The organism is Mycobacterium sp. pR1184, from assembly GCF_041287235.1.
GTDB lineage: Bacteria > Actinomycetota > Actinomycetes > Mycobacteriales > Mycobacteriaceae > Mycobacterium.
Map to the genome: position 1 here is coordinate 56523 of NZ_JBGGKR010000007.1, position 230136 is coordinate 286658.

A 230136-nucleotide genomic window follows, 5' to 3' on the forward strand; every position below is an offset into this window, starting at 1 on the left:
GGCGTCTCGAAGTGCCGATCGTCGTCGGCGCATTCAACAGGGTGATGATTCGCACCGCTGGACGGGTCGCTGACGGCATTTTGGGTCATGGGCTGTTCACCGACCGCTGGTGGGAGGAGACGGTCGAGCCCGAACTGGCGAAGGGTGCCAACACCGCAGGGCGCAAGGTAGACGCCCTCAAAAAATGGGGCTGGCTCATCACCGCGGTCGATGACACTGACCCGCGACGCGCGATCAACGACGCCCGTCTGCAAATAGCGTTTTACTTGACCGTGCGGACCTACGACTCACTCGTTGAGATGCACGGCTGGCAAGATCAGGTGAGCGCAATCCGGGCCGCATTCCGCAGAGGTCAGCCGCAAGCGATGGCAGAACACGTCACCGACGACATGCTCTGGGCAGTGGCGGTGTGCGGCGACATCGCCCAGGCGCGCAACATGTTGTCGAGTCGGAAACGGCTTCCAGAGTTAAGTTTCCTGGCTGCACCGAGTTTCCTGGTTGGCGCCCATAGACGCTCGAGGTACGACGACGCAGCCATCCGGTTGATGTGCAATCGAGACTGAGCACAAAATCGGCGCTGGAAAAAGGGGTTGTACATGGTCTACTGAGTAAAACAACTGACGCAGCGAGGAGAACCCCTTGTCCCGGCCCGAGTCCCTAGCACCGATGATCTCGGCAGAAGCCGCACCTGGCGCAGTACGCTCGCCCAAGACGGCCGAGCTGGTTGCGCGCACACTGCGACGGATGGTCGTAGACGGGCGGCTCAAAGACGGCGACTTCCTGCCCCGCGAGGCAGACCTCATCGCACACTTTCAGATCAGCAGGCCGACCTTGCGCGAGGCAGTGCGAGTTCTGGAGTCAGAGCGACTCGTCGAGGTGCGCCGTGGTTCTCGCACCGGTGCCCGAGTGCGGGTACCCGGGCCAGAGATCGTCGCCAGACCGGCTGGGCTGTTGTTGGCGTTATCCGGCACGACACTCGCTGACGTCATGACGGCGCGCACGGCCATCGAGCCACCGGCCGCCAAGTTGCTCGCCGAGGACGGCACCAAGAAGGCTCATCAAGAACTCCGGCGATTGATCGACGATGTGCCCCAAGCATGGGAGTCGGGAACCCTGGCCCAAGCCTCGGCGCAGCTGCATCGTCGCATGGTCGAACTCTCTGGTAACGCGACACTCGGAATTATTGCGGGCATGCTTCACGAAATCGGTGAACGCCACACGGCTACAGCGATCTCGGGCGCGGACCCCGCCAACACCGTACCGGTGACGGAGTACGCGAAGTTGCTCAAGTCCTACAAACGTCTCGCAGACCTGGTCGAAGCGCGCAAGGGCGACGCGGCGGAAGCTCATTGGCGCCGGCATATGCAGGTGGCGGGCGCCGCGATGTTGAAGGGCTATGAGAAGACCAAAGTCCGCGACATCATCGACTGACTTTCGAAATTGTGATCTGGGTCTCCCCAAATGGCCAACTAGGTGATACGTTCGCCTCGTGGCGACTCAAATTTGAGACGCGCGACGGTCAGCGATCTCAGGAGGTTCGGTGTGACACCGGGTCCGCTCGATGGAGTCCGCGTGCTGGAGGTTGCGCAATTCACCTTCGTTCCGTCGGCGGGTGCCGTGCTGGCCGACTGGGGCGCAGAGGTGATCAAGGTCGAGCATCCGGTCACCGGGGACGCTCAGCGTGGACTGGTGCGAGTCCTCGGCGCCGCGGCGACAGTTCCGGGATCATCGTTCGCACCGATCATGGAAGCACCTAATCGCGGCAAGCGTAGCGTCGGTCTGGCACTTGACAATTCCGACGCACGGCCCTTGCTCGAGGCGCTGATCCGGCGTAGCGACGTGTTCCTCACGAACTACTTGCCTTCCGTACGAAAAAAATTGGGCATCGACATCGCCGATGTGCGCAACGTCAACCCCGACATCATCTACGTAGCGGGAAGCGGGTTCGGCGCGGAGGGACCCGACCGGGATACGGGCGGTTATGACGCGACGGCTTTTTGGGCGCGCGGTGGTAGCGCCGATGGCGTCATGGCTGCCGATGCCGAGCAACCACCATTCATGCCCGCCGGTGCCTACGGCGACAACCTTGGCGGCATGTCGATCGCTGGGGGAGTGGCCGCGGCCCTATACCGCCGACACGTCACGGGTAGCCCATCGGTGCTCGACGTGTCGTTGCTCGCCGTGGGCGCTTGGGCCACCCAATTCAGCGTCAACATGGCGATGCTGTCCCGCGGTCCACTGCCAAAGGTCGAACGCACAACCCAAGCGCCGGGCAACCCGCTCACGGGTTGTTACCGGACGGCCGACGGCAGGTTCATCCAGCTGTCCATGCTTCAGCCGACGAGGTACTGGCCCGGGTTTTGCGGCCTCATGGGCCTCGACGACTACGCCCGGGATCCGCGTTTCACCACGCTGGAATCCATGCTGGACAACCATGAGGCGGCCTACGAGCTCGTCCGTGACGCGATCGGCGGCTTGAGTTACGCCGAATGCCAACAACGTCTCAGCCGCGGTGCGGGCCAGTGGGCACCTGTGCAGGACGCGTGGGAGCTCGCCAATGACGAGTCGCTGCTGGCCAATGGACTGATCGCCGAAGTCATTGATGCAGAAGGTAATCCACAGAAGCTGGTCGCCAGCCCGGTGAGATTCGGCGAAGGCCCGACAGTGCTGACGCGGGCGCCTCAGTTCGCCGAACACACCGATGAGGTGGTTCGCGAACTCGGCCTCGACGACGATCGCCTGATCGAGTTGAAGATCGCGGGAGCCATCACATGACGGCGCCGAAGGCCGTGTCGTCTGATGATGGCACCGTCCGTGATCGCCTGATCCACGCGGCTGACGCAGAGATCGCCGAACGTGGAATCAACGCCGTGCAAATGGAAGTCGTTGCCACGCGAGCGGGCGTGTCCAGAGCTACGGCCTTTCGCCAAATCGGCAGCGTCGCCGAGTTATTGGTGCAGGTTGCGTTGCTGCGGGCGCGTCGTCACGTAGCGGCCGTAGACGCGTTGATGACCAAGAAGGTCGGTGTGCTGGCCAAGATCGAAGCCGCCCTCGTGTACACCACCCGCGAACTGCCAACGGATCCATCCATCGCGGCGCTGATGGCCCAAGGTTCCGCTTCGGTCCACCACCCACACGTGCACCAGGTGGCCGTTGATGCAGTGGCCCCCACCCTGCGTGAGGGACAACGCAATGGTGAGGTACGCGCCGACCTGGAGATCGATGAGCTCATCGATTTCCTGGTTGAGCAGACCTATCTCGCCGCTCAAGAACTCGACCGCTCGGATACCGCTGTCCGCAGGAGGTTTCGCGCCTTTATCGTTCCCGCGATCGCGGCGACCAGCGGCGAACGACTTGGGTTGACCCGGGAGGCCCAGGAGTCCGTGGCAGCCGCGCTTGAGGCGCTCACCGACCTCGCCGCTCATCTCACCCGGGGCGTTCAACCGACCATCGACCCCCCGCCAGGCATCCGTACAGTCCACGAGAGGAAGCCATGACCGACAACGACACAGCCACTTCATGCCCCGTCAGGAACGTGGAGTTGATGGCAGGACGATCGGCGCCGGCGCTTTCCAACTTCCGGCTTCTCGACTCGATTCAGGACGACATCAGGCCCGCACTGCGCAGCACCGAAGCCGACGGCTACTGGATGTTCACCGACTACGCGACAATCCTGGATGGTCTGCAGCACCCCGAACTGTGGTCGAGTAGCGTCATCGTGCCCACGGAGCCGGATCCACCCTACAAGTGGATCCCGGTGATGATTGATCCTCCCGACCATGCGAAGTGGCGCAAGGTGCTGGCCGACTACTTTTCTCCTGGCCGCGTCAAAGGCATGAAGGATGACCAGCATCGAATGCTCGGCGAGCTGATCGACAAGCTGAAGCCGGCGGGCGGTTGCGAATTCGTCACCGAGTTGGCCCGCGTCTTTCCGTCCATCGTGTTTCTCAACCTCATGGGTATGCCGATCGACCATCTGGATGACTTCCTCAACTGGGAGGACATGATCCTGCACCAAGAGGGGGTGGGCGAGGAGGTCAACGCGCGTCGATTCGAGGGAATGACACACGTCATGAGCTTCTTCCAAGGGCTCATCGAACAACGACGCGCCGAGGCTCGCCCCGATGCCCAGGACATTGTCAGCACTGCCATCCACTGGGAGATCGACGGAGAGCCGATCAACGATCTGGAATTGTTGAACTGCCTGTTGCTCTTGTTCATGGCCGGACTCGACACGGTAGCCAGCCAAACGTCCTACGCGATGCTGCACTTGGCCACACACCCCAACGACCGCGACCGGATTGTCAACGAGCCCAACATCATTCCGCACGCGGTCGAGGAGTTGCTGCGTGCCTACCCGATAGTGCAGACCGCGCGGAAAGCCACTCGGGACATGGATTTCCATGGCTGTCCGGTGAAAGCCGGTGATATGGCCGCTTTCCCGATGGCAATGGCGAATCGTGATGACCGCGTCTTCCCTGGTGGACGTCGCGTCGACCTGGACCGCGGGATCAGTCGACACATTGCGTTCGGAGGCGGCCCGCACCGATGCCTCGGGTCTCACCTGGCTCGACAAGAGATGGCCATTTTGCTTCGGGAGTGGCACCGCCGGATCCCCGAGTACACACTCGCGGCCGAGCCTGTCGAGCATGGCGGCCAGGTGTTCGGGCTGAACTCACTTGAACTGCGCTGGAACGTTTGAGTCCACCAGGCATGCCGACGATCTACGCAATCGGACACCTCGTCCCACCGGTAACTGAGAACCCAACCGGCGTCTGGTTTTTCAACTGGGTAGTTCCGATCGCCGGTACCGGCTTTATCGTTCTAGCCGTAGCCGATGTCGTTCGGCGACGTCGCCTCACTTGGGGATTCCTCTTCTTGTTCAACAGCATGGCCGTGTACTGGATGGAAACGGTGGGGGACTGGGGCCAGATGTTGTTCTATAGTCCAGCGTTCGCTCAGCACCACTTGTTGGACTGGCTTCCGCTGAAGACTCCCCATGACCCATTGTTCATGCCCTTCGCGTATGCGGTGTATTGGGGGGTGCACGCGCTGCTGGTGCTCTGGCTGAGTCAGTGGCTGTCGTCTCGGCTCGGCTGGAGCATGCTGAAATCCATGCTGGTGCTTGCTATCCCGGTCAACTATGCCTGGGACTTCATCGTCGAGGGTCTCGCCACGGCCATGGGATGGTGGACCTACGATCCCGGGATAGGCCCCGTTCTCGAGTGGAACAGCGGAGGGCGCATCACACTGCTGTGGACGATCGGGCTGATGTGCACATGGCCGAACCTAATCGCGTATTGGGCGGGAAAGCCACCTATCCGCGGCTTGAATCACTTGGAACGGTTCTGCGGGCTAGACCGATTCACGATAGCCAAAAACCCTTTGCAAGAACCGGTTCCAGTGGCGGGGCCCGGCGCCTCAGGGCTGGCTACCCAGCCGCAAAGGATGACAAAGACCGAGGAATTCGACGACCTCCTCAACTATGAGATCACTACTTCCAGATGGCGGTTCGAGTTGATGCGTCTGGGCGCTTGGTTCGTCGGATTCCAGGTGACGTTCTTTTTGTTTCTCGTGGGACCCCTATTGCTTCTGCGCGCACTCCTGGGTGCGGCGAGCCCATATGTTCCCTAAACGAAGGAGGTACAGGTTGGCCGAGTCCCAGCGCCGCAACATGAAAGATATGCCCGCCGACTTCTTTTTGCCCCCTGCTACCCAAGCCGGACTATGGCGGGAAACAATCGCGTTAGTCGCAGGCTGCTACCTGTACATCCTCACCCTCGCGATCCTCGTCGCGCTGACTCAGGGCGTCGTGGTCCGATTCTGAGCTGACTCATGGCTCAGTTCGACCCTGAGCCACCGCTCGCTGCACGCCACCTTGCTGCTCGGTCGAGACATCAAACCAGCTGGCGCTCAAGGCGATCGTGCGCGACGAGATCTCCCATGCCGGGTGAGATTGGCACGGATATCGCGGTCGCTTCCCGAGCGACCGGGGCACGAGTCAGCTGTGGAGGTGAAGCGGCATTCGCAACCTGCGTGGCCGGGGATGCGCTCATGTCGGGGTTTGAGGAAGCCGGGAGCTTTGATGTGGCCGGCCGCGCAGCTGCGGGCTGGAGCGTAGGGGTCCGGGGATCCCGGGGTCGCAGATGGCGGGTGTAAAGCTCAGCGACGCTAACAGCTATATATTTTGCTTATTAGCGTCTAGACGCAGCGGGAGGGTTCTGGGTAGCCTACTTTCATGTCGGGCTGTTTCGGGTCGTCGTTGGCTAGGGGTCAGAAGGTCAACAAGCACGCTTGCGACGAAGCTCGACGAGTTCAAAAAACTGTTGCTGCAGCCTGTTTAGGAGTTACGGGAGTATCCGAGCGCCTAATCGGCGGTGCGACTGCGGCCGGGGTGGCCTCTCTTCAGACCAGCCGGGCCGCCGGGTACCGACCACTGCCACCGCGGTACATGAGGAGTTGGACATGCAGCATCGAGCCCTATCCCTGCCCGCAGCCGTGGTTTTGGCAATCGGGGCGCTCGTGGGATCTCCCATCGCGAATGCGGATGGCGACAACAACACGCTGATTCCGAACAACAAGCGACTCAATGACAGTGTTGTCGCCAACGTCTACACAGTTCAGCACCAGTCTGGTTGTAAGAACGACGTCAGGATCAGCCCGCAACTGCAACTCGCCGCGCAGCGGCACACCCAGGACGTGCTGACCAACCGCGTCCTCGACGGCGACGTCGGCTCAGATGGTTCGACCCCACAAGACCGGGCTAATGGGGCGGGGTTCAATGGTCCGGTGGCGGAGACGGTGGCGATCAACCAGTCCATTGCCATCAGCGGCAATGACTTGATCAACCGGTGGTACCACGACCCCGCAGACCTCAAAATCATGGCGAATTGCGCGTATAGCCAAATGGGGGTCTGGTCTTTGAATAGCCCGGATCGCACTGTGGTGGTGGCGGTTTACGGCCAGCCCCAAGGGAGCGGGGGAAATCCGCCCCCAAGCACCGAAGGGCAGAACATCCCACTGGATCCTAGCCCCGATTATGACGCCAGCGACGAACTTGAGTTCGGTATCAGGTGGCTGCCATGGATTTTGAGGGGCGTGTACCCACCGCCTGGACAGCCACCAGAATAGGGCTCACTCGGCCCCCAATCGTGGGTGCCGAGCAAGGGTATGCGTCGAAGCATCTCGATCGATGACTCGAAGCGGCCACGGTGCATACGACGCGTTGGCGCGCGGCGGTCTCAACGTGAACCAGTGCGCTTCCAGGGGCCTTGATCACATCGGCGACAAAACGCGTTCGGCTGGTGATGAGACAAAGATAGGTAGATGTATTACGCTTTACTTTAATGAACCGGTGGAAGCGTTCGGCGGGAGCGATCCTCGTAGCAGGCCTCACGATGAGTTGGGCTGCTGTTGCGACGGTTGCCCCTTCGCGAGCTGACTCAGTGGCGTACCTGTTCAATGTGACGGTTCGACCCGGGTACAACTTCGCCAACGCCGACCAGGCTATCGCCTATGGTCACGGGATCTGCGACAAGATCTCTCGAGGTGACAGTTATGCCAGCATCACCCGAGACGTCAAGGTGGACTTCAACACATCTGACGAATACCAGGCGACATACCTGATAAGTCAGGCCGCGCAGGAGCTTTGCCCCAACCTGATTTGGCAGTTGCGTAAATCCGCGGCCAACTACACCCCGTCACCGCCCTGAACCCGCCTCGCTCGGCAACACTATCGCCAATCTCGGCTTGTGACCCCGCCAATGTGGCCCGCAGTCAAATCGTATCCGCCGGCAGGCGGTTGGGCGGCGCTAGCATGCGATCTCGATTACAAATTTCCCGGTTGTCCGGACGTCCGGTTTGTCTCGGCTGAAACCTTCGGCGGTGCCACGGATGGTGTACGTGCGGCCATTCATGCTTACGTAGGCTTCGCCTTGAAGGCCTTCCATATAGCTGCCCGTGAAGCCGTCAACATCGTTGATATTGACTGACTTGGCGCTAAGCGCATTCTCGCTGGATAACAGCGCCGTAATGCTTGCCGCAGTTTCACCGGTAGTGACCCGGGTTAACCAACCCATCGGCAGGCAGTTCACGGTGTCGGTCTGACGGGAAGTTCCATCGTTGATCGTCAGCTGCGCTGTTCCTCCGGGCAATGTTGCTGGAGCCTTCGCGTTATGCGACGACGAGCATGCGCAGACAACAGCTGCGACCAGAAGGGCCACCGACACGTTGCTAAACCGCTTGTGCACCAGCTCACCTCGTCTACTTCCGTTCTTATGCGTCACCTTATGTCGTATGTGAACCAGGGAGCAGCACAACCGCAAATGCGGCACCACCCATACGTCGTCTGGTACCTGGTCTCGGCGTCCTGAGCGATCTACGTCCGCGTACTGGTGACGTAGCCGCATGGCTCGCCGACCTGGCAGGCTCCGACGCTGCCTGAAACGATTGTGAGGTAAGCGAATTGGTTGACCGATCCAGGACGTGCGTTTTCGTCCGTTGTGCGGAAGTTTGGGCGACATTGGAGCCGCCCAAGTCCTCTGTGCCATGCGCCATCTGACGCGTCGCACATCGGCCTACCGGCGAGGTTCGAGTGACGCGACTAGCAGGTTGCGGAGCACGCCGTCATCACCGCCGTCTTCCGGGTTGGCAGGATCAGTAATAAGGCTGAAGGTTATCCGGACAATCCAGCGAGCGAGTGTGTCGGGGGGCAGATCTTGGCGGATCTCTCCTGCGGCAGCCGCCGTCTCGAGGCGCCGGACCAGGACATCGGCGAGTTTGGCTCGCCATAGTTCGGAGCCTTCTGCGGCGCGATAGGCGGCGCCCAAGCCTTCATGGTCCTCGACGAGCGCGCGCATCACCGCTGAGCCGCGAGCGACGTGAGCGCCCCGGAGGCATGCCGCGACTAGCTGAACAAGAAACGGTTCGTCAGTCTGCCAGCACTGCTCAACTGCACTCAGGGTGGACGTCAGCATCCGCAGGAAAGACGCCGCCAGGAGCTCGCCTTTACTTGGGAAGTAGTAGTACACCGTCGATCGATGCACGCCCGCGCGACGCGCGACGTCGCCCATCCGGGTGCGCATCGGCCCCTTGTCTGCATAGCAAGCATCGGCTGCGGCGAGCAGCCGATCACGGGCTTCCTCCTCGTCCGCTGACGAGTTCGCGACCCGCGAATTAGCGTATCGATCCCTTGGCCGCTCGGTCACAACTGCACCTTAGAGCCTTGCGGCAAAGCGCCGGACAGATCACGTCGGCCTCGCGCGCCGCTCGGTGGCGGTTTGCTGCGTCCCTGCGTTGGTATCAATCGGCCTGGGTGAACGAACTCCGTGTGCCTCCAGTCATCCACAGAGGCGCACGGCGGATGGTCCGGCGAACAAACAAGGCGGCAACCTGTCGAACCGCGCTACAGGCAGTAGCTCACTGCAGCGAGTCACACTTCATCACGCGGAGGATCCCAGGCGCGCCAGCGATGGGCATCGGGTATGCGTACCAGTGCCGTTTCGTGCGAGTAGCTAATCGGTAGCAACCCTTGAGCCGTGATTCGAACGCGCTGGGTCAGTATCTGGCTGATCATCGGGAATCGACGCAAAAGCCCCTAAAAAGCCAGTAAAGATATAATCCGATATATAGATATATATTTTGCTGAACGTGGCATTGGTTGACAACTTTCTCCGCTAATCCGGACTCCGTAGGGCCCGGCGCACTAAAGCCGCGGCCCACCGCCTGAGCCGGCCTTGGGTTGCGCTACATTCGCCAACTGGATCTAGGCAATGTGAAAATTGTCGTGACATACTCCGCAGCCGGACCCGGTGCCCCCATCGATCGGGATGCGTCGACCGGTTGACGTTCTTTGCGGCATCGGCGCATATAAGTGCTGGTCAACGCCCTGGTAGTGAGTCAGTGCCCGTGCAGGCGCTGCTCGGTGGGCTCGGACTTGCGATCGGGGCCGAGCGTCTGAGCGGGCGCTGAGGCTGCCGCGGACCGAACTTGTCTGCCGCGCTCTATTGGGCTACGCATCGGCACCGATATGAGCAAAATTCAATCCGATCGCATCCGCTTATCGGCAGCGACGGGTGCGTAAATAATCCCGACGAACGCTGCGATATATACCGCAATCGCTATTGCTGGCGGATGTGTAGAAAGAGTTGCCAAAGCCGTCTAGCGATGAGGTTTCGAAAAGTCATAGAAATACATTTTATGGCGCGTTTTATTGTCAATTTAGGTTTCGCGATAGCAAAAGTAAGACACGTGCAGCTCCAGCGACGACGAATCAGCGGTAGAGGTGGCGGACCTTGGCAGGCCGACTCCGTCAACGGGCGGTCTTCCAGTGAAGCTACAGGTAAGGGCCGTCTCAAGGTGGCACCCACCGGGGATAGTCAAGGCGGCGGGCTCGTCTGACTGTGGCGCAGTGCGACATTTATTATCAAATTGTCGGAACAACCAGCAAATCTCGCGAAACGAGTTGTATCTCCCACTCAGTACTTATTGAAACGCACGCGCCAGTGTTGCCCTGTGTTGCCAAGATGGTGTAGCGTCCGGCTGTGCTGTAGGCCACATCATTATGTTGGCGGATTACGTTTCTGCCGCGGGGAGGATCCATCCGGTCTAATGTTCGGTGCGACTAGACATCGGCGAACACGCCAGTGGTAGCGGTAGATACCGAGCCCAATTCCGCCGCTTCTAGTGCGGCACGTATCTTGGCGTCCCTTGAGACTGGGCGGGGTGCCGGCGCCGCCAAGCCGCTACGCGAGGTGGGCAGCTTTTTCGCGCTCTCGCTCGACACGCTGATCCAAATGTTCCGTCCGCCTCTTGCCTGGCGCGAGTTCATCCATCAGGCGTGGTTCGTCGCTCGGGTGTCGATGCTGCCGGCCGTCTTCCTGTCGATCCCGTTCAACGCCCTCGCGGTCTTCATCATCAACATCCTGCTCGTCGAGATTGGAGCCGCCGATGCCTCCGGAGCCGGCTCTGCCCTGGCCGCTGTCGTGTATATCGGCCCGATAGCGGCAGTGCTCGTAGTAGCGGGGACCAGCGCGACCGCGATGTGCGCCGACCTGGGCGCCCGGACCATCCGCGAAGAAGTCGACGCCATGCGGGTCATGGGCATTAACCCGGTCCAGCGGCTGCTGGTGCCCCGCGTCCTGGCAATCGGACTCAACGGGTTGCTCGTCAATTCCATCATCACCGTCGTCGGCTTGATCGCCAGCTACTTGTTCTCGGTCTACTTCCAGCACGTCAATGCCGGCTCCTATGCGGCGAGCCTGACCTTGCTCGTCGGGCTCAGCGACCTGGGCATAGCGTTCGCAAAAGCAATGTTGTTCGGCTTCGTCGCGGGTTTGATCGCTTGCTACAAGGGGATCACCGTCGGTGGAGGACCCCAAGGTGTCGGCAACGCCGTCAACGAGACGGTCGTGTACACCTTCTTGGCGCTCTTTGTCATCAACGTGGTGCTGACCGCGATTGCGAACAAGGCGACGATGTGAGCGCCGTCCCAGCGGCGCGCCGGCTGCCGCATCTTACGAGCACATTGCGCCGCGTCGTGGATAGTTGGAACCGCCTCGGGAACCAGACCGCGTTCTACGTCCGGGCGCTGGGCTTTCTGTGGGAAGCGGTGAGCCGCTACAGAATTGAGACGCTACGGCTGATCGCAAACATGAGTCTGGGTGTCGGCGCCCTCGCCATGATCGGCGGCACCGTCGTGATCGTCACGACGCTGACGATGTCCACCGGCGGACTCGTGGGAATCCAGCTCTTCCGATCGTTGTCCGACGTTGGCGTGCAGGCGTTGAGCGGATTCGCGTCCGCCTACATCAACACACGTCTAGCCTCTCCGCTGATCGCCGACGTCGGCCTGGCCGCCACCATCGGCGCCGGCGCCACCGCACAGCTGGGCGCCATGCGGATCAATGAGGAAGTCGACGCCCTTGAGGTGATGGGCATCCACTCGATCTCTTATCTGGTCTCCACCCGGGTGGTAGCCGGCGTGCTGGTGGTGATCCCGCTGTGGTGCATGGCGACATTGTCCGGATATCTGGCCACCCGCAGCTTGATCGTGTTCGTCTACGGTCAGTCACCGGGCGTGTTCGATCACTACTTCCATACTTATCTGCAGCCCACCGACTTGATTTGGTCGTTACTACAAGTGATTGCCGCCGGAAGCGTAATCATGTTGGTACACACGTATTACGGCTACCACGCCTCGGGCGGCCCGGCGGGCGTCGGTGAGGCGGTCGGCCGCGCCGTGCGCACCTCATTGATCGTGGCGGTCGCGGTGACGCTGGCGGTGGCATTGGCCGCCTATGGGGCCTCCGGCAACTTCCACCTATCCGGGTAGCGGGCGATGAAACGAAAGCAGCGCGTGGCTGGGTTGCCCCCGGCACTTTGGACCTTCATCCTGCTCGCCTTCATCTTCGGATCGATTGTGCTGACGAAAGCCGCGTTCAACAGAGAACTCAGGCCCTACGCGCGCGTGACCGTAACGTCCGACCGGGCGGGCCTGGTCATGGAACCGGGCGCGAAGGTGAAGCTGCGCGGCGTCCAAGTTGGACGCGTCTCGGCGATCCAGCCGGGCAACCCGGTGAAACTCCAACTGGAACTGTATCCCGAACAGCTGCAATACATCCCGGCCAACGTCGGCGCAAAGATTACCGCCACCACCGCGTTTGGCGCCAAGTATGTCGACCTGCTCACCCCAGCCACCCCAAGCCCCAAACGGTTAGCGTCGGGGGCCGTCGTGTCGTCGAGCAATGTCAGCGTCGAGACAAACACGGTATTCCAGAACCTCGTCGCCGTGCTGAATCAGGTCGACGTGCCAAAGCTCAACGCGGTGCTCACGGCCGTGGCCGACGGAGTTCGCGGCAAAGGGCAGGTCATCGGTGAAGCAACCACCGACCTCAACCAAGTCCTATCGGCGATCAATCCGCGCAGCGAAACGATCCGCGCCGACTTCGGCGCCCTGAAGGGATTCAGCGACACCTACAGCGCGGCAGCGCAAAACATCGTGGCGATTCTGGATTCCGTCAGCACGACGAGTGCCACTGTCACGGAGGATGCCAAGCAACTTGATGCGCTGCTGCTCAACGTCAGCGGTCTGTCCCGCGCCGGCATCAACGTGATCGGCCCGAACAAGGACAACCTCGAACACGGCGTCAACTTGCTGGAATCCACCACTCGCCTGTTGATGAAGTACAACCCCGAACTCACCTGCACGATCGTCGGTGGGAAGAATGTGCTCGACGACTTCCTTCCCGTCGCCGGTGGTAACAACGGCTATTCGGTCGTCCTGGACGTCGCGTTGCTGCTCGGCGACGATCCCTATCGGTTCCCGGACAATCTCCCGATCAACGGCGCCAAAGGTGGGCCCGGCGGGCAGCCAGGGTGTGGATCGTTGCCCGACGTCTACAAGAACTGGCCGCAGCGCTACCTGGTCACGAACACCGGGTGGGGCGGCGGGATCGACATGCGGCCCAACCCTGGTATCGGTTTCCCCGGCTACGTCGACTACTTCCCAGTCACCCGTGGGATACCCCGACCGCCGAGCGTTCGGCATCCCGGCGGACCGGCGCCCGGACCCATCCCCTATCCGGGGGCCCCGCCGTACGGGGCGCCGCAATACGCGCCGGATGGAACCCCGCTGTACCCGGGCTTGCCGACGGCACCACCGCCAGGGCGGCCGCGCGAACCCGGTCCACCGCCGGCAGGGGCCGAGCCCTTTGTGCCGCCGGCACCGGGCGGGACGCAGCCGACATGCGGAGTCGTAACCCAAGAGTGCACGCCGCTGCCCCCACCGCCTTATGCCCCAGCGCCCTGACGGCGCCGAACCCAACGCGACCAGAGGAAACCAGACATGCGAGAGAACTTGGTGGGCGCCTTGTGGCGCCTGACCATCTACTTGGTCGTGTGCCTTATCGGCGCATTCGCGCTGATCGCCGTCTTCGCCCAGTTGCGCTTCCAGCCGGAGACGACCTACAAAGCTCAGTTTGCCAGCGTGTCCGGACTCGAGGACGGAAACTTCGTTCGCATCGCCGGTGTCGACGTCGGGAAGGTCAAGAACATCACCATCCAGCCCGACTCCACGGTCCTTGTCGAGTTCACCGCGGCCGACTCGGTAGTGCTCACCCAGGGCAGCAAGGCCGCTATTCGCTTCGCTGACCTCATCGGCGGTCGATATGTGGCTCTCGAGGAGGGGGCCGGGGGGGTCACTCGCCTGCAACCCGGTGACACGATCCCGCTGAATCGCACGGAGCCGGCGTTAGACCTCGACGCGCTCATCGGTGGCTTCCGACCTTTGTTCCGAGCGCTGGATCCTGACCAGGTCAATCGGTTGACCGGTCAACTGATAGCAGCCTTCGATGGACAGGGCGCCACCATCGGCTCGTTCCTCACCCAGGCCGCCGCCTTGACGAACACTCTGGCCGATCGCGACCAACTGATTGGGCAAGTCATCACCAATCTCAATACCGTCCTCGGCTCGCTCGGCGGCCAAAGCAAACAATTCGGTAAGGCGGTCGACTCCCTGGCTGAACTGGTCGAAGGTCTTGAGGCCCGCAAGCAAGACATCAGCAACGGGGTGGCGTACGGCAACGCCGCTGCGGCGTCGGTGGCCGATCTCTTGGCCCAAGCGCGCCCACCGCTGAAAAAGGTTGTGCACGAAGCGGATCGGACCACATCGCTGGTACTGGCCGATCACGACTATGTCGATCACTACCTTGAAACCTGGCCCGAGGCGTTCCAAATCCTCAACCGACAAGGTATGTACGGAGACTTCTTCAGCTTCTATCTGTGCGACCTCGTGCTCAAGGTCAATGGCAAAGGCGGGCAACCGGTTTACATCAAGCTGGCCGGTCAGGCAACCGGGCGGTGCACGCCGAAATGAAGCCATTCTCCGAACGCAACCCCCTCATCGTCGGTGCTGCCGGCCTCGCGGCCGTGCTGGTGCTCGTGTTGCTGTCAGTGAACTACCAGAAGCTGCCCTTCTTCAACACCGGAAAAACCTATTCGGCCTACTTCGCCGAGGCGGGCGGCTTGCTGGCCGGCGATCACGTCCAAGTGTCGGGCTTCCGGGTCGGTCAGGTTTCCAGTGTGGATCTGGACGGACCGCGCGTACTAGTTAAGTTCAGCGTCGCCAACGGTATCCGCCTCGGTGACCGCACCGAGGCGGCAATCAAACTGCGGACGGTGCTCGGTACCAAACTCCTCGAAGTCACCCCGCGCGGCGACGGACGACTGGCCGGCCCGATCCCAATCACCCGAACCACCTCGCCCTATCAGCTGCCGGATGCGTTGGGCGACCTCACCACGACGATCAGCGGCTTAGACACCAAGCAACTGTCTAACTCGCTGGCCGTGCTGGCCAACACCTTCTCCGACACGCCGCCAGACCTGAAGGTCGCCGTGCAGGGAGTGGCTCGCTTTTCCAAGACGATCGACGAACGCGACACCGAGTTGCGCAACCTATTGGCTAACGCCGATAAAGCGACGAAGGTGCTGGCCGAACGCAGCGACGAGATCGTCAATCTGATCGCTAATACCAATACCCTGCTGGTGCAACTACAAAGCCAAAGCCGTTCATTGGAGCAAATATCACATAACCTCTCGGCGCTGGCCCAACAGCTCAAGGGGTTCATCAGCGAGAACCGCGGCACGCTCAAACCTGCGCTTGACAAGCTCAACGGCGTGCTCGCGATGGTGGACAACCGCAAACAGAATGTGCAGAAGGCGATTACAGGTCTGGGCAAATATGCTCTGAGCCTGGGTGAATCGGTCTCGTCGGGCCCTTTCTTCAAGGCGTACTTGGCCAACCTGTTTCCCGGGCAGTTCGTGCAGCCCTTCATCGACGCGGCGTTCTCCGACCTCGGCCTGGACCCCAATGTCCTTTTGCCGTCCCAACGCTCCGATCCCCAGACCGGGCAGCCGGGTACGCCTCCTCTGCCTATTCCGTTCCCGCGGACCGGTCAGGGTGGAGATCCGCGAATGACCATCCCGGATGCCATCACCGGCAACCCGAGCGATCATTCGTGCGGTCCGCCCGGCGTCCCGTTACCCGGGCCTGGCTGCTATCCCTATCGGGAGCCGCCCCCTGCGCCTCCACCCGGCGGGCCGCCGCCAGGACCTCCGGCGCTGCCGGGGCCCGGTGAAGGACAGTCAACCCCGACGCCGGCTCCGCCGACCTCAATCGAAGTTGGTGGGCGGTGAGCGCAAGCAGGGCCAGGATCGTCGTAGCCATCACCTTGGCCGCGGTGCTCGTCGGCGGGATCGTCACGGTGGTCCGCTCAGTCGGCATCGGCCGCACCTACGTCACCGGATACTTCGTCAACAGCACCGGCCTCTACGGTGGCGACGACGTAGTCATTCTCGGTGTGCGCGTCGGAAAGGTCGACAAGATCGAGCCACTGCCCGAGGGTGTCAAGATCAGCTTCTGGTACGACGACAAATACAAGGTGCCGGCCGACGCAAAGGCCGTAATTCTGTCGCCGTCACTGGTGACGCCGCGCTCGATCCAATTGACGCCGGCCTACGCAGGCGGTGCGGTGCTGGCCGATCATGCGGTGATTCCTCAGCAGCGCACCGCTGTTCCGGTGGAATACGACGACTTTCGTCAGCAGCTCGAAAAGCTGACCCAGACCCTGCAGCCCACCCAACCGGGCGGAACCAGCACCCTCGGGGCGTTCATCAATACCGCGGCTGACAACCTGCGCGGGCAGGGCCCAGATATCCGCGACACCATCATCAAGCTGTCGCAAGCGATTTCGGCCCTTGGCGACCACAGCAACGATCTGTTCGGCACCATGAAGAACTTGTCGATCCTGGTATCCGCGTTGCACGACAGCAGCGACTTGTTGGGGCAGCTTAACCAGAATCTGGCTGCGACAACCGGTCTGCTGGCCGCAGACCCCAACCAGGTAGGCAACGCGGTTCATGACCTTGACGACGTTGCCGACGACGTCCGAAACTTTGTGGCCGATAACCGTGAAGCATTAGGTACGACCTCGGACAAGCTTGCCTCGGTTTCGGGGGCGCTGAACGAAAGCCTGGACGACATCAAACAACTTCTGCACGTCGGTCCGACAGCGTTCCAAAACTTCTTGAATATTTACCAGCCCGCGCAGGGGACGCTGACCGGTGCGCTCGCGATCAACAACTTCGCCAACCCGATTCAATTCCTGTGCTCCGCCATCCAGGCGGCGTCGCGTCAGGGCAGCAAGCAGTCGGCCAAACTATGTGTGCAGTATCTGGCGCCCATCATAAAGAACCGCCAGTACAACTTCCCGCCCCTGGGGGAGAACCTTTTCGTCGGCGCCTCGGCGCGCCCCAACGAGATCACATATAGCGAGGATTGGCTTCGGCCGGACTACGTTCCGCCGCGAACACCTGGGCCTGTCAACTCGCCTGAGGCCGCTGATCCGGCCAACCCGCCGGCCCCGGCTGCCGCGCCACCGGGGGCACCGGCCGCGCCACCGGCGCCCGAGGCGCCCCCGGCTAAGGAGCCCGTTCCCACCAATCCGGCCGATGGCCTGCGGGGACTGATGACGCCACCCGGAGGTGGACAGTGAGCCGATCACGGAAGTGGTGGCGCGTCGTCACGGCGCTCGTGGCGACGCTGGCGTTGGCGGCGCTCCCTGGCTGCGACTTTCGTGGCGCGAACTCGTTTACCCTGCCGGGAACCAAAGGCCGGGGCCCCGGCGCATTCACGATTCAAGCGCAAATGCCGGATGTCCAGAATTTGCAACGGAATTCGCGTGTCAGGGTCAACGATGTCACCGTCGGGAATGTCACCAATATCGAGCTGCAGGGCTGGCACGCCTTGGTCACCATGACCATCGACGGCGACGTTGACCTCCCGGCCAATGCGAGCGCCACCATCGGGCAGACCAGCTTGCTCGGGTCAGTGCACGTCGAACTGGCCCCACCGACCGGTGTGCCGCCCCAGGGGAAGCTGAAGAATGGGTCACTCATTCGGCTGGCGTCGGCCAGCAGCTATCCCTCGACCGAACGCACGCTGGCGGCGGTTTCGCTACTGCTGAACGGCGGTGGTCTCGGCCAGCTCCAAGACATCACCAAGTCATTGGGCACAGCGTTTACCGGTCGCGAGCAAGACTTACGAAGTCTGCTCGGACAGCTCGACAGGTTCGTCGGCTACCTCAACGATCAAAAAGCGGACATCATCGCCGCAACCGACAGCCTCAACAATCTGGTGGGCCAATTCGCCGACCAAAAGCCGGTACTCGACAAGGCGCTCAAGACCGTTCCGGACGCCTTGGCTGTGCTGAAACACGAGCGGGACAACCTCGCCGAAGCGCTGGGCGACGTAGGAAAATTCGGTGCGCTTGCCGCTGACTCAGTGAACAAAACCAAGGAGAACCTGGTCAAGGAGCTCAACGACCTCGGCCCGGTGCTGCAGTCGCTGGCCGACGCCGGGCCGGCGCTGACCCGCGCGATCGGTTTCTACGGAACCTTCCCGTGGCCCCGAGACACCATGAGCAAATGGCTGCGGGGTGACTATGCAAACTTGACCGCGGTGATCGACCTGACCCTGAGTCGACTCGACGCGTCGTTTTTCACCGGCACACGCTTTGAGTGCAACCTGACCGAGCTAGAGCTGCAGTGGGGCCGCACCATTGGCCAGATGCCCAGCCCTTGTACCGGAGGCGGGCCGTACAACCCCGGCAACCCACTGGTTGTTCCCTACCACTTCAACCAAGGGCCGTGACATCGTGCTGACTAGACGGGTAAAGATCCAGTTGGCGGTTTTCGCGGTGCTCAGCCTCAGCGCCGCCACCATCATGTTCTTCGCCTTCATGCAAGTACCTAGCGTGTTCTTCGGAGTGGACCGCTACACAGTGACGCTCCAGCTGCCCCAAGCAGGCGGTCTCTATGAAGGCGGCAACGTAACGTATCGGGGCGTCGAGATCGGTCGGGTGCAGGCAGTGCACCTTACTAACAGCGGCGTCGAGGCTGTGTTGCAATTGAATTCGGATGTCAAGGTCCCTGCGGACCTCGGTGCCGAAGTGCACAGCGTCTCGGCCGTCGGTGAACAGTATGTGGAATTGCTACCCCGTAACGGGCAGGGGGCGTCGCTAAAAGACGGTGACACGATCACGGCCGACCGCACCTACGTCCCGCCAGATATCAACTCCCTGCTGGGGGCGACCAACCGGGGATTGACAGCGATCCCGCGTGACAACTTGAAAACGGTTGTCGACGAATCGTATGCGGCCGTCGGTGGTCTCGGTCCTGAACTGTCTCGGCTTGTGAGTGGGACGACAAACCTATCGATTGATGCCCGCAAGAATCTGGATGCGATCGTCGGTCTGATCGACAAATCGAAGCCGGTTCTCGACAGCCAGACCGACTCCGCGGACGCAGTTCAGGCGTGGGCCGCGCACCTGGCGACCATCACACACGAGTTGCGCGACAACGATTCTGCGGTGCGCGGCCTTCTCCAAAAGGGTAGTTCCGCAGCCGCTGAGGGCCGGGCATTGTTCGACCGGCTCAACCCCACCCTGCCTATCGTGTTGGCTAATCTGGTCAGTATCGGGCAGGTGGGCGTCACCTATCGGGACAATTTGGAATCGATCCTGGTAGAGCTGCCCCAAGGCGCGGCCGACATCCTGGCCGTCGGCGTGCCGAACAAGAACACCAAACAGGCGTACAACGGCGCATTCCTCAGCTTCAACCTCAACCTCAACTGGCCGCCGGTGTGTAGCACCGGATTCCTGCCGGCCCAGCAACAGCGGTCAGCCAGCTATGAGGACTATCCGGATTCTCCAAAAGGAGACTTTTACTGCCGGGTGCCCCAAGACTCCATGCTCAATGTGCGTGGGGCCCACAACTATCCGTGCGAAACCCGTCCCGGCAAGCGGGCGCCGACGGTGAAACTGTGCGAAAGCGACCAGACCTACGTCCCCCTCAACGACGGCTTCAACTGGAAGGGGGATCCCAACGCGACGTATACCGGTCAAGGTATCCCGCAGTTCGCACCCGGCGAGGAGCCACCCGGGCAGACACCGCCACGATCGCCACCGGGACCCTTGCCACCGCCGATTGCCGCAGTCCAATACGACCCGGCCACAGGCATGTACATGGGACCGGATGGGCGCATGTATACCCAAGGCGACCTCGCCCGCGGCAGCACAAAGGAGCAAACATGGCAAAGCATGCTGGTGCCACCCAAGAGGAACTAAGCACCATGGAACCGCCCGGAACAAACGCCGACTCCTCAGGGAGTGCTGACGAGAGCTCATCACCACCACTCGGCGTCACCGAGAACGGCGAAAGCCCGGCGGCGGCACCCGTTGCCGGCACGGCGGTGCGGGAGGGCCAAAGCGAGGAACTGGGTTCTCCCACAGACTCTCGTGATGAGGAGCACGATTCGTGCCCCGGCAACGCCGGCGATCCGTCGGCCAAGAAACTCAGATCGCCAGTGCGGATGGCGGTGATCCTGGGGTTGACTGCGTTTGTCGCCGTGGGCGCGCTGGCCGGGTGGTTCGGCTATCGGATACATCAGTCGCGCCAGGCTCAGCACCAGCGCGATCTGCTCGTCCAGGTTGCCAGGCAAGGAGCGCTGAACCTGACCACAATCGACTACCACCATGCCGAAGCCGACATGCAGCGCATCTTGGACTCGGCGACCGGCAGCTTCTACGACGACTTCTCCCACCGGTCAAAGCCATTCATCGAGGTGGTGCAGAAGGCTCAGTCGACATCGGTAGGAACCATTACCGAAGCGGGTCTGGAATCCCAATCCGGCGGGGAGGCCCAAGTACTCGTCGCGGTATCGGTGAAGACCGCCAATCTCGGTGCCGCCGAACAAGACCCGAGACACTGGCGGATGCGCATCACCGTGCAAAAAGTCGGAAACGATGAAAAAGTCTCCAATGTCGTATTTGTCCCCTGATCGGGATGCCGGCAACGAATTGAGAAACCCAGCAAAGGAACGATCGCAGTGCGGCTGAAAACCGATTCCACCCCAGAGCAGGACAGCATGACGGTCATCGAGGACAAGTCTGAGCAACCCACCGTCGAGGCCAACCACGCCGACGACTGCGGTGACGATACCGAGACGGTCGAGACCGATCTGATCGGCGGAGCACACGACGAAGCTTCCGAGCAGTCTGAACCGCACGACGCCGAAGACGTCGAACCGACGCCACGCACACGACGGATCCGGTGGGCGAAGGTGGTTGCTTTCGGGTTCCTGCCCGTGTTGGTGTTGCTGGGCGCGGCGGCTGCGGGGTACCTCAAGTGGAAAGACGCCTGGACCCGAGAATCTGCAGTCGCCGCGATGGAATCCGTTGCCGCAGCCAAGGATTCCACCGTTGCCGTACTGTCCTACCAGCCCGACAGCGTAGAGAAAGACCTGAACGGCGGCCGTGAGCGACTAACCGGCAAATTCAAAGACTCCTACACCCAGTTGATTCACGACGTCGTGATCCCGGGCGCCAAAAGAGACCACATCTCGGCGGTCGCCACCGTGCCCGCCGCCTCCGTAGTGTCAGCCGACCCTACCCACGCGGTCGCTCTGGTGTATGTGGACCAGACTGTGTCAGTGGGCAATGACGCACCGACCGACACCGCATCCGCTGTCCGAGTCACGCTGGAGAAGATCGGTAACCGCTGGCTGATCTCCGCGTTTGATCCCATCTAGACATCGGCCGAGCGAAGATCGTCAATGGCACGAAATCCGGTTAGTTGCAGGCTTATCGGTGCGGGGCATTGCGGTCAGCCCAACACCGGTAGTCGGCGTTCGGCGGCCAGGTTGTCCAGGTGGGAAGCTTGAATCCTCCCCGTGCCGCTGTCGGCCGCGGTGGCTAACCGCAGGCTCCGGTGTCGTTCATCGCTGTGTCGACCGTTGCGAGATCGCCCGGCAGCCCCGCAGCACAGCGAATTTCGCTGAGCGCGTGGACCATCGCCTCGGTGACCTCGTGGGTGTCACCCAGGGTTCGGTCGTCCGACAAAACCGAGATGTTGAGCTGGTCGACATAGCTCCATACGGTGATGTTCACCGCGGTGCCGAAGGTGAGCGGGCCCACCGAGTAGAACTCGGTGACCTCGACGCCGGCGAACCGGCGCCGCTGTCGCGGGCCCGGCACGTTGGACACCGAGACGTTGTAGAGGTTGTTGTGAGCGTCACGCTGAGCCAGCCGGCGCATCACAGGACCGAAGATGGCCGGCGGCACATAGCTGAGCCATCTGCCGGGCAACGGCGGCCCGAGCAGTTCGTGTCTTTCCTTGGCCTCGGTGGCAGCCGCGCGGGTGAGCCGCACCCGCTCGATGGGGTCGGCGATGTGGACGGGCAGGCTCAACGTCACTCCGGCAAGTGCGTTGCCGCTGATTCTGTCCGTGGACGGGTCGGTGCTGACCGGCACGGAGACGACGATGGGGTCGTCAGCCGATCCGTCGTAATGCCGTAGCAATTGGCGCAGCGCGCCAGCGGTCATCGCGAGGATGAGGTCGTTGATGGTTACACCCAGGTGCTTGCTCGTCTCCTTGATATCGGCCAGCGAAATGGTTGTCGTGGCGAAAGTCCGCTGCGGCGCAACCACGTGGTTGAGGAAAGTGGGCCGCGGTTTGCGGGCCGGTGCGTGTTCGGCGTTGCTTGATTTGTGGCGGCGCAAACGTTTGATGCCAGCTGCGGTATCCCTGACCAGGTAGGGGATCTGGCGGAACTGACTGATGTGGTCGCGTCCGGCTTCAAGCAGTAGTTGTCGGCGTGACGGCAAGGCGCATTCGTCGACGATCTGTTCGACGCTGCGGGGTATGTCGCTATCGGCAGCCTTGGCCATGAGATTCGCGACGGCGGCACCATCGGCGAGGGCATGGTGGACTTTGCCGATCACCGCGCACTTGCCGTCTGCCAGCCCGTCAGCGAAGTGGATCTCCCACAGCGGGCGGCGGCGATCAAGCTGCTCAGAGGCGATTCTGCCGATCAGCTCGTTTAATTCACGCCGGCCCCCCGGAGGGGGTACATGCGCAGCGCGGACGTGGTAGTCGATGTCGACGCGGCAGTTCTCGATCCACATCGGGCGGTGGAGTTTGAAAGGAATGTCGACGAGTCGATAACGCAGCGGGTCGAATGCCGCGGCCCGCTCTGCCATAGTGCGCCGAAAGTCTGCAACGGTAAAGGCGCGACCGGTCGCGGATGCGTCGATCACCGCGATCTTGAGCGTGTGCATCTGCACGTTGGGTGTCTCGCTGTATAGAAGCAGTGCGTCCCAGCCGTTCAGCCGTTTCATAGGCCATTCTTTCCCAAATTATCTAAACATCAAACTATTAATTCGTTTTTTCGAGCTGTGGTTAGTCGGCCGGACCGCTCGGCAATTGGACGTCTCGATAGTTGGCGGGCCTGTCGACTGGGTGGAAGGTTGTCGGTGTGCCCAGGCCGCACCGAAGGCTGCGTGCTTCACACTGAGGTGACCACTTGCGAACCGCAAATTCGTTTCACACCCGGTGCCACCACGACGCGCTCACTGTTCAGAATCGAACTTCGATCGCTCAGCCGTTGCCGGCGGCCCATTCTCCGATGAGGTCGTCGACCGTGGTCAACCGGCCGAGCACAGCAATGGTGTTGTCCAGCACCTGATCCCCGTATTCGGGCGGTGTGCCCGCAACGGCGTCGCGTGGGACGACGAGTTCGAAGCCGGCCTGAGTGATATGCCCGGCCGAGATCGGCAGCGCGAGGTTCAACGACACCCCCGCGAGAACGATCGTCTGCACGCCGAGGCCACGAAGGACCGGCAACAGCTCGGAATCCATGGTAGGGAACAGGCCATGGTGGCGCGGCAGCACCAAGTCGGTCGGCGCGAAAAGCTCAGGAAGAACTCGAGTTTCATGGGAACCGGGCGTCCACGCCGCGGTTGCTGGTCCCAGCAGCCGCCAAATCCGTGCGGTGCCCGGGTGGCCGCCGCCCAGCGTGCCTTCATAGGTGGCATGGACGACCCTGAAACCGGATGTCCGCGCTGCGTCGAGGAGCCGGCGGAGCTTCTCGACGAGTCCCGCGCTGTCAGCGGCGAGCTGTGGAAGTACCGATTCGGGTCCGAGTACGCCGTTCTGGCACTCGACGCACACCACTGCGACGGTGTGGAATGTGTTTGCGGCGGCCACCACTCAATACCTCAGCAACAGCGAGCCGAGGGCGAAAGTGTTTGCCGGAAAGACGATCTCGGGCTCGCAGCCCGGGGCCACCTCGAATTCGGGTACCCGCTTGAGCCATTCCTCGACGATCAGGGTGAGCTCTATCCTGGCCAAGTGGGATCCGAGGCACCGGTGCGGGCCACCGCCGAATCCCCAGTGCGGATGGACCTTTCCATCCATCACCACGTGGTTCGCCGAGATCTCGTCAGTGTCGTCGCGATTGATCGCCGCCAGACACAGGCGCACCTTTGTGTCCGCCGGAAACGTCACGCCGCCGATCGTCACTTCCTGAGTGGTCACGCGCGGCACGATCGGGGCGGGCGGCTCCAGTCTGACCATCTCCTCGACGAAGACTCGGATCTCCTCCGGGTTCTCCCGCAGTGCCCGCCGAAGCTGGGGGTTGCGCGCCAATTCCAGCAGGGCGAAGCCCATCGACGCGGTGACCGTGTCGAGGCCAGCGAGGACGAAGAGGAAGCTCAGCCCGATCGCTTCGGCGTCGTCGAGTGGGTCATCACCGGTGAGCACCTGTGATAGCAGGTCGTTTCCCGGATTCTGGCGGCGCTCATTGATCGCCTCAGAGACGTAGGTGACCAGTTCAAGTGCGGGGGTTAGGTCGGCGCCCTCCATCGACGGCAGCTCCGACAGCGCGATCACGTTGTCTTTCCAGGCGATCAGGCGGTCGCGATCCTGCAGTGGCAGGCCGAACAACGTGAGGAACACCTGCGACGGGTAGGGGATCGCGATGTCGGCCATGACGTCGCATTCCTTCTGCGCTACAGCCGCTTCGACGATGGAGATCGCCTGCTGCTGCAGCGACGGCAGCAAGTCTTTGAGCGTGTGCGGACTGAAGAACGGCTGCAGGATCTTGCGGAATCGGGTGTGCTCGGGCGGGTCGAATGAGATGGGAACCAGCGGCAATGGGCTGCCCAGCTCGTCGAACGCCTTCTTCGACGAGAACGTGCCTGGATCTCGCAGCGCCGCCAGGACATCCTCGCGTCGGGTCAGGTAGTACCACCCGTCCATGTACACCACGGGTCCGGCGTCGCGCACCGCCTTCCAGCCCGCTCCCCGGTCGGTGGCCATCGGCAATTTCGCCCATTCGAGTTCAGCCACGCCTGCGATTGTTCGTTCCTGCTGGTCGGTGCTCATGGTTGTCCCCCATCCTCAGAACGCCGAACGGTGCAGTCCACCGTCGACCTCGATCCACGCCCCGGTAACGTAACCTGCGGTCTCCGAACACAAATACGCGATGAGTGACGCGATTTCGCGCGGTTTGCCCATCCGTGCCGCGGGAACGCGGGCCTGCGTGAGCATGAAGTCGCGGCGCTGCTGCTCATCGGCGAGGCCCACGTTCTTCTCGAGATAGGCGATCGCGTTGTCGGTCTCGATCCACCCCGGAGCGACGGTGTTGACCGTGACCCCGTAACGGGCGTACTCGTCGGACACCGTTTTGAGCAATCCGATCGTCGAGGGTCTGGTGGCGTTGGCGACCACATGGTGGATGTTTCCGGTCGGCTCCTTGGCGGTCCCGGAACCGATGTGCACGAAGCGTCCCACCCCGCTTCCTGCATCCCGGGAAGGACCGCGCGGAGCAGGAAAACCTGGCTCATCGTGTACGCCTCGAACGATTCACGATAGACGTTCAGATCTTCAATGTCGGCAAAGTCGCCGGGGCGCTGGTAGATGGCTTGCCCGATGACGATCAGTGGCGAGCCGAACTCGTTGCCGACCTGCCGGATCGCGTCATCGAGCGCCTCGGGCTCGCAGACGTCCGCGCACACGCCTATGGCCGTCCCCTTCTCGCGCCGGATCGCCTGCACGGCGCTATCGACGGCGGCCTTCGTTCTTGCCAGCACGGAAACCCGGCACCCTTCGGCCGCGAGCATCCGTGCGACCTCGAAACCGATGCCCTTGCTCCCACCGACGACCAGCGCCGACTTATCCCGAATCCCGTAGTCCACCAACATCGTCCCTAGCGGCGGACATCCATGCCGGCGTCGACCTTGAGCAGACTTCCGGTGAAGGACCGGCCCAGATCGGAGATCAGGAACAGAATGGCGTTGCTGACGTCTTTGGGCTCGATCATCGGGAAGTCGGGCAGCGCCGTCTGCATCGCGTTCGCCAGGTGCGGGTACGCTTCAATGACCTTGAACAGCGCGGGGTTCTCGGTCACCATGGGCGTGACACAGTTGGTCGGGGCGACGGCATTCACTCGGATCCGGTCGGCTGCAAGCAAATTCGCATACGCGCGCACCAAGCCGGTGATCGCCAGTTTCGCCATGGTGTAGGCGTCGGAGCCGCCGCGGCCGTCGGTCATGTCGAGTAACGCCGCCATCGAACTGGTCGCGACGATGTTGCCCCCCTCGCCGCGTTCCTTCATGTGGGGGATGGCGACCTGGAAGGTGTTCCAGACCCCGATTTGCATGATGTCGATTCCGACCCGCAACGCCTCGGAGGCGTCCACCTCATCGACATTGGTGAGGATGACACCCGCGTTGGCGATCACCGTGTCGATGTAGCCGAACTGTTGTACCCCGGTGTCGAAGGCCGCCTGCAGCGCTTCTTTGTCCCGCACATCGGCCTGCGCTATAAGCATTTGCTGGCCGGTCTTTTCGACGAGCCGGGCCGTTTCCTCCAGGTCTTCGAGGGTGCCGAGCTTGTAGGGCACGACATCGAGGTCGTGGCAGATGTCCACACCGACGATGTTCGCGCCCTCCTCGGCGAACGTGACGGCATGTGACCGTCCCTGTCCGCGGGCCGCGCCCGTTATGAAGACGACCCGACCGTCGAGTAAGGACATGAAGTGCTCCCTGGTTACCTTCGATTGAGTTGAATATGCTCACACCGTGTGCCACGGTGTGAGCCGCACCACCCAAGGATGCTACTCGCCCGGCCGCTAAACATACAACTATTTCAATAATTAGAGCGCGGTGGCCGGGAAATGCCGGGCACACGAGAAGTCAACGCGGAGTGAAGCGTTGTGCGCCGTCGAGGCGCATCACTTCGCCGTTGACGTACCCGTTGGTCAGCAGGAAGACCGCTGCGTCGGCGAACTCGGCAGGAGCCCCGAGGCGTTTGGGGAAGGGCACGTTCGCCGCGAACTTCGCGATTGCCTCTTCTCCGACCGACTCCATGATCGGCGTCTTCATCGTCCCGGGGGCGATCGTGTTCACCCGAATGGCGGCGGAGCTGAGGTCGCGCGCAGCGGCGATCGTCAATCCAATCACACCGGCTTTTGCTGCGGCGTAAGCAGTTTGACCGATCTGGCCCTCGTAACCGGCGATGGACGCCGTGAGCACCAAGGCGCCTCGCTCGCCGTCGGCCTGCGGTTCGGCGGTCGCCACCGAGGCGGCGACGAGCCGGGCGACGTTGTAGGTCCCGTTGAGATAGAGGTCGATTGTTTTGGTGAAGCCGGCAAAATCGGCCGGGCTGCCGTCGCGTTGCACGATACGTTGTGCGACGCCGAATCCCCCGTGTGCGACGACGGCGTACCGGAGTTGGCCGAGTTGGTTGGCCTGTTCGATCGCTTCCTTGACCGAGTCTTCGCTCGTCACGTCGGTACTGACGAAGGCCGCGCGTCCGCCCAACTCGTCAGCCAGCGCCTTGCCCTTATCTGCGGCCAGGTCCGCGATCACCACGCCGAGACCTTCGGCATGTAATCGCCGCACCGTGGCCTCGCCCAGGCCGCCCGCGCCTCCGCTGACTATCGCGGACACACCATTGAATTTCTCGACTGTCACTGATTCTCCCTTCAGGTTGACTGCACCGGTCGAAAATTGCCGATTACCAGGTCCCACGGGTCGGCGGCATCGAGGGCCATCCGTCCGAGGCGACGCGCGTAGCCGGCGGTCGTGCCGTAGTCGTTGCTCCAGCTCTGGGCGCGCAGTGTCACGGCCGATAACGGATGTTCGGCCGTGACACCGATCGCGCCGTGAAGTTGGTGGGCGATGGTCGTGACCGGTGTGACGGCCCGTCCGACAGCCACGCGTGCGACGGCAACCGCGAACTCGGTTTCGCGACAACTGAACCCATATTCGGCGGCCGCCGCGACGGCAAGCGTGGCGGCGGCTCTAGCGCGTTCGATCTCGCCGGCCATGGCGGCAAGCGCATGCTGGACGGACTGAAACTTGCTCAGGGGCCGGCCGAATTGGATTCGTTCCCGTGTGTGCGTCACCGACATCGCTGCCGCCGCATCGAGCGCACCAACAACCTGCACACAGCGACACCATGAGCCGCGCAGCGATAACTCGTCGGTGGCGGCTGGGTCGACGACAGCGAGCTCGTCGGCGGCCACGTTGAAGGTCAGTCGATCGCGTGGCTCTCCGGCCAGATTGTGGCTGTCGGCCAACTGGGCATCATGGATGTCGACGACGCCAACGCGCGCCTCGTCGGGGCTTCGCGCGAGCAGCAGCACGGCCGCACATGCGCGCGTCCACGGAACGTCGCTGGCCGTTCCGCAGACACGTCGCCCAGAAGCATCCGCGTCAGCGATCGCGACGGTGAGCGGTCCTGCCGGGAGTTCGATGCCCGCCAGGTTGCCGAGCCAGCCTGCCAGCGCGTCGGTTTCGGCCAGCGGGACAGCACCCGCGTGCCGGGCGATGCCCGATAATGTAATGGCAAGTTCAGGCGGACCCGCGCCCAAGTCCGCAGTGCTCGTCAACCGCGCCAGCCCCGTGTCCTCGAGGTTGCGCCACAACTCCGCGTCGAACTGCTCGGGGATTCTGCGCTGACCGATCCGGGCGTCGAACGATCGCCGCCCGATGTCGTCGACCAGCTGCCGCAGCTCGGTATATTCGTCATCGGCGGTGTCGGTGCCGAACACGCCGCTCGAAAACGTCATCACCGCAGCCCCATTCCGCGTGCGACGACACCGCGCAACACCTCGTTTGTGCCACCGCGCAAGGTGAACACCGGCTTGTGCAGCGCGGCGGTGGTCATCAGCGCCGCCAGTTCCGGTGTCACCGCTGTCCGGTCGAGCACGTCGGTGATCACGTCGATGGACTCCTGCTCGAACCGCGTGCCCAGATCCTTGACCAGCGCCGCCTGATTGGCCGCATTCTTGTTCTCACTGAGCATGCGTGCCACCCAGACCGACAGCTGTCGCAACGAAATCAGCCGTCCCAGAAGGTCGCCGACGATGCCGGCGGTGGTGTCGTCGGTGCCTCCGGAGCTGCTCAACAGCCGGATCGCCGCCACGATCAGCGGTGCGGTCGACAGGATCCGTTCGGGCCCGCTGCGCTCGAAGGACAATTCCGCGGTCACCTGGTGCCATCCTTGGCCGACCTCGCCCAGCACGTCGCCGTCCGGTACGAAGACATCCTCGAAGGCGACTTCGTTGAAATGATGGTCGCCGTTCATCAACAGGATCGGCTCGATCCGCACGCCCTCGGCGTCACAGGGAACCAGGAACTGACTGAAGCCGTCGTGCCGTCGTTGCGGGTCAGGCGGACTCGTCCTGGCGAGCACCACAACCTGGTGCGCGTGATGTGCCCCGCTGGTCCAGACCTTGGTCCCGGTGAGCAGCCAGCCACCGGCGGTCTTGGTCGCCCTGGTCTGTACGGCCGCGAGGTCGGAGCCGGCACCGTGTTCGCTCATGCCGATGCAGGAGTAGAAAGTTCCGGCAGCGATGCGCGGCAGCAGCCGCTCGCGCTGCTCCTCGCTGCCATAGGCCAACAACCCCGGAACGACCTGTCGGTCGGCGACCCAGTGCGCGGCGATCGGGGCACCCGCCGCCAGCAATTCCTCGGTCACCACGTAGCGATGGAGGTGGGTCAAACCCCGTCCGCCGTACTTCTCCGGAATGATCAGCCCGACAAGGCCTGCCGCACCGAGGCGTGCACTGAATCCCTCGTCCCACTGCCCGAGCCAGGAGTCGATGTCAGGCGCCCAGCCGTATTCCGACTGGTCGGCCTGCAGGAACTCCCGGACTGATGCACGAAGCTTGGCGAGGTCGGGTTCGTTGGCGCGCAGCGCGTCGAATTGAATCACGGCTCAACCTAAACCGTGGGTAACGGCGTGGACGGCAAATAGAAGTTCGGCGTCAGATCATTCTCGTGGGCGGCGAGTCGATAGCCGGCGAAGTCGTCAATACCTTCCTCGCGCAGCACTTCCTCGTCGGTGTAGAAGTGGCCGCTGCAATCGGCGGGCCGGGTGATCAAGGCGTGCAGAGCGTCGGCCATGATTCGGGGGTCGCGAGCCTGCGCCCGAACGGCGTCGCCCATCGCGACGATCATCCCGGTGCTGGCCACCGTGACCGCGGGCCACAGTGAGTTCACCGCGATGGGCACCGACGCGAATTCCGCGGCCCAGCCCAGCGTTAACAGACTTTCGGCGTACTTGCCGACCGTATGGCCGACGTGTGCCCCAACCCAGCGTGGCTCCAGATCCACCGGAGGGGAGACGTTGACGATGTGGGCGTTGTCGGACCGCCGCAGGTATGGCAGCGCCGCTTGCACCACCGAAAAGGGCCCTTCGACGTTGATCTCCAGCAGACGGCGGAAGTTCTTCGGAGGCAGCGTCGACGTAAGGCGCAGGTCCAGTGCGCCCGCATTGTTGACCACGGCGTCGATCCCGCCGAACGCCTCTGCCGCTTTTGCCACGGCCGCTACCACCGCCTCCGGATCACGGACGTCGCAGACGACCGGCAGTGGCCGGCCGCCGGCTTCGCGAACCGCGTCAGCCGACTCGCGCAGGGTGCCGGGCAGCTTGGCGTTGGGGGCATCGGTCTTCGCCAGTAGGGCAACCGCGGCGCCGTCGGCAGCGGCTCGCACCGCCATCGCGCGGCCGATCCCACGGCTCGCACCGGTCACCACCAGCACCCGGTCCTTGAGCGTGCGAGAACCCGACCTGTCCACCGTCTTGCGCTCCTCTCACCCCGTGGGCGCGGACCCAGCACCCGAATGCTATAACTATATATCGCATTCAAAGGACGACCGCGGCGGCCCCGCCGCACAGGAGCTGAGGCACCATGACCCACGTCATCTCGATCGGCACTTATGTGCCGCCGTGGTCCAAGGGCGACCGCCGGGTCAAGGGACCCGACGAGGACGCGCTCACCATGGCAGTGGCGGCTGGCCGGGCTGCCGACCCTGATGCTGTTGCCCGACGTGTGGTCCTGGTCTCGCGCGACTTTCCGCTCATCGAAGGCGGCAACGGTGCAGTCCTGCTGGCGGCACTGTCATTACCGGCTAATACGCCGATCGCGGAGGTGCTGGGCGGTGCGCCTGCGGTCTTGGACCAGATCGTGACGGCACCGCCCGGCACGCTGGTGATCGCGGCCGACGACAACAGCGCGGCGGTGGGCGCGGCTGCTGTGTTGACCGGTGACGGCGAACCCACTTTGACCGCGGTCGGACGTCAGACGCGGAGCCTGCCACTGCTGGCCCGCGGCGACGATGGCAAGCGTCATTCCTACGCCGACCCGCGCCTACAGCGTGAAGTGGGAATCCGGGGCACCCTGAGCCGCCTCGAGTTGACCGGCGCCCCCGTCGTGGCCGCGGTGGCCGGCGTGGCCGCCGCGCAACTTGGTCGTGGTGTCGACACGAAAGCGGCCGTGGAGGACCCTCAGGCGTCAGCCGCGGCAGTCATCAACGTGATCGCCGCGGCGATCGAGAGCGGCACCTCCGGCCTGGTGTTCGCGGCGGAACAGGCGACGATGAGCGTCGCGGAACTCAGCAGTGCCACCGGGCTGCGCGTTGTCCGCGATGAGGCGCCCGCGCGTGAGCTTCCCGCCAGTCGGGTCGCCGAGGGGGTTGGCATCCCCATCTCCCTGCCGGCGTACAGTCGCGCATTCGAGCCCAAGATTCGTTGGGAAGCAGCCATATTCGACGAACGGCCCGGGATCGATTCGGCGCCGCAGTTCCCGCCCCGCGTCCGCGTCGACAACTCCGGCGCCCTCGCCACCGAATACCGGCTGGAGCCGCTGCCGCGAACGGGCACCGTCTACACCCACACGACCATCCGGATCCCGGTACCCGATCTGCCCAGCCCCTACTCACTGGCCGTCGTGCAACTCGACGACAGCCCGGTTCGGGTGCTGATGAAGGTGACCGGGGTTCCCGCGGGCGAAACGACGATCGGCGATTCCGGTGCGGTGGTGTTGCGACGAATCGCCACCCGCGCAGGCATACCCGATTACGGCTACGCGTTCTGGCCCGGCCGTAGCGAGGAAGGAGTTCTGGCATGAGGAACGTCGCCATCGTGGGTGCCGGCATGACCCCGTTCGCCGAACATTTCGAACTCGGCATCAAGGACCTGGTGCCAATGGCCTACGCCGAAGCCGTCGGCAACGTCGACAAGGGCATCGAGAAGTCCGAGATCGAGGCGGCGTGGTTCGGAGAGCTCTCGACCACCGACGGCTTCCCGTCGGGAATCCTCGCCGATACCCTCGACCTCACCGACATACCTGTCACCCGCGTCGAGAATGCCTGTGCCACAGGCAATGACGCGATCCGCAACGGAACCATCGCCGTCGCGTCGGGCTTCTACGACGTGGTCCTCGTGGTGGGGGCGGACAAGGTGCGCGAGACCGCTTCCAACACCACCTTCTGGGACTGGGCGGCGATGACCCGCGACAACGCCTGGGACTACCCACTCGGTCTGGTGGCTCCGGCGAACTTCGCACTGCACGTCACCCGGTATCTGCACGAGTCGCCGGCGACCAAGGAACACATGGCCATGGTCGCGGTGAAGAACCACTTCCATGCGCTGAAGAATCCCAAAGCACAACTGCGCTACGAGATCAGCGTCGAGAAGGCGCTCGCCGCACCCATCGTGGTGGAACCGTTCGGCCTCTACGACTGCACACCCCAAAGCGACGGCGCGGCGGCGGTTATCTTGGCAGCCGAGGACGTAGTCGATCGCTACACGGACCGCCCGGTTTGGGTGCGCGGGGTCGGCATCGGGATGGATCGGGTGATGCATCAACACAAGCAGGACATGACCACCTTTCCGCCGACCGTGCGGGCGGCGAAGTCGGCCATGCGGATGGCGGGGCTCACACCGAGTGACATCGATGTGGCCGAGGTGCATGACTGCTTCACCGGGGTGGAACTGATCAGCTACGAGGACCTCGGCTTCGCCAGCCGGTTCGAGGCGTACAAGCTGGTCGAGGCCCGCGAGAACTATGTCGGCGGCTCGATCCCGATCAACCCCAGCGGCGGTTTGAAGGCCAAGGGGCACCCCCCGGGCGCCACCGGTGTGGCGCAGTGCTACGAACTGTTCAACCAGCTCCGCGGCCAGGCGGAGAACCAAGTCGACGGTGCCCGGGTTGCGCTGGCGCACAACATCGGTGGTCCAACCGCGGTGTCCGCGGTGACCATCCTTTCCAATAAGAAAGACTGACGGGACATCACATGACGACTTCCGACATCGCCACCCTCGCCGGCTACGAGCAGTTCGCCCCCTGGCTGTTGGTGGAGAAGCGCGGCAACGTCCACGTCGTGAGCATCAACCGGCCAGAGGCGCTCAACGCCGTCACCGAAGAGGTGCACCACGCGTTCGCCACCATCTGGAAGGTGCTCGACGCCGACAGTGACGTCAAGGCGGTCGTGACCACCGGCGTCGGCCAGGCGTTCTCGGCGGGTGGGGACATGGTGATGTTCGGCCGCCTCATCGAGGACGAGGTGGCCCGCGCGTTTCAGATCCACGAGGCCCGCACCGTCTTCCTCGAGGTCATCAACTTCCCGAAGCCCTTGGTGTCCGCGGTCAACGGGCCGGCGGTCGGGCTAGGTTGTTCGATCGCGCTGTTGTCCGACCTGCTGGTGATGGGGGAGAACAGCTACTTGGCCGACCCACACGTGGCCGTTGGGCTCACTGCCGGGGACGGCGGCGCAGCGATGCTGCCCTTGCTGATCGGCATGATGAAAGCCAAAGAGTATGTGTTGCTTGGCGATCGCATCACCGCGTCGATCGCGGAGAAGCTGAATCTGGTCACCAGGGTCGTCCCCGACGACGCGGTGCTCGAGGAGGCGCTGGCACTCGGCGAGCGGTTCGCCGCACTGCCGCCGCAGGCTCTGCGATCGTCGAAGGTGGCGCTGAACATGCACCTTGCCCGGGCTGCTCAAGGTGTCCTGGAGTACGCGCTCGCCGAGGAACTCACGTCGTTCTCGACCCCGGAGTTCAAGGAGCGAGTCGCCGCGTTCCGTGCCCGATCCAAGAAGTAGTCGCTAGCGGTAGGCGGTCACGCGCGCCATCACCGCGGGCTTGCCGTCGTCCCCGATCGCACGGGCGTCGGCGACGGCGGTGCCGCGTCCGACGCGCAGCGGCGCCGCTTCGTAGCGAGACTGGTCGCCGGCGTAGAAGGGACGCAGAAAGTTCACCCGGACCGACGCGGTCCGCATCGGCGCACCATCCGTGTTCACCGTCGCGGAAGCGGCCAATTCGAGTCCCGCCGAGGCGACTCCGCCGTTGATCACGCCGACGGCGTTGTTAAGGAACGGGTCTACGTGCTGGCGCAGGACCCGCCCAGCGTCGGCAGGCGGCATGGGCTCCACGGCCATCAGTTCTGCCAGAGAGGTGTTGTGACTCTTGGCCACCGTCTCGGCGGGCTCGCTCAGGTCGAGCGCGTCGGGCATGACGTAGTACGACCGCACGGTGCCCCCGCCGACTACTACGCCGTCGCAGGTCAGCGTGCACACCGAAAGCGCTGACGTGCTGTCGCGAGGGCCCAGCGGCCGCCCCGATGTGACGACGGGGGAAGCGCCGACGGCGGTCGCCCGGTCACTGCCCTCGGGGCTCAGTTCGATGGCCAATTCGGTGGACACCGTCCATTCGGCGTCGCGACACCGGAAGTGGTTGGACAATCCGCCGACCGCATCGATGAGCACGCCGAGTGGGCCGACGGTCGGTAGATCGGTGAAGGGGTTTCGCATGCCCGCGAGCGGCATCGACATCTCGACGACGGCGGATTCCTGATCCGCGATCAACACCTCGACACCGAATCGCCGAAGCAGGTGGATCGGCGTCTCGATGTCGTGGCCGGCGTCCCGGCTGACGTCTGTCATTCGAGAAGGTCTACGACGGTGGACAATTCGGAACCCGACAGCACGAATTCCTCCGCCTTCTGCAGGTGCTTTCTCCACAGTTCGCCGGCCTTCTCGGCGTCCCCCGCCTTGATCAGGTCCAACACCATGCGGTGTGTCTTCGCGGACCGGCGAACTGCCTGCTCCGCGCGAGCACCTTCGGTGGGCTGCAGGGAGCGATTCGCCTTCTCAACGATGTGATGCAGCATGTCGCTGACGATCTGCAAGGTCTTGTTGCCCGACAGCCGGGCAATAGCAGCGTGGAAGTCGGTCAGTTGCACCACCGCATCGCTGCCCGGTTTCAACTGTTCCTCGGCTTCGACGATCCGCTCCAACTCAGTGATCGCTTTTGCATTGCGCGTTTTGGCCAGCTGCACGACCATCGGCGTTTCGAGCGCGATTCGCGCGTCGTAGACGTCTTTGAGTGTTACTCCTTCGTACTCGAGAATGACTCCCGCATACCGGGCAAGCGTCTCGCGTCGTGGCCGGGTGACCCGCGCGCCGCCACGTACGCCGCGCTGCACGACGATGAGCGATTCCGACTCGAGGACACGGAATGCCTCGCGCAGCGTCGGCCGTGACACGCCGAACCGCTCCATGAGTTCTGACTCCGGGGGGAGCATCGTCCCTTCGGCGATCTCGCCGCGGATGAACATCCTGCGCAGGACGGTAGCCACGCGATCGGCCATCTTCGGCTCGCGAAGGCTGGTGACCTCCATGTCGAGACCCTCCACCGATAGTAGTAATTAACTAACTGTTTGTAGGTTAGCCGAACGGCCCTGCGTAAACCGCTAACGCGCTCACTGACGTGAGCAAGCTCATCGTCAAAAACCCATCGCGCGGCCCATCAAGTCCTTCATGATCTCGGTGGTGCCCGCATAAAGCCGCTGTACCCGTGAGTCGCGCCACAGCCGCGCCACCTCGTATTCGTTGATGTAGCCGTAGCCGCCGTGCAGCTGCAGGCACCGGTCGAGGATCTCCCACTGCACCTCGGAGGTCCACCATTTCAGGCCCGCCGCGTCGGCGTCGGAGAGGCTGCCCTCGTTGACGGCAAGCACGCACTGGTCGAGATATGTCTGTGCGGCATCGAGTTTGACCTGCATCTCGGCGATGAAGTGCCGGTTGACTTGAAACTTACCGATCGGCTGGCCGAAGGCCGTGCGCTCCAGCGCATAGGCCTTCGTGAGGTCGAGAGCCCGCCGCGCTGCGGGTAATGCGTAGCAGGCCACGCCGACTCGCTCGAAGGGCAGGTTGGACACCAGGTGATAGAAGCCGCGATTCAGTTCCCCGACCAGGTTCTCCTTGGGAACTCTGACGTTGTCGAAGAACAACTCCGCGGTGTCAGCGGAGAACTGCCCAATCTTGTCGAGTTTGCGGCCGCGGGTGAAACCCTCCATCCCGTCTTCGATCATCAGCAGGCTGATTCCTTTTCGCCCAGCCGCCGGATCGGTCTTCACAGCCGTGAGCACGAGCTTCGACAGCAGCCCGTTGCTGATGAACGTCTTCTGCCCGTTGACTATCCAGTGATCGCCCTCGTCGCGCGCGGTGGTCTTGATGCCGGCCAGGTCGGACCCCGCCGCCGGCTCGGACATCGCGATCGAGCCGATGTACTCCCCGGAAATGAACTTCGGCAGCCAGCGCGCTTTCTGTTCATCGGTGGTCAAGGTGTTGAGATACGGCATCAGGATGTCGTTCTGGACGCCGAGGCCGATGCCGACCGAGCCGGTCATGAACATCTCCTCGGAGATGATCTGATTGAACCTGAAGTCCTTCACACCGAGCCCGCCGTACTGCTCGTCGAACTCCCAGCCGATCAGACCGTGCTCGCCCGCGGCCAGCCACGCTTCACGGCTGACCTTGCCGTCGCGTTCCCACTTCTCCACATTGGGAACGCATTCCCGCTCGAAGAACTCGCGTGCGGTGGCGCGGAAGTCATCGTGTACTTCATCGAAAATGTTGCGGCGCATGGTTCCTCAGTCCAGGTTGATGATCGCGGGAAGTGCGCGCCCGGGCGCGTAGGTGTTGAACAGGCGGTCGGCCAGCAGCGACTCCAACTGTGCGTAGGAGCCGCACAACGCATCGATCTGAAAGCCGCGCTTCACGTAGCGATGGAGGTCATGTTCGGCGGTCAACCCGACGGCCCCGCACACCTGCAGGACGGCATCGGCGACGGCGCGGTGTGCCCGTCCTGCTGCCACCTTGGCGGCGTACGCCGACAACACCTCGCCGTACCGCCACGACTCCTCGAGAAGTGCCCGCGTGCCTTCCAATTTGGCCGCGGCGGCCGCTAGGGCATGGCGTGGGGACTGCAGAGACCCGATCGGCGAACCGAACTGGACGCGGACGCTGACGTGTTCGACGGCGAGGTGCAGGGCCTGATCCGCCAACGCCACGAGTTCGGTGGCCAGGCAGCGATGCGCCGCCGCGATCGCACGGCCCCACTCGGTTGACGCGTCGACGAGATCGCCGTCGGCGGCGCCTTCGACGCGAGTCCAGATCACCGTTTCGTCGAATGTGTCGAGTCGTTCGCCCCGCAGCTGATCGGCGTCGACGACGGCGATGGACACGGTTCCCATGGCAGCGGACATCGGAACCAGGACGCGGCCGCGCAGCGGGCCGAGCAGGATGCCCTTCACCTGGCCCTCGTTCGAACTGGGCGTGGAGCCGTGGGACAGAGCCGGCAACACGACGGCGTCGACCGGTGAGTCCACCAACGACGCCAGCTCGGCCAGCATGACGCGGTCCAGCGCGTCGGTCAGCGCCAGGGTCCGCCCTTGCGCCCGGAACAACAGCGCACATGCGTCTACCGGGTATTCGGACTCGATCTCCGACCAGCCGAGCTCCGCCAGCAGCGGATCGAGGGCGACGTGGTCTTGCTTGGCCGCGACTTCGTCAAACAGGCGGAACACCGCCTCTTCGATCATGGGCCACGATTCGTCGGTCGGATTTGCCCCTCGGGTGCGCACGGTCACGATGCGCGCCTCTCCTTCGGCAACCCGAGAATATGGTCGGCGATGATCCCGCGCTGAACCTCGGCGGTACCGCCCATGATCGTGGCGGCCCGGGAGTACCACCACTCCGCGCGTGCGGTGTCGAGCTCGGCGGGGCCGCCCCGGGTGCCGGCCATCATGTGGTCTCGCGCGACGTCGAGGATCAGGTCGTTGACCGCGCGCTCGGCTTCACTGCAGAGCAGCTTGTCGATACTGCTCTCGGGGCCCACGGACTCGCCGGCGGCGAGCTTGCGCACGGTGGTGGCGGCGCGGGCCTGCGCCGCCATGACGTCGACGTAGACGCGCGCGAACCGCTCTCGCTGGGCCGCGCCCGCTCCACGGGCCACCATGTATTCGCGCAGCCGCCCCAACTCCATCAGCACCTTGTTCAGCGCCGCATAGCCGTACATGCCGCGCTCGTACTGCATCAGGAACATCGTCACGGCCCAGCCGGCCCCGACCTCGCCGACCAGCCGTTCCGGCGGTACCCGGACGTCGTCGAAGAAGACCTCGGCGAGTTCGCGCCGCCCGCTGGCCAACGCGATCGGCCGTACCGTCACGCCGGGTGCGTCCGTGTCGATCAGTGTCATCGTCAGGCCGCGGTGTCTGCTCTCTGGCGACCCGGTGCGGACGAGCACGCAGAGCCGCTTGGCCGTACCGCCTTGACTGGTCCAGATCTTTTGGCCGTTGACGACGAATCCACCCGAGCCGTCTTCGGTCGCCCGGGTGCGCAGGGAGGCCAGGTCGCTGCCCGACTCCGGCTCGGAGAAGCCCTGCCCCCACCATTCGGTGCCGTCGAGGTAGCGCGGAAGGTACTCACCTGCCAGGTGGGGGGCGAACTTCAGGATCGCGGGCCCCATCACCTCCAAGCTCCAGGCCTGTGCCGGGATGGGCAGCATCGCGTTCGCGAGCTCCTCGTAGAGGACGGCACGGTGAATCTCGTTACCGCCCAAGCCGCCGGCCGCCTCGGGCCAGCCGTATCGGTTCCAGCCGTCGGCGTGCAAACGTGCCATCACCGCTGCATCGTGTTCGAGCCCGGCCTCGGCGGTCGTGGACGCAGCGGTGCGCCATTCGTCGGCGCAGTCGAGGTTGCGCAGATACTGGCGTAGATGCTGACGAAACGTGGCTACCTCGGACACCAAGTCGGCACTGTTCGCGGCGTCGTCGGCGGCGTCAAGCACTGCGGTAACCCCCCTTGTCCGGTATCGGGATCCGGCCTACGCTCGAATCAGCTAAACAATTATCTATAAGAGGTACACTAGGTCGCGCCCACAGTCCAGCAGGAGGAAGTGCCAATGACGGCATCGCCGGTCGACGCAACAACCGTCCAGTTCAATCCGGAAACCCGTCTCTATGTTGACGGCAGGCTGCGAAATTCTGCCACGGGCAAGACCGTCGACAACGTCAATCCGGCCACCGAGGAAGTGCTCGGAACCTGTACGGACGCGGGCGCCGAGGACATGGAACAGGCGATCGCCGCTGCCCGGCGCACATTCGACACCACCGACTGGTCGACTGACCACGAATTCCGCAAGCATTGCCTGCTGCAGCTGCATAACGCGTTGCAGGAGGAGAAGGAGGACATCCGCGGCGAACTGATCGCCGAAGTCGGTTCGACGGTGGGCATGACCTATATCGCGCAACTGGAGTGGCCGTTGGCCGATGCGGTGAAGTGGCCGGCGGAATACATCTCGAAGTTCGCGTGGGAGCGGATGCTCGACCAAGACGCCAAGATGGGGGTTCCGTACAACCGCGTCGTCGTCAAGGAGGCGATGGGGGTGGTCGGAGCCATCACCCCGTGGAACTTCCCGTTCGAGATCATCAGCAACAAGGTCGGCCAGATTCTGGCGACCGGAAACACCATGGTGCTCAAGCCGGCGATCGAGACGCCGTGGAGCGCGTTGCGGTGGGGCCGGATCATCGCCGAGCAGACCGACATCCCGCCCGGTGTCGTCAACATCGTTCCGGCGTCCGACAATAACGTCGCGCAGGTACTTGCCACCGATCCGCGGATCGACATGGTGTCCTTCACCGGTTCGACGGCGGTGGGCAAGCTCATCCAGCGTCTGTCCGCAGACACGATGAAGCGCAACATGCTCGAGCTCGGTGGCAAGTCGGCGTATCTGGTGCTCGACGACGCCGATCTGGACGCGGCGTTGCCCGGATGCATTGGCGCGCTGATGCATTCCGGGCAGGGCTGTGCGCTCGCCACCCGAATGCTGGTGCCGCGATCGCTCTACGAGCAAGCCGTCGAGGTAGCCACGGCCACCTTCGGTGCGCTCAGCGTCGGCGACCCGTCGGATCCCAACACCTTCTGTGGGCCGCTGGTGTCAGCCAAGCAGCGGGATCGGGTGCTCGACTACATCGACATCGCCAAGCGCGACGGTGGCCGCGTCACCGTCGGCGGGGGCGTGCCGGAGGGGCTAAACCGCGGCTACTTCGTGGCGCCGACGGTCGTTGCGGATGTCGAACCGGCTCACACGATCTTCCAGGAGGAGATCTTCGGGCCGGTCCTGTCGATCACGCCGTACGAGGGCGGCGACGACGCCGCTGTCGAGTTGGCGAACAACTCCCGCTACGGCCTGGCCGGGGCCATCATGGGCTCGACCGAGCGGGCCATGGCCGTCGCGCGCCGTATCCGCACCGGTTCGCTGATGATCAACTCCGCCATGTACTACGGCGCGGACGCGCCGTTCGGCGGCTACAAGATGAGTGGCATCGGGCGCCAGAACGGCCACGAGGGCTTCGAACAGTACCTGCAGACTAAGACGATCGGATATCCCATCGCATGACCGATATTCTCAATGGCGTTCGCGTAGTCGAACTCGCCGCGTGGAGCTTCGTCCCAGCGGCCGGCGCGGTGCTCGCCGACTGGGGGGCCGACGTCATCAAGATCGAGCACCCGGAGACCGGTGATCCGCAGCGCGGGCTGATCAGCTCGGGGATCGTCACAGGCGCCGGGGGCGTCAATCACTTCATCGAACAGCCGAACCGGGGCAAGCGCAGCATCGGTCTCGACTCGTCGACGGCCGAGGGTCTCGAACTGTTGATGAAACTCATCGAAACCGCTGATGTGTTCCTGACGAATCTGCTGCCGGACTCGCGTCAGCGGATGGGCATCGACGTCGAGCAAGTACGCACCCGCAACTCCACAATCATCTATGCCCGCGGCCACGGCTACGGAACCAAGGGCGATCTCGCTACGCAGGGCGGTTTCGACTTGGCCGCGTATTGGGCACGTGGTGGGATTGGCGAGGCCTACGCCGCCGGCGACGGCTCATACCCGCCGTTGCAGCGACCGGCATTCGGCGACGTGTACGGCGGCTTTGCGATCGCCTCGGGCATCGTCGGCGCACTCTACAAACGCGAGCGCACGGGGCAACCATCGGTGGTTGACGTTTCCCTGCTCAGTTCGGCGATCTGGCAGCTGGGCCCCGACATCGTCGGCGCGGGCATCACTGGACAGGACATCCCGAAGTTCCAGTTGGCGGAGATGCCCAACCCGGTGGCCAGCATCTACCAGACGCGCGACCGACGCCACATCGCCTTCGTGCTCCTGCAGGCGGACCGGTTCTGGGCCGATTTCTGCACGCGACTCGGGCGGCCCGACCTGATCGCCGATGAGCGATTCGCCAACGCCATGGTGCGGTTCGAAAACCGTGCCGACTGCATCGTCGAACTGCGCAAGACGATCGGTCAGCATGACCTGGCGCACTGGGAGGCGGCGTTCAAAGGCTTCGACGGGGTGTGGGACGTGATGCGCACTGCGCGCGAGATTCATGATGACCCACAGGTACTGGCCAACGGCTACCTACCCCGCACGTCCGACGCTAACGGCAACGAGTTCGCGCTGGCGGGTAGCCCCGTGCAGTTCGACGAGGCGCCATTGTCGCTGAAGTGCGCTCCGGGGCACGGCGAGCACACCGACGCGCTGTTGGCCGAATTGGGATTCAGCGAGGACGAGATCATCGATCTCAAAGTCAAATCGGTTGTTCTGTAGTGGCATCCGATGATCTAGCTCGCCGGTTCCTGCACGTCAACCTGAACTGTGAATCCCTAGAAGCGACGGAGCGGCTGTACTCGGGCGTTCTGGGCCTGTCGGCCAGGATGCGCACCGACCCGACTGTGCCGACCAACGGCGCCATCCTGGGCATCGACGACGAAACCTACTGTTCTACTGCGTTTCTGTACGACGCGCGAGGTGGGCGCGACGGTTGCGCACTTGAGGCGATCGCCTACGAATCCCCGCCCCTGGCACGCGACCAACGCACCGAACCGACCAGACGGGGCATCCGCGCCGCGCTCATGTGGGTGGCGGATCTGGACAATGCCGCTGCGGCCCTGGGCGAGGCGGGCGTGCCGGTCGGCGAACCGGTTGAGGGGCCCATCTCGGGCGCGAAATCGGTGCTCGCACTCGACCCCGACGGCGTCGTCGTCGAGTTAGCCCAGGCCGCAAACGATTTGGACGCGTCGGCCGGCGCTCTGTTTTCCGGCATCCGCATCGCGGCCATCGATATGCTCGCCACCGCGGAGTTTATGACCGCGATCGGTTTCATCGAGATCGAGGCGCCAAGGACAGTACCGGTTTCGGGCAACCAGTTGGCGCCGGGCGGCTCAGCCGATTCCGTCGAATGCGTCGTCGCTCGCTTCGCGCTTGCGGAGGACCGGGAACGGTTCACCGTCACGGTGGTCCAGCATCCGGACACCACGACTGATGCGCCGGTGCCGTGGGGCGGCAACCGTCAGGGACTCTATCGTTGCGCATTGCGGGTCGAGAACGTGGACAAGGCACTGTCTGCTATACCGAATTCGGTTGAAAGGATGGGTGATCCGGTGTGGTGCCCGCTACCCGGAACCAAGATCGACGGCTTGTACATCGCGTTTCTGCGGTCGCCGGATGGCGTGGTGTTCGAGTTCGTCGAGCGACCGCTGAAGTTCTTCAGCAATTGACGGACCGCCGAATTCAAACGATCGAGGAGTGACATGTCGGCCGAACCCACCGAATTCAGCCCCCGCCCGCCTGACGGTGACTGGCTGGGCACGCCCTTTCTGAGATTCGAGCGCGAGGGCGGCTTCGCCGTCCTGACGCTCGACCGCCCGGCCGCACGCAATGCGATGACCCCGGCGATGTACTTCGGGATTCGGTACGCCATCTCGCGGGTCAACGCCGACGAGAACCTCGCCGGGCTTCTGATCACCGGAACCGGAGACGTATTCGCCCCTGGCGGTGATCTTGCCCAAGGCGCCGAGGACAATTGGATGGACTTCGCTGTGACGATGGGCATGGACGTCACACCGTTCGACAGTCTGCGTCAGTCGGCCAAACCCGTCGTCGCCGCCGTGAACGGTCTCGCCCAGGGCGGCGGGCTCCAAATCGCCCTCTGCAGCGACATCGCTGTCGTCAGTGACCGGGCGACTTTCCGAGTCCCGGAGCTGTACCGCGGAATTGCTGACACTTATTACAGCCATATGCTCGCCAGAGTGATCGGGCCGGTTCGCACACGGGACCTGATGTTCACCGGCCGGGTGCTATCCGCCGACGAGGCGGTCGACTGGGGCTTGGTCGCTCGGAAGGTGCCTCACGACGACCTGATGGCAACTGCGCGTGACGTTCTCGCTCAGTGCTGTCGTACCGCGCCACAGGCGCGTGCCCTCGTCAAGTCCAGTCTCGACAACTACATCGGCCTTTACGATCGCATCGGGATGAAGGTGAGCCTCGACGGTCCCGAGGCTCGCGAAGGATTCATCGCCTTCAAGGAGAGGCGATCACCGGATTGGGTGCATCCAGAATTGCGGGTTGCGGGCCGGCTGTAGCTGCTCGTACGTTCAGCCGATCAGTAGGCGTGCAATCATTTCCGACAGCGCGAAGACGACACTGTCGCGCGACGCGGCGGGAACCTCGTTGTGTTGGACCGTCAACCACGTACGGTCGAGCATCGCCATCACCGACACCCCTAAAGCGGTGGGCTCGGCTTCGGGCGGGCGCGCCGATAGCTTGGCGATCTGCTCGCCGAGAACCGCGGCCGTTCGGCCGTGGGCGCGGGTTACCGCTGCGCGGAACTTCGGATCCTGCGGCGCATCGTCGGCGGACCGGATGACAAAGGCGCCGTTGCGGTCCAGGTAGGAGAAGTAGTTGTCGACCCACCGCTGGACCGCCGACTGGGTTGGGGGGTGGTCCAGCTCCCCGAAGGACTCCACGACGTGCAGGGCTTCGCGGTAGGTGGCCGTACCCAGCTCGATGAACAGTTGAGTCTTGTCGGGAAAGTAGTAGTAGAAACTGGCGCGGTTGATCTGCGAGAGATCGGTGATGTCACGGATGGTGACACCCGAGAATCCCTTGCGTGCGAACGCTACCCGCGCAGCGTCCAGTATCGAGTCGCGCGTGCGATCGGATTTGCGACGCCCTGCGGGGCTATCAGACGCTGTGGCCGACAAGTCGGTCCGCCGCAGCCTGGTGCTCGGGATAGAAGTTGGAGCACCACGCACGTAGCTTCTTGAAGCCGGCCGCCTCGCTGGTCGCCAGTGCCGGGGGGTCCATGTACTGCTGGTGATCCCAGATCTGAATATCCTGGGGCAGAGCACGTTTTGCTGCTGCGAGCCGCTCGGCGAAATCATCACATTCGTCATCGATCCAGTAGCCGGCGAAGATATCCGAGGTCTCGTCATCGACCGGCGTGGTGCATATGGAGATGACCCGAATTCCCTCTCGCGTGTGTTCTCCGTTAAAACTGACCCCGATGCCCGACCAGTAAATCTCGATCGTGTTGAGGGTGTCGTCAAGACGATCCTCACCGTCTGCCCACCGTCGGCCGAAGCCGACCTTGGCTGACCAAGTCGAGCTATCGGTGTGTTCTCGCAGAACCGTTGGACTGATCGGGGTGCGATGCACAAAGCGGAAGTGGTGGGGGTCAACCGCGTTTTCCGCGATCACTTGTGGATGTACGTGGATATTCGCGAATCGCGTGCGACAGTCCGCGCTGAACGGATGGTAGCTGCGCGAAGCGACGTGATCTCCCAGCATCTCGAAGCCAGTCGGCAAGCGCCACAATGGTTCTCGACCCGCGGCGTCATGCCAGACGAATATCGATTCGTTGACCTCGGCGACTGGATAAGAACGAATGCGCCGGCCCCTATTGGGGCGGTCCTGGTAGGGGATGCTGACGTTACGCCCCTGGCCGTTCCACACCCAGCCATGAAACGGACACTGGATGCCGTCCTCGACAACGCAGCCGCCGAACGCGAGATTGGCGCCGAGGTGCCGGCAGTGAGCATCCATGACGCACACTTGCCCGTCGTACCCGCGGAAGGCGACAAGGTCACGGCCGAAGTAGTGCAGGGCCTTAACTTCACCGATTTTCAGGTCGGCGCTCCATGCCATCTGAAACCAGCCGGTCGGTTGCATGGTGGGCCAGTTCTGCATCGATGCGCTCCTTCGCCGAAGATCCACTGTCAGTGGAGCATACCGCAATTTTCAACACTCATGTCGAAAAAGTGGCCACGGCCCCCTCGGCTGCCATTCTTCGAATTTGGGCGTACCACCTCGGCGTTTCAGTTGGCCAGCAATTCCAACCGGGACCGGGCTGGGTTGGGCACTGGTGCTCCATTCGTCGGAAGTCCTCAGGCGGTGCGCAATAGAGAGATCAGCGCCGCGGCATCGGCCATGCTGCGGAGGAGGTCGTTGAGGTGCGTGCACGTTGATGTGCCGAACAGTTCTTGACGGACCCGAAATCCCAACTCGTCCAATCTCATTCCGACGATTTGAGTAGAGCTTGCGGCGGCGCCGGGGCATTCCCGCCAGGGCAGCACTCTGGGCACCGCCTCCGAGCTCAGGATGACCCCAGTGTCGGGGTCTACTGATGCGTCGAGCGTGTACTCGTGGATGATGGTCTCGGTGCCGTCGGCGCGCACATAGCTATCGCGGAATATCGCATCGATCAACATCTCTGGACTATCCGAGCCCTGGTGCAGATCAAGTCTTCGTCGCCGCCGCATACCGTGAATGGGCAGCGGGGCCATGTCGTGCCAGGCGAGTGGATCGGCCGGGTCCTCGAGGGCGGGGGCGGTCGGTCCGGTGACCACAGCAGGGTCGCCTGATCTGAACGACGTCATCAGCAGGCCGCCGGTCACGAAGCCGGCGCACTGATCGGCCACCGGTAGATAACCCGACTTCGTCCCGTTACCTAGAGCACCGGATGCCGATAGCGCGTGCCCAGAGATCAGCGTGGCGACCGGGACGTCGTCGAGCAACGTATAGCGCAAATCCCGGCGTGGCCGTAGATCGGGTGCAGCCTTATCGACCGCGGCGCGAAAGCCGCTCATCGCGGGCGCCCCGACGAGGTGCAGGTCGGCAACGGCCGGTTCTAGCTCGAGGCGGTGGACGACGCGGGCGACCATCTCGACGGTCGCTTCCAGCCGGGCGCGGCCAGCCTCGGTCGCGGTGCCGTCGCGGGCTGTCTTGAGGTCGCGTGCACGGCCCGACAAATACACCGGATCGATCGAGCCCGGATCGCGGGTCATGTCGATGGAGCTGGTTCGCCGCACCGAGCCGGGCAGTCGTCGCGGCGTCCCTTGCGTCGGCTCGTGAATACCGTGCAGCGGATGGAGACCAAAACGTGGTGTGCCTAAATCGGTTCCGCTCATATCGGGGATTCAGGCGATACTGACGCTCTTGGTCCGCAGGAACTCGTCCAGCCCATGTCGGCCGCCTTCCTTCCCCATACCGCTGATGCCGATCCCGCCGAAGGGTCGGTGTACCGCCAGGTTCATGGCGCCGTTGATCAGCACCTCTCCGGTTTCGAGTGCTTCAGCGACACGGTGGGCGCGCTTGAGGTCGTTCGTGAACACGTACCCGGACAGCCCGTAAGGTGTGCTGTTCGCGATGTCGACGGCTTCATCTTCGTTGTCGAACGGGATGATCGACAACACGGGTCCAAAGACCTCTTTTTGCGCCAGTTCGGAATTGGGGTCGACGTCGGCGAACACCGTGGGCTGCAGGAAGTATCCGTCCGCGAGCTCGCCGCCGATACGTTCACCGCCCGTGACCAATCGTGCGCCGTCTAGTTTGGCGCGGTCGATCATGCCCAAGATCCGTTCTAGCGCTGCGGCATTCACGACAGGACCCGCCAGGGTGTCGGGTTCCAAAGGGTCGCCCACTTTGATCATCGACGCTATCGCCGCGACTCGCGCGATGACGTCGTCGTAGAGCGGACGCGCCACGATCATGCGGGTGGGGAGTGCGCATCCCTGACCGCTCATCAGGCCCACCGACATCATCGTGCCGACACTGCAGGCGAGGTCGAGGTCCGCGTCCGCGAAGACGATGTTGCCGGATTTGCCGCCGAGCTCCATAACCGCGGGCTTGATCTGCGCGGCGCAGGTCGACAGGATCTTGCGCGCCGTGTCCGGGCCGCCGGTGAAGCTGACTTTCTTGACCAGAGGGTGTGCCACAAGGGCGGCCCCGGCTTCCGTCGAGCCGGGAACCACATTGACCACGCCATCGGGAATACCCGCCTCGGCCGCCAGATCGGCAAACAAGGTGGCACTGAACGGGGTGAGTTCGGACGGCTTGATCACCACGGTGTTGCCGGCGGCAAGGGCCGCAGGCACTTTCATCGCCAACGAGATGAGGGGGCCGTTCCAGGTGATGATCACGCCGACGACCCCGTAGGGCTGGCTCAATGTATAGCTGAACTCACCGTGGGTACGGTACGAGCCCGACACTTCGCTGGTGATCTTGTCGGCCCATCCCGCGTAGTAACGGGTCCATTCCACCGACATCGCGACTAGTCCGGCCACCAATCCTGCTGCCGTGCCGTTGTCCAAGGTGCCGAGCCGGATGAAGTCATCGGCGTGCTGTTCGATCAGATCTGCCAGCCGAATCAGCACGCGACGACGTTCGGCGGGATTGACCGAACGCCAACTTTGGAAAGCATTGTGCGCCACGCGCACGGCCTCGTCGATCTCCACCGGACCTGCCATGGGAACCTCGGCATCGGGTGTGGCCGTGCACGGGTTGATGTGTTGGAAGGTGCCTCCGGACGCGGTGTGTCGTTTTTCCTCGCCGATTCTCAGCGAAACTTCCGGGGGAGTGTCGAGTCTTGATGCAGTCACTGGCCTGTCCGTCCTTCGCCTACCGAACCGCGAAGCCGGCGTCGAGCGGCCAGGCGGTGCCGGTGATGAATCTGCCCGCGTCGGAAACCAGCCACGCGACAGCTTCCGCGACGTCTTCGGGTTGCAGGATCTGTATCGGCAGGACGTTCTGCATGGCAGACAGCGCCGCGTCGTTGGCTTCGAAGAGTTTGGCCATCGTCTCGTTCATCACCATGCCGGTTGCCACCCCTGTCGGGTGGATGGTGTTGACCCGGATCGAGTGCGGCCCAAGATGATTGGCCCACACCTGCATCAAACCTACGAGACCGCGTTTGGCGGCGGCGTAAGCCTGGCCACCCGCACGGTCGGTGCCGGTGGCCTTCAAACCAGCGCTCGAGCTTGTGATTACAATCGATCCGCCGCGACCGCCGTCGATCAGGGCGGGGATCGCCGCCTCGACGGTGTTCCACACGCCGACCAGGTCCACGTCGATGATGTCCCGGAAGATCTGACGCCGATTAGAGCCCTCGCTGAGGCGGACGATTCCGGCGTTCGCCACGACGATGTCGATACGGCCGAATTCGTTGACACCCTCGCGGAGGACGGCGTCGACGGCCTCGCCGTCGCGGACGTCGGCTTGGCGGGCCACAATTCGACGGCCCCGATCCTCCACGAGCTTGACCGTCTCTTCGAGCTCGGCGAGCGTAGCGTTGGGATAGTCCATCGAGTCGATGTCGGCACAGATGTCCAGCGCGACGATGTCGGCGCCTTCACTGGCGAGGCGGACTGCATGCGCGCGGCCCTGTCCTCGAGCGGCGCCAGTGATGAAGGCGACTTTGCCTTCGAGGTTTCCCACGGATTGTCTCCCTTGACGTCAGTCCGGCAGGCTGCCGGTGTGGATGCGTGCCAATCTCAAACCTTCTTCGGAGTCGTCGACCTCGACGCTCCAGTTGCCGCACGAGCAGGTGCCGCGAAAGTATCCGTTTTCGGGAAGGATCGTCTGTCCGTCGCAGTCACCGCCGGTGTTGGCGATGCCGCCGAAGAATTCCAGCGGCTTCTCATGGAGTGCGCTCTCGTCGTCAGCCACTGCGCCTCACTCCTTCCGAACGTCGGCGGCCCGGAACACCGGGAGCATCCAGCCGTCGGCGATGGGGGAAAAGTCCACGCGCAGAGCCATTCCGATCGTCACGTCGGTCGGCGCGATGTCGACGATGTTGCTGACGAGCCGGGCTCCGGGCGCGTCGGGGAGGTCTACCACGGCGGGCACCACGATGAGCTCGGGCGCGCCGGGGATCCCGTGGACGACCGCGAAGCTGTAGACAGTCGCAACGCCACTGAGTTCAGTCCAATCGAGCTCCGTGGACTGACAATTGGGGCAGAACGGTGTCGGCGGCAGCCGGAAGGTGCCGCAGTGGGCGCACTGCGGCGCTACCAGTCGCCCTTCCTTCGCTGCCTGCCAGAACGGTTCGGTGTCTTTATTGACGGCGATCCTGACGTGTTCTCCGGGAAGGGCGGTCGCCAGCGTTGCAGGAGGCGCGCTCATGCCGCACGCCCCAGAATCAGACCGCTGACCGGCAGGCTGGCCGGCCCTCCGGTGACCAACGCGAGCTCAGCGTCGGACACCTGGTTGATCGCGGTGCCGCGCATTTGCTCAACCCCTTCCATAATGTGGGTCATGCCGATGATGTAGGCCTCCGACAGTTGACCACCGTGCGTGTTGAGCGGGATGGAACCGCCGTCGTAGCGGATCGCCCCACTCTCGACGAAGGCGCCACCCTCGCCCTTCTCGCAGAACCCGTAGTCCTCGAGCTGCATCAGCACCATCGGGGAGAAGTGGTCGTAAAGCAGCGCCACATCAATGTCGGCGGCGCAGATCCCGGCCTGCCGGTAGAGCCGGTCAGCGATCGGCTTGTTACCCGAGGACGCGAAGTATTCGTCGGGCATGCCCATCCATGCGAATGCGCGTCCCCACTCCTTGACTCCACCATGGGCGGCGGCCACCACGGGGACCGGTGGCTGGCGCAGGTCGCGGGCACGGTCCATGCTCGTCGTGATCACTGCGACGGCACCATCGGTCTCCTGACAGAAGTCGTAGAGGCACAACGGTTCTGCGATCATCCGGGCATTGAAATAGTCTTCGAGCGTGAGTGGCTCCCGGTGTATGGCCTTGGGTCGGTTCAGGGCATTGGTGCGTGTGGAGATCGCGATCTCGGCGAAAGCCTCGCGCCGCGTGCCGTAGAGATGCATGTGCCGACGCGCCAACACCGACATCAGCTGGCCCGGGCCGAACAGCCCTGACGGCTGCAGGAACGAGTTGATCGGATCGGGCGCCATCGCCGAGAACACCGATCCCAGACGCTGTTTCGACTGCTGCAGCGCCATCACGGTGACGACCACGGACGCATCGCCGGCGACAACGGCCGCCCTAGCCAGCCCGATCGCCCCGGCTGAACCACCGCCGCCCGAGGTCAGCGCGGCGGTGAACCGGACCTCCGGAATGCCGAGAGTTTCCACGAAATCGCCGGTGTCCATCTTTTCGGTGTAACCGGCACTCGCACCCGAGTAGTAGGCGAAACCGTCGATGTCGCGGACGGACAGTCCGGCGTCCGCGCAAGCGGCGAGGATCGCCTCACCGGCGAGTTCGGTGATGGTCTTCGGAAGTGACCCGCCGCGCTTGTAGTAGGGCGTCGCACCGATTCCGACGATGGCGACGTCACGCAGACCATTCGAATTACCCACCGGTTCAGATGCTTTCGGGCGGAACGGGCGGGACAGCGGGGAACAGCTCGAAGAACGTGCCCTGGGTGATGCGCAGCCGTGTCTCTTCGCTGACCCCGTCGAACAGCGTTTTCAACGTGTCCTGTGTGTGGCCGAACGTACCCTCCATATGCGGGTAGTCGCTGCCGAACATGACGTTGCGGTAACCCATGTGATCGAAGGCCGCCACGGCGGTCTCGTCGTGCTGGAACGACGCGTAGACCTGGCTGTACAGGATCTCTTTCGGATTTCGGCTGAGCTTGGGCCGCACCGCCATGTGGTGCTGGCGATAACCCTCGAGCAGCCGGTCGCCGAGGAACGGGACCCACGTGGCACCGCCCTCTGAGATCAACACCTTCAGATTCGGGTGCCGATCGAGCGCGCCGGAGGCCACCATTTTCATCGCCGCCCGCTGCCCGGAGAACGTCGTCTCGGCGTAGTTCATGATGGCGCCACCCGGACCGCGGTAGACCTGACCCGCGCCACCGCTCACGCTGTTACCGGCCTCGACGGGCACGGGATCGGTGCCGATGTGGAAGGCGATCACCATGCCGGCCTCTTCGGCGGCGCCCCAGAACGGCTCCCACTCCTTCCGGTGCCAATCCGGCGCGCTCGGGTGCGGAGTCGTCGGCAGGAAAACAGCCTTGAAACCCTTGTCAGCCGCCCACAACAGTTCATCCACCGCATCGTTGACCACGAGCGTCGACACCTGCGCGGTGACCACGTAGCGCGGCGAGACGGCCGCAATCTCCTCGAGAGCCCACTCATTGCTGGCTCGCATGCAGGCCTTGAGCAACTCCGGTGTGCGGAACGTCGAGGCCCACATGCCGAGCGAGGGAAAAATGACCTCTCCCCATACACCTTCGACATCCAGATCACCGAGTCGCGCGCGGGCGTCTCGCACGCCCTGCGGCTTCGAGCTCAACTCAGCGAAGGCCACCATCGCCGAGGACGGCAGCTTCCGGCGAAAGATCTGACCGTCGACGTAAACCGTCTCGTACTCGCCGTCCGGATCCTTTTCCGACCGCGGGCATAACGCAGCCAACCCTTTCGGCAGTCTCGATTGCCAGAGGTCGTCGGGTTCCAAGAAGTGCGAGTCGCCGGAATTCGTCCAGATCTTGGTCATGCGGCCCTCCACGATGTGCCTAAGCAGCGCGAAAAATGACTTTTCAGCAGGCTATGGCGGGGACGGCCTGCGTGTCAACCAACGATCGCCGAAGACGCCCTGGATCTGCCGGGCACGGTTGAGTATTATGCGATCGACATCACAAAGATGCCGGTCAATACGATCGTGGATGAAAATCTGATTTTCAATCTTTCGAAGGAGTGCCGTTCGATGCCAGTCTCCGTCGGAGCCCAGGCCGCCCCAGGATCGGTGGAACCGCTCGCCGGTATCCGCGTCGTCGACCTGTCCACCACGCTGCCCGGGGCGGTGTGCACTCAATTCCTGGCCGACTCCGGGGCAGAGGTTTTGATGCTCGAACCGCCCGGCGGCAGCCCGCTGCGTTCGCTGCGCGGCTGGCCCGCGCTCGGACGCGGCAAGCGCAGCCGAGTTGTCGATCTCAGGTCCAGCTCCGGAGCCTCCGAGCTGGACGAGGTCCTGCGCGACGCCGACGTCGCGTTGACAACTTTTAGCCCAGCCGCGCTCGCGGATCTGGGCATCGATTCCGAGGCGCTGCTCGCACGTTATCCGCAGTTGGTGATCGCCCACATCACCGGTTGGGGCCGCAGCGGGCCGTGGCGGGACTTGAAGGGTTACGAGGGACTGGTGCTCGCCAAGGCCGGTCTATCGCATGCTGTGCGTAGGATGGCCAATCCGCCGCGGCCGTCGTATGTCTGCGTTCCCTATGCGGGCTTCGCCGCGGGACACATTGCGCTGCACGGAATCCTGGCCGCGCTACATGAGCGCGACCGCAGTGGCCGCGGGCAGATCGTCGACGCTGACCTCGTCCGCGGTGTGCATGCCATCGATGCGTGGAATTGGTTCGGGGAGATGGTCGGCATCCGGTGGCCGGAGGCCTACAACACCGTGGAGGCCTGGACGGAGGAGGGTACTCCACAGAGTCCGATGCTCTTGGCGCTACTGGCCGCCCCCACCAACGACGGGCACTGGTTGCAGTTCGCCCAGGTGTCACCGCATCTGTTCGGGGCGATGCTGCATGAGTTCGGCGTGACGGAACTTCTCGCAGACCCGAAGTGGAAAGGCTTTCCGGCACTGGAAAATCCGGAGCTGTACAAAGAATTCTGGTCGATCCTGTTGTCGAAAGTCGGCGAGCGCACCCTCGCCGAATGGCAGCAATGTTTTTACGACAAGCCGGACCTGTGTGCCGAGTTGTTCCGGTCCGGACCTGAGGTCTTCGATCATCCTCAGCTGATGCACGAGGGGCGGTCGGTGGTCGTCGAGGATCCCAAGTGGGGGCCCGTCCGCCAGCCGAGCAGCCTCTTTCACACCCACGAAGGGCCGCTGCGCCGACCCTCTCCGGCGCCTCGACTCGGCGACGGCGGGAACATCTGGGCGACTGATCCGTCAGCTGTGGAGGCCGCAGGCGACACCAGCTCGACACCGCCGCTAACGGGCATCACCATTGTGGAGTTTGGCGAGATGTTTGCCGCCCCCTACGCGTCGAGCGTGCTCGCCGACCTCGGCGCACGCGTCATCAAGTTCGAGAACATTGATGGCGACAACATCCGCAACCTCCTGCAATTTCCGGAGGCGGCCGGTGCAAAGGTGATGCAGGGCAAGGAAAGTATCCAGGTCGATCTGCACACCGACGAGGGACGGGCGGTTGCTCACCGGCTCGTCGCATCCGCCGACGTTGTGCTGCAGTCCATGCGGGCCGGTGTCGTCGACAGGCTGGGCATCGGTGTCGAGACACTGCATGCGATCAACCCCGACCTCATCTACGTGTCGGCGCCCGGCTACGGCGTTGACGGACCCTTCGGTGCTCGTCCGGCGTACGCGCCCAGCATCGGAGCGGCCGGCGGCGTGGCGCTGACCAACGCTCCGGACGCCGCGTGCATTACGTCATGCCTGGAAGACGTCATGTACCACGTGCCGCGGGTAACGAGCGCCGGAACGTCACCGGAATTGCAGAGCGACGGCTTGGCCGCCCTCGGTGTCGCTTCCACCATCCTCACCGCACTCGTCGGGCGCGACCGCGGCCGCCCGATCAACGATGTGCGCACTTCCATGCTTGCCACGGTGACGCACGCCCTCACCGACTGGGTGGTCGACTATGCGAATGCTCCGCAGCCTCTAGTGCCCCGACACGACGGCAATGGGCTGTCGGCGCTCTACCGCATCTATGACACCAGCGAGGGACGTATATTTCTGGCCGCGCCACAGGCGAAGGAATGGCAGCCGCTCGTGATAGCACTGCAGGATTTCACTGATCTCGCACATGAACAACGCTTCTCGACGCCGGAAGGGCGGGTGGCTGGTGACGACGAACTCGCCCGGTGTCTCGAAGCTGCATTCAGCAAGGAGTCTGCCGCGTTCTGGGAGAGGCATCTCGCAGCGGCGGGACTCGGGTGTGTGGAACTCTACGAGGGCGCTCCGGCGCGGCTCATCCAGACTGATCCGCAGCTGGCGGCCGAATACGCAGTGACTGCCGTCAGCCCCGTCTTTGATGAGCACCTGCGGCTTTCGCCGCTGGTCGGGTTGAGTCGGTCGGAGATCAGGGCGCCCGGCGGATGCCTGGCCGGTCAGCACACCGTTTCGGTGCTGCGGGAGTTCGGCTACGATAACGAGACGATATCGAAGTGGCAGGATTCCGGTGTAATTCATTGTGGCTGAGAGTAAGACGCTCGATCGCTCATCGGAGCGACAGCACATCATCGACGCCGCCTACCGTTGCCTGGATCGCAACTCCGAGGCCTCGGCATCCATCACCGAGATACTCGATGAAGCCGGTCTCGGCACGCGCGCCTTCTACCGGAACTTCAGCACTAAACACGATCTTCTGTTGGAAATGTTCCGTAGGGATCGCGAGGCGGTGCAGGCGCAACTGCGCGAGGTCGTGGCGAGCGCCGGAACCCCGGTCGAGGCGCTGCGGTCGTGGATGACCCATTTGTTCGAGCTGGTGTCGAATCCGCGCAAGCGCAAGATGGTGGCCATTTTCTACTCCGAGGAGCTCCGACGCACCCCAGGTTATGCCCGCGAACTCGAAATCGTCATGGCGGCCGATCAGGCATCGATCGCCGCGATCCTGCACCGGGGCAAAGCCGAAGGTATCTTCACCGCATGCACTCCGGAGGCGGATGCTCGGTCGATTCGCGCGGCTTTCGAGGCCGCACTTCTCGATAGGTTTCAACGAAAGTCGACAGCAGACGCGGCTGACGAGGTCGAACAGCTGCTGGGCTTCGTGCTGCGCGGTCTGGGCGCCGCTTAGCCTTTCAGCAAGGGTGCGAGCTTCGTGCAGATCGTCTGCACGTGCCGCAGCGCCCACTCCTCGGATATCCCGCCCAAGGACGCCCAGAAGAACACCGCTTCGGTGGGCGAATCGGCGATCATCGTCCGCACCTTCGACGCCATGGAATGTGGTGTCTCACACCAGAAATAATCGAGAGCCCCGGCTTTTCGTCCGCGCAGACGGTCCGGATCCACGGGGCGAGGTGGTGGCCGTCCGGTGCCTTCCACCATGTGCTTGCGGTATGAATCGACTTGATAGGCAAGGTGTTTGGATACCACGGGCCAGTCTGCCTCCGGATCGTCGCTGACCCACCCCTGCACCGCGCCGGTCATCCTCGCGGTGCTCGCCTCGTGGCCACCCTCGGACAACCCCGCCCGGTACGGCTCCCAGAGGCGGCCGTCCGCGCACAGCAAGCCCTCGCCAAGAAGTCCGGCCCGCCTCGCCCCTTGCGGTCCTTGATAACCCATCCAGATCGGTGGCCGGGGCTGGCCCGGTCGGGGTGTGACCCCACCGGGCCAGCGCAGCAGTGTCTATGGGCCATCGCAGTGTACGGCGACACGCGGCGGGCTCGCTGGCGTTGAAGTGCAGCGGCCGCGCCATAGTCAAAACTTCGCGTAAGACGGATCAGGAGCTGGGCAAGGGCCCCGCCAGGCCTCGTGGCGAGGTCCCATACAGCCAACTGACCGCCTGGCCGATCTCCGAAAAGGCCAGCGATACACCATCTTTAGCACGATAGTTGGCAGTAGACTCGGTGAAGCCCTCGATGCGACTGAGCTTATGACCATTGACGCGCAGGATCTGGCCCGTCAACCAGCCCGACTCCGGCCCCTGCATCCACGCGACCACTTCTGAACTGCGCGCCGGGTCCAGTGCGGGGTCGGCGGCCCGGTCGCCCTTGAAGAAGTCCTCGCTGATCCGGGTGACTGCCAGGGGCGAGATCGCGTTCACTGCAACGCCGTAGCGGCGCGCCTCCATCGCCGTGACGACAGTGAGGTTCGCGATGGCGGCTTTGGCGGCGCCGTAAGCACTCTGGCCGACATTGCCCCACAGGCCGGCACCGGACACCGTGTTCACGATCCGCGCGTCGATTTGGTTCCCGGCCTTGGATTGAGAACGCCAGTACTCGCATGCGTGTTTGGTGACGGCGAACGTCCCCTTGAGATGCACCGCGATCACCGCGTCCCAGTCGTCCTCTGTCGCGTTGGCAACCATGGCATCTCGCACAATGCCTGCGTTGTTCACTACGCCGGTCAGGGTACCGAAGGTAGAAATGGCCGTGGCGATCATGTCCGCGACGTCGCTCCACGAGGCGACCGAACCGGTATGAGCGATGGCCTTGCCACCGTTGGCCTCGATTTCGGCGACGACCTCGCCGGCGGGACCGGTGTTACCCGCGGAGCCGTCGCGGCTGACGCCCGGGTCGTTGACGACGACCGCGGCGCCGTGCGCGGCCAGTGCTAGGCAGTGGCCGCGTCCGATACCGCGGCCGCCGCCGGTGACCAGGATGACGCGTCCGGATAGAGGTCCAGTCATGGGTGCTCCCTTCATTCGAACAGCGCGCCGATGAGTCGCTTGCGCTGGTCCCAATCGGCGCCGCGCAGGTCCGCGTGGCGTGATTCGGTCACGATGACATCGATGTCGTACGCGGGTGTGGATGCCGGCCTGCTCAACTGCTCGACGAAGGGGGAGCGGCCGTTCACCGTGGACGGGACCGCGATAATCGACAGGCCGCCCCGGCTCATGCTCGCCGCGGCGCAGTAGTCCGGGTGTCCGCCGATGCCGCCGACGATTTTCTCGCTGACCCCCTCGACGTTGATCTGACCGAACGGATCGATTTCGAGCGCGGTGTTGACCGCGACCAGTGGAATGCCTCGAGACAGCCGGGTCAGGTCGTGGGTGTAGTCGATGCCGTGCAGGATCGGCTTGCCGTCGGCCCAGCGATAGAGCAGGTCGGTTCCGAAAAGGTATGTGGCGCTGGGAGTCCCGATGAGCAAACCGCGACAGGCGAGGTCCACGACGGCATCGGTCAACAGGCCGGTGTCGATGCGAAGTGGCCGTTGCGTGCGGTTGAGCAACGCCGTGCCCAGCTTGCCGGGGCCGTACTGCAGTCGCGCACCTTCAGGTACAAAACGCAGCACTGCGTCGGCCAGGGCTTCGTGGACCGCGTCGGGAACGACGCTCGGCATTTCGACGGGACTCTCTGAGGTATGGCCGACGAACTCAATCGCCTCGGTGGCCAAAGGTGGGCCGGCGTCGGCGAGTGGGGCGTTCGTGTCGGCGATTGCGAAAACGGCCGTACCGGCGTCGACGATCTCGCGTTGCCAAGACACCTCAGTGCTGAAATGAAAACGGCCTGCCCGGTCCACCACGCGTGTGATGAGTACTTCGGGACGGAGCACACCTGTCATCAGGGCAGGGACCGAACTGAGCCGCGTCGGGACGAAACGTGCTGTCGGAGAAGTCAGTATCTTCCGTACGCCCCAGCCCGGCATGATCGCGACGACTTCCGCGAAAGCACCGGACTCCAGTCCGTGCATGGGGGAGGGCAACCAGCCGACGACGAGACGAACCCCACCGATCTCGCGCGCCAACGCGCTGAGCGTGGCACACACCGAAGCCCCGTCGTCGGTGCACCGCGGCGCGCCGACACCGTCGCCAAGCGCGACGGTCATGCCTGGGCGCAGCTTGTCCCGCAGTGCCGCAGAGAATTTCGTCTGCAATAAATCGGTAGTCACCGCAGCTCTTTTGGAAGACCCAGTATCCGCTCGCCGAGAATGTTGCGCTGGATCTCACTGGTGCCGCCGAGGATCGTCTGCGCCCGTCCGACCAGCATGGCGCGGACCAACTCGGCTTCGTCTGAGTCGCCGGAAGGGTCGACGCAGACATCTGTGCCGAGCACTTCAGTGGCGAGGTCGCCGAGGTCGCGATCAGTCTCCGAGGTCATCAGTTTGAGGACCGAGAAGGCGGACGAGGACGTGTCGCCTTCCGCGATCGCGCGCTCCCACGTGAACCGCAACAGCCACGTTCGCGCCCACAGCTTCGTCATCGATTGAGCCAGAATGGGATCTAGCTGATCGCGGTCACGGGCCGCCTGCAGCATCCGATCGAGCAGCTTGAACATGCCGACGGCTTGGGAACCCAGCGTCAGCCGTTCGCGGCCCAACGTGACCATGGCGATCGCCCACCCCTGGCCCTCCTCGCCGATCAAGCAGTCATCAGTCAACACGACACCGTCGAAGAAGACCTCGTTGAACTTGCTCTCGCCGTCCATCTGCCGAAGCGGCCGCACCGAGACACCGGCAGAATCCATCGGAACGATGAACATGCTCAACCCGCGGTGAGGCTCCGGTCCGGTGCGGGCGAGCAGCAGACCGAACTGGGCCGAATTCGCGGCCGAACTCCAGACCTTCTGTCCATCCACGCGCCACCCGGACGCGGTCTTCTCCGCCTTGGTCCGCAGGCCGGCCAGGTCGGACCCCGCACCTGGCTCCGAGAACAGCTGCGTCCAGACGTGGTCTCCCAGTCGAATGGGCTCGAGGTAGCGTGATCGCTGCTCCTCCGAACCGAACTTGATAAGTACCGGTCCGACCAGGTCGATGGCCGTGATCGCGAGCTGGCGAGGCACCCCGGCTCGAGCGCATTCCTCGGCGAACAGCGCCTGATAGGCAACCGACGCGTCGGCACCGCCGAATTCGACCGGCCAATGCAAGCACACGTAGCCATGCTGGGCGAGGTATTTGTGCCAGGCGCGGCCGGGATCGATGTCGTCAGCAGTCGGCGTCGGGCCGTAGTTCCGAAGTCCCGGCGGTTTCGGCGCGCCCTCCAAAAACGCGCGGAACTGGGACCGGAGCCCCGTGATGTCGCCGCCCGCCTCGTCAGCTGACGTGGAGGTATGTGCCGTATTCGTCAAGAACCGATTCCTTGGCGTTGAGGAGGATCATCCTCGGCTGCGGTGCATCCGAGACTTGAGCCAAAATCGACAAACATTTAGTTATTTTAGTAGTGTAATCACCGGCCTGCCGCCCGGGCAAGGCGGCTGCGCAGCAACGCGAGGAGACAGGCGGAGTGCAATGGACCTGAAACTGCAACGGGCGGCGGTGTGGTGCGGAGTCGTGGCACTGGCGTCGTTCGGATTGTTCTTCTTTGTGATCGCGGGTTTGATTCCCCCGCTGTCACCGACATCGAGTGCTGAACAGATCGCGGCCACCCTGGTTCAGAACAAGCTGCGCATCCGGCTCGGGCTCGCATTGTGTATGTACTTCGTCGTGTGGTTCATGCCGTTCCTTGCCGCGATTTGCCTGCGGCTGCGGCAGATCGAAGGCAAATGGGGCGTGCTGTCCATCACGCAGATCTTCTCCGGTGTCGTCTTCGTTCCCGGTTTCGTCTTCCCGATGATGATTCTCGCGACAGCGACGTTCCGCCCCGAAAAGCGACCAGTCGAGATCACCCAGACCCTCAATGACATCTTTTGGTTGATGTTCGTGGGGATCGTTGGAACGTTGGTCGTGCAGGCGGCGGTGTTGGCGATCGCGACGTTCATCGACCAGCAGAACCCGCCCGTCCTTCCGCGCTGGTTCGGGTACTTCAACATCTGGTATCTGGTTCTGGCGACTCCGGGGGGCGCAGTCATTCTCTTCAATGACGGACCGCTGGCTTGGAATGGGGTCTTCGCGTTCTGGATTCCGTTGGTCGCGTTCAGCGTGTGGATCGTCGCCGCAGCCGTCGTCATCTTGCGATCGATCTCGGCGCAGACCGCAGGGTGCGAGGCCGTCGCTGAGTGAGCGGCACCGGGGAGACGGATCCATTTTTCTTTCGGGCCGTTGACATCACGGTACCAACGTGGACGGCTCCCCGAACGCAAGGCGGATCAACAGGCAGGGAGTAACCAAGAACAGCCAGTAAGTGACGTTGAACGTGAGCACCCATGCCACCGCGCGCAGCGCATCCCGCTTGGCGCCTCGAGGGAGTTCCGAACGAATGATCATGTTTTCGAATCTCGGCCGTCCGTTGGAACCGCTCCAGCCGATGAGAAATGCCGTCACGGCACCGAACAGCCCGAAGGGAATGTTCGGGTAGAGCAGAGGCATCGTCCCTGCATCCGAGTGCATGGCTGGACCGACGGTGTCCACGTAAGTCCAAAATCCCAGAGTGGCTACCGAGATGTACTCCGTCACAACGTTGAAGAAAATCAACACTGGTCCAGCCGTGATCAAACTTAGCAACAGGGGGTGTAGCGAGGGCCACCGTCTACCAACGGACCGCTGGAGTGACAGCATGGACAAGAACGCGGTCGCCATGAAGACGGGATAGGCAACGAGGTTGATCACAGGTTTGTCGGGTGTCGTCAGCGGGGTTGGTCCCCATGGCAGCATGTGAAAGTCGGGATTCCACTTCAGATACGCGCCCCAGTCGGCGTAGAACTCCTGCCAGAAGATGCTGAAGCCGGCGATCGCGAGCAACCCAGCGTAGCCAAGCTCACCTCGGCGGCGAGTACCTGCGATCACGTAGACGCACAGCGCCACGAAGCCCGCTAGTTGGAAGGCTTCGAAATAGACCGGGCTTACCATAAAATTAAGTTTCTCACTTCCCGCCGAGACCAATCCGATACATAGTTAACTATCTTACTATTTAGGTTAACGTGAACCACCCGAGTTTGATGGAGGTTCGCCAGTTTCAGTGGACACCTGAGATCGCGGGGCGAGCATCGACGTTGTCGCGCAGCAGTTCTGGCGTCAGCTCTCTGGCGGTGAACCCAACTGCTAGCGATGTGGCCTATGGTTGTCAGACCACCTTCCCGGCACGATCTCGACAAATAACTGTTTAGCGTTGCGGGCGTGCCGTTTACGAGCGAGGCGGGTTGGGGAAGCCCGCGGGTAAGAGATGTCATGAATGAGTTTTCGCAAGCGCGACTGACCGGAGACGCGTTCGCGCGGCTGCTGGACACCCAGACCGAGTGTGTTGTCAGCTGGATCGACGGAAAGGGCCGACCGGTTTCCGCGGTGCAGACATACCTGTGGAGACAGGACGCGCTGTGGGTGACCGCGTATCGCGACCGACCTCGGGTCAAGGCGTTAAAGGTAGACCCGCACAGCGCAGTCTGCGTGTCGAGTGCGGGTACTGAATTGCCTGTCCAGCAGATGGCCAGCGCCCGCACACTGGCCGTCGTACACACCGACGGCAGCACCGGGGGTTGGTTTTACCCAGCGTTTTGTGAACGCGCTTTCCCTCAGATATCCGAGAAAATGGCGGTTCTGCTTGCCAAGCAGGATCGGGTAATCATCGAATTGCGGCCGCAGACGTGGAATACGTTCGACGGCAGTAGATTACGCGCCAGCGTGCGCCGGTAGATATCGCGCCTGGGAGGTATGGGCCTGCGGTGCGACCGCGCTGCGTGCGACCAGCTGTAGGGAAGTGTTGTGGTGGTGAGCGCCGATGTCATTGGTCGACTCCGCCGATCGCGCGCAGCAGCTGTTCGCCAGTTCATCGAAACCTCTCACACAGTCTCGCCGATACCGAACGCGACAATTCCCTGGACATCGCTACTAGTCAGCGCGATCGGCCGGCGCGATCAGGCCCAGCCTGCGGCGCGATCGCACCTGGGAGGAACGCGCGCAGCAGGCCCTCATCGCCGCCGACGTCGGGACTTCCCGGGTCCTCGATGAGGCTGAATGCGATCCGAACCACCCAGTGAGCCATTTGATGCGGCGATACGTCGGTGCGCACTTCACCGGGTGCCGCGGTGGCGAAACGAGTGGCCAATCCTTCGACGATTTCGGTGCGCCATGCCTCGGAGCGCTCCGCCGCGCGATGTGTTCGGGCCAAATCGGGGGGCGCTGTCATCGACAGCATGGTGGGGCTGCTACGCGCGGCACGAAGCCCGGCCATCACTCCGTTGATCAGTCGGTCGATGAACGGACGATCCTCGGCGAAGTAGGGATCCGCGGCCGCAACAACCAAGTTCGTTGCCTTGACGAAGCACGCCGCGAGGATGGCGTCCATGTTGGGGAAGTACGAATAGACGGTGGTGCGGTGGACGCCCGCCTTAGCGGCCACGTGCGTCATCTTGGTTCGACTTGGCCCGCGCTCGGCGAAACACGCTTCGGCCGCTTCGATGAGCCGGTCTCGCGCGTCGTCTTCCGTGAGCGGGAGGTCAGCCCCCCACGCCGGGGCGCGGTGCCTGCCCGTCCGCTCCGCCGAATCGAGCGTGTTCATCGCCAACCGCTTTCACCGTTGTGTTGACTGTAGGCTACATCACTCAGTAACGTGTGGTCCGAACTACATAATGCAAAAGACTGTAGTTATTGCTGATCTGGAGCGGCTTCTCCGGTTGCGGCGAACCGCAGCGAGGCGGTCAGGACTCATCGAGGAGGATGCATTCGTGTCGACGCCAACGGAGACTTCGGTTGCCGAGACTTTCGACCACCACTCGCCAGAATTTCGGGAATCGGCGCACGAATCGCTGGCCGCGATGCGGTCGCGTTGCCCGGTGGCACATTCCGAGCAACACGGCGGCTTCTGGACGTTGCTTGACTACGAGTCGGTGTTCGAAGCCGCACGCAACGATGATCTCTTCAACTCGTATCCCTCGGTGGGAGTGCCCGCGAGCGGTGCGCCCTTCCCCATCCTTCCGATCGAGTCGGATCCGCCGCTGACGCAAAAGCTGCGTCAGGTCACGATCAAGGCGTTCTCGCCGGGACAGGCCGAGGTGCTGCGCCCGCACGCTCGCCGCATGGCCAGCGAGATGGTCAACGGGTTCATCGAGCGCGGGCACTGCGATATCGTCGGCGAACTGACGACGCCGATGCCGGCCAAGCTGATTCTGCTCATGCTCGGTTTCGACGGATCTAAGTATCTGCAATGGGTGCACTGGGTGCATTCCATGGTGCACGACCGCACGCACGACCAAGAGAAGGCCGGTACTGCGGTCATGGAGATGTTCGGCGAGATCTACAAGAACATGACCGAGCGTCGGGAGAGCGGCGACATCGGGGACGACGTTTTCGGCCGAATACTCGGCGGGCAGATCGATGGAGTCCCCATGGACGACACCCAGATCCTCATGTACACGGTGCTGATGATGCTGGGCGGAATGGACACCACGAGCGGGCTGACCGGCAATGTGCTATTCGAACTGACCCAACGCCCGGAACTGAGACAGCAGTTGATCGACGACCCGAATCGGATCAGGACGGCGACGGATGAGTTTCTGCGGCACTGCACGCCGACCTTGGGATTGGCGCGCACAGTGTCCCGTGACGCCGAGTTCCACGGCAGCCAACTGCAGGCGGGGGACCGGGCGATTCTGATGTGGGCGGCCGCCAACCGTGACCCGGCCGTCTTCGAGGACCCCGACACAATCCACCTGGATCGCGAGAACAGCCAGAAACACATGGCTTTCGGTGTCGGAATGCACCGGTGCCTTGGATCGCACCTGGCTCGCGTGATGTTCCAGGAGATGCTGAGCGAAGTCCTCGAGCGGCTCCCGGATTACCGCCTCGATGGCACCCCCAAGCGTTTTGAAGACGCCGGTGAGGTCTGGGCGATGCGCGAACTGCCCGTCGCCTTCACTCCCGGCCCTCAGGTAGATGTCGGTGGCGACCAGTGACCGCCCGCATCGAATTCGACGCCGAACACTGCGTCGGTCACGCCCTGTGTGCGGCCGCAGGACCAGACGTCTACCACCTCGACGATGCCGGCTATTGCATCCCGCCCAAACGAGAGTTGGCTCCTGAGTTCATCGATCAGGCCTACCGAGGTGCCGACGCTTGTCCTGAGCGAGCTATCACCGTCATCGACGACTGCTCCACGAAGGTCAGCGGTCACTGACCGAGCCCAGTCAAGGCTTGCCGTCATCGACGTCATCGAGCGTTCCGCTCCGGACCAACCGAGTGGGGGTGTACTCGAGGACTTCCTCGTCGTGTTGGTTGCGGACGCTGACGGTGCTTGCCACCATGCCGCGGTCCGGCTTCTTCGTCGCGCGGGATTCGGCGATGGTGACCACGGCGTGCAGCGTGTCGCCGACGTGCACGGGCCGCCGCGCCGTCAAAGTCATACCCAGGAAAGCAATTCCGGTTCCAGCGAATGCCAGGGTCTGTATCACCAATCCCTCGGCGAGGCTATAGGTCAGGGCAGCTGGGACTAGTCGACGGCCGTTGCTTGCCACGACATCTGACGCGTCCAAGAAGAGTGGTTCGGTAAACCCGGCCCAGGTGACGAACTGGACGAAATCGGATTCGGTGACCGTGCGGCTGCCGGTCCGAAAGGACAAACCGACCGGGAGTTCCCGCCAGGTGCGTCCACGGTGCAGGTAAGGCGCCTGATCGGTCGGCGACGGGGCAACCGGATCTCTCATTGGATTCTCCTTCGTTCATATGATCGCGCGACGACGCGGCATCAGTACGCCAGAACCTGGGACTCGCTATCGCTCCTGGGTGCCGGCCGCCGTGGGGCGCTCCCCGCGATTGGTTCCCGCGGTGGCACTGAGCTGACGGCTGATCACCAAACGCTGAATTTGATTGGTGCCCTCGAAGATCTGCGTGATCTTCGCCTCGCGCATGTACCGCTCGACTCGGTATTCGCGGGTATAGCCGTAGCCGCCGAGCACTTGAACGGCATCGGTGGTCACCTTCATCGCGGCATCCGTAGCCACCAGTTTGGCGACCGATGCGCCCCGTGAATACGGCATGCCGGCATCGCGTCGCCGCGCGGCGTCGAGGTAGGCCGCACGCGCGGAGTCGACGGCGGCGGCCATGTCTGCCAGGACGAATCCGAGACCCTGATGGTCGATGATGCGCCGGCCGAACGCGGTTCGCTGCTGCGCGTACGAGACTGCCTCGTCCAGCGCCGCTTGGGCGATGCCGACAGCGACCGCCGCGATGCCGAGCCGTCCGCTGTCGAGCGCGCTGAATGCGATGGATAGGCCTTGGCCTTCCTCGCCGATGCGTCGGTCCTCGGCCAACTCGACTGCGTCGTAAAAGGCCGACGTGGTGGGCACTCCGTTGAGCCCCATCTTGTCTTCTGGCGGACCGAATGTGAGCCCTGCGGTGTCACCGGGTACCAGGAAACAACTGATGCCGCGGGAGCCTTCGCCGGTGCGGGCGAAGAGCGTGTAGAAGTTGGCCAAAGACCCGTGTGTGATCCACGCTTTGGTGCCGGTGATCGTGTAGCCGTCGGCGGTGCGCACCGCTTGACACCGGAGGGCGGCGGCGTCGGATCCCGCGTCGGGTTCGGACAGACTGTAGGCGCCGATTGTGGCGCCGCCGAGCATGTCGGGGAGCCACCGCCGGCGCTGGTCTTTCGAACCGAATGTCAGCAACGGATGGCAGGCGAGGTTGTGCACGCTGACGGCCACTGCCACCGCTGCCCAGCGCGCCGCCAGCTCTTCCAACATCTGGAGGTACACCTCGAACGGTTGCCCGCCACCGCCCCATTCGATGGGTTGCGGCAGGCTTAGCAGCCCTGCGTCACCCAGTGTCTTGAAAACCCCTTCGGGATAGGTGTGTTCACGTTCGTGGCGATCGACGATGGGCTCAAGAACCTTGTCGGCCACCTGTCGCACCAGGTCGATAAGGTCGTGCGCTTCCGGTGTCGGCAGCAGTCGCTCGACGGTCACGGTCCTCTCAAGCCTCCTTGCGGACTGGTCAAAACCCAGCACTTCCGAATATCGTTATATAAATATTGCATTTTAGGGGTATCGGCTGGGCCGTCGAGAGGCTGTGTCAGCCAGAGTCTTCGATTAGCATGTGGGTCCGATCCCGACAATGGCACACGCCATGACCTGAGTTCGTTCTACCGTGTTGAGGGCTCGCGCGGTAGTCCCAGAAGTCGTTCTGCAACAAGGTTTCTGATGATTTCTGACGTGCCCCCGGCGATGGTCAAGCACCGGCTGAACAGGTAATCATGCGTGACCTCGGGTGCGCCGCCCGTGAGCAGAGCGGGCCTGGCGATGCTCAGCGCCAATTCCGCTATCCGCTGAGCATGTTCGGCGCCAACGATTTTGACGATGTTGCCTTCAACGCCTGGGCCTGATTCGAATACCGCGCGGGCGGCTTGGCGCATGTTGAGGGCCGCGATGCCGTAAGCCTCGATGAGCAGGGCGCCGACTTCGCGCGCGAGTCCGCGATCATTTACGCCGTGACGTCTCATCAGACCGAGTAAGGATTCGGCCTCCATGGTGACCGAACCGCCTCCGATCGACACCCGCTCGTTGCCCAGCGTCGCCATGGCGACCGTCCAGCCGGCGTCGACAGCTCCGACGACATCGCGATCAGCCACAAGAACTTCATCGAAGAAGACTTCGTTGAACAGTGTCTCGCCCGTGATCTCGGTGAGTGGGCGAATGGTAACCCCGGGCGCGGCAAGATCAACGATCATCGCCGTGATGCCTTTGTGTTTGGCGGCGTCGGGGTCAGTGCGGACCGTGGCCAGACCACGCTGGCAGTTCATTGCGTCGCTGGTCCACACCTTCTGTCCGGTGACCAGCCAGCCGCCGTCGACGCGCTTGGCGCGTGTGGAGACCGCCGCAGCGTCAGATCCGGCACCGGGCTCGCTGAACAGCTGGCACCATCGCACATCGCCTTCAAGGCTTGGCCACATCAACCGCTCGATCTGTTCGGGGGTGCCGTGCTGCAGCAGGGTGGGCACCACCCATTCGCCCAGGCCGAGACTCGGCTTGTCCAGCCCGGCGAGTACCTCCTCGATCACCAGCTGTTCGACGGAGTCGGCGCCGCGACCGTAAGGCTTCGGCCAGTGCGGCTGCAAATATCCGCTTCGAGCCCAGAGCTTTTGACGGTCTTGTTCGTTCGTCGTGGCGAGATCGGCGCGAAACCGCTCGGCTGACTGCCGGTATTGCACGGCCTCGGGCGGCAGGTCGACGGAATTGCGTCGGCGTAATCCGCCGTATTGCATGTCGTAGACCGCGTCGCGAAGCGCCGATTGGTCACCGAAGAATGCATGCAGCACCGTCGCGCGTCGGACGTACAGGTGGGCATCATGCTCCCAGGTGTAGCCGATGCCGCCGAGTATCTGAACGGTCTTCAATGACACCCGCTGGTAGGCCGGCAACGCGTGGCCCGCGGCCATGGCGGCCGCCAGTTCGGCTTCACTGCCGGTGGCACGCGCTGCATCCCAGACGACACCGGTTGCCAGTTCGGTGTCGAAGAGCATGTTGGCGCAGTGGTGCTTTACGGCTTGAAATGACCCGATCGGCCGGCCAAACTGCTCGCGGGTGGCCGCGTAGGCCGTGGCCATTTCGGTGCACACGGCAAGGCCACCGGCGGCCTCGGCGGCCGCGAGCAAACGCAAGGTCTTCAGAGCCGGCGAGGCCGCCCCCACGAGCGTATCGGCGATCGGTGCCGACGACATGGCAACCGCTGCAATGGGTCTCATCAGCTGATCGACGCTGTCGGTGCGTCGAGCCTCGACAGCGTCACCCGCCGGGACGATCAGCACATCCTGTCCGGCCCACACCAGATACAGATCGGCTCCCGGCTCGGCGAGCGCAGGGACGGCGTCAACCGGCGCACGCGACCCAGTCGCGATTGCATCGCCCGCATAAGCGATGCCGGCGATGACATCTCCGGACACCAGTCCCGGTAACCAACGCGCGCGCTGTTCGTCGGTGCCGAATTCGGCAATCACCGATGACGCCGCGGCCGTCGGCAGGAACGGGCCGCCGAGCGCGGCACGGCCAAGCTGTTCGAGCACGATGGTGAGCTCGGGCAGGCCATAGCCCTGGCCACCGTACTTCTCGTCGAGGTGCATCCCGAGCCACCCGGTCGACACGATCTCTTTCCAGAGAGGATCGGTCGACCACCAACGCTCGGGCACATTCGGACCCAGAAGGATCCGACGTGCGGCTGCGATACCTCCGCGGCCGGACACCATGGCGCTGGCGACCTCGGCGAGGTCGCGATGGTCTTCGGTTATCGCCAGCGGCACGGGCAACGCTCCATTCTGTATCGACTCGATGGCTAGGCGCGCTCAGCACGCCTGAACAAGGTCCTCACGGTGTCCTTGGGACCGAGTCACGCCGGAGTACCAGTCACTGCTCGTTGAGGTGTGTGCTGTATTCGTCCCGGATGGATTCCATCGCGTTGAGACGACGTGACAACAGCGTGATTTCGGGCTGATCATCAGAATTGGCCGCGTCCAGCTGGCTCAGCCGCGCCTGCGTGCGGCCGATCTCCTCTACGAGACGCCCTCGTGCCTCGTCCTTTGTCAGCAGGTCCTGATCGGTCCAGTCGGACAGCGGCAGCTGTTCGACCGGGTCGACGCCATCGGCGGTCATGCAGATCGTGGAAAGTTGTACAGCCTGCGCGTGTTGAGCTCGACCATTTGATGGACCTCGTCATCGGGTACGTCCTTGAACGCCTGCGCCGCGCGTTCTCGGCTCTGCGGCCAGAACGAGTCCGAATGCGGGTAGTCGCACTCCCACGTGATGTTGTCCAGCCCAATCTTGTACCGCGACTCGACACCGAAGTCGTCCTCGATGAAGCAGCCGTGGAAGTGGCGCCGGAATAAATCGCTGGGCAACACCTCTTGGTTGATGTTCTGGTAGTGGCGGTGTTTGCGCCACACGCTGTCGCAGCGTTCAAGGATGTACGGAAGCCAGCCGATACCACCCTCGGATAATCCGATCTTGAGCATCGGATGCTTGTGCAGCGCATGGGAGAACAACCAGTCCGTCAACGCACCCATGCTGATCGTGCCCATCAGCACGATGAAGACCGCAAACGGCGCATCCGAAGCGATCGGTGGGGGGAAGCCGCCGGAACCGAAGTGCTGGGCGAGCACCAAGTCGGTCTCCTCGAATGCCGACCACAGCGGGTCCCAGTGATCGCTGTGCAGCGACGGCAGCCCAAGCCGATCCGGCAGGTCAGGGAAGCTGACGCACTTGGCGCCCTTGGCGGCCATCCGGTGAAGTTCCTCAATGCTCGCGTCGAGGTCCCAGAACGGCAGGATCGCGACGGGCACAAACCGGTCCGGCGCGGTCGCCGCCCACTCGTCGATGTGAAAGTCGTTCCAGGCCTTGGAGCACAACAGCGCGAGCTCCTTATCCTCACCCTCGGCGAACACCGCGCCGGCGAACCGGGGAAAGGACGGAAAACAGGTCATCGCCTGCACACCATCGATGTCCATGTCGGCAACCCGCGCCTTGGCGTCGTAGCAGCCCGGAATCATGTCGTCGTAGCGAACCGGTTCGATGCCGTACTCCTCGGGCTTTTTGCCAGCCACCGCATTGAGCCCGATGTAGGGATATATGCGGCCTTCGTACTCCCACACCTGACACATCTGGCCGGTATCCGGCCGCTCCCACTCGATGATCTTCGGACCCGCATCCAGGTATTTCTGGGGGAGGCGGTCGCTCCACACCTTGGGATGCTCGATGAGGTGGTCGTCGACGGAGATCAGCTGCATCCAGGGCTGCAGGGGCATCGGTGCTTCCTTGCGGTTCGAGGGACAGGCAAAACAGAAAAACATTTAGTTATTTCTGAGTAGTGTAGTAGCCTCTCGGACGATGCGGCAAGCGGCCCTGGCCAGCATGTTGCTGTTGGATGACCAGGCCGACCCGCTACGTCGTAGGACGCGCTGAGTCGGCAGTGGAGTCGGCTGTGGCAACCGCGGCCGCAGATCTGTAATCGGAGGTTAGCCGTGAACTTCGACCTGGAGGGCAAGCGAGCCCTCGTCACGGGCAGCAGTTCGGGAATCGGCGCAGGGATAGCCACGGCGCTCGCTGCCGAGGGGGTGTCTGTGGTCGTCCACGGCCGCAACGCGGAGCGAGTTAACCTGGTTGCCAATGAGATTCGAGAAAGTGGTGGGCGGGCCGCCGCGGCGGTCGGCGACCTGGCTACCGAGGACGGCGCCGCGGACGTTGCGAGAACGGCAGTCGCGGCCTTCGGCGGGATAGACATTCTTGTCAACAACGCCGGCGGAGCGTCGGAAACGGGAGTGCAGTCGTGGTTCGCCCTGCCCGTCTCGGAGTGGGGGGCCACGTATCAGCGCAACGTGCTTTCGGCAGGCTATCTGATTCACGCGCTGGCGCCAGCGATGAAGGAGAGCGGCTGGGGCAGGATCATCCAGATTGCCTCCGCGGCAGGCATCATTCCGACTTCGGGCCAGCCGGACTATGGGCCATCCAAGGCGGCGATGATCAACATGTCCATGGGCTTGTCTAAGGCTCTGGCAGGCACCGGGGTAACGGTCAACACGGTAATGCCGGGCATGATCATGACCAGCGGGCTACGCGAGTTTCTGCGCACCTTCGCCGAGCGCCGCGGCTGGGGCGACGATCTGGACCGCGCCGCGGAATATGTGCTGAAAGGCACCGGGCAGACCGTTCATCGAATCGGCCGAGTCAGCGATGTGGCCTACGCGGTCACAATGCTCGCCAGCCCGAAAGCCGAATTCTTCAGCGGGATGAACTTGCACATCGACGGCGGAGCGACAGGATCGATCTATTGACTTTCAAATTCACCCTCGAATATCCAAGTGACGTTCCGACTGCGAACCCCGAGCTCCGTGATCCTGCGGTCATGCGCGCGATCGCCGGTCAGGCCGAAGCACTCGGGTTCGACGCCATCGCACTGGCCGACCATCCGGCGCCGTCGGCGAAATGGCGACGGGCCGGCGGCCATAACACCTTCGAGCCCGCCATCGCACTGGCCTTCTTTGCGGCCGCCACCACCACGCTACGGTTGATGACGCACCTGTATGTGTTGCCGTTTCGGAACCCCTACCTGGCCGCGAAAAACCTTACGTCCTTGGACATCGTGTCCGGTGGGCGGTTGATCGCCGGCGTGGGAGCCGGTTATCTTCGCTCCGAGTTCGCAGCCCTCGGAGTCGATTTCGACTCCCGAGTCGGCATCTTCGACGAATCGCTGACTGCGCTGCGACGAATCTGGACCCATCCTCAAGAGCCGATTTCGGGATCGAATTTTGCCGCCACCGGGGAAGTGAACCTCGACGCGCCGATTCAAAAGCCCCATCCACCGCTCTGGATCGGTGGCAACAGCGTCGCGACGCTGCGGCGCGTCGTTGAGCACGGCAGCGGTTGGAGCGCCGTGGTCGCCCCGGCATCCATGGCATCGTCGGTCCGCACGGCCGCCATCGAAGGGGCAGAAGACTTTTCACGAGCGGTCGACAGACTGCGAGAGATGCTCACGGCCTCCGGCCGCGACCCGAACAGCGTGCAGATCCAGGTGGCCGCCCCCTCGGTTGATTTCGACGATGCGATCGAAGTATCAGGACTCGACCAATACGTTTCCGCCATGACCCGCGCCGGCGCAACGCGCATCCTCGCCCACGCCGACGCCTCCTCGGCAACGGCGGCCGAAACGTACCTCACCCGCTTCGCCGAGCATTTCGGCATGGCGGCATAAGCAGGCGCGCTCCAGCCGTTACAGAATCTTCGCTTCGACGGCCAGTCGGTCCCAGTGGTCGGCGGGCCGCCCGAACAGCACCTCATCGGTGCAGGCTCGGCGGACGTACAGGTGTGCGGAGTCCTCCCAGGTGAAGCCGATCCCGCCGTGAACCTGCACGTTGGCGTTCGCCACTCTGCGCAGGGCTTCCGAACACACCGCTTTCGCCATACTCGAACGCCAACCCAGCTCGCCGGGCATGTCACCGTCTGCGGCCTGCAAAGCCGCTTGAGAAGCCGAGCGCGCCCATTCGAGGTCGATGAGCATGTCCGCACATTTGTGTTTGATTGCCTGGAAACTGCCGATAGGCCGGTTGAATTGCTCACGCGTCCGCGCGTAGTCCGTCGAGATCTCGAGCACGCGCTCGCACGCACCGACCTGTTCGGCGGTCAGCACCGCTATGGCGAGATCGACTGTGCGTCCGAGGATATCGTCGACGGGATCGTTGCCGGACAGTCGCACCGCCGGCGCGCCGGTGAACGCTAGCGTCGCCATCGGACGGGTGCGGTCGAGCACAGGCTCGCGCTCGGCGCTGACACCGGCGGCGGCAGCGTCGACGAGGAACAATGCTGGTCGCCTTTCGGCGATCGCGGCGACCACCAAATCATCTGCGGCGTGACCGTTCAGCACGTGCCGCGCCACCCCGGTGACGCTCCAGCCGTCGGTGGTGGGCTCGGCGGTGAGCGTTACGGCACCAGGCCGCCAGAGCCCCCCGTTGTCGGTGAGGACAGCCGCGGCGGTGCGGTTACCCTCAACCAGCTCCGCCAGTCGATCCGCCGAGTTAGTGTCCTCGTCGCGCAACTCGACCAGCAGCCCGGTGGCGAGGACCGCTGACGCGAGGAACGGCACGGGCGCCAGCGCCCGGCCCAGCTCGTGGGCGACCACTCCCAGTGCGGTTGCGCCGAAACCGGCTCCGCCGAGGTGGTCTGGCAGCGCGATCGCGGTGACCCCCACCTGATTGCACAGCACCTTCCATAGTTGAATGTCGATGCCGCGCCCGTCGCTGTCGCTGTCGTATGCCACGGCGCGTACCCGGTCTTCGGGTGCCAGTCGCTCACAGGCGGCGCGAACGGAATGCGCGAGCTGTTGACGTTCGTCGACGTCCATCGCCGTCATCGACTTCCTCCTGAGATTTGTTGGACAAGTTCGGATTTCGCGATCTTGCCCAGTCCGGTGAGCGGAAACTCGTCGACGATGACCAGGCGCTCGGGCCACTTCTGTTTCATCAGGCCGCGTTGGTCCAGAAAGGCGCAGAGCTCGTCGAGGGTGAGGTCGCGTTGCCCGGGCGAGCGTCGGACGACCGCGCAGACTGCTTCCCCGCGCAGTTCGTCGGGCTCGCCCACCACCGCGACGGCGTCGATGAGCGGGTGTGCGAGTAATTCACTTTCGATCTCGTCGGGGGAGATGTTCTCGCCCTTGCGGATGATCAGGTCCTTGATGCGGCCGGTGATCACAATGCGTCCGTCGGGGCGCAGGTGGCCCCGGTCGCCGGTGCGGAACCAGCCGTCCGGCGTCAACGCGCGTGACCACTGTTCAGCCTCCACATAGCCCGGTGTCACGATGGCGCCGCGTAACTCGATCTCACCGGACGTGCCGGTCCGAATCTTGGCTCCTCGGACCGGGCGACCGTAAGTGGTGGACTGCTGTTCCTCAGTATCGGTGGCCTCGCTGACGCAAATCATCGGCGCTTCGGTCATGCCGTAGGCGTGCAGGATCGGTACACCCATGTGCCGGCGCACCTTTCGGTGAAGCTCGGGCGGGCAAGGCGCGCCGCCGCCGATCAACATCCGCAGCGAAGGAATCAGCGGTTGGTCGCTGCCAGATGCGAGCTGCGCCGACAGCAGCATTTGATAGAAGGCGGTGCTGGAGCCCGACACCGTGACCCGGTGGGCCGCCAGCAGACGGGGGAGCTGGGCGGCATCGACCTTGGGCACCATGAGCGCCGAGAATGCGCCGATCAAACCGCTTGCTAAATAGAGTATTCCGCCGACGTGGGCTATAGGAAACGCGATCGTCCCGACCTCATTGGCGTGGTTGCCAAGGCCGAGGTGTGCTGTGAAGCCGCGTGCCGCCGCCAAGAGTGTGGCGTCAGTGTGCTTGACGCCCTTGGGACGGCCGGTCGAGCCGGAGGTGAAGTAGATCCACGTTGCGTCGTAGGCTGAGCGTCTTGCGACGAACATGGGGTCGAGACCTTCGGGCATGCCGCGCAGCACGTCGAGGAAGTCGTCGGGCAGCCTGACGACGGGAACATCGGGCGGGGCGTTCACCGCGGTGGATTCGTCGACGACCAAGATGTCGGCACCAGCGATGTCGATCACGGCACGAACCTCGCGCTGCCGATACAGATGGAGCACGGGCGCCTGCGTGACCTGTGTTCGAGCCAGCGCCAGCATCAGGACTGCCGCGCGGCTGTGCGACGGCAATTGCCACGCCACCGTCATTTCGGGTCGGACGCCAGCGTGTGCGAGCCAGCGGGTGCCCGCCGCCGAGAGCGACGCCACATCAGCAACGGTGAGCGTCACGCCCGATTCTTCGCGCAGCAACGCCTGGTTCGGCCGGGCATTTGCAGATTCGTCGAGTAGCCCGGCGATGGTGTCAGCTGTCACTGTCCGGCCTCTTGCCCGTTCGCTCCTCGCGTGTGCGTGGGGCCGTCCGCAGGTTCGCTCATCTCGAAAGGATGGCGACCGCGGCGGTGCCCGGGGATCCGTAGAGCTGAGCCAGCGCGACCCGCGGATCGTTGGGCACTTGGCGATCACCGGCGGTTCCCCGTAACTGGTGGACGAGTTCGTACACCTGCCGTAGCCCGGAGGCGCCCACCGGTTCTCCGTTGGCCAGCAGACCGCCGTCGGTATTGATCGGCAAGCGGCCACCGATCTGTGTGGCACCGTCGTGCAGGAGAGCCTCCTGCTCGCCGTCCTTGCAGAGCAAGGTTTCGGCCATGTGGATGATCTCGGAGCCCGAATCGGTGTCCTGCAGCTGCGCGACGTCGATGTCCTCCGGGCCAATGCCGGCCTGTTCGTAGGCCGCCATTGCCGCTTCCGCGGTGGTGCCCGGCACGAGAGGAAGTTCGATCGAGGTGCGCAACAGTTCGTAGGCGCCCTCACGACGACTGCGAAGCGCGGTGGAGCGTAGATAAATGGGAGTGTCGGTATAGCGCTTGGCAACGTCGGCCCGGCACACCACGACGGCGGCTGCGCCCTCGTTGGGATTGCAGTACATGTATTGGCGCAGCGGAGCGTTGACGACCGGCGAGGCCAGGATGGCCTCGACGCTCATGGGCTTCCGGCGCCACGCATGAGGCGCAAGTGCGCCGTTCGCCAAGTTCTTGGCAGAGACGCGTGCCAGGCTCGGCTCGGTGATGCCGTGGTCGTGCATGTAGCGCATGATCTTTGTGCCGAAGTAGTGGGTGGTCAGAAACATGCCTTGGTCGCCGTACCACTGCGGCAGCCCGGCGACGGCGGGATCGGCTCCGAAGGCGCCGCGCGGGTGTTTGTCGAGACCGACACCGACGGCGATGTCGGCTTCACCCAGTTGGACGTCACGCGCGGCCAAGGTGAGCAGGGAGTTGCCGGTGGCGCAGCCGCTCAGGGTCGCGCGCGCAGGCAACCCGGTCATTCCGGTCAGTCCGGTGACCGCCTCGGGATTGGCGACTTCGAGGCTGCCGGCGTACAAGCTGCCGACATCCGACCACTGCACACCGGCATCGCGGAGCGCACGTCCGATCGCCACGGCGCCCATCTCCAGTGCTGAACGGTCCTCGTAACGACCGAATGGATGGAGCCCAACGCCGATGATCGCGATGTCTGGCGTGCGGCTCATGGTTCTCCTTCGAGATGGCTGGTTGGACTCTGGCGGGCACTAAGTCTATAACTATATATCGGATTCAAGAAGGGTCGGGGCGTTGAGCATTGCACTGCTGCTGGAGATGGCCGTATCCGGCGATCCAGATCGTCTTGCCGTGGTGGACCGTGCCACCCGGCTGACCACGGCGGAGGTGAACCGGCTCGTAAGCGGGGGGGCCGGGGTCATCGGCGCCTCCCGTGTTGAGCACGTGGCCTATGTCGGTACCGGCGGCGTCCTACTGCCGGTGCTGATCTTCTCGTCGGCGCGAGCCGCGATTCCGTTCACACCGTTGAACTACCGTCTGAGCGCGGAGGGTTTGCACCAGTTGATAGGGCGCCTGCCGGCGCCGCTGGTGGTCGCGGACTCAGAGTATGTGGAACTGGTCGCAGGCGCGGGTAAGCGCGTGATGACGTCCGAGGAGTTCACCGCAGCCGCTCGTGCAGGCGAACCGATCGAGGAATTCGCCGATCCCGATGATGTGGCGATCGTCCTATTCACGTCAGGTACCACATCTGCGCCGAAGGCCGTGGAGCTGACGCACAACAATCTCACTGGCTACGTCACGGGCACAGTCGAATTCGATTCCGCAGACGCCAACGATGCGGCGCTGGTATGTGTGCCGCCCTACCACATCGCCGGCGTTGGAGCAGCGCTGTCGAACCTCTACGCCGGTCGAAGGATCGTCTACCTGCGCAAGTTCAATCCGCAGGAGTGGGCGCAGTTGGTGCGCGACGAGCGGGTGACCACTGCGACGGTGGTGCCCACGATGCTCGACCGCATCATCGCCGAGTTGGAGGCCAGCCCCACGGACCTTCCAACGCTGCGCACTCTGGCGTACGGCGGCTCGAAAGTGGCTCTACCGCTGGTCCGGAAGACTATCGCACTGCTGCCGCACGTGGGCCTCGTCAACGCGTACGGACTCACCGAAACAAGCTCTACCATCGCGGTTCTCACGCCGGAGGACCACCGCACGGCGCACGCCGCGACCGATGAGGCGGTGGCGCGCCGGCTCGGTTCGGTCGGCAGGCCGGTGCCGGGGATCGAGATCCAAATCCGTGACGAGGACGGCAGGGTGGTGCCGCCCGGTCAGACGGGGGAGTTGTTCGTACGGGGGCCACAGGTATCGGGCCGATACACCGGACTCGGTTCGGTGCTTGACGCCGAAGGCTGGTTTCCCACCAGGGACATCGCGATGCTGGATGACGGCGGCTATCTGTTCATCGGTGGGCGATCCGACGACACGATCATCCGAGGTGGCGAGAACATCGCCCCTGCGGAGGTGGAGGACGTGCTCGTCGAGCATCCCGACGTCCGCGAGGTGGTTGTCGTCGGCGTCGACGACTCGCAGTGGGGGCAGATCATTGTCGCCGTCGTGGTACCCGAGCCGGGCGCCGAACCAGATGTCGAAGACCTCCGCGAATTCGTTCGCAAAACGCTGCGGGGCTCACGCACCCCTGACCGCATAGTGTTCCGCGACCATTTGCCGACGACCGCGACTGGCAAGGTGCTGCGCCGCGAAATCCTCGAGACTCTGCGGACCGCAGCCGGACTGCATTAGCGGGCAACGAAAGTCAAGGAGCTGAGCATGATCAAGAACGGGACCCGGCTGCAGAGCCAGGTGTGCGACACGCAGGTCATTGTCGTGCGGTCCGCCGACAGTCTCGATGACTTGCGGTGTGGGGGAGAGCCGATGGTGCCCCTCGACGCCGAGAAGTCACCCCACGCCGACCTGGACCCGGCTTTCGCTGGTGGCAGCACGATGGGCAAGCGCTACGTCGACGACGCCGGTGCCGAGGTGCTGGTGACGAAGCCCGGAGTTGGGGCTTTGAGTGTCGGCAACACTCCGCTGTCACTGAAAGAGGCAAAACCGCTGCCCGCCAGCGATTAATCAATCGCTCCGCGCCGGACGTGCCGGTCGTGAGTCGTTGCATACCAACGAATTGACGCCACGCCGAGTGTGACGTACCGCGAAGTTCTAGCCGAAATTCGCAGCAGCCACACTCGGCGTCAGCGCACGACGCGGCGCTGTGGTCAAGCGCCCGCGGTCTCCAACACCGGCGGCTTGACGGCGTCGGGATCGGGATTGGCTATCGGGAGGCCCATGAACCGACGGGCGTTGTCGCCCATGAAGTCGTACGTGCGTCGCCGGTCCATGCCCTCGGCGTACTTAAAGTAGCCGCGTGGGGTTTCCAGGCCCTCGGGGTGAGGCCAGTCCGAGCCGAACAGCACCTTGTCCCATCCCACTGTCTGGACCACGTCGGCAACCGAACCCTCCCAGAACGGGCTGACCCAGATATTGCGGCGGAACACGTCGTGGGGGTGTTCGGGGAAGTTCTGCGGCATCTTGCTATATGTGGACTGCAAGTCATCGAAAAGCGGTTTGATCCAAGAACTTCCGTTCTCGACGCTGGCGATGCGCAGTTTCGGGAAGCGGGACAGCGTGCCGTGGCAGATCAGGCTGGTGAGCATGTCGGCGATCTCGCGGTGGCCGAGCGCGGTCCACTTGAACGCCGACATCTCGAAGGCGCTGCTGGTGTCGGCCGGCTCCCACTTCTCGATGTACTCCTGCAAGGGGGGCTGGCTCGCATGCAGAACGATGGGGAAGCCCGCCGATTCGACATCGCGCCAGAAAGGGTCGAACTCCGGCAGCGCGGGTGAGCGCCAACCCTTGTGACCCTTGACCGGTGCCGGCTTGATCAAAGCGACTTTGGCGCCGTTGTTCAGGATGAATTCGAGTTCGCGGCGCCCTTCGTCAACGAGGCCGAGATTGATGACCGGCGTGCAGTAGATGCGGTCGGCATGGGTGAAGCCCCAGTGTTCGAGCATCCACTGGTTCAAGGCGTGGATGATGGCCGCCGTCAACTCGGGATCCTCGGCTGAGGAATGCTCGACCAGGTTGGCCAGCGTGGGGTAATTCAGGCACGCGTCGACACCTTGGCGGTCGAGCTCGGCGATCCGGTCCTCCGGGTTGCGCGCAGCCGGTGGACAGTCGATGCCTCGCCCCGACATCTCCCGCATCGTCAAACCCTCGGGGTTCTGGCCGGAGTAGAACTTCTCGTGCGCCCCGGGAGCGGCGACCCGCTCAAACGTCGGGTTGGGCATGTAGTCCGTGATCTTGTTCAGGATCGCAATCCGCGTGTGCCTGCCGATCTGGACGAACTGCACCTTGGGCGCGTACTTCTCCGGCAGGTACTTGAGCAGTGCGTCGGGCGTCTCGTACATGTGCTGATCGGCATCGAAGATCGGTGCATCGGTGAACTGCGTCATCAGGCCGCGCCTCCATGTCTCTTTGGGCTCACGTTTGAGCTTCCCGCAACTTGACGAAAGTGTCAAGTTTCCAACCAAAGCCCGGCGAATATTGGCTATTTAAGTGCATAAACTAGGCTTCGACATAATTGTCATGTAAGTTGCGGGCATGACCGTCTCCGAAGGTGCCCGGGCCGCGGACCTGCTCGACATGAGCCGGGGTGAACGCACTCGTTCGGCGATCCTCGACGCCAGCAGGCGGTTGTTCCTCGAGCGTGGCTTCCGTGGCACGCCGATCAACGCGATCACCGAAGCGTGCGGAATCTCACGCGCCGGTTTTTACACCTACTTCAAGGACAAGCGCGAGATTTTCAATGTGCTCGGCAAGACCGCCTATCACGATGTGCTCGCGGTGATCGCACGCTGTGCCGAGGCAATGCAGTCACCGGATCCTGATGCCATGCGCGGGTGGGTCGGTGAGTATTTCGACTACATGGACCGCCACGGCGCGTTCGTCACTGCCGCGGCGCACACCGCTCCCGACGACGACGAGTTTCGCCGCTCGCGTAACCACATGATGACGCGCGCCGCCTGGAAACTGGGACAGGCGATCTGTGCCGACGGGAAGCACTCCCCGGAAGTCATCGGCATCGCGGCGATGGGTCTGCTCGACCGCTCGTGGTACGCCGTGCAAACTCAGTCGGTCCCGGTCGACCGCGCCGAGATGATCGCCGTGGTCGCCGAGACGATCGCGGCCATGCCCGCTACGCCGGGCGAAACGCGTAGGTGAGCAACGAGTCGCCGGCTTCGGTCTCGAGGGTGGTCGTGGAGCTCACCATCCGCTGACCGATGCGCAGTTCCGACGGATCCGCACCGATGATCAGCGACTCGACAAGCACGCGCTCGCCAAGCTGGATGAATCCGACGATGTATGGCCGGAAGACTTCTGGCGATCGGTGACCCTTGTACGGCAGCGGTGGGGCGAACTCCTGCGTCGTGAAGGTGAAAAGCGTTCCTTCCGTTGGTAACTCGATTGGCTCGATGTCCGCCTGAAGGCCAGGATTGGCGTCGAACAACTCCGGCCGCTCCGCCGGAAATTTGACTACCCCGGTCGAGCGCCGTCGCGACCCCTGCAGCACGGCACGTTCGCCGTCGACCCGGAAAAGTTTGTCCGCGATGAGTTGAGTCATGTCACGCCACCTCGATAACCATTGCTGATCCCATTCCGCCGCCCGCGCACATCGACAGCACGCCAATGCCGCCACCGCGGCGGCGTAGCTCGTAGATGGCCGACGTCACCATCCGCGCGCCCGTCGCGGCGATCGGATGGCCCAGGCTGATACCGGATCCGTAAACGTTGACGATGTCCTCGTTGAGGCGCAGTTCGCGTGCGCAAGCCACCGCCTGGGCCGCGAACGCCTCGTTGATCTCGAACAGCGCCACGTCCTCGACTTTGTGGCCCGCCAACTCAAGCGCTTTCGGGATGGCCGAGATCGGCCCACTCCCAGTCCGATTCGGCGGCACGCCGACCGAACTCCACGACAGCACGTTGGCCAACGCGTCTTGGTCGGCTTCCGGCCTGGCCAGCGCGATCACCGCCGCGGCATCGTTGATGCCCGACGAATTCCCTGCCGTTACCGTGAATCCGTCGATCTCGGGATGCAGCACCTTCAGTCCGGACAGCGTCTCCAGGGTGGTGTCGCGACGCGGATGTTCGTCCTCGGCGAAGGTGACCATCGACCCGTCGGCCTGCGGAACCTGAAGCGGCACGATCTCGTCGACAAACGAACCGGCGTCGATCGCCTTCACCGCGCGCTGGTGGCTGCGCAGGGCCCACTCGTCTTGATCGTTGCGTGAGAGGCCGTACTGCATCGAGCAGTTGTGTGCCACCGTGATCGACATGTCGAGTGCGGGGGCGTCCGCTGTCGGCGGGTGCGACAGTGGGAACCAAGGGTCCTCGTAGTCGTCCGGCGACTTACCCGTGTTGAACGGCTTGCGTTTCCGCAGCAGGGGTGTAGTCGAGCACGACTCCATCCCGCCGGCCAGGATTGCTCTACTCATCCCCGCCGCGATCTGCCCCGCGGCCACCGCGACCGCCGACAGGCTCGATGCGCATTGCCGGTTGACCGCCATCCCGGGAATGCCGGTCAGGCCGAGGTCGACGGCGACGTAGCGGGCGCTGTCCCCGCCGCCCTGCAGGCTCTCGGCGAGCACCAGGTCGTCGAAATCTGATGCGTCCAGTCCTGATCGTTCGATGGCTGCGGCGACGACCGGTTTGGCCAACTCGATGGCGGGCATGTTGGTCAGCGTCCCTCTGCGGGCGGTGCCGATGGGGGTGCGGGCGGCGGCCACGATGGCGGCGCGCGACGTCGTGGACGGCATGTGTCTCCCGAAAGGTTGTCGGACAGGCACCCCGGGTGGGCGTCCTGGTTCGCGCCCAGAGTATACCGTTAAATAGATATCTGTATTGGGCCGGATGGGAGTGGCAATGAAGACGATCGGATCGATCGACGAGGCGGTCGCGGCAATTGGCGCCGAACTCGGGGTCAGCCGGTGGTTCGACGTGGATCAGTCGCGTATCGACCAGTTCGCCGACGTGACCGTGGACCACCAGTGGATTCACGTCGACGTGGAGCGTGCGAAAGCCGAAAGCCCCTATGGCGCGACCATTGCTCACGGCTTTTTGACCCTGTCGCTCATTCCCGGCCTGAGCAAGGACAATTACCGCGTGGAGAACGCCAGGATGGGCATCAACTACGGGCTGAACAAGGTCCGCTTCCTGGCGCCGGTGACGGCGGGCAGCCGGGTGCGGGTGCGCTCGGAACTCGCCGACGCGGTGCGAGCCGGTGACGACACCGTCAATCTCACCGTCCGGCATACCGTCGAGGTCGACGGGGTGCAGAAGCCCGCCGCCGTCGCCGAGTTGATCGCCAGGTACATATTCTGATGCGCGGCGGTCCATTCGACGGCAAGGCGGTCCTCACCGGTGCAGGCAAGTCGCAGGTCGGCCGCAGGTTGGGCCGGACCGGGCTGGACTTGACGCTGGAGGCAGTGCTGCGTGCGATCGCCGACGCCGGGCTGGACGTCGACGACATCGACGGTATCGCAAGCTATCCCGGGCCCGGAGTGCCCGATCCAGGGTTTTCGGGCGCCGGTATTCAAGACGTGCGCAACGCACTCGGCCTTCGGTCTCGCTGGTATATGTCGTCGCTTGAAACGGCCGGTCAGGTCGGCCCGGCCATTGAGGCATGCATGGCGGTCACCCTGGGGCTGGCGAACCACGTCGTGGTTTTCAGGTCGGTATGGGAATCCACTGCAGCGCAACAGGGCGGCGGTGGCAGGGCGTCGGTGTTGTTCGGGGGCGGCAAGCTGCCTCCCCATCTCGAGTGGGTCGCGCCGTTCGGAGCGTTGTCCGCGGCGAACTGGCTCGCAATGCCCACGCAGCGGTACATGCACGACTACGGAATGACCCGAGAACAACTCGGCGCGATCGCGATCAACGCCCGCCGCAATGCCGGACTTAACCCCGACGCCATCTACCGCGAGCCGATGACGATGGACGACTACATCGGCGCGCGAATGATCTCCGAGCCACTGTGTCTTTACGACTGCGACATTCCCTGCGACGGAGCCACGGCCGTAATCATCTCGCGCCGCGATGCCGCGAACGGCCTGCCTCGCCATCCGTTGACCGTGGAGTCCGTCGGGCCCGGGATGTTCGAGCGTGCGACCTGGGATCAGCGTTGCGACCTCACCACTATGGCTGCCCACGACTCGTCCGAAACACTCTGGCAGAACACCACATTGACGCCTGACGACGTCGACATGGCCCAGATCTACGACGGCTTCTCCTTCTTGACCGTCATGTGGCTGGAAGCTCTGGGCCTCTGCGAGAAGGGCAAGGTGGGCGAATTCATTGAAGGCGGCGAGCGCATCGCGCTCGACGGGGAACTACCCATCAACACCAGCGGCGGACAGTTGTCGGGTGGGCGACTCCACGGCATGGGTTTCCTGCATGAGGCGTGCGTGCAGATGTGGGGCGAGGCCGGCGATCGGCAGGCACCAGCAACACCCGAAGTGGTTGTCGTGGGAGTGGGCGGTGGACCCGTCGCCGGCTCGATGTTGCTCAGCAGCCGGTAACATGCTGTCCGAACCCGGCGAGGCGTCGATGACGTTGGGCGACATCGTCACCGACAATGCCCGACGCTTCGCCGATGTGATCGCATACCGTCACGGTGATCGCGAAATCACCCATGCGGCCCTGCGCCAGCGCGCCGTGCAACTGATCTCCGCGATGGCGTCAGCCGGTCTACGACGCCAGGACCGTGTCGCGATACTGAGCCGCAACAGCATCGAGTTCGGTGAGGTGATGGCCGCCTGCCAGCTGAGCGGGATCATCATGGCCACGGTCAACTTTCGGTTGTTGCCTGACGAAGTGCGCGACGCGCTGGTGCGTGTGCGGCCATCGATAGTGTTCGTCGCGGACGAGTTCGCGCCCATGGTCTCTGACCTCGCGCACGGGCTGCAGATTCAGCCGGTCGTGGTGTGCATCGGCGGACGCGAACTCGACGGGATGGTCGCTTTCGAAGACTTTCTCGCCAGTGGCACCGGCGGCGGCGAACCGGTGCTGCGCGCACAACCCGACGACATCGCCTACCTGATCTTCACCAGCGGCACGACCGGTGCAGCGAAATGCTGCATCCTCGGGCAACGCGAGCAGCGACGCGTCGCTTTCACCATGAACGCCGAGATGTGCACGGGCTCAGGCGATCGCGGACTGATCAACATGCCAATGTTCCACGTCGGCGCCATGGCGATCATCGCCGGGCTGCATGCCCGTGGTGGAACGGTGGTCTTGCAGCAAAAGTTCGATCCGGTCGACGCGGTGCGCCTGGTCCGCGAGGAGCGCATCACACTCCTGCACCTGGCGCCGGTGATGCTGAGCGCGCTGCTGGACGCGGTGGCCGATGACCGGAATGTCGAGTCGCTGAAAACGATCGTCTACTCTGCCGCACCGATGCCCCTGCGCCTCCTCGAACGGGCGTTGGCGACGATCCCGTCCGCCGGCTTTCTGAACCTGTACGGGCAGACCGAGGCGATCGTCTCCGGCCTGCCCCGCGAATTACACACGGTCGACGGGTCGGACGTCCTGCGTTCCGTCGGGTTCCCGTTTCCGGGCTTTCGGGTCCGAATCGTCGGGGACGACGGCGCTGATCTGCCCATAGGGTCTCCGGGAGAGATTGTGGTGCAGTCTAATTCGCACTTCCGCGGTTACTGGGACGACCGCGCGGCGACGCTTGCCACGTTGCGTGACGGTTGGTGCCAGACCGGCGACATCGGCTCATTCGACGAGCGTGGACTGCTCTATCTGGTCGATCGCAAGAAGGACGTGATCATCACCGGCGGGGAAAATGTTTACTCACCCGAGGTCGAGGATGCAGTAATCCGGGTCGAGGGCGTCGCGGCCTGCGCGGTGATTGGAACGCCCGACGACAATTGGGGCGAAATCGTTTGTGCCGTCGTCACGATAAAGCCGGGGGCGTCGGTAACCCTGGAATGGGTGCAGGACAGCGTCCGCGCCAGGCTGGCCGGTTATAAGATCCCGCGACGGCTGGTGATCGTGGACGAATTGCCGCTATTGGCGAGCGGCAAGGTCGACAAGAAGCGGCTTAGGGATGACGTCGCACGGTGCTAAGCAGGAAGGGCGCCGCACGTTGCCAAAAGAGATCCGAGCGTGCCGATCACCGCAACCTTCTCAGTCGGGGTGGCCTGGTGAGCCTTTCCCGCTGTAACCCGAACCGTGCAAAGAAGCGAGGAACGAGCATGAAAATCCGTCTCGAGCAGTCCAGGTGTGTCGGGCATGCGCAGTGCTATGCCGTTGATCCCGAGTTATTTCCGATCGACGACTCCGGTTACAGCACCGTCGAGGAACGCGAGGTCCGGCCGGAAGACGAGCGCAAGACGCGCGACGGCGTCGCCGCCTGTCCCGAAATGGCACTTGTGATCGTGAAGGATTGACCAACATAAATAACCAAGTTAACTTTGTTGCGTGACCACGGCCGGTGACTGGCGAGTACGCCTGCAGGAGCTACTCGACGACCGGCATGAACCCGCGACCGGGCGCGATCGCATCGACGCCGCCCGCGCCTGGCAGTCCCGTCTGGTCGACGAGAAGCTAGCCGCCCCCGGATGGCCGAAATCGGTCGGCGGAATGGAGTTATCCCTCGACGAACAACTCGACTACTACCGAATCACCACCGCCGCCGGCGCCCCGCCACATCCGTGCCCACTCTCGTTCATCGTCGCTCCAACGCTGATCGCCCATGGCACCGACAAACAGAAGGCGCGGTTTCTCGAACCACTCCTGCGCGCCGATGAGTTCTGGTGCCAAGGCTTTTCCGAGCCCGGGGCGGGCAGCGATCTGGCGTCGCTGTCGACGCGGGCGGTGCGGGAGGACGGCGTGTACCGGGTCACCGGTCAGAAGGTCTGGACGTCGATGGCCGACCGCGCCGACTGGATGTTCGCGCTGGTCAGGACCGGGCCCGCCGAGCGCGGCACCGAGGGCATCACGTATCTGCTGATGCCTATGGACAGCCCGGGCATCGAGGTGCGGCCGCTGCGCGACATCAGCGGCGCGGCGCACTTCGCCGAGGTGTTCCTCGACGACGTCGAGGTCGCGATCGAGCACCGGGTCGGCGACGAGGGGGGCGGCTGGGCCATTATGCGGACGTCCCTCGGCCATGAGCGCGCCACCGCGTTTTTGGCCGACGAGTTCAGGTACCGCACGACAACTGACCGGGTCATGGCGTTGGTGCGCGCACAGCAACTAGATGCCGACCCGATGGTGCGCCAGGCCGTGGCACGGTTGGAGTCCGGCGTCCGCACAATCGCCGCGAATAGCGCCCGCGCACTGGACGCGGTGCTGCGCGGCGAGGATCCCGGCGGCGTGGCGTCGGTGAACCGGCTGGTCAAGTCCGAGTTCGAGCAGCATCTGCACGCGCTGGCGTTGCGGGCGACAGGACCGAGCGGCGCGCTGGGCAGCCGCGCATCCGGAGCAGTTGACAAGGGCCGCTGGACCTTCGGCTACCTGATGAGCCGAGCGACAACCATCGGTGCGGGCACTGCTGAAATACAGCGCAATACGATCGCCGAGTCTGTCCTCGGCATGCCATCGCATCGCGGCGAGGGCCGTAGAACCGCTGTGGTCGAACCGGGTGCGCCGCTCGCGGTGTCGGATCCGGATGAACAGCAGTTGCGCCACGCGCTCGCGGAATCCCTGCGTGTTCGTGTGGATGTCGCAGCGCTTCTGGACCGGACACGCCCAGTCGACGCCACCGATCGCCAACTGTGGTCGGCGCTCGTCGAGTTCGGGCTGCCCGGGTTGGCCGTCGATGAGGCATTGGGTGGCGCGGGCACGAGCAGGCGACTGTTGTACGCCGCCATCGAGGAGGTGGGCAAGGCGATCGCGCCGGTACCTCTGGTTCCCACCGTGACCGCGCTCGATGTTGCCGTCGGCGTCGGGGCTGGAGCGACCGCAAAGCGCATCGTCGACGGGACGATGGCTGCGTTTGCGGTGCCGTTGCACGACACCGGCTGGCTGACGACCGGGCCCGCGCTTCCCGAGTGGGACGGACAGCGGTTGACCGGAGTGGTCCCCATCGTTGCCGGCGCGCCAGTGGCCGAAGTCCTTCTGGTGCTTGCTCGTAAGAAAGATCGGGAAGTCCTCGCCATCGTCGGTCCCGGGGAGGACGGGGTTGACATCGACGCTCAACAGCCTCTCGATCTCAGCGCGACGGTCGGTGCACTCACCCTGTCCGGCGCCCGCGGCGAGGTCGTCGGCGAAGGACCGGATTTGCAGCGTGCGCTCGCGACCGCCCGACGCCACAGCTTGCTCACGGTGGCGGCCGACTCCCTCGGGGTGGCAGCGCGCGCGCTGGCGATGTCGGTGCACTGGGCATGCGAGCGTGAGCAGTTCGGCCGTCCGATCGGCAGCTTCCAAGCCGTTTCCCATCGTTGTGCGGACATGCTCGTAGCGCTGGAGGGTGCCCGTGGTCTCGTGCTGTCTGCCGCCAACGTCCAGGGCGGCGAAAATGATTGTTCTGCAGAGCTTGCCGCCGCGGCGGCGTTCGATGCCGCGGCTGGTATCACCGAGGGCGCAGTTCAGGTTCACGGCGGAATCGGGTTTACCTGGGAGCATCCCGCTCATCTGCTGTTGCGCCGAGCCAGGGCCAACGCGGTGCTGATCGGGTGTACCGACGCGCTGCGCGACCGTGCTGCTCAGGTCCTACTGAGCAAACAAGAGGTCGGCTCATGAACCCGGGGCTGGACGACTTCCGCAGGGAAGTGCGAACGTTCATCGCCGAAAACGCCCCGTCGATTCCCTATCGCGCGGGCGTGCGCAGCGCCGAAAACAAAGCCGAGTTTGAAGCCTTACGGCAGTGGACCGCGCAGTTGTACGGGGCGGGATACGTCGGTATGGATTGGCCTGCTGAGTTCGGAGGGCGTGATGACCGTTCACCCGAACACGCGATCGTCGTGGCCGAGGAACTGGCTGGTGCGCAGGTGCCAGGCGCGCAGAGCGGCAGTGTGTTGGCGTCGCGCGCCCTGATCGACTTCGGCAACGACCAGCAGCGTCGCCGCTACCTGCCGAAAATTCGTGCGGGCGAAGAGTTCTGGTGCCAACTGTTCAGCGAGCCAGGCGCGGGAAGCGACTTGGCCTCGCTGCGCACGCGCGCGGTCCGCAGCGGCGACACCTACGTGGTCGACGGTCAGAAGGTGTGGACGACCGATGGGCACTGGGCACGGTTCGGATACTTGCTCGCCCGAACCGATCTGGAGGTGCCCAAACACAAGGGCATCAGCGCTTTCATCCTCGACATGTCTGCTCCCGGCGTCAGCGTGCGGCCGCTGCGCGAGCTGACCGGGACCTCAGACTTCAACGAGGTGTTCTTCGACTCCGTCGAGATACCCGCCGAAGCCATGATCGGTGAACCGGGCCAGGGCTGGAGGATCGCCAATGTCAGCCTGGCCCATGAACGGGCCAACGTTGGAGCGGTCGTGGTGAAGTTGAAGCGCGGCGTCGACGATCTCATCGACCTCGCGCGCCGCATTGAGATCGGCGGCCGCCCAGCCGTCGAGAGCGATCGGGTGCGCGATCGCATCGGCCAGTTCAGAGCCGACGTCGAGGCGCTGTCGGCGCTGACGCAAGCCAACCTGACTCGCTGGTTGCTCGGTAAGGAACGCTCGCACGACGCGGCGATGGCCAAGCTGATGTTCAGCGAAATCAACCTCGAAATCGCGCGGTTTGCAGTCGAACTCGGCGGTGAAGCCGGCGTGCTGGTGCACGATGACGCCGCGGCTCTTGATGGCGGCCGCTGGCAGGACGAGTGGCTCTACGCCCGCGCGTTCACCATCGCCGGGGGAAGTTCGGAGATCATGCGCACTCTCATCGCGGAACGGGGGCTGGGCCTGCCGCGTGGCTAGTCACGCGGAGGCGAGAACAGCGCGATGCTGGGCCACGCTTCCGTCAAAAGCTTCATCGACCTTGATGCGGCGCAGGTAGAGGTGCAGATCGTGCTCCCAGGTAAACCCAATGCCGCCGTGAACCTGCAATGCGGTGCTCGCCACCTGGCTGGCGGCCGACTTCGCATACGCAGCTGCCGCCGAAACCGCAGGCTCCCAGACATCCTCGGCCGCGCTGTTCAAGGCGAACGCCGCGGCCCACATCGTCGACCGCCCGGCCTCCACGCCGACAGCCATGTCAGAGCAGTGGTGTTTAACCGCCTGGAAAGACCCGATCGGTGCGCCGAACTGTTGGCGCTGACCGGCGTACACGACAGTCATTTCAAGTAGGCGCGCTGCGCCGCCCAGCGCGTCCATCGCGCGGTGCAGAGCCAGCGCCGCGCGGACCCGGTTCACACTGCCGGGCGGGGCGGGCGCCCACTCAAGTGCGGCCTCGGCGAGATCGACCCTGGCCCACGACCGCGTCAGATCCAACGTCGTCATCGACACCAGAGACGGATTAGTCACCAGCGCAACGAAATCACCTTCGTCGGCTGCGCGGACGACGGCGATGCTATCCATGGCGGCAGCCATCGGAACTGGGTGAGTGCTCAAGCCCGCGGCGCGGGCGACGCCCACCAGCGAGTCACCGGTTGCGTCGAGGCCTGCGTGCTCGACCAACCATCTGCCGACCGCGAGGTCGGCGACCGGAAGCGAACTGGCCGCGCAGCCATGCGCCTCGCTGCACACCATGAGATCCATTTGGGTACCACCAACATCAGCCGTCAAAAGTTCGAGCAGTCCCGACTCGACAGCATGGGTGACGGCTTCCGGGTCGATGCTGATTGCCGCCTTGTCTAGAGATTCTCGCACCCTCGCGATGGGATCGTGGCGTTCAAGCCATGCCCTTTCAGCATCGGCGAGTTGCTGTTGTTCCTCTGTAGGTCCGAAGTCCATCAGTAACCTTCCAGTAAGTTGACCTAGTAAACCATGTGGGCTACGTTGACGAAAGGCGTGCGCGCGTCGAAACGACCCGGAAGGTGGCGATGACCAGCATCCATGAGGCGTTGGGGCGGTTGTGGAATGGCGCCGACGACGCACGGATGCTCCAGCAGGATGGCCAGTGGTTCACCTGGCGGCAGGTGCGGGACCTGGCCGAGGACATCGATCGCCAGCTGACCGCTGCCGGCGGCGGCGCAGGCACCCGTGTCGCCGTCGTGCTCGAAAACAGGATGGAATCGGTTGCCGCTGTGATCGCGCTGTTTCGCTCAGATCGCACCCTGGTGACGCTGAACCCGCTGCAACCGGCCGACCGCGTGGCCGCCGATCTCGCGGCCGTGAGCGCCGACTACGTCATCGCCCCGTCACAGCTCCTGGACAATCCGGCATTCTTCGGCGCCGCGGCAGCGACGGGCGCGGCGCTGTTCACCGCCGACGGAACTTACGTCACCCAGCGCATGACAGCTTCCCGCGCCCCCGTTGCCGGCGATCCCGCCGTCGCCATCGAGATGCTGACATCCGGGACGACGGGACCGGCGAAGCGCATTCCCTTGCGGCGCAGCCAATTAGAATCTGCTCTGTCGGCGGCACTCGAGCACAACAGCCGCCCCGAGATCCGGAACAAGCCGCCGCTGACGGGCGCGGTCGGGATGGTGACCCTGCCCATCGTGCACATCGGCGGCTTGTGGTCACTGCTTCAAGCTCTGGTGGCCGCGCGGCCCATTGCGATGCTCAAGCGGTTCACGCTGTCGGGCTGGCACGCAGCGATCGCCGAACACAAGCCTGTTCTCGCCGGGCTGCCACCACCAGCCATTCGTTCGGTGCTCAACTCCGACATCCCACGCGAGGACCTGGCCAGCCTGCGCGCATTGATCGCAGGAACCGCTCCGGTGGACGCCGAACTCGTCGACGCCTTCCTGGCCCGGTACGGCATCCCCATCCTGATTACCTACGGTGCGACCGAGTTCGCCGGCGCCGTTGCCGGGTGGACGCTCAAGGACTTCCGCGCGTCGTGGGTCACTAAGAAGGGCAGCGTCGGACGCGCGTTTCCCGGTGTGCGGCTCCAAGTGATCGACGACGACGGCACCGTGCTGCCCCCGGGACTCACGGGCCGGTTGCAGGTAGCGTCGGACCAGGTGGGAGCGTGCGCCGAAAGATGGCTCACTACAACCGATCTCGCGCACCTAGATGTAGACGGCTACCTCTACATAGACGGCCGCGCCGATGATGTCATCGTCCGGGGGGGCTTCAAGGTCGCCCCACAGACGGTCGTGCGGGCCCTGCTCACACATGACGCGGTCGCCGACGCCGCGGTCGCCGGCCTCCGAGACGAACGGCTCGGCGAGATTCCGGTGGCGGCAGTCGAGTTGCGAGCCAACATGAACACCAGCGGTGAGGCGCTACGTGAGCACTGCCGGACCACACTGACCCCCTACGAGGTGCCGACGCGGGTGTTCGTCGTGGACGAACTGCCCCGCAGCGCGGCGCTCAAAGTCGACCGGCGGCGCCTGGTGGCGCTGCTGGAGGAGCTTCACCAAACGAACTAGGAAGGCAGGTACTCAGATGGGGCGCTTACAGGACAAAGTCGTTCTGGTGACAGGTGCCGCGCGTGGTCAGGGCCGCAGCCACGCCGTCAAACTCGCCGAAGAAGGTGCCGACATCATCTTGTTCGACATCTGCCACGATATCGAGACCAACGAGTACCCGCTCGCCACCCAGCATGACCTCGAGGAGGCTGGACTCGAGGTCGAAAAAGCGGGCCGACGGGCTTACACAGCCGAGGTCGATGTCCGCGATCGGGCAGCGATCGCGCGCGAGTTGTCCAACGCGGTAACTGAGTTCGACGGACTTGATGTCGTCGTCGCCAACGCGGGTATCTGCCCGCTCGGCGCTCACCTCGGCATACAGGCGTTCGTCGATGCATTCGACGTCGACTTCATCGGAGTCGTAAACACGGTGCACGCGGCGCTGCCCCACTTGCGGGCCGGTGCCTCGATCATCACCACCGGATCGATCGCGGGCCTGCTCGCTGCGAAGGTACCCGCTGGGATGGCGGGCCCCATGGGACCGGGCGGCGCCGGATACAGCTACGCCAAACAGCTGGTGGACTCGTACACGCTGCAGCTCGCGACGCAGCTTGCCCCGCACTCGATCCGGGCAAACGCGATTCATCCCACCAACGTGAACACTGCAATGCTGAACAGCGATCCGATGTACCGGCAATTCCGGCCCGATCTCGATCAGCCGACACGTGATGATGCGCTGCTGGCGTTTCCGGCCCTGCAGGCCATGCCCATCCCGTACATCGAGCCGGGCGATGTGTCGAACATCGTCTGCTTCCTGGCATCCGACGAATCCCGATACGTCACCGGCCTGCAGTTCAAGGTCGACGCCGGCGCCATGCTGAAGGTCTAGGAGCGACATGACAACGACAGAAGCTGCCGCCGTCGAAGGCCGCATCACCGACGAGGACATCGAGCGCGCCAACGCCCAGATCGGCATCGCCGTCAACCAGCGTGATGAGGCCTGGAACAAGCTGCCGAGCGCGGATGCGATCAGCCACTTCGCATTCGGATGTGGCGACGATAATCCGTTGTTCTACGACCCCACGTATGGCCCCAAGACGCGCTGGCACGGTCAGATCGCCTCGCCCACGTTTCCGATAAGCACGGGTCTGGATCAAACCCCGAAGTTCACCGATCCCGAACGCAAGAAGCTGTTTCGCGGCCTGTTCCGCGGCACCGGAAAGTACTACGCGGGCGTGAAATGGACGTGGTATCAGCCCATCTACGCCGGCCGGCCTGTCCTGATGGAGACGTTCACTCTCGACGTCCAGGTCAAGGAGAGCGAGTTTTCCGGCGGGCGGTCGGTCAAGGAGACGTATCGGTACCTCTACGTCGACGCCGACGGCAACCCGATCGCCACCCGCGATGAGTCGTACATCAATGCCGAGCGGCAGGGTTCGAAGAAGTCGGGCAAGTACTCCCACATCGAGCGGCAGCGCTGGAGTGACGAGCAGTTCGCTGAGGTGGAGGCGGCCTACGAAGCCGAGGCCCGTCGTGGCGCGGAGCCGCAATGGTGGGAGGACATCAGCATCGGCGACGTGCTGCCGCCGGTGATGAAAGGTCCGCTGACCGTGGTCGACATCATCAGCATGCACATGGGATGGGGCTGGGGCGGTTACGGTGTCGGCCCGCTGAAGTTCGCTCATCAACTGCGCAAGCGCATGCCGGCGTTCTATACCCAAGATGAGTACGGGGTGCCCGACGTCGTTCAGCGGTTGCATTGGGACCCCGAACGCGCGAAGGCACTGGGCATCCCCGCTCCCTACGACTACGGTCAGATGCGGGCCGCCTGGGTCAGTCATCTGCTGACCAACTGGGTCGGTGACGACGGCTGGCTGGCCGAAATGGATCTTCAGTTGCGGGGATTCAACTACCACGGCGACATCCACCGATGCACCGGCAGGATCACCGCAACGGGAGAAGGTCCAGGCGAGGCCGTATCGATTGACGTTGCGGCCACTAATCAGCGTGATGAAACCACGACAAAGGGCAGTGCGAAAGTGTTGCTCCCGTCCAGACAGTCGGGAGCTGTGGTCCTGCCGGTGCCCGACAGTGAGCTGCGAACGCGCGGGGCTCAGGTCGTCTCGCGGATGGCGGGAAAAGTCGGAGAAGAAATGCGTCGAATCCACGGAGAGTGAGCTGACATGAAGCGACTCATCTACGAGGCTGAGCACGAGCAACTTCGGCAGACCACCAGGCAGTACCTCGAGCGCGAAGTCGCGCCGAACACAGAGAGGTGGGAGCGTGAGCGGATTGTAGATCGGTCCGCCTACATAGCGGCAGGCAAGTACGGCTTGATCGGGTTCAACATGCCTGAGGAGTTCGGCGGCGGCGGCTCAGACGATTTCCGGTTCAATGCGGTGATCAACGAGGAACTATCGAAGTGGGGCACGACCATACCCGCCCTGACACTGCAGAACGACGTCGTCGGCCCCTACTTCAAACACCTAGCGAACACGGAGCAGAAGAAGCGGTGGCTGCCCAAAATCATCACCGGCGAGACCATCGTCGCGATAGCGATGACCGAGCCCGGAGCGGGCAGTGACCTTGCAGGTATCCGCACCTCCGGTGTGCGCGACGGGGACGACTGGATCGTCAACGGGGCCAAGACCTTCATCTCGTCGGGCATCAATTGCGATCTCGTCGTGGTCGTCACGCGGACCGACCCCGAGGCCGGGCACAAGGGTTTCACACTGCTTGTCGTCGAGAACGGAACGGAGGGCTTCACCCGGGGCCGCAAGCTCGACAAGATGGGGCTGCACGCACAGGACACCGCGGAGTTGCACTTCGAGAACGTCCGGGTGCCCGCGGCCAACGTCCTCGGCCAGGAGGGTCGCGGCTTCTACCATCTGATGCAGAACCTCCCGTCGGAACGCTTGTCGATCGCGATCTCGGCCGTCTACGGGGCACGCGAAACCTGGCGTCAGACACTGCAGTACGCCAAGGACCGCGAGGCTTTCGGCCAGCCGATCGGAAGTTTCCAGCACAACCGGTTTCTCCTCGCCGAGATGGACACCGAACTCGACCTCGCTGAGCACTACATTGACCGCTGCCTGCAGGCCGTGGTCGACGGTGACCTGAGCGCGGTGGAGGCCGCGAAGGCCAAATGGTGGTGCACCGAGACGGCGAAGAAGGTGGTGGACCGTTGCGTGCAGTTGCACGGCGGGTACGGCTACATGAACGAATACCGGGTGGCCCGCGACTACGTCGACGTTAGGATCCAGACGATTTTCGGGGGAACCACCGAGATCATGAAGGACATCATCGGCCGCGATCTCGGGCTGTGACCGCTGTGGCGATCAACGGCGTCTCGGTGAACCGCAACGGTGGGGTGCTTCGGCTGTTGCTCGACCGGCCCGAGAAGCTGAACGCCGTTGACACACCGATGCTTAACGAATTGCTGGACAGGCTGCTCGAGGCGGCGGACGACGATTCCGTACGGGCCGTGCAACTGTGTGGTGCAGGACGGGCGTTCTGTTCGGGCGGCGATCTCACCGGGGGCAACACCAAGGGGGCCGTGCCTGCGGCCAACAAAGTCGTCCAAGCGCTCACCACATTGCCCAAACCGGTGATCGCCGGGGTGGACGGACCCGCGGTCGGCATCGGCTGCCCCCTCGCCCTGGCATGCGACCTGGTGGTCGCCACCCGATCGGCCTATTTCCAGCTGGCCTTCACCGGGGTCGGTCTGATGCTCGACGGCGGCGCATCCGCGCTGGTGCCCGCGGCGATCGGACGGGCACGAGCGGCGAGGATGGCCATGACGGCCGAGAAAGTCTCGGCGGCACAGGCTTTCGACTGGGGAATGATCTCGCACCTCGTCGACGACGACGCCTACGACGCCGAGCTGGCGGCGCTGACCGAGACCCTGGCGGGCGGGCCGACACAGGCGTTCCGGTGGATCAAGCGCGCATTGGCGGCGGCCACGCTCACCGACCTCGAAGCAGTGCAGGAAGTCGAGGCCGCAGGACAGCAGATCCTCGTGAAGTCAAATGACTTCCGCAGAGCCACAGCGGCTTTCCGGGAACGCCGGCGACCAGAGTTTCGAGGCGATTGAGGAGGCGGTGGAGCAATGCAGAAGCCCCTGAAGGGTGTGCGCGTCCTTGAGGTCGCACAGTTCACGTTCGTGCCGTCGGCCGGTGCCGTGCTCGCGGATTGGGGAGCCGACGTCATCAAGATCGAGAACCCCGTGACCGGGGATGCGCAACGCGGGCTGGTGACGGTGCTGGGGCGTTCGGCGTCCAAACCCGGTGCGCAGTTCGCGCCGATCATCGAGGCGCCGAACCGCGGGAAACGCAGCGTTGGTCTCTCGCTGGCGCTGGCGCAATCGCGTCCGGCATTCGAGGAATTGGTTCGGCGCAGCGACGTGTTCTTGACCAGTTATCTCCCCCAGACGCGCGCGAAGCTACGCATCGACGTCGAGGACGTCCGGCGGATCAACCCTCACATCATCTACGTAGGGGGGAGCGGATTCGGCAGTCGCGGACCCGATTCCGACACCGGCGCATACGACGTCACCGCCTTCTGGGCGCGCGCCGGCAGCGCTGACGGCGTCACACAACCTGATGCTGACGCCCCTTCGTTGATGCCCGCGGCCGCCTACGGGGACAACATCGGCGGGCTCACCATCGCCGGTGCGGTGGCGGCGGCACTGTTCGGCCGGCAGAGCACTGGCGAGCCGTCGATCATCGACGTGTCCCTCCTCGCGGTGGGGGCGTGGGCGATGCAGTTCGACGTCAACCTGGCCATGCTGTACGGCTGTCCGCCGCCGAAGGTGCACGGTCACAGCCAGGCGCCCGGCAACCCGCTCACCGGCGCGTACCGCTGCGCCGACGGCCGCTTCATTCAGTTGTCGATGCTGCAGCCGACCCGCTACTGGCCGGACTTCTGCCAGCTGTTCGGCATGACCGCGGAGGCGACCGACGATCGTTTCACATCTCTGGAGTCGTTGGCGGCCAACTCCGATGAAGCAGCGAAGTTGGTGGCCGATGCGATCGGCCAGCGCACGTTCGACGAGTGCAAGCGGCTGCTCGACCAGTCCGGCGGCCAATGGGCGGCGCTGCAGGACGCCTGGGATGTCGCCAACGACGAAGCGCTGATCGCCAACGGTCGTGTCGCCGACATCGTCGACGCCCAGGGCTACCGGCAAAAGCTGGTGGCCAATCCAGTGCAATTCGACGGTGCACCAGCCGATCTCACTCGAGCACCGATGTTCGCCGAACATACCGACGAGGTGCTTCGCGAGCTGGGAATCGACGACGCCGGCTTGCTCGATCTGAAGTACGACGGCGCGATCACCTGACCAATTTCTCGTATTGGCGGCACCGGTCAAGAAGGATCCGCGCTGTGCGAATCGGGTGACTGATCATCAGGTCATGACACGAGCCGACCGCGATGGTGGTCTGTACCCCGCCGAGCGCCTCGATACTGCGTTGTTGGGACGCGACGGACAGCGCACGGTCGCGTGTGGTGAGGATCCAGGTGCGGGGTATGTCCATCGGCAGGTCACCGCGATCCACTGGTTCAACCGCGATCGCCACCGCCTCGGGGTACAGCCGCGACATCGCGAACTGGCGCTGCTCTCTTGTCATGCCATTGCAGAACGCATAGCGCGCAGCGAAAGCCGGAACTTTCAGCGGCTTGCCTCTCCCGGCACCGCGCCGAGCGAACCATGCCAGCGGACCGTCGAGCGTGTCCACGATCGCTTCACCCTGACGAGGCACGAACGCCGCTGCCAAAATCATCTCGCGAACGCGCGACGTGCCCAGCCGGCCCACCACCCCGGGCACCGTCACTCCCGCCATTGAGTGGCCGACGATCACCATCTCGCCGAAACCCGCATCATCGATATCGGCGACCACGGAGTCCACCCAAGCGCCGATGGTGGCCGCCGCCAGGTCACCCGGCTTCGAGCCGCGACCGGGAAGGTCCACCGCGAGGATGTGGAGTTCTGGTTGCTGACGGCGCAACTCCGCGACTGTCAGATCCCAGCAGTCGCCCGCATGCTCGCCGCCATGGACGAGAACGAGAGCGGGGAGCGGCATCCGACGTCCTCAGCGGAACCGCGGAGTTCGCTTGTTGGCGCGGGAGTCGGATGGGTTCGCGTAGTCATTGCCGATGTGGGTGTACGACATTCCGTGTCGCTGACGCAGGCTGGGAGAGAGATCCCTGGCCTCCCACATGGCGCGCACGGTGCCCTGCACGGCAAGCGTTCTGCGAGCGGCGATTTCGCTGGCCAGTCCGGCGGCACGCTCGCGTAGGTCATCGCTGGGCACGACCTCGGTCACCAGGCCGAGTCGTAGCGCCGTCGAGGCGGTCATGCGTTCCTCGCTGCCCAACAGGGCCCAACGCATGACATCGCCATACGGAACGCCCAGTGACAGCATGCCCATCGGTTCGAGTGCCGAGACGACGCCGCCGTTGGCGTGCGGGTCGAAGAAGGTGGTGTCCTCGGCGCAGATCGCGAAGTCGCATTCGTTGACGAAGTACATCGCGCCCCCGGCGACCATCCCGTTCAGCGCGGCGATTACCGGCTTCCACACCTGATGTGCCTTGGGACCCAAGAAGGTTCCGGGGTCTTCTTGGTTGAAGACCGCTTGCTCGGCCCACCACCGACCCGCCGACACGTCGATTCCCGTGCAGAAGGCCCGCTCTCCGTTGGCCCGTACGACGGCAACCCGGATGTCCTCGTCATCGCGGACCCGCGTCCAGGCAGCGGTGAGCTCGGTGGCCATCGTCTGGTTAAAGCTGTTCATCTGGCCGGGACGGTTCAACGTCACCGTCGCGACGTGATCCGTGACCTCGAACTCGATCGTCTCCAGATCGGTCATCGGCGCGCCTCTTGTCTGCGTCATTTCGCTCCAACGGGTTTGAGTGGCAGGGGACCGGTCGCGACAACATCGCCGAGTAGACCGAGCTCTACGCCTGCCTGCGCGGCGGCCTGAAGGCACGCAGCGACGTCCTTGCGAAGGAAAGGCCCCGCGATCTCGGCGAACGGTTCTGTCCCGCCGATCTGCTGAATGTGTGTCGCGACGCGACTTCCCGCGCTACACACCTGGAGTGCCGCCAGCAGGGCGTTGGGGTCGACACCCATCGACGTGCCCAATTCTGTTGCGGCGGCGACAAGCTGGGCGTTCGCGGCGAAGAGCACGTTGTTAATGAGTTTGAGTGCCAAGGCGCTACCTAGTTCCCCGGTGGGGACGATCGGGTCTGCGTAGGCCGCTAGTACCGGGGATACCAATTGCACCGCCTCGGTCGGTCCGCCGATCAGTACGGTGAGGGTGCCGGCGGCGATGTCGTCCGCAGTGCCGCTGACCGGCGCATCGAGGATTGTCGGCGCGGATGGTTGGTCGCTCAAGGACTTCAGCGTCGTCAGCGTTCCGGTGGTGTGAGAGACGAAGACACTGCCGCGCTTCGCGTTGGCGATCAAGCCGTCGGGCCCCGATCCGATCGCCATGAGCTGTGCGTCGGAGAACAAGCAGGAGATCAGAATGTCGCTGCCACTGGCGAGTTCGGCCACCGAAGCCGCAAGCGTGGCGCCGCGGGCGGCCAGGCGATCGCGTACCTCGGGGCGCCTCGCATACATGATGACGGGCACGCCGGCCTCAAGCAGACGCAACACCATTGGCTCACCCAACTGACCCGCTCCGATGAAGCCGACGGTGTTCGTCACGGTGCGCTCCTCGAGCATTCGGCTATAACTAAGTCAACTAGGTTGCCCAGCGCCACGCTAAGCGCGTCGGCATGCCGAGTCAAGAAACGACCGGCGGGGTGGATGACCGCTCGCAGCTTAGTAGACCAATGATTGACTAACTGTCTGAGGGGCCGATAACGTCATCTCATTGCAACCTCGGTGCGAGGAGCCGCCATGCACGTGACAATCGAAAAGGCCTCGGCATGGCTCGGAGTGGCTATGCTGGGCGGTTTCCTGGTGATGTTCTGGTTCATCGCAGGACTCATCCCCCCGATGAGCCCGGCTCTCACCGCCGAACAGACGGCACGGATATACAGCGACAACGAGCTGCGCATCCGTATCGGTCTCGCCCTGATGATCCTGTCTGCCTGGCTCTTCGCGCCGTTCTTCGCACTACTGTCGCGCCAAGTACGCCGGATCGAAGGTTACTGGGGCGTCATGTCATTGACCCAGGTGTTGCTGAGCGTGACCTTTCCGTTCGGCTTTTCGCTGTGCGCGTTGTTCGCCGTGGCGGCTGCGTACCGCCCCGAGCGCAATCCCGATGTGACACAAGCGCTCAACGACATGTTCTGGTTCATCTTCGTCGGGCTGGTCGGCCCGTTGATCACACAGGTGGTCATCCTGGCGTTCTGCGTGTTCCTCGACAGGCGCCGGGTGCCGAGCTTCCCGCGATGGTTTGGCTACTTCAACATCTGGTACGCCGTGCTCGGCGTTCCGGGATGCGCAATCTACCTGTTCAAGACGGGGCCGCTGGCTTGGAACGGCATGTTCGCCTTCTGGATCCCCCTGACCGTGTTCTGCATCTGGATGGTGGTGACTGCGATCATGCTCACCAAAGCCGTCGACGTCGAAGCGGCCGAACGTGAAGAGCGCGCCGCGAACCGGGAGTGGGAACCCGCAGCGTGAGTCTGGTCTCCCTGCGGTCGGCCGTCGGTGAACAGTCCGGCGCCCGGCCGGCCGCGCATGTGCCCGGCGAACCCGGCGTATGGATCTTCCTGTTCGGCGACATGTTGGTCTTCGGGGTCTTCTTCGCGACCTTCATGTACGAGCGCGCGCAGGCGCCCGAACTGTTCGACGCATCGCGGCACACGCTCAGCATAGGTATCGGCCTGACGAACACTCTGGTCCTGCTGACCAGCTCGCTGCTCGTGGTGACCGCTGTTCGCGCAATTCGGCAGTCCCGGCGTGGAGCCGCGCAATTTATGCTCGCCGGCGCGTTGGTCTGCGGTTTGATTTTCATCGGCCTCAAGTGCGTCGAGTACACGGCCAAGGTCACCGCCGGGCACGTCCCGACCGAGAACAACTTCTACCTCTACTTCTTCATCCTGACCGGCCTGCACCTCTTCCATGTGCTGATCGGCGCGGGCGTGCTCATCCTGCTGCTGACGCAAGCGCGCCGTAGCAGCCTCAGCGCGACGCGAATGGCTGTCGTCGAAGGAGGCGCCTGCTTCTGGCACCTCGTCGACCTGTTGTGGATAGTCCTGTTCGCGTTGCTCTATCTGGTGAGTTGAGCGATGAGCTTCGCTCTGCTGCGCGCGCGCTCGACCGTCGTGTGGTTAGTGCTTGTCATGGTGACGATGTTGTCGTGGGCACTAGGCGCAGACCACGGAGTCGATTCGACGGTCGGTGTGGTCGTGCTGGGGCTTGCCGTGGTAAAGGTCCGATTCGTCGGGCTCGACTTCATGGAGTTGCGCAACGCCCCGCTCATGCTGCGGGCGCTTTTCGAGGCCTACTGCATCATCTTATGGGTGGTTCTCGCCGGTATGTACTTGTGGTTCTGAGTGTCTGATGGCTGGTCAAGGTCAACGTGCCCGCCGTGGGAGCGCGCCCGGATTGATCCAGGCGGCCGCTCGAGAGGTGTTCGGAGAGCGAGGGTATGGTGCGACGACGCGCGAGATTGCCTCGCGCGCAGGGGTTTCGCACGATCTGATCTTCCGATACTTCGACAGCAAGGAAAAGTTGTTCTTCGACGCGGTGGTGACGCCGCTGCTGGATGCTGTTGGTGGGCTGCATCAGCGGTGGCTCGACGACCCCGCCCTGACGGCAATGGACTATGACCGACTGGTTCGTCGGTTCACCACGGGATTCTACGAGTTCATGTCGAGCAACCAGTCGATCGCCCGTGCGATGGTGCACGTGTTCGCCGATGAGTCTCCGGGTGACGAACTCGATCGTGTGCGCGCCCGGATCAGCGCGACGCTCGATCCGATCGTGCCGCCGATGGAACGTTATCTTTCGGCGCAGGGTCTGCGAACCTCGTCGCCGGCCTTGCAACTGCGGCTACTGATGTTGTTCGTCGGCGTTGCGGCGACCTTCCTGCGGAACACCTATTCTTCCGACCAAGAGATGCCCTACGCGGACGAGATCATTGATGAGTTGTCCTTCATCATCTCGAGAGGGTTGCACCTGTCAGGTCGAGCGCGACGGCCGGAATAGCGGCAGCCAAACACGAGTGTCCGGATCGCCCGATGGTTCGGTCCAATCCTCGAAGAAGACCTCGACCGGCAGGCCGACGTGGATGTCGTCGAGCGATACGTCGACCACGTTGGTGATGAGGCGCACGTCGGGCTCCTCTTCAAGTTCCACCATGGCGACGATGTAGGGCGGATCCAAACCGGCAATCCAGGGTTGGCGGTTCACGGTGTACGCGGCCACCGTGGCTCGCCCGGACACCGATTGTGGCCCGACGTCGGTGCTGCGGCAGCGCCAGCAAGCCGGCCCCGGCGGGTGAAAGAAGTGTCCGCACGCTCGGCAGCGGCAAATCATTAGCCGGCCGGTCGCACCGCCGATCCAGAAGGCATGCGACTCAGCCGACGGGCTGGGAGTTAGCCGAAAAGCGGGCCTGCGGTAGGCGGAATCGGTCGACATGTACAAACAGTAAACTATATATCGCTTTGTGCGCACTGAGTGGGTGGCAGGAGCGGCTGCTACTCGACTTCACCCTCGACACCACCACGGACTATCAACCCACCGGCGCACCCAAAGGCCCCAAACGGAAAAAGCCGCAGACCTAAGCAGGTCCGCAGCTATTCCGATGTCTTGCGACACCACAATGGCGCCCCGGCAGTGTGGTATTTCCGGACACGCGAATAGGGTGTCTCAAGACATCGGAATAGGTATGTCGGCCAGTTTCGGTTGGTGGCGAGGCTCGTCCGGTCATCACCGCCGTCCTCATCGAAGGCCGTTCACAGTCGTAGGTCGCCCGTGATTACGGGGTCTCCCAGGGATGGGTGTCGCGGCTGCTCAGGCGCGACTCTCTCATCTCGGGAGTGTCACCAATCAGCCGAAACAACTGTCACGCATCAGCCGAAACACTGTCGCGCATCACCCGAAGGAGAAACGTCACGCATCAGCCGAGGTCATACACACGACAACGTGCCCCCGGCAGGATTCGAACCTGCGACACCGGCTTTAGGAGAGCCGTGCTCTATCCCCTGAGCTACGAGGGCGGACGGGCCTGAGCTTACCGTGACGGCAGGCGCAGGCCCGTTGGCCGCGACCGGCGTCAGCGCAGTTCGGCGATCACCTTCGAGAAGTTGGCGATGTTATTGTCCTGCACGGTGAAGGAGGACACGCCGTACTTCTCCCGGTAGCCGCGCAGCGTGTCGGCGATCTCGGCAGGAGAACCGCTGAGCACCGACGCCTGGGACAGGATCTCCTCGTCGGAGAGCTCCGGGGCGTAGGCGCGGGTGAGCTTGAGGTCGGGCTCGGTCTCGCCGTCTCGTGGCATCGCGGTGATCGCCAGATTCAGCTCGAGGGACTCGAACCGGTCGCCGGCGGCCTTGCGGACGAAGTCGACACGTTCGGCGAACGGATCATCGACGTCGTTTACCTTCGAGCCGGTCAGCCCGATGATGTTGGCGTTGCGGGCCGCGATCCTCAGCACGCGGTCACCGTTGCCGGCGATGATCAGCGGTGTCGAGGGGTGGTGCTCCTTCAGATATTTCGTCATGTGCTCGAGGTAGTCGACCCGCGCACCGGCGCTGGGGTAGGGGATCTCGGCGGCCTCGAATTCTTCCCGCACGTAGCCGGTGCCGAGCCCGATTTCGAGGCGACCGTCGCTGAGCAGGTCCAGGCCTTGCATGTCGCGGCTGAGCAGCGCCGGCTTGTAGAACGCGGAGTTGAGTACATACATGCTCAGCCGCAGTGTCGTGGTGACCATCGCGACCGCGGTCAGGGTGGGAAAGGGCGCAGCGGCGCCCAAATGGTCAGGCACACAAAGAATGTCGAACCCGGAATCTTCAGCGCGCTTGGCCTTGTCGAGGAGCGCCTCGCGCGACTTGTAGAACCGCATGCTCATGCCGAATCGAAAATCCTTGGCCACCAACAACCTCCGTAAAATGAGTTAAGAACGATTACCAGGAGCGAGCCGCGGCCGCCAACCCCTGAACCAGGGCAGAGGTGACCGACGATAGGCCATCAGGTCCCGGCAGCGGGCTGCGTGGACTGAGACCCCTGACGCGAACGGATAATTCGAGTTGTGTTCCGCCTTCGCGTACCCGGTTTACCGGGTTGTCAGGATGTAACCCCCGTAGTTCGAGCGGGATATCGTCAAGGTCGGTGATGACCTGATAGCCGCCGAGCTGAATGTGTTTGGCAAGGTGGGTGGCCAGCGCGCGATTGCGGCCTCCGGCCAGTAGTTGTGTGCTGCGCCCGATGCGGCCATAACCGTGCAGGGAGACCGCGACGTCGACATGGTCGAGAAATTCGGCGAGCCGTGGCGACTCGGCGGGGTCGAACCGCGCCGAGGGCAAGTGATGGGGATAGCGCTCGGGGTGGCGTACCACGTATACCGACGCACCGGCGGCCTCGGCCGCGCGCTTGGCAATGACGTCGGTCATCTCTTCCAGGCCGCCGCCGTGGATGGCCAGGAAACCGAAACGCGACCGCAGGTGACTCGACTCGAGCACCCCAGGCTGCGCCAGCAGCTCCGAAAGTGACTGTGGGCCAGGCCCGGACTTCGATCTCTTGGACGCCGGGCGCGGCCAGTGCGTGGGGTCCCAGCGCCGCAGGTAGTCGATCCAGCGTTGCGGAAGCCCGTGATGGACGGCGCCGTCGATGATCTTTGACAGGTAGCCGGGGCGGGGCGGTCCCGGGGTCACCCGGTGATCGATGTAGACCCAGGCCGGTGACGGGCCGTCGTCGGTGTGCACGGTCAACTCGTCGCGGCGATAGCGCACCGGAACGCCCTCGGCGCTGTCCAGGGTGGCCAGGTCATGATCGGAGAGTTGCCAGAGCACCCCGTGCACGTGATTGCCGGCGAAGGGTTCGACGGTCGCCACACCGCGCTGATTGATCAGCCAATCGTGATCGGACAGCACCGCCGGCCGCGGATCACTGGCATCGGGACAGCGCCGAGCCATTTGCCTTACGCACAGGTTGGAGCCGTATGCGAAGTAGAAATGCCGGCGCGCCTGCATTCAGCGGCTCACCGTCAGACGAATCGGCACCAGGTGAGCCTATGTGCTTCGTATAGCTATGTAAAACAACTTCCGAATTTCGGTGCCTGGTCCCGCGTACGGACCGAGACGAAGATCGGCTGACCACGTGCCCTACGGGCAGTAAGTCGACACCGCCAGGTTCACCATCGAGGTGGTGTCGCCGAAATTGATGCCGCGCGGGCCCAGCGTGTTGTGGATGTCGTCGGCAATTTGTTGTGACGACCAGCCATTCCACCGGTCGGCGCAAATGTGGTGCGCCATAAAGAGTATGTCGGGGTCCTCATTCGGCGGCCAGGTGAACCCCAGGGCGCGCATTTGGGCCAGGAAGTTGGTATCGACGGTGTCGGCGGCCGCAACCGCAGCGGTGGTTACCAGGGCGGCGCCAACGAGGAACGGGGCGGAAAGTCTGGCCAGCCAGCGAGGTGAAGGCATTTGACGCGTTTCCTTCCGTATTCACGTTTAGGCCGCGTAAGTGTGCGAGCCCAAAACGGCGCAAATATGAAGAATAGTGAAACCTCGGACAAACCACACGGTACGGCTGAACTATGAATGTTCGGTTGTCAGTGCCCTTTCAGGGTGAGGTAGATCAGCACCACGTTCAATAGGGTCACCAGTATTGCGACTGCCCAGCCGATGGCTGTCGTGATCGGGTGGTTGGTGTCGTCGCCCATCAGCTTGCGATTGCTGGTGAGTCTGACCAGCGGCAACACCGCGAACGGAATGCCGAACGACAGCACGACCTGCGAGATCACCAGTGAGCGCGTCGGGTCGAGACCGAACGCCAGCAGCGCCACGGCCGGGCACAGCGTGACCAGGCGACGCACCATCATCGGTATCGACCGATGCAGCAGACCTTGCATGATCATCGCGCCGGCGTAGGCGCCCACCGATGACGACGCCAAGCCGGAGGCGAGCAACCCGACCGCGAACAGCACCGCGATCGCGGGGCCCAACGTGTGGTGGATCGCGCTGTAGGCGCCGTCGATGGACGCGACGTCGTCGTGGCCCTGCAGGTTGATCGCGGCGACGAGCAGCATGGCCGCGTTCACCGTCCCGGCGACGGCCATCGCTAGCACGACGTCGACGCGGGTGACCCGCAGCAGCCAGCGTCGCTGCGGGCCGGGCTCGGGATGCCCGTGCCGATCCAGGACCAGACCCGAATGCATGTACACCGCATGCGGCATCACGGTGGCACCCAGGATCGCGGCGGCCAGCAGCACGCTTTCGGCGCCGTGGAAGCGCGGCACCAGGCCGCCGAGTACGGAGTCCGACGGTGGCGTGGAGACGAAGAAACTGGCCGCGAAGCCGATTGCGATGATCAGCAGCAGCCCGGTGATCACGCGCTCGAAAATGATCTGGCCCCGACGGTCTTTGATCGAGAGCAACAGCAACGAGATCACTCCGGTGATCACCCCGCCCAGCGGCAGTGGCAGACCGAACAGGATCCGCAACGCGATCGCGCCGCCGATGACTTCAGCGACATCGGTTGCTATCGCGACGATTTCAGCCTGCGCCCAGAAGGTCAGCCGCAGCGGGCGGCTCATCTGCTTGCCGATGGCCGAGGGCAACGAGCGCCCGGTCACCAGTCCGAGTTTGGCCGAAAGGTACTGCACCAAGCCGGCCATCACGTTGGCGGCGACGATGACCCACAGCAGCAGGTAGCCGAATTGCGCACCGGAACTGACGTTGGCCGCGACGTTTCCCGGATCGACATAGGCGATCGCGGCGACGAATGCCGGCCCCAGCAGATACCAGCTGGTTTTGAACGAGGCCCGGGTGCTCTGCGCCAACTGAACGACCTTCGATGCGTGTTACCGAATAAAAAAGTGAGGCTATCCGATAAACGCTACCCGGCGAACTGCGCCCCGCCTGGTCGGGTGGCTCCCGCGGCCGCGACCCACCGCGACCGACCAGCGACCGCCCGTATTCGATCACCCGGGCAGGTAGAGCCCCTTGCCGGTGACCAGCGGCAGGTCGAGAGTCGTCACGATTCCCGGCGCGGCGGCCACCACTGCCGGGATCGCGTTGACCACCCGCATCGCGGTGGCCACCAGTCCGGCGTGGTTGTGGTCGCCGTTCGGGCTGCCCAGGCAGACGTCGACGGCGTACGAGGGTTCGCCGGTGATCTCAATGCGATAAGAACCGCCCTCCTGGGCGGGCTGCGGCCACTCGGGCTGCAGGTCGGGGCGCAACCGGGTGACGTGTTCCAGGACCACAGCGGGCTTGCCGTCGACCATGCCGAACACCTCGAAGCGCAGTGCGGCGGCGGTGCCCTTGGCGATATGCCCCGACGCGATGTCGAAGTCCTCGGGTGCGGGGATCCGGACGTACTCCTGAGTGACCGCGTCGAGTGTGATGCCCAGCCCCGCCGCGATCTGCCGGATCACCGAGCCCCACGCCAAGCTGAGCACGCCGGGCTGCAGCAGCATCGGGATGTCGTCCATCGGTTTTCCGAATCCCATGACGTCGAACATCACCGCGGCGCTGTCGTAGGTCGCGTAGTCGACGATCTCCATGCACCGGATCTGCTGGATGCTCTGACAGGTGCCGGCCAGCGCCAACGGTAGCAGGTCGTTGGCGAACCCGGGGTCGATACCGTTGACGAACAGGCTCGAATTGCCCTCGCGGGCAGCATCTTCCAGTGGTTTGATGAGATCCTGCGGAATCACCTCCCACGGATACTGCAGGAAAACCGGGCCGCTGCCGACGATGTTGATACCGGCCGCCAGGACGCGGCGGTAGTCCTCGAGTGCCTCGGGCAGCCGGTTGTCGGCCAGTGCGTTGTACACCGCGCATTGCGGCCCGGTGGCAAGCACGGCGTCGAGGTCGGTGCTGGCCAGCACGCCGGTCGAATCCGAAAGTCCGGCAAGTGCTGCCGCGTCCTTGCCGGCCTTGGCGTCGGACGAGACCCAGACGCCGCGCAGTTCGAATTCGGGGTTGGTGATGAGTGCTCTCAGTGCGTGGATACCGACATTGCCGGTGCCCAATTGGACGACGGGGATTGGCATTACTGGTTCCTTAGCGGTCGAAGGCGGGTCGGGACGGCGATCAGTCCAGCGCAGGTGCAGGCTGCTCGCGTCATCGGATCACAGGTCCGGGACGGGGATGTCGAGATTGGGATGCGTGAGGCCGCCGTCAACCTCGAGCGTCTTGCCGGTCAGGAAGTTGCCGGCCGGCGACGCCAAATACACTGCGGCAGCGGCAATGTCGACTGGATCGCCGAGGCGGCGCATTGGCGTCACCTTCTCCATCGGCTCGCGCAATTCGTCGTTGGAGGCCACCACGTCCAGCGCGGAGGTCAGGATCGATCCGGGTGCGATCGCATTGACCCGGATACGCGGGCAAAGATCCAGCGCTGAGGAGCGGGTGTAATGAGCCAGCGCGGCTTTGGCGGTGGCGTAGGCGGCGAAACCCCGCCCGGCCAGCCGGCCCATGGTGGAGGTGATGTTGATGATGCTGCCGCCGCCGGAGTGCTCCAGCATCAGCGGCACCGCCGCGATGGTGAGCGCGTGCGCGGTGGCGACGTTGAAGGTGAACGCGTCCTTGAGGTCCTTCGTCGACGTGGTGAGCAGCGTGTTGGGCATGGTGCCGCCGACGTTGTTGACGACGATGTCCAGTTTGCCGAACGCCTCGACGGCCTGTTCGGCGAGCTTCGCGGTGGCCTCGGGATGGGCCAGGTCGGCGGCGACGATGTGTGCCTTGCGACCCGCGGCACGGACCTCTTCGGCGACGGCCTCTAGTTGGGACTGCGTGCGCGACGCGATGAGCACATCGGCGCCGGCTTCGGCGAACGCCACCGCGATGGCCGCCCCGAGACCACGGCCGCCACCAGTGATGACGGCGACTTTATCGTCGAGACGGAACCTGTCAAGGATCATTACGGCCTCTCTTCGTTGAGTTGTCGGCCGAAACGGAAGCAAGACTGACCGTCTCGGATCGCGGCATTTCTGGAACAGGTTCTAGTTTGGCATACGGTAGCCGCGTTGCGGCGTCCGCGTACCGGGTCGGTGGGGCCGCCGGGGTATTGCGACCGAAATTGCAAACGCGGGCGATGGCCTGCGACGATGGCTGACGAATTCGCCGAACATCGTCTCGTTCGTACCGACGAAGGATTGAATTGAGAATCAACCGATTTGGTGCCGTCCTGTGCGTTCTGGCCACTGTTGCAGTGATGTTGTCGGCGTGTGGCGATGACGACAATGCGGTTGGTGAGAAGACGACTACACCGGCGGCGCCGGTGAAGGTGGCCTGCGGCGGGAAACCAAAACTCAAGGCCAGCGGATCCACCGCCCAGGCCAACGCGATGACGCGGTTCGTCAAGGCGTATGAGCAGGCGTGCCCGGGTCACACCGTGAACTACACGGCTAATGGTTCAGGCGCGGGAATCGGCGAATTCACGGGCAATCAAACCGATTTCGCGGGCTCAGACTCGACGTTGGCGCCCGGCGAATACGCCGCCGCCCAGCGTCGCTGCGGCTCGCCGGCGTGGCAGCTCCCCGTGGTGATCGGGCCGATCGCGATCACCTACAACGTCGATGGGCTGAGTTCGCTGACCCTCGATGGTCAGACCGCGGCCAGGATCTTCAACGGCGCCATCACCAGGTGGAACGATCTCGAGATCCAGGAACTCAACCCCGGCGTCAGCCTGCCCGCCGAGCCCATTCAGGTCGTGTTCCGCAGTGACGAGTCGGGGACGACGGACAATTTCCAGAAGTATCTCGACGCCGCTTCCAAGGGCGCGTGGGGTAAGGGCGCGGGCAAGAAGTTCAACGGCGGCGTCGGCGAGGGCGCCAAGGGCAACGACGGCACCAGCGCCGCGGTCAAGGCCAACGACGGGTCGATCTCCTACAACGAGTGGTCGTTCGCGCAAGCTCAACACCTGGGCACCGCCAAGATTGTCACGTCGGCAGGACCGGATCCGGTGGCGATCAGTGCCGACTCGGTGGGCAAGACGATTGCCGGAGCACCGATCGTCGGGCAGAGCAACGACCTGGCGCTCGACACGGTTTCGTTTTATCGCCCGAATCAGCCTGGCGCGTATCCGATCGTGTTGGCGACCTACGAGGTTGTCTGCTCGAGGTATCCCGATCCGGAGGTCGGTGCGGCGGTCAAGGCGTTTCTGCAGAGCACCATCGGTGCTGGCCAGAATGGCTTGGGGGACAACGGATATGTTCGCGTTCCGGATACATTCATATTCCGTTTGTCGGTTGCCGTCAACGCGATCTCGTAAGTCTAGTCGGTTCGACTCAGCGATCGTGAGCGGGGTTGAGTCACCGAGCCGAAAGGCGATGGCGGGGACAAATTTTGCCGAACGTTAACCTGTTCTTACTGTAGCTTCCCGGTCGCGGGGATGACGGTTGGTTTTGTAAGCTGCGGCTAGTGCTGCGGCATTCAATCGTAAAGGTGAGGAACTGAATTGAAACTCAACCGGTTTGGCGGCTTGCTCGGGGTGCTGGCTGCTGGAACATTCGCTATCGCGGGGTGTGGCAGCGACAACAACGCGACCGGAGGCGGTACCACGTCGGGCGCACCGTCGGGCAAGGTGACCTGCGGTGGCGCCAAGACGCTGAAGGCGAGCGGTTCGACAGCCCAGGCGAACGCGATGACGCGTTTCGTCAAGGCGTTCGAACAGGCCTGCCCGGGTCAGACGTTGAACTACACGCCCAATGGCTCGGGTGCCGGCGTCCGCGAATTCACGGGCGGTCAAACCGATTTCGGCGGATCGGACTCGCCGTTGAGCCACGATGAGTACGGGGCGGCCCAAACGCGCTGCGGCGGCTCGCCCGCGTGGAACTTGCCCACGGTGTTCGGTCCGATCGCGGTCACCTTCAACATCAACGGGGTGACTTCGCTGAACGTCGACGGTCCCACCCTGGCGAAGATCTTCAACGGCGGTATCACCACGTGGAACGATCCGGCGATCCAAGCGATCAACGCGGGCGCAACTTTGCCGAGCGAGCCCATTCACGTGGTATTCCGCAGTGACGAGTCCGGCACGACGGACAACTTCCAGAAGTACCTCGACGCGGCTTCCAACGGCGGGTGGGGCAAGGGCGCCGGCAAGAAGTTCAACGGCGGTGTCGGCGAGGGCGCCAAGGGTAACGACGGCACCAGTGCGGCCGTCAAGAGCACCGAGGGGTCCATCACCTACAACGAATGGTCCTTCGCCCAGGCGCAACACCTGAACGTCGCCAAGGTTGTCACGTCGGCGGGCCCCGACCCGGTCGCGATCAGTAGCGACTCGGTGGGCAAGACGATTGCCGGTGCCTCGATCGTCGGGCAGGGCAACGACCTGGTCCTCGACACGATTTCGTTCTACCGGCCGAAACAGTCGGGTGCGTACCCGATAGTGCTGGCGACGTATGAGGTTGTCTGCTCCAAGTACCCCGACTCCCAGGTCGGTTCGGCAGTCAAGGCTTTCCTGCAGAGCACCATCGGTCCCGGCCAGAATGGTTTAGCGGACAACGGGTACATCCCGATTCCGGACGCCTTCGGATCGAGGCTGTCAACTGCCGTCAACGCCATCGCGTGACCTGAGGTTGTGGTGTCCGAAACGCTGCGTGTCAGTCCGCCGGTGACGAAGCCAGTCCCGACGCCGGTGACTCGACGGGTGGTGCGGCGGGGCGACCAGATATTCAAGTCGGTCGCCGCCGCCGCCGGATCCACGATCGTGATCGCGATCGCGTTGATCGCGATATTTCTGCTGATTCGCGCTATCCCAGCGCTACAGGCCAACCACGCGAATTTCTTCACCAGCAACGAATTCGATACCACCGATCCCACGAAGTTGGCGTTCGGTATCCACGACTTGCTGATGGTCACCGTGCTGAGTGCGACCAGCGCACTGGTGGTGGCCGTGCCGGTTGCGATCGGCATCGCGGTCTTCCTCACCCAATATGCGCCACCGCGGCTGGCGCGCCCGTTCGCCGCGATGGTTGATTTATTGGCAGCGGTGCCGTCGATCATTTTCGGACTGTGGGGAATCTTCGTGCTGGCGCCCAAACTGGAGCCGTTGGCCGAATTTCTGAATCGCAACCTGGGATGGATCTTTCTGTTCAAGCAGGGCAACGTGTCCTTGGCGGGCGGCGGGACGATCTTTACCGCTGGGATCGTGCTTTCGGTGATGATCTTGCCGATCATCACGTCGGTTTCACGAGAAGCCTTCCGCCAGACCCCGCGCATCCAGATGGAGGCGGCCCAGGCGCTCGGTGCCACCCGGTGGGAGGTGGTGCGGTTGACCGTGCTGCCCTACGGCCGCAGCGGTGTGGTCGCGGCCTCGATGCTGGGACTGGGCCGCGCGCTGGGCGAAACCGTTGCGGTGCTGATCATCTTGCGCGCGGGGGCCCGTCCCGGTAACTGGTCGTTGTTCGACGGCGGTTACACGTTTGCCTCGAAGATCGCCTCCGCGGCATCCGAATTCAGCGAACCGTTGCCGACCGGGGCCTACATCTCGGCTGGGTTCGCGTTGTTCGTGATCACATTCGTGGTCAACGCTGCCGCCCGCGCGATCGCCGGCGGGAAGGTCAACGCATGAGCACTGAAACACTGCGTGAGCCACTCAAAGCATCGGTAGTCGAGCCGGTCAGTATGCGGCGCAAGATCAAAAACAACGTCGCGACAATGCTTTTCCTCACTTCGTTCGGTGTCGCGCTGGTGCCGCTGGTCTGGTTGCTCTGGGTGGTGATCGAGCGGGGCGGGTATGCCGTCACCCGGTCGCATTGGTGGACCCACTCGCTGCGCGGCGTGTTGCCGGAGGAGTTCGCCGGCGGGGTTTACCACGCGCTGTACGGGACGCTGGTGCAGGCCGGCGTGGCTTCCCTGCTGGCCGTGCCCCTTGGTTTGATGACGGCGGTGTTCCTGGTGGAATACGGTTCGGGACGGTTGGCGCGGCTGACCACCTTCATGGTCGACGTGCTTGCCGGGGTGCCCTCGATCGTGGCGGCACTGTTCATCTTCAGCCTGTGGATCGCCACGTTGGGCTTCCAGCAGAGCGCCTTCGCCGTGGCGCTGGCGCTGGTCCTGCTGATGTTGCCGGTCGTGGTGCGGTCCACCGAGGAGATGCTGCGGTTGGTACCCGACGAACTTCGCGAGGCCAGTTACGCGTTGGGCGTACCGAAATGGAAGACGATTGTGCGGATCGTCTTTCCGATCGCGATGCCCGGCGTCGTGTCGGGCATTCTGCTCGCCCTCGCGCGCGTCATCGGCGAAACCGCCCCAGTGCTGGTCTTGGTCGGTTACAGCCGGGCGATCAACCTCGATGTCTTCCACGGCAACATGGCGTCGCTGCCGCTGCTGATCTACACCGAACTCACCAATCCGGAGCATGCGGGCTTCCTGCGGATCTGGGGCGCGGCGCTGACCTTGATCATCATTGTGGCCGCCATCAACCTCATTGCCGCAGGATTCCGCTTCTTGACCGGCCGACCGCGCGGAGAGAGTTTCACCCGGGCTTGATGGCGATCCTCGCGGATCAGGATCGTGACGCCGCTTTGGCAGGCGACTTCTTGGCGGGCGCCTTCTTTGCGGCAGTCTTTTTGGCGGGCGCCTTTTTGGCGGCCGTCTTCTTCGCCGGTGCCTTCCCGTCGCCGGAGCGAGCCTTGACGCTGGCCTCCAGCTTGGCGAGCAAATCGGAGACGTCTTCGGCCTCGTCCAATTCCTTAGGCTTCTCCTCGGTGGTAAATGCCTCTCCACCTTCGAGTTTCGCGTCGACGAGTTCCTGTAGTTGCTCCTGGTAGGTGTCTCGGTAGCGGTCCGGATTGAAGTCCTCGGCCATCGACTCGACCACCTGCCCGGCCATCTTCAGCTCCGCGGGCTTGATCTCGACCTTCTTGTCCAGCACCGGAAAGTCGGGATCGCGAATCTCGTCCGGCCACAACAAGGTGTGCACCACCATGACGTCACGCTTACCAAAGTCCTTGACCCGCAAGGCCGCAAGCCGGGTCTTGTTGCGCAGCGTGAAATGGACGATCGCCATTCGGTCGGTCTCGGCCAATGTCTTGGCCAGCAGTACATATGATTTGGACGATTTGGAGTCCGGCTCGAGGAAGTAGCTACGATCGAACATCATCGGGTCGACGTCGGCGGCCGGGACGAACTCCAGCACCTCGATTTCGCGGCTGCGTTCTTCGGGCAGCGTGGAGATGTCGTCGTCGGTGATGACCACCATCTGCCCGTCGTCGGATTCGTAGGCACGGGCGATGTCCCGGTATTCGACGACCTCGCCATCTAACTCGCACACTCGCTGGTAGCGAATGCGGCCGTTGTCCTTAGCGTGCACCTGATGGAACTTGATGTCGTGGTCTTCGGTGGCGCTGTACACCTTGACCGGCACGTTGACGAGCCCGAACGCGATCGAACCCTTCCAGATGGAGCGCATGTTGTCAGTATGCCCATACCACCGCCGGCAAAACAGCCCGACAGGCCCGTGAGCTGGGATTGAGCAGATTTCGCCGGGGTCGCCGCGGGGCCGGATCGCCCTGGCCGCAGCCGCCGATCATCGGCGAAACGTGTTGGCCGCAATCCGATCAGGCCGTTACCCGCGGGGCGTGTCCCCGGAATAGTGGCGAACCTGATTGCCTCCGGCGCGTTTGGCCTCGTACATTGCGGCGTCCGACGTCCTGATCAGATCGTCGATAAGCTCCATGGCCGGGGTATTCGGGCTGTCGTCCAGCGGCGCACCCGAGGTGCCGATGCTCGCGGTGATGTCGAAGGGGATGGCGGCTATCGCGTCGCAAATTCGTTCGGCCATTCTCGCGGGGTCGGGTGTGGTCCTGATGTCGGCGACGACAAATTCTTCTCCACCGGCCCGCCCGATCACCGCGGTGGCGCGACAACTCTGCTGAAGCGCCGCGGCGACCGCGACCAACGCTTGATCGCCCGCGGCGTGGCCGTGGGTGTCGTTGAGCCGTTTGAAGTCGTCGAGATCGATGACCGCGACCACCAGATAGGAGCCCGCCGTGTTGCGATGAACCCGGATCAGTTCGTACGCCGAGTTGTTGAAGGAGCGCCGGTTGTGCAGGCCGGTAAGCGGGTCGCGTCCGGAGCTTTGCAGATCGGTTCGCAGCGTATGCACCAACGACTGCATGCCCAACGGCACACCGATGTTGAGTCCCACCACCACGATCACGGAAGCGGCTGTCAGCGCTACGTCACCCGTGTTCGCGATGATGCGATATGACAGAACCACCACGCACGTCGCGGCCACGGCGAAGTTCGTGAGCACGTAGCCGAAGGCGTGGAAGTACGCGATGTAGCCACCCAGCATCGCGAAAGTCGTGCAACACATCAATCCCACGTAGGGGTTCGACAGCGTCAACAGCGCCGCCGCGATGCCTGCCATGCCGATGAGCAACCAGCTGCTCGACTGACGTCGTGAGGGCCAGCGTTTGAGCCGCAGGCTCGCGGCGACGATTCCCAATGCCGATGCCACGAGTGTCACCGTCCGGGTCGGCGGATCTGTGGGCCCGGCCGGGCTGCAAAGCATGATCAGCGGGAACGCCGTGAATGACGCGATGAAGACTGCCGATATCCTGCGCCACGGTTTCAGTAGGCCATGACCGTCCAGGTAGGCAGTGATCCAATCGAACTGGTCTGGCTGCTTTGCCACGGAACTCGCCATACCTCCCGGTGTTTGCCGCCTTTAACCACTGCCGACTCAGGGTCAATGCGCTGCGACTTGACGAGCCGACTTTACGCTCGAATCCGGCCGAGCTCGGGTATCGCGGTATCCACGTGAAACCGCCCGGGCTAGAGCGCGATTGAGCGCAGGGCCGCACGGTCGGGTAAATCGGCGCCGGCGCGGCCCACGGTCAATGCCGACACCAGCCCCGCCGCCTCGAATGCCGCGGTCAATTCCTCGAGCTGAATTTTGGCCAGGGCGGCTCGCCGCCGACGCCCCAATAGGTCCATTCCCCAGAGTGCATCGAGCAGGCCGACCATGAATGCGTCGCCGGCGCCAATGGTGTCGACCACTTCTGCCTGCTTGGCGGCCACGTGCGCCTCGCCGGCCGCGCACAACGCCCGCGAACCGTGTTCGCCCATCGTCACGGCGACGATCGCAGGACCCATCGCCAGCCAACCGCGGGCCGTATGCTCCGGCTCGCAGTCGGGGGCGATCCAGCGCAGGTCCTCATCGCTGACCTTGACGATGTCGCTGCGTGCGACGAGATGCTCGATGCGTTGCCGCGTCAGATCCGGGTTCGCGATCAGCGACGGCCGGATGTTGGGATCCAGCGTGATCGTGGCCGATAACCGGTAGGCGTCGAGCAGCGCCGCGACCGCCAAGCATCCGGGCTCGCGCACCGCCGCGATCGACCCGGTGTGCACCAACAACGGCGGGGGAACTTCGGGTGTGCCGGAGAGCTGCCAGTCCAGATCGAAGGTGTAGGTGGCGGATCCATCCTCGGCGATCGTCGCCGTCGCGGTCGGTGTGCGCGCGGCAGTCATGCTTCCCGGAACCAGTTGTGCGCCAGAGGATTCGATATAGTCCGCGATCCGCCGGCCACGCGAGTCGGCGGCGATGTGGGTCAGGAAGTCGACGTCGCGGCCCAGCCGGCCGAGTCCGACGGCGACGTTGAGCGGACTGCCGCCGACATGTTCGTCGCCTTCGACGATGTCGATCAGCGACTCGCCGATCACCAGGCTCCTCATCGCACCAACGCCTCCAACGTCGCGCGAGCTCCCTTGCTGTGCAACGAATCCAGCGCCCAGCGGTATGCCTCGACAAACCGATGCTGATGGGACAGGTCGGCGAATACCGCGGTGATCTCGATGAACGCGCATGCGTTTTCGCGATGCGACCGGGCGATCGGGACGAGCGAATCCGAGAGCTGGTCGAGCACCTCGTACGGTTCGCCCCACTCGTCGACGCCTTCGGCGTAGCGGGCCCAACTGGCCACCGCCGCCGACGCCATCTGAATCGGACCATCGTTGGCCAAATTGTCGTGGATGACCGGAAACAGCCATTTCGGTATGCGGTCCGACGAGTAGGCGCAGAGCCGGGCGACGGTGTCGCGCACCGCGGGGTTGGCGAACCGCTCGATCAGGGTGCGACCGTAGTCATGCAGGTCGATGCCGGGCACCGGCGGCAGCGTCGGGATGGCCTCGGTGTCGAAATAGGCAAGCAAGTACTTGGCGAACAACGGATCCTGCGCCGCTTCGTGCACGAACTCGAAGCCGCAGAGATGGGCGAAGTAGCACAGGCACTGATGGCCCGCGTTGAGCAGCCGCAGCTTCATCAGCTCGTATGGGTGCACATCGTCGACCATCAGCACGCCGGCTTGCTCGAGCGGCGGTCGGCCATCGGCGAAGTCGTCCTCGAGCACCCAGGCGGTGAACGGCTCGGCCACCACCGGCCACCGGTCGTTGACGCCGAAGTCGCGCCGCACTTCGGCGGCCATCTCCAAAGTCGTTGCCGGGGTGATGCGATCGACCATCGAACTCGGAAACCGGCTGTGCTCGGCGACCCATGCCGCCAGCTCGGGGTCTAGGCGTTCGGCGCTGGCGAGCACCGTACGCCGGGCGACCTCGCCGTTGTTCTCGATGTTGTCGCAGGACACGATCGTCGGCGCGGGGAGTCCTCGATCGCGGCGCCGGGCGAGCGCCCGGGTGATCAACGTGAACGCGGGCCCATCGGGATCGCGGTACCCGCCCTCGGTGATCGTCAGCGAGATGATCCGGGTGGACGGGGCGGCAAGCACCTGCAGCGCCGACTCCGGATCGTCGGGGGCGTAGCGGTAATCGACGATCGAGCCGATCACTTGGGCATCCCGGCTGCCGTCGGGGTTCTCCAAGATCAGCGTGTACAGCCCGTCCTGATCGGTCAGGACATCGCGCATGGTCCAGTCGGCGGGCATGACGCCCACCCCGCAAATGCCCCAGTCGTGCGCCAGGCCCTGCTGCTGCAGCAGGTTGATGTACGCCGCCTGATGCGCCCGATGGAAGTGACCGGCGCCAATGTGGGCAATACCGACGGTGATGCTGTCGCGGTCGTATTTCGGCGCGTCGATCGGCAGTCGGGAGAGCGACGCATTGTTCAGATCGATTGCGCTGGCCATCGTTGGCCACCTCCTCCCCGGGCCACCGCCCGGATCGCTACTGCGGGGGCCGCCGCCCCTTACGCGAGCGGGGAACCTCCAGTCGGCACCGCCGACAGCAGCAGGAATTCGGCCAGCGCACGCCACGACTCGGTGATCGCGACTGCGCCGGCATCGATCAATTCCGCACGGCGGCAATCCCGTTCGTCAGGTAGTAGAAACATCAGGTTACCGACGGTGGGGTAGCCTGCTGCCACCGCGGAAGACACGCCTGCCACGGAGTCTTCGATGGCCAGCCCCTGTTCGGATGCGACGCCGAGCGCCTGGCCGGCATGCAGGTATACCGCCGGGTCGGGTTTGCTTGTCGGCACCGGAAGCGAATCCTCCGCGCTGAAGGTCACCGACCCCGATATCAGCGCATCCAGGCCGGTGGCAGCGAAGCAGGCACCCAGCCGCGTAGTGGCACTCGAGCTGACCGCTGCGAGGGCGTAATGCGCCGCGAGGTCGCGCAACGGTTCGAGCACCTGCGGATCGGGCGTCAGGGTGCGCGCCAGATGCGCGGTGACTCGTTCGCGCTCCTCGCGCACCCACCCCTCGAGTTCGTCGACCGTCAGCGCGTTGCCGCCGGCCAAGTCGCCGTCGGAGGCGATCACCGCCGCGGGACGGCCCTGGGCCAACGTCTGCTCGAGCGGGATGTCGCACTGTACCGCCAGGTCGAGCGCGGTGGTACGGAAGTTCTTCCCGACCGCCCGTTTGCGCAACTCCTCCGCGCTGAGCGGGGCCGTTACGCCGAACCTGGCCAGGAAACGATTCACCACCTCGGTCGATGCCTCGAACGCGGGCCGCTCCGAAGCAAACAAGTTGTCGTCGGCGTCGCAGAGCAAGGTCGTAACCGGCGCCGGGTCGAAGGTGCGCACAAGCGTCAGTTCGCCGTTCATCGCGACACCAACTCGTTCGTGCGCAGCGCGTCCCGCAGCGTGAGCACCACACCGCGCTGGTCGATATCGGCAATCATCTCGCCCAGCCGCTCGGCAAAACCGGGAACCCGGCGCACCTGGGCGAACATTTCATGGCCCAGCAGTGGATCGGGGTTGTTGCTCGCCATGTTGGCCAACCTAGCCACCGGAATCGCCTGGGAGTCCTCGAGGCTGATTTTGCGCCCGTTGAGGTCGTGGCCGCGCATGTAGCGAGCCCACCCGGCAACAGCCAACATCAGCAGGGTATGCGGCCTGCCCTGCGCGATCCCCTCCTCCAGTGAGGGCATCACAAACTGGGCCATTTTGCTGGTTCCCCGTCGAGCCAACCGCGACAACTGATCGCTCATTCGGGGATTGCTGAGCCGATCCAGCAGGGTGGCCCGATATTCGGGGGTGTTCATCCCGGGCACGGCGGGCAGCAGCGGTTGAATCTCGTCGCGCAGCAGCGTCTCGACGTAGCCGAAGATCACCCGATCCCGCATCGCCTCGTCCGTGCGCTGATACCCGGCCAGGGTGGCCAGACACCCGAGCGCGATATGGGATCCGTTGAGCAGACGGGTCTTGATCAGCTTGTGGTCGCCGACGTCAGCCACGAACTCGGCGCCGACGAGGTCCAGCGGCGGACGTGAATTGCAGAACGAGTCCTCGATCACCCATTGGCGGTACGGCTCGGTCACGACCGGCAGTTTGTCGGCCACGCCGAACGTCTGCTCGACGAACTGGCACTCCGAATTCGAGGTCTGCGGGGTGATCCGGTCGACCATGGTCGACGGGAACGCGACATACGTGTCGATCCAGCGGGCGAGCGCGGGATCCTTCAAGGCGGCGAACGACACCAGGGCGGTTCTCGCCGGCTGGCTGTCGCCGGGGATGTTGTCGCAGCAGAGCACGGTGAATGGTGCGATGCCCGCGCGGCGGCGACGGTCGAGAGCTTCGGCCAGATAGCCCCACGCGGTGGCATACCCGTCGGACGCGACCAGGTCGGCGCGCACGTCGGGGTGGTCGGCGTCGAACTCGTCGGTGACCGGGTTGAGGAAGTATCCGTTGTTGGTGATGGTCAGGCTGACGATGCGGGTTTGGGGGTCTGCCAGGGCGGCGCGGACCGCCGCGCTGTCATTCGGTGCGTAGTGAACGGAGCCGATCGAGCCGACCACGCGGGCATTTTCGCGGTCGTGGCCGCGCTGGACGACGGTGTACAGCCCATCCTGTGCCGACAGCAGGTCTTTGGCGTTAGGGGAGTTCAGACTGACACCGGTCACGCCCCACCGGTCGGAAATGCCTGAGCGGGCAAGGTCGTCGAAGTAGACGGCCTGGTGTGCGCGGTGAAAGTTGCCCGCCCCGATGTGAACCACACCACGCTGCAGCGCCGACCTGTCGTAGGTGGGCACGTCAACGCGCTGCGAGTGCAGTTGTAGGGTCGCATCGCTTAAGGGGACGCCGCTTTTTCGACGCCATGGCGCAGAGACATCAAACATTGTCCATCTGTGCCCGAGGCGACCATGGGTCTAATCGCTCCGTGGTTGATGTCACAAAGAAATCGCCGATACCGAACGATAATCGGCGGTCAACGGCGTTAACAGAGTGTAAACGCGTAGGTTGACTCTCATGGCACCGCGGGTGAAGCTCACGAACCCCGACAAGGTGCTCTACCCTGCGACCGGCACCACCAAGTCCGACGTCTTCGACTATTACACCGGCATCGCGGAGGTGATGCTGCCGCACATCGCCGGACGTGCGGCTACCCGTAAGCGGTGGCCCAATGGTGTTGAGCAGTCATCGTTTTTCGAAAAGCAGCTGGCCGCCTCGGCTCCAGAATGGTTGCCGCGCGCCAGCATTTCGCACCGGTCCGGGACGACGACATATCCGATCATCGACAGTGTCGACGGGCTGGCCTGGATCGCGCAGCAGGCGGCGCTGGAAGTGCACGTGCCGCAGTGGAGGTTCGTCGCGCAGTGGACCCGCAGTAAGGCTGAAGAACTCAAGCCCGGTCCCGCAACACGATTGGTGTTCGATCTAGACCCGGGCGAGGGCGTCACGATGGGGCAACTGGCCAAGGTGGCCCGCGCTGTGCGCGACCTGATCGCCGACATCGGGCTGACGACTTTCCCGCTCACCAGCGGCAGCAAGGGACTGCACCTCTATGCGCCATTGGAGAAGCCGGTGAGCAGCCGCGGCGCCTCGGTGCTGGCCAAACGTGTTGCCCAGCAATTGGAAACGGCCATGCCCAAGCTGGTCACGTCGACGATGACCAAGAGCCTGCGGGACGGCAAGATCTTCCTGGACTGGAGCCAGAACAACGGTGCAAAGACCACCATCGCGCCGTACTCGTTGCGGGGGCGCGAACATCCCACGGTCGCGGCGCCGCGCACCTGGGAGGAACTCGACGACCCGGGCTTGGGGCAGCTGCGCTACGACGAGGTGCTGGCCCGCGTCGCCCGCGACGGAGATCTGCTGGCGCCGTTGGACGCCGACGCTCCCCTCGCGGACCGGCTGAGCAAATACCGCAGCATGCGCGACGCGGCAAAGACACCGGAGCCCGTTCCTCACGCTAAACCCATTGCAGGACACGGAAATACATTCGTCATCCAGGAACACCATGCCGGCCGGCTGCATTACGACTTCCGGCTGGAACGCGACGGCGTGCTGGTGTCATGGGCCGTGCCGAAGAATCTTCCCGACACCACATCGGTGAACCATCTCGCGGTGCACACCGAGGACCACCCGCTGGAATACGGTAGCTTCGAGGGCACCATCCCGAAGGGCGAGTACGGCGCCGGCAAGGTGGTCATCTGGGACGCCGGCACCTACGAGGCCGAAAAGTTCAATGACTCGGCCGAAAAGGGTGAAGTCATCGTTAACCTGCACGGTAGCCGAATCTCTGGGCGCTACGCGCTGATTCAAACCAACGGCGACCAATGGCTGGCGCACCGGATGAAGGACCAGAAGGTATTCGACTTCGACGGGATAGCACCCATGCTCGCCACTCACGGCTCCGTGGCGGCGTGCAAGGCGGGCCAGTGGGCGTTCGAAGGCAAATGGGACGGCTACCGACTGCTGGTCGACATCGACCACGGCACCCTGCGCGTCCGGTCCCGGCGTGGCCGCGAGGTCACCGGCGAATACCCCCAACTGAATTCGCTGGCAAAGGATCTGGCCGATCATCATGTCGTCCTCGACGGCGAAGCCGTGGTGTTGGACGCCGCCGGGGTGCCGAGTTTTCACGCGATGCAAAACCGCGGCCGGGGTAGCCGCGTGGAATTCTGGGCCTTCGATCTGCTGTATCTCGATGGGCGTTCCCTGCTGCGGGCTCGCTATCAAGACCGCCGAAAGCTATTGGAAACGCTGGGAAGTGGCAGCGACCTCATCGTCCCCGAACTGCTGCCGGGTGACGGCAAGCAGGCGCTCGAGCATTCCGCCAAGCGTGGTTGGGAGGGCGTGGTCGCCAAGAAGCGCGACTCCACCTATCAGCCGGGCCGGCGCTCGGCATCCTGGATCAAGGACAAGCATTGGAACACCCAGGAGGTCGTCATCGGCGGCTGGAAGGCCGGGGAGGGCGGGCGTAGCAGCGGCATCGGCTCCCTGCTCATGGGCATTCCGGCCGACGGCGGCCTGCACTTCGCGGGCCGCGTCGGTACCGGGTTCACCGAGCGTGACCTGGCGAACCTGAAGAAGACCCTGATGCCGTTGCACACTGACCAATCTCCGTTCACCCCACCGCTTCCCCGCAGCGAGGCCCGAGGCGTGACCTATGTCGAGCCGGTTCTCGTCGGCGAGGTGCGCTACAGCGAATGGACCCCGGATAACCGGCTGCGCCAATCGAGTTGGCGCGGGCTGAGGCCGGACAAGGAACCAAGTGAGGTGGTACGCGAATGAAATGGGTGACCTACCGCGATGCCGACGGGCCACGGGCCGGTGTGCTTTCCGGTGACGAGATCCATGCTGCTCCACCGGGCGTGACCCTGCTGGACCTGGTCGGTCGCGGGGAAGAGGGCCTGCGGCAGGCCGGCGAGGAGGCGTTGCGGTCCGGGGTCACCGCGCAGCGCGACGATGTGACGTTGCTGGCGCCTATCCCGAACCCGCCGTCGATCCGTGACTCGCTGTGCTTTTTGGACCATATGCGCAATTGCCAGGCGGCCCTGGGGGCCGGGCGTGAACTCAGCGATACCTGGTATCGCATACCCGCGTTTTATTTCGCTTGTCCGGCAACGGTTCTGGGACCTTACGACGATGCGCCGATGGCGCCTGGAAGTGCCTGGCAGGACTTTGAATTGGAGATTGCCGCGGTCGTCGGGATCCGCGGCAAGGACCTGACCGTCGACGAGGCCGAGCGGGCCATCATCGGTTACATGATCTTCAATGACTGGTCCGCGCGCGACCTGCAGCAGCTGGAGAGCCAATTGGCGATCGGGCAGGGCAAGGGCAAAGACAGCGGAGTCACGCTGGGCCCCTATCTGGTGACACCCGATGAGCTCGAGCGGTATCGCCACCCCTCCCGTCCAGGCAAGCTCGACCTGCAGGTCACCGCGCTGGTCAATGACGACGTGATCGGATCGGGCTCGACAGCCCAAATGGATTGGAGCTTCGGCGAAATCATCTCTTACGTCTCGCGCGGTGTACCGCTGACGCCCGGTGACGTGATCGGCTCCGGCACGGTGCCTACGTGCACGCTGGTTGAGCACCTCAACCTGGCCGATCTGGAATCCTTCCCGGGCTGGCTGCGTGACGGCGACGTCGTCACGCTGCGGGTGCAGGGCTTGGGGGAGACGCGGCAGACCCTGCGCGCCAGCAGCCCGCCACACCCGTTGGCTCCCCGGCCCAATCCGGCAGCCGCGCCCGCGCCGAACCGGGTCAACCGCGCGCCGGCGCGGGTGCCCTACACCCGCGGGCTGCATGAGGTCGGTGATCGGGTGTGGGCGTGGACATTGCCGGACGGCGGCTATGGCTGGAGCAACGCCGGTCTGGTCAGCGGCAACGGCGCCTCACTATTGGTCGACACCCTCTTCGATCTGGCGTTGACCCGCGAAATGCTGACCGCCATGGGCCCGCTCACCGAGCGGGCGCCGATCACCGACGCGCTGATCACCCACTCCAACGGTGACCACACCCACGGGAACCAACTGCTCGACGCGTCGGTGCGGATCATCGCCGCGAAGGGCACGGCCGACGAGATCGAGCACGGGATGGCGCCCGCCATGCTGGCCATGGTACAGACCGCCAATCTGGGACCCGTTGCGACGCCGTACACGCGAGATCGGTTCGGGCCCTTCGACTTCAGTGGCATACAGGTGCGCAACGCCGACCAGACCTTCGACCGTGAGCTGTCCATCGAGGTCGGCGGCCGGCGGATCGAACTGCTGAACCTGGGTCCGGCGCACACCGCGGCCGACTCCGTGGTGCATATGCCCGACGCCGGGGTGCTGTTCGGTGGCGATCTGCTGTTCATCGGCTGCACCCCCATCGTGTGGGCGGGGCCGATCGACAACTGGATCGCGGCCTGCGACGCGATGATCGCGCTGGATGCTCCGACGGTGGTGCCCGGGCACGGTCCGGTGACCGACCCGGATGGGATCCGTGCCGTCCGTGGCTATCTCGTGCACGTAGCCGAGCAAGCCAAGGCCGCACACGACAAGGGTCTGTCGTGGGCCCAGGCGGCGGACGCCATCGATCTCGGCGAGTACGCTACCTGGCTGGACGCCGAGCGAGTGGTAGTCAACGTCTACCAGTGCTATCGCGAACTCGACCCGGACACACCGCAATTGGAGACGATGGCGTTGCTGGTGATGCAGGCCGAGTGGTTGGCCAAACGCTCTTAGTCGCGAGACGGTAACCGGCGACGTATTTGCCGAGAGCGGCTGTCCGTAGTTACAGTTTCGCGGCCCAACGCGCGGCGGCGGCGCAACCGCGACGTGCCTATTGGGCAGACAGCGACGTCGCATACGGTTTCGTTATGCCTGCCGTGGAATTGAAAACTCTCGAGGACAACATCGCCTGTATCACCCTGAACCGGCCGCAGCGCCTCAACGCGATTGACGGGTCGTTGATCGACGGCGTGGACGCCGCCCTGGACGTGCTCGACAGCGGCCAGTACCGGGTCGCGATCATCACCGGTGCCGGACGCGGCTTCTGCGCCGGCGCCGATCTGAGCGGCACCGGCCAGGCCTGGACCCAGCCTGCCAGCCCGGACACCCCGCCGTTCAAGGTCAACTACGACGCACAGGTTCGGCTGGCCAACCTCTACACCCGCATCTACGAACTCGACATCCCGGTGATCGCGGCGGTTAACGGCGTCGCCGTCGGCGGCGGTCTGGCGTTCACGTTGGTCAGCGACATCCGGGTGGCGTCGCAGCAGGCCCGCTTCGGTTCGGTGTTCATCAAGGCCGGCTTCTCGTCGATGGACATGGGCACCAGTTACCTGCTGCCGAAAATCGTCGGCGCGGGCGTGGCGCGCGAGCTGATGCTGACCGGCCGGATCATCGACGCCGACGAGGCCTACCGGATCAAGCTGGTGCACGAGGTGGTCGCGCCGGACGACCTGATGTCGGCGGCGCTGCGCAAGGCCCGCGAGATCGCCGAGAACAACGCTTATGGTGTGTGGCAGACCAAGATTGGGCTGAACGCCGCGCTGGACGCCCCCAGTCTGCGGCACGCCATCGAGATCGAGAACCGCACTCAGATCCTCAGCGGCTTCACGAACAATCCGGTCGAGGCTGCCAAGGCGCACATGGAGAAGCGGGCTCCCAATTGGGATCCGCTGTGACGGCTAGACCTTCGCGATGACGTTCTCCGCGAACCACTCCAGGTTGCGGATCTTGTCTTCGAGCGGCTCGGTGTCGCTTCCCGTGATGTAAGGGATGCGGAACCCGACGATGGCGTCGGTGACGCCCTTGTCCTCCAGCCGCTTGACGCCGTCGACGGTGAAGCCGTCGGCCGAGATCACGTGAATCTGGAACGGGCCCGTCTTGCCCGCCTCCTCGCGATACCGTTTGAGCTTGGCGAGCAGCGCGTCCAGTTCCTCCGGGTCACCGCCACCGTGCATCCAGCCGTCCAGCCGGGCGGCGCGTTTGAGCGCGGCGTCGGCGTGCCCGCCGATCAGGATCGGGATCGGTTCGGTGGGAGCCGGCGTCATCTTCGTCTTGGGAATGTCGTAGAACTCGCCGTGGAATTCGAAGTACTCGCCCGTGGTGAGGCCCTGGATGATCTCGATGCACTCGTCCATGCGCTTACCGCGCTTGGCGAACGGGACACCCAGCAGCTCGTAGTCCTCGACCCAGGGGCTGGTGCCCACCCCGAAGCCCACCCGGTTGTTGGTCAGCGCGGCCAGCGAACCGATCTGCTTGGCCACCAACGCCGGCGGCCGGATGGGCAGCTTGAGGACGAAGAAGTTGAAGTGCAGCTTCGTCGTCACCGCGCCCAATGCCCCTGTCAGCACGAAGGTTTCGATGAACTCCTTGCCGTCCAGGAATTCGCGGTTGCCGTCGGGTGTGTACGGATACTTCGAGTCGGACTCGAAGGGGTAGGCGATGCTGTCGGCGATCGTCATCGCGTGGTACCCGGCCGCCTCGGCGGCCTGGGCCAGCGGGATGTAGTACCGGTAGTCGGTCATCGCCTCTGCGTAGGTGAACCGCACGTCATCCGCCTTCCTTGTGGGGGCCGTCACACGACACTAGAACGTGTTCTAGTTCGGCTTGCGGGCGGGTCCTACACAACGGGATGAAGCGACCCGACTACAGCTGATTCTCTGGGCCGATAACGGCCCAGACCGTCTTGCCCGACGCCGTCGGCGTGCTGCCCCAGGCGCGGGACAGCGCGTCGACAATCGCCAGCCCCGACACGTCGATGCCTTTGTCCGGCGACGGCAGCCGCACGGCCGCCGAGGTGCTCTCGTCGGAGACCGCGATCGTCGCGGTCTCGCCGTCGGTCTCGATGCGCATCTTCGGAACGCTGCCGGTGTGCTCGAGCACGTTTTCCACGAACACATTGACGACAACCAGCGCGACCGGGATGAGCCCGGATTGCTTCCACTCGGTCAGCCACTCCCGGACCAGCCGGCGTGATTCGCGCAGGCTGGTCAGGTTCGCGGGCAACGCGGAATCGGCCCGCTGGATGGTCTGACGGGTGAGCTTGCCGAGCGCTTTGATGGCCGCCTTCTCCGTCGAGTAGACCGGCATGAAGCGGGCAACCTCGCTGCGGGTGAGCGCGTCGCGGGTCTCGCGATGCGCGCTGACCAGCACAATCGGAACTCGTGTCTGAGTGCCGAGCTGCAAATGGGCACTGATGAAGGCCGACCACGCCGATTCCGCGGGCACCTTGAGTTCGCTGATGTTGACGATGACGGCCGTGGGCTCGTGCAGCGTTGCCTTTGAGATGCTCTCGCGCAGCGCCCCGAAGTTGCTGGCGTCAAGCACGCCGCCGACGGTCAGGACGGCGAGCGCGTCGTCCGTCCGAGTCGTAACGGCTAGCGAGCTCGGCGACTCAGCTACCGCACTCACGAGAGGCACTCCTTTCCGTCTAGGACATTATCCCTGCTTATCGCGCTCCGCGATGCAGCGGTTTGTGGGCGCGTGTCCTAATTGCGGTTAGGGCACCCGAATCCTAGCGCGGTCGGAAAGTAATCGAACGTATCGATCCGGCATTCCATCTCCTGCTCCCTCGAATTCCCATCCGGCAAACCGAATGCGGAACCGCCCCCCCGGCGGCAGAGACTTCTCACGTTAGTTCAGCGGCATCGATGCCACCAGACGAGAGAAATCGGAGCCGTTCAGGATTTCGTGATCGCATAGGGGGGAGTACCCACACCGGCCACCGCGTGGGTCCCCCACGGCGTCTGTTCGACGATGCGGGCCGTCGCGCTGCGTTCGCCGACCGTCAGCGTCGCCGTACGGATCTGCCTGAGCGCTTCGTTCGGTAGGGGTTGGGCCGGGGAGCCGAAGAGCGTTCCCTGCCAGTGGTAACGGCCGTCGATCGGATCGAGGCGGCCGGCCAGCCGAACCCGTACCGGAAGGGACGTGCCGGCGATGGTCAGCGTCGCGCTGCCGTCGTATATCGCGTCGTCGGCCGCGCCGGACGACAAATCGAACGCGGACGTCACCCGAAATGGCGGGGTGGATTGGAAATGTGCGCGTTCGTTGAAGACTTGCTGACTACTGCGCAATACCTCGATACGGGTGTTGCCGCTGCGTTTGAGCAACTCAAGGCACTCGACGACATAGTGAGTTTGCCCGACGACATCGGGCCCGGTGATCGAGAAGTAGTTAGGCAACCCGTGAATCGCTACGCCCAGGAAGGGCTCGGTGCCGTCCGCCCAGGCGTGCTCGAGTGATAATCCGCCGCTACCGATCAGCTCGGGCGCCGGATCGGCAATTGTGAAGCCGGTGCCGTAGATGATCGCGTCGGCGCGGTGATCGACACCATCGCTGGTGCGAAGACCCGATGCGGTGATCGCGGCAATGGGCGAAGCTACGCGTGCAGGCCGAGATTGAGTGCGGCCCAAGGACGCCAGGGCTTTGCGGCGCAGCCACCGCTTGACACGGGTTGGCGGCAAGGGCAATTCGGCGACGATCCGGCGCGGTGGGTGCGCGAAAACGGTGACCGAGGCCGCCCGATCGGTCAGCCGCGGCAGGTAATAACCGGCGGTGGAGTCGGTGCCGATGACCGCGACGTGCTTGCCGGTCGGATCGAAATCGGCGTCCCACTGTGCGGCGTGAAACGCGATACCGCGAAAGTCGCTGCGTCCGGCCAGCTCTGGCGTCCATGCGACGAGCATCGATCGATCGACCGCGACGACCGCCCGGGCGTGCAGCGACTCGCCCGCGGCGGTGCGCAACTCCCAGGTGTGGGTACCGTCGTCGAATCGCGAGCTGACCAACGGGGATTCATCGAGGACGACAACGTCGGTGATGCCCGCCGCGAGTAGTTCGGTCGCGACACCGCGGCTGCGCGCTCCCGCGCCGACAACGATGACCTGCGTCGGGCTCACAGAAAGTTGGTGCGCTTCCAAGCGCGACGCGCGATCGGGCCCAGCAGGCCGATCTCGGTCAAAAACGCTGCGAGTGGGGCGAATCCGGCTGCCTGGATGTCGTGACGGTGCGGGCTGCTGCGCGCGATCGCCCGCGCCCGTTTGGGATCCAGCCCGGTGCGCGCGTAAGGGATCGGATTGCTGAACAGAAAGCGGAAGAAATACCCGCCGAGTCCGTTGATGTTGGCCATGAAGAATTTGTTGTATCGCGGCATCGTCTGAGCGCGCTTGCGGGCCCCGTCGCGCGCGAACTGGATATGGCGAGCCTCTTCGGTGACATGAATCCGCATGAGCCGCTGAATGATTGGCTGCAATTCCGGATCGTCCATCATCTGGCGTTGCAGTGAATCGAAGATCTCTTCACCGATCAGGGCGGCGATCCACAGCATCGAGCCACGCTGGAAAAACAGCGGCAGAGTGTTGATGATCATCCGGTGCAGCCGCCGCGGGCGTACCGGCTTGGCTCCGATGCGCTCGATGGCTTTGCCGAACATCACCATGTGCCGGGTTTCGTCGCCCAGCTCGGTCAGCTTGTAATGCGTGGACCGGCTCGTCGGGTCCTCGTGCAGGATGGTGCGCAGCAGTGACTGGTTCAGCATGTTCTCGAACCAGATTCCGGCCGACAGCGTGTTGACCAGTTCTTGGCGGGACAGCTCGATTTGTTGCTCACGGCTCATCTCGTCCCACACTGGCGTGTTGTACAGCGAGACCAGCCGGGGCGGCAGATAGAACTTGTCCGGGTCCAGCGGGGCATCCCAGTCGATGTCGACGATCGGCTCGTAGGACTTTTTGACGGAGCCTTTCAGTAGCCGCTCCGAGAACTCTTCACGACTCGGCCCGCCCGGCCTCACCGCAGTAGTCATAGCGCCGCTCCTCCTCATCGCTTCGCTCTGCATCGTCTCGGCGCGGGTCATCGCTGGCGTCCCTTCATTGGGTGCTTCAGACGGTACCCATGGTACTGGGTACTTGCGACCCCGACTAGGTGTTCGAGGTTGCGATTCGGCAATGTGGCGGGGAACGAGGCATGAGGAGGTGGCGGGTGAGTCCGCATATCCACGTGATCGGCATCGGCGCCGGCGACCCCGCCTACGTGACCATGCAGGCGATCGAAGCGCTCAACGACACCCAGGTGTTCTTCGCGGCCGACAAGGGCCAGGCGAAAAGCGACCTGGTCGCGCTGCGCCGGGAGATCTGCGCGCGGTTCATCCGCGAACCCGGCTATCGCTTCGTGGAATTGCCCGATCCGAAGCGGTCCAGCCCGGGCGACGGTCAGGGGCAATACCGGGACGCGGTGGCCGACTGGCACGCGGCGCGCACCCGGATCTGGGCGCAGGCGATCGCCACCGAGCTGGGGCCCGACGGCGTCGGAGCGTTCCTGGCCTGGGGGGACCCGTCGCTGTACGACAGCACGCTGCGGATTCTCGACGCGGTCGCGACCGAGATCGACTTCACCTTCGACGTCATCCCGGGCATCACCGCCGTCCAGGCGCTGACCGCCCGGCACCGCATCCCGCTCAACGACGTCGGCGAACCCGTGCTGATCACCACCGGTCGCCAGCTGCGCACCCACGGGATGGCGGGCTCGACGGTGGTGATGCTCGATGCGGACTGCTCGTTTGCGGCCTGCCCCGCCGACACCCGGATCTGGTGGGGCGCCTACCTGGGTACCGACGACGAGCTGCTGGTCGCTGGCACTGTCGGCGAGGTCGGGTCGCGCATCGTGGCGCTGCGTTCGCAGGCCCGCGAACGGCACGGGTGGATCATGGATACCTATTTATTACGGCCGTCCTGAGCCTCGATGGACACTTCACAGCTGCGATCGGCAAACTGGATAGATGCCCGAACTGCCAGAGATCGAAGCGCTGGTCGACCACCTGCGGCGCCATGCCGTCGGTTCGACGATCGGCCGCGTCGACGTCGGGGCATTGTCGGTGTTGAAAACCTTCGATCCGCCGATCAGTGCGCTGCACGGCCTTACCGTCACCGGAGCCAACCGGTGGGGTAAGTATCTGGGGTTGCAGGCCGGCAAGCTGTTGTTGATCGCCCACCTTTCCCGCGCGGGCTGGTTGCGTTGGTCGGACAAGTTGGCCGCGGCACCGCTGCGACCCGGCAAAGGACCCATCGCGCTGCGCGTCCACCTGGGCACCCCGGGTGAGGCGCCGGGCTTCGACCTCACTGAGGCCGGCACCCAGAAGCGGCTGGCAGTGTGGCTTGTCGACGACCCCGAGCTGGTGCCGGGCATCGCCGCGCTGGGCCCGGACGCCCTGGATCTGGGTGCCGACGACCTGGCCGGGGTGCTGGCCGGCAATACCGGGCGGATCAAGAGCGTCATCACCGACCAGAAGGTGATCGCCGGCATCGGCAACGCCTACAGCGACGAAATCCTGCATGTCGCCAAGATGTCGCCGTTCGCCACGGCCGGAAAGCTGACGCGCGAACAGCTGGTCACCCTGCATGACGCGATGATCTCGGTGCTGACCGACGCGGTGAACCGTTCCGTCGGCCAGGGCGCGGCGATGCTCAAAGGGGAGAAGCGCTCCGGGCTGCGGGTGCACGCGCGCACCGGCCTGCCCTGCCCGGTGTGTGGGGACACCGTGCGGGAAGTGTCGTTCGCGGACAAGTCTTTCCAGTACTGCCCGACGTGTCAGACCGGCGGCAAGGTGCTGGCCGATCGGCGGATGTCACGGCTGCTCAAATGACATTGGGCCGCAACGTCGACTTGTCGCGACAATCAACTTTCCGGCCGATCGTAGCGAACTTGACACCTGTCGATATGCTGCCCGGGTGACTCGCCAGAAGATCCTCATCACGGGCGCCAGTTCCGGTCTGGGCGCCGGCATGGCGCGTGCTTTCGCCGCCAAGGGGCGCGACCTGGCGCTGTGCGCCCGTCGTACCGACCGACTCGATGAGCTGAAAGCCGAGCTCTCGCAGCAGTATCCGTCGATCAAGATCGCGGTGGCCGCGCTGGACGTCCGGGAGCACGAGCAGGTGCCGGAGGTATTCGCGGCGCTCAGCGACGAATTGGGCGGCGTCGATCGCATCATTGTCAACGCCGGGATCGGCAGCGGGGCGCCGTTGGGAAGCGGCAAGCTGTGGGCGAACAAGAAGACCATCGAGACCAACCTGTTGGCCGCGCTCGTGCAGATCGAAACCGCGCTCGAGATGTTCAACAAGAGTGGCTCGGGCCACCTGGTGCTGATCTCGTCGGTCCTGGGCAACAAGGGCGTGCCCGGCGTCAAAGCCGCCTACTGCGCAAGCAAAGCCGGACTGACGTCGCTGGGCGAGTCGCTGCGTGCCGAGTACGCCAAGGGACCCATCAAGATCTCGTCGATCGAGCCCGGTTACATCGAGTCGGAGATGACCGCCAAATCGGCCAGCACAATGTTGATGGTGGACAACGAAACTGGCGTTCGGGCACTGGTCGCGGCGATCGAGCGCGAGCCCGGCCGGGCGGTGGTGCCGCGCTGGCCCTGGGCGCCGCTGGTGCAGCTGTTGCGGGTGCTGCCGCCGCCGCTGACCAAACCCTTCGCCTGATTCAGTGCGGGACGGGTGTGTAATGCGTTGCGTCGCTGGTGAATTCGGGCTTACCGTAGGTCTTTAGCCGCAGCTTGAGCAGCCCGATCACGTAGGCGTCGGTGATGTCCCGAAGCACGGGGATGCGACTGGCCTGGCTGACCGCGGTGAAACGTCCGAGGATGAACGGCGCGGTCAGCGCGATGCGCAGCAAATCCGTGGGATCGAGTGAAACGCCCATGGCCTCGGCGACGTCGCGATTGCCGCCACAGAACGTGCGCACGAAAGTGAACTTGCTGAAACTCTTTTCGACCGCATCGGCGCAGCGGTCGAACAGCGTGGTATCGGGGCGCAGATACGCTGCCATGGTGCCGCGCACCAGCTCTTGGCAGATCTTGTCGAATCCGTGCCGAAGCAGTGCCGAGCGCGCGTGCATGACGTGGATGATGTCGGAGGGTTCGGACGGCAGTAGTTCTTCGGGCAGCCCGAGCAGAAAGCAGCGGTACCGGGCGAATTCGACGACGGCGCGTTCTCCTGCGGTGAATTCGGTACGGCCCTGCTGACTTGCCTTGCGCGCCAACAGATACTGGCCGATCATCCCGGCCGGCATCTGGTCGACCTGCGGCACCGGCATACCGTAGATGGCGACGTCCCACTTGTCGGATTTCTTCAGCGCGTTGTAGCGGACCATCGAGTGCATCAGCCGGACCATCGCCGCCGCTTCGAATCCGGGACCGTAGCGGTCCAGTGCACCGGGCAGGGTGGTGACGGCGAAGAAGCTGGCCGTCTCGTTGACCCGTCGGGCGGCCCGCTTGCCCGAGAGGGCTCCGGTCAGAGCCATCGGAAGCGCGGCGTAGGTGTTGGTGAACGTCGCGACGAAGGCGCCACGGGTGATGAATGGGGCCAGCAGCGCCGCCGGAATGCGTTCTTGCCGAGCACCTTCGCGCACCAGATCGAAGTCGATCCACTGCGGCGTTGCCTCCATCGCGGCGATGAACGACACCAGCTCGGGGGGTGCGTCGGGCACCGCGTCGAGCCCGTGGCGGCAGGCCGTCTTGAGCATGTCGATCAGGTGCGTGACGCTGTGCGTGTTCATCAGCGCCGCATAGGGATCGGCGACGACATCGCCGAGCAAGGTGGCCGTGCTCATCAACTCGACGACGCGGTCGTCCTGCAGGATCGGCGCCCGGTCGGCGACCCACGCGGGCAGAGCCGTGTCGACGTCGGGCTCGGTGGCCAGGCGATCGGGCCGCTGGTCGAAGTCGAAGTTGCCGTAGAGCTCGGGCTGCAGATCGCGCTGGCTACGGACCCGCTCCGCGAGTTCGGGGTAGTACGTGACCATCACAACCTCCGCTAACTAACAGTTAGTGAGTAATACTCACAAGTTGTTAGTTATGCTGTCAAGCGTGACTGTGGTCAGCCCCAAGCGGCGCATGACCGCCGAGGAGCGCCGCGAGCAGATCCTCGACGTCGCGCACGCGATCGTCGACGCCGAAGGCTTCCATGCGGCGACGCCGCAGCGCATCGCGGCGCAGGCCGGTATCGACCGGTCGTTGATCTATCAGAAGTTCGGCGACTTGGCCGGGCTGTTCGTCGAGCTGATCGACCGCGAGGCGGCGCGGGCCGGCGCCCAGTTCGCCGAGGCGATCTCCGGACTGGAAACCGTCGCCGAAGATCAGTCGCTCGTGCTTGCGTTCGACGGGGTGCTGGCCGCCGTCGACGCCCACCCGGCGACGTGGCGGCTGTTCATGTTCCCGCCGCAGGGCGCGCCGCCGGAGTTGTATGCCCGCCTGGCCCAGTCCGAAGCCGTCGTGCTCGAGTTCTTCGTCCGCGAACTGCTGCGCATCAACCCGCACGTGCACGATCCCGAATACACCGCCCGGATCCTGCACGCCTCCGGTCGCGAACTGCTGCGGCTACACCTGTCTGACCCGCAGACCGCGACCGTGGAACGGCTTCGGACGTTTGTGCGGCGACTGGGATCCGACGTGATGAGCCCGACTGCCGCAGACGCCTAGCTGACTCGTCCGCGTTCGGTCCGGTAACGACGGACCAGGGCATCGGTCGAGCTGTCCGACTGCGGCGCCGGGGAGGTGTCGCTGGTAAGCACCGGAAGCAGTGCCTTGGCCTGCGTCTTGCCTAGCTCGACACCCCACTGATCGAACGAGTCGATGCCCCACACCACGCCCTCGGTGAACACCTGATGCTCGTACAGTGCGATCAGCTGTCCCACCACCGACGGCGTAAGTCGTTCGGCCAGAATCGAAGTCGACGGCCGGTTGCCGGGCATGACCTTATGCGGCACCACGTCGGGGGGCGTGCCCTCGGCGGCGATCTCCTGCGCGGTCTTGCCGAACGCCAGCACCTGGGTCTGGGCGAAGAAGTTGCTCATCAACAGGTCGTGCATGCTGCCGGTGCCTTCGATGGTGGGCAGGTCGTCGGTGGGTTGGCTGAAGCCGATGAAGTCGGCCGGTATCAACCGGGTGCCCTGGTGCAGCAATTGGTAGAAGGCGTGCTGACCGTTGGTTCCTGGTTCGCCCCAATAGATTTCACCGGTATCGGTGGTAACCGGTGTGCCATCCGCACGAACCGACTTGCCGTTGGATTCCATGGTCAGCTGTTGCAGGTAGGCGGCGAAGCGGGCTAAGTCGTTGGAGTAGGGCAGCACGGCGCGCGACTGGGCGTTGAAGTACGTCGAGTACCACAGCCCGATCAGGCCCAGCAGGGCGGGCGCATTGGACTCCAGCGGCGCCGTTCGGAAGTGCTCGTCGACGATGTGGAATCCGGACAGGAAATCGGCGAAGGCCTCCCGGCCGATCGCAGCCATCACCGACAGCCCGATCGCCGAATCGACCGAATAACGTCCGCCGACCCAATCCCAGAACCCGAACATGTTGTCGGTGTTGATACCGAACTCGTCGACCAGGCGCTTGTTCGTCGAGACCGCGACAAAATGCTTCGACACCGCCGCGTCGCCGAGCGCGTCGGTCAGCCAGCGGCGCGCGGCCGTCGCGTTGGTGAGCGTTTCCAGGGTCGAGAACGTCTTGGACGCGACGATGAAAAGGGTTGTCGCGGGGTCTAAATCGGCAAGCTTTGCGACCAGGTCCGCGGGGTCGACGTTGGAGACGAAACGTGCCGAAATTCCGGCGTCCACGTAATGGCGCAATGCCTGATACACCATCACCGGGCCCAGATCCGAACCCCCGATGCCGATGTTGACGACGGTGCGAATTCGCTCGCCGGTGGCGCCGGTCCATTCGCCGCTGCGCAGCCGATCGGTGAAATCGCCCATCGCATCCAGCACGCTGTGGACGTCCTCGACGACATTTTGGCCGTCGACCACCAGCTCGCTATCCCGGGGTAGCCGCAGCGCGGTGTGCAGAACCGCGCGATCCTCCGAGGTGTTGATGTGCACGCCGGAGAACATTTGATCCCGGCGCTCTTCGAGGTTGGCCGCCCGCGCCAAATCGACCAGCAGCCGCAGCGTCTCCCGGCTGACGCGGTGCTTGCTGTAGTCGATGTACAGGTCGCCGACCGTCACCGCCAGGTCGCGACCGCGATCGGGGTCGTCGTCGAAGAGCTCGCGCAGGTGGGTTTCGCCGATTTGCTCGTGATGCCTACGCAGGGCGTCCCACGCCGGAGTGGCGGTGATGTCGGGGATGGTGAGCACGGAGGTCATGGTTCGACCCTAGTGCCGAGTCGCCGGCCACAGCCACCGCTAGCGGGCAGCACGATCCGCCGCGGGAATAGGACAAATTCGCGGTGAAAAATCCTCGGTGTCGAGGATTGTCAGTGGCCGAGCCGGCCCCGGCCCAGGCGCAGCAGCAGCATCGCCAAGTCCTTGCCCTCCGGGCCGAGCTCGCTGTAACGCTGGATGACCTTCATCTCCCGGCTGTGAACCAGGCGCGTCCCCCCGGACGCCATCCGGGCGCGGCCGATCTCCCGCGAAACTTCGGCACGCCGTCTGACGGCCGCAAGAATCTCGGCATCCAGCCGGTCGATCTCAAGGCGCAACTCTTCAATGTTCGCCAACTGTTCAATGTCGATCATCTCGACGCTCATCCCTGCTACCCCCGTGTGTTTTGTGTTGTTCTTTTCGTCTTGTTCGCTATTCGGCTTGAAAACGTTTCTTGCTCTGGAAAAAGTTCGAGCCCTGAATCCGGAAGGCGGACCACAGGGCTCTAGCGATCACAGCTAGACCATGGGCACCGCGGGCCGGTACCCACAGAAAAATCGGCGACGCCACTCGAGGATCGAGAGGCGGCGATGGAGCTGCGTATTGTCCATGTAACGAGTGTGCCACACCCACGGACCCCCGGGAGCAAAACGAAAAGTTGATCCCGTTCGACCCCGCAATGCGGTCGTGGCCTGGGCACTTGCCGTCGGTGGTCGGCGGTAAATTGAGTCAGACATGACTGTGCACGCAACCGATGCCAAGCTCGCCGCCGAGATAGACCAGCTGCTCGACGGACTCAATCCGCAACAACGCCAGGCCGTCGTACACGAGGGCTCGCCGCTGCTGATCGTGGCCGGCGCGGGCTCCGGGAAGACCGCGGTGCTGACGCGTCGCGTGGCCTACCTGATCGCCGCCCGCGGCGTCGGGGTCGGGCAGATTCTCGCCATCACCTTCACCAACAAAGCCGCCGCTGAAATGCGCGAACGGGTGGTGCGGCTGGTCGGCAACCGCGCTCGCGCGATGTGGGTGTCCACCTTTCATTCGACGTGCGTTCGCATCCTGCGCAACCAGGCCTCCCTGATCAAGGGCCTCAATTCCAACTTCTCGATCTACGACGCCGACGACTCGCGGCGCCTGCTGCAGATGATCGGGCGCGACATGGGCTTGGACATCAAGCGGTACTCGCCGCGGCTGCTGTCCGTCGGGATCTCCAACCTGAAGAACGAACTGATCGATCCGGACCAAGCTGTGGCCAAACTCACGGACGAATCCGATGACTTGGCTCACACCGTGGCCTCGGTGTACGGCGAATACCAACGCCGGCTGCGCTCGGCCAATGCGCTGGACTTCGACGACCTGATCGGCGAGACCGTCGCGGTGCTGCAGACCTTCCCGCAGATCGCTCAGTACTACCGCCGTCGGTTCCGGCACGTCCTGGTCGACGAATACCAGGACACCAACCATGCCCAATACGTGCTGGTGCGGGAATTAGTCGGGCGCCAGGACGCCAATTCGTCCGACGACGACGTGCCGCCCGCGGAATTATGTGTGGTCGGCGATGCGGATCAGTCGATCTACGCGTTCCGGGGCGCCACCATTCGCAATATCGAGGAGTTTGAACGCGACTACCCCGACGCCACCACCATTCTGCTGGAGCAGAATTACCGCTCGACGCAGAACATTCTTTCGGCGGCCAATTCGGTGATCGCGCGAAACTCCGGGCGCCGGGAGAAGCGGCTGTGGACCGACGCCGGTGAAGGGGAGTTGATCGTCGGCTATGTCGCCGACAATGAGCACGACGAGGCCCGGTTCGTCGCTCAAGAAATTGACGCGCTCGCCGAGCAGGGCGAAATTACCTATAACGATGTAGCCGTCTTCTACCGCACCAACAATTCGTCGCGGTCGCTGGAGGAGGTGTTCATCCGCGCCGGCATCCCGTACAAGGTTGTCGGGGGAGTGCGCTTCTACGAGCGCAAGGAAATCCGCGACATCGTCGCCTACCTGCGGGTGCTGGACAACCCCGGCGATGCGGTCAGCATGCGGCGCATCCTCAACACCCCGCGCCGGGGTATCGGCGACCGCGCCGAGGCGTGTGTGGCGGTCTACGCCGAGAACACCGGCGCCAGCTTCGCCGACGCGTTGGTCGCCGCCGCCGAGGGTAAAGTTCCGATGCTCAATTCCCGTGCGGAGAAAGCGATTTCGGGATTCGTCGAGCTGCTCGACGAGCTGCGGGGTCACCTCGATGACGACCTCGGCGATCTGGTCGAGGCGGTGCTGGAACGCACCGGATACCGTCGGGAGCTGGAGTCCTCGACCGATCCGCAGGAGTTGGCCCGGCTGGACAACCTCAATGAACTCGTCAGCGTCGCACACGAATTCAGCATCGACGAGGCCAATGCTGCCGCGCTCGAAGAGGCGTCAGAGGACGAAGATGTGCCGGAGACCGGTGTGCTGGCGCAATTTTTGGAACGGGTGTCGCTCGTCGCCGATACCGACGAGATTCCCGAGCATGCGGCCGGCGTGGTGACGCTGATGACGTTGCACACCGCGAAGGGTCTGGAGTTCCCGGTGGTGTTCGTCACCGGCTGGGAGGACGGGATGTTCCCGCACATGCGGGCGCTCGACGACCCAACCGAACTGTCCGAGGAGCGGCGGTTAGCCTACGTGGGCATCACCCGCGCGCGGCAACGGCTGTACCTGAGCCGCGCGATCGTCCGTTCCTCCTGGGGGCAGCCGATGCTGAACCCCGAATCGCGCTTCCTGCAAGAGATTCCGCAAGAACTGATGCAGTGGCGACGCACGCAGCCGGCCCCGTCGTACAGCGCGCCGGTGAGCGGTGCCGGGCGGTTCGGAACGCCACGCGCGGCGCCCACTCGTTCCGGGGCGGGCAAGCGCCCGCTGCTGGTGCTGGAGCCCGGCGATCGCGTGACCCACGACAAGTACGGGCTGGGTCGCGTCGAGGAGGTGTCCGGCGTCGGCGAATCGGCGATGTCGCTGATCGACTTCGGCAGCTCCGGGCGGGTCAAGCTGATGCACAACCACGCGCCGGTCAGCAAGCTCTAGCCGCCGTCGAGCGTGCAGCTACAGCGAAAAAACAGCCGCATTTTCGCCATCGGAGCACGTTCGGCGAAACGGACTCAGGCCTCCAGCCAGCGTGTGGTCCGCGGGTGCAACACCAGCAGAACGCCGGCGATCGGCAGCACCGGGAAGGCGTGCACGATCCAGGCGACCCGGGCACCCGCGATGAAAACACCGCCGTACGTCAGCACCGCGACCACCGCTGCGGTGATGAGCAGGTAGCGGCCCAATGCGCGACGCTGTAGCAGCATGATCACGCCGGTGATGGTGGCGGTTGCGAACACCAGCGCCAGGAACGCGATCGCGATGCAGAACAGGCGATCGGTCCGCCACCAGCCGGCGATCAGATCCGTGGCGACCACCGACGTGGCCCAGCCGCTGACGATGCTGACCGCGGCGGCCGCGGTGACCGTCCGGGGAGTCGGTTCATCGATCGTGCGGTCCGCCGGGTTGCTGCCCGTGGCCCCCTGATCGGGTGCGGCCGGCCGTGGCAGGTGCGTGGTCGGGTTGTCCGGGATCGCGGGCATCGGCCCGCTGGGGGCACGTCGAATGATCCGTGTTCGTGATTCGGCGGGCGGCTCAGTTGGTCCGGGGTCGTTCGGCGCGGTCACCTCAACCAGCGTAATTGCCGACGAAAATTCCTCGCTTGGCCAGCCACGGGACCGGGTCGATGCGTTCGGTGCCGCCTTGGAGCACCTCGAAGTGCAAGTGGGGGCCGGTGGAATTACCCCGGTTGCCCATCGTGGCGATCTGGTCGCCGGCCATCACGCGCTGGCCGACACTGACCGTGGCGGTGTTGATGTGGCCGTACAGCGTGACGGTGCCGTCGGCGTGGAGCAGCTTGACCCACATGCCGTAGCCGGCGGTGGGGCCGGCGTCGATCACGACGCCGTCGGACACCGCCACGATCGGCGTTCCGATCGAGTTGGCGAGGTCGATGCCGGCATGCAGCACGCCCCACCGGTAGCCGAAGTTCGACGTGAAGATGCCGTGGGTGGGCATGACGTACAGCGGCTGCTGCAGTCGCGCCTCGCGCTGGGCGCGGTCGTTGGCGAAAGCGACGCCCTTGGCGAACTCCTGGTTGTGCAGGGCGTTGGCCGCCGGCTGGACCGCGATCACTTGGGCGCCGCGGGTCGCGTTGCCGCTCGATCCGCCGGTCAGTGCCGACGCGTTGGCGGTCAGCACCGTCTCGGCCTTGGTGGTCTCGGCCTGGCTGGTCGCGGTGTGGGCAGCGGCGGCCGCCGCGCCCGCGGCCATCGCCGAGATCAGCACGCGGCCCTTGGTCGCGCTGGTCGGCTGCTTGCGGTGCTGCGCGCTGCGGCGCACACCGCTGACGTCGATGTCGTCCGAGCTCGGGTCCGCTCCGAGCTTGAGGGCGAGCTGGGCCAGGCCCTCGTTCACGGCAGTGGCGGCCAGCGGGGTGGGGGCCGCCAACCGCAGCGGGGTCAGATCGTCGATCTCGTCGAGGTCGTCGAGCTCCGGAGCGAGCAGCACTTGTGCTTCGTAATCGAACGTCGAGTCGTTGCTGAGGTCCAGCTCGTCGAGCTCAACGAAGTCCGCGAAGTCCAGATCGTTGAAGTCGAAGCCGTCCAACGGCAGGATCTCGGTGACTTCGTTCTGGTGCGGTTGCGCCCACTGGTCGCGATGGTGGCGACCGGCTCCTGACAACGCAGGAGTACGCGCGAGACGGTGTTGGGACAAGCTGAAATGTCCTCGTATCGTGACCATAACGTTATCTGGACTTTAGGACGTTATCCGTTTACCGATCCGGCTGGCAACCTCGGGGACGGATTGTGAACTGGATCACGTTTGGCCGCTCCCGGCGTGTCGTGACCTGTGCCACATGGGTGGATGCGGCGGAGGCGGCCGTTTCGAGTGTGGATACAGTTCCACCGTGCGAGTTGCCGATTCCGGCACCGCCCAGTTGTAGGCCTTGCAAATAACTCGAGCGAAGACAGTGAGTTCATGGACCTTTTCGAGTATCAAGCGAAAGAACTGTTCGTTAAGCACAACGTACCTACTACGCCCGGTCGTGTAACCGACACCGCCGAGGGTGCCAAGGAAATCGCGACCGAGGTCGGCGCCCCCGTGATGGTCAAGGCGCAGGTCAAGGTCGGTGGCCGCGGCAAGGCCGGTGGCGTGAAATTCGCCGCGACGCCCGACGACGCCTACGAGCACGCCAAGAACATCCTCGGCCTGGACATCAAGGGCCACATCGTGAAGAAGCTGCTGGTCGCCGAGGCCAGCGACATCGCCGAGGAGTACTACATCTCGTTCCTGCTCGACCGCGCCAACCGCACCTACCTGGCCATGTGCTCGGTCGAGGGCGGGATGGAGATCGAAGAAGTCGCCGCCACCAAGCCCGAGCGGCTGGCCAAGGTTCCGGTGGACGCCGTGACCGGTGTCGACCTGGCGACCGCCCGGTCCATCGCCGAGCAGGGCCACCTGCCGGCCGAGGTGCTCGACGCCGCGGCCAACACCATCTCCAAGCTGTGGGAACTGTTCGTCGCCGAGGACGCCACGCTGGTCGAGGTCAACCCGCTGGTGCGCACACCCGACGACCAAATCCTGGCGCTGGACGGCAAGGTCACCCTCGACGCCAACGCCGACTTCCGGCAGCCCGGCCACGCCGAGTTCGAGGACCGCGACGCGACCGACCCGCTGGAGCTCAAAGCCAAGGAGCACGACCTCAACTACGTCAAGCTCGATGGCGCCGTCGGCATCATCGGTAACGGCGCGGGTCTGGTGATGTCGACGCTCGACGTCGTCGCCTACGCCGGGGAGAAGCACGGTGGGGTCAAGCCGGCCAACTTCCTCGACATCGGCGGTGGCGCCTCGGCCGAAGTGATGGCCGCGGGTCTCGACGTCATCTTGAACGACAAGCAGGTCAAGAGCGTGTTCGTCAACGTGTTCGGCGGCATCACGTCCTGCGACGCCGTCGCCAACGGCATCGTGACCGCGCTGAACATGCTCGGCGACGAGGCCAACAAGCCGCTCGTGGTCCGGCTCGACGGCAACAACGTCGACGAAGGCCGCAAGATCCTCGCCGATGCCAACCACCCGCTGGTGATCCAGGCCGAGACCATGGACGCGGGCGCCGACAAAGCCGCCGAGCTGGCGAACAAGTAAGGGAGCCAACCAATGTCGATCTTCCTGAACAAGGACTCCAAGGTCATCGTCCAGGGCATCACCGGCGGTGAGGGCACCAAGCACACCGCGCTGATGCTCAAGGCCGGCACCCAGGTAGTGGGTGGGGTGAACGCCAAAAAGGCCGGCACCACGGTGTCGCACGTCGATCCTGTCGGCAAGGACGTCGAACTGCCGGTGTTCGGCAGCGTCGCGGAGGCGATGAAGGAGACCGGCGCCAACGTGTCGGTCGTGTTCGTGCCGCCGAAGTTCGCCAAGGACGCCATCATCGAGGCCATCGACGCCGAGATTCCGCTGCTGGTGGTCATCACCGAGGGAATTCCGGTGCAGGACAGCGCATATGCGTGGGCATACAACGTCCACAAGGGACAGAAGACGCGGATCATCGGCCCGAACTGTCCCGGCATCATCACCCCGGGTGAGGCGCTGGCCGGCATCACCCCGGCCAACATCAGCGGCCCCGGCCCGGTCGGGCTGGTGTCCAAGTCCGGCACGCTGACCTACCAGATGATGTACGAGCTGCGTGATTTCGGCTTCTCGACCTCGATCGGTATCGGTGGTGACCCGGTGATCGGCACCACCCACATCGATGCCATCGAGGCGTTCGAGAAGGACCCCGAGACCAAGATCATCGTGATGATCGGCGAGATCGGCGGTGACGCCGAGGAACGGGCGGCCGACTACATCAAGGCCAACGTGTCCAAGCCGGTCGTCGGCTACGTCGCGGGATTCACTGCGCCGGAAGGCAAGACGATGGGCCACGCGGGCGCGATCGTGTCCGGCTCGTCGGGCACCGCGGCCGCCAAGAAGGAAGCCTTGGAGGCCGCCGGGGTCAAGGTGGGCAAGACGCCGTCGGAGACCGCGGCGCTGGCCCGGGAGATCCTGCAGAACCTGTAGGGCTCGTCGTCACGAGTCCGATTCTGTCGCAGACTTTTTCGCTAGATCCGCGACGAATCGGGCGATTGGCGCGAGCATTTCCTCGTCCACATATCGACGCGGATCGTGCTCGGGCGGCATCCTGAAACCCAACTGAGCAGTCGCGACCGCGACTATTGTGGCCACTGTGCTCCGCGTATCACAGGTGAACGATGCCATGACTGCGTCGAACTGCTCGGGTCGAATGTCGCCTTTGTACAACGCGATCGCCAGTTCCCATCCAACATCGGCGTCGCCTGGCCGCATGCGTGGCGTTTTGTTGGCGAGCGGAACAGTTTCAAACCAGAGGGCCCAGATCAAGTGCCGATCTGATTCGTCAACTCCGTCCGCTTCGTATATGTCGTCGAGAGTGTCATCAAGCGCGGCGAGCGCCTCGTCAGCTTTCCCGTCGTGCTTGAGCCAAAATGCGGTCATCAGTCGAAGCATCAGTGCGGGCTTCGAGATGTGCCGCCCACGCACAGCTGCGCATCTACGTGTGTGCGTGTATAGAGCACGGTTATCTGCGGTCTTGCAGAAGAATTCGAAAAGCGACAGTGCGTCGTCTGCGTCGTCTGCCCAGTCTCGAAGACGAAGATTCTGCAGGGACGCACGCACCTTGTCGGCGACTGTGGGGAGGCTAGTTTGAGCTGCGATCGCGTCTGCCACGATCTCCGTCAGGTGCTGGGGAACCGTCCGTCTGGATGAAATCTCCAGCGCAGCTACAAGTATCGCTTCGAGGATGATGGCGATGTCGCTGAGCGATTGCTGTTTGTCGATCATCCAGGTGCGGACGATGGCGAGGAGGGATTTCGGATCGTCCTCTAAGGGGCGCTGTGCGTACCAGGTCCCCCCCTCGTCCAGTGCGTGCTGGAGATGCCGTTCCACCGGCGAATCTGGGACGGCGTCGGCGAGCTCGGCGAGTAACCGCTCCCGCGAGTAGAACCCACGCAGGAATTCGACAATCAGCCGCAGCGGCTTGCTGCGGTCTTCGCGGTACTGCAAGTGATAACGCAGGAGCGGCTCGGTGAGGTCATACCACGACGCGCGCCGGTCACCACTCTCAGCCTTGGTGGAGGCCACCCAGCGGGAAGCAGTCAGCCGGCCCAGCGCGGCAGCGGCCGATTGATTTGAAACACCCACCGCCGCAGCGAGATCAGTGACAGTTCGGGGTTCCCAACCGCGGGCCAGCTCCACCACAAGGCGCTGTTCGCCTGCAGGAAGTTGCCACAGCTGTTGCTGATAGTAGGGCGCCAGCCGGTCCAGCAAGGATTCGACGGCGGGTACTAGCACGTCGAGAGACTCAATGTCGATCGCTTCCGACAGAATGTGCCACAACCGCGGTGATCCGCCTGCCAGGCGATGAACAACTTGCAGACGTTCACGGCCTTGCGCTGATTCGATGAAAGTTGCTAGCGCTTCATCGCTGTTGCGGCGGGCGGCTTCCGCAAGCATCACGACCGCATCGTCGACGGTGAGCTCGGGAAGCGATTCGACGATGAAGGAGCCGTACCAAGGATACGACCGCGACGAAACACCGGTGAATAACGTCGGTGCTGTGGCGAATACCGTTATGGCGGTGGAGGTCTCGACCCAGGCGCGAAGCGCCCCCTGTCCGTTCGATCCCAGGCTGTCGAATACTCTGTCTAGATTTTCGATCGCCAGCAAAATCATGCGACCACCGGCTGCATCGATTATCAAGTGCTCGATGCCGATCGCATCCTTTTGCCTGCGCATTTCTCGGGCCGACGTGGCAAGGCCGTCATCGATTGACCGAGCGATTTCCACGAGGAGGTCGATGTACGAGCCGATCGCCAATGAATCTTCAGGAATGAACACCGGCAGAATGGATTTCGCCGTGAGCGGGTCGGCGAGGCTGCGGTGCACCGTGACATGCAGCGTGTGTGTCTTTCCCGCTCCGCGCGGTGCAACGATTAGGGTGTGCGGCCGTGAGCCGTCGCGCGCTCCGCCCTTGATCCTGTCCACCAGGGTCTCGAAGGTAGGCGCCCGTCCGACTGTGATGGCGTCGAGTTCGTCGGCCGCCATTGTCGACGGTGTGAAGGTCGGGTGCACCATCACCGCCTCATCATGCGCCAGGCCTGTTGAACCAGCGGTGAGGCGAATCTGTCGAGATCGCCGGTGCGCACCAAATAGTGGTCCAATTCCAGACGTTCGACGAACGCCACCAATTGGTCGCGGTCAGTAATCGGACTGCCTTCGCTTTGAAGCTTCATCAATGTTTCGTCAATGCCGAGCGCGGTATCGGCATGTGCGTAGATGTCGAGAAGCTTGCCGATTGCTTTCGATTCGGCACCGTAGTATTCGTCCAACCGGTTGAGATAATGCTTCAAATCCCATGGATCGCTTGGATTTCTGATCGCATCGTCGACCAGCTGCGGGATGTCCTCTGGTTGTGGGAAGGGCCGGCCTGCACGTCTAATCCGGAGTACGGCGTCCACCAGGTGCTGGATGTAGTACGGGATATTTTCGGCCCCCGTTGCAATGGCCTCCGCCAAGGCGGTTCGGCCCTCAGCGGGTACGCCACCGCCCAGGAGCAGGCATTCCGCCAGGTATGCGGCGTGGTCGGAGCGGATCGGCAGCACCGCGATCTTGCGGATATCATTGACGGTGCTGGGCGCGTCGCGTGAAACATGGTGGAACCCAATGGAACCGGATAGCACCGTCGCCACCGCGGTTCCGTGCTTCTGCCTAAATCGACGCAGTACGTGTAAGAAGTTTTCGCCTTCGCCGCGCTCGCGGCGTTCTAGATTGCGCGCGAGGATCGTAACTTCGTCGACGAATAACACGACCTGGCGGCCCCTGGCGCGCGCAACTACTCGATCGAGTAACTCGTCCAGCGCCGCTGCAGCTCCACCGCCGCGTTCTATTTTGATCGGACCGGCCGTCAGCGATACGCGTAGTTTCGCCATCTCCTGCGCCCAGAGCGGTTCAAGCTGGCCCAACTCGGTCGCAAGCGATGCCACGAACTCGCCGTAAGTGCCGCGCTCGGCGCTAGCCGCGACGACGAGTGCGCCAGCCCTGGTTGCTTCCTGTTGCACAACACGGGCTAGCGAGGTTTTGCCGTGTCTGCGGTCTCCGACGAGCACCGCGCCGCCCCCGTTCAGCGACTCGATTACGTCGGCGACATCGCGATACCGGCCTACGACGTTCTCTGGGCGCACGACGCCACCAACAACCAATGACATCGGTCTTAGTTGCCAGGACATGCCACGATATTACGCCAAAGTTGATGTACGTCAATTGTGATGTACAGGTGACCTGTTGTACGTCATGCCGAGTTCGCAAAATGGGAACAGGTTCTATTAGCCTGTCGAACTAACAGTTGCCAGGAGGTTTGTCATGCCGGTGGATCCGCGCACTCCGGTGCTCGTCGGCGTCGGCCAGTTCACCGAGCGCATCGACGACTCCGACTATCGGGGCATGTCGGCGGTCGAGCTCGCCACGGCGGCCGTGGCCGAAGCGCTTGCCGACACCGGCGCCAAAGGCGTTGCGCAGGCCGTCGACACGGTATTCGCACTGCGGCAGTTCGAGATCTCGGGGCCGATGCCGGCGACGCTCGGCAAGTCGAACAACTACCCGCGTTCGGTGATGAACCGTGTCGGCGGCGACCCGGCCCGGGTGGTCCTCGAACCCGTCGGAGGACAGGGTCCGCAGAAACTGGTCACCGAGGCGGGCAACACGATCGCCGCGGGCGATGCCGACGTCGTGCTGATCATGGGCTCGGAGCCGGGATCGACGGCTCGCTACTTCGCCAACCGTGACGACAAGCCCAACTTCACCGAACACGTCGAGGGTCAGCTGGAGGATCGCGGCCACCAGATCTTCAGCTACATCGACGATTACACGATCCAGCACGGCTTGACCGGCGCGCCCGTGCAGTACGGGCTGATGGAGAACGCCCGTCGCGCCCGCCTCGGCCACAGCGTGGCCGACTATCGGCGCGAGATGGCCGAGCTGTTCGCCCCGATGTCGAAAGTGGCTGCGAAGAATCCGCTTTCGTCATCGCCGCTCGAGCGCTCCGTGGACGAGATCATCACCGTGACCGATGACAACCGGATGATCTGCGACCCGTACCCGCGGCTGCTCGTCGCCCGCGACCAGGTCAACCAGGGCGCCGCTGCGGTGCTGATGTCCGTGGCGGCGGCAACCCGCCTCGGGATCGCCGAGGACAAGTGGGTTTATCTGCACGGCCATTCGGACATGATCGAGCAGGCGATGCTCGACCGCGTCGACCTCGGCGCCAGCCCCGCGGCGGTTCATGCGGCCCGAGAAGCGTTGCGGGTAGCCGGAATCGGCGTCGACGACATCGCCACCTTCGACCTGTACAGCTGCTTTCCGTTCCCGGTGTTCGTCATCTGCGAAGCCCTGGGCATCGAAGGCGACGACCCGCGCGGCCTGACCCTGACCGGCGGATTGCCGTACTTCGGCGGTCCCGGCAACAGCTACTCGCTGCACGGTATCGCCGAGACGGTCACGCAAATGCGGGACAGGCCAGGGCAATTCGGCCTGGTCGGGGCCAACGGCGGGATCATGAGCAAGTACTCGGTCGGCATCTACTCGACCACACCGGTGCAGTGGCGCACCGACAACTGCGCGGCGCTGAAGAAGGAGATCGATGCGCTGCCGAAGGTTGAGGTCACGAAAACGCCCGACGGCGCGGCGCGGATCGAGACGTACTCCGTGCGCTACGACTGGCCGATCCGCACCGGCATCATCGTCGGCAGGCTCGCGGCGGACAACACCCGCTTCATGGCCACCACCGACGACGAGGATCTCGTCGCGTTGATGTGCAACGACGATCCGCTGGGTGCGGAGATCTCGGTGTGGACGACCGACAACGGCAACCGGGCCAGCCTGGGATAGCTCTGGTCGGCTAAACCATCGACGACAGTTTGCCCGCCAGACGCTCGACGTAGGCGGCGACCTCGTCCGCGGACTTGTCCGGCAGGCCGAACAGCACCTCGGTCACCCCGAGCTCCGACCAGTGCGCCAGCTTCTCGGGCACCGGCTTGAAGTCCAGCGCCACGATTTGGGGGGCGCCGTCGCGCCCGGCGGCCGCCCAGGTGTCCTGCAACAGCTTCACCGGCTCGTCGATGTTGAAGTCGCGCGGCGTGGTGATCCAGCCGTCCGCGCTGCGCGCGATCCACTTGAAGTTCTTTTCATTGCCCGCGGCGCCTACCAGCACCGGAACGTGCGCCTGTACCGGCTTGGGCCACGCCCAGCTGGGGCCGAACTTGACGAACTCGCCGTCGTAGGAGGCTTCCTCTTGTGTCCACAACGCGCGCATCGCTTCGAGGTACTCGCGCAGGCAGGTGCGGCGGCGTCCGGCCGGCACGCCGTGGTCGGCCAGTTCGTCGGTGTTCCAGCCGAATCCGACGCCGAGGCTGACGCGGCCACCGGACAGGTGGTCCAGCGTGGCGATGCTTTTCGCCAGCGTGATCGGGTCATGCTCGACGGGCAGCGCCACCGCGGTGGACAGCCGCACCCGCGAGGTCACCGCGCACGCGGCACCCAAACTGACCCACGGGTCTAACGTGCGCATGTACCGGTCGTCGGGCAGTGACTCGTCACCCGTGGTCGGGTGCGCGGCCTCCCGCTTGACCGGGATGTGGGTGTGTTCCGGCACGTAGAACGTCTTGAAGCCGTGGTCATCGGCAAGTTTGGCGGCGGCCGCCGGAGAGATGCCGCGGTCACTGGTGAAGAGCACTAGCCCGTAATCCATGCACAGAATTAGAACGTGTTCTACCTGTGCCGGGCAACCCGCCCCCCGCCGAGTCCCCCGCGGACGGGGTGCCACGGCGATCCGCCCTGGTCGCGCGCGGGGGCCGGTCGCTCCGGCATGCCCGCCCGAACGTGCGCTAGCGTGGTGGATCGATCGCGCGTAACGCAGGCGCGGGCACGTCTTGGCAGTTGAGTACGGCGGGCCCTGGAAGCACAGCGTCGCACCGCAAAGGTGGGGTGGCGCCTGTCGAGGTAAGGCACTGAAGCAACAGGAGGAGTCATGACCTACTCGCCCGGGAGTCCCGGTTATCCGCAAGCGCAGCCGGGTGGCTCCTACCCCGGTGCCACCCCCTCGTTCGCGAAGACCGACGACGGCGAGAGCAAGCTGCCGTTGTACGTCAACATCGCGGTGGTCGTACTCGGGCTGGCGGTGTACCTGCTGAACTTCGGACCGACCTTCGTGCTCAGCTCCGACCTCGGTCCGGCAGCCGGCGGCCGCGCCGGCGACGCCGGCACCGCGGTGCTGGTCGCCGTGTTGGCCGCGCTGCTCGCCGGGTTGAGCCTGCTGCCCAAGGCCAAGAACTATTCGGGAGTCGTGGCGGCCGTCGCAGTCCTGGGCGCGCTGCTGGCGATCGCCGAGGTCATCAACACCCCGTCCGGGTTCGCCGTCGGCTGGGCGATGTGGCCGCTGGTTGCGGCCAGTGTGCTGCAGGCCGTCGCCGCGGTCGTCGCGCTGCTGCTGGACGCCGGCGTCATCACCGCGCCGCCGCCGCGGCCCAAGTACGACCCGTACGCGCAGCAGTACGGCCAATACGGTCAGTACGGGCAATACGGAGGTCAACAGCACGGCGGCTACTACGGTCAGCAGACCCCGCAGCAGCACAACCCGCAGTCGGGCTACGGATCGCAGTACGGCGGCTACAACCCGTCGAGCCAGGCCCCGACCCAGAGTGCGATCCCGACCGGCGGCTTCGGCGCCCAGTCCCCGCACTCCGGGCCGCAGCCGGCCGCGCAGCAGCAGGGCCCCTCGACTCCGCCCACCGGTTTCCCGAGCTTCAGCCCGCCCCCGTCGGTCGCCGCTGAGCAGCCCGGGGACCAGTCGCCCTCTGGACCGGCCCCCTCCTAACCGCGGGTTCTCGCGCCTCGTAGGGCACGTGCGCCAAGAGTGAAAAGGGTGCCAGAAAGCGGGGACAACCGGGCAGCGGGCGCTCGCCAGGCGCGTGACCTCGTCCGGGTCGCGTTCGGCCCGGCGGTGTTGGCGCTGGTCGTCATCGCCGCGGTCACGTTGCTGCAGCTGTTGATCGCCAACAGCGACATGACCGGCGCGCTGGGAGCCATCGCCAGCATCTGGCTGGGCGTGCACAAGGTGCCGATTTCGATCGGCGGCCGCGAGCTCGGTGCATTGCCGCTGCTGCCGATCCTGTTCATGGTGTGGGCGACCGCGCGTACCACCGCGCGGGCGACTAGCCGTTATTCGTCGTGGCTCGTGGTCCGTTGGGTCGTCGCGTCGGCGTTGGGTGGTCCCCTGCTGATCGCGGCGATCGCGCTGGCCGTTATCCACGACGCGTCCACGGTGCTCACCGAGTTGCAGACACCCAGCGCCCTGCGCGCATTCGCCAGCGTCGCGGTGGTGCACGCCATCGGCGCCGGGATCGGGGTGGGATCCCGGGTCGGCCGACGGGCGCTGGCGGCGGCGTCATTGCCCTTCTGGCTGGCCGATTCGATGCGTGCCGCGGTCGCCGGCGTGCTGGCGCTGGTCGGACTCTCCGGCTTCGTGACGGCGGGATCGCTGGTTGTGCACTGGGCGACGATGCAGGATCTCTACGGGATCACCGATTCCATCTTCGGCGAGTTCAGCCTCACCGTGCTGTCGATGCTCTATGCGCCCAACGTCATCGTCGGAACCTCGGCGGTGGCGGTGGGGTCCAGCGCACATATTGGATTTGCGACGTTCAGTTCGTTCACCGTTTTCGGCGGCGACATTCCGGCGCTGCCCGTGTTGGCCGCGGCGCCGACGCCGCCGCTGGGGCCGGTGTGGGTGGCGCTGCTGATCGTCGGCGCGTCGTCGGGTGTCGCGGTCGGCCAGCAATGCGCCCGGCGTCCGCTGCCGCTGCTTGCTGCGCTGGCCAAGCTGCTGGTCGCCGCGGTGGTCGGAACGCTGGTGATGTCGCTGCTGGCGTTCGGCAGCAGCGGTCGGCTGGGCAACTTCGGCGACGTCGGGGTGGACCAGGGCGCACTGTGGATCGGCACCTTCTTCTGGTTTGCCGTCATCGGCTGGGTCACGGTGGTGATGGCCGGCGGGATCAGGCCGGTCCGGCTGGGCAGGCTGCGGCGGCCCAAACAAAAACGCGCGCCCGCGCCCCCGGCCGATGAGCCGAAGGATTTCGCGGACGTATTCTCTGAGCCCGTCGAGCACGATCTGCTGCTCGAAGACGAGGAGGAGTTCGCCGAGCCCTCGTTGGACGAACCTCCGTCGGACGAGCCCTTGCCCGGCGAGCCCTTGCCCGGCGAGCCCGCGTTCGACGAGCCCGCGGCCGGCGTGCCCGAGCCCGACGAAACCGAGCGCAGCGCGATCGAGCGCGATCACCCGGACTAGCCGGTTGCGGTGTTCGGCCGGTCGTATCGCCGGCCGGCCGGCGTCGTCGCTGCCCGATTGCCCGACTCCTCCCGCGTCGCGCGGCGACGCGCATCGTCGTCGGACTAGGCTCGCGATGTGGTCGAACCGCTGCGCGTGCCCCCGAGTGCGCCGGCGCGGCTGGTGGTGCTGGCGTCGGGCACCGGATCGCTACTGAATTCCCTGCTGGCCGCCGCCGTCGACGACTACCCGGCGCGGGTGGTCGCGGTCGGCGTGGATCGCGACTGCCGGGCGACCGAGATCGCCGCGGCCGCGTCGGTGCCGACCTTCACCGTCCGCCTCGGCGATCACCCCGATCGCGAGGCCTGGGACGCTGCGATCACCGCGGCCACCGCCGCGCACTCGCCCGATCTGATCGTCTCGGCTGGCTTCATGAAAATCCTTGGACCGCAATTCCTTTCACGATTCGTCGGCCGCACACTGAACACGCATCCGGCGCTGTTGCCGGCTTTCGCGGGAGCGCATGCCGTTCCCGAAGCGCTGGATTACGGTGTGAAGGTCACCGGCGCTACGGTGCACCTGGTAGATGCCGGCATGGACACCGGGCCGATATTGGCGCAGGAGCCGATTCCGGTGCTCGACGGCGACACCGAAGAGACCTTGCACGAACGCATCAAAGTCATCGAACGGCGACTGCTGGTGGACGTGGTGGCCGCGATCGCGACCCGCGGCGTGACCTGGATCGGACGAAAGGCGACCTTAGGATGAGCGCAGCATGAGCACCGACGAGTCAAGAAGGCCGATTCGCCGCGCGTTGATCAGCGTCTACGACAAGACCGGCCTGATCGAACTCGCTCAGGGGCTGAGCGAGGCCGGCGTCGAGATCGTCTCGACCGGATCGACCGCGAAAACCATTGCAGACAAGGGCGTTGCGGTTACACCCGTGGAGGAGCTGACCGGCTTCCCCGAGGTGCTCGACGGCCGAGTCAAGACCCTGCACCCGCGCGTGCACGCCGGGCTGCTGGCCGATCTGCGCAAGCCCGAGCACGCCGCGGCGCTCGAGGAACTCGGGATCGCCGCCTTCGAGCTGGTTGTCGTCAACCTCTATCCGTTCAGCCAGACCGTCGACTCCGGCGCGGGGCTGGACGAATGCGTCGAGCAGATCGACATCGGCGGGCCGTCGATGGTCCGGGCGGCCGCGAAGAACCACCCGAGTGTGGCGGTCGTCGTGGACCCGCTCGGCTACGACGGGGTGCTCGCGGCGACGCGCAACGGCGGATTCACTCTCGGCGAGCGCAAGAAGCTGGCGTCGCTGGCCTTCGCGCACACCGCCGAGTACGACATCGCCGTGGCGAGCTGGATGGAGTCGACGCTGGCGCCCGAGCATCCGGAGACCACCTTCCCGCGGTGGTTCGGCCACAGCTGGCGCCGCTCGGCGATGCTGCGCTATGGCGAGAACCCGCACCAGCAGGCCGCCCTGTACCTCGACCCCGCGGCGTGGCCGGGGCTGGCGCAGGCCGAGCAGCTGCACGGAAAAGAGATGTCCTACAACAACTTCACCGATGCGGACGCGGCCTGGCGGGCGGCCTTCGATCACGAAGACACCTGTGTGGCAATCATCAAGCACGCCAACCCGTGTGGGATCGCCATCTCGTCGGTGTCGGTCGCCGACGCTCATCGCAAGGCCCACGAGTGCGATCCGCTGAGCGCCTTCGGCGGCGTCATCGCCACGAATACCGAAGTGAGCGTTGAGATGGCGGAATACGTCAGCACTATTTTCACCGAGGTGATCGTCGCCCCGGCGTACGCGCCGGATGCCCTCGATGTGCTGACGCGCAAGAAGAACATCCGGGTGCTGGTGGCCTCCGAGCCGCTGGCCGGTGGCGCCGAGCTGAAACCGATCAGCGGGGGACTGCTGATGCAGCAGCGCGATCAGCTTGACGCGCACGGCGACAACCCGGCCAACTGGACGCTGGCGACCGGATCACCGGCGGACCCGGCGACGTTGAGCGACCTGGTGTTTGCGTGGCGCACCTGCCGCGCGGTGAAGTCGAACGCGATAGTGATCGCTTCCGGCGGCGCCACCATCGGCGTCGGTATGGGTCAGGTCAACAGGGTCGACGCGGCTCGGCTGGCCGTGGAAAGAGGTGGTGACCGAGTCGGTGGTGCGGTCGCGGCCTCCGACGCGTTCTTCCCGTTTCCGGACGGGTTGGAAACGCTGGCGCGCGCCGGCGTCAAGGCCATCGTGCACCCCGGCGGCTCGGTGCGCGACGACGAAGTGACCGCGGCCGCCGCGCAAGCCGGTGTCACCTTGTACCTCACCGGTGCACGCCACTTCGCTCACTAGCGCGCACTAAAGCCGGTGCGCATGACGCACCTGTGTATCGCGACGTAGCGTGGAGTGGTGACATCACCGAGCAATCTGCCCCGAACCGTCGGCGAGCTGCGTGCGACCGGCCATCGCGAACGGGGCGTCAAGCAGGAAATCCGCGAGAATCTGCTGACCGCGCTGGCCGAGGGTGACGACATCTGGCCGGGCATCCTCGGATTCGAGGACACCGTATTGCCCCAGCTGGAGCGGGCGCTGATCGCGGGTCACGACTTTGTCCTGCTCGGCGAACGCGGCCAGGGCAAGACTCGACTCCTGCGTGCGCTGACCGGGCTGCTCGACGAATGGACGCCGGTGATCGGTGGCGCAGAACTCGGCGAGCACCCCTATACGCCGATCACGCCGGAGTCGATCCGCCGGGCGGCCACCCTCGGCGACGACTTGCCGGTGGAGTGGCGGCACCGCAGCGAGCGCTACACCGAGAAACTGGCCACCCCCGACACCAGCGTCGCCGACCTGGTCGGTGACATCGACCCGATCAAGGTGGCCGAGGGCCGCAGCCTCGGGGACCCGGAGACCATTGCCTACGGCCTGATCCCGCGCGCCCACCGCGGCATCGTCGCGGTCAACGAACTGCCCGACCTCGCCGAGCGCATCCAGGTGTCGATGCTCAACGTGATGGAGGAACGCGACATCCAGGTCCGCGGCTACACGCTGCGCCTGCCACTGGACGTGCTGGTGGTCGCCAGCGCCAACCCCGAGGACTACACCAACCGCGGGCGCATCATCACCCCGCTCAAAGACCGCTTCGGCGCCGAGATCCGCACCCACTACCCGCTGGAGCTCGACGCGGAGGTCGGCGTCATCGTTCAGGAAGCACATCTGAGCGCACAGGTGCCCGATTACCTGACCCAGGTGATCGCGCGGTTCGCCCGCTACCTGCGCGAGTCCAACTCGGTCGACCAGCGCTCCGGCGTCTCGGCGCGGTTCGCCATCGCCGCCGCTGAGACCGTCGCCGCCTCGGCCCGCCACCGCGGCGCGGTACTCGGCGAGAGCGACCCGGTGGCCCGAGTTGTGGACCTGGGCACCGTGATCGACGTACTGCGCGGCAAGCTGGAATTCGAGTCCGGTGAGGAAGGCCGCGAACAGGCGGTGCTCGAGCACCTGTTGCGCCGCGCGACCGCCGACACCGCGTCCCGCGCGCTCGGCGGCATCGACGTCGCACCGTTGGTCGCCGCGGTGGAAGCCGGCTCCGCGGTGACCACCGGCGAGCGTGTCTCCGCCAAGGACGTGCTGGCCGCCGTTGCGGGCCTGCCCGTCGTGGAACAGATCGCCGACCGGCTGAATGCGCAATCCGAGGGCGAACGGGCAGCGGCGTTGGAACTGGCGCTGGAAGCGTTGTATCTGGCCAAGAGAATCGACAAAGTATCCGGGGAGGGCCAAACCGTTTATGGCTAAAGGGCATTCCTCGCGATACTCGGCGTACACGGGCGGGCCCGACCCGCTGGCGCCGCCGGTTGATCTGCGCGAGGCGCTCGAGCAGATCGGGCAGGATGTCATGGGTGGGACCTCCCCGCGCCGGGCGCTGTCCGAGCTGCTCCGCCGTGGCACCGAGAACATGCGCGGCGCCGACCGGCTGGCCGCCGAGGCCAACCGCCGCCGCCGGGATTTGTTGCGCCGCAACAACTTAGACGGGACGCTGCAGGACATCAAAAAGCTGCTCGACGAGGCGGTGCTGGCCGAGCGCAAGGAATTGGCCCGCGCGCTCGACGACGACGCGCGCTTCGGCGAACTGCAGCTCGATGCCCTGCCGTCCTCGCCGGCCAAGGCGGTCCAGGAACTGTCCGAGTACAACTGGCGCAGCCAGGAGGCCCGCGAAAAGTACGACCAGATCAAGGATCTGCTCGGCCGCGAGATGCTGGATCAGCGCTTCGCCGGGATGAAGGAGGCGCTCGCCGGCGCCACCGACGAGGATCGCCAGCGCGTCAACGACATGCTGGACGACCTCAACGACCTGCTGGACAAACACAATCGCGGCGAGGACACCCAGCAAGACTTCGACGACTTCATGGACTCCCACGGCGAGTTCTTCCCGGAGAACCCGCGCAACATCGACGAGCTGATGGACTCGCTGGCCCAGCGGGCCGCCGCCGCGCAACGCTTCCGCAACAGCCTGAGCCCCGACCAGCGGGCCGAGCTGGATGCCTTGGCGCAGCAGGCTTTTGGCTCTCCATCGCTGATGAACGCATTGAACCGCCTCGATGCGAACCTGCAGGCCGCCCGGCCCGGCGAGGACTGGATGGGTTCCGAGCAGTTCTCCGGCGACAACCCGTTCGGCATGGGTGAAGGCGCCCAGGCCCTGGCCGACATCGCCGAGCTGGAGCAGCTGGCCGACCAGCTTTCGCAGAGCTATCCCGGTGCCACGATGGACGACGTCGATCTGGATGCGCTGGCGCGCCAGCTTGGCGATCAGGCCGCGATCGACGCGCGGACACTGTCCGAGCTGGAACGGGCGCTGGTTAATCAGGGCTTTTTGGATCGTGGTTCCGACGGCCAGTGGCGGTTGTCACCCAAGGCGATGCGCAGGCTCGGCGAGACCGCATTGCGTGATGTGGCACAACAGCTTTCGAGTCGACGGGGTGACCGTGAGCTGCGGCGCGCGGGGGCGGCGGGCGAGCTGACCGGCGCGACCCGGCCGTGGCAGTTCGGTGACACCGAACCGTGGAACATTTCCCGCACGTTGACCAATGCGGTGTTGCGGCAAGCGGGAACCTCGACCCTCGACGGCCCGGACGCGCGGCTGAACATCTCTGTCGACGACGTCGAGGTGTCGGAGACCGAAACGCGCAGCCAGGCCGCGGTGGCGCTGTTGGTCGACACCTCGTTTTCCATGGTGATGGAGAACCGCTGGCTGCCGATGAAGCAGACGGCGCTCGCGCTCAACCACCTGGTGTGCACCCGGTTCCGCTCGGATGCCTTGCAGATCATCGCTTTTGGCCGCTACGCCCGGACCGTGACCGCCGCCGAGCTCACTGGCCTGGAGGGGGTCTACGAGCAGGGCACCAACCTGCATCACGCGTTGGCGCTGGCGGGCCGTCATCTGCGGCGCCATCCCAACGCGCAACCCGTCGTGCTGGTAGTGACCGACGGCGAGCCGACCGCACACCTCGAGGATGTCGACGGCGACGGGTCGTCGGTGTTTTTCGACTATCCGCCACACCCGCGGACCATCGCCCACACCGTGCGCGGCTTCGACGATATGGCGCGGTTAGGTGCGCAGATCACGATTTTCCGGCTGGGCAGTGACCCCGGCCTGGCGCGGTTCATCGACCAGGTCGCGCGACGGGTCGAGGGACGCGTCGTGGTGCCCGATCTCGACGGCCTGGGTGCCGCGGTGGTGGGCGACTACCTACGGTCTCGGCGCCGTCGCTAGCGCGAAGCCGCACTGGCGCTGCGCCAGCCCGCCGTCGCGGTCAGCGAGAATTCGCTCAACGCGCTCGAAATGTGCTCTCTGAGATCTTCGTTCGAGTTGTGGCGGCCCAGCTCATAGGCCAGGAACGAAACGAACACCTGTCCGTGCACTCGCCCCGACAACAACGCCAGCGCGCCGTTGGTGTTGTACATCGTCGACGCGGTGACGCCCGGGTACACCGACTTCATCGCGAAGTATTCGGCGTCGGTGCCGTCGGGCCGGTTGGCCGCCGGGTCGATCGCGCCGAGATTGGACGACACGACGGTGGTGGCGCTGCCGGTGACCACGCTGATCAGCCGCCGGAAGACGGGCTTGGGTATCAGGGGGATCAGCGGCAGCAATGCCCACCGCTCGTCGGGCAAGTCCTGACTGCGCATCAGCGATTGCTTGATCGCGGCGCGGATCTCCCCCAGACCCGTCGCCGCGGTCGCCGGTCTGACCGTGACGTCGACGTTGATCACCGCGTTGGCGCGGGTATCGCCGGCAGCGCGCTCGTTGAGCGGCATCCCGACATTGACCGAGCCGTCCGCCGCGACCCGGCCCACGCGCTGGGCGAGATAGGTGGCCAAGCCGGCCAGGAGCGCGTTGCTGGTTCCGCCGAGCGCCTGTGCGCGGGCGTCCCACTCGTCGGCGTCGAAGAAGAGCATCGCCATGGGCAACGAAATGCTTTGGTCCGGCCCGCTGGGCGCACCGGGCCGCTTCTTCGCCGACTTGGCCGGGGCATCGTCGTTGGCCTGCCGGGCCATCCGCGCGGCGGCGACGACGGCGCGGGCCATATCCGCTGTGTCGCGTGCGGTTTGGCGTGCGTCCTCGCGCAGCGCCTGCCAGCGTCGCCGCGACGACGCGGCCGGCCAGGTTATCGTGTCGTCGCGCCCACACGCCGCGTCGGCCAACGCCTCGCAGAGCCCCACGCCATCGGTGAGGCAGTGTGTGACAACGAAACTCACTACCGCGCCGCCGTCGGTCAGCGGCAGCATGGCCAGGTGCCAGCCGGGTCCGTGTTCGGCGTCTGGCCGGTAGCTCGCCTGCGTCTGGAGCCACGCGTCGATCTCGTCACGCGGCCGGGCCGTTGTGGCGATCTCGAGGCTGGGACGGTCGCTGGGTGACACCCAGCGGTGTCGGCCGAACGGCAAGGGGGACCGTTCGATTCGGCGGGATAGCCGTCCCCGGCCGAGATGGTGGTGGAAGCGTCGCAGACCATCGACGTCGATGGCGTGGTCATACATCCAGATACATTGCAACACACTGGTGGTCGCGGTCGCCCGCTCGCCGAGAAAGAGCGTCTGGTCGGCCAAGTCCAGCACATTGCTCATATTCTAAGCCGCCTCGTCGTCGTCTTTCGTCGGGGACAGAGCATAGAGACCGTTCGAATTCGACTCTGCTGCAACGATACTCGACTGCTCTAGGGCCTTGCCCGCGATACGGGCGAAAATCCGATTCAGGGTTTCGATGTATTGGTGCACCGACTCCCGGGCCACCTCGTTGTCGGGGAACGAGATCGTGACCGTGGTTCGTTCGGCGTGCCGGTTGATCCAGACGTTCACTGCGCCATGGGACAGGCTGTCGCCGTAGGTGCCGAAGTTCGTCTCCGCCCACAGACCGGCCAGTGGAATCTTGCGAAAGTCGAGGAAGGACAGCATCATCGGCAGCTGCGACGGCAGTTTGATGCCCAACTCGTCCGGTGTCGCGAGTTCCAAGACCCGCTCGACCGGCACATGAGCGAGATCCTTGGCCGCATCGAACGATTTTTGGGCGGCCCGGGCCGCCTCGGGGAACGAGCCGCCGGAGGTCGGCACGACGACCGGAACCATGCTTGCGAACCATCCCACCGTCATCGTGTCGATGCCCTGTGTCCGGGTGTCCCTGGCGGTGAACCCGCGATGAATCTCGTTGCCGGTCAATATATATTCGGCCAACGCGGTGCACGCCAGAACGCCGCCGAGGAACCGGGCGCCGACAGCGATGCAGGCGGCGTCGAACGCCTCCGTTCCGGCGGCATCCAGCAACTCGACGGTCACCAAGTCGCCGGCGCTGCTGGTCCAGGTGTCGCCCAGGGGCAGCGGGAAACTCGGCCAGTTACCGTCGGCCTCGCGTGCGAACGCGATCCAGTCCTTGATCTCCGGCGATTCCAGGGTCAGATCCGCAACCTTCTCGCGTTGCCGCGTCGTGTAGTCGCGGTAGCTTCTGAGCTGGGGAGGCGTGGCGGGCTGGTGCGCCGCGCCCGCCGACAGTTCTTGATACGTCAGGTGGATGTCGAAGAAGATGACGCCGGCGGACAAGCCGTCGATGTGCAGATGGTCGACGCTGGCGTAGAAGGTGAAGTAGTCGGCGTGCTGGATGATGCCGAAGTTGAAGCAACCCCATTCGAGCGTTTCACGGGTCGTCGTCAGGACATGGGTGCGCACCTGGTCGGGGGTCATGTGTCCCCACGGAACGGGCACCAATTCGATGTCGTCGGGGTCCTCGATGGGGCGGCGCACGATCACGCCGTCCTCGAATTCGAACCAGTTGTGGTAGGTGTCATGGCGACGGACATGGGAGTTGACCGCCGTCGTCATAAGCGGAATGTCGCACGTGCCCGCGATGTCCCACGCCACGACCATAAGCCGCGGTAGCTGCCTGTCCATGGCCCTGCCGTGGAACGCGGCCCAGAGGTGTTGGGCCTGCTGGTAACTCGGGGCGAGAGGGCTTCGCTGGGCGGTGCGGGCCGCCTCATGCGCCGTCGGTACGGCGGTCCACATGGTCAGCGGACCATGCGGCGGCTGCTATGCGTTGATGTTTCCCAGTGCGACCATTTTTCAGCCTCGCTGTGCGTGATGCCGGCATTCCGTGGCGGCTCAGGAGGGGCGGAAATAGCGTTGGCACATCGTTTTTCGCGCAGCCTAAATACACCTTTGCGCTGGAATTCTTGCGACGCGCTTTCCCGGTATGTCGGGGCCCAACCCTGTGGCGTCGCGTGCACCCCCTGAGTCGCTGTTCTGGACGCTAGTCGACGGGCGGCACGTTTTCGTGGTTTTGCGAAGATACGCAATCCCACGCATTTTCGAAACGCTGCCAGTAGCCTTGACGCCTTTAACAGGTCCGGCGGGTTTACCCGTGGGGTCGGCGGGCTTTGCGCTTAATGCCCACCCCGCCCCACAGCGAGAAGCCGTGGATATTCACCTTCGGCGCGCCCGGTGTACCTTGACCGACGATATCGCGGTCGAAGCCACCCATTACGCCGCGGCCGTGGATCTCGACATTGACCTCGGGCGGCAACAGGATGTTCTGCGAACCCATGATCGAGACCACGTGGATATCGACTTCGGTCGACGTGAAGTCGGCGTAGCGCAGATCCACCACCCCGCTGCCCCACAGCGTGAACGTGGTCAGCTTCTTCGGGACGTTCCAGCGTCCCCGCCGCTCGAATCCACTCAACAGGGCGAGCAGCAGGGTGGAGGGCGCCGGATTCTGCTTCCCGCCGCGGCGTGGGCTTATCGGTGCACCCGGCAGGTCGGCCCGAAGCTCATCGAGTTCTTCGTAGGTCGTCGCCGCATACGCCCTGGTCAGTCGGTCTTCGTAGTCCTTGAGCTGCAGGCGACCCTGCTCAGCCGCATAGGCGAGTAATTGCGCAATTTGTATGCGGTCGGTATCGGCCGCACGCGAGAAATCCTCGCGCGCGTCCTTCGCATCGTGCTGCGCTGAATCGCTCATCATCCACGAGCGTACGACTTACAACTTTTGCTGCAAGAGGGTTGGCTAAATCGCAACCATCCTCCTACGCATGCCTAATTGCGATCGGCATCCTCGGTGGCGGCCGGCGGGGCCCAACTGGGTGGACGTTTCTGCAGGAATGCGAGCATGCCTTCGCGGGCTTCGTCGGAGACGAACAGCCGGGCGGATTCCTCGGTGAGCCGCTGCGCGTCGCGGTCGAATCCTTCCAGTACCGCCGCCGTCGTGAGCGCCTTCGATGCGGCCAGACCCTGGGGCGACCCGCGGCCGATATCGGCGACCAGTTCGGCCACCGCGGCGTCGACATCGTCGGCTGCGATCGTGACCAACCCGATCTGCGCCGCCGCGGCCGCGTCGAACGTCTCGCCGGTGAGGTAATAGCGGGCAGCCGCGCGCGGGGACAGCTTCGGCAGCAGCGTCAGCGAGATGATCGACGGGGCCACACCGATGCGCGCCTCGGTCAGCGCGAAGGTGCTGCGCGGTCCGGCCACCGCGATGTCGCAGGCGCCGACCAAACCGAATCCGCCCGCGCGCACATGACCGTCGACCGCCGCGATGACCGGCAGGCGCGAGGAGACGATGGACCGCAGCAGTGCGGTCATCTCCTGGGCCCGCGCCGCGGCCATGTCGAACGGGTTGCCGGCGCCGGCTTCGCTGAGGTCCGCGCCGGCGCAGAACGTGCCGCCGGTGTGCCCGAGCACCACCACGCGCACGGCCGGATCCGCCGCCGCGTCGAGCAGACCGTGGTGCAGCTGGCTGACCAGGGTGGTCGATAGCGCGTTGCGGTTGTGCGGTGAGTTCAGCGTCAGCCGAGCCAACGGACCCGCGACGGCGTATTCGACGAGGGTTGTCATTGAAACGACCCCGTCATCAGTAGCTTCGGGGCAGGCCCAGGGAGGTCTGCGCGACGAAGTTCAGCACCATCTCGCGGCTGACCGGCGCGATCCGCCCCAGCCGGGCCGAGGCGAGCATCGCGGCGACGCCGTACTCCTTGGTCAGACCGTTGCCGCCCATCGACTGCACGGCCTGATCCACCGAACGGGTAGCCGCCTCGGCCGCAGCGTATTTCGCCATGTTGGCGGCCTCGGCCGCGCCGAAGTCGTCACCGGCGTCGTAGAGCGTGGCGGCCTTCTGCATCATCAATTTGGCGAGCTGAACCTCAATGTGGCACTGCGCCAACGGGTGTGACAGGCCCTGGTGCGCGCCAATCGGGGTGCCCCACACCTGGCGGGTCTTGACGTACTCGGAAGCCTTCTCCAGTGCGAAGCGGCCCATGCCCACCGAGCTCGCCGCACCCATGATCCGCTCGGGGTTCAGGCCCGCGAAAAGCTGTGCGATCGCGGCATCTTCGGCCCCGACGAGCGCATCGGCGGGCAGCCGGACGTCGTCCAGGAAGACCTGGAACTGGCGCTCGGGGCTGATCAGCTCCATCTCGATCGGCGTGTAGCTGAAGCCGGGCGCGTCGGTGGGCACCACGAACAACGCCGGGCGCAGCTTGCCGGTCTTGGCCTCCTCGGAGCGTGCCACCACCAGCACGGCCTGCGCCTGATCGACGCCGGAGATGTAGACCTTCTGGCCCTTGAGAATCCAGTCGCTGCCGTCGCGGCGCGCGGTGGTGGTGATCTTGTGCGAGTTCGACCCGGCGTCGGGCTCGGTGATCGCGAACGCCATCGTCATCGTGCCGTCGGCTATCGACGGAATCCAGCGCTTCTTCTGCTCTTCGGTGCCGAACTTGCTGATGATGGTGCCGTTGATCGCCGGTGAGACCACCATCAGCAACAGTGCGCTGCCCGCGGCGGCCATTTCCTCCATGACCAGTGACAGCTCGTACATTCCGGCGCCACCGCCACCGTACTCCTCCGGCAGGTTCACGCCGAGGAAGCCGAGTTTGCCTGCCTCGGACCATAACTCGTCGGTGTGCTCTTGTGCGCGCGCCTTTTTCAGGTAGTACTCGCTGCCGTAGTTGGACGCCCAGGCGGCCACCGACTTGCGCAGCGCCTGGCGCTCCTCGCTTTCGATGAAGCTGGTATCGGTCATTTACGAATCTCCTTTTAGTTGGCCGTTCTCCGGCGCTTCGACTATTGCCAGGACGGCACCGACTTCTACTTGCTGGCCGGTCGTGACGGCCAGCGAGCTGAGTACGCCGTCGTTCGGCGCGGCGATGGTGTGCTCCATCTTCATCGCTTCCAGCCAGATCAGCGGCTGGCCGGTCGTGACGCTGTCGCCCACCTGTGCGCCGAGCCGGATGACGTTGCCGGGCATGGGCGCCACCAGCGATCCCTTGGCGACCGACGATCCCGGCTCGGGGAACCGGGGCACCGAGTTCAGATGAACCGGTCCGCGCGCCGAGTCGACGTAGACGTCTTCGAGGTTGGGGCCGTAGCGGGCAACCGCGAAGCGGCATGCCACGCCGTTGCCGTCGGCCAACACCACTTCGTCGGGTGCCGACGAGACCAGAAGCACGCCCTCGTCTCCGGCGAGCACCAATCCGGTTCTGGCGAACCGGTATTCGATTCGGTGTTCGTTGTCCTCGTCGTCGGTGTATGTCTTGACCTGATAGCCCGAGGTGAGGTTGCGCCAGCCGCTGGGCATCGAGCCGAACGCCACGGCCGACGCACGATTGTGCGCAGCATCGGCCAGTGCCGCGGCGATTGCCGACAGACGCACCACGCTGTCGTCGCTCAGCGGTGCCGACAGCTGCGCCAGGCCGTGCGTGTCGAAAAACGCGGTGTCGGTCGCACCGTCGAGGAATGCCCGGTGGCGCAGCACGGTCACCAACAGATCGCGGTTGGTGCGCAGCCCGTGCAGTCGTGTCCGGGCCAACGCGTCGGCCAGCACCAGCGCGGCTTGCCTGCGGGTCGGTGCGTACGAGATGACCTTGGCCAGCATCGGGTCGTAGTGGATCGACACCACCGATCCGTCGACGATGCCTGAGTCCAGCCGGATTCCGGTGCGCTGTCCCAGCGAGGCGAATTGTGCCCGGCCGCCGGGCACGTCGAAAGTGTGCACCAGGCCGGCCTGGGGTTGCCAGCCGCGCGCGGGATCTTCGGCATACAACCGGGCTTCGATCGAATGCCCCTGGGCGGCGGGAGGTTCGGCATCGAGGCGGTCGCCGTCGGCCACTGCGAGCTGCAGTTCGACGAGGTCGAGCCCGGTGGTCTCCTCGGTGACCGGGTGCTCGACCTGCAGCCTGGTGTTCATCTCCAGGAAGAAGAACTCGCCGTCGTCGTCGGCGAGGAACTCCACCGTCCCGGCCCCCGCGTAGCCGATCGCGCTGGCGGCCAGCCGGGCGGCGTCGAAAAGCTTGGCCCGCATGCCCGGAATGCGTTCCACCAACGGCGACGGAGCCTCTTCGATGATCTTCTGGTGGCGCCGCTGAATCGAACATTCCCGTTCTCCGACCGCCCACACCGTGCCGTGACTGTCGGCGAGGACCTGAACCTCCACATGGTGGCCGGTCGGTAGATAGCGCTCGCAGAATACGGTCGGATCGCCGAAAGCGGACTGCGCTTCGCGCTGGGCCGCGGCGACTTCGCCTGCCAGAGCCGATAACTCGCGCACCACCCGCATACCGCGGCCGCCGCCGCCCGCGGAGGCCTTGACCAGCACCGGCAACTGCGCCTGCGTGACCGAGTCGGGGTCGAGTTCGTCGAGCACCGGCACCCCGGCCGACGCCATCAGCTTCTTGGACTCGATCTTGGAGCCCATCGCTCGCACCGCGTCCACCGGGGGCCCGACCCAGGTCAGGCCCGCGTCCGCGACGGCGGCCGCGAAGTCGGCGTTCTCCGAAAGGAATCCGTAGCCGGGATGTATCGCGTCGGCGCCCGCGGCCCGCGCGGCGGCGATGATGGCCTCGGCATTCAAGTAGTCGTTGGTCTTCGCCAGGCGCACCCGGGCGTCGGCCTCGGCGACGTGCGGGGCCGCGGCGTCGGGTTCGGTGTAGACCGCGACGGTTCCCAGGCCGAGCCGGCGGCAGGTGGCGAAGACTCGGCGGGCGATCTCGCCGCGGTTGGCAACGAGTACTCGAGTGATTCCCATGGGGCTCACATCCGGAAGACGCCGAAGTTCGACGTCCCCTTGATCGGGCCATTCGCGATGGCGGACAGACACATTCCCAATACGGTGCGGGTATCGCGGGGGTCGATCACCCCGTCGTCGTAGAGCATTCCCGACAAGACCATCGGCAGTGACTCGGCCTCGATCTGGCCCTCGACCGCGGCCCGCATCGCGGCGTCGGCGTCCTCGTCGACCTGTTGGCCGCGAGCCTCGGCGGCCGCGCGAGCCACGATCGACAGCACGCCGGCCAGCTGGACACCGCCCATCACCGCGGATTTGGCGCTGGGCCAGGCGAACAGGAAGCGGGGGTCGTACGCCCGCCCGCACATGCCGTAGTGACCCGCGCCGTAGGACGCACCGATCAACAGCGAGATGTGCGGGACGGTCGAGTTGGACACGGCGTTGATCATCATCGAGCCGTGCTTGATCATGCCGCCCTCTTCATAGTCCTTGCCGACCATGTATCCGGTGGTGTTGTGCAAGAACAACAATGGCGTGTCGTAACGGTTGGCCAGCTGGATGAATTGGGTGGCCTTCTGTGATTCCTCGCTGAACAGCACACCGCGATGGTTGGCCAGAATCCCGATCGGGTAGCCGCACAGCGTCGCCCAGCCGGTCACCAGTGACGAGCCGTACATCGGCTTGAATTCGTCGAATTCGGAGCCGTCGACGATGCGCGCGATCACGTCGCGCGGGTCGAACGGAATACGCAGGTCCGACGACACGATGCCGATCAGTTCCTCGGCATCGAACAGCGGCTCGGTCACGGGCCGCGGCACCGGCCCAAGCTTGCGCCAGTTCAGCCGGCTCACCACGCGACGACCGATGCGGATCGCGTCGAGCTCGTCGACGGCGAAGTAGTCGGCCAGACCCGAAGTGCGGGCGTGCATTTCGGCGCCGCCGAGGGACTCGTCGTCGGATTCTTCGCCGGTGGCCATCTTCACCAGCGGGGGGCCGGCCAGGAACACCTTCGAGCGTTCCTTGATCATCACGACGTGATCGGACATGCCGGGGATGTAGGCACCGCCGGCGGTGGAGTTGCCGAAGACGAGCGCGATGGTCGGAATGCCCGCCGCCGACAGCCGGGTCAGATCGCGGAACATCTGTCCGCCGGGCACGAAGATCTCTTTCTGGGTGGGCAGGTCCGCGCCGCCGGACTCCACCAGCGAGATCACCGGCAGCCGGTTCTGCAGCGCAATTTGGTTGGCCCGCAGGATCTTCTTCAGTGTCCAGGGGTTGCTGGTGCCGCCCTTGACGGTCGGGTCGTTGGCGACGATCAGGCACTCCACGCCCTCGACGGCGCCGATGCCCACCACCACGCTCGCCCCCAGGGTGAAGGAACTGCCGTAGGCGGCCAGCGGGCTCAGCTCGAGGAACGGCGAATCCGGATCCAGCAGTAGTTCGATGCGCTCGCGGGCGGTGAACTTGCCGCGGGCGTGGTGGCGCGCGGTGTACTTTTCTCCGCCCCCGGCCAGGGCCTTGCCGTGCTCGACGTCGATCTCGGCCAGTTTTGCGAGCATGGTTTCGGCCGCGTCGGCGTACGTCGACGCCTTCGGGTCGAGGGTGGACTGCAGCACGGTCATGATTGGAATCCCAGCAGTTTGGCGGACAGTGCGGTCAGGATTTCGGTGGTACCGCCGCCAATACCCAGGATCCGCATGTCGCGATATTGGCGTTCGACCTCGGATTCGGCCATGTAGCCCATGCCGCCGAATAGCTGAACGGCTTGGTTGGCCACCCATTCGCCGGCCTCGACGGCGGTGTTCTTGGCGAAGCACACTTGCGCGATCAGGTTTGACTCACCGGCCAGCTGGCGTTCCACCACATTGCGCGAATAGACGCGGGCGACGTCGATGCGCCGGGCCATCTCGGCCAGCGTGTTCTGCACCGACTGGCGCGAAATCAGTGGGCGACCGAACGTCTCGCGGTCGCGACACCAAGCCACGGTGATGTCCAGGCATCGCTGTGCACTCGAATACGCCTGCGCCGCAAGGCCAATCCGCTCGGACACGAACGCCTGCGCAATCTGGGCGAACCCGCTGTTCTCGGCGCCGACCAGGTTGGCTACCGGAACCCGGGCATCGACGTAGGACAGCTCGGCTGTGTCCGACGACCGCCACCCCATCTTGTCCAGCTTGCGGCTCACCTCGAAGCCTGGCGTGCCCTTCTCGACAGCGAGCAGTGAAACCCCGGCTGCGCCAGGTCCTCCGGTGCGCACCGCGGTCACGACATAGTCGGCGCGCACCCCGGAGGTGATGTAGGTCTTGGCGCCGTTGACCACGTAGTGGTCGCCGTCCCGCACCGCGCTGGTGCGCAAATGCCCGACGTCCGAACCGCCGCCGGGTTCGGTGATGGCCAGTGATCCGATCTTCTCGCCGGCCAGCGTCGGCCGGACGAACTCCTCGATCAGCCGCTGATCGCCCGAGGCGATCATGTGGGGAACCGCGATGCCACAGGTGAACAGCGACGCGAAGACACCTCCCGGGCCGCCGGCCTGGTGGAATTCTTCGCAGATGACCACCGCATCGGCGCCGTCGCCGCCACCGCCGCCGGCCGCTTCGGGTAGCCCGGCGCCGAGCAGCCCGGCCGCCCCGGCGCGCCGGTGCAATTCGCGCGGCAGGTCGCCGGCGCGTTCCCACTCGTCGACGTGCGGCAGGATCTCACGTTCGGTGAAGGCGCGCACCGTCTTTCGCAGCTGTTCGCGCTCCGGGGTATACCAGATGTTCACAAAAGCCCTTCCGGGATGTCGACGTGGCGGCTGCGCAGCCATTCGCCCAGCCCCTTGGCCTGGGGATCGAACCGCGCCTGATAGGCGACGCCCTGACCGAGGATGCCCTCGATCACGAAGTTCACCGCACGCAGGTTGGGCAGCACGTGGCGGGTGACGTCGCAGTCCGCCGCCTCGGGCAGCAACTCCTTGAGCAGTTCGACCGTCAATGTGTTAGCCAGCCAACGCCATTGGTCCTCGGTGCGCACCCAGACCCCGACGTTGGCCGAGCCGCCCTTGTCGCCGCTGCGGGCTCCGGCGATGCGACCCAAGGGTGCGCGCCGGGTCGGCCCGGCCGGCAGGGGTTGCGGCAATGCCGGGGAAGCGGCCGGGGACAGCTCCAAAGTGTCGGTGGCACAGGGGATATCGGTGCGCGTGCCGTCGGAGTGCACCGCGATGTGCGGTACCACGGCGGCGTCGACATAGCCCGCGTTGAAGACTCCGTAGACCTGGCCATCGCCCGGTGGGGCGGTGACGTGGAAGCCCGGGTAGCTGGCAAGCGCCAATTCGACTGCTGCCGAGGAGAATTGACGTCCGACATTCGCTGGGTCGGGGTCACGGACCACGCAGTGCAGCAGCGCACTGGCGGCTTCCTCGGTGTCGGCATCGGGGTGATCGGTGCGCGCCAGCGTCCACTGAAGCTCCGCGGGTTTGACGGTGAGCCCGGCCTCGAGTTGGCGGCGCACCAGCTCGGCCTTGGCCTCGATATCCAGCCCAGTCAACACGAAGGTCATCGCGTTGCGAAATCCGCCGATGCTGTTCAGCGACACCTTGAGCGTCGGCGGCGGCGGCTCACCGACCACGCCGCTGATGCGGACCCGGTCCGGCCCGTCGTCAGAGAGCTCGATGCTGTCCATCCGCGCCGTGACGTCCGGGTTGGCGTAGCGGGCGCCGGTGATCTCGTAGAGCAGCTGAGCGGTGACGGTGTCGACGCTGACCAGTCCGCCGGTGCCGGGGTGCTTGGTGATCACCGAGGATCCGTCGGCGCTGACCTCGGCCAGCGGGAAACCCGCGTACGACAGGTCGGGCACCTCGGTGAAAAACGCGTAGTTGCCGCCGGTGGCCTGCACGCCGCATTCGATGACGTGTCCGGCGACCACCGCGCCGGCGAGTTCGTTGTAGTCGGTGCGGCCCCAGCCGAAGTGGGCGGCCGCGGCCCCGACGATCACCGAGGCGTCGGTGACCCGGCCGGTGACGACGACGTCGGCCCCGTCGTTCAGGCAGTCGACGATGCCCCACGCACCCAGGTAGGCGTTTGCCGTCAGCGGCGTGCCCAGCCCCAGTTCGGCCGCGCGCGGCTGCAGGTCGTCGCCCTCGACGTGGGCGACTCGGGCGGCGATGCCCAGCCGCTGCGCCAGGGCGCGGATCGCGTCCGCCAGCCCGGCGGGGTTGAGGCCGCCGGCATTGGCGACGATGCGCACCCCGCGGTCCCGAGCCTCGCCCAGGCAATCCTCGAGCTGAGTCAGGAAGGTCTTGGCGTAGCCGCGCTCGGGGTGTTTCATCTTGTCGCGGCCCAGAATCAGCATGGTGAGCTCGGCCAGGTAATCGCCGGTGAGGTAGTCGACCGGATCGCCTGAGCCGCCGGTCAGCATCTCGCGCATGGCCGCCAGCCGGTCGCCGTAGAACCCCGAGCAGTTCGCGATCCGGACAGCACCGGACCGCCCAGTTCCAGAGGCCATCGGCGTCCTCCATTCGGGAATTACCGGTGCTCGACCAACCAACCACCCGGTAGGTTAGCGGGTACCGCCGGTGTCACGTCAAGGATGCCCGTCTCGGCGCTGCCGTCATAGCAGCGCAGGCCGCGCGGCCCATTTTGGCGACCAGCAGGTCACCGACTATTCTGGAGCGCAATCGTCGCCGTCGGCCGCAGAGGTCATGCCGCGCGACGGACGACCGAAACCCCAGACCGAGGAGTAAGGCCCGACCATGGCCACACCCAAGCGCAGGATGTCGCGCTCGAACACCCGCAGCCGCCGCTCGCAGTGGAAGGCGGAAAAGACCGAGCTCGTCGGTGTGACCGTGGCCGGCCAGAAGCACAAGGTGCCGCGTCGACTGCTCAAGGCGGCTCGCCTGGGCCTGATCGATCTCGACCGACGCTAATCTCGGCAAATACCCGGCGCGCCTCTCAGGCCGCTCTCAGGCCCTAGGACGAAACTAGTGGCCGTGCGCATTCTTGTCGTCGATGACGATCGCGCGGTCCGCGAATCGCTGCGCAGATCGCTCTCCTTCAACGGCTACTCCGTCGAGTTGGCTCATGACGGAGTCGAGGCGCTGGAGCTCATCTCCAGTGACCGCCCCGACGCCGTCGTGCTCGATGTGATGATGCCGCGCCTCGACGGTCTCGAGGTCTGCCGGCAACTGCGCAGCACTGGCGACGACCTGCCGATTCTGGTGCTCACTGCCCGCGACTCGGTGTCCGAGCGGGTGGCCGGCCTGGACGCCGGCGCCGACGACTACCTGCCCAAGCCGTTCGCCCTCGAGGAGCTGCTGGCCCGGATGCGGGCGCTGCTGCGCCGCACCAAGCCCGAGGACGCCGAGTCGGTCGCGATGACGTTCTCCGATCTGGCTCTGGACCCGGTGACCCGTGAAGTCACCCGAGGGCACCGCCGGATCAGCCTGACCCGCACCGAATTCGCCCTGCTGGAGATGCTGATCGCCAACCCGCGCCGGGTGCTCACCCGAAGCCGCATTCTCGAAGAGGTGTGGGGATTCGACTTTCCCACCTCGGGCAATGCGCTGGAGGTCTACGTCGGCTACCTGCGCCGCAAAACCGAAGCCGAGGGTGAACCGCGTCTGATCCACACGGTGCGTGGCGTCGGCTACGTACTACGGGAGACCCCGCCCTGATGATCCGGTTCCAACGACGTCGGCGCGCACCCCTGCGAGCCCCCAGTTCGTTGTCGTTGCGGTGGCGGGTCATGTTGCTGGCGATGTCGATGGTGGCGATGGTTGTCGTGCTGATGGCGTTTGCCGTCTACGCGGTGATCGCGGCGGCGCTCTACAGCGACATCGACAACCAGCTGGACAGCCGCGCGCAGCTGCTGATCGCCAGCGGTTCGCTGGCCGCCGACCCGGCCAAGGCCATCGAGGGCACCGCGTATTCCGACGTCAACGCGATGCTGGTGAACCCCGGCCACTCGATCTACACCGCCCAGCAGCCGGGCCAGACCCTGCCGGTCGCCGAGCCGGAGAAGGCGGTCATCCGCGGTGACCTGTTCATGTCCCGTCGTACCGCTTCCGATCAGCGCATCCTGGCGATCCACCTGCCCAACGGCAGCTCGCTGCTGATCTCCAAGAGCCTGCGGCCGACCGAGGCGGTGATGACCAAACTGCGCTGGGTGCTGCTGATCGTCGGCGGTATCGGGGTCGCGGTCGCCGCGGTGGCCGGCGGCATGGTCACCCGGGCGGGGCTGCGGCCGGTCGCCCGGCTGACCGAGGCGGCCGAGCGGGTGGCACGCACCGACGACCTGCGGCCCATCCCGGTGTTCGGCAGTGACGAATTGGCAAGGCTCACTGAGGCATTCAACTTGATGCTGCGCGCCCTGGCGGAGTCGCGGGAGCGGCAGGCGCGGCTGGTCACCGACGCCGGACACGAGTTGCGCACCCCGCTGACATCACTGCGGACCAACGTCGAACTGCTGATGGCGTCCATGGAACCAGGGGCGCCGCGGCTGCCCGAGCAGGAGATGGTGGACCTGCGTTCGGATGTGCTGGCGCAGATCGAGGAATTGTCCACTCTGGTAGGCGATTTGGTAGACCTCACCCGCGACGACGCGGGCCAGGTAGTACACGAGCCGGTCGACATGTCCGAGGTGATCGACCGCAGCCTGGAGCGAGTTAGGCGGCGCCGCAACGACATTCACTTCGATGTCGACGTAATCCCGTGGCAGGTGTACGGGGACAACGCCGGGTTGTCGCGGGCCGCACTGAACCTGATGGACAACGCCGCCAAATGGAGTCCGCCGGGCGGCCACGTCGGTGTCCGGATGCGCCAACTCGACCCGTCGCATGCCGAGTTGATCGTCTCCGACCTGGGCCCGGGTATCCCGCCACACGAGCGGCGCCTGGTGTTCGAGCGGTTCTACCGATCGACGACGGCGCGGGCCCTGCCCGGATCGGGGCTGGGGTTGGCGATCGTCAAGCAGGTGGTGCTCAACCACGGCGGGCTGTTGCGCGTCGAGGACACAGTTCCGGGCGGTCACCCACCAGGAACATCGATTTACGTGCTGCTTCCCGGCCGGCCACTGCCGGTGTCGGCGTATCCGACCGCCGGGACCGAGAGTGCGGCCTCGGTCGGTGGAGCCGCCGGCGAAGCCAAGACCGATCCCGCCGTTCGCACAGATGACGACGCAGCGAACTCTCGGGAATCGGCGAACGTTATCTCAGTGGACTCTCAGTCCGCACGCGCAAGGTAGAGGCAGTTAGTGTTGACAATCGAGCCAAGTCGAGCTCGACAGCACCCCAATTAGAGGAAGAGCGACTTAGCGCTATGACGAATGACCCGAGGTATTCGCCACCGCCTCAGCAGCCGGGCTACCCCGGCGTGCCTAACCAGCCCTTTGAACAGGGTGGAGCTCCCGCGTATGCCCAGGGGCACCAGCAACCGTACAACCAGCCTTACGACTGGCGGTACCAGCAAGGCCAGCAGTCGCAACCGTCGCAGACCTCGCAATACCGCCGGCCGTATGAGCCGTTCGGGGACACCGGAGCGGGTGCGATACCCAGCGGCACCGGGCCGGGCCGGATCCCCGGCGGTACCGGCGCGGGTCCGATTCCTGGAAGCACCGGCGCCGGACCCATCCCCGGCGGCACCGGAGTAGGGCCGATCCCCGGCATGCTGCCCCCGATGGGGCCGCCGCGACCGCAGAAGCGAGGCCGCGCCGGCCTGCTGGTGACCGGTGCGCTGGCGATCGCGGTGGTGTCGGCAGGCATCGGCGGCGCCGCGGCCACGGTCGTCGAACTGGGGACGCACTCCACGACCGCCAGCGGTAGCAGCGGACCGTCGGGCGCCACACCCGGCGTTCCGGCGGCCAACATGCCGCCCGGCACCGTCGAGCAGGTCGCCGCGAAGGTGGTGCCCAGCGTCGTGATGCTGGAGACCGACCTCGGTCGGGCATCCGAAGAAGGGTCCGGCGTCATCCTGTCGTCCGACGGGCTGATTCTGACCAACAACCACGTCATCGCCGCAGCCGCCGCCCCGCCGAAGGGGCCCGGTGGACCCGGTGGCCCGACGCCCGGCAGCCCGACGCCCGGAAGCCCGCCGCCCGGCGGGCCGGGTGGTCCCGCGCCGAAGACGACGGTGACTTTCTCGGACGGCCGCACCGCGCCGTTCACGGTGGTGGGTGCCGATCCCACCAGCGACATCGCCGTCATCCGCGTGCAAGGTGTCTCCGGCCTGACCCCGATCGCGATGGGTTCCTCGTCGGATGTGCGGGTCGGCCAGCCCGTGATGGCGATCGGTTCCCCGCTGGGCTTGTCGGGCACGGTGACCACCGGGATCATCAGCGCGCTGAACCGGCCGGTGTCCACGACCGGCGAGTCGGGCAACCAGAACACCGTGCTGGACGCCATTCAGACCGACGCCGCGATCAACCCGGGTAACTCCGGTGGTGCGCTGGTCAACCTGCAGGGGCAGCTGGTCGGCATCAACTCCGCGATCGCCACCCTGGGTTCGGATTCGCCGGACGCCCAAAGCGGTTCGATCGGTCTCGGTTTCGCGATTCCGGTCGACCAGGCCAAGCGCATCGCCGACGAGTTGATCAGCACCGGCAAGGCGTCGCATGCGTCGCTGGGTGTGCAGGTGACCAGCGACAAGGGCACACCGGGCGCCAAGGTCGTCGACGTCGTGACCGGCGGCGCGGCCTCGAACGCGGGTGTGCCCAAGAATGTCGTCGTCACCAAGGTCGACGACCGTCCGATCAGCAGCGCCGACGCGCTGGTCGCCGCGGTGCGGTCCAAGGCGCCGGGCGACAAGGTATCGCTGACGTTCCAGGATCCCGGTGGCGGCAGCCGGACCGTGCAGGTCACCCTCGGCAAGGCGGATCAGTGATGAGAGTCGGCGAGCCCATGTCCGAACTCGGATATACGGTTGCACCCATGGATACGGGTGCGGAATTGGTAGTCGGCCGGGCTCTGGTTGTGGTGGTCGACGACCGCACCGCCCACGGGGACGAGGAAGACCACAGCGGGCCGCTGGTCACCGAGCTGCTGACTGAGGCGGGATTCGTGGTCGACGGCGTGGTGGCGGTCGCGGCCGACGAGGTCGAGATTCGCAACGCGCTGAACACCGCGGTGATCGGTGGGGTGGATCTGGTGGTGTCGGTCGGCGGCACCGGAGTGACGCCGCGCGATGTCACCCCCGAGGCCACCGTCGAGATCCTGGATCGGGAAATCCTGGGCATCGCCGAGGCCGTCCGGGCCTCCGGGCTGTCGGCCGGAATCATCGACGCCGGGCTGTCACGCGGCCTGGCCGGCGTGTCCGGAAGCACGCTGGTGGTCAACCTTGCCGGTTCCCGGTACGCGGTGCGCGACGGCATGGCGACGCTGAATCCGCTCGCCGCCCAGATCATCGGGCAGTTATCGAGCCTCGAGATCTAAAGTCGCGCGGGCGTCTCGTTCAAGCCCCGCGCACTCACCGCGACTCGGCGTCCGCGCGCGGCCCGTGCTCGGGCGGCGGGGTGGTGCCCGTCCCGCCGTGCCGGCCCGACGAAGCCCCGCCGTTGGTCTGCGCGAGCAGGTCGCGGATCTCGGTCAGCAAGACGACCTGCGCGTCGTCGGCCTGCTCGACCTCGCCCCGTTTGCGGAAAGTGTTGTAGGGCAGCACGACCAGGAAGTAGACCACCGCGGCGACCAGGACGAAGTTGATCGCCGCGGACACCAGCACGTTGAGGTCAATCGTCTGGCCGCCACCGATGCTGACCTTCAGGATGCCGACATCGGATTGCTGATTGACGCCGATCCGGTTGATCAACGGCTGAATGATGCTGTCGGTGAACTTGGTGACCAGGCCGGTGAACGCGGTACCGATGACGACCGCGACGGACAGGTCGACGATATTGCCCCGCGCGAGAAACTCCTTGAACCCCTTGAGCATTCGACGTCCTTTCTGGGCTGGACACAGTTTGCTGCGGGTGCCGTGGCGAGCGGGGTGTCAGGCACTCAGTGCAGGGTGAGGGTCACTGCCTGGCCTAGCACCGAGCCTGCCACCGTGTTCGCCACGTGAGCCGGCAGCGCAACTAAGACTACGCGGTCATTATCGGCGGCCTGGACTTTCTGCTTCGCAGACACGAGCACCACTACGGCATCGGTGGCGACTACCAAACTGGCCGCCTGGCTGCCCGGCCGCGAATCGGTGGGCGCGGCCAGCACGTCGACCACGTCGCCGGGGCGCACCAGGTCGATGAGCGCACTGTCGGCCAGATGCAGCGGCACGATGCGCGCTCCCGGACCGGCCTTCGATCCGATTGCGGCCTCGGCCAGCCGGCTGCCCAGTAGGCGGACGTCGGTCAGTACCTCACCCCGGCGCGCCGGACCGGCCAGCATCGAACCGACCACCGCGCCCAGGTCTGCTTGTGCACCCTCGGGAAGGGTTGTCGCCAAACGCTTTTCGACTCGAACATCGTCGGAAGTCAACGCCGCGCCGGGAGTCAGATCACGCGTGGCCACCACCGCGTCGACGCGATCTCCGTCCGGATTCGAGCGCATCGCCGCGATCCCGGCCAACACGACGAGTCCGCCCGCCGCCACTCGGCGGGCCAGTATGGTTCGTGTCCAGTCCGGGCGCAGCGACGCCGATATCCGCTGCAGTAGCGCCGGATTCAACGATGGTTCTGCCACGCCGCAACGGTAGGCGCAGCGGGCAGCACAAAGCGCCCTAAGGGGATGGGTGCTGTGGATAACCCGCTAGCTGGCCGCGGCGGCCGCCGTCGACTTCTCGCTGGACGAGGACTTGTCGCTGGAGCTGGATTTCTCACTCGACGAGGGTGTGTCGCTCGAGCTGGAGCTCTCGGAAGATCCGTTGGTCGATGAGCCGTTGCTCGCACTCGACGACGACTTTTTGCCCGACTCGCGGCTGTCGGTTCGGTAGAAGCCGCTGCCCTTGAACACGATGCCGACGGAGTTGAACAATTTGCGCAGTCGGCCCGAGCACTTCTCACACGTGGTCAGGGCGTCGTCGGTGAAGGCCTGTACGACGTCGAAGCGGTCATCGCATTCGGTGCACGCGTAGCTGTAGGTCGGCACTCCAAAACCTCCGTTAGATAAGCTTGTTAGCACTCTACAGTGCTTGAGTGCTAAAACAGCCATGAAATCCGTCTCATTCCCGGGCGGTGTCACCCGTGCGCAGCGCCACCACGCCGCGCCCGGGGGTGATCACGTGGGTCATCGGCACATCGTGCGGTTCGGCCGGCAACTCCTCGACGAACTCCTCGTCGCGCACCATCGCGATCAGCCGTGCCCGCGGGTTCCTGGCGTCCAGCGAACGGTCGTAATATCCCCGGCCTCGGCCCAGCCGCACGCCCCGGCGGTCCACGGCCAGCGCCGGAACCACCACCATCTCCGCCTCGGCCAGGACAGACTCCGGCAGCCACGGCTCGGGCGGCTCGAGCAGGCCCCAGCGGCCGCGGACGAGCCCACCCGGCCGGTACTCGGCCCAGCGCAGCCGCATCGGGATGCCGTCACCGGTGGTGCGCGCGACGGGCAACAACACCCGCCGCGCGTGGCGCAGCAACATGTCCAGCATTTCGACCGAACCCGGCTCGGTACCCACCGGGACGTAGGCGCAGACGGTGCTGCCGCCGCTCACCGCGAGGGCAAGCTGCTCGTTGAGCATCCGCGCCTGGGCGGCGTGCACGTCGTCGGCGACCTGACTTCGAGCCGCCAGCACCTGCTCGCGCAGTGTGGCCTTGGTCGAAGTGGTCATGCATCAACGATGACAGCACGGGTATTCGGCCTGCCATGCAACGGCGGCCACCCCTCTGAGCGCTATGGTGTGAACGATGTCACGGCCAGATGAAGTCCCGATCCCGTACACGGCGATCGTCCCCGCAGCCGGTCTGGGCACCCGTTTCCTGCCGGCCACCAAGACGGTGCCCAAAGAGTTGCTGCCCGTCGTCGATACGCCCGGTATCGAGCTGGTCGCCGAGGAAGCGGCCGCGGCCGGCGCCGAGCGGTTGGTGATCATCACCTCGGAGGGCAAGGACGGCGTGGTCGCGCACTTCGTCGAGGACCTGGTGCTCGAGGGCACGCTCGAAGCGCGCGGCAAGAAGGCGATGCTGGCCAAGGTGCGCCGGGCGCCGGCGCTGATCAAGGTCGAATCGGTGGTGCAGGCCGAACCGCTCGGGCTGGGACACGCGATCGGTTGCGTGGAGCCGACGTTGACGCCCGACGAGGACGCCGTCATGGTGCTGCTGCCCGATGACCTGGTGCTGCCGACCGGCGTGCTGGAGACGATGGCCAAGGTGCGCGCCGAGTACGGGGGCACGGTGTTGTGCGCCATCGAGGTCACGCCCGAGGAGATCAGCGCCTACGGTGTTTTCGACGTCGAGGCCATCCCCGGCGCCGGCAATTCCGACGTCCTCAAGGTCAACGGCATGGTGGAAAAGCCCAAGGCCTCCGAGGCGCCGTCGTTGTACGCCGCGGCCGGCCGCTATGTGCTCGACCGCGCCATTTTCGACGCGCTGCGCCGCATCGACCACGGCGCCGGCGGCGAGTTACAGCTCACCGATGCGATCGCGCTGCTGATCAAAGAGGGCCACCCGGTGCATGTCGTCGTCCATCGCGGATCTCGACACGACTTGGGAAATCCCGGCGGCTACCTCAAGGCTGCGGTTGACTTTGCATTGGATCGTGACGACTACGGCCCGGAATTGCGGCGGTGGTTGGTGGCGCGATTGGGCCTGAACGAGCAGTAGCCGGCCGCCATACCGGGCCCGGAGAACCACCGGGCGATCGGGCGAAGGCCCGATACGGCGCGCCCGTCAGGGTGACGGCAGGGAGGCGCGGCGAGTGCGTTCGGTTGAGGAGCAGCAAGCCCGGATAACGGCGGCCGCGGTAGCCCCGCGCCCGATCCGGGTCGCCATCGCGGAGGCGCAGGGATTGTTGTGCGCCGAGGAAGTCGTGACCGAGCGGCCGCTGCCCGGCTTCGATCAGGCGGCGATCGACGGCTACGCGGTGCGCAGCGTCGACGTGCTGGGTATCGGCGAGGTGGGCGCCGACCTTTCGCTCGACGAAACCGGCGAGCCGATGGCCGACGAGGACAACCCCGGCGGGCTGGTCCTGCCGGTGATGGGGACCATCGAGGCCGGGGCGCGAACGCCGAGCCGACTGCAGCCGCGCCAAGCCGCCCGAGTGCAGACCGGGGCGCCGCTGCCCACGCTGGCCGACGCGGTGCTGCCGCTGCGGTGGACCGACGGCGGCACGTCGAAGGTGCGGATTCTGCGCGGTGCGCCGTCGGGTGCCTACGTGCGGCGCGCCGGCGACGACGTCCAGCCCGGCGATGTGGCGGTGCGGGCCGGGACGATCATCGGCCCGGCTCAGGTGGGCTTGCTCGCCGCGGTCGGCCGCGAGCGGGTCCTGGTGCACCCGCGCCCGCGCGTGTCGGTGATGGCGGTGGGCGGCGAGCTGGTCGACATCTCGCGCACGCCGAGCAACGGGCAGGTCTATGACGTCAACTCCTACGCGTTGGCGGCCGCGGCCCGAGATGCCGGCGCGGAGGTCAACCGGGTCGGCATCGTGTCCAACAACCCGCAGGAGCTCGGCGAAATCGTCCAGGGCCAGATCAATCGCGCCGAGGTCGTGGTGATCGCCGGGGGAGTTGGGGGCGCGGCCGCCGAAGCGGTGCGGGTGGTGCTGTCCGAACTCGGCGACATGGAGGTCGTCCGGGTCGCCATGCACCCGGGGTCGGTGCAGGGCTTCGGGCAGCTCGGGCGCGACGGCGTGCCGGTCTTTTTGTTGCCGTCGAATCCGGTCAGCGCGTTGGTGGTCTTCGAGGTGATGGTGCGCCCGCTGATCCGGCTGTCGCTGGGCAAGCGCCAGCCGATGCGGCGGATCGTGCAGGCCCGCACGCTGTCGCCGATCACGTCGGTGGCTGGGCGCAAGGGTTACCTGCGCGGCCAGCTGATGCGCGACCAGGACAGTGGCGAGTATCTGGTGCAGGCGCTGGGTGGCGCCCCGGGGGCGTCGTCGCATTTGCTCGCGACGCTGGCTGAGGCAAACTGTCTAGTTGTGGTTCCCAGTGGTGCCGAACAGATTCGCACCGGTGAGATCGTCGACGTCGCGTTCCTGGCCCAGCGCGGCTGACTCAAACGACTGCGCACGCCCGTGAACCTCTTGCGCTCTAGCGCCCGTCACCCCGGTTGGCCGTCGTCGGTGGGGCCGCTGCGGGTCGCAGCCGGTGTGGTCCGGCTGCGCGCGGTGCGCATGCGCGACGGCGCGCAGTGGAGTCGTCACCGGTTGGCCGACCGGGCGCATCTCGAGCCGTGGGAGCCCACCTCCGACGGCGACTGGGCGCTGCGGCACACCGTCGCGGCCTGGCCGGCGCTGTGTTCTGGCCTGCGTGCCGAGGCCCGCAACGGCCGCATGCTGCCGTACGTGATCGAGCTCGACGGGCAGTTCTGCGGACAGCTGACCATCGGCAACGTCACCCACGGCGCGCTGCGCTCGGCGTGGATCGGCTACTGGGTGCCGAGCTCGGCGACCGGCGGAGGAGTGGCCACCGGCGCGCTGGCGCTCGGCCTGGACCACTGCTTCGGGCCGGTGATGCTGCACCGGGTGGAGGCCACCGTGCGCCCGGAGAATCTCGCGAGTCGGGCCGTGCTGGCCAAGGTCGGCTTTCGCGAGGAGGGCCTGCTGCGCCGCTACCTCGAGGTCGACCGGGCGTGGCGCGACCATCTCCTGATGGCGATTACGGCCGAGGAGGTTTACGGATCGGTGGCATCGACGCTGGTCCGTGCCGGATATGCGCGCTGGGCGTAAATTCTTCCCTTCTTGTGCGCGGCGAGATTGCCGTCACGGCTGTGATCGGCGCCTGACTGCGACCATGACCGCAATCTCGACGTGCGGGAACTCGCCGCCGAAGACAAATCGCAATATTTCTGTGGCTCACGTGACATATGTGGCGTGTGATGCTTGATTGAGGCAAATTACAGGTGTGTAATTGCGCTGGTCACAGGTCCCGACCGCGCAGGTCAACGATCGGCCTCGCGGGGATCCGGACCAGAAGGAGCAGGTCATCATGCCAAGCATCCCGCAGTCGTTGTTGTGGATCTCACTCGTGGTGCTCTGGCTGTTCGTGCTGGTACCGATGCTGATCAGCAAGCGTGACGCCGTGCGACGCACCAGTGACGTGGCGCTGGCAACCCGGGTGCTCAACGGCACCGGGTCCCGCCTGCTGCGGCGCAGCGGTCCGGCCTCGGGCCACCGCAGCGACCCGCACTGGCAGCCGGAAGACTCGGCCGACGACGACGAGTCCGACGATGCGGAGCGTGACGACCTCGCCGGGACCGACGATGAACACGATGCCGAGACCGAGGAACTGCGCCCCGCCCGTCCGGTGGTGATGAGGATGGCGGCCGCCGAGCCGGCCGAGCCCGACTACCTGGACGTCGACGTCGTCGAGGACTCCGACGCGCTGCCGGTCGGGGTCAGCGCCGCGGCCACCGAACCCCAGCTCGCCCCGGTCGACGAGGACGAGCACGAGGAAGCCGACGAGGATCACCTCGACGACGAGTACGAATACGTCGAGGACTCGTCCGGATTGGAGCCCGAGGCGGAGGATGACGACCCGGGTCTGCGCGAGCGCGTGGTCCCGGCGAGTGCCCAGCGTCGCCGCCGCTTCGACACCAAGACCGCCGCCGCCGTCACCGCCCGCAAGTACGCCTTCCGCAAGAAGGTGCTGATGGTGATGGCCGTCATCCTGGTCGGCTCGGCGACGGCGGCATTCGAGATCAGCCGGACCGCCTGGTGGGTCTGCGGTGTCGCCACCGCGATCACCCTGCTCTACCTGGGCTATCTGCGCCGGCAGACCAAGATCGAGGAGAAGGTCCGGCGTCGCCGCACGCAGCGGATGGCCCGCGCGCGCACGGGCGTGGAGAACACCCGCGACCGCGACTACGACGTGGTCCCGTCGCGGCTGCGCCGGCCCGGCGCGGTGGTGCTGGAGATCGACGACGAGGACCCGATCTTCGAGCACCTCGACTACGCGATGCCGCAGCAGAACTACGGCTGGCCGCGGGACCTGCCGCGCGCCGTCGGCCAGTAGTGCCGTTGGTGCTGGCGCCCTTGCAGAACTGGTAGCCTCTAGCGGGTCAAGGGGCTATAGCGCAGTTGGTAGCGCGTCTCGTTCGCATCGAGAAGGTCAGGGGTTCGATTCCCCTTAGCTCCACAACGTTTGGACACGTCGTGGTGCTAGTCGGGCGACGTTGTACCGCGCACCGGTTGAAGCTGATTATTTGCAAGCCACTCGTCGATGTAGCGCATGGTTATGGGCAGGCAGCTTCCGGAGAAGACCATGTGGTCAGCGTTCGGTACGAGAACGACGTCGGCTCGCTGGTATTGAGCCGCCGTCCGCTGTAGAACTTTCTCGGAAACGATCAGGTCGTACGCACCGCCAAGGACTAGTACGGGCGTGTTCACCGCGGCAGCATCGACGAGTGTCGCCTTGGAAAGCCTGAGTGTCGCGAGGAGCATCTCCCATTGAGCGCGGCCCGAGTCGCAGACCAGGCCGTCGTATATCTCACGGGCGGTCTCCTCGGATTGGGTGTTGGCTATCCATTCCCGGAAGCGCTCGTACCGCGGGGGAGCCACGGGCTTGGCCCAGGCGCGAGGCCTAAGGAACCAGGGCATCGACATTCGCCTGTTCGCAGGTGTCGAACCTCCAATGCCTGCCGCGGGAGCGGGGCACGCCGCTACTAGCCCGATATGTGGTGTGCGTGCGGCGACCAGTTGCGCAATCAAGCCGCCCATCGAGTGGCCGACCAACAAGGGTGGCGTTTGGAGAGAACCGACGAAGGCCGACAGGTCGTCGACATAGTCCCGCAGGCTCAGCGACGCGATCTTGCGAGCGCCCTCCCGGATCGGCAGGTCGTGATGGCGCAGTGTCGGGGCGTGAGCCGTGAAGCCGCGTTCGTTGAAGGCGGTACGCAGACCGGCCAGCTGTTCTCCGCGGGACCAGTTGCCGTGAATCAGAACAACGTGCCGGGCTTCGGACATGCCCAAAGGATGACACCTGCTGACAATGCGTTGTCAGCAGGTTCTGTGATTGCCGCTCAGCGGGCTGTCGTCAGTTAGCTGTGAAGGCGAGCGGCAGGCTGTCCGGGAACGTGGACGTATCTGGAGGATATGTATGACCACCGAAGACGATGCGCGTGCTGAACTGCATATATTTCATGGATCGTTGACGTAAGATCGCAATGGTCATACGCTCCAGTTAAATTTGTCACACGAAGCCCGGACCGGGCATGGCACAAGTGAAGGCAACGATGAATGTAAATAGCCCCGCTGCCAACGTCTTCGAAGCCGGGCTGCCCACGCTCACTTACGGCCTCGATGCCACCCCGCACGACATCCTCGACGATGTCCGAGTGGCGCAATCGCGTGCGTCCATCGCCATCGGGCCCCTGGGCCCGGAGATCCTGACGTACGAAATGGCCCGCGAAATGCTGCGCGACAACAGATTTCGCCTTCCGCCCGGTATCACTCTGGCCGCCCAAGGCATCACGTCGGGTCCGTTGTTCGACAAGCTGGCGAACAGCCTCCTCGGCTTGGACGGCGCACCACATGTTCGGTTACGCAAACTCGTTTCCAAGGCGTTCACTCCCCGCGCGACATCGCGTCTGCAGGACACGATCCACGAGGTGGTGAACGGGCTCATCGACCGGGTAGTGCATGCCGGACGGTGCGACGTGGTGACCGACATCGCGCGTCCCTATCCCACCCCGATCATGTGCGCGCTGCTCGGTGCGCCCCGCGAGGACTGGCAGTTGTTCGCGGACTGGACCGAAGAGATCTTTAAAGCCCTCAACTTTCAGCCAGACGCCAACTTCGATGAAGCGGCGATCATGCGAGCGTGGAGCGAGCTGGACGCCTACGTCGACGACATGGTCGCCGCCCGCCGCAACAATCTGACCGACGACCTGCTTTCGGAGCTTATCCGCGCCGAAAGCGACGGCGACCGGCTCAATCTCGACGAGCTCCGCATGTTGGTGGCCGGCTTCTTGATGGCGGGAACGGATACGACGCGAAACCAGCTGGCGGCGTCGGTGCAGGTGCTTTGCGAGCATCCTGATCAATGGGCGAAGCTGCGCGACCACCCGGAACTTGCGATGCAGGCGGTCGAGGAGACCATGCGCCACTCACCGGCGGCCTGCATCGTCCCGCGAGCCGCCGTTGACGACGTCGAGTTCGGTGGCTATATGTTCCCCGCAGGAACGTTCCTGCTCGTGAATACCCTTGCGGCCAACCGAGATCCGGCAATTTACCCAGATGCTGATCGCTTCGACATCGCGCGCAAGGACGTCCCCGCCATTCTGACCTTCGGCGGCGGCGCGCATTACTGCCTCGGGGCAAATCTTGCACGACGGGAACTGGCCGAAGCACTCACCGTACTCACCCGCCGCCTCACGGCCACCCACCGCGCCGGTCCGGCCCCCTGGAGATCCGTGCTCGGAATGACCGGTCCGACAACGCTTTCGATTGAATTCACCAGCGAACGGCTTGTGACGTCGGATGCGTAGTCGCGGCTGGGCGGGTGCTACGCCCGCAACGGACGAGGAAGCAATTTCGCGGATCCTGAGCGCGGTTGACGAGGAAATCGCCGAGCATGGAGCGGCGATACGCCTTGCCGACGTCGCACGCAGGCTCGGAGTCACCCGCCAGACCGTGTACCGCTACTTTCCCAATGCCGACGCGCTGCTGATCGCCAGCGCAATGCGCGCTGTCAATGGATTTATCGACCAAGTCGCAGACCACGGCAGCGGTTTCAAAGACCCGGTCACCGCGGTAGTCGAATGCGTTTCCTTCGGCGTCGAAAACCTCGCCGGCGATCCGCAGCTGGAGAAGCTACTGACCCGGCGAGACGACGGCGACGCGGTCACTTCGCTGACTTCCGACACGGCAATCGCATTCTGCCTCTCTGTGTTTCACCGCCTCGACGTCGATTGGAAGCTGCACGGCTTCGACCCTCCCGCCCTGCGTGAGCTTGCCGAAATGACCTTGCGTACAGTGCAATCCCTGCTTACCGATCCTGGACAGGCGACGCGCCAGGGACTCCCGCTGCGCCGCTTCGTTACTCGATGGCTGGGCCCGGCAATCCTGTATCCGAGACTCTCATCGCTGTCGATCCACGAATAAGACGCAATGCTCAACAGGGATGCGGGGTAGACCCTTCGGAATCGACGCCCAACTCCGTCCCGGTTGGCGGCGCCGCGCCTGCCGCTGTCGTGGGGATGGCGTTGTCGATGAGGACGTCGGCGATGGCTGCGGCGGTGGCAAAGGCTTCGGCATTGAGGACCCGGCTGCGCGCGGAGGCGCCGTCCAAGAGCAGCGCCAGTTGTTCGCCGAGCTGTTCGGGGTCGGTCGCGCCGGCCGCACGCGCGGTTTCGATGAGCCGCGCGGCAAAAGCCTTTTTGTAGTCGCAGGCGTGTGCGCGTGCGGGGTGGCCGGGGTCCTGGATTTCGACGGCCGCGGCGATGAACGGGCACAGGGGTCCGTGCATGTCGAAGGCCGCGCGCAGCCGTTGGCGGGGCGTCAGGTCGGTGCGGTCGAATAGTTCGGGCAGGACGTCGGGATCGAATCGGCGTAGGTATTCGGCGATCAGCTCGTCCTTGCCGGTGAAGTGCTGGTAAAACGTGCGCTTGGACACTTGCGCCGTCGCGCAGAGCTGGTCCAGGCCGGTGCCGTTGATGCCCTGCTCGCCGAACAGCTGTCGCGACGCGCAGAGGATGCGCTCGCGTGCGCCTCTGCCGCGGCGCAGGCCACGCGGCCCCTTCTCCAGCTCCACCACATCCGCCACCCTAACCCCTTTAGGTACGGATCGGTGTGCATAGCTTGCGGTCCGCGCCGTCCTCCGATACGTTAAGCACTCTGATCGGTGTACATAAAGAGGTCGAACGAACGGAGTGATCGTGGGAAAACTTGACGGCAAAGTCGCGGTGATCACCGGGGCGACAAGTGGGTTGGCCTTGGCCGGCGCGAAGTTGTTCGTTGACGAAGGAGCTCATGTCTTCATTACGGGCCGGCGGAAGGACGCCCTGGACGACGCCGTCCGGCAGATCGGCCGGAACGTGACCGGCGTTCAGGCCGATGCGGCCAACCTCGACGACCTGGACCGTTTGTTCGACACGGTCAAACACGAGAAGGGCTCCATCGACGTGTTGTGGGCAAGTGCCGGCACGGGTGAGCAGGGCAAGCTCGGCGAGATCACCGAGGAGCACTTCCACGCCGCCTTCTGGCTGAACGCGCGCGGCACCCTGTTCACCGTGCAGAAGGCGCTGCCGCTGTTCAACGACGGCGGCTCGATCTTCATGACCGGGTCGAACGCCTCGCTCAAGGGCTACCCCGAGTGGAGCGTGTACGCCGCCAGCAAGGCCGTGCTGCCCGCCTACGCCCGAGTGTGGCTGGCGGAGTTGAAGGACAGAAAGATCCGGGTGAACGTGCTGACGCCCGGTCAAGTGGCCACCCCCAAGCAAGAAGAATTGTTCGACGAGCAGACGAAGGCCCAGTTCGAGTCCCTGATCCCGCGGGGACAGATGGGCAGCCCGGGGGAGATCGCGTCGGCCGCGTTGTTCCTCGCCTCCGACGACTCGAGCTACGTCAACGGTATCGAGTTGGTGGTCGACGGCGGCACGTCCGCGATCTAACCGAGAGCCCGTCAGCAGTCCTGGAAGCCGTGCGGACGGTTGGCCTGGTCGCCGGCGACCTCACCTACCAGGAGGTCCTGAGCGGCGAAACCCACCACGCCGCATACTTCCGGCTCCAGATCGGAGCCAACGCGGTCGACGGGATGGACTACATCTTGCTCGACGCAGACGGCAGGATCGCCGAGGTGACGATATTTTGGCGTCCGCTGCCCGCCGGCGTCGAGTTGCAGCGAAACCTGGCCGATGCGCTGCGCATGCAGCCGTGGGAGTTGCGTACCGGTCACTGACGACGGAGGGCATAGAGCGCAGCCGCTCATGCCACGTTCGTGGACTAGTTCTGGCCTGGCAGTCACCGAAGGCCATTGGTAGGCTTCATCGGGTCACAGTCGGCTGGTGAGCGCTTTGCTGCATGTCGGACAACTGCAGAGACAGGTGATCAGCGTGAACGATAATTCGGCCGAGAATAGCCCCGACCCCGACCCCGCTCGGCGACGTCCCGATGTTCCCGACGTTCCGCGAAAAGTCAGTCCCGCCAAGGTAGCTGGGGGCGGTGGTCTGTTTCTTCTCGGTGCCTTGATCGTTTATGTGGCATTGCATTGGGACAGTTGGATCCATCCCCGCAATCCGGTGCCTACCTTTCCTTCCGTTCACGTCTCGATTCCCTCCACTTTCCCGACCACGGTGCGGTGACGACACGGACGTGCCCCGGATCGGTCGAGATCCGGGGCACCTGTCCGGCCAGGCTTACTTGGCAGTGAGTTGTCCGGTTTCGGCGGGGCAGTAGGTGTGCACCGACTGGACCAGGAACACGGCGGCCTGCCGGCGCGTCAGGTCGGTGTGCGCGGTGATGTCGTTGACCAGCTGTCCGCCGGTGCCGCCGCCGGCCAGGGCCTGGCACACGCTCTGGGCGTCGGCGATCGCGTCCTGGGGCGCGTCGAAGCCGATCCCTTCCTTGCTGATGGCGGAGATGAATTGCTGATCGGCGGGGCCGATCTGTGGCTTTTCGGCGCTTGCCGGGCCGGCGGCGGCCAGCGCTCCCGTGGGGATCGCCGCCAGAGCGGCGGCAGCGGCCAGGATCTTGCGGATGGTGGTGGTGTTCATGTCGACTCCTCAGATGGTTCATCGTTGCTCGGCAGCCGACGGCTGCTGCAGGATGTGAGGGTCGGCGGTGGCGAAAGGTTCCCGCGCGAGTCTCGGCTAGCGGTTCAAAACCGCAGCCACGCCTGCCTTGTCGCGGCGGCGCGCTCCTCGGATGTTCCGTTCGCGACCGCATAGCGTCGGCGCGCCAATGCCGAACACCTCGCCCACCACGCCTTGAGGTCGGCGGTCAGCCCGGCAATGTTGATCCGGCCTTCGCACGAAAGCGCAACGGCCGGAAAGGCTTTCGCGTAGGACGACACCCGTTTCAGCTCGACGGCGGCGCGGGCGGGGTAGCCCGCGTGGCCCGCGACGACCGCAAGCTGCCAGCGGGACTGCAGCGCGCAGAGGTTGCGGGGGCCGAGCACCCGGGTGCGCGCGGCCGTGACCGCCTCGAGTTCGGTGAGCGCCTCGGCGTACCGCTTGTCGTCGGCCAGCCAGATGGCATGGGCGTGGGCGGCGTAGAGCGTGACCGGGTGATCGGGCCCGAGCCTGGCGTTCGCGTCGTGCAGTATCGACGTCCAGTCGGCCGCGCTGGCCGGTGCCCCGTGGGCCAGCCCGGATCTGTCGGCCGATTGCACGCGCGCGACCAAGGTGTCGGCGTCGTCGGCTCCGCGCGATTCGGCCAGTGCGGCGACAACGGCCTGCAGCTCCGACAGCCCGGCGTCCATATCGTTGATCGACCGGAGCAGCACGCCCAGCCGCAGCCGCAGTTGCAAGGTGTCGGAGTGCTCGGCACCGCGGAGTTTCGACATCGCTTCGACCAGGTGGCGGTACTCGTCGATGGCGTCCCGACGACGGCCATCGAGCTCATACAACTGCACCAGCGCATGGCGCGCCGACACCGTCTCGTCGGAGTCGGGCCCGAATTGCTGCACGTGCTGCGCGCACAATGTGGCTGCGGCCTCGTGCAGTCGGGATAGGTAACCCGTGTCGACGGCGATGTCGTTGGCGCATTGTGAATGGTAGTAATCGCACACCAGCGCCCACGGATCGTTCAGAGCGCGGTAGGTCTTGGACATCTCGGCGAATTCGATTGCGGCACGGTTAGTTTCGCCGGACAGCATCCGGAACTGCGCCAACAACCGACGAGACTGCAGGGTGTCGGAGTGCTGGGCGCCCAGCGTCGCGGTGCGCTCTCGGACGACGGCCTCGAGTTCGGTGCAGGCCAACCCGTAATCGCCCACCGTGGCTGCGCTCAAAGCGCCATCGTGACGGGCAGTCAGCCTGTCCAGCAACGGGATTCGCGCCAATTGTACGGCCGCAATCGATGCGAGCTCCGGATCGGTACCGGCTACCTGACGTTCGAGCGACCGGACGGCGGCGGTGGGGTCGGAGGCCGCAGCTGATGCCGGCGGGGTTTCGGTGGTAGTCACGGGCCTGCGCCTCGGCCGTTGATGCTGCGTCCGCTCAGCCGGCATCGTCACGGCTCCGAGGGCGACCACGAGCTTCCAGTGCTCTTCGTCCGTCTGAACCGAAGGTGACCAGGCGCGGCCGTCGCGAGGACGCAGTAGGTCGTCGAGTTCGGCGCGCACGAGTGGTGTTATGGCTGCTCCACCGACGCGATAGATGACGCTGATGTCGTCAATATCAAGTCCTGCATCGGAAATCGTTTCGCTTAGTTCGGTGGTCGTGGCCACGACGTGAGCCCGGATCAGCGACTCATAGTCGAAGCGGGTGACCGTGACCGGTTCACCGACACCCGGCAGGCTCAACGCGAATTCCTTCGCGGTCGTCAGCCTGTGCTTGAGCAATCGGGCGCGGTCGCGCAGCTGGCGCCGCTGCCGCAGCACGGTGGGATCCTCGGTAGCGGGGTCCGCCAGCCCAGTCCAGAGCCCGGGGTCGGCGGGGTGGATGTAGCGCTCGCCCAGGTGAGTGAACAGGGCCTGATCGAAGTCGAACCCGCCCAGCGGGCTGATGCCTCGGGCGACCACCTCGTCGAACCTGCCGTCGGGCTGGGCGCGCAGCACCGTGGTGTCGAACGTGCCGCCGCCGAGGTCATAGACGGCGACGAAGTCGCCCGGTCGTGGTGGGTTGCGCCGGGCGAGCCAGTGCGCCGCGGCCACCGGCTCGCTGACGAATTCAGGTGTGGGCAGCTCGATACCACCGCTGCCGGCAAATCCGGTGCGTACTGCTTCGGCCAGGAGATCGCGGTGAGTCTTTCGCCAGCGGACCGGATGGGTGAGGACCAATCGCGCCGGCGGCTCGTCGTTTCGTTGTCGGACGGCTTCGGCGATGATGGGGCCGATCACCGCGCCGATCAGTTGTGCCGGGCTGTATTCATTGTGGCCCAAGCGAATACGATCGCTGTCGACGCGGCGTTTGGGCGTCGGCTCATAGGCCTGCCAGTCGTCGGCGGCGAAGTTGTCGGCGTCCTCCCCGGCCAGTAATGCGCCGCCGCGCTCGGCGAAAACCGAGGAGGGCATGGTCATGGCGCCGTTGGCCAGCACCAGGGCCGCCGGTTGCGTTGCGGGGATTCCCACGGCTGCCGCGGTCGCCGTGGTTCCGAAGTCCACCGCCAACGACCACATCAGCGACTCCCATGGCAACCGGGCATGAGTGAAATATAGGTCGGCTCGGTCGATCTGGTATGCCGTGCGGCGTTCAGCTGAGCCGATACCCCTCTTGCGAGAGCGAGAAGCCGTGCCCGGTCGTCGTATCGGTACAGGTCATTCCGGACGGTGCACTTACACAGGTGATCGGGCCGGCGGAGCGGCTCTGCCCGTACGCCAGCACCGGATCGTGGGAGGGCAGCAGCGTGTCCGTGTGGCACTGCATCGACGCCGGCCGCCCCTGCGTCACCGAAACACGATCGCCCCAGCCGCCCGCGCAACCGCCGGGGCGCGGCGGTTCGGCAAAGGTGTGGGTGCCGACCTGGCAGGTTGCGGTCACCTGCGGCCCGCTGGGCTCGGTGCCCAACAGGCAAGCGATGTTTCCCGAAGGGGACCGAAAGAACTGGTAGTCGGTGTCGGCGTGGGCCGCGGGTGCGCCGGCGACAATCGCCAGCGCCGCAGCCAGCTGCACTGAGAAGCGCGCGGTCCTGGTCTTCACGACGTCCGCCGGCTACTCGGTGCGTTCGGGAATCGTCAGGACCGCGCCCGCGACGATGTGATCGGGATCGGCGATGCCGTTGGCCTCGGCGATGACGGCGTAGTGAGCTCCGCTGCCGTAGGCGCGTTCGGCGATGTCCCACAGCGTGTCACCCGCTTGGAACGCGTAGCTGTGTCCCGGCTGGACCAGGCCGCCCACTTCAGGATTCGCCAATGGTGGAACGCTGTGTGTCGGTTGCAGGCCGGGGAAGGGGTGGATCGTCAGCGGCATCAGGGCCGGTCCCGGATGATGCGCGATCTCGGAATCGGTGACCACCAACTGGTTGCCCTGTTCTCCCCACGCGTGCATGAAGACGTTCAGGGGCACCTGTTCCTCGTTGCCCCGGGGGGTGCCGGTGTCGGACAGGGTGACGGTGCCGGTCGATTCGTCGATCGAGGTGATCATCACCGCGTGGGGAGCCGGGCCCTGGGAGTCGCCGTCGCGGTAGTGCCAGATCGGGTCCGCGTCGACGCCCAGGATGACGCTGCGTCCCTGGTCCAGGTAGCCCTCCAGCCGGGCCAGCGTGACGTGGTGCTCGAGGTGGGACGGGATTCCGAAACTGTCCAGCAGCCTTTCGGCGTCGTCGAACGCAACGCCGTGGGTGCTGGTCGGCAGTGCCATGCCGAGCGCAGTCATGCGTTGCAGCACCTCGGATTCGGGCACCCGATGACCGACGGCTTCACTGAGGACCTGGGTCACCGAGGCGGGCACACAGTCGCTGCCGTGCTGGGCAAACCAGTAGCTGACCGCCTGCGTCGGGTCGCCGTGCTCGGACCCGGAGCCGACCGGCGGCGCGTAAGGCATGCCGGGCATGAGGTCATGAGTGCCGTGCCCGCCAAAGTGGGGGTGATGGTCATGGTCCGAGTGAAAAGCCTCGTGAAAGGCCCCGGCGCCAAACGTGTGCTCGGCGTAATCGCTCATCGACGCATCCCTTCAGGTGGTGGGTGGGCCGCCGCTGTGCCCGCTGCTGGGTAGACAGCGCGACTGCGATGAAAGGTTCCCGCTGCGCGCCGCCGGCTCAGAAATGCCAGCCGTCGTCGTGTCCGTGGTGACCGTGGTCGTCGGGCTGCTGATCCCCGCCGTGGTGATCGTCGTGGCCGTAGCCGCCGTGGCCGGGATGCCCGTGATCGGACCACGGGTGATGGGATGCGGAATCGTCGGTCAGGTGGGTGTCGTCGCCGTCTTCTCGCGCGATTTGCTCCGCGCTCGGCGGAGTGCCGTCGGGCCAGGCGGCGCTGACGGCGCGATCGATTTCGGCCAGGGCTTCGGCGGGAATCTCACCGGTCGGGTCGGGACTGTGCGGGATCTGGGTCAGCAGGTCGCGCAACACCTGATCGGTGACGGCGTCGTCGGCGAAGAAGAACTCGTCGTCGAACCCACCGTCGTCGTGATCGCTCATCGGATCATCACCTCGGCTGGTCGCGGTTGGTTGCGCTGTTCGGAAGACGGGTTCATCCCGAACCTTGGTTGGACAATGCCGTCGGGTCGTCAGGTTCCCCTAACAGCTTGGCCAGTTGTGCCTTGCCCTTGAACAGTCTCGTCTTGACCGTATTGATCGGGATGTCCAGCCGGGCGGCGATGTCGGCGAGGGACATGTCTCCGAAGAAATACATCACCAACACCGAGTGGTAGGCCGGGCTGACCTCGCGCATGGCCGCGTCGATATCGAGGCGCTGTGAGACGCGTCCGACGTCGTCGGCGGACACGGGGCGCCGCGGCACGCGCCTGCGGTCATGACGCAGGCTGCCCACCGGGGCCGACGATCCGTCGAACTCGTCGTCGAACGGTGTCGTCGGGTGGCGGGTGATCTTCTCGATCTCGTTCAAACAGACGCGGCTGGTCACCGCGTAGATCCAGGTTTTGAACGACGACCGGCCCTCAAACGTCGAAATCCGGTGCGCCGCCTGCTTCAACGCCTCCTGGCGCGCGTCCTCGGCGTCCAACGAGTTGCGCAACATGCGGCGGCAGAGCGTATCGACGGTCTTGAAGTGTCTGGCCAGCAACTGGTTCATCGCTTGACGGTCACCTTGCTTGGCGGCTTCGACCAGGGCAGCCTCGTCGGGAATGTCCACTCCGGACACCTCGCTCATCGGCGCCTCCGCACTGTGCGAACCTGCGGTGAGTGGCTCACGGTCCGGCTGCACGTCCTCCGTAGCATACGGGCGCAATTCCGGGTGTGGCAGACAATCCAGCGCCCAAGGGCGAAACAAGCCCTCCTCGGCAGTTCGCCCTTATCATTCCGCTATGCCGGTCGTCACGACCCGGGTGTCACACGCGAGCGCGCCGATCCAGAGAACTTCGGCGGCGCTGCGGCTGTCGAATACGGACATGGCAGGTATCTCGGCGCGCCCACGGGGGCGGCGGTGACGCGGACGCTGGCGTCGGACGTGTCAGAACTGATGGCCAACGCCGTTCGGCTGCTCGGCGACCCGGATGGCGAACTGGCCGGCTTAGCAGCCTCTTTCGCAGAGCCGATGACGCTGGCGGTCGCAGGACACACCAACGCCGGCAAGTCGACGTTGGTCAACGCCCTGATCGGTCACCGCGTTGCGCGCACCGCCGCCACCGAATGCACCCGGGTGGTCACCTGGTACCGCTTCGGGCCGCAACAGCCCGAAATCATCTATCGCGACGGCAGTCGCGGCCCGCTGTGGCTGGTCGCCGACCCGAATTCCAGCGACCGTCGACTGCCCGACACGTTGCCGATTCCCGAAGGCGCCGCCGTGGAGCGCCTCGATGTCCCGTTGTCGTTCGAGCCGCTGCGCGCGTTCACCGTCATCGACACGCCCGGGCTGTCCGGCGATGCAGGGCTTGCCCGGCAGACCGAGACATTGCTGGCAAGCGGTGTCGTCGACGTCTTGCTGTTCGTGTTCGGCGATGCCGAGATCCGCGCCAGCGAAAGCGACGTCGTCAACGCGTTTCGCCGTCGAACGCGCTCGCGCTACAGCTTTCCCGCCAACGCGATCGGCGTGCTCAGCCGCGCTGACACCTATCCCGGTCCCGACCCCTTCACCGCGGCGGGTGCCGTGGCAGACAGCCACGCGGCCACCTTCCGGCGCCAGCTGGCCGGCGTGCTGCCGGTGATGGGCCGCCTCGCCGAAACCACCGAGACCGGCGCGCTCAACCAGACCCACACCGACGCGTTGCACACCATCGCGGCCCTGCCCGAGGATCAACGAATACCGATGCTGCGCACCGCTTCGCGCTTTCAGCAGTCCGCGGTTCTCAGCCAAACCCAACTCTCCCAGGCTCGCCGCATAGAACTCGTGGAAAGGCTTGCGATACAAGGAATCCGTGAGTTCAGCGCGCCCGGCTACGCGTCCAGTTCGACACCGGCGCTGTACTCCGCGATGCGCAGGGCTTCGGGGATGGGGCTGTTGCAGCGACGCATCAACAGCCTCTTCGTCAACGCTGCGACAGTCCACAAGACGACGCGCCTGCTCGCCGAAGTCGAAAGGCTGGCGCGCCGACCCGAGGTAGCAGACGACGTCCGCGAGGAGCTACTCGACGGCATCGAAGTGCTGCGCTCCAGTGATGCCCTGCATACGCTGAACGAGCTACGCGCGTTGGCCGCCCTGTACTCGGGCGCGTGCACGGTCGGTGATGACACTGCCCGCGGCGCCCTTTTGCGGCTGTTCGAGGAGACCGACCCGGCAAGCCGATTGGCCTGCGCCACAGACGATCCGGCGCAGATCGCCGGCGCCGCCGCGACGGCGATCAACGTCTGGCAAGCCTACGCTAACACCGCTATGGATAGTTTGGCATCCGAAATCGCCCGCACCGCAGTACGTTCCGCCTCTATCATTCGCCACCGCCTCGAGGATGCGCCGTGACTGTAACCAGTGCGCCACTCATCACGTCAGCGGGGTTCGCCGCCGACATCGACTGGCTCCCGACGTTGTCGTTGCTGGCCCTCGCGGCGTTGCCGGTTCCGGCGGCCGGTGTCCTGATCGGCCTGCTCATCCCGCGACGGCAGCGAGCGCTGCCCGCTGCGGAATTGACCGCGCAACGCGGCGCACTGGTCAGTGGGTGCGTGAAAGTCCGTGGATTACTTGATGATCCGCTGGCAGCCGACGTCCTCGACGAAGCCCTTCGCGCCGCCGGTGTGTCGGTGTTCGACCCCACCGGTGAACTCAAGGATGCCACTCACCACCGCGTCGACCACACCGTGCCCGCTCCCGACCCCACCGCCGACGGGCTGGTCGCGTGCACCCTTACTCCCGGCTACCTCGACGGCGACCGGCTGCTGGCCCCGGCCGAAGTCATCGTGTACAAGTGGGTGCGCGCGTGACGGCGCCGGAATCGTCCATGGACGCCAAGATCGACGCGTTGAGCGCCGACCTTGAAAAGGTATACCGCGACCATGAGATGCGCCTGGCTGTGCACCAATTGCCTTCGTTCACAGGGCCATCGGAGCGGGCCAAAGTCGTGTTCCTCGGAGAGGTGGGTGCGGGTAAAACCGCGCTGATCAACGCGGTACTCGGCCGTGCGGACCTGCCCGTGCAGCCCACCCGGCTGCTGTACGCGGTGGGTGGCGGCAGTCCCGAAGAGGCGCGAGTGGGCCTCGCCGACGGCCGGACCGAAACCGTCGGCGTGGCGGACATCGCGTCAGCGACCGTGCGCCGCGATCCTGCCGACGGCGTCGTCGACTTCGTCGAAGTGGTGATCGACGATCCGATGTTGGCGCAGCTGACACTGTTCGACACCCCGGGCTTCGGTGGCCTCGACACCGCAGCGGCCTCGACGACGTTGGCTGCGCTCGATGGTGCCGCCGCGCTGGTATTCGTTTGCGCCGCAGGTGAAAAGCTCTCGCTGGCCGCGGCGGGCTTTCTGGTCGAGGCCGCGGCCAGTATCGACCACGTGGTGTTCGTGTTGTCCAAGGTGGACAACACCGACGACGGCGGAGCCGCCAACCTTGCCGAAGACATCGCCGTGATCAAGAAGCGCTTGCCGCCGGATCAGGTGAAGGGCCTGACCTTCCTTGCGGTATCCGCCGAGCTGGCTGCCGAGGGTGCGCACGGTGATGCCGAGTCGCTGGCCGAATCCGGTATCGAGTCGCTGCGCGCGGCATTGCGCGAGATCGCCGCCACCCAGCACATCCTCGCGCAGCGCAACGCTTTGCGGCAGATCCGACAATCCCTGTCGACCGCGAATGCCTTAGTCAAACAACGTCGTAAGGCTTTGCAGGAACCGACCGCACAGACCGAGGAGCTTGACGCCGTCAACGCTCGGTTGTTGGCACTGGGCCAACATCGTGAGGCCTGGCAGTCGTTGCTGTACGAACTGATGACAGAGGCGCAGTGGGCCGCTGACGACGCCCGTAGCCAACGTGCGAAGGAGCTCCGCGAGCAGTACGCCGATCGCGTCGTCGCCGCGAAAGCTCGCGAAGATTTTCAGCTGCTGGAAGCACAGATCAACCAGGAGCTGCGCGAGTGGCAGGAACACACCGTTGCCGAGGTGCATCGCCGAGTGGAAGAACTCGGCGACGACCTGGTACAGGGATTGCTTTTCGTCGATATCAAGGCACTGACCCAACAGATGGCCGCACCCGGTCTCAGCGCCGCCGACTGTTTGGCCGAGGCCACCCGCACCGCGCGAAACCGGGCCGACGCGATGGCCGCGCTGCAGCAGTCGTACCTCGCCACCATCATGATTTCCAATATCGGCAATGCTGTCGCCGGCACGGTCGGCATCGCCGCCGGGGTGGGATTGGGGCCGATGGTGGTGCCCGGCCTGGGTTGGTATCTGTTGCAGCGGTTCTTCCGTAACCAGTCCCAGCAGCGCGACGATCTTTCGCGCCGGATCGCAAACGCGATCATCGACGCGACAGAGCTGATAAGAACGGACACCGTCCGCCGGTTCCAACGCCTGACCTGGTCGCTGAGCAAGGCCATGGACCTGGGGATCGATTCCGCGATCGCCGAGGACAAGGCGCGACGAAAGGCGATCAGTGAAGCCGAGGCCGGCCGCCACACTCAGCTGGAAAACACCGACAAGCTCGCACGGTTGCTCGTCCCGCTGCAACACAGGTGGCACACCGTGCACGACGAGCTACTGGCATTGACCGAACCGCGGCCCGCGTCTTAGCCGCAGCCGGAGGCCAATAGCGTCAACGCTTTTCACGCTCCTCGCCAGCGGAGCCGCAGCCGCCGCAACAAGCCGGTGAATCCGCGGTCGGCGTCGGCGCACATCATCTCGACGGCCACCGTACTGGTCAAGCGCCGTAACCGGCGCGCCCGCCGCAGATGCGCGCGGCAAAACAGACCCGTGCCCGGCGTCGCCGTGATGCCCAACGAATTAGACCAGCCGACAATCGGTGAACCATCGGCCGACCGCGGATGCGGCCAATCGGGCGCATAGTCGGCGAAGTTCACCGCTTCGACCTGCTGGTAGCCGCGCTCGAATCCGCAGACCACACAGTGCGGCATGATCGCCACCGCGCTACCTCCTGCCCAGCAGCCAGGAGTCTAGTTCAGCGGCCGTCGGCGACAGCGGACGCGCAGTCAATTCTTCGAAAAGCGTCACGACGGCGTCTACGACGAGCGTCATCCATCTGTCAAAGAGTTCCGAGGGAAACTCGCTGTCCATCAGCCAGCTGCACTCGCCGACGACTTCCGGTGCGCCGTCGGCGCCGACCACCGTGTACGCCTTGGGCCAGCGTCTGGTTCGGTTCCACTCATCGGCGAACTCCGTCAGCCTTGCGTGCTGGTCGGGCGCGAAATCCACCGAGCCGCGGCCGCGCACCACAGCGATGTTTCCGTCGGGTCCTTCCATGGAGAAGAAGATTGCCGTGACGGCGGTGCGCTCGGTGTTGGCGAATTTCACGCAAAACTCTCCGTCGCCCCCGACGAGGTACACCAGGCGGCGCTCACGCAGGTAGTGCTCAACGAGCATCCGGCCGAAGTTCGCAATGTCCATGACTTCTCCTCTGTCGAGTGGGTGTGTCGTCAACAACGTTGGACAAGCCGCAGGGGCAACAGGTTTCCGAAATCGCGAGATTCCTTCACTCGCCGCTGTAAACCGACAGCGGTCGGATGATCCGTGGCAGACGCACGGACGCTTTCTGTGGTCCGGCCATGCATTCGCCCGCCCGCTGCGACGTCCCCACGGTTGCCTCAGCAGCCGCTTTGATGCTCAGGTGAATTCCCGCAGGCGCATAGTGGTGCCGAAATACGAACAGCAACCACGAAATTGTGGACAATCGAATCGTGTCGATCGCGCGGACCCCGGGCCACCCGAAGCCGAAATACCATCCCGCGACGATCGTGCTCGCCGTCCTACATGCCGCGCTGGTAGGCCTCACGCTGCTGCTGAGTGTCTTTCTTCTGGTCTCTAGCCTGGACGATCCGCATGGCGAATGCACGATGCACGGTCTTCACTGTGATCGAGGCAAGCAGATACGAGAGGCTATCTTGATAGGTGCAGTCGCAACCGGCAGCCTGATCATCCTCGAGGTCCTCACGTTTCTGGTATTTCGCAAGAACCGCAGCATATTTCGCTTATCTTTCGTCATCCCAATGGTGTGCTGCATTGGTCAATTCATCATCCTGGGCTCGATTGCCTTGTCCGACAACTCGGTTCCGTCCAGCAGATGAGTGTGAAGTTGCAGCAGCGGGGTGGTCGCGCAGCGTCGCGGGTGGTGCTCAGGAGGCCAACAGCAGGGCGGTCGCGACGAGCATGACTGCCGCGGTGCCGCCGTGCACGCCGTAGGCGACTGACTTGGTTCCACCGTTGCGCAGCACGATGGTGGCGTCAACGATCGGGATCACCGTGGCGGCCAGCATGATCCAGCCGACGAGATGAGTGGCCTGCGCGAGCATCGCGATGATCACGAAAAGTCCGGTGGTGATGTCGCGGATGCCCTTGACGCCGAGGTAAGCGCGGACCGCGGGTTGGTCAGGATCGGCCGGCACGCCGTAGCCGGCGGCGGCGACGCGCGGCGCGATCAGGAACCGGGCGCCGATGAAGATGATGGCTGCGGCGAGGACGCCGGCGAGGACGTAGCCGATGGTGGTCATGTCGAGTGCTCCGTTCGATTAGTGGATGGGGGACGAAGGTGTCGGGTCGAGCAGTGTGGTCTGGACGTCGAGGATGTCGGCTACGTCGAAGCCGGCCATGTCGGCGGCGAATTCCGGGCTGGCCATGACGCGCCGGGTGACCTCCTCGGAGTTCGCCCCTGGCGGGTAGCTGATCACGGCGGCCAACCGATTCGTGTTGCCGCCGTGTTCGGTCCACACCCCGTGGGTGGTGACGCCGAACGCGGCGAAGGTCGCCACGTGACGGGCCCAGTGCACGTCGGCGTATTGCCGAAGTGCCTCCGCCGATCGCAGGGTGTAAAGCCTGAGCTCGAACATGCGTGGTGTGCTCCTTCTGCTAGGTGCGGTCTGGATGAGCGAAGACCGGTCGGCGGGTCAGATCATCAGCACGACACACAACGCGGTCACGGCCAGGCCCTGCAGTGCCGCGCGGGCATTGATGACGGCATCCCACCGAGCCTGTAGGGCACGCCCGTCCGGCAACGTTTCGCCGCGCTCGGCGGCGGCGGTGAGCTGCCGGTTGATGGGCGCGCTGATTCGCAGGTAGAGCAGCAGCCAGAGCAGCAGTGCAGCCAGCGCAACGATCGAGGGGATCGCTTGGGACCAGTGCGCGAAGGCTGCCGCGGTCGCCGCGCTGATGGCCGCGGCGACGATGCCGAGTACGCCGGGCACCGGCATGCGCCGATCGCCGTAGCGGTGCACGTGGCCCATCACCGTGACCAGGGCGTCGTCGTCGATCCGGCCCAGCGCGGGGCGCATCACCATCGCACAGAACACGTCGGTGCCGTACACCACGCCGGTCCCCAGTACCGCCACCACTGCGGCGGCACGGATGAGCAGGTCGAATAGCATTTTTCGTTCCCTTCTCCAGAAGTGTTAGCAACGCTAACCCCTCATCCGAACCACGTCAATAGCATTGCTATTCCCACTAGCGGTGATACCATCAGGCATGGCTATCAAGGACCGCCGCGATCGTGAACACCTGGCCCGACGACGGCTCATCGTCAGTACCGCGCGCACTTTGGCCGAGGCCGAAGGCTGGGATGCGGTCACCACCCGTCGGCTCGCCAATGAGATCGAGTACAGCCAGCCCGTGCTGTACAAACACTTCGCGAGCATGGAACAGATCGCCGACGCCGTCGCCCTCGATGGTTACGCGGAACTGGCCGCGGCGATTCAAGGTGCCGATGTGGATGCCGCGGCCGAGGTGGCCCTGGCCCGGATCGCGCAGGCCTACCTGGACTTCGCCCGCGACAACCCGGCCGTCTACGCCGCGATGTTCACCCGCGCAACCGCGCTCCGATTCGCCGCCGCTGACACACCCCCGCAGCTGGCGGAGGCGTTCGCGGCGTTGCGTCAGGCGGTCGGTCGGGTCGCTGACGCGGACGACGCCGACACCCTGACCGAGGTGTTCTGGGCGGCGCTGCACGGACTGGTGACACTGGCCGCCACGGGGCGCCTGCGCGCCAACCACGTCAGAGAACGCGTGCACGTCTTGGTCGACCGGTTTGCCGGCAGCCGGCGGCCGGCGCCCGGGGCCGAAAGTAGTTGAAGCAGAATGGATTCCCTCACCGCGGCCCGACGCCGTCACGCGAGGTAGCGATCAGGGTGGGGCATCGACGCAATGGCGCCTAGGCTTCTGGTATGAGTAGGGGTTTCGTCGTCATGTTCGCGGTCGGATTGCTCGTCGCGGTGTTCGGTCTGATCTGGGCGCTGCAGGGATTCGGGGTGTTGGGTGGTAGCCCGATGAGCAACACCACAACTTGGTCGATCATCGGTCCGATCACGGTGCTGATCGGCATCGCGATCGCGGTATTCAGTTGGCGCAAGCTTTCGTCGAAATAGCTCGTCAGTTCTCCGTCACGGTGAAGTTCACCGTGTGCCAGCCGGTGGCGCCGTCGGGGACACTGGGAACTTGATCCGCAGTTTGGGTAGCTCCGGTGTTGTCGGTGGCGCGCACTGTAATGCTATGATTCCCAAGGGTTTTCGCCTGCCAAGGGAAGCTCCACAATCGCCACGTCGCATTGGAATAACTGGCGCCAAGTTCGGCGGGCTGCCATCCACCGTCGTCGATGCGGACCTCCACGGCCCGCACCCCCCGATTCTGTGCCCACGCCACACCGCCGAACACGACGGATCCTCTCGGCAGTTTCTGGCCGTCCGCCGGCACGTCGACGCGCGACTCGGTCTTGATCGGCGCCTGCGCCGCCCAGCCGAACCGCGTCCAGTACGCCTTTGCTTTGTCGAATCGAGTCAGCTCCAAGTCGACGACCCACTTGGTGGCGGACACATACCCGTAGAGCCCGGGCACCACCAGCCGGGCCGGATACCCGTGCTCGACCGGCAGCGGCTGACCGTTCAGGCCCACCGCGAGCAGCGCGTCGCGACCATCGGTGAGGGCCTGCACCGGCGTGCCCGCGGTGAATCCGTCGATCGACGTGGAGAGCACCATGTCGGCGTTTGAATGCACACCGGCCGCCGCAAGCAGGTCGGCCAGCCGGTAGCCCGTCCACACGCCCGTCGAAATCAGTTTTCCACCAACGGGGTTCGACACACAGATCAACGTCGCCACCGTCTCCACGACATCGAAACGGGACAGGTCGTCAAAGCTGTAGGTGGCTTCGCGGTCCACCATGCCGTGAACGCGCAGCCGCCAGTCGCCGTGGCTGAGTTGGGGAACACTAAGCGCGGTGTCCACCCGATAAAAGTCGCCGCTAGCGGTGACAAAGCTCGGGAGCGTGACGCCTTTCGGTTGGACGTCGGCGGGGATGGGTGGGGCCGGTGCGCGGGGGGTGGGGAGCGTGACGGCGTTGCGGTCGGCGGCCACCGAATGCACCAATCGTGTGACGAGCGCGCCCACCACACCGCTCACCACGCCGAATCCGAGCAATCCGTACACCAGCAGCGCGCGCCGGCGTGCGTCCGGCTCGTCGCCGTCGGGGTCCTGCGGCCCGAACCGGCGGGTGAGAAAGCGCAGGGCCGCCACGCCGCTGACCGCACCCGCGACTGTCGGGATCGCGTCGGGCAACGTCGCGTCCTGCTGGGACAACACCGCGGCGCAGCCCAGGATGCCCGCCGCGGCGATGACCGCGCTGCCGACGGGACGCTGCTTGGTTTCGAAGCTGCCGGCGAGCGCCGCGATCGTCGCGATCACCACGAGCACGACGATCGCCAAGAAGATCTTGTCCAGCGAGCCCAAGGTCTGAATCGCCCACTCTTTGACCGGTCCCGGGGTCAGGTCGACGACCACGGAGCCGATCGCGGTGCGCGCATCCGCCCGCGCGCCGAAGGGGATGCCCACCAGCGCGGCGACTCCGAGCGAGACCGTCGCGGCGGCAACCCCCGCGATCATCCGCTGATTCGACGTCGGGGCAGCCATCGGACCAACTCTACTCGTGTCCAATCAGCACACCGCAAAAGCCTTGTGGGGCAGCCGATCACGCCTTGGTCGTGTTGCCGAATCCGATGTGGCTGCGAATCAGGGGGAGCGTGGCCGCCGTGGCGAAGCCCGGTGGGGCCGCGCAGATTGCGGGCACGGCGTTGAGCACCTGCATGCCGGTGGCCACGCTTGCCGAGCGGACGTGTTCTGCCATGCTCGCGGCGCGGGTGAAGCTGGCCAGGCAGAAGAAGTGGGTCCGCATCGAGGGGTCGCCCTCGATCGTCAGTGTCCACCCGTCCTGGGGTTTGGGCCAATTGGCCGGGTATTCGCCGCCGACGGTCCACAGTGTTTCGATCTCGACAAGCACTTCGCCGTTGCGCCGGCCCGACCACTTCCACCGTTGCCCCGCAGTGGTTCCCGCGCGCAGCACATGATCGAAGATCTGATGATCCTCGCGGGCGGGAACCGCCTGCACGGTCGCGGTGACCTCATCGATGTCGGCGTTGAGCGTGTCGGCGAGGAACCAGACCTGTTCGGTGAAGATCCCGCTGTTGAAGGCCAGGAACTCGCTGGCTTCGGGGCCGATCTCCTCGATGGGCCGGCCAAAGCGCATGTTGTCGAACGTGATTGACGTGCTTTCGTAGACCGACCAGTCGGCGCGCTCCTGCAGCGTGATCTTGTCGATGGTGCGGCACATGCCGGACAGGGTCAGCGGCAGTGCGCCGGAGAGGTTCCCGGGGTTCAACCCGCTGCCGTGCACCGTGGTGTCGCCGGCTCGGCAAGCCTGCAGCACCCGATGGCGGTCGGCCGGCGCGATACGGCGCGGATGGAACAGGAATGCCGTCGTCGCAACGTTTTTCCCGCCGGCAAGCAGCGCGCAGACCTCGTCGAGGTTGGTGTTGCGCGGCGTGTAGAGCACGCAGTCCGCGTCGAGCTCCATGATCGTGTCGACGTCGGTGGACGCGGTGACACCGATCGGGTCGCGACTCACCAGGGTGCCGACGTCGACTCCGTCCTTTGCGTCGGAATACACCCGGGCGCCGACGATCTCGAGATCGGGTCGATGGTCGATGATCGTCGTGACGATCTCGGCGCCCACCGTGCCGATGCCCCAGGGGACGACACGCAGTGGCGGACGTGGCCGGCGATCACTAGCTGGCATCATTGCCGTCTTTCTGTAGCCGAAAGTGTGTGGTCGCCATAGACGATAGAGTGCCGCGGAGCTGCACTGGTCAGTGGTGATGAGTGTGCGACGCAATGCTCTCGCGATGTTGCTGGGCCGCATTGGTACCCCCGGCCGGGTAGGCATGAATCATCGCGGTGGTCAGTCTGGGCACGGCATGGATCAGATCGTGTTCGGATTCGTGCGCGATTCGGTGCGCGGCGGCCAAGCTCAACGCGGGGTCGATATCGAGTTCGGCATCGGCATGTAGCCGGTGCCCGATCCAACGCATCCGCACACTGCGCACCGCACGCACGCCGGGCCGGGCGGCCAGGGCGGCTTCGGCCGTGCCGATGAGCTGCGGATCGACGCCGTCCATCAAGCGGCGGAACACATCTCGCACCGCGGTGCGCAGCACCGCCAAGATAGCCACCGTGATCACCAAGCCGACGATCGGATCGGCAAGCGGGAAGCCCAACGCCACGCCGCCGGCACCGGCCAGCACCGCCAGCGAGGTGAAGCCATCGGTGCGCGCGTGCAGGCCGTCGGCGACAAGCGCGGCCGAGCCGATACGGCGACCGACCCGGATGCGGTAGAGCGCCACCCATTCGTTTCCGATGAACCCGAGTAGTCCGGCCACCGCGACCCAGCCGACGTGCTCGATGGGCCGCGGATTGATCAGCCGCTCGACGGCTTCGTACCCGGCGATGATCGCCGACAGCGTGATCATCGCGACCACGAACAGCCCGGCAAGGTCTTCGGCCCGGCCGAAGCCGTAGGTGTAGCGGCGCGTTGCGGCCTTGCTGCTCAACGTAAATGCGATCCACAGCGGCACGGCGGTCAGGGCGTCGGAGAAGTTGTGAATGGTGTCCGCGGCCAGCGCGATGGAGCCGGAGAGGACCACGACGACGATCTGTGCGAGGGCCGTCGCGCCCAGGACCAGCAGGCTGATCTTGACCGCGCGGATGCCGTCGGCGCTGGACTCCAGCTCGCCGTCGAAGCTGTCGGCGGCGTCGTGGGAATGCGGCGCAAAGATCTCCTTGATTGCGCCGCGCAGTCCCTTCGGATGGCGGTGAGCGTGGTGGTCGTGCTCGTGCGAGTGGCCGTGATCGCTCATCGTGCGCGGGCCTTCCGTGGCCGGCGATCGGTCGTGATGCCCCGCACGTCGGGGTCGCCGCGGTGGTGGGATGGCACGCCGGGACCGGCATGTTCGGCGTTGAACACCGCGTCGATGACCAACTGGCGGACGTGCTCGTTTTCCAGGCTGTAGTAGATCGTGGTGCCGGCTCGGCGGGTGCGGACCAGCCGAGCCATACGCAGCTTGGCCAAATGCTGGGACACCGACGGCGCGGGCTTGTCCACCTTTTCGGCCAGGTCGTTGACCGACGACTCGCCCTCGGTCAGCGCCCACAGCACCCGAATGCGGGTGTGGTCGGCCAACATCCGGAAGACCTCGACGATCAGGCTGACCTGATCCTCGGCGAGCGGCGGTGCAGCATTATCTGCATGCATACGTAGATAGTAGCTAATGCGGGCGCGCAGCGCTTGCGCGCATTCGGGCGGGGTCTGCCCGGGCTAGAACTTCGCGACGGCCCCCGCATCGATCGGCAACGCGGCGCCGGTGATGTACTGCGACTCGTCGGAAGCCAGAAACAGCACGGCGTTACTGACCGCGCGCGCGTCGATGACCGGCACCGGCAACATATGGAAGTGGCCCAGCACGGCGGCCGTGTCGTCCATCGTGGGGTTGGGCAGGTCGGGCCGCAGCGTGCGGTGGAACTGCTCGTTGTCGATCATCGGCGTCCGTATATTGCCGGGATGAATCGAATTGACTCGAATCAACTGCGGCGCAAGCTCATTCGCGAGCGAGTTCATCAAGCCGACCACGCCGTGCTTCGCCGAGGCGTAGTGGGCCATGTACCCGCCGCCGCGCAGCCCCAACATGGAACTCACCAGGATGATGGACCCGCCGCGGCCGTCGGACATATGCGGTATTGCCACCTTGATGGTGTGCCAGACCCCGGTGAGATTGATGTCGAGCATCGTCTGCCAGGCGGCTTCCTCGATCATCGCGGCGGGTGCGGGACTGCCGCTGATGCCGGCGTTGGCGATCACCACGTCGGGGCGACCCAGTTCGTCGATTCCCCGCTGCAACGCCTCGCGCAGGCTCACCAGGTTTCTGACATCGGCCGTCGCGGCCACGATTCGCCGGTCCAACTTCTGGACCAGCGCCACGGTTTCCTCGAGATCGGCCTCCGTGGCTCCCGGATAGATCACGCCCTCGACGTCGCCGCACAGATCCACGGCGATGATGTCGGCGCCTTCCTCGGCGAGGCGGACGGCATGTTCTCGGCCTTGGCCGCGCGCGGCACCCGTGATGAACGCGACTTTGCCGGCCACTCTGCCAACGGAGCTCGTCATGGGGACCCTTCCTACCGATCGATAACCTTGACCGAGACGATAGCCCTGCTCGGGGAGTCCTCGTGGCCAGCTAGGTCACTGCGGGGTCAGCGGCCGGGAAACTGAAACGGGGTGGGCGCGGGGTTGGCACCCATCAGCGGGAACGGCATCTTGCCGTTGGCAACCGAGTTCAGCATGCCCGGGCATTCCATCTGGATCGCCATGCCGGTGACCAGCCCGGCCATGGTCGCCGAAAGCCCCGTCTTCCCCGACAGTTGCGAAGCGACGGACGCGACCGTCGCACCCGGCTTTACCAAGGCTGGGCAAATTGACTGGCCGAGCCCGGCAATGGTGTTGCTCAGCGAGCCGTTGTTGCCGATACCCGCGCCGCCCAGCGCGGTGGTGATTGCGTCACCGGACGTGTCGGCCTGGGCGAGCGCAGGCAGCGTTGCTCCGGCGGCGAGGACGCCCGCCGCAACCGCCAAGGGGCGAACCGCCGTGGAGGCCGCACTGATGAAACCTGCCCATGCCGTCGGTTCGCGATCCGCGCCGCAGCGACGAACCGTCTGGGTAGTCCATGGGCGGAACATCGTCAGTGCGGTCATATCGCTCCTAGGAGTCGGGGAAGTGCACAGCCATGCACTGCCCCTATCTTCGGTAACGATCGTCAATCCGTTACATCACGATCCGGGTGCATCGGCAGCCGTCGGCCAGGCCCGCCCGCTCAGGAGCCGCAATCCGTTGAGCGCGACGATGATGGTCGAACCCTCGTGGCCCGCGACGCCGAGGGGCAGCGGCAGGTGGCCGAACAGGTCCCAGACGACGAGTCCGGTGATGAAGGCCGCCGCGATGGCCAGATTGGCGATCACCACCCGGCGAGCCCGACGGGCCAGCGCAACGACGGCCGGGATCGTGGCGAGTTCGTCCCGGACGGTGACGGCGTCGGCGGTTTCCAGGGTGAGGTCGGCTCCGTTGCGGCCCATGGCAATCGAGGCGTGCGCGGCGGCCATGGCGGGCGCGTCGTTGATGCCGTCGCCGACCAGCAACACCCGGTGGCCCTCGGCCTGCAGCTGGCGCACGGCGGCGACCTTGTCCTCGGGCAGCAGATCGGCTCGGACATCGGTGATCCCGACCTGCGCGGCCAGCTGCTCTGCCGCTGGGCGAGTGTCACCGGTCAGCAGGACCGGCGGTCCCGCGGTGATCGCGGCGATAGCGCGGACCACGCTCTGGCTTCCCTCGCGCACGGTGTCGTCGAGTCCGAGAACGCCCACCGGTGCACCGTCGACGACGACGAGAACGGCCGTGGTGCCTTGGCGTTCGAGGTTGGCCGCCGCGGCAGGGTTGCTGTGAAATGCGCGCGGGCTCAGCACTTCGATGCTGCGGTCGGTGACACGCGCGCGCACTCCCCGACCGGGCAGAGCCTGAAAATCGGTGGCTTCGGCAACGGCCAGCCTGCGTGCGCGGGCGGCGGCGACGATCGCGCGCCCGAGCGGATGTTCGCTGAATTGCTCTGCGCTGGCGGCTATTCGGAGCACGTCATCGTCGCTGTAGCAGTCCTCGATCACGGCGATACCGCTCAGTTGTGGCGTTCCCGTCGTCAGCGTGCCGGTCTTGTCGATCGTCACCTGGGTGGTGTCGGCCAGGTGCTCCATCGCGACCGCCGACTTGACCAACACACCGCGGCGCCCGGCGGTGGCGATCGCCGAGAGCAGCGGCGGCATGGTCGCCAACACCACCGCACACGGCGATGCCACGATCATGAACGTCATCGCGCGAAGCAGCGTGGACCGTAGGTCGGCGCCGAGGATCAGGGGGACCGCGAACAGGGCGAGCGTCGCTACGACGACGCCCACGGAATAGCGCTGTTCGACCTTCTCGATGAACAGTTGCGTTTTGGCTTTGGTGGCCGATGCCGCCGCGACCAGGGCAACGATGCGGGCGACGACGGTGTCGGAGGGGTCTTTGGTAACGCGAACACGAAGTGCCCCAGCGCCATTGAGGGTTCCGGCAAAAACCTCGTCGCGGGCCGACTTCGCTACCGGCATCGGCTCCCCGGTTACCGACGACTGGTCGACATCGGAGGCGCCGTCGACAACGACACCGTCGGCGCATACGCGTTCACCGGGTCGCACGCTGACCAGATCACCGACGCGCAAATCGGTGGCGTCGACCGATTCCTCGATCCCGTCGGCGTCCAGGCGGATGGCGCGATCGGGTGCCAGGTCGAGCAACCCCTTGACCGAATCCTCGGTGCGTTTGGTCGCCGCATCCTCCAATGCGCCGGACGTGGCGAAAATGACGATCAACAGTGCGCCGTCGAAGATCTGGCCGATGCTTGCGGCGCCGATCGCGGCCACCACCATCAGCAGATCGACGTCGAGCGTGCGAGAACGCAACGCCCGCAGGCCTTCCCAAGCCGGCTCCCAGCCGCCGGTCAGGTAGCAGGCCAGGTACAAGACCCACCAAGTCCAGGCGGGAGCGCCCAGCAATTGCGTCGCGAGCCCGGCCATGAACAGGGCCAGGGCCACCGTGGCCCACCGGATCGACGCCAGCGACCACAGACCCGAGACGCGTGAACGCCCGGTGTCCGACAAGGGCGTGCGTGTCGGCTGCACGGTGGTGCACGTCATCGAAGCGGCCTCCTTCTTGGGGCGATTCACTTATGCATGTATACATGTAAAGCTCTACATATGTCACATCAGTTTGTGGGCGCGTGCTTCAATAGGCAGATGGGGCACGGAGTCGACGGCAGGGTGACGCCACCGGCCACGCTCGACTCGGTCTCGGCCATCAAGATCGCCGAGACACTGCAAGCGCTGGCCTCACCCAACCGGCTGATGATCCTGACCCGGCTGCGGCAATCGCCTTGCTCGGTCGGCGAACTGTCCACGGCGGTCGGCATGGAACAGCCGGCGGTGTCTCACCAATTGCGGCTACTGCGCGCCCTGGGGCTGGTTGCCGGCGACCGCAACGGCCGCAACATCGTCTACCGCCTCTACGACAACCACGTCGCCCAGCTGCTCGACGAGGCCGTGTACCACATCGAGCACCTACGTCTCGGTGCGACGGATACGACGGCCTGAGGCTCTAGTGGGGGCCCATCATCCCGGGTCCCATCATTCCGGGGCCTATCATCCCGCGCATCATCGGCGGCATTCCATCGCGAACGAACCCGGTGACCTCCAGCGCGTGCGCCCGAATGGCGTGGGTGAGAACAGGATCATCGGCGGTTTCGTCGGCGATCACGCCGTTGGGCGTGAAGGTCAACTGGCGGCGGTAGCCGTTCGCGTTTCTGAACAGCGTCGGAAGGCTGCCGCTCATGCACATGACTTCGGCGCCCTGGTCGAGATGGGCGTACATGCTCGATACGTGCGCTTGAAGTTGCGCCGCAAGATCGGGTGAATTCGATTGCGTGGTCGTGCGGATGCCACCCGGGATTTCCTCGACCGTGCGAGTTATTTCGTTGTGGCGGTTGAACATATCCATGTAGCGGCTCATGTCGGCAGGGTCGACGTTCATGCCGCCGTGATCGACGAGTCGCACGCCCGGCGCCGGCCATCTAATTCCACGAAGTGCGAATCCCAGCGCAACGGCACCGCCCCCCGACGGCGGCCAGCGCCGCACGCCGGGTCAGCCTCGACATCTGCCCTCCTCGCGGCTACGGCCGAGGCGGGCTGGGGGGCGCTGCGGTGGGCGACTGCGGACCCATCATCCCGCCGGGGCCCGTCGTCATACCGGGCATCATGTGGCCCGGCGCCATCTGGTCGCCGGATTTCATCTGGTCGCAGCAGTCCATCCTGCTCGTCGCGGCGTAGTGGCTGCCGCCAATGCTCCAGCTCAGGAAGTACCCCGAGAAGAAAATGGACGCGACGACGAACAAACCTCCGGCGACAATGCCCACCCAGGCCAGGGCTTGATTGAGCCGGCTCGTGCGGCGCCTTGGCGCGGACACGTCCACGGCGTCGGTGGGCTGAGGTCCTTCATCGGTTGGCGTTGTCATGGGGGTGATCCTCCTGTCGTGGGTTGGTCGATGGGCGTCATGCTACCCCTCCCGGGGAGGGGTGGGGTAGACTGACAATTAGCGCAGCTCAGCCCGGTTGCGCGACTGCCGAAAGAGATGATGATGGCGGACGAGCTGACAGCGAAGAAGCGTGCGGCGCTCAATCGGCTGAAGACGGTTCGAGGTCACCTCGACGGAATCATCCGGATGCTCGAAACCGACGCGTACTGCGTGGACGTGATGAAGCAGATTTCCGCGGCGCAGTCGGCGCTCGAGCGCACGAACCGGGTGATGTTGCACAACCACCTGGAGACCTGTTTCTCCGAGGCCGTGCTGAATGGGCGGGGCGCAACGGTGATCGACGAACTCGTCGACGCGCTCAAATTCAGTCCCGCCTTGACGGGTCCGGACGCGTGCTTGAATGGCACGACCGCGGACGAGACGCATCAAGCGGGCCCGTCAGAAAAAATTTAGCTGAACATTCGATAAGAGTGTGTTTCGTCCTCGGATTAGAGACGGCATCGGCTCTAATGTGTTGGGGATGAGCACGAAGTACTACCTGCAGAAGGTCCCGGTCGAATCCGTTCGGCCGGGCTTTTCGCTGGCCATCGGCGAAGAGGGCGACTACCGGCTGTTCCAGGTCGAATGCACGCAGATGTCGCAGCGGACCGGCGCGCCGATCATGTTCAGGCTCACCTCCGAGCCCGTCAACGGCGGCGACCCCTGGGTCCTCGAGTGCGAAGAGGGCACGCCGGTGGTCCGGATTCTCGGCGTCGGCAAGGCGGCTTCCTAGGCCTCCTGGGCGGTGACCGCCGGCTTAGCCGCGACGACGAACTGCACCGCGCGCTGCGTCTGCTGTTCGATGTCGACGAGCCCGGCCGACGAGAACAGGTCGACGAAGTCGCGCCGGCCGAACACCGTGAGCCCGATGCTGCGCGCGACGGCGGTCGTCAGCTGACGCACCGCGGCCGATTCCGGCGCATAGCTGGTCAAGATCGCGATCCGGCCACCGGGTTTGAGTACCCGCACCATCTCGGTGGCCACCCGGAACGGCTCGGGCATCAGGTACAGCGCACCGAAACAGCAGACAGCGTCGAAGGTTTCGTCGCCGAACGGCAACAGGCGGGCATCGCCGCGGACATAGCAGGTGTGCGGCCCGCTGTTGTCGGCGACGGCCCGCGTCAGCATCGACTCGGAGATATCGAATCCGACCGCCAGACCGCCGTCGGGCAGTTCGGCGGCCAGAGGAGCGGTGAAATTGCCTGGGCCACAAGCGACATCGAGCAACCGGTGAGCGGTCGCCAGGTGTAGAGCCGATGCCGCCCGGCGCTGTTCGGCCCGGTGGGTGAGGCCGCTGGCCGCGTAGAACGCGGTCGGCCGCCACAGCCGTTCGTAGACCGCGGCGACGAACGGGCTGTTCATGGCGCGCTGCGCGACGGTCGGCACCGGCGCACTGGTCGATTCACCCAACACGTCGAGGAAACCGTGTCGCAGCTGGGCGGTCTGGCTCATGAGGCCGCGGGTCGTCTCGACCGGATCCTGGCTCATTGTGTCTCGACGCTAGTGGACCACCCCGCCGCGCCGGTGGCCCGGGTGCGGGCGCAGCGCCCGTCACAGTGATAATCATTTTCATCAATGGTCATGAAGCTTCAGGCCGGGTGCGGTAGATGAGGGCCGAGCGTCGAGCACGTTTCGGGTCCATGGAAGTCCTGGTCTTCGGTTTGGTGGGGTTCGCGATCGCGGGGACGTGGTTGCGCGCCGTCGTCATCAACAGCACCGCCTTGTCCACCGCGGGCACCGTGTTCTGCGGCGTGTTCGTCCAGGCCGTGCCGTTTCTGGGCTTGGGCGTGGTGGTCAGCGGATTGATCGCGGTGTTCGTGCCGCCCGAACGGCTGGTGCGCTGGCTGCCGCGGCGGCCCGCGGCGGCGGTCTTCGCCGCCGGTGTGGCCGGGGCCGCCCTGCCCGGATGCGAGTGTGGCTCGGTGCCGGTGGCGCGCCGGCTCTTCGGCGACGGCGGCGCCGCTGGAGCGGCGGCGCTGACGTTCATGCTCGCCGCACCCGCGATCAACCCCGTCGTGGTGGTCGCGACGGCGGTCGCGTTCCCCGGTCAGCCGAAAATGGTCGTCGCGCGGGTCGCCGCGTCCTTGCTGACCGCGGTGATGATGGGCTGGGCCTGGTCGCGGTGGGGCCGCGCCGAGTGGATCACCCGCCGGCTTGCGCCGCATGACTCGCACCGCCCGGGGGCGCAGTCGAAGTGGCTGGTGTTCTGCGAAGTGGCCCGGCACGACTTTCTGCAGGCGGCGGCCTATCTGGTGGTGGGAGCCGCCGCCGCGGCGGCCCTGCACGTGCTGGTGCCGCCGTGGATCTTCGAAAACGTCGGCGCGCATTTGGTACTCGGTGTCGTCGTGATGGCGGCGCTGGCCGTCACGCTGGCGGTGTGCTCGGAGGCCGACGCGTTCGTGGCGTCCAGCCTGACGATGCTGCCGCTGATTCCGCGGCTGGTGTTCCTGGTGGTCGGGCCCGCCGTCGACGTCAAGCTGCTGGCGATGCAGGCCGGCATGTTCGGCCGGGCGTTCGCCACCCGCTTCGGACCCGCGACCTTCGTCGTCGCCACCGTGGTGGCCACCGCCGTCGGCATGCTGCTGCTGGGCGGTTCCCGATGAAGCGCGAAACCGAGAACACCATCCTGCTGCTGGTCGGGCTGAGCATCGCGCTGATCGTGGCCACCGGCGTGTTCACCCGCTACGTCAAGCCATCGCTGCTGCCGTGGCTGGTGCTCACCGCCGCGCTGCTGATCGCGCTCGCGCTGGTGTCCATCGTCGGCGACGTGCGCCGCGGCGGCCGCGATCACGACGACGGGCACGCCCATCGCGGCGGCCTGGTGTGGTTGCTCGCCGTGCCCATCGTGGTGCTGTGCTTCGTGACGCCCCCGGCCTTGCGGCCGCAGGCCGCCACGGTGACCAACGTCTCCAATGACGTTCTGCGCGTGGCATTTCCGCCGCTACCGCCGGGGCGCGCGCCCGAGATCTCGCTGGCCGAGGCGGTGGTGCGTTCGGCCAACGACAGCACCGGCTCGCTGAACGACCGGCTGATCACGGTGACCGGTTTCGCCCTCAACGAACCCGGCGGCATCGACCTGGCCCGCATCGTCATCATCTGTTGCGCCGCCGACGCCCAACTGGCCCGCATCCATCTGCGCGACCACGATGGCGCCAGCACCTTGCACTTCGCCGACAACACCTGGCTGAAGGTGGAGGGTGTGATCACGCCCGCGCAGCGCCAGCCCCATACCCCGCCGATCCCGACGCTGCGGGCCGTCTCCGTCACGCCCGTCCCCGCTCCGGCAAACCCCTACGCCTAGCCCAAAGCAGGACAAACCTGCTGGTTAGCCTGTTAGGCTCGCGACCGTGGGCTCAGCGATTCACCTCGGAGGGGACTTCGGATGACACGCCCACGAATCCGCGCCCGGGCGCCGCTGCGGATCTCGTTCGCCGGCGGCGGCACCGACGTCCCACCTTTCCCGGAGCTCGAGGGCGGCTGTGTTCTGTCGGCGACGATCGACCGCTTCGCCTACGGATCGCTGACCCCGCGGACCGATCGCAAGGTAAGTATCGAGTCGGTGGACTTCAAGACCACCCACGAGATGACGCTCGACAGCGAAATCCTCTACGACGGCAGCCTGGACCTGATCAAGGCCGCGGTACGGCGGTTCGGCCGCGACGGGACGGACGGCTACGACCTGGTGCTGCGGTCGAGCGCGCCGCCCGGATCCGGGCTGGGTTCGTCGTCGACGATGATGGTCGCGCTCACCGGCCTGCTCGCCGAGCACTACCGGGCGCCGATGGGCGAATACGAGACCGCCCAGCTGGCCTGCGCGATCGAGCGTGACGACCTGGGCATCGCCGGCGGTCTGCAGGACATGTACGCGGCGACGTTCGGCGGATTCAACTTCATCGAGTTCGGCGACCGGGTGATCGTCAACCCGCTGCGGGTCCGCGACGAGATCGCGTTCGAGCTCGAACTCAGCCTGCTGCTCTGCTACACGGGCATCACGCGCGACTCCGCGCGAGTGATCGAGGACCAGACCCGCCGCGCCACCACGGGCGCCGACGACACGCTCGCCGGGCTGCGCGCGCAGAAGGATCTGGCCGTGGCCATGAAGGCCGCACTGCTGACCGGCAAGCTCAACGATTTCGGTGCCCTGCTCGGCGAGGCGTGGATCCAGAAGAAGCGGATGTCGCCCTACATCACCAACCCGCGCATCGACGAGCTGTACGACCTCGCGTTGCACAACGGCGCCCTCGGCGGCAAGATCACCGGCGCCGGCGGCGGTGGTTACATCCTGCTGTTCTGCGACTTCACCAAGAAGCACCGGCTCATCGAGGCCCTCGAGGGCGCGGGAGCCGCGATCACCGAATTCGCTTTTGAGAGCAAGGGATTGACCACATGGCAGGCATGAGTAGCTCGGATGTCGTTCCGCCGAGTGTGGAGACGGTCCAGGCCCGGCTGGCGGACACGATCGCCGTCAAGCAGCAGATGCAGTCGGGTGAATTCGCGGCGCGGACCGTCGAGGTGGCGCGGGTGATCATCGACGCGCTGCGCGCCGACGGCAAGGTGATCTTCTTCGGCAACGGCGGCTCGGCTCAAGACGCCGGGCATCTGGCCGCCGAGCTGATGGGCCGCTTCGCGTTCGACCGACCGGGCCTGGCCGCGCTCAGCCTTCCCGACGCCACCGCCGCGATCACCGCGATCGGCAACGACTACTCCTACGACGAGGTGTTCGCCCGCCAGGTGCTGGCGGCCGGCCGTGCCGGCGACGTGGTGGTCGGCCTGACCACCTCGGGCAACTCACCCAACGTGGTGCGTGCGCTCGAGGCGGCCGGTCAGGCCGGGATGACGACCGTGACGCTGACCGGCGCCCGCGGCGGCAAGGTCGCCGACGTGGCGCAGATCTGCATCCGGGTGCCCAGTGCCGACACCGGCCGGATTCAGGAAGCGTGCCTGCATCTGGGGCACACCATTTGCGAAATGGTCGAAGCCGCGTTGTTTCCCCGTCCGTCCTGACGATGGGTTGGGACAACGTCCGCACCGTGTTTCTGGACCGAGACGGAACCATCAACGTCAAGGCCGACGAGGGCGAATACATCCGAACGCCCGAGGAATTGGTTCTGCTGCCCGGCGCAGCCCAGGCGATCGCGGCGCTGAATGCGGCCGGCCTGCGCACGGTCCTGGTGACCAACCAGCGCTGGCTGTCCGAACCGTCAGCGCAACCAACGCAGTTCCACGCCGTCCAGGACAGGCTGGGGCAACTGCTGGCGGCTCAGGGTGCCCGGCTCGACGCCGAATATCATTGCCCGCACGCGGCGAACAGCTGCGACTGCCGTAAACCGTTGGCCGGCATGCTGATTCGTGCGGCGGCAGAACACGGTTTCGATCTGGCCGAGTCGGTCATGATCGGCGACAGCGCCGCCGACGTGGCGGCCGGCAAAGCGGCCGGTGCGACGACCGTCCTGCTGCGCGCCGGCGGCGGCGAGGATGCCGACTTCGTCGTCGACGACCTGGCCGCGGCCGTGCGGCTCATTCTCGCCTGAACCGCGCAGCGATCGACCGGATCATCAGCGCGAGCGCGAACGGCAGATCGTCGCGCAGGTATCGGCGGGCCAGCCGGCGCGGCTCGAGCATCAGCCGGTGCGCCCATTCGAACCCGAGTCGCTGCAGCAGCGGGGACGCCCGGCGGACCGCGCCGGCCGTCATGCCGATGCCGCCGCCGCAGGCCAGGCACCAAACCTCGGGCAGCTCTTGGCGTAGCCGTTCGATCAGGCGTTCCTGCCGGGGGAAACCCAGGCCGACGAAGACCAGGTCGGGTTTGGCGGCGACCACGGCCGCGACCGCGTGCCGCGTGCCGTCCTCCGTCTTGTCGAAGCCGAACTCCGGCGACTGGACCCCGGCAATGCGCAGGTTGGGAAATTGCGTGGCTAGGGCGGCGGCCGCCTGCTCCGGAATGCCCTCGGCGCCGCCGAAGAAATAGATCGACTTGCCGTCGGCGGCTGCGGCCGCACTCAACGGTTGAATCAACGACGAGCCGGCCACCCGCTCCGGTAGCGGCTCACCCCGCAGCCGCGCCGCCCACACCAGCGGCATTCCGTCGGCCACCACCACCGATCCCCGCGCGATCAAGTCGGCCAGTGCGCCGTCTCGGCTGGCCGCGAAGGCCACGTCGACGTTCACCGGGATGATCGAGCCGCCGCGGCCGTCGGCCCAGGCCTTGCGCACGACGTCGACGGCGTCACGTTGGGTGAGGGAGTCGAACCAAAGATCGCCCACCTGGATCCTGGCTGGCCGCATGACTTGTGATTCTCACCGCAACGGCGCCGAAGTTCCACGGAACTCCTGACATCGGTCCGTCTGGTTGTTGCTGCACCGCCCGCCGACGCCATAACCTGAGCGAATCGGACCGCAAGATGGGCCGCCGTGGCCGAGTTGATCGGCGCGCGGGCGGAAGAACTCGCCGCGATGGACATCTTCGAGGGATGCGCCATCGAAGACTTGGAGCCGTTGGCGGCCAGCCTGCAGCCGCTGCGCGCCGCGGGCGGACAGATTCTGATGCAGCAAGGCGAGCAGGCCGTGTCGTTTCTGCTGATCTCCTCGGGTGCCGCCGAGATCAGACACGTCGGCGTGGACGGCGCCGTGTCGCTCGGCGAGACGGCCGCCGGCGCGATCATCGGCGAGATCGCGCTGCTGCGCGACAGCCCCCGCATCGCGACCGTCACTGCGCTCGAGCCGCTGACCGGCTGGATCGGTGACAACGATGCGTTCACCCGGCTGGTGCACATCCCGGGCATCATGCCCCGGCTACTGCGGATGGTGCGCCAGCGGCTGGCCGCCTTCGTCACGCCCATCCCGATACGGATGCGCGACGGCAGCCACCTGCTGCTGCGCCCGGTACTGCCCGGTGACGACGTGCGCACCGTGCACGGCCATATCCAGTTCTCCAGCGAAACGCTGTATCGGCGGTTCATGACGGCCCGGCTGCCCTCGCCGGCGTTGATGCACTACCTGTCCGAGGTCGACTACGTCGATCATTTCGTGTGGGTGGTGACCGACGGCGACGACCCGGTGGCCGATGCGCGCTTCGTCCGCGACGACAAGGATCCGACGGTCGCCGAGATCGCGTTCACCGTCGCCGACGCCTACCAGGGCCGGGGGATAGGGAGCTTCCTGATCGGTGCGCTGTCGATCGCCGCCAAGGTTGACGGGGTCGAAAGGTTTTCCGCGCGAATGCTTTCCGACAATCTGCCGATGCGCGCGATCATGGACCGTCACGGCGCGATCTGGCAACGCGAAGACGTCGGCGTCATCACCACCGTCATCGACGTGCCGCGGCGGCGCGACTTGGGCATCAAGCGTGACTTGGCCGACGAAATCAAACGCGTCGCCCGGCAGGTGATCGAGGCGCTCGGCTGACCGGGCGTCTCGTGGTATCAACTTCGCATGCGGCCGTTCTGGTTTGGTGCGGTGCTCACGGTATTGGTGGCCGCATGCAGCCACTCGCCGACACACCGGCCGTCGGCAACGCCTGCGCCGCCGGCGCATTCCACCACCGTCAACCCGGCCAACATCAAGCGGGTCGTTCGCGACTTACCGCCCAATTACGAGGCCACGTCCGGCATTCCGGGCGCGGCCTCGCCACGGGCGATCTGGGGTCTTGGCCCCGACGCGACATCTCAGCCCGCGTCATGCACCGCACTCGCCGAGCCCGGCAAGGGACGTGACCAATCCGCGCAGGGCCTGTCCGCCTCGGGTCCGGGCGGCATCATCAACGTGGCGGTGGTGGCTTTGCCAGACATTGACCTGGACCGCAGCGTCGTCGATGCCTGCGGCGAGTGGACCATGACCGCCGAGCGCACCTCGGCCAGCGTCCGGCTCACCGGCCCTCCTCGCATCGACGACGCGCAAACCGTCGGCATGATCGTCGACGTCAGATCCGCTGTCGAGGCTGGCACCGAAATCGATTCGCGGGCATACACATTCGTCGCCTACCTGGGCGGCTATTACGCCTTCACCACGGTGACCACCGATCCGGGCTCGGCGCTGCCGGCGCTGCCGGCACAATACGCCGCCGATCTGCTCGTCAAAACGGTGTCCACGTTGCGCAGCTGAACGTCCGGCTTTGGGTAGATTAGCCACGGTGTCCAAGCTGGTAGGCGTGATCGCAGCCGGGTTCGTGCTTGCCGGTTGCTCATCGAATGCGACCCCGACCAACGCCGACATCGCCAAGGTCGTCGGGGTGAAGTCGAGCTTCGGGCCCGAGTTCAAGGTCACCGACATCTCGGAACGGGCGATCGATCCCAAGTTGCTGTCGGCGCGCAAGCTGCCCGAGGGGCTGAAGTTCGACCCTGCCAACTGCGCCAAGCTGGCGTCCGGACCCGACATGCCGCCGGATGTGCAGGGCAACATGGCCGCGGTGTCCGCCGAGGGCGGCGGTAACCGGTATGTCGTCATCGCGGTGGAAACCTCCAAGCCGCTGCCCGTCAACGACCCGGGCAAGGACTGCACCAAGGTCGCGTTCTCCGGGACCGGGGTACGCGGCGGCCTGGAGGTCATCGACGCGCCGACCATCGACGGGACGCACACGTTCGGGGTGCACCGTGTCCTGCAGGCGCTGGTCGCCGGCGGTCCCCGCACCGGCGAGCTGTACGACTACTCCGCGCAATTCGGTGACTATCAAGTGATCGTGATCGCCAACCCGCTCGTCGTGCCCGACCAGCCCGTCGCCAAGGTCGACACGCAGCGCGCCCGTGACCTGCTCGTCAAAGCGGTCGCCGCGATACGCACGTCCTAGCGAACGTCGCGCGGCCGGAATTGGATGCTGACGCGCGGGCCTTTGCGCAGCGCGGTCTTCGGAACGGCGTGCTCCCAGGTGCGCTGGCAGGATCCGCCCATCACCAGCAGATCGCCGTGCGCCTGCGGCAGCCGCAGCGACGGGCCGCCCCCGCGCGGACGCATCGCGAATGTCCGTGTGGCGCCGAGGCTGATGATCGCGACCATGGTGTCCTCGGTGCTGCTGCGGCCGATCGTGTCGCCGTGCCAGGCGACGCTGTCGGCGCCGTCGCGGTAGTAGCACAGTCCGATCGTGGTGAAGGGCTCGCCAAGCTCGCCGGCGTAGATGTCGTTGAGCCGGCGGCGCAGCCGCCCCAGCAGCGGGTGGGGCGGATCCTCGACGGTCAGGTCGTGAAAGCTCACCAGCCGCGGCACGTCGACCACCCGGTCGTACATCTGCCGGCGTTCGGCCCGCCACGCGACGGTGTTCAGCAGCGCGTCGAGCAAGTCTTGAGAACCGGACGGATCGTCGCTGAGCCAGCCGGCGCGGATCTCGATGAAGGCGCCGTCGCCGAGTTGTCGTCGTTGGGTGTGCTCGAACAGCGAGCCCTGTACCCCTGATATCTGGGTCCCCACACCGCACAGCGTATCGCACATCCGTTCGATTGATCGAGACTCGCCGGGCTACCAGCGCGCCCCGGGTGTGGCGCGACGGTGCCGTTTCGCGCGGCTACGGTTTAGCTGTGGGTGTTATTGAGCTCGGCACGAATTCCGAGGTAGGCGCGCTGCGGGTGGCGATCCTGCATCGTCCCGGCGCGGAGCTGCGGCGACTCAATCCGCGCAACAACGACCAGCTGCTGTTCGACGGGCTGCCGTGGGTCGACCGCGCGCAAGACGAACACGATCAGTTCGCCGAGCTGCTGCGCTCGCGCGGGGTGGAAGTGTTGTTGCTGTCCGACCTGCTGACCGAGGCGCTCACCCGCAGCGGCGCTGCCCGAATGCAAGGCGTTGCCGCCGCGGTGGATGCGCGTCGACTGGGAGCGCCGCTGGCGCAAGAGCTTTCGGCCTACCTGCGTGGACTGGACCCCGCCAAGCTGGCGCACATCCTGATGGCCGGTATGACGTTCAACGAATTGCCGCCGGATACCCGAACCGACGTATCGCTGGTGCTTCGCATGCATCAGGGCGCGGATTTCGTGATCGATCCCTTGCCGAACCTGGTGTTCACCCGGGACTCGTCGATCTGGATCGGCGCGCGGGTGGTGATCCCGTCGCTGGCGTTGCGCGCCCGGATCCGTGAGACGTCGTTGACCGACCTGATCTACGCCCATCACCCGCGGTTTACCGGGGTGCGCAAGGCGTACGAGTCGAGGTCCGCGCCCGTCGAGGGCGGCGACGTGCTGTTGCTATCCCCGGGCGTGGTTGCGGTGGGGGTGGGGGAGCGGACCACCCCGGCCGGCGCGGAAGCATTGGCGCGCAGTCTCTTCGACGACGACCTGGCGCACACCGTGCTGGCCGTGCCGATCGCGCAGCAGCGCGCGCAGATGCACCTGGACACGGTGTGCACGATGGTCGACCCCGAGACCGTGGTCATGTACGCCAACGTCATCGACAAGCTGTCGGCATTCACGATCCAGCCGACGCCGGATGGCGTGAACATCGGCGGCGAGACACCGTTTCTGGAAGCGGCGGCCCGGGCGATGGGCATCGACAAGTTGCGCGTGATCGACACTGGCCTGGACCCCGTCGTCGCCGAACGCGAGCAGTGGGACGACGGCAACAACACGCTGGCGTTGGAGCCCGGCGTCGTCGTCGCCTACGAACGCAACGTGCAGACCAACACCCGGCTGCAGGACGCGGGCATCGAGGTGTTGACGATCGCGGGCTCGGAATTGGGCACCGGCCGCGGTGGGCCGCGGTGCATGTCCTGCCCGGTCGCCCGCGACGCCCTCTAGAAATTTGCCGCGAGAGTGCAACTGGCAACGCGTTTCGCGAGTAGGGGTGTCCCTGGTTGCACTTTCGCGGGCAGCGCCGCGGATCAGCAGCCGATCGGGCCGCCGCCCGCCGGGCAGTTGACGGTGGTGATGGGCAGACAGCTCACCGACGTCGTCGAGACGGCGAACGCGAGCAACAGCGCAACGAAAACCTTTTTCCCCCTGGTCATGTGCCGAAAGCCTACGCCCGGCGGGCATCTCGCGTGGCGGTTCGGCCAGCAAATCAGCGCCAGCTGGGCAGCCAGATCTCCATGTCCCAGGTCTGCTGCGAGATGGGCATGCCGGTGAGCACCGGGAACAGCCAGGCGAAGTTGGTCACCACCAGGGCGACATAGCTGGACACCACGATCAGGCCCAGCGTCCGGCGTTCCGCGGTCTGGTTAGGAGGGCGATAGAGAATGTCGCCGCAGATCAGCGCGATGCCCATCGCCAGAAACGGCGCCATGGTCGCGGCGTAGAAGAAGTACATCTGCCGGTCGATGTCGGCGAACCACGGCAGCCACCCGGCGCAGTAGCCGACCAAGACGACGGCGTAACGCCAGTCGCGCCGGACGAACGCGCGCCAGCACGCATAGAGCAGCACCGGCACCGCCAGCCACCACATCGCCGGCGTGCCGACCAGCATCTCCGCCTTCACGCACGACTGCGCGCCGCAGCCGCCAACGTTCTGCTGATCGATCGCGTAAAGCACCGGCCGCAACGACATCGGCCAGCTCCACGGCTTGGATTCCCACGGGTGGTAGTTGCCCGCCGAATTCGTCAGGCCCGCATGGAATTCCAGCGCCTTCGCGCTGTAGTGCCACAACGAACGCAAGGCGTCGGGGAACGGGAAGTCGCTGTGCGGGCCGATCGTCTGCCCCACCTCGTGGCGCTCGATCGCGGTCTCGGACGCGAACCACGGCCCGTAGCTGGCCAGGTACACCGCGATCGGGATGATGCCGATCGCGTAGGCCGTGGGGACAAGGTCGCGCCGCAGTGTTCCCAGCCAGGGCCGGTTCACCTGATACTGCCGGCGTGCGGCCACGTCGAACGCCAGCGACATCAAACCGAAGAACACCACGAAGTAGAGGCCGGACCACTTTGTCCCGCAAGCTAATCCGAGCATGACGCCGGCCAGGAACCGCCACCAGCGCACACCCAGGCGCGGGCCCCACTCGGTTGCGGTGTTGCGGCCTTCGGCCAGCGCCACGTGCATTCGCCGGCGCACCTCATCGCGGTCGACGATCAGCGCGCCGAACGCGGCGACCACGAAGAAGACCAGGATGCCGTCGAGCAGCGCGGTGCGCGAGGCGACGAAGGTGACGCCGTCGCAAATGCACAGCACCCCGGCGATCGCGCCCACCAGCGTCGAGCGGCTGATCCGGCGCACGATACGCATCACCAGCAGCACCAGCACGACACCGAGCAGCGCGCCGGTGAATCGCCAGCCCACGCCGTTGTAGCCGAAGATCGCCTCGCCGACCGCGATCAGTTGCTTGCCGACCGGCGGGTGGACCACGAGGCCGAACCCGGGGTTGTCCTCCACGCCGTGGTTGTGCAGCACCTGCCAGGCCTGCGGCGCGTAGTGCTTCTCGTCGAAGATCGGGGTGCCGGCGTCGGTCGGCGAGCCCAGGTTGACGAATCGGGTGATGGCCGCCAGCAGGGTGATGATGCCGGTGACTACCCAGCCGCGGATGGTGTCGACCGGCCCGAAATCCGCGACCGGGACCAACGGCGCCGGGCTGACGACGGGCACGGCGCGCTCCTGGACGGCGTCCTCCACGTGCAAGGTGGCGTCGCTGGGCGGGGCGGTCATCAGCTCGATCGTAGGCTGTCCGTCATGCCCCACGGTCGCCTGTTGCTCGGTGCGACCCCGCTGGGCCAGCCGTCGGATGCCTCGCCGCGGCTGATCAAGGCGCTCGGCGAGGCCGATGTGGTGGCCGCCGAGGACACCCGGCGGGTGCGGACGCTGGCCAAAGCGCTCGGCGTCGCGATCACCGGCAAGGTGGTCAGCATGTTCGACCAAGTCGAGGCCACCCGGGTGCCTGCCCTGGTCGACGAGATCAAGGCCGGTGCGACGGTGCTGGTGGTCAGCGACGCCGGAATGCCGCTGATCAGCGACCCCGGCTACCGGATCGTCGCGGCGTGTGTCGACGCCGGTGTGCCGGTCACGTGCTTGCCCGGGCCGTCCGCGGTGACGACCGCGCTGGCGGTATCGGGTCTGCCGTCGGAGAAGTTCTGCTTCGAGGGTTTCGCGCCGCGCAAGAGCGGGGCGCGCAGAACGTGGCTGGCGTCGCTGGCCGACGAGCGGCGCACCTGCGTGTTCTTCGAGTCGCCGCGCCGGCTGGCGGCGTGTCTGAGCGATGCCGTCGAACAGCTCGGCGGTGCGCGTCGCGCCGCGATCTGCCGGGAGTTGACCAAGGTGCACGAGGAAGTGGTGCGCGGAACGCTGCAGGAGCTGGCGGCCTGGGCGGGCGATGGCGTGCTCGGTGAGATCACCGTAGTGCTGGGTGGAGCGACGCCGCCCGCCGATGTGCCGTCGCTGGTGGCGCGGGTTCAGGAGCTCGTCGCCGAGGGCGTTCGCGTCAAGGATGCCTGCAACGAGGTGGCCGCGGCGCATCCGGGCGTGCGCTCGCGACAGCTCTACGACGAAGTGCTCAAAGCGCGCGCCCGGACTGGCCCCGATTAGCCGACGCCGGCCGCGGCCGCGGTGCACGGCACCCCGACGACGGGAGCGGCCTTGTGCAGGCATTCCTCCCATTCGGCGTCGGGGTTGGAATCGGCGGTGATCCCGCCGCCGACGCCCAGCACCGCGGTGCCGGCGTCATCGAACTCCACCGTGCGGATCGCGACGTTGAGCTCACATCCCGCGATGGGCGACGCCAAACCGACTGTGCCGCAATATATCCCGCGACTGTGCAGTTCCCACTGCGAAATCAGCTGGCGGGCGCGATGTTTGGGTGTGCCGGTGACCGAGGCGGGCGGGAACGCGGCGTCCAGCAGTGCCGACGTGGGCAGCTCGGCGGGCACCTGCGCCGACACCGTCGACACCAGGTGCCACACACCCGGCGCGCGCCGCACGACCAGCAGCTCGGGCACCTTGACGGTGCCGGTGACCGCCACCCGGCCCAGGTCGTTGCGAACCAGGTCGACGATCATGATGTTCTCGGCCACCTCTTTCGGTGAGGCGCGCAGCGCCGACGGCCAGGCGTCCAGCGGCAGGGTCCCCTTGATCGGGCTCGACAGCACGGCGTTGCCGCGGCGGCGCAGGAACAGCTCGGGCGACAGCGACGCCACCGCAAAGCAGGGGCCGGCGACGTAGGCCGCGCGGGCCGGCGACGTGCGCGCGACACCGTCGACGAAGAAGTCCAGCGAGGACCCGACGACGGTCCCGGTAAACCGCGTGCACACGCACGCCTGATAGACCTCGCCCGCGCGAATCGCCTCCAGACACGCCAGCACCGCGCCGCGGTGCGCCTCGCGGTCGGCCACGTGCCAGTCGATCCGGCAGTTACGCGCCGGCCCCGGGGTCGCGGCCAGCGCGGCGGTCAGCCACTTCGGCATCGGCGCCCCGGACAGGCTCTCGTACCACCACCGCCCGTCGCGGTCGCGGCGCAACACGCAGTCGGTCCATCCGCCGGCGGCCTCGGGGATCCGATGCGGGCGCCCGTCGGCGCCGGCGTCCGGATAGGACAGGTAGCCGACCCAGCCGCCGCCCACCGCGGGCGACTCGTGGGTCTGCGAGCTCAGCGCAACCGCGAAGGCATCCGCCGGATCCACCGCCCGCACCGCCAGGCTCGGCGCGATGACCGCCAGCGCGCCGAACCACTCGCCGGTCAGCGCCGCGGGTGGCGACAACCCGAGCCGGCGGGCGGCATCCCCGATCGCGCGCAGCACACCGGGTGCTTCGCCGAGGTCGCCGAGCCGGTCAATCCGCACGGTCCTAGCTTGACAGAAGGTGAATTTTTCCGCCCCGGAGCGCCGCGACTCAGCCGCGGCTGATGTCGCGGGCCGTCGCCACCGCGGCCAGCTTGTCGGGGTTGCGCATCACATAGAAGTTGGTGATCAAGCCGTCGGCGATCTCCACGGTGATCACGCCCTCGAGATGGTCGCCGAGGTACAGCAGCACCGCCGGGGCACTGTTGCACGTCACCATTTCCGCGCGCAGCACGGCCGCGGCCTTGCGCATCAGCCCGGCGACAGCGCGGGCCACCCGGTCGGCCCCGACGACGGGCCGTCGGGCCGCGGACACTTTGCCGCCGCTGTCGGCCATCCAGGTGGCATCCGGCGCCAACATCGCCATCAGCCCGTCCACGTCGCCACTGGCCGCGGTGGTCAGGAACTGCGCGGTGATCTCGGCGTTGCGTTGCGGGTCGGTGTCGAAGCGCTTGCGCCGTGCCCGCACGTGCTCGCGGGCCCGGTGCGCGACCTGGCGGACCGTCGGCGCCGGTTTGCCCACCGCGTCGGCGATCTCGCCGTAGTCGAAGCCGAACACCTCGCGCAGCACGAACACCGCCCGCTCGTCCGGGCTCAGCGTTTCCAGCAGCACCAGCATGGCCATCGAAACCGATTCCGCCAGAACGACATCCGCCGACGGGTCCTGGTCGTCGAGCAGCAACGGCTCGGGCAGCCACGGCCCGACGTACTCCTCGCGGCGGCGGGCGCCGGCCCGCAGCGCGTTGAGCGCCTGGCGAGTCACCAGCTGGGCCAGATACGACCGGGTGTCGTGCACGCTCGACAAGTCGACGTCCGCCCACCGCAGATAACTGTCCTGCAGTACGTCGTCGGACTCGGTGGCCGAGCCGAGGATTTCGTAGGCGATGGTGAACAGCAGCGGGCGCAGCAGCGTGAATCGTTGCGCATGCTCGCCGGTCGCGATCATTTGATCGCGACCCGCTCGTCGGCGTGCTGCTCACGCCGATTACCGCCCTTGAGCCAGAAGTACGAGCCCGGTTTGGCGGCCTCGCGCCGGATGGCCCACAGCGTGCCCCGGCAGATTCGCTCCTTGATCGCGGCGGTGGTTCGGCCGCCCAGGGCGAGGTTCACCGGGGTGTCGTCGGTGCGCGCGAACTGCAGCGTGCCGCGGCTGCGGCCGATGCTGATGCACTGGCCGACGAACGCCTGGTTGAGCGCCGTGGGGGTGTGGCCGGCGATCCGGGCGAGCACGGTCTCGGCGGCCTGGGCACCCAACGGTTCGGCGGCCTGGCAGCTCATCCGCAGCGGCCGGCCCGAGGGCGCGGCGGCGTCGCCGGCGGCGACGATGCGGGCGTCGTCGACGCTGGTCAAGGTCTCGTCGGTGAGCAGCCGCCCCAGCTCGTCGGTGCGCAGGCCGCTGCGGGCGGCCAGCTCCGGCACGGTGAACCCCGCCGTCCACACCGTCGCCGCGCTGGGCAACACCGCGCCGTCGCTGAGCACCACGCTGTCCCAGCGGACCTCACTCACGGCGACGGATTCGCAAATGGTGACCTCGAGCTGGCGCAGCTGCTTGGCCACCGAGCGCCGGCCCCGTGCGCTCAGCGACGCCCCCAGCGTGCCACCACAGACCAGGGTCACCGGGCGGCCCTGCTCGGCCAGCTCCGAAGCCGTCTCGATGCCGGTCAACCCGCCGCCGACCACGGTGACCGCGGCATTGCGGGGCAGGTCGGCCAGCGCATAGCGCAGCCGCTGTGCGCTTTCCAGGTCGCAGATCGAATGGGCGAACTTGGCGGCCCCGGGTGTCGCGGGCACCGTGCCCGTGCTGCCGACGGCATAGATCAGGTAGTCGTAATCCAGCGCGGTGCCAGACGTCAGCTCCAGGCGACGGGCAACGATGTCGATCCGCTCGACGGCGTCGACGACCAACTGGATTCCCTCACCCAGCAGCGACCCGTAGTCGGCCGTTGCGGCACCGGTCTCGGCGACCAGCTGGTGCAAGCGAATTCGCTCGACGAAGACCGGGCGGGGATTCACCAGCGTGATCTCGAGGTCCGGCCGCTGCCGCAGGCGATTGGCGGCCAGGGTGCCGGCGTATCCACCGCCGACGATGACGACACGAGTGATGTTGGTCATTGCTGTCTCCCTATTCTCTTTCCAAAGGTGTGCCCTGGAGACACCGCAGGACCGCGGGGCGTGACAATTCGCCGCTGATTGTGAGCTGTATCACTCAATGCCCGCCGCCCGGCGTGGAGCCGCCACTCACACCGAGGCGCGCCTGCCTCTAGCATCGCAACGATGGTCCGGACACTGAGGCGATGCGCGGCGGCGGCGGCGGGCGCTTGCGCGGTCCTCGTGTTGAGCGGCTGCGGGGGTCACAACAGCCCTGGGCCGCTGTCGGCCATGGTCAGCCCGGCCATCCCGCCCAGCGTTGCGGATATCCCGAACCCGCTGCGCGGCCAGTACGAAGACTTGATGAATCCGCTTTTCCCGCAAGGCAATCCCGCCCAGCAGCGCTACCCGGCGTGGCCGGCGTCGTACGACGCCAGCATGCAGATCTCGTGGCGGCAGTTGCAGCCCACCGATCCGGCCACGCTGCCGCCGGATACACCCGATGACCGCAAGTTCGACTTCAGTGCGATCGACGACGCGCTGAACAAGTTGGCCAGCCGCAACATGCGGCTCGCCCTGCGTATCTATGCCTACAGCCCCGATCCGAACGGCACCGGGATCGCCGTTCCCGAATGGGCGCGGCCGCTGACCACCAGCTATCCGCCGCCGCCGAACAGCCCCGGGGTGCCGCAAGTGGTGCCGAACTGGGACGACCCGCGCTATCTCGACGCCGTCGGCAAACTGGTCGCCGCGCTGGGCCGCCGCTATGACGGCGACGAGCGGCTGGCCGTCTTCGAATTCTCCGGATACAACCAGTTTCGGGACCAGGGCATCAGCGCCGCGTCGATCCGCCAGCTGGTCGCGGCGAACGTCGACGCCTTCGGCCACACGCAATTGGTGGTGGCGCCGCAGAACGCGGAGATCGTGCGCGAACTGCTCTCCGACGACGTCACCAAGAAGCTGTCCGCCCCGGTCGGCATCCGCTCGGACTGCCTCGGCGTCGCCTCGCCGTTGCCCGCCTGGGCCGAGTCCGGCGACTCCCAGTACGTCCGGAACAACGATGCGGTCGTCACCGCGATCAAGCAGCGACTGCGCTCCGCGCCGGTGATCACCGAATGGTGTTCCCTGCCCGGTGGGGCCGACTCGAAGGGCTACTACGAGAAGGGCCTGCACGACGTCGTCAAGTACCACGTGTCGATGACGTCGAGCGCGAACTTCCCGGACCGGGATTCGACATCGGCGATGGACCCCAAGCTGTATGCGCTGTGGGCGCAGGCCAATGCCGCTGCCGGATACCGGTATTCGGTCGAGGCGAAGCCCGGATCGCAATCGATTCAGGGCAAGATCGCGGCCATCTCGGTGGAGTGGACGAACTACGGCGCGGCGGCCGCCACCGAACAGTGGTCGCCCAACTACAAGCTGGTCGATTACACCGGTGCGGTGGTTCGCACCCTGCCCGCCACGGTCAACCTGAAGACATTGGTGCACGACGATTCCAGCCCGTCCCGCGAGGAGGCGGTGCCGGCGTCGTCCACCGAGACCGTGCACGTCGACCTGTCCGGGTTGGCGCCCGGGCACTACACGCTGCGCGCCTCGGTGGACTGGCAACAACACAAGCCGGGCGCCTCGCACGTGGTGAACTACGTGCCGATGGCGCTGGCTCGCGACGGACGCGACGGCTCCGGCCTGTACCCGATTGCGACCCTTGACATCCCGCGCGACAACACCGGCGCGACCAACGGTTGACACCGCCCGCGACGCCGAGCTCAAGCCCGGAGGAAATGCGTCGTGCATGATACGGTTGCCTAACTAATATCTTCCGTGACCTGCTCAAATCTGGCCGCTCGGTCGGGACAAGCGCCCCATATCGGAGGTCTCCATGCCGCGCAGCCTGGACTTGGTCGTAGCCTCCGTCGCCACTGCGCTGATGGAGGCCACGGCGGCCACGGCGACCGAGGTGAGCCAAAAAGTCCTCGCGCGGCTGGTCGAGCAATTCAGCCTGGACGCCGGTTTCCTGCGGCACCGTGACGAGTTGTCGCGCGCCTCGGTGCTGGTCGCGGAATTCCCGCCGCGCGCCGAGGGTGCGACGGCCGCGGTCCCCTACAGCAACGCCGAGCCCCTGCTCGCCGAGTGCGAGCAGGGCAGGAAGCCGGTGGTGATATCGCGCGGTCGGCGTTCGCGGTGGCACTGGCTGGCGCGGCCCAAGCAACCCGGCGAGCCCTCGGTGGCGGCCGCGCCGCTGGTGTCGGGCGAGGTGACGACCGGCGTGCTCGGTTTCGTCAGGTTCGGCGACCGCAAGTGGAAGCAAACCGAGATCAACACACTCGAGGCGGTCGCCGCCTTATTCGCGCAGCTGCAAGCGCGCCTTGCCGCCGAGGAGAAGCTTCGCTATCTGGCCGAGCACGACGATCTGACCGGCCTGTACAACCGCCGGGCGCTGGTCGCGCACTTGTCCGAACGGCTTGCCGCCGGAAAGCCGGGGCCCGTCGCGGTGCTGTATCTCGACCTCGATCGGCTGAAGCCGATCAACGACTACCTGGGCCACACCGCCGGTGACTGGTTCATCAGAGTCTTCGCGCAACGCATCCAGGTCTGTGCCGGCGCCCAGGCCATGATCGCCCGGCTCGGTGGCGACGAGTTCGTCGTCGTGCCCGAGCAGTCGATGTCACCGGAGACCGCGGAGTCGTTCGCGCGCCGGCTGTCGAAGATGCTGTGCGAGCGACTCGCGATCGGCGGCCACATGATCAGCCGCACCGTCAGCATCGGGCTCGCCGTCGGCATGCCGGAACGTGACAACTGCACCGCGCTGCTGCGCCGTGCCGACGAGGCCGTGCTGACCGCCAAGCGCGCCGGCGGCAACCAGATCGCGGTGTTCACCGACGACATGTCACTCAAAAGCGCCTTTCGCAACGACATCGAGCTGCACCTGCAGGGGGATATCGGCAGCGAAGCGCTACTGCTGCACTACCTGCCCGAGGTCGACTTGTGGACCGGCGCGGTGGTGGCCGCCGAGGCGCTGGTCCGCTGGCGGCACCCGATCTGGGGGATGCTGCTGCCGGACTCGTTCATCGGCGTCGCCGAATCGACCAACCTGGCCGGTGAGCTGGGCCGCTGGGTGCTGCGAACCGCGTGCGCCGAATTCGGCCGGTGGCGCGCCAAGGGGGTGGGGCTGGACGCCACCCTGCGGATCAATGTGTCGCCCATGCAGCTGATCACCCGCGGCTTCGTGCGCAGCGTCGCCGAGACGATCGACGAGTTCGGCATCGATGCCGGATCGTTGTGCCTGGAGATCACCGAGCGTGCCGTCGTGCATGACATCGAAGCGACCTTCAATACCCTCGCGGAGCTCAAAGAGGTCGGGGTGCAGCTGGCGATCGACGACTTCGGTACCGGCTATGCGGTGCTGTCACACCTCAAGCAGCTGCCGGTCGACATGCTCAAGATCGACGCCGGGTTCGTGCGCGACCTGGGGACCAACGCCGGCGATCTGGCCATCGTCCGCGCCATCATCGGGCTCGCCGAGGCATTCGGTCTGCAAGTCGTCGCCGAGGGAGTCGAGACCCCTGCTGCCGCACTGACTTTGATGCAGCACGGGTGTCACCGCGCGCAAGGGTTCCTGCTGTCCAGACCCGTCCCCGGCGATGCGATGGAGGCATTGTTCTCGGCGCGCTGGATGCCGATGCCATTCCTGGCCGATCGTGAGGCCTTGTCGCAGGGCGCAAATTAGCATCGCTACGTGATCCGAAGACTGGGCAAATGCACGGTGGCCGTTGCGGTGTGCGCGGCGCTGGTTTTGAGCGGGTGTAGCAAGACGACCGATCCTGAGCCGCTGAGCGTGATCGCCAGCCCGGCCATTCCGCTCGGGGTGCAGGAGGTGCCGAACCCGTTGCGCGGCCAGTACGAGGACCTGCTGATGCCGCTGTTCCCCCAGGCGAATCCCGCGCAGCGCCGGTACGGGTCGTGGCCGGCGTCGTACGACGCGAGCATGCGTTTCACCTGGCGGCAGTTGCAGCCCGTCGATCCGAGCACGCTGCCGCCCGATGCTCCCGACGACGTCAAATTCGACTTCAGCGCGATCGACGACGCGTTGACGAAGCTGGCCGGCCGCAACATGCGGCTGACGATCCGGATCGTCGCCTACAGCTCGTGCTGCGACACCGTCTATCCGTCCAACACCAGCATCGCCATCCCCGACTGGATGCGGCCGGTGGCCACCGACTATCCCTCGCCGCCCAAGTACTGGTGGACCCCCGGGGTGACGCAGGTGGTGCCCAACTGGAATGACCAGCGCTACCTGGACGCGTTCGGTCAGCTGCTGGCGGCGCTGGGCCGCCGCTATGACCGCGACGAGCGGCTGAGCGTCTTCGAGTTTTCCGGCTACGGCGACTTCAGCGAAAACCACATCGCCTACTTGCGCGACAAGCTGAACGCGCCGGGCCCGTCGCCGGACGAGAGTGTGGCGAAGCTGGGCTATTACAGCCAGTTTCGGGACCAGAACATCACCAGCGCGTCGATCGCCAAGCTCGTGGCGGCGAACGTCAACGCGTTCCCCCACACCCAGTTGGTGGTGACCCCGATGAACGTGGACATCGTGCGACAGCTGTTCGCCGACTGGGTCACCAAAGCGTTGTCGGCGCCGGTGGGTATCCGGTCGGATTGCCTCGGCGTCTACGCACCGCTGCCGGTGTGGGCCGAGTCCGCCGGCTCGCACTACGTGCAGCTCAACGATCCGCTCGTCAAGCAGATCAAGGATCGGCTCGCGTCGGGACTGGTGATCACCGAGTGGTGCCAGCTGCCCGACGGGACCGACCCGAACAGCTACTACGAGAAGGGGCTACGCGACGTCGTCAAGTACCACGTGTCGATGACGTCGAGCTTCAACTTCCCGGCGGTCAACGCGACCTCGCCGATGGATCCGGCGCTGTTCCTGCTGTGGTCGAAGGCCAACGTTGTCGCCGGCTACCGATATTCGGTCGAGGCGCGCAAAGGCTCGCAAGCGTCGCATGACGGGGAAGCGACGCTCGGCGTCACCTGGACCAACTACGGTTCGGCGGGCGCTTCCGAGAAATGGGTCCCCGGCTACCGGCTGGTGGATTTCAGCGGGGCGGTGGTCCGCGAGATGCAATCGACCGTGAATCTGAAGACCCTGGTGCGC

Annotated in this window: 220 protein-coding genes, 2 tRNA genes and 6 pseudogenes (2 of these 228 running past the window's edge); 113 read left to right on the plus strand and 115 right to left on the minus strand. The window is 65.3% G+C overall.

All coding sequences use genetic code 11. From position 1 onward, the window contains the following. The 9 genes from ACAG21_RS14045 to ACAG21_RS14085 all read left to right on the plus strand — a co-directional run. Positions 1–563 carry the 3' portion of an LLM class flavin-dependent oxidoreductase gene (locus ACAG21_RS14045; protein ID WP_370496704.1) on the plus strand. Its footprint begins 433 nt before the window's first position, so only the last 563 of its 996 coding nucleotides appear in the window; its start codon lies off the left edge, out of view; the stop codon is at positions 561–563. Between the two features lie 76 nt (positions 564–639). Further along, positions 640–1431, plus strand: coding sequence for a FadR/GntR family transcriptional regulator (locus ACAG21_RS14050; protein WP_370496705.1), 792 nt, complete (start codon positions 640–642; stop codon positions 1429–1431). Positions 1432–1542: 111 nt separating this feature from the next. Continuing rightward, complete coding sequence (locus ACAG21_RS14055; RefSeq protein ID WP_370496706.1) at positions 1543–2775, plus strand: CaiB/BaiF CoA transferase family protein; 1233 nt, start codon at positions 1543–1545, stop codon at positions 2773–2775. Continuing rightward, positions 2772–3497: a TetR/AcrR family transcriptional regulator gene (locus ACAG21_RS14060; protein WP_370496707.1), complete on the plus strand. Its 726-nt coding sequence runs from the start codon at positions 2772–2774 to the stop codon at positions 3495–3497. Before ACAG21_RS14055 ends, ACAG21_RS14060 begins: the two co-directional genes overlap by 4 nt. A gap of 47 nt (positions 3498–3544) precedes the next feature. Then, positions 3545–4702: a cytochrome P450 gene (locus tag ACAG21_RS14065; RefSeq protein WP_370496708.1), complete on the plus strand. Its 1158-nt coding sequence runs from the start codon at positions 3545–3547 to the stop codon at positions 4700–4702. Positions 4703–4713: 11 nt separating this feature from the next. Further along, entirely contained in the window at positions 4714–5634 is a 921-nt protein-coding gene (locus ACAG21_RS14070; protein ID WP_370496710.1) for a spirocyclase AveC family protein, read from the plus strand. Positions 5635–5650: 16 nt separating this feature from the next. Further along, entirely contained in the window at positions 5651–5827 is a 177-nt protein-coding gene (locus ACAG21_RS14075) for a hypothetical protein (RefSeq protein ID WP_370496711.1), read from the plus strand. A 638-nt stretch (positions 5828–6465) separates the two neighbouring features. Beyond that, complete coding sequence (locus ACAG21_RS14080) at positions 6466–7131, plus strand: CAP domain-containing protein (protein WP_370496712.1); 666 nt, start codon at positions 6466–6468, stop codon at positions 7129–7131. A 215-nt stretch (positions 7132–7346) separates the two neighbouring features. Beyond that, positions 7347–7712 (plus strand): DUF732 domain-containing protein, encoded by a 366-nt coding sequence (locus tag ACAG21_RS14085; RefSeq protein WP_370496713.1) that lies wholly within the window; start codon positions 7347–7349, stop codon positions 7710–7712. Between the two features lie 99 nt (positions 7713–7811). On the opposite strand, the gene ACAG21_RS14090 is transcribed toward ACAG21_RS14085, so the two are convergent. Then, a complete protein-coding gene (locus ACAG21_RS14090; protein WP_370496714.1) occupies positions 7812–8249 on the minus strand; it encodes a lipoprotein LpqH in 438 nt (145 codons plus the stop codon). A 327-nt stretch (positions 8250–8576) separates the two neighbouring features. Then, positions 8577–9206 (minus strand): TetR/AcrR family transcriptional regulator, encoded by a 630-nt coding sequence (locus ACAG21_RS14095; RefSeq protein WP_370496715.1) that lies wholly within the window; start codon positions 9204–9206, stop codon positions 8577–8579. A gap of 1488 nt (positions 9207–10694) precedes the next feature. Here ACAG21_RS14095 and ACAG21_RS14100 point away from each other — a divergent pair. Genes ACAG21_RS14100 through ACAG21_RS14145 form a run of 10 tightly spaced genes read left to right on the plus strand, consistent with a single transcriptional unit; the run spans position 10695 to position 21643 of the window. Continuing rightward, on the plus strand, positions 10695–11480 hold the full coding sequence (locus ACAG21_RS14100) for an MlaE family ABC transporter permease (RefSeq protein WP_370496983.1): 786 nt from the start codon (positions 10695–10697) through the stop codon (positions 11478–11480). Next, the gene (locus ACAG21_RS14105; RefSeq protein WP_370496717.1) at positions 11477–12331 is read left to right on the plus strand and encodes an ABC transporter permease; all 855 of its coding nucleotides are present in this window, start codon (positions 11477–11479) and stop codon (positions 12329–12331) included. The genes ACAG21_RS14100 and ACAG21_RS14105 overlap by 4 nt, the downstream gene beginning before the upstream one ends. A 6-nt stretch (positions 12332–12337) precedes the next feature. Then, complete coding sequence (locus tag ACAG21_RS14110) at positions 12338–13807, plus strand: MCE family protein (protein WP_370496719.1); 1470 nt, start codon at positions 12338–12340, stop codon at positions 13805–13807. Positions 13808–13843: 36 nt separating this feature from the next. Continuing rightward, on the plus strand, positions 13844–14872 hold the full coding sequence (locus tag ACAG21_RS14115; protein ID WP_370496720.1) for an MCE family protein: 1029 nt from the start codon (positions 13844–13846) through the stop codon (positions 14870–14872). Continuing rightward, a complete protein-coding gene (locus ACAG21_RS14120; protein ID WP_370496721.1) occupies positions 14869–16191 on the plus strand; it encodes an MCE family protein in 1323 nt (440 codons plus the stop codon). Before ACAG21_RS14115 ends, ACAG21_RS14120 begins: the two co-directional genes overlap by 4 nt. Then, entirely contained in the window at positions 16188–17549 is a 1362-nt protein-coding gene (locus ACAG21_RS14125; protein ID WP_370496722.1) for a virulence factor Mce family protein, read from the plus strand. The genes ACAG21_RS14120 and ACAG21_RS14125 overlap by 4 nt, the downstream gene beginning before the upstream one ends. Then, positions 17546–18706, plus strand: coding sequence for an MCE family protein (locus ACAG21_RS14130; protein WP_370496723.1), 1161 nt, complete (start codon positions 17546–17548; stop codon positions 18704–18706). The genes ACAG21_RS14125 and ACAG21_RS14130 overlap by 4 nt, the downstream gene beginning before the upstream one ends. A 1-nt stretch (position 18707) precedes the next feature. After that, a complete protein-coding gene (locus ACAG21_RS14135; RefSeq protein WP_370496984.1) occupies positions 18708–20180 on the plus strand; it encodes an MCE family protein in 1473 nt (490 codons plus the stop codon). Continuing rightward, positions 20144–20893, plus strand: a complete 750-nt coding sequence (locus ACAG21_RS14140; RefSeq protein ID WP_370496724.1) for an Mce protein — start codon at positions 20144–20146, stop codon at positions 20891–20893. Before ACAG21_RS14135 ends, ACAG21_RS14140 begins: the two co-directional genes overlap by 37 nt. A gap of 48 nt (positions 20894–20941) precedes the next feature. Then, positions 20942–21643, plus strand: coding sequence for a hypothetical protein (locus ACAG21_RS14145; protein WP_370496725.1), 702 nt, complete (start codon positions 20942–20944; stop codon positions 21641–21643). A gap of 163 nt (positions 21644–21806) precedes the next feature. Here the strand turns inward: ACAG21_RS14145 and ACAG21_RS14150 are convergent, their stop codons facing one another. The 9 genes and pseudogenes from ACAG21_RS14150 to ACAG21_RS14190 all read right to left on the minus strand — a co-directional run bounded on the left by ACAG21_RS14150 (position 21807) and on the right by ACAG21_RS14190 (position 30983). Then, on the minus strand, positions 21807–23231 hold the full coding sequence (locus ACAG21_RS14150; RefSeq protein ID WP_370496726.1) for a wax ester/triacylglycerol synthase family O-acyltransferase: 1425 nt from the start codon (positions 23229–23231) through the stop codon (positions 21807–21809). Between the two features lie 259 nt (positions 23232–23490). Beyond that, a complete protein-coding gene (locus tag ACAG21_RS14155; RefSeq protein ID WP_370496727.1) occupies positions 23491–24099 on the minus strand; it encodes an isochorismatase family protein in 609 nt (202 codons plus the stop codon). Positions 24100–24102: 3 nt separating this feature from the next. Continuing rightward, positions 24103–25278 carry a cytochrome P450 gene (locus ACAG21_RS14160; RefSeq protein ID WP_370496728.1) on the minus strand — a complete coding sequence of 392 codons (1176 nt, stop codon included), beginning with the start codon at positions 25276–25278 and terminating at the stop codon, positions 24103–24105. Positions 25279–25293: 15 nt separating this feature from the next. Then, positions 25294–26096, minus strand: a pseudogene (locus ACAG21_RS14165) (SDR family oxidoreductase). A 5-nt stretch (positions 26097–26101) separates the two neighbouring features. Beyond that, a complete protein-coding gene (locus ACAG21_RS14170) occupies positions 26102–26929 on the minus strand; it encodes a mycofactocin-coupled SDR family oxidoreductase (protein WP_370496729.1) in 828 nt (275 codons plus the stop codon). A 160-nt stretch (positions 26930–27089) separates the two neighbouring features. Next, the gene (locus ACAG21_RS14175; protein ID WP_370496730.1) at positions 27090–27869 is read right to left on the minus strand and encodes an SDR family oxidoreductase; all 780 of its coding nucleotides are present in this window, start codon (positions 27867–27869) and stop codon (positions 27090–27092) included. An 11-nt stretch (positions 27870–27880) separates the two neighbouring features. Continuing rightward, the gene (locus ACAG21_RS14180) at positions 27881–28972 is read right to left on the minus strand and encodes an acyl-CoA dehydrogenase family protein (protein WP_370496731.1); all 1092 of its coding nucleotides are present in this window, start codon (positions 28970–28972) and stop codon (positions 27881–27883) included. Next, a complete protein-coding gene (locus ACAG21_RS14185) occupies positions 28969–30117 on the minus strand; it encodes an acyl-CoA dehydrogenase family protein (protein ID WP_370496732.1) in 1149 nt (382 codons plus the stop codon). Before ACAG21_RS14185 ends, ACAG21_RS14180 begins: the two co-directional genes overlap by 4 nt. 8 nt (positions 30118–30125) lie before the next feature. Beyond that, positions 30126–30983, minus strand: coding sequence for an SDR family oxidoreductase (locus ACAG21_RS14190; protein ID WP_370496733.1), 858 nt, complete (start codon positions 30981–30983; stop codon positions 30126–30128). Between the two features lie 113 nt (positions 30984–31096). Between ACAG21_RS14190 and ACAG21_RS14195 the strand changes: the two genes are divergently transcribed. From ACAG21_RS14195 to ACAG21_RS14205, 3 genes are read left to right on the plus strand one after another with little or no spacing between them, the layout of a single operon-like run. Then, a complete protein-coding gene (locus ACAG21_RS14195; protein WP_370496735.1) occupies positions 31097–32314 on the plus strand; it encodes a Zn-ribbon domain-containing OB-fold protein in 1218 nt (405 codons plus the stop codon). Then, on the plus strand, positions 32311–33471 hold the full coding sequence (locus ACAG21_RS14200) for a thiolase family protein (RefSeq protein WP_370496737.1): 1161 nt from the start codon (positions 32311–32313) through the stop codon (positions 33469–33471). Before ACAG21_RS14195 ends, ACAG21_RS14200 begins: the two co-directional genes overlap by 4 nt. Positions 33472–33482: 11 nt before the next feature. Then, the gene (locus ACAG21_RS14205; RefSeq protein WP_370496739.1) at positions 33483–34292 is read left to right on the plus strand and encodes an enoyl-CoA hydratase/isomerase family protein; all 810 of its coding nucleotides are present in this window, start codon (positions 33483–33485) and stop codon (positions 34290–34292) included. A gap of 3 nt (positions 34293–34295) precedes the next feature. Here ACAG21_RS14205 and ACAG21_RS14210 read toward each other — a convergent pair whose 3' ends face one another. The 5 genes from ACAG21_RS14210 to ACAG21_RS14230 all read right to left on the minus strand — a co-directional run bounded on the left by ACAG21_RS14210 (position 34296) and on the right by ACAG21_RS14230 (position 39279). Continuing rightward, on the minus strand, positions 34296–35132 hold the full coding sequence (locus ACAG21_RS14210; RefSeq protein ID WP_370496740.1) for a PaaI family thioesterase: 837 nt from the start codon (positions 35130–35132) through the stop codon (positions 34296–34298). Beyond that, a complete protein-coding gene (locus tag ACAG21_RS14215; protein WP_370496741.1) occupies positions 35129–35869 on the minus strand; it encodes a FadR/GntR family transcriptional regulator in 741 nt (246 codons plus the stop codon). The genes ACAG21_RS14210 and ACAG21_RS14215 overlap by 4 nt, the downstream gene beginning before the upstream one ends. A gap of 105 nt (positions 35870–35974) precedes the next feature. Next, complete coding sequence (locus ACAG21_RS14220) at positions 35975–37117, minus strand: acyl-CoA dehydrogenase family protein (RefSeq protein WP_370496742.1); 1143 nt, start codon at positions 37115–37117, stop codon at positions 35975–35977. 6 nt (positions 37118–37123) lie between these two features. Next, positions 37124–38074: an acyl-CoA dehydrogenase family protein gene (locus ACAG21_RS14225; RefSeq protein WP_370496985.1), complete on the minus strand. Its 951-nt coding sequence runs from the start codon at positions 38072–38074 to the stop codon at positions 37124–37126. Positions 38075–38118: 44 nt separating this feature from the next. After that, entirely contained in the window at positions 38119–39279 is a 1161-nt protein-coding gene (locus ACAG21_RS14230; protein ID WP_370496986.1) for an acyl-CoA dehydrogenase family protein, read from the minus strand. A 156-nt stretch (positions 39280–39435) separates the two neighbouring features. On the opposite strand from ACAG21_RS14230, the gene ACAG21_RS14235 reads away from it, so the two are divergent. From ACAG21_RS14235 to ACAG21_RS14250, 4 genes are read left to right on the plus strand one after another with little or no spacing between them, the layout of a single operon-like run. Continuing rightward, positions 39436–40932 (plus strand): aldehyde dehydrogenase family protein, encoded by a 1497-nt coding sequence (locus tag ACAG21_RS14235; protein ID WP_370496743.1) that lies wholly within the window; start codon positions 39436–39438, stop codon positions 40930–40932. After that, entirely contained in the window at positions 40929–42140 is a 1212-nt protein-coding gene (locus ACAG21_RS14240) for a CaiB/BaiF CoA transferase family protein (protein WP_370496744.1), read from the plus strand. The genes ACAG21_RS14235 and ACAG21_RS14240 overlap by 4 nt, the downstream gene beginning before the upstream one ends. Then, positions 42140–43090 (plus strand): VOC family protein, encoded by a 951-nt coding sequence (locus ACAG21_RS14245; protein ID WP_370496745.1) that lies wholly within the window; start codon positions 42140–42142, stop codon positions 43088–43090. The genes ACAG21_RS14240 and ACAG21_RS14245 overlap by 1 nt, the downstream gene beginning before the upstream one ends. Positions 43091–43123: 33 nt before the next feature. Further along, a complete protein-coding gene (locus ACAG21_RS14250; protein WP_370496746.1) occupies positions 43124–43954 on the plus strand; it encodes an enoyl-CoA hydratase/isomerase family protein in 831 nt (276 codons plus the stop codon). Positions 43955–43966: 12 nt separating this feature from the next. Here the strand turns inward: ACAG21_RS14250 and ACAG21_RS14255 are convergent, their stop codons facing one another. From ACAG21_RS14255 to ACAG21_RS14295, 9 genes are all read right to left on the minus strand, one after another. Further along, entirely contained in the window at positions 43967–44575 is a 609-nt protein-coding gene (locus tag ACAG21_RS14255) for a TetR/AcrR family transcriptional regulator (RefSeq protein ID WP_370496747.1), read from the minus strand. Further along, entirely contained in the window at positions 44556–45560 is a 1005-nt protein-coding gene (locus ACAG21_RS14260) for a Rieske 2Fe-2S domain-containing protein (RefSeq protein ID WP_370496749.1), read from the minus strand. The genes ACAG21_RS14255 and ACAG21_RS14260 overlap by 20 nt, the downstream gene beginning before the upstream one ends. 197 nt (positions 45561–45757) lie before the next feature. After that, positions 45758–46780, minus strand: a complete 1023-nt coding sequence (locus ACAG21_RS14265) for a DUF2889 domain-containing protein (RefSeq protein WP_370496752.1) — start codon at positions 46778–46780, stop codon at positions 45758–45760. A gap of 9 nt (positions 46781–46789) precedes the next feature. Next, positions 46790–48250, minus strand: coding sequence for an aldehyde dehydrogenase (locus tag ACAG21_RS14270; RefSeq protein WP_370496754.1), 1461 nt, complete (start codon positions 48248–48250; stop codon positions 46790–46792). Positions 48251–48269: 19 nt separating this feature from the next. Continuing rightward, positions 48270–49085 (minus strand): mycofactocin-coupled SDR family oxidoreductase, encoded by an 816-nt coding sequence (locus ACAG21_RS14275; RefSeq protein WP_370496755.1) that lies wholly within the window; start codon positions 49083–49085, stop codon positions 48270–48272. An 18-nt stretch (positions 49086–49103) separates the two neighbouring features. Next, positions 49104–49316 carry a hypothetical protein gene (locus ACAG21_RS14280; RefSeq protein ID WP_370496756.1) on the minus strand — a complete coding sequence of 71 codons (213 nt, stop codon included), beginning with the start codon at positions 49314–49316 and terminating at the stop codon, positions 49104–49106. A 6-nt stretch (positions 49317–49322) separates the two neighbouring features. Further along, positions 49323–49772, minus strand: a complete 450-nt coding sequence (locus ACAG21_RS14285) for a Zn-ribbon domain-containing OB-fold protein (RefSeq protein WP_370496759.1) — start codon at positions 49770–49772, stop codon at positions 49323–49325. Beyond that, positions 49769–50968: a thiolase gene (locus tag ACAG21_RS14290; protein WP_370496760.1), complete on the minus strand. Its 1200-nt coding sequence runs from the start codon at positions 50966–50968 to the stop codon at positions 49769–49771. Before ACAG21_RS14290 ends, ACAG21_RS14285 begins: the two co-directional genes overlap by 4 nt. Positions 50969–50972: 4 nt before the next feature. Further along, the gene (locus ACAG21_RS14295) at positions 50973–52112 is read right to left on the minus strand and encodes an amidohydrolase family protein (RefSeq protein ID WP_370496761.1); all 1140 of its coding nucleotides are present in this window, start codon (positions 52110–52112) and stop codon (positions 50973–50975) included. A 210-nt stretch (positions 52113–52322) separates the two neighbouring features. Between ACAG21_RS14295 and ACAG21_RS14300 the strand changes: the two genes are divergently transcribed. Together ACAG21_RS14300 and ACAG21_RS14305 are read left to right on the plus strand one after the other, a co-directional pair. After that, positions 52323–54782, plus strand: a complete 2460-nt coding sequence (locus ACAG21_RS14300; protein WP_370496762.1) for a CoA transferase — start codon at positions 52323–52325, stop codon at positions 54780–54782. Beyond that, positions 54775–55377 carry a TetR/AcrR family transcriptional regulator gene (locus tag ACAG21_RS14305; protein WP_370496763.1) on the plus strand — a complete coding sequence of 201 codons (603 nt, stop codon included), beginning with the start codon at positions 54775–54777 and terminating at the stop codon, positions 55375–55377. Before ACAG21_RS14300 ends, ACAG21_RS14305 begins: the two co-directional genes overlap by 8 nt. On the opposite strand, the gene ACAG21_RS14310 is transcribed toward ACAG21_RS14305, so the two are convergent. The 4 genes from ACAG21_RS14310 to ACAG21_RS14325 form a co-directional block, all read right to left on the minus strand. Next, entirely contained in the window at positions 55374–55730 is a 357-nt protein-coding gene (locus ACAG21_RS14310) for a hypothetical protein (RefSeq protein ID WP_370496764.1), read from the minus strand. The two genes, ACAG21_RS14305 and ACAG21_RS14310, sit on opposite strands and share 4 nt — an antisense overlap. Before the next feature lie 292 nt (positions 55731–56022). Then, the gene (locus ACAG21_RS14315; RefSeq protein WP_370496765.1) at positions 56023–56931 is read right to left on the minus strand and encodes an SDR family NAD(P)-dependent oxidoreductase; all 909 of its coding nucleotides are present in this window, start codon (positions 56929–56931) and stop codon (positions 56023–56025) included. A gap of 11 nt (positions 56932–56942) precedes the next feature. Beyond that, positions 56943–58070: an acetyl-CoA hydrolase/transferase C-terminal domain-containing protein gene (locus ACAG21_RS14320; protein WP_370496987.1), complete on the minus strand. Its 1128-nt coding sequence runs from the start codon at positions 58068–58070 to the stop codon at positions 56943–56945. Positions 58071–58129: 59 nt separating this feature from the next. After that, on the minus strand, positions 58130–59308 hold the full coding sequence (locus ACAG21_RS14325; RefSeq protein ID WP_370496766.1) for an acyl-CoA dehydrogenase family protein: 1179 nt from the start codon (positions 59306–59308) through the stop codon (positions 58130–58132). Between the two features lie 160 nt (positions 59309–59468). On the opposite strand from ACAG21_RS14325, the gene ACAG21_RS14330 reads away from it, so the two are divergent. Continuing rightward, complete coding sequence (locus ACAG21_RS14330) at positions 59469–60179, plus strand: hypothetical protein (protein ID WP_370496767.1); 711 nt, start codon at positions 59469–59471, stop codon at positions 60177–60179. Positions 60180–60224: 45 nt separating this feature from the next. Here the strand turns inward: ACAG21_RS14330 and ACAG21_RS14335 are convergent, their stop codons facing one another. Then, positions 60225–60965, minus strand: coding sequence for a spirocyclase AveC family protein (locus ACAG21_RS14335; RefSeq protein ID WP_370496768.1), 741 nt, complete (start codon positions 60963–60965; stop codon positions 60225–60227). A 318-nt stretch (positions 60966–61283) separates the two neighbouring features. On the opposite strand from ACAG21_RS14335, the gene ACAG21_RS14340 reads away from it, so the two are divergent. Then, positions 61284–61745, plus strand: a complete 462-nt coding sequence (locus ACAG21_RS14340; protein WP_370496769.1) for a hypothetical protein — start codon at positions 61284–61286, stop codon at positions 61743–61745. A 199-nt stretch (positions 61746–61944) separates the two neighbouring features. On the opposite strand, the gene ACAG21_RS14345 is transcribed toward ACAG21_RS14340, so the two are convergent. Next, the gene (locus tag ACAG21_RS14345; protein ID WP_370496770.1) at positions 61945–62610 is read right to left on the minus strand and encodes a TetR/AcrR family transcriptional regulator; all 666 of its coding nucleotides are present in this window, start codon (positions 62608–62610) and stop codon (positions 61945–61947) included. 166 nt (positions 62611–62776) lie between these two features. On the opposite strand from ACAG21_RS14345, the gene ACAG21_RS14350 reads away from it, so the two are divergent. Further along, positions 62777–64003: a cytochrome P450 gene (locus tag ACAG21_RS14350; protein WP_370496771.1), complete on the plus strand. Its 1227-nt coding sequence runs from the start codon at positions 62777–62779 to the stop codon at positions 64001–64003. Beyond that, entirely contained in the window at positions 64000–64224 is a 225-nt protein-coding gene (locus ACAG21_RS14355) for a ferredoxin (RefSeq protein WP_370496772.1), read from the plus strand. The genes ACAG21_RS14350 and ACAG21_RS14355 overlap by 4 nt, the downstream gene beginning before the upstream one ends. Positions 64225–64234: 10 nt before the next feature. Here the strand turns inward: ACAG21_RS14355 and ACAG21_RS14360 are convergent, their stop codons facing one another. From ACAG21_RS14360 to ACAG21_RS14380, 5 genes are all read right to left on the minus strand, one after another. Beyond that, positions 64235–64750, minus strand: coding sequence for a MaoC family dehydratase N-terminal domain-containing protein (locus ACAG21_RS14360; protein ID WP_370496774.1), 516 nt, complete (start codon positions 64748–64750; stop codon positions 64235–64237). A 66-nt stretch (positions 64751–64816) separates the two neighbouring features. Continuing rightward, positions 64817–66010: an acyl-CoA dehydrogenase family protein gene (locus ACAG21_RS14365; protein ID WP_370496775.1), complete on the minus strand. Its 1194-nt coding sequence runs from the start codon at positions 66008–66010 to the stop codon at positions 64817–64819. Between the two features lie 176 nt (positions 66011–66186). Beyond that, entirely contained in the window at positions 66187–68337 is a 2151-nt protein-coding gene (locus tag ACAG21_RS14370; RefSeq protein WP_370496776.1) for an acyl-CoA dehydrogenase, read from the minus strand. 103 nt (positions 68338–68440) lie between these two features. Next, positions 68441–68686 carry a hypothetical protein gene (locus tag ACAG21_RS14375; RefSeq protein ID WP_370496777.1) on the minus strand — a complete coding sequence of 82 codons (246 nt, stop codon included), beginning with the start codon at positions 68684–68686 and terminating at the stop codon, positions 68441–68443. Further along, complete coding sequence (locus tag ACAG21_RS14380) at positions 68683–69834, minus strand: amidohydrolase family protein (RefSeq protein WP_370496778.1); 1152 nt, start codon at positions 69832–69834, stop codon at positions 68683–68685. Before ACAG21_RS14380 ends, ACAG21_RS14375 begins: the two co-directional genes overlap by 4 nt. A gap of 216 nt (positions 69835–70050) precedes the next feature. On the opposite strand from ACAG21_RS14380, the gene ACAG21_RS14385 reads away from it, so the two are divergent. Further along, positions 70051–70860 (plus strand): SDR family NAD(P)-dependent oxidoreductase, encoded by an 810-nt coding sequence (locus tag ACAG21_RS14385; protein WP_370496779.1) that lies wholly within the window; start codon positions 70051–70053, stop codon positions 70858–70860. Further along, positions 70857–71777 (plus strand): TIGR03619 family F420-dependent LLM class oxidoreductase, encoded by a 921-nt coding sequence (locus ACAG21_RS14390; RefSeq protein ID WP_370496780.1) that lies wholly within the window; start codon positions 70857–70859, stop codon positions 71775–71777. Before ACAG21_RS14385 ends, ACAG21_RS14390 begins: the two co-directional genes overlap by 4 nt. 18 nt (positions 71778–71795) lie before the next feature. On the opposite strand, the gene ACAG21_RS14395 is transcribed toward ACAG21_RS14390, so the two are convergent. Genes ACAG21_RS14395 through ACAG21_RS14405 form a run of 3 tightly spaced genes read right to left on the minus strand, consistent with a single transcriptional unit; the run spans position 71796 to position 75635 of the window. Beyond that, positions 71796–72932: an acyl-CoA dehydrogenase family protein gene (locus ACAG21_RS14395; protein WP_370496781.1), complete on the minus strand. Its 1137-nt coding sequence runs from the start codon at positions 72930–72932 to the stop codon at positions 71796–71798. Next, entirely contained in the window at positions 72929–74422 is a 1494-nt protein-coding gene (locus ACAG21_RS14400; protein WP_370496782.1) for a class I adenylate-forming enzyme family protein, read from the minus strand. The genes ACAG21_RS14395 and ACAG21_RS14400 overlap by 4 nt, the downstream gene beginning before the upstream one ends. Before the next feature lie 58 nt (positions 74423–74480). Next, the gene (locus tag ACAG21_RS14405) at positions 74481–75635 is read right to left on the minus strand and encodes a thiolase family protein (protein ID WP_370496783.1); all 1155 of its coding nucleotides are present in this window, start codon (positions 75633–75635) and stop codon (positions 74481–74483) included. A gap of 82 nt (positions 75636–75717) precedes the next feature. On the opposite strand from ACAG21_RS14405, the gene ACAG21_RS14410 reads away from it, so the two are divergent. Further along, positions 75718–77217, plus strand: a complete 1500-nt coding sequence (locus ACAG21_RS14410) for a class I adenylate-forming enzyme family protein (RefSeq protein WP_370496785.1) — start codon at positions 75718–75720, stop codon at positions 77215–77217. Between the two features lie 27 nt (positions 77218–77244). Beyond that, complete coding sequence (locus ACAG21_RS14415; RefSeq protein ID WP_370496786.1) at positions 77245–77547, plus strand: hypothetical protein; 303 nt, start codon at positions 77245–77247, stop codon at positions 77545–77547. Between the two features lie 143 nt (positions 77548–77690). Here the strand turns inward: ACAG21_RS14415 and ACAG21_RS14420 are convergent, their stop codons facing one another. Beyond that, positions 77691–78926 carry an amidohydrolase family protein gene (locus tag ACAG21_RS14420; protein WP_370496787.1) on the minus strand — a complete coding sequence of 412 codons (1236 nt, stop codon included), beginning with the start codon at positions 78924–78926 and terminating at the stop codon, positions 77691–77693. 148 nt (positions 78927–79074) lie between these two features. Between ACAG21_RS14420 and ACAG21_RS14425 the strand changes: the two genes are divergently transcribed. Beyond that, positions 79075–79695, plus strand: coding sequence for a TetR/AcrR family transcriptional regulator (locus tag ACAG21_RS14425; RefSeq protein WP_370496788.1), 621 nt, complete (start codon positions 79075–79077; stop codon positions 79693–79695). Here the strand turns inward: ACAG21_RS14425 and ACAG21_RS14430 are convergent. Together ACAG21_RS14430 and ACAG21_RS14435 are read right to left on the minus strand one after the other, a co-directional pair. After that, the gene (locus tag ACAG21_RS14430) at positions 79670–80095 is read right to left on the minus strand and encodes a Zn-ribbon domain-containing OB-fold protein (protein WP_370496789.1); all 426 of its coding nucleotides are present in this window, start codon (positions 80093–80095) and stop codon (positions 79670–79672) included. The genes ACAG21_RS14425 and ACAG21_RS14430 overlap by 26 nt on opposite strands. A gap of 1 nt (position 80096) precedes the next feature. Beyond that, the gene (locus ACAG21_RS14435) at positions 80097–81287 is read right to left on the minus strand and encodes a thiolase family protein (protein ID WP_370496790.1); all 1191 of its coding nucleotides are present in this window, start codon (positions 81285–81287) and stop codon (positions 80097–80099) included. A 106-nt stretch (positions 81288–81393) separates the two neighbouring features. On the opposite strand from ACAG21_RS14435, the gene ACAG21_RS14440 reads away from it, so the two are divergent. From ACAG21_RS14440 to ACAG21_RS14465, 6 genes are all read left to right on the plus strand, one after another. Continuing rightward, positions 81394–81852 (plus strand): MaoC family dehydratase, encoded by a 459-nt coding sequence (locus tag ACAG21_RS14440; protein WP_370496791.1) that lies wholly within the window; start codon positions 81394–81396, stop codon positions 81850–81852. Then, positions 81852–83045, plus strand: a complete 1194-nt coding sequence (locus ACAG21_RS14445) for a thiolase family protein (RefSeq protein ID WP_370496792.1) — start codon at positions 81852–81854, stop codon at positions 83043–83045. The genes ACAG21_RS14440 and ACAG21_RS14445 overlap by 1 nt, the downstream gene beginning before the upstream one ends. A 1-nt stretch (position 83046) precedes the next feature. After that, on the plus strand, positions 83047–84600 hold the full coding sequence (locus ACAG21_RS14450) for a class I adenylate-forming enzyme family protein (RefSeq protein WP_370496793.1): 1554 nt from the start codon (positions 83047–83049) through the stop codon (positions 84598–84600). Positions 84601–84728: 128 nt separating this feature from the next. Beyond that, positions 84729–84923 (plus strand): ferredoxin, encoded by a 195-nt coding sequence (locus tag ACAG21_RS14455; protein ID WP_370496794.1) that lies wholly within the window; start codon positions 84729–84731, stop codon positions 84921–84923. 31 nt (positions 84924–84954) lie between these two features. After that, positions 84955–87219 (plus strand): acyl-CoA dehydrogenase family protein, encoded by a 2265-nt coding sequence (locus ACAG21_RS14460; protein ID WP_370496795.1) that lies wholly within the window; start codon positions 84955–84957, stop codon positions 87217–87219. Then, positions 87216–88388 (plus strand): acyl-CoA dehydrogenase family protein, encoded by a 1173-nt coding sequence (locus ACAG21_RS14465; RefSeq protein ID WP_370496796.1) that lies wholly within the window; start codon positions 87216–87218, stop codon positions 88386–88388. Before ACAG21_RS14460 ends, ACAG21_RS14465 begins: the two co-directional genes overlap by 4 nt. On the opposite strand, the gene ACAG21_RS14470 is transcribed toward ACAG21_RS14465, so the two are convergent. Beyond that, positions 88389–89363, minus strand: a complete 975-nt coding sequence (locus ACAG21_RS14470; RefSeq protein ID WP_370496797.1) for an acyl-CoA dehydrogenase family protein — start codon at positions 89361–89363, stop codon at positions 88389–88391. Positions 89364–89452: 89 nt separating this feature from the next. On the opposite strand from ACAG21_RS14470, the gene ACAG21_RS14475 reads away from it, so the two are divergent. The 6 genes from ACAG21_RS14475 to ACAG21_RS14500 are packed head-to-tail and all read left to right on the plus strand — an operon-like array spanning position 89453 to position 96269. Continuing rightward, entirely contained in the window at positions 89453–90952 is a 1500-nt protein-coding gene (locus tag ACAG21_RS14475; RefSeq protein ID WP_370496798.1) for a class I adenylate-forming enzyme family protein, read from the plus strand. 16 nt (positions 90953–90968) lie between these two features. Next, complete coding sequence (locus tag ACAG21_RS14480; RefSeq protein ID WP_370496799.1) at positions 90969–91820, plus strand: mycofactocin-coupled SDR family oxidoreductase; 852 nt, start codon at positions 90969–90971, stop codon at positions 91818–91820. Between the two features lie 7 nt (positions 91821–91827). Beyond that, positions 91828–93108 carry a MaoC family dehydratase N-terminal domain-containing protein gene (locus ACAG21_RS14485; protein ID WP_370496800.1) on the plus strand — a complete coding sequence of 427 codons (1281 nt, stop codon included), beginning with the start codon at positions 91828–91830 and terminating at the stop codon, positions 93106–93108. Between the two features lie 6 nt (positions 93109–93114). Next, entirely contained in the window at positions 93115–94257 is a 1143-nt protein-coding gene (locus ACAG21_RS14490) for an acyl-CoA dehydrogenase family protein (RefSeq protein ID WP_370496801.1), read from the plus strand. Positions 94258–94268: 11 nt separating this feature from the next. Then, positions 94269–95024 (plus strand): enoyl-CoA hydratase-related protein, encoded by a 756-nt coding sequence (locus tag ACAG21_RS14495; protein WP_370496989.1) that lies wholly within the window; start codon positions 94269–94271, stop codon positions 95022–95024. A gap of 15 nt (positions 95025–95039) precedes the next feature. After that, complete coding sequence (locus ACAG21_RS14500) at positions 95040–96269, plus strand: CaiB/BaiF CoA transferase family protein (protein ID WP_370496802.1); 1230 nt, start codon at positions 95040–95042, stop codon at positions 96267–96269. Here the strand turns inward: ACAG21_RS14500 and ACAG21_RS14505 are convergent. The 3 genes from ACAG21_RS14505 to ACAG21_RS14515 are packed head-to-tail and all read right to left on the minus strand — an operon-like array spanning position 96262 to position 98639. Continuing rightward, the gene (locus ACAG21_RS14505) at positions 96262–97011 is read right to left on the minus strand and encodes an alpha/beta fold hydrolase (protein WP_370496803.1); all 750 of its coding nucleotides are present in this window, start codon (positions 97009–97011) and stop codon (positions 96262–96264) included. The genes ACAG21_RS14500 and ACAG21_RS14505 overlap by 8 nt on opposite strands. A 9-nt stretch (positions 97012–97020) precedes the next feature. Continuing rightward, positions 97021–97797 (minus strand): enoyl-CoA hydratase/isomerase family protein, encoded by a 777-nt coding sequence (locus tag ACAG21_RS14510; RefSeq protein WP_370496990.1) that lies wholly within the window; start codon positions 97795–97797, stop codon positions 97021–97023. Between the two features lie 20 nt (positions 97798–97817). Continuing rightward, the gene (locus ACAG21_RS14515; RefSeq protein ID WP_370496804.1) at positions 97818–98639 is read right to left on the minus strand and encodes an NAD(P)-dependent oxidoreductase; all 822 of its coding nucleotides are present in this window, start codon (positions 98637–98639) and stop codon (positions 97818–97820) included. A gap of 195 nt (positions 98640–98834) precedes the next feature. On the opposite strand from ACAG21_RS14515, the gene ACAG21_RS14520 reads away from it, so the two are divergent. Genes ACAG21_RS14520 through ACAG21_RS14535 form a run of 4 tightly spaced genes read left to right on the plus strand, consistent with a single transcriptional unit; the run spans position 98835 to position 101096 of the window. Then, entirely contained in the window at positions 98835–99566 is a 732-nt protein-coding gene (locus ACAG21_RS14520) for a hypothetical protein (RefSeq protein WP_370496805.1), read from the plus strand. A gap of 2 nt (positions 99567–99568) precedes the next feature. After that, complete coding sequence (locus tag ACAG21_RS14525; RefSeq protein WP_370496991.1) at positions 99569–100171, plus strand: cytochrome c oxidase subunit 3; 603 nt, start codon at positions 99569–99571, stop codon at positions 100169–100171. Between the two features lie 3 nt (positions 100172–100174). Continuing rightward, positions 100175–100441: a cytochrome C oxidase subunit IV family protein gene (locus tag ACAG21_RS14530; protein ID WP_370496806.1), complete on the plus strand. Its 267-nt coding sequence runs from the start codon at positions 100175–100177 to the stop codon at positions 100439–100441. Positions 100442–100493: 52 nt separating this feature from the next. After that, complete coding sequence (locus ACAG21_RS14535) at positions 100494–101096, plus strand: TetR/AcrR family transcriptional regulator (RefSeq protein ID WP_370496807.1); 603 nt, start codon at positions 100494–100496, stop codon at positions 101094–101096. Here the strand turns inward: ACAG21_RS14535 and ACAG21_RS14540 are convergent. The 8 genes from ACAG21_RS14540 to ACAG21_RS14575 form a co-directional block, all read right to left on the minus strand. Next, positions 101070–101528: a Zn-ribbon domain-containing OB-fold protein gene (locus ACAG21_RS14540; protein WP_370496808.1), complete on the minus strand. Its 459-nt coding sequence runs from the start codon at positions 101526–101528 to the stop codon at positions 101070–101072. The two genes, ACAG21_RS14535 and ACAG21_RS14540, sit on opposite strands and share 27 nt — an antisense overlap. Positions 101529–102036: 508 nt before the next feature. Then, positions 102037–102109 (minus strand) — tRNA-Arg (locus tag ACAG21_RS14545). Positions 102110–102165: 56 nt separating this feature from the next. After that, the gene (locus ACAG21_RS14550; RefSeq protein WP_370496809.1) at positions 102166–102990 is read right to left on the minus strand and encodes an LLM class F420-dependent oxidoreductase; all 825 of its coding nucleotides are present in this window, start codon (positions 102988–102990) and stop codon (positions 102166–102168) included. A 25-nt stretch (positions 102991–103015) separates the two neighbouring features. Then, positions 103016–104080, minus strand: coding sequence for a poly-gamma-glutamate hydrolase family protein (locus ACAG21_RS14555; protein ID WP_370496810.1), 1065 nt, complete (start codon positions 104078–104080; stop codon positions 103016–103018). A 132-nt stretch (positions 104081–104212) separates the two neighbouring features. Beyond that, a complete protein-coding gene (locus ACAG21_RS14560) occupies positions 104213–104533 on the minus strand; it encodes a DUF732 domain-containing protein (protein ID WP_370496811.1) in 321 nt (106 codons plus the stop codon). Positions 104534–104661: 128 nt separating this feature from the next. Then, positions 104662–105891 (minus strand): Nramp family divalent metal transporter, encoded by a 1230-nt coding sequence (locus ACAG21_RS14565; RefSeq protein WP_370496812.1) that lies wholly within the window; start codon positions 105889–105891, stop codon positions 104662–104664. Positions 105892–106032: 141 nt separating this feature from the next. After that, the gene (locus tag ACAG21_RS14570; protein WP_370496813.1) at positions 106033–107109 is read right to left on the minus strand and encodes a diacylglycerol kinase; all 1077 of its coding nucleotides are present in this window, start codon (positions 107107–107109) and stop codon (positions 106033–106035) included. A 78-nt stretch (positions 107110–107187) separates the two neighbouring features. Continuing rightward, positions 107188–107979 (minus strand): SDR family oxidoreductase, encoded by a 792-nt coding sequence (locus ACAG21_RS14575; protein WP_370496814.1) that lies wholly within the window; start codon positions 107977–107979, stop codon positions 107188–107190. Positions 107980–108218: 239 nt separating this feature from the next. Here ACAG21_RS14575 and pstS (ACAG21_RS14580) point away from each other — a divergent pair, with 239 nt between their 5' ends. The 4 genes from pstS (ACAG21_RS14580) (at position 108219) to pstA (ending at position 112555) form a co-directional block, all read left to right on the plus strand. Further along, positions 108219–109331 carry a phosphate ABC transporter substrate-binding protein PstS gene (pstS, locus tag ACAG21_RS14580; RefSeq protein WP_370496816.1) on the plus strand — a complete coding sequence of 371 codons (1113 nt, stop codon included), beginning with the start codon at positions 108219–108221 and terminating at the stop codon, positions 109329–109331. A gap of 186 nt (positions 109332–109517) precedes the next feature. Beyond that, positions 109518–110633 carry a phosphate ABC transporter substrate-binding protein PstS gene (gene pstS / locus ACAG21_RS14585; RefSeq protein ID WP_370496817.1) on the plus strand — a complete coding sequence of 372 codons (1116 nt, stop codon included), beginning with the start codon at positions 109518–109520 and terminating at the stop codon, positions 110631–110633. A 42-nt stretch (positions 110634–110675) separates the two neighbouring features. After that, positions 110676–111635, plus strand: a complete 960-nt coding sequence (pstC, locus tag ACAG21_RS14590) for a phosphate ABC transporter permease subunit PstC (protein WP_370496818.1) — start codon at positions 110676–110678, stop codon at positions 111633–111635. Then, positions 111632–112555, plus strand: a complete 924-nt coding sequence (pstA, locus tag ACAG21_RS14595; RefSeq protein ID WP_370496819.1) for a phosphate ABC transporter permease PstA — start codon at positions 111632–111634, stop codon at positions 112553–112555. Before pstC ends, pstA begins: the two co-directional genes overlap by 4 nt. Positions 112556–112571: 16 nt before the next feature. Here pstA and ACAG21_RS14600 read toward each other — a convergent pair whose 3' ends face one another. The 6 genes from ACAG21_RS14600 to ACAG21_RS14625 form a co-directional block, all read right to left on the minus strand. After that, a complete protein-coding gene (locus tag ACAG21_RS14600; RefSeq protein ID WP_370496820.1) occupies positions 112572–113477 on the minus strand; it encodes a Ku protein in 906 nt (301 codons plus the stop codon). Positions 113478–113633: 156 nt separating this feature from the next. After that, entirely contained in the window at positions 113634–114707 is a 1074-nt protein-coding gene (locus tag ACAG21_RS14605; protein ID WP_370496821.1) for a GGDEF domain-containing protein, read from the minus strand. Between the two features lie 140 nt (positions 114708–114847). Further along, complete coding sequence (locus tag ACAG21_RS14610) at positions 114848–115750, minus strand: carbohydrate kinase (RefSeq protein ID WP_370496822.1); 903 nt, start codon at positions 115748–115750, stop codon at positions 114848–114850. Further along, a complete protein-coding gene (locus ACAG21_RS14615; RefSeq protein ID WP_370496823.1) occupies positions 115747–117156 on the minus strand; it encodes a mannitol dehydrogenase family protein in 1410 nt (469 codons plus the stop codon). Before ACAG21_RS14615 ends, ACAG21_RS14610 begins: the two co-directional genes overlap by 4 nt. 59 nt (positions 117157–117215) lie before the next feature. Further along, a complete protein-coding gene (locus ACAG21_RS14620) occupies positions 117216–118073 on the minus strand; it encodes an HAD family hydrolase (RefSeq protein ID WP_370496824.1) in 858 nt (285 codons plus the stop codon). Continuing rightward, positions 118070–119587, minus strand: a complete 1518-nt coding sequence (locus ACAG21_RS14625) for a mannitol dehydrogenase family protein (protein WP_370496825.1) — start codon at positions 119585–119587, stop codon at positions 118070–118072. The genes ACAG21_RS14620 and ACAG21_RS14625 overlap by 4 nt, the downstream gene beginning before the upstream one ends. A gap of 130 nt (positions 119588–119717) precedes the next feature. Between ACAG21_RS14625 and ACAG21_RS14630 the strand changes: the two genes are divergently transcribed. The 3 genes from ACAG21_RS14630 (at position 119718) to ACAG21_RS14640 (ending at position 124869) form a co-directional block, all read left to right on the plus strand. Further along, positions 119718–121985, plus strand: coding sequence for an ATP-dependent DNA ligase (locus ACAG21_RS14630; protein WP_370496826.1), 2268 nt, complete (start codon positions 119718–119720; stop codon positions 121983–121985). Beyond that, positions 121982–123925, plus strand: a complete 1944-nt coding sequence (locus tag ACAG21_RS14635) for a fumarylacetoacetate hydrolase family protein (protein ID WP_370496827.1) — start codon at positions 121982–121984, stop codon at positions 123923–123925. The genes ACAG21_RS14630 and ACAG21_RS14635 overlap by 4 nt, the downstream gene beginning before the upstream one ends. Positions 123926–124068: 143 nt before the next feature. Next, positions 124069–124869, plus strand: a complete 801-nt coding sequence (locus ACAG21_RS14640) for an enoyl-CoA hydratase/isomerase family protein (protein ID WP_370496992.1) — start codon at positions 124069–124071, stop codon at positions 124867–124869. A gap of 3 nt (positions 124870–124872) precedes the next feature. Here the strand turns inward: ACAG21_RS14640 and ACAG21_RS14645 are convergent, their stop codons facing one another. From ACAG21_RS14645 to ACAG21_RS14655, 3 genes are all read right to left on the minus strand, one after another. Continuing rightward, entirely contained in the window at positions 124873–125739 is an 867-nt protein-coding gene (locus ACAG21_RS14645) for an LLM class flavin-dependent oxidoreductase (protein ID WP_370496828.1), read from the minus strand. 97 nt (positions 125740–125836) lie between these two features. Then, the gene (locus ACAG21_RS14650; RefSeq protein ID WP_370496830.1) at positions 125837–126610 is read right to left on the minus strand and encodes an STAS domain-containing protein; all 774 of its coding nucleotides are present in this window, start codon (positions 126608–126610) and stop codon (positions 125837–125839) included. A 260-nt stretch (positions 126611–126870) separates the two neighbouring features. Beyond that, positions 126871–128088, minus strand: a complete 1218-nt coding sequence (locus tag ACAG21_RS14655; protein ID WP_370496831.1) for a DUF4873 domain-containing protein — start codon at positions 128086–128088, stop codon at positions 126871–126873. Between ACAG21_RS14655 and ACAG21_RS14660 the strand changes: the two are divergent. Then, a pseudogene (locus tag ACAG21_RS14660) lies at positions 128077–128145 on the plus strand (hypothetical protein); the annotation flags it as partial. The gene ACAG21_RS14655 and the pseudogene ACAG21_RS14660 sit on opposite strands and share 12 nt — an antisense overlap. Before the next feature lie 50 nt (positions 128146–128195). On the opposite strand, the pseudogene ACAG21_RS14665 reads toward ACAG21_RS14660, so the two are convergent. After that, a pseudogene (locus tag ACAG21_RS14665) lies at positions 128196–129041 on the minus strand (diiron oxygenase); the annotation flags it as partial. A gap of 125 nt (positions 129042–129166) precedes the next feature. On the opposite strand from ACAG21_RS14665, the gene cobF reads away from it, so the two are divergent. From cobF to ACAG21_RS14685, 4 genes and pseudogenes are all read left to right on the plus strand, one after another. After that, positions 129167–129919 carry a precorrin-6A synthase (deacetylating) gene (cobF, locus tag ACAG21_RS14670; protein WP_370496832.1) on the plus strand — a complete coding sequence of 251 codons (753 nt, stop codon included), beginning with the start codon at positions 129167–129169 and terminating at the stop codon, positions 129917–129919. Between the two features lie 43 nt (positions 129920–129962). Further along, positions 129963–130205, plus strand: a pseudogene (locus tag ACAG21_RS14675) (DNA-formamidopyrimidine glycosylase family protein); the annotation flags it as partial. A gap of 150 nt (positions 130206–130355) precedes the next feature. After that, complete coding sequence (locus ACAG21_RS14680) at positions 130356–130826, plus strand: zinc finger domain-containing protein (RefSeq protein ID WP_370496993.1); 471 nt, start codon at positions 130356–130358, stop codon at positions 130824–130826. 85 nt (positions 130827–130911) lie between these two features. Beyond that, the gene (locus ACAG21_RS14685) at positions 130912–131661 is read left to right on the plus strand and encodes an SDR family oxidoreductase (protein WP_370496833.1); all 750 of its coding nucleotides are present in this window, start codon (positions 130912–130914) and stop codon (positions 131659–131661) included. Between the two features lies 1 nt (position 131662). Here the strand turns inward: ACAG21_RS14685 and ACAG21_RS14690 are convergent, their stop codons facing one another. Next, complete coding sequence (locus ACAG21_RS14690; protein WP_370496834.1) at positions 131663–132982, minus strand: oxygenase MpaB family protein; 1320 nt, start codon at positions 132980–132982, stop codon at positions 131663–131665. A gap of 91 nt (positions 132983–133073) precedes the next feature. Between ACAG21_RS14690 and ACAG21_RS14695 the strand changes: the two genes are divergently transcribed. Continuing rightward, positions 133074–133658, plus strand: a complete 585-nt coding sequence (locus ACAG21_RS14695; protein WP_370496994.1) for a TetR/AcrR family transcriptional regulator — start codon at positions 133074–133076, stop codon at positions 133656–133658. On the opposite strand, the gene pgi is transcribed toward ACAG21_RS14695, so the two are convergent. Next, on the minus strand, positions 133655–135319 hold the full coding sequence (pgi, locus tag ACAG21_RS14700; RefSeq protein ID WP_370496835.1) for a glucose-6-phosphate isomerase: 1665 nt from the start codon (positions 135317–135319) through the stop codon (positions 133655–133657). The genes ACAG21_RS14695 and pgi overlap by 4 nt on opposite strands. Positions 135320–135429: 110 nt before the next feature. Next, a pseudogene (locus ACAG21_RS14705) lies at positions 135430–135726 on the minus strand (chorismate mutase); the annotation flags it as partial. A gap of 325 nt (positions 135727–136051) precedes the next feature. Here ACAG21_RS14705 and pcrA point away from each other — a divergent pair. Beyond that, complete coding sequence (gene pcrA / locus ACAG21_RS14710; RefSeq protein WP_370496836.1) at positions 136052–138379, plus strand: DNA helicase PcrA; 2328 nt, start codon at positions 136052–136054, stop codon at positions 138377–138379. A 74-nt stretch (positions 138380–138453) separates the two neighbouring features. Here the strand turns inward: pcrA and ACAG21_RS14715 are convergent, their stop codons facing one another. Continuing rightward, complete coding sequence (locus ACAG21_RS14715) at positions 138454–139005, minus strand: hypothetical protein (protein WP_370496837.1); 552 nt, start codon at positions 139003–139005, stop codon at positions 138454–138456. Position 139006: 1 nt separating this feature from the next. Next, on the minus strand, positions 139007–140095 hold the full coding sequence (locus ACAG21_RS14720) for a M23 family metallopeptidase (RefSeq protein ID WP_370496838.1): 1089 nt from the start codon (positions 140093–140095) through the stop codon (positions 139007–139009). Between the two features lie 264 nt (positions 140096–140359). Between ACAG21_RS14720 and sucC the strand changes: the two genes are divergently transcribed. Both sucC and sucD read left to right on the plus strand, forming a co-directional pair. Beyond that, positions 140360–141523 (plus strand): ADP-forming succinate--CoA ligase subunit beta, encoded by a 1164-nt coding sequence (gene sucC / locus ACAG21_RS14725; RefSeq protein ID WP_239721080.1) that lies wholly within the window; start codon positions 140360–140362, stop codon positions 141521–141523. Between the two features lie 12 nt (positions 141524–141535). Next, positions 141536–142438: a succinate--CoA ligase subunit alpha gene (gene sucD / locus ACAG21_RS14730; RefSeq protein WP_370496839.1), complete on the plus strand. Its 903-nt coding sequence runs from the start codon at positions 141536–141538 to the stop codon at positions 142436–142438. Positions 142439–142447: 9 nt separating this feature from the next. Here the strand turns inward: sucD and ACAG21_RS14735 are convergent, their stop codons facing one another. Both ACAG21_RS14735 and ACAG21_RS14740 read right to left on the minus strand, forming a co-directional pair. Continuing rightward, positions 142448–144529, minus strand: coding sequence for a MarR family transcriptional regulator (locus ACAG21_RS14735; protein WP_370496840.1), 2082 nt, complete (start codon positions 144527–144529; stop codon positions 142448–142450). Continuing rightward, positions 144529–145512, minus strand: coding sequence for an ATP-binding protein (locus ACAG21_RS14740; protein WP_370496841.1), 984 nt, complete (start codon positions 145510–145512; stop codon positions 144529–144531). Before ACAG21_RS14740 ends, ACAG21_RS14735 begins: the two co-directional genes overlap by 1 nt. Before the next feature lie 301 nt (positions 145513–145813). On the opposite strand from ACAG21_RS14740, the gene ACAG21_RS14745 reads away from it, so the two are divergent. After that, complete coding sequence (locus tag ACAG21_RS14745; RefSeq protein ID WP_370496842.1) at positions 145814–147337, plus strand: acetyl-CoA acetyltransferase; 1524 nt, start codon at positions 145814–145816, stop codon at positions 147335–147337. 10 nt (positions 147338–147347) lie between these two features. Here the strand turns inward: ACAG21_RS14745 and ACAG21_RS14750 are convergent, their stop codons facing one another. Beyond that, complete coding sequence (locus ACAG21_RS14750) at positions 147348–148196, minus strand: LLM class F420-dependent oxidoreductase (protein WP_330977901.1); 849 nt, start codon at positions 148194–148196, stop codon at positions 147348–147350. A 279-nt stretch (positions 148197–148475) separates the two neighbouring features. Here ACAG21_RS14750 and ACAG21_RS14755 point away from each other — a divergent pair, with 279 nt between their 5' ends. The 6 genes from ACAG21_RS14755 to ACAG21_RS14780 all read left to right on the plus strand — a co-directional run bounded on the left by ACAG21_RS14755 (position 148476) and on the right by ACAG21_RS14780 (position 156532). After that, a complete protein-coding gene (locus ACAG21_RS14755) occupies positions 148476–149321 on the plus strand; it encodes a DUF5336 domain-containing protein (RefSeq protein ID WP_370496843.1) in 846 nt (281 codons plus the stop codon). A gap of 39 nt (positions 149322–149360) precedes the next feature. Continuing rightward, positions 149361–150791 (plus strand): DUF6350 family protein, encoded by a 1431-nt coding sequence (locus ACAG21_RS14760; protein ID WP_370496844.1) that lies wholly within the window; start codon positions 149361–149363, stop codon positions 150789–150791. Positions 150792–150908: 117 nt separating this feature from the next. Continuing rightward, positions 150909–151538 (plus strand): phosphoribosylglycinamide formyltransferase, encoded by a 630-nt coding sequence (gene purN, locus ACAG21_RS14765; protein WP_370496845.1) that lies wholly within the window; start codon positions 150909–150911, stop codon positions 151536–151538. A 7-nt stretch (positions 151539–151545) separates the two neighbouring features. After that, positions 151546–153117, plus strand: a complete 1572-nt coding sequence (gene purH, locus ACAG21_RS14770; RefSeq protein ID WP_370496846.1) for a bifunctional phosphoribosylaminoimidazolecarboxamide formyltransferase/IMP cyclohydrolase — start codon at positions 151546–151548, stop codon at positions 153115–153117. Between the two features lie 54 nt (positions 153118–153171). Further along, on the plus strand, positions 153172–154557 hold the full coding sequence (locus tag ACAG21_RS14775) for a sigma 54-interacting transcriptional regulator (protein WP_370496847.1): 1386 nt from the start codon (positions 153172–153174) through the stop codon (positions 154555–154557). Continuing rightward, positions 154550–156532 carry a VWA domain-containing protein gene (locus tag ACAG21_RS14780; RefSeq protein ID WP_370496849.1) on the plus strand — a complete coding sequence of 661 codons (1983 nt, stop codon included), beginning with the start codon at positions 154550–154552 and terminating at the stop codon, positions 156530–156532. The genes ACAG21_RS14775 and ACAG21_RS14780 overlap by 8 nt, the downstream gene beginning before the upstream one ends. Here the strand turns inward: ACAG21_RS14780 and ACAG21_RS14785 are convergent. From ACAG21_RS14785 to ACAG21_RS14825, 9 genes are all read right to left on the minus strand, one after another. Then, positions 156529–157884: a hypothetical protein gene (locus ACAG21_RS14785; protein WP_370496850.1), complete on the minus strand. Its 1356-nt coding sequence runs from the start codon at positions 157882–157884 to the stop codon at positions 156529–156531. The two genes, ACAG21_RS14780 and ACAG21_RS14785, sit on opposite strands and share 4 nt — an antisense overlap. Before the next feature lie 3 nt (positions 157885–157887). Beyond that, positions 157888–159312 carry a condensation domain-containing protein gene (locus tag ACAG21_RS14790; RefSeq protein ID WP_370496851.1) on the minus strand — a complete coding sequence of 475 codons (1425 nt, stop codon included), beginning with the start codon at positions 159310–159312 and terminating at the stop codon, positions 157888–157890. Positions 159313–159661: 349 nt separating this feature from the next. Further along, positions 159662–160264: a DUF1707 domain-containing protein gene (locus tag ACAG21_RS14795; protein WP_370496852.1), complete on the minus strand. Its 603-nt coding sequence runs from the start codon at positions 160262–160264 to the stop codon at positions 159662–159664. 74 nt (positions 160265–160338) lie between these two features. Then, positions 160339–161136, minus strand: a complete 798-nt coding sequence (locus ACAG21_RS14800) for an enoyl-CoA hydratase family protein (RefSeq protein WP_370496853.1) — start codon at positions 161134–161136, stop codon at positions 160339–160341. 16 nt (positions 161137–161152) lie between these two features. After that, a complete protein-coding gene (locus tag ACAG21_RS14805) occupies positions 161153–162319 on the minus strand; it encodes an acyl-CoA dehydrogenase family protein (protein ID WP_370496854.1) in 1167 nt (388 codons plus the stop codon). Further along, positions 162320–164320, minus strand: coding sequence for a biotin carboxylase N-terminal domain-containing protein (locus tag ACAG21_RS14810; RefSeq protein WP_370496855.1), 2001 nt, complete (start codon positions 164318–164320; stop codon positions 162320–162322). Between the two features lie 5 nt (positions 164321–164325). Next, positions 164326–165915, minus strand: a complete 1590-nt coding sequence (locus ACAG21_RS14815; protein ID WP_370496995.1) for an acyl-CoA carboxylase subunit beta — start codon at positions 165913–165915, stop codon at positions 164326–164328. 2 nt (positions 165916–165917) lie between these two features. Then, a complete protein-coding gene (locus tag ACAG21_RS14820) occupies positions 165918–167066 on the minus strand; it encodes an acyl-CoA dehydrogenase family protein (RefSeq protein ID WP_370496856.1) in 1149 nt (382 codons plus the stop codon). Beyond that, entirely contained in the window at positions 167063–168784 is a 1722-nt protein-coding gene (locus ACAG21_RS14825) for an acyclic terpene utilization AtuA family protein (protein WP_370496857.1), read from the minus strand. The genes ACAG21_RS14820 and ACAG21_RS14825 overlap by 4 nt, the downstream gene beginning before the upstream one ends. Before the next feature lie 247 nt (positions 168785–169031). Between ACAG21_RS14825 and rpmF the strand changes: the two genes are divergently transcribed. The 5 genes from rpmF to ACAG21_RS14850 all read left to right on the plus strand — a co-directional run bounded on the left by rpmF (position 169032) and on the right by ACAG21_RS14850 (position 173702). Further along, a complete protein-coding gene (gene rpmF, locus ACAG21_RS14830; protein ID WP_036471323.1) occupies positions 169032–169205 on the plus strand; it encodes a 50S ribosomal protein L32 in 174 nt (57 codons plus the stop codon). 63 nt (positions 169206–169268) lie between these two features. Then, positions 169269–169952 carry a two-component system response regulator MprA gene (mprA, locus tag ACAG21_RS14835; protein ID WP_096291346.1) on the plus strand — a complete coding sequence of 228 codons (684 nt, stop codon included), beginning with the start codon at positions 169269–169271 and terminating at the stop codon, positions 169950–169952. Then, entirely contained in the window at positions 169952–171520 is a 1569-nt protein-coding gene (locus tag ACAG21_RS14840) for an ATP-binding protein (protein WP_370496858.1), read from the plus strand. Before mprA ends, ACAG21_RS14840 begins: the two co-directional genes overlap by 1 nt. Positions 171521–171594: 74 nt before the next feature. Then, complete coding sequence (locus ACAG21_RS14845; protein WP_370496859.1) at positions 171595–173154, plus strand: S1C family serine protease; 1560 nt, start codon at positions 171595–171597, stop codon at positions 173152–173154. Then, positions 173154–173702 (plus strand): molybdenum cofactor biosynthesis protein B, encoded by a 549-nt coding sequence (locus tag ACAG21_RS14850; protein WP_370496860.1) that lies wholly within the window; start codon positions 173154–173156, stop codon positions 173700–173702. The genes ACAG21_RS14845 and ACAG21_RS14850 overlap by 1 nt, the downstream gene beginning before the upstream one ends. 34 nt (positions 173703–173736) lie before the next feature. Here the strand turns inward: ACAG21_RS14850 and mscL are convergent, their stop codons facing one another. The 4 genes from mscL to ACAG21_RS14870 form a co-directional block, all read right to left on the minus strand. Then, positions 173737–174198 (minus strand): large-conductance mechanosensitive channel protein MscL, encoded by a 462-nt coding sequence (mscL, locus tag ACAG21_RS14855; RefSeq protein ID WP_370496862.1) that lies wholly within the window; start codon positions 174196–174198, stop codon positions 173737–173739. Positions 174199–174263: 65 nt separating this feature from the next. Further along, the gene (locus ACAG21_RS14860) at positions 174264–174941 is read right to left on the minus strand and encodes an SAF domain-containing protein (protein WP_370496864.1); all 678 of its coding nucleotides are present in this window, start codon (positions 174939–174941) and stop codon (positions 174264–174266) included. Between the two features lie 66 nt (positions 174942–175007). Beyond that, positions 175008–175346 (minus strand): FmdB family zinc ribbon protein, encoded by a 339-nt coding sequence (locus ACAG21_RS14865; protein ID WP_370496866.1) that lies wholly within the window; start codon positions 175344–175346, stop codon positions 175008–175010. Positions 175347–175419: 73 nt separating this feature from the next. Beyond that, positions 175420–176025 carry a 5-formyltetrahydrofolate cyclo-ligase gene (locus ACAG21_RS14870; RefSeq protein ID WP_370496867.1) on the minus strand — a complete coding sequence of 202 codons (606 nt, stop codon included), beginning with the start codon at positions 176023–176025 and terminating at the stop codon, positions 175420–175422. A gap of 76 nt (positions 176026–176101) precedes the next feature. Between ACAG21_RS14870 and ACAG21_RS14875 the strand changes: the two genes are divergently transcribed. From ACAG21_RS14875 to ACAG21_RS14895, 5 genes are all read left to right on the plus strand, one after another. Further along, positions 176102–177016, plus strand: a complete 915-nt coding sequence (locus ACAG21_RS14875) for a UTP--glucose-1-phosphate uridylyltransferase (protein ID WP_096289901.1) — start codon at positions 176102–176104, stop codon at positions 177014–177016. A 94-nt stretch (positions 177017–177110) separates the two neighbouring features. Next, positions 177111–178403 (plus strand): gephyrin-like molybdotransferase Glp, encoded by a 1293-nt coding sequence (gene glp / locus ACAG21_RS14880; RefSeq protein WP_370496869.1) that lies wholly within the window; start codon positions 177111–177113, stop codon positions 178401–178403. Between the two features lie 21 nt (positions 178404–178424). Further along, positions 178425–179078, plus strand: a complete 654-nt coding sequence (locus ACAG21_RS14885) for a GNAT family N-acetyltransferase (protein ID WP_207768594.1) — start codon at positions 178425–178427, stop codon at positions 179076–179078. 259 nt (positions 179079–179337) lie between these two features. Then, positions 179338–180363 carry a gephyrin-like molybdotransferase receptor GlpR gene (glpR, locus tag ACAG21_RS14890; protein ID WP_370496870.1) on the plus strand — a complete coding sequence of 342 codons (1026 nt, stop codon included), beginning with the start codon at positions 179338–179340 and terminating at the stop codon, positions 180361–180363. Between the two features lie 50 nt (positions 180364–180413). Then, positions 180414–180486, plus strand: a tRNA-Ala gene (locus ACAG21_RS14895). A gap of 23 nt (positions 180487–180509) precedes the next feature. On the opposite strand, the gene ACAG21_RS14900 is transcribed toward ACAG21_RS14895, so the two are convergent. After that, a complete protein-coding gene (locus ACAG21_RS14900; protein ID WP_370496871.1) occupies positions 180510–181313 on the minus strand; it encodes an alpha/beta hydrolase in 804 nt (267 codons plus the stop codon). Between the two features lie 269 nt (positions 181314–181582). Between ACAG21_RS14900 and ACAG21_RS14905 the strand changes: the two genes are divergently transcribed. Together ACAG21_RS14905 and ACAG21_RS14910 are read left to right on the plus strand one after the other, a co-directional pair. Further along, positions 181583–182836 carry a cytochrome P450 gene (locus tag ACAG21_RS14905; protein WP_370496872.1) on the plus strand — a complete coding sequence of 418 codons (1254 nt, stop codon included), beginning with the start codon at positions 181583–181585 and terminating at the stop codon, positions 182834–182836. Continuing rightward, positions 182829–183452 (plus strand): TetR/AcrR family transcriptional regulator, encoded by a 624-nt coding sequence (locus ACAG21_RS14910; protein ID WP_370496873.1) that lies wholly within the window; start codon positions 182829–182831, stop codon positions 183450–183452. Before ACAG21_RS14905 ends, ACAG21_RS14910 begins: the two co-directional genes overlap by 8 nt. Positions 183453–183462: 10 nt before the next feature. Here ACAG21_RS14910 and ACAG21_RS14915 read toward each other — a convergent pair whose 3' ends face one another. Then, the gene (locus ACAG21_RS14915; RefSeq protein ID WP_370496874.1) at positions 183463–184113 is read right to left on the minus strand and encodes a TetR/AcrR family transcriptional regulator; all 651 of its coding nucleotides are present in this window, start codon (positions 184111–184113) and stop codon (positions 183463–183465) included. A 112-nt stretch (positions 184114–184225) separates the two neighbouring features. On the opposite strand from ACAG21_RS14915, the gene ACAG21_RS14920 reads away from it, so the two are divergent. The 3 genes from ACAG21_RS14920 (at position 184226) to ACAG21_RS14930 (ending at position 185650) form a co-directional block, all read left to right on the plus strand. Continuing rightward, positions 184226–184960, plus strand: coding sequence for an SDR family NAD(P)-dependent oxidoreductase (locus ACAG21_RS14920; RefSeq protein ID WP_370496875.1), 735 nt, complete (start codon positions 184226–184228; stop codon positions 184958–184960). A gap of 29 nt (positions 184961–184989) precedes the next feature. Beyond that, positions 184990–185247, plus strand: coding sequence for a hypothetical protein (locus ACAG21_RS14925; protein WP_370496876.1), 258 nt, complete (start codon positions 184990–184992; stop codon positions 185245–185247). 106 nt (positions 185248–185353) lie between these two features. Beyond that, on the plus strand, positions 185354–185650 hold the full coding sequence (locus ACAG21_RS14930) for a hypothetical protein (protein ID WP_370496877.1): 297 nt from the start codon (positions 185354–185356) through the stop codon (positions 185648–185650). Positions 185651–185704: 54 nt separating this feature from the next. Here the strand turns inward: ACAG21_RS14930 and ACAG21_RS14935 are convergent, their stop codons facing one another. From ACAG21_RS14935 to ACAG21_RS14960, 6 genes are all read right to left on the minus strand, one after another. Then, positions 185705–186061, minus strand: a complete 357-nt coding sequence (locus ACAG21_RS14935; RefSeq protein ID WP_370496878.1) for a DUF732 domain-containing protein — start codon at positions 186059–186061, stop codon at positions 185705–185707. Positions 186062–186165: 104 nt separating this feature from the next. Then, a complete protein-coding gene (locus ACAG21_RS14940) occupies positions 186166–188628 on the minus strand; it encodes an Hsp70 family protein (RefSeq protein WP_370496879.1) in 2463 nt (820 codons plus the stop codon). A gap of 73 nt (positions 188629–188701) precedes the next feature. After that, positions 188702–189148 (minus strand): DUF6636 domain-containing protein, encoded by a 447-nt coding sequence (locus ACAG21_RS14945; RefSeq protein WP_370496881.1) that lies wholly within the window; start codon positions 189146–189148, stop codon positions 188702–188704. Positions 189149–189160: 12 nt separating this feature from the next. Next, positions 189161–190108 (minus strand): LysM peptidoglycan-binding domain-containing protein, encoded by a 948-nt coding sequence (locus ACAG21_RS14950; RefSeq protein WP_370496882.1) that lies wholly within the window; start codon positions 190106–190108, stop codon positions 189161–189163. A 97-nt stretch (positions 190109–190205) separates the two neighbouring features. After that, positions 190206–190586, minus strand: coding sequence for a hypothetical protein (locus tag ACAG21_RS14955; RefSeq protein ID WP_370496883.1), 381 nt, complete (start codon positions 190584–190586; stop codon positions 190206–190208). A gap of 52 nt (positions 190587–190638) precedes the next feature. Further along, on the minus strand, positions 190639–191277 hold the full coding sequence (locus ACAG21_RS14960; protein WP_370496884.1) for an RNA polymerase sigma factor: 639 nt from the start codon (positions 191275–191277) through the stop codon (positions 190639–190641). Between the two features lie 273 nt (positions 191278–191550). Between ACAG21_RS14960 and ACAG21_RS14965 the strand changes: the two genes are divergently transcribed. The 3 genes from ACAG21_RS14965 to ACAG21_RS14975 are packed head-to-tail and all read left to right on the plus strand — an operon-like array spanning position 191551 to position 195274. Continuing rightward, complete coding sequence (locus tag ACAG21_RS14965; RefSeq protein WP_370496885.1) at positions 191551–193020, plus strand: GTPase; 1470 nt, start codon at positions 191551–191553, stop codon at positions 193018–193020. Beyond that, positions 193017–193478, plus strand: a complete 462-nt coding sequence (locus ACAG21_RS14970) for a nucleotide exchange factor GrpE (RefSeq protein WP_370496886.1) — start codon at positions 193017–193019, stop codon at positions 193476–193478. Before ACAG21_RS14965 ends, ACAG21_RS14970 begins: the two co-directional genes overlap by 4 nt. Then, complete coding sequence (locus ACAG21_RS14975; protein WP_370496887.1) at positions 193475–195274, plus strand: dynamin family protein; 1800 nt, start codon at positions 193475–193477, stop codon at positions 195272–195274. Before ACAG21_RS14970 ends, ACAG21_RS14975 begins: the two co-directional genes overlap by 4 nt. Positions 195275–195306: 32 nt before the next feature. On the opposite strand, the gene ACAG21_RS14980 is transcribed toward ACAG21_RS14975, so the two are convergent. Beyond that, a complete protein-coding gene (locus ACAG21_RS14980) occupies positions 195307–195624 on the minus strand; it encodes a hypothetical protein (RefSeq protein WP_370496888.1) in 318 nt (105 codons plus the stop codon). Between the two features lie 4 nt (positions 195625–195628). Then, positions 195629–196105 carry a YbjN domain-containing protein gene (locus ACAG21_RS14985; RefSeq protein ID WP_370496889.1) on the minus strand — a complete coding sequence of 159 codons (477 nt, stop codon included), beginning with the start codon at positions 196103–196105 and terminating at the stop codon, positions 195629–195631. A 290-nt stretch (positions 196106–196395) separates the two neighbouring features. Here ACAG21_RS14985 and ACAG21_RS14990 point away from each other — a divergent pair, with 290 nt between their 5' ends. After that, positions 196396–196782, plus strand: coding sequence for a hypothetical protein (locus ACAG21_RS14990; protein ID WP_370496890.1), 387 nt, complete (start codon positions 196396–196398; stop codon positions 196780–196782). Between the two features lie 48 nt (positions 196783–196830). On the opposite strand, the gene ACAG21_RS14995 is transcribed toward ACAG21_RS14990, so the two are convergent. Genes ACAG21_RS14995 through ACAG21_RS15005 form a run of 3 tightly spaced genes read right to left on the minus strand, consistent with a single transcriptional unit; the run spans position 196831 to position 198075 of the window. Beyond that, positions 196831–197205: a DUF4267 domain-containing protein gene (locus ACAG21_RS14995; protein ID WP_370496891.1), complete on the minus strand. Its 375-nt coding sequence runs from the start codon at positions 197203–197205 to the stop codon at positions 196831–196833. An 18-nt stretch (positions 197206–197223) separates the two neighbouring features. Continuing rightward, entirely contained in the window at positions 197224–197541 is a 318-nt protein-coding gene (locus tag ACAG21_RS15000; RefSeq protein ID WP_370496892.1) for an NIPSNAP family protein, read from the minus strand. Between the two features lie 57 nt (positions 197542–197598). Further along, entirely contained in the window at positions 197599–198075 is a 477-nt protein-coding gene (locus tag ACAG21_RS15005; RefSeq protein WP_370496894.1) for a DUF1772 domain-containing protein, read from the minus strand. Between the two features lie 97 nt (positions 198076–198172). On the opposite strand from ACAG21_RS15005, the gene ACAG21_RS15010 reads away from it, so the two are divergent. Further along, positions 198173–198775 (plus strand): TetR/AcrR family transcriptional regulator, encoded by a 603-nt coding sequence (locus ACAG21_RS15010; RefSeq protein WP_370496895.1) that lies wholly within the window; start codon positions 198173–198175, stop codon positions 198773–198775. A gap of 92 nt (positions 198776–198867) precedes the next feature. Beyond that, entirely contained in the window at positions 198868–199068 is a 201-nt protein-coding gene (locus tag ACAG21_RS15015) for a hypothetical protein (protein WP_370496896.1), read from the plus strand. A gap of 4 nt (positions 199069–199072) precedes the next feature. Here ACAG21_RS15015 and ACAG21_RS15020 read toward each other — a convergent pair whose 3' ends face one another. From ACAG21_RS15020 to ACAG21_RS15050, 7 genes are all read right to left on the minus strand, one after another. Further along, positions 199073–200602 (minus strand): molybdopterin-dependent oxidoreductase, encoded by a 1530-nt coding sequence (locus ACAG21_RS15020; RefSeq protein ID WP_370496897.1) that lies wholly within the window; start codon positions 200600–200602, stop codon positions 199073–199075. A gap of 58 nt (positions 200603–200660) precedes the next feature. After that, positions 200661–201764 (minus strand): dihydrodipicolinate reductase, encoded by a 1104-nt coding sequence (locus ACAG21_RS15025; protein WP_370496898.1) that lies wholly within the window; start codon positions 201762–201764, stop codon positions 200661–200663. Between the two features lie 70 nt (positions 201765–201834). Next, the gene (locus ACAG21_RS15030) at positions 201835–202881 is read right to left on the minus strand and encodes a cation diffusion facilitator family transporter (RefSeq protein ID WP_370496899.1); all 1047 of its coding nucleotides are present in this window, start codon (positions 202879–202881) and stop codon (positions 201835–201837) included. Continuing rightward, positions 202878–203276: an ArsR/SmtB family transcription factor gene (locus tag ACAG21_RS15035; protein WP_370496900.1), complete on the minus strand. Its 399-nt coding sequence runs from the start codon at positions 203274–203276 to the stop codon at positions 202878–202880. Before ACAG21_RS15035 ends, ACAG21_RS15030 begins: the two co-directional genes overlap by 4 nt. Before the next feature lie 63 nt (positions 203277–203339). Beyond that, on the minus strand, positions 203340–204185 hold the full coding sequence (locus tag ACAG21_RS15040; protein ID WP_370496901.1) for a mycofactocin-coupled SDR family oxidoreductase: 846 nt from the start codon (positions 204183–204185) through the stop codon (positions 203340–203342). Positions 204186–204271: 86 nt separating this feature from the next. Next, positions 204272–204769, minus strand: coding sequence for a DUF732 domain-containing protein (locus tag ACAG21_RS15045; protein WP_370496902.1), 498 nt, complete (start codon positions 204767–204769; stop codon positions 204272–204274). Between the two features lie 75 nt (positions 204770–204844). Continuing rightward, complete coding sequence (locus ACAG21_RS15050; protein WP_370496996.1) at positions 204845–206794, minus strand: heavy metal translocating P-type ATPase; 1950 nt, start codon at positions 206792–206794, stop codon at positions 204845–204847. Between the two features lie 99 nt (positions 206795–206893). On the opposite strand from ACAG21_RS15050, the gene ACAG21_RS15055 reads away from it, so the two are divergent. Further along, positions 206894–207247 carry a metalloregulator ArsR/SmtB family transcription factor gene (locus ACAG21_RS15055; protein WP_342926857.1) on the plus strand — a complete coding sequence of 118 codons (354 nt, stop codon included), beginning with the start codon at positions 206894–206896 and terminating at the stop codon, positions 207245–207247. A gap of 4 nt (positions 207248–207251) precedes the next feature. Here the strand turns inward: ACAG21_RS15055 and ACAG21_RS15060 are convergent. Both ACAG21_RS15060 and ACAG21_RS15065 read right to left on the minus strand, forming a co-directional pair. Continuing rightward, positions 207252–207807, minus strand: a pseudogene (locus ACAG21_RS15060) (hypothetical protein). Between the two features lie 15 nt (positions 207808–207822). Further along, the gene (locus ACAG21_RS15065; RefSeq protein WP_370496903.1) at positions 207823–208164 is read right to left on the minus strand and encodes a hypothetical protein; all 342 of its coding nucleotides are present in this window, start codon (positions 208162–208164) and stop codon (positions 207823–207825) included. A gap of 123 nt (positions 208165–208287) precedes the next feature. On the opposite strand from ACAG21_RS15065, the gene ACAG21_RS15070 reads away from it, so the two are divergent. Next, positions 208288–208638 carry a metal-sensitive transcriptional regulator gene (locus tag ACAG21_RS15070; RefSeq protein ID WP_370496904.1) on the plus strand — a complete coding sequence of 117 codons (351 nt, stop codon included), beginning with the start codon at positions 208288–208290 and terminating at the stop codon, positions 208636–208638. A 67-nt stretch (positions 208639–208705) separates the two neighbouring features. Further along, entirely contained in the window at positions 208706–208957 is a 252-nt protein-coding gene (locus tag ACAG21_RS15075; protein ID WP_370496905.1) for a hypothetical protein, read from the plus strand. On the opposite strand, the gene ACAG21_RS15080 is transcribed toward ACAG21_RS15075, so the two are convergent. Then, entirely contained in the window at positions 208954–209712 is a 759-nt protein-coding gene (locus ACAG21_RS15080) for a class I SAM-dependent methyltransferase (protein ID WP_370496906.1), read from the minus strand. The genes ACAG21_RS15075 and ACAG21_RS15080 overlap by 4 nt on opposite strands. A 119-nt stretch (positions 209713–209831) precedes the next feature. Here ACAG21_RS15080 and ACAG21_RS15085 point away from each other — a divergent pair, with 119 nt between their 5' ends. The 5 genes from ACAG21_RS15085 (at position 209832) to ACAG21_RS15105 (ending at position 213755) form a co-directional block, all read left to right on the plus strand. Further along, on the plus strand, positions 209832–210827 hold the full coding sequence (locus ACAG21_RS15085) for a permease (RefSeq protein WP_370496907.1): 996 nt from the start codon (positions 209832–209834) through the stop codon (positions 210825–210827). Then, positions 210824–211525 carry a TIGR03943 family protein gene (locus tag ACAG21_RS15090; RefSeq protein ID WP_370496908.1) on the plus strand — a complete coding sequence of 234 codons (702 nt, stop codon included), beginning with the start codon at positions 210824–210826 and terminating at the stop codon, positions 211523–211525. The genes ACAG21_RS15085 and ACAG21_RS15090 overlap by 4 nt, the downstream gene beginning before the upstream one ends. Positions 211526–211606: 81 nt before the next feature. Continuing rightward, the gene (locus tag ACAG21_RS15095; RefSeq protein ID WP_370496909.1) at positions 211607–212623 is read left to right on the plus strand and encodes a GHMP kinase; all 1017 of its coding nucleotides are present in this window, start codon (positions 211607–211609) and stop codon (positions 212621–212623) included. Continuing rightward, complete coding sequence (locus ACAG21_RS15100) at positions 212611–213228, plus strand: SIS domain-containing protein (protein WP_370496910.1); 618 nt, start codon at positions 212611–212613, stop codon at positions 213226–213228. Before ACAG21_RS15095 ends, ACAG21_RS15100 begins: the two co-directional genes overlap by 13 nt. Positions 213229–213230: 2 nt before the next feature. Further along, positions 213231–213755, plus strand: coding sequence for a D-glycero-alpha-D-manno-heptose-1,7-bisphosphate 7-phosphatase (locus tag ACAG21_RS15105; RefSeq protein WP_370496911.1), 525 nt, complete (start codon positions 213231–213233; stop codon positions 213753–213755). Here the strand turns inward: ACAG21_RS15105 and ACAG21_RS15110 are convergent. Continuing rightward, positions 213742–214488 carry a WecB/TagA/CpsF family glycosyltransferase gene (locus ACAG21_RS15110; RefSeq protein ID WP_370496912.1) on the minus strand — a complete coding sequence of 249 codons (747 nt, stop codon included), beginning with the start codon at positions 214486–214488 and terminating at the stop codon, positions 213742–213744. The two genes, ACAG21_RS15105 and ACAG21_RS15110, sit on opposite strands and share 14 nt — an antisense overlap. Before the next feature lie 147 nt (positions 214489–214635). On the opposite strand from ACAG21_RS15110, the gene ACAG21_RS15115 reads away from it, so the two are divergent. From ACAG21_RS15115 to ACAG21_RS15125, 3 genes are read left to right on the plus strand one after another with little or no spacing between them, the layout of a single operon-like run. Next, positions 214636–215628, plus strand: coding sequence for a GNAT family N-acetyltransferase (locus ACAG21_RS15115; protein WP_370496913.1), 993 nt, complete (start codon positions 214636–214638; stop codon positions 215626–215628). A gap of 27 nt (positions 215629–215655) precedes the next feature. Then, positions 215656–216324 carry a DUF5642 family protein gene (locus ACAG21_RS15120; protein ID WP_370496914.1) on the plus strand — a complete coding sequence of 223 codons (669 nt, stop codon included), beginning with the start codon at positions 215656–215658 and terminating at the stop codon, positions 216322–216324. Between the two features lie 28 nt (positions 216325–216352). Then, positions 216353–217006 (plus strand): DUF5642 family protein, encoded by a 654-nt coding sequence (locus ACAG21_RS15125; protein WP_370496916.1) that lies wholly within the window; start codon positions 216353–216355, stop codon positions 217004–217006. On the opposite strand, the gene ACAG21_RS15130 is transcribed toward ACAG21_RS15125, so the two are convergent. After that, positions 217003–217620, minus strand: coding sequence for an alpha-ketoglutarate-dependent dioxygenase AlkB (locus ACAG21_RS15130; RefSeq protein WP_370496917.1), 618 nt, complete (start codon positions 217618–217620; stop codon positions 217003–217005). The genes ACAG21_RS15125 and ACAG21_RS15130 overlap by 4 nt on opposite strands. A gap of 107 nt (positions 217621–217727) precedes the next feature. Between ACAG21_RS15130 and arcA the strand changes: the two genes are divergently transcribed. After that, complete coding sequence (gene arcA, locus ACAG21_RS15135) at positions 217728–218939, plus strand: arginine deiminase (protein ID WP_370496918.1); 1212 nt, start codon at positions 217728–217730, stop codon at positions 218937–218939. A gap of 83 nt (positions 218940–219022) precedes the next feature. Here arcA and ACAG21_RS15140 read toward each other — a convergent pair whose 3' ends face one another. Together ACAG21_RS15140 and ACAG21_RS15145 are read right to left on the minus strand one after the other, a co-directional pair. Beyond that, the gene (locus ACAG21_RS15140) at positions 219023–219148 is read right to left on the minus strand and encodes a hypothetical protein (protein ID WP_279304541.1); all 126 of its coding nucleotides are present in this window, start codon (positions 219146–219148) and stop codon (positions 219023–219025) included. 53 nt (positions 219149–219201) lie between these two features. Continuing rightward, positions 219202–220773 carry a dolichyl-phosphate-mannose--protein mannosyltransferase gene (locus tag ACAG21_RS15145; RefSeq protein WP_370496920.1) on the minus strand — a complete coding sequence of 524 codons (1572 nt, stop codon included), beginning with the start codon at positions 220771–220773 and terminating at the stop codon, positions 219202–219204. 24 nt (positions 220774–220797) lie between these two features. Between ACAG21_RS15145 and rsmI the strand changes: the two genes are divergently transcribed. Continuing rightward, complete coding sequence (gene rsmI / locus ACAG21_RS15150) at positions 220798–221646, plus strand: 16S rRNA (cytidine(1402)-2'-O)-methyltransferase (protein ID WP_370496921.1); 849 nt, start codon at positions 220798–220800, stop codon at positions 221644–221646. Here rsmI and ACAG21_RS15155 read toward each other — a convergent pair. Genes ACAG21_RS15155 through ACAG21_RS15165 form a run of 3 tightly spaced genes read right to left on the minus strand, consistent with a single transcriptional unit; the run spans position 221643 to position 225005 of the window. Further along, on the minus strand, positions 221643–222896 hold the full coding sequence (locus ACAG21_RS15155) for an aminodeoxychorismate synthase component I (RefSeq protein ID WP_370496922.1): 1254 nt from the start codon (positions 222894–222896) through the stop codon (positions 221643–221645). The two genes, rsmI and ACAG21_RS15155, sit on opposite strands and share 4 nt — an antisense overlap. A 49-nt stretch (positions 222897–222945) precedes the next feature. Beyond that, the gene (locus ACAG21_RS15160; RefSeq protein ID WP_370496923.1) at positions 222946–223839 is read right to left on the minus strand and encodes an RNA polymerase sigma-70 factor; all 894 of its coding nucleotides are present in this window, start codon (positions 223837–223839) and stop codon (positions 222946–222948) included. Continuing rightward, positions 223836–225005 (minus strand): NAD(P)/FAD-dependent oxidoreductase, encoded by a 1170-nt coding sequence (locus tag ACAG21_RS15165; protein ID WP_370496924.1) that lies wholly within the window; start codon positions 225003–225005, stop codon positions 223836–223838. The genes ACAG21_RS15160 and ACAG21_RS15165 overlap by 4 nt, the downstream gene beginning before the upstream one ends. A gap of 162 nt (positions 225006–225167) precedes the next feature. Between ACAG21_RS15165 and ACAG21_RS15170 the strand changes: the two genes are divergently transcribed. The 3 genes from ACAG21_RS15170 to ACAG21_RS15180 all read left to right on the plus strand — a co-directional run. Beyond that, the gene (locus ACAG21_RS15170; RefSeq protein ID WP_370496926.1) at positions 225168–226727 is read left to right on the plus strand and encodes a hypothetical protein; all 1560 of its coding nucleotides are present in this window, start codon (positions 225168–225170) and stop codon (positions 226725–226727) included. Between the two features lie 133 nt (positions 226728–226860). Beyond that, complete coding sequence (locus ACAG21_RS15175) at positions 226861–228708, plus strand: putative bifunctional diguanylate cyclase/phosphodiesterase (RefSeq protein WP_370496927.1); 1848 nt, start codon at positions 226861–226863, stop codon at positions 228706–228708. A 9-nt stretch (positions 228709–228717) separates the two neighbouring features. Then, a protein-coding gene (locus ACAG21_RS15180; RefSeq protein ID WP_370496928.1) for a hypothetical protein crosses the window boundary here: on the plus strand, positions 228718–230136 show its 5' portion. Its footprint extends 255 nt past the window's final position; 1419 of the gene's 1674 nt are visible here — the first part of the coding sequence; it begins with the start codon at positions 228718–228720; its stop codon lies off the right edge, out of view.

Coding starts and splice junctions, on each gene's coding strand:
- ACAG21_RS14060 (WP_370496707.1), top strand. CDS start 2,772: ATGACGGCGCCGAAGGCCGTGTCGTCTGATGATGGCACCGTCCGTGAT.
- ACAG21_RS14065 (WP_370496708.1), top strand. CDS start 3,545: ATGGCAGGACGATCGGCGCCGGCGCTTTCCAACTTCCGGCTTCTCGAC.
- ACAG21_RS14070 (WP_370496710.1), top strand. CDS start 4,714: ATGCCGACGATCTACGCAATCGGACACCTCGTCCCACCGGTAACTGAG.
- ACAG21_RS14080 (WP_370496712.1), top strand. CDS start 6,466: ATGCAGCATCGAGCCCTATCCCTGCCCGCAGCCGTGGTTTTGGCAATC.
- ACAG21_RS14085 (WP_370496713.1), top strand. CDS start 7,347: ATGAACCGGTGGAAGCGTTCGGCGGGAGCGATCCTCGTAGCAGGCCTC.
- ACAG21_RS14110 (WP_370496719.1), top strand. CDS start 12,338: ATGAAACGAAAGCAGCGCGTGGCTGGGTTGCCCCCGGCACTTTGGACC.
- ACAG21_RS14115 (WP_370496720.1), top strand. CDS start 13,844: ATGCGAGAGAACTTGGTGGGCGCCTTGTGGCGCCTGACCATCTACTTG.
- ACAG21_RS14120 (WP_370496721.1), top strand. CDS start 14,869: ATGAAGCCATTCTCCGAACGCAACCCCCTCATCGTCGGTGCTGCCGGC.
- ACAG21_RS14140 (WP_370496724.1), top strand. CDS start 20,144: ATGGCAAAGCATGCTGGTGCCACCCAAGAGGAACTAAGCACCATGGAA.
- ACAG21_RS14150 (WP_370496726.1), bottom strand. CDS start 23,231: ATGAAACGGCTGAACGGCTGGGACGCACTGCTTCTATACAGCGAGACA.
- ACAG21_RS14160 (WP_370496728.1), bottom strand. CDS start 25,278: ATGAGCACCGACCAGCAGGAACGAACAATCGCAGGCGTGGCTGAACTC.
- ACAG21_RS14170 (WP_370496729.1), bottom strand. CDS start 26,929: ATGTCCTTACTCGACGGTCGGGTCGTCTTCATAACGGGCGCGGCCCGC.
- ACAG21_RS14195 (WP_370496735.1), top strand. CDS start 31,097: ATGACCCACGTCATCTCGATCGGCACTTATGTGCCGCCGTGGTCCAAG.
- ACAG21_RS14200 (WP_370496737.1), top strand. CDS start 32,311: ATGAGGAACGTCGCCATCGTGGGTGCCGGCATGACCCCGTTCGCCGAA.
- ACAG21_RS14205 (WP_370496739.1), top strand. CDS start 33,483: ATGACGACTTCCGACATCGCCACCCTCGCCGGCTACGAGCAGTTCGCC.
- ACAG21_RS14210 (WP_370496740.1), bottom strand. CDS start 35,132: ATGACAGACGTCAGCCGGGACGCCGGCCACGACATCGAGACGCCGATC.
- ACAG21_RS14215 (WP_370496741.1), bottom strand. CDS start 35,869: ATGGAGGTCACCAGCCTTCGCGAGCCGAAGATGGCCGATCGCGTGGCT.
- ACAG21_RS14220 (WP_370496742.1), bottom strand. CDS start 37,117: ATGCGCCGCAACATTTTCGATGAAGTACACGATGACTTCCGCGCCACC.
- ACAG21_RS14225 (WP_370496985.1), bottom strand. CDS start 38,074: ATGATCGAAGAGGCGGTGTTCCGCCTGTTTGACGAAGTCGCGGCCAAG.
- ACAG21_RS14235 (WP_370496743.1), top strand. CDS start 39,436: ATGACGGCATCGCCGGTCGACGCAACAACCGTCCAGTTCAATCCGGAA.
- ACAG21_RS14240 (WP_370496744.1), top strand. CDS start 40,929: ATGACCGATATTCTCAATGGCGTTCGCGTAGTCGAACTCGCCGCGTGG.
- ACAG21_RS14250 (WP_370496746.1), top strand. CDS start 43,124: ATGTCGGCCGAACCCACCGAATTCAGCCCCCGCCCGCCTGACGGTGAC.
- ACAG21_RS14260 (WP_370496749.1), bottom strand. CDS start 45,560: ATGCAGAACTGGCCCACCATGCAACCGACCGGCTGGTTTCAGATGGCA.
- ACAG21_RS14265 (WP_370496752.1), bottom strand. CDS start 46,780: ATGAGCGGAACCGATTTAGGCACACCACGTTTTGGTCTCCATCCGCTG.
- ACAG21_RS14285 (WP_370496759.1), bottom strand. CDS start 49,772: ATGAGCGCGCCTCCTGCAACGCTGGCGACCGCCCTTCCCGGAGAACAC.
- ACAG21_RS14295 (WP_370496761.1), bottom strand. CDS start 52,112: ATGACCAAGATCTGGACGAATTCCGGCGACTCGCACTTCTTGGAACCC.
- ACAG21_RS14300 (WP_370496762.1), top strand. CDS start 52,323: ATGCCAGTCTCCGTCGGAGCCCAGGCCGCCCCAGGATCGGTGGAACCG.
- ACAG21_RS14310 (WP_370496764.1), bottom strand. CDS start 55,730: ATGACCGGCGCGGTGCAGGGGTGGGTCAGCGACGATCCGGAGGCAGAC.
- ACAG21_RS14315 (WP_370496765.1), bottom strand. CDS start 56,931: ATGACTGGACCTCTATCCGGACGCGTCATCCTGGTCACCGGCGGCGGC.
- ACAG21_RS14320 (WP_370496987.1), bottom strand. CDS start 58,070: ATGACCGTCGCGCTTGGCGACGGTGTCGGCGCGCCGCGGTGCACCGAC.
- ACAG21_RS14330 (WP_370496767.1), top strand. CDS start 59,469: ATGGACCTGAAACTGCAACGGGCGGCGGTGTGGTGCGGAGTCGTGGCA.
- ACAG21_RS14335 (WP_370496768.1), bottom strand. CDS start 60,965: ATGGTAAGCCCGGTCTATTTCGAAGCCTTCCAACTAGCGGGCTTCGTG.
- ACAG21_RS14340 (WP_370496769.1), top strand. CDS start 61,284: ATGAATGAGTTTTCGCAAGCGCGACTGACCGGAGACGCGTTCGCGCGG.
- ACAG21_RS14345 (WP_370496770.1), bottom strand. CDS start 62,610: ATGAACACGCTCGATTCGGCGGAGCGGACGGGCAGGCACCGCGCCCCG.
- ACAG21_RS14360 (WP_370496774.1), bottom strand. CDS start 64,750: ATGAGAGATCCGGTTGCCCCGTCGCCGACCGATCAGGCGCCTTACCTG.
- ACAG21_RS14375 (WP_370496777.1), bottom strand. CDS start 68,686: ATGACCGCCGATGGCGTCGACCCGGTCGAACAGCTGCCGCTGTCCGAC.
- ACAG21_RS14380 (WP_370496778.1), bottom strand. CDS start 69,834: ATGCCCCTGCAGCCCTGGATGCAGCTGATCTCCGTCGACGACCACCTC.
- ACAG21_RS14395 (WP_370496781.1), bottom strand. CDS start 72,932: ATGACGGCGATGGACGTCGACGAACGTCAACAGCTCGCGCATTCCGTT.
- ACAG21_RS14405 (WP_370496783.1), bottom strand. CDS start 75,635: ATGAGCCGCACGCCAGACATCGCGATCATCGGCGTTGGGCTCCATCCA.
- ACAG21_RS14415 (WP_370496786.1), top strand. CDS start 77,245: ATGATCAAGAACGGGACCCGGCTGCAGAGCCAGGTGTGCGACACGCAG.
- ACAG21_RS14420 (WP_370496787.1), bottom strand. CDS start 78,926: ATGACGCAGTTCACCGATGCACCGATCTTCGATGCCGATCAGCACATG.
- ACAG21_RS14425 (WP_370496788.1), top strand. CDS start 79,075: ATGACCGTCTCCGAAGGTGCCCGGGCCGCGGACCTGCTCGACATGAGC.
- ACAG21_RS14430 (WP_370496789.1), bottom strand. CDS start 80,095: ATGACTCAACTCATCGCGGACAAACTTTTCCGGGTCGACGGCGAACGT.
- ACAG21_RS14435 (WP_370496790.1), bottom strand. CDS start 81,287: ATGCCGTCCACGACGTCGCGCGCCGCCATCGTGGCCGCCGCCCGCACC.
- ACAG21_RS14440 (WP_370496791.1), top strand. CDS start 81,394: ATGAAGACGATCGGATCGATCGACGAGGCGGTCGCGGCAATTGGCGCC.
- ACAG21_RS14445 (WP_370496792.1), top strand. CDS start 81,852: ATGCGCGGCGGTCCATTCGACGGCAAGGCGGTCCTCACCGGTGCAGGC.
- ACAG21_RS14450 (WP_370496793.1), top strand. CDS start 83,047: ATGCTGTCCGAACCCGGCGAGGCGTCGATGACGTTGGGCGACATCGTC.
- ACAG21_RS14455 (WP_370496794.1), top strand. CDS start 84,729: ATGAAAATCCGTCTCGAGCAGTCCAGGTGTGTCGGGCATGCGCAGTGC.
- ACAG21_RS14465 (WP_370496796.1), top strand. CDS start 87,216: ATGAACCCGGGGCTGGACGACTTCCGCAGGGAAGTGCGAACGTTCATC.
- ACAG21_RS14470 (WP_370496797.1), bottom strand. CDS start 89,363: ATGGACTTCGGACCTACAGAGGAACAACAGCAACTCGCCGATGCTGAA.
- ACAG21_RS14475 (WP_370496798.1), top strand. CDS start 89,453: ATGACCAGCATCCATGAGGCGTTGGGGCGGTTGTGGAATGGCGCCGAC.
- ACAG21_RS14480 (WP_370496799.1), top strand. CDS start 90,969: ATGGGGCGCTTACAGGACAAAGTCGTTCTGGTGACAGGTGCCGCGCGT.
- ACAG21_RS14485 (WP_370496800.1), top strand. CDS start 91,828: ATGACAACGACAGAAGCTGCCGCCGTCGAAGGCCGCATCACCGACGAG.
- ACAG21_RS14490 (WP_370496801.1), top strand. CDS start 93,115: ATGAAGCGACTCATCTACGAGGCTGAGCACGAGCAACTTCGGCAGACC.
- ACAG21_RS14500 (WP_370496802.1), top strand. CDS start 95,040: ATGCAGAAGCCCCTGAAGGGTGTGCGCGTCCTTGAGGTCGCACAGTTC.
- ACAG21_RS14505 (WP_370496803.1), bottom strand. CDS start 97,011: ATGCCGCTCCCCGCTCTCGTTCTCGTCCATGGCGGCGAGCATGCGGGC.
- ACAG21_RS14510 (WP_370496990.1), bottom strand. CDS start 97,797: ATGACCGATCTGGAGACGATCGAGTTCGAGGTCACGGATCACGTCGCG.
- ACAG21_RS14520 (WP_370496805.1), top strand. CDS start 98,835: ATGCACGTGACAATCGAAAAGGCCTCGGCATGGCTCGGAGTGGCTATG.
- ACAG21_RS14530 (WP_370496806.1), top strand. CDS start 100,175: ATGAGCTTCGCTCTGCTGCGCGCGCGCTCGACCGTCGTGTGGTTAGTG.
- ACAG21_RS14540 (WP_370496808.1), bottom strand. CDS start 101,528: ATGTCGACCGATTCCGCCTACCGCAGGCCCGCTTTTCGGCTAACTCCC.
- ACAG21_RS14555 (WP_370496810.1), bottom strand. CDS start 104,080: ATGCAGGCGCGCCGGCATTTCTACTTCGCATACGGCTCCAACCTGTGC.
- ACAG21_RS14560 (WP_370496811.1), bottom strand. CDS start 104,533: ATGCCTTCACCTCGCTGGCTGGCCAGACTTTCCGCCCCGTTCCTCGTT.
- ACAG21_RS14570 (WP_370496813.1), bottom strand. CDS start 107,109: ATGCCAATCCCCGTCGTCCAATTGGGCACCGGCAATGTCGGTATCCAC.
- ACAG21_RS14575 (WP_370496814.1), bottom strand. CDS start 107,979: ATGATCCTTGACAGGTTCCGTCTCGACGATAAAGTCGCCGTCATCACT.
- pstA (WP_370496819.1), top strand. CDS start 111,632: ATGAGCACTGAAACACTGCGTGAGCCACTCAAAGCATCGGTAGTCGAG.
- ACAG21_RS14600 (WP_370496820.1), bottom strand. CDS start 113,477: ATGCGCTCCATCTGGAAGGGTTCGATCGCGTTCGGGCTCGTCAACGTG.
- ACAG21_RS14610 (WP_370496822.1), bottom strand. CDS start 115,750: ATGAGGAGCCTGGTGATCGGCGAGTCGCTGATCGACATCGTCGAAGGC.
- ACAG21_RS14615 (WP_370496823.1), bottom strand. CDS start 117,156: ATGGCCAGCGCAATCGATCTGAACAATGCGTCGCTCTCCCGACTGCCG.
- ACAG21_RS14620 (WP_370496824.1), bottom strand. CDS start 118,073: ATGAACGGCGAACTGACGCTTGTGCGCACCTTCGACCCGGCGCCGGTT.
- ACAG21_RS14625 (WP_370496825.1), bottom strand. CDS start 119,587: ATGTTTGATGTCTCTGCGCCATGGCGTCGAAAAAGCGGCGTCCCCTTA.
- ACAG21_RS14630 (WP_370496826.1), top strand. CDS start 119,718: ATGGCACCGCGGGTGAAGCTCACGAACCCCGACAAGGTGCTCTACCCT.
- ACAG21_RS14635 (WP_370496827.1), top strand. CDS start 121,982: ATGAAATGGGTGACCTACCGCGATGCCGACGGGCCACGGGCCGGTGTG.
- ACAG21_RS14690 (WP_370496834.1), bottom strand. CDS start 132,982: ATGGTCACGTACTACCCCGAACTCGCGGAGCGGGTCCGTAGCCAGCGC.
- ACAG21_RS14695 (WP_370496994.1), top strand. CDS start 133,074: ATGACCGCCGAGGAGCGCCGCGAGCAGATCCTCGACGTCGCGCACGCG.
- pgi (WP_370496835.1), bottom strand. CDS start 135,319: ATGACCTCCGTGCTCACCATCCCCGACATCACCGCCACTCCGGCGTGG.
- pcrA (WP_370496836.1), top strand. CDS start 136,052: ATGACTGTGCACGCAACCGATGCCAAGCTCGCCGCCGAGATAGACCAG.
- sucC (WP_239721080.1), top strand. CDS start 140,360: ATGGACCTTTTCGAGTATCAAGCGAAAGAACTGTTCGTTAAGCACAAC.
- sucD (WP_370496839.1), top strand. CDS start 141,536: ATGTCGATCTTCCTGAACAAGGACTCCAAGGTCATCGTCCAGGGCATC.
- ACAG21_RS14735 (WP_370496840.1), bottom strand. CDS start 144,529: ATGGTGCACCCGACCTTCACACCGTCGACAATGGCGGCCGACGAACTC.
- ACAG21_RS14745 (WP_370496842.1), top strand. CDS start 145,814: ATGCCGGTGGATCCGCGCACTCCGGTGCTCGTCGGCGTCGGCCAGTTC.
- ACAG21_RS14750 (WP_330977901.1), bottom strand. CDS start 148,196: ATGGATTACGGGCTAGTGCTCTTCACCAGTGACCGCGGCATCTCTCCG.
- ACAG21_RS14755 (WP_370496843.1), top strand. CDS start 148,476: ATGACCTACTCGCCCGGGAGTCCCGGTTATCCGCAAGCGCAGCCGGGT.
- purH (WP_370496846.1), top strand. CDS start 151,546: ATGAGCACCGACGAGTCAAGAAGGCCGATTCGCCGCGCGTTGATCAGC.
- ACAG21_RS14780 (WP_370496849.1), top strand. CDS start 154,550: ATGGCTAAAGGGCATTCCTCGCGATACTCGGCGTACACGGGCGGGCCC.
- ACAG21_RS14785 (WP_370496850.1), bottom strand. CDS start 157,884: ATGAGCAATGTGCTGGACTTGGCCGACCAGACGCTCTTTCTCGGCGAG.
- ACAG21_RS14790 (WP_370496851.1), bottom strand. CDS start 159,312: ATGTGGACCGCCGTACCGACGGCGCATGAGGCGGCCCGCACCGCCCAG.
- ACAG21_RS14795 (WP_370496852.1), bottom strand. CDS start 160,264: ATGAGCGATTCAGCGCAGCACGATGCGAAGGACGCGCGCGAGGATTTC.
- ACAG21_RS14800 (WP_370496853.1), bottom strand. CDS start 161,136: ATGACAACCCTCGTCGAATACGCCGTCGCGGGTCCGTTGGCTCGGCTG.
- ACAG21_RS14805 (WP_370496854.1), bottom strand. CDS start 162,319: ATGACCGATACCAGCTTCATCGAAAGCGAGGAGCGCCAGGCGCTGCGC.
- ACAG21_RS14810 (WP_370496855.1), bottom strand. CDS start 164,320: ATGGGAATCACTCGAGTACTCGTTGCCAACCGCGGCGAGATCGCCCGC.
- ACAG21_RS14825 (WP_370496857.1), bottom strand. CDS start 168,784: ATGGCCTCTGGAACTGGGCGGTCCGGTGCTGTCCGGATCGCGAACTGC.
- rpmF (WP_036471323.1), top strand. CDS start 169,032: ATGGCCACACCCAAGCGCAGGATGTCGCGCTCGAACACCCGCAGCCGC.
- ACAG21_RS14840 (WP_370496858.1), top strand. CDS start 169,952: ATGATCCGGTTCCAACGACGTCGGCGCGCACCCCTGCGAGCCCCCAGT.
- ACAG21_RS14845 (WP_370496859.1), top strand. CDS start 171,595: ATGACGAATGACCCGAGGTATTCGCCACCGCCTCAGCAGCCGGGCTAC.
- ACAG21_RS14850 (WP_370496860.1), top strand. CDS start 173,154: ATGAGAGTCGGCGAGCCCATGTCCGAACTCGGATATACGGTTGCACCC.
- mscL (WP_370496862.1), bottom strand. CDS start 174,198: ATGCTCAAGGGGTTCAAGGAGTTTCTCGCGCGGGGCAATATCGTCGAC.
- ACAG21_RS14870 (WP_370496867.1), bottom strand. CDS start 176,025: ATGACCACTTCGACCAAGGCCACACTGCGCGAGCAGGTGCTGGCGGCT.
- ACAG21_RS14875 (WP_096289901.1), top strand. CDS start 176,102: ATGTCACGGCCAGATGAAGTCCCGATCCCGTACACGGCGATCGTCCCC.
- glpR (WP_370496870.1), top strand. CDS start 179,338: ATGCCAAGCATCCCGCAGTCGTTGTTGTGGATCTCACTCGTGGTGCTC.
- ACAG21_RS14900 (WP_370496871.1), bottom strand. CDS start 181,313: ATGTCCGAAGCCCGGCACGTTGTTCTGATTCACGGCAACTGGTCCCGC.
- ACAG21_RS14905 (WP_370496872.1), top strand. CDS start 181,583: ATGAATGTAAATAGCCCCGCTGCCAACGTCTTCGAAGCCGGGCTGCCC.
- ACAG21_RS14910 (WP_370496873.1), top strand. CDS start 182,829: ATGCGTAGTCGCGGCTGGGCGGGTGCTACGCCCGCAACGGACGAGGAA.
- ACAG21_RS14935 (WP_370496878.1), bottom strand. CDS start 186,061: ATGAACACCACCACCATCCGCAAGATCCTGGCCGCTGCCGCCGCTCTG.
- ACAG21_RS14940 (WP_370496879.1), bottom strand. CDS start 188,628: ATGTGGTCGTTGGCGGTGGACTTCGGAACCACGGCGACCGCGGCAGCC.
- ACAG21_RS14950 (WP_370496882.1), bottom strand. CDS start 190,108: ATGAGCGATTACGCCGAGCACACGTTTGGCGCCGGGGCCTTTCACGAG.
- ACAG21_RS14955 (WP_370496883.1), bottom strand. CDS start 190,586: ATGAGCGATCACGACGACGGTGGGTTCGACGACGAGTTCTTCTTCGCC.
- ACAG21_RS14960 (WP_370496884.1), bottom strand. CDS start 191,277: ATGAGCGAGGTGTCCGGAGTGGACATTCCCGACGAGGCTGCCCTGGTC.
- ACAG21_RS14985 (WP_370496889.1), bottom strand. CDS start 196,105: ATGGACATTGCGAACTTCGGCCGGATGCTCGTTGAGCACTACCTGCGT.
- ACAG21_RS14995 (WP_370496891.1), bottom strand. CDS start 197,205: ATGACCACCATCGGCTACGTCCTCGCCGGCGTCCTCGCCGCAGCCATC.
- ACAG21_RS15000 (WP_370496892.1), bottom strand. CDS start 197,541: ATGTTCGAGCTCAGGCTTTACACCCTGCGATCGGCGGAGGCACTTCGG.
- ACAG21_RS15005 (WP_370496894.1), bottom strand. CDS start 198,075: ATGCTATTCGACCTGCTCATCCGTGCCGCCGCAGTGGTGGCGGTACTG.
- ACAG21_RS15010 (WP_370496895.1), top strand. CDS start 198,173: ATGGCTATCAAGGACCGCCGCGATCGTGAACACCTGGCCCGACGACGG.
- ACAG21_RS15015 (WP_370496896.1), top strand. CDS start 198,868: ATGAGTAGGGGTTTCGTCGTCATGTTCGCGGTCGGATTGCTCGTCGCG.
- ACAG21_RS15020 (WP_370496897.1), bottom strand. CDS start 200,602: ATGGCTGCCCCGACGTCGAATCAGCGGATGATCGCGGGGGTTGCCGCC.
- ACAG21_RS15025 (WP_370496898.1), bottom strand. CDS start 201,764: ATGCCAGCTAGTGATCGCCGGCCACGTCCGCCACTGCGTGTCGTCCCC.
- ACAG21_RS15030 (WP_370496899.1), bottom strand. CDS start 202,881: ATGAGCGATCACGGCCACTCGCACGAGCACGACCACCACGCTCACCGC.
- ACAG21_RS15035 (WP_370496900.1), bottom strand. CDS start 203,276: ATGCATGCAGATAATGCTGCACCGCCGCTCGCCGAGGATCAGGTCAGC.
- ACAG21_RS15040 (WP_370496901.1), bottom strand. CDS start 204,185: ATGACGAGCTCCGTTGGCAGAGTGGCCGGCAAAGTCGCGTTCATCACG.
- ACAG21_RS15045 (WP_370496902.1), bottom strand. CDS start 204,769: ATGACCGCACTGACGATGTTCCGCCCATGGACTACCCAGACGGTTCGT.
- ACAG21_RS15050 (WP_370496996.1), bottom strand. CDS start 206,794: ATGACGTGCACCACCGTGCAGCCGACACGCACGCCCTTGTCGGACACC.
- ACAG21_RS15055 (WP_342926857.1), top strand. CDS start 206,894: ATGGGGCACGGAGTCGACGGCAGGGTGACGCCACCGGCCACGCTCGAC.
- ACAG21_RS15065 (WP_370496903.1), bottom strand. CDS start 208,164: ATGACAACGCCAACCGATGAAGGACCTCAGCCCACCGACGCCGTGGAC.
- ACAG21_RS15070 (WP_370496904.1), top strand. CDS start 208,288: ATGGCGGACGAGCTGACAGCGAAGAAGCGTGCGGCGCTCAATCGGCTG.
- ACAG21_RS15075 (WP_370496905.1), top strand. CDS start 208,706: ATGAGCACGAAGTACTACCTGCAGAAGGTCCCGGTCGAATCCGTTCGG.
- ACAG21_RS15080 (WP_370496906.1), bottom strand. CDS start 209,712: ATGAGCCAGGATCCGGTCGAGACGACCCGCGGCCTCATGAGCCAGACC.
- ACAG21_RS15085 (WP_370496907.1), top strand. CDS start 209,832: ATGAGGGCCGAGCGTCGAGCACGTTTCGGGTCCATGGAAGTCCTGGTC.
- ACAG21_RS15090 (WP_370496908.1), top strand. CDS start 210,824: ATGAAGCGCGAAACCGAGAACACCATCCTGCTGCTGGTCGGGCTGAGC.
- ACAG21_RS15095 (WP_370496909.1), top strand. CDS start 211,607: ATGACACGCCCACGAATCCGCGCCCGGGCGCCGCTGCGGATCTCGTTC.
- ACAG21_RS15100 (WP_370496910.1), top strand. CDS start 212,611: ATGGCAGGCATGAGTAGCTCGGATGTCGTTCCGCCGAGTGTGGAGACG.
- ACAG21_RS15105 (WP_370496911.1), top strand. CDS start 213,231: ATGGGTTGGGACAACGTCCGCACCGTGTTTCTGGACCGAGACGGAACC.
- ACAG21_RS15120 (WP_370496914.1), top strand. CDS start 215,656: ATGCGGCCGTTCTGGTTTGGTGCGGTGCTCACGGTATTGGTGGCCGCA.
- ACAG21_RS15140 (WP_279304541.1), bottom strand. CDS start 219,148: ATGACCAGGGGGAAAAAGGTTTTCGTTGCGCTGTTGCTCGCGTTCGCC.
- ACAG21_RS15145 (WP_370496920.1), bottom strand. CDS start 220,773: ATGACCGCCCCGCCCAGCGACGCCACCTTGCACGTGGAGGACGCCGTC.
- rsmI (WP_370496921.1), top strand. CDS start 220,798: ATGCCCCACGGTCGCCTGTTGCTCGGTGCGACCCCGCTGGGCCAGCCG.
- ACAG21_RS15160 (WP_370496923.1), bottom strand. CDS start 223,839: ATGATCGCGACCGGCGAGCATGCGCAACGATTCACGCTGCTGCGCCCG.
- ACAG21_RS15165 (WP_370496924.1), bottom strand. CDS start 225,005: ATGACCAACATCACTCGTGTCGTCATCGTCGGCGGTGGATACGCCGGC.
- ACAG21_RS15170 (WP_370496926.1), top strand. CDS start 225,168: ATGGTCCGGACACTGAGGCGATGCGCGGCGGCGGCGGCGGGCGCTTGC.
- ACAG21_RS15175 (WP_370496927.1), top strand. CDS start 226,861: ATGCCGCGCAGCCTGGACTTGGTCGTAGCCTCCGTCGCCACTGCGCTG.